The following is a 229,693-nucleotide window of genomic DNA, read 5'->3' as shown; positions in this document are numbered from 1 at the left end:
CATCGAACAGCTGCCCGAGTTCGAGCGGGAGTCGATGGTGAGCACCATGCTGCGCTCCGACCCGCCCGACCACACCCGGCTGCGCCGCCTGGTGTCGAAGGCGTTCACGGCGCGCCGGGTCGCCGGGCTGCGGCCCCGGATCCAGGAGATCACCGACCGGCTCCTCGACGCGGTCGTCCCGACCGGCCGGGCGGAACTCGTGGCGGACTTCGCGCTGCCCCTGCCGGTCACCGTCATCAGCGAACTGCTGGGCGTGCCGGTGGACGACCGGTACGACTTCCAGCGGTGGACCGACGCCATGCTCGTGCGCGGGGAGGAGATGCCCGACCCGGTGGTGATCGACGAGGCGTGGCACCAGATGCGCGCCTACGTGACGAAGCACCTCGAAGCCAAGCGTGCCCGGCCGGGGGACGACCTTCTCAGCGCGCTGATCGACGCCCACGACCACGAGCAGCGGCTGAACCACGACGAGCTGATCGCCATGACGTTCCTGCTGCTGGTGGCGGGCTACATCACCACGGTCAACCTCATCGCCGGCGGCATCGCCGCGCTGCTCACCCACCCCGGCCAGCTCACCCTCCTGCGGGATCGTCCGGAACTGCTGCCCGACGCGATCGAGGAGTTCCTGCGCTACGACGGCCCGGTCAGTCCGGGCATCGCCCGTTTCGCGCGCGAGGACGTCGAGATCGCCGGCGTGACCGTCCCGCGCGGCGCGACCGTGCTCATCGCGTCCGCCATCGCCGACCGTGACCCGGCACGGTTCACGGAACCCGAGCGGCTGGACATCACCCGGCGGGACAACGGCCACCTGGCCTTCGGGCACGGCATCCACTACTGCCTGGGCGCGCCGCTGGCCCGGCTGGAGGGCCAGGTCGCCATCGGAACGGTCCTGCGCCGCCTGCCGGACCTCGCCCTGGCCGTGCCGCCGACGCGGCTCACCTGGCGCCCCGGCGGCCTCCGTGGCCCGGCGCGGCTGCCCGTCACGTTCACCCCCGGCGGCCTGGGCTGAAACACCGCCGGCCGCCCCTCGGCCACCGCGGCGCCCCTGGGGCGGACGGCCCGGCTGGATGGCCCCATCGGCCTCATCCCCCCGGGGCCGCCGCGACCTACGGTGGAGGCGAGATCACCCGAGGCGACGGCAGGAGACCAGGTGGAGATCGTTGCGTACGGCGTCCTCGCGGACGAGGAGCCCCTGCTGCGAGAGGCGTTCGACAAGGCCTTCGCCGACCGTCACGAGCTGCGCTGTCTCGGGCTCTTCCTGGACCGTGACACCGTGCCGACCGCGCTCGGCCACGAGGTGGTGATCAGCGGCGTCAACGACACCCTGGACGCCGAGGTGCTGCGTGCCCTGGCCGACGGCGGCACCCGGATGATCGCCCAGCGGTCCACCGGCTACAACAACATCGACCTCGGTGCCGCCCAGGAACACGGCCTGTCGGTGGCCCGGGTCTCGTCCTACTCGCCGTACTCGGTGGCGGAGTTCGCCTGGACCCTCGCACTCGCCGTCGACCGCCGGATCGTCCGGGCCGTGCAGCGCACCCGGGAGTTCGACTTCCGGCTCGACGGGCTGATGGGCCGGGACCTGCGTGGCCGCACGGCCGGGGTGGTGGGCACCGGCAAGATCGGAGCCGCGTTCGCGAGGATCGCCCACGGCTTCGGCATGCGGCTGCTCGGCTGGGACATCGCCGAGAACCCCGACTGCCTCGCCCTCGGCATGGAGTACGTGTCGCAGAGGCGGCTGTTCGCGGAGGCGGACCTGGTCAGCCTGCACGTGCCGCTGCTGCCCGACACCCACCACCTCGTCGACGCCGAGGCCCTGGCGGTGATGAAGGACGACGCCCTCCTGATCAACTCCAGCCGGGGCGGCCTCGTGGACACCGACGCCCTCCTGCAAGCCCTGCGCGCGGGGCGGCTGCGCGGCGTCGGGCTCGATGTGTACGAGGAGGAGGCCGGCGTGTTCTTCCTCGACAAGTCGCTGGAGGTCATGACCGACGAACGCCTCGCGCGGCTGATGACGTTCGGCAACGTGCTGGTCACCTCGCACCAGGCGTACTTCACCAGGGACGCCGTCGGCCAGATCGCCGAGACCACGGTGACCAACATCGAGGACCACTTCGCCGGCCGTACCAGCGACAACACGCTGGTACGGCCCGTGACGGCGTGACACACGGTCTCGGCCGTGCGCGGATTTGGCCCCCGCTGGTCCGCCGCCCCGGGAGTGGCGGACCAGCGCCTGCGAAGGCGCCGTAGCGGGGTAAACGGAACCTACGCTTCCAGTGGTTCGCGACGGAAGACCTGGGGGTGTGGTCCGCCTCACACCGGTCCAATGGATCTGTCGGCGAGGCGCTGACCTGCCGAAACGTAAGGGATCACGGCAAGTTGGCGCGTGAGGACACCGCTCATCCCCCTATCTGGGCGAGCACTCCGACCACGGATGTGGACAGCGAGAGGACCGCACAGAACACGGCCCCGGCACCGAGCAGCGCGGCGGGGTAGGTGGCACCGTCCAGACGGGCGAGCTTGGCTGCCACGGCGGCGCTCAGCAGCGCGGTGAGCACCAGCAGCGCGGCGGTGACGAGGACGACAGACAGGCGGTCCATGGCGACGAACTCCCTCTCCTTCGGCCGGATGTCGGCGCGAGGAACATCCCGCAGGTGATGTTCGCCGGGGTTCGGCTGAACGAAGATGAACACCGGTGGACACGAGGTGCCTGGGCCGCGCACCCAGGACGGACGGGGGGCCTGTATGCAGGAGCGGGTGGGGAGCCGCGGTCCCGGCACGGACGCACTCGCCGAGCTGCGAGCACGCCTGGTCGACGCCCTGGCGCGGTCGCGGCTGAGCAAGACCCAGCTCGCCGCACGCGCGGGACTGGGCCGTACGACCGTCTGGGCGGCCTTCCGGGACGGCGCGCCCCCGCCCACCCCCCACACCGTCGCGGCGCTCGCCGGAGCACTCCGCCTGCCGCCGGAAGAACTGCACGCACTCCGTCGCCGCGCCCTGGACGAGCACGATCCCGGGGAGGCAGGGGCGGCGACCGCCCCGTCGTCCGGCGACACCGGCGTCGGCCCACGGCCCACGGCCCGGGCCGACGGGGTCGAGGTCCTGGTCGAGCAGGCGGATCCCGTGGGACGTTTCCTGGTCCTTCCGTCGCCCGTTCCGATGAGCGACCCGCCGGTGCGGCCCCCGGGCGGCGCCATCGGCAGTGAGGACGTCCTGGGCTGGGCGAGAGCGCGGGGCGCCGTCGACTTCTCCTCCACGCTGCTCTTCGTGACCATGACCAACCGCTCGGACGCCCACCTCACCCTGCGGAGCGTGCGCGCGCTCGTCCTCGAACGCGGGGAGCCGGTGCGAGGAGCACTCGTCAGCATCCAGCCGGCCGGCAGCCAGGCCGTGCCCGAGCTGGTCTTCGATCTCGACGAGGTCGAGCCGGAGCTGTGGGAGGTCGACGAGTACACCCGCCGGACCGTCGGCAGGCGGCCCTACCTCGATCGCACCCATGTCCGCCTGGCGCCGGACGAGTCCATGAAGCTCATCATCACGGCGCAGGTCCACCGGTCCTGCTGCACCTGGCGGTTACGCCTCGCCTTCCGTCCCGACGGCGGACAGGAGTTCGTCGTGCGGCCGCCCGGCCGGTACCGGACCAGCGGTCTGCCGGTCGAGGGGCTGGCACCCGTCCTCGCCTGGCAGTGGCACGCGAAGCCGCCCGCCTTCGCGCCGACGACCCGGGACCTCGGATGGTGCCGGGTGGGCGAGGGCGCGCCGCAGCCCCCCGGCCCGCTGCCGGAAGGCGGGACGCTGCCGGACTGGGCGGCGCACCCGGATGTCGTCCGGTTCCTGCCGGAGTCGCTCGACTTCCTCACGACCGGTACGGCAGGACCGGAACGGCTCCGCCGGTGTACGGCCGCCCGCTCGGCGGCAGCGGCGGTCGAGACCGCGTCCCGGGCCGTGGCCCAGGCGTTGCGCGACGGAGCGGCAGACGAGGCGCGCCGCGTACAGGACGACCTCAAGGCCGCGTTCGCCCCGCCGCTGCTGGTCCAGGCCGAGGTGGCGATGCTGCTCGGCCACGGCTTGGCCCGTGGACACCTGCCAGCCCCCACGCATGACGTGCTGCGCTCGTACATCGAACGCACACCGGCGGCGGCGGTCCTGCGTCCGGCACTCGCCGCCGTCGAACGCGAAGGGGGAACACCATGAACGCGACGCTCCGCGCCGTGGCTCCACTTGAGGTCCGCGAGGGCCTGGAGACTTGTCCCGGGTATCGGTACCGCGCCGTAGGCGCACGTAGGCTCTGGACGCGCACGGTCGACCACGGCGGCGTCGGGCCGGTGCCCGAGGGGTTGGACGAGGGGAGCGTTCCGCGGTGACGCAGGCTCACGAGGAAGAAGTACTGGCCCGGATCGCCAAGGGGCTGGTCTACACCGAGTCGGAGGCGGCCTTCCAGGCTCCTCGGCGCCGCACCGAGGAGATCTTCGAGTACAACCACACACCACCGGGCCACACGGAGAAGCGCCGTGCGCTGCTCGTCGCGATCTTCGGCTCGGTCGGGGAACGCACGGTGCTGCTGCCGCCGTTCCACGCCGGGTTCGGCAGCAACGTCCACATAGGTGACGACTTCTTCGGGAACGTGAACCTCACGTTCGTGGACGACGTGGACATCCGCATAGGCGACGGTGTCATGATCGCGCCCAGCGTCACCCTGACCACGACGGGACACCCGGTGCACCCTTCGCGACGTGCCGACTTCGGCCGGTTCTCGGAACCGATCGTGATCGAGGACAAGGTCTGGATCGGCAGCAACGCGGTGGTCCTGCCGGGCGTCCGCATCGGGTACGGCTCGGTCATCGGCGCCGGCAGCGTCGTCAGCCGCGACATCCCCCCGATGACCGTCGCGGTGGGAACCCCGTGCCGGGTGCTCCGCCCCATCACGGAGGAGGACCTCACCACACGCACAGCCGGGCATTGAGCCGCAGCGACGTCGTGGCGACCGTCCACCGACGGGGCGAGCGGGGCTTCGTCCTCTCAGCGCCCCGCCAGCGAGGCACGCAACGCCGCCTTGTCCGGCTTGCCGCTCGCGGCCACGGGAACCTCGCTGATGCCGATGACACCGACCGGGACGCCGGCCTCGCCGAGTTCCCGGGCCACCAGCTCGCGCAGCACGTCGGCGTCCGGCACGGCCCCGGGGTGCGGGACGACGAAGGCGTGGATCGCCTCGCCGGTCCGGTCGTCCGGGACACCGACGACATATGCCTGGTCGATGTCGGGATGGGAGGCCAGAACCCGCTCGATGGGGCCCGCGTAGTGGATGACGGCGTTGACGATGACGATGTCGCGCGTGCGCCCGGACAGCCGCAGATACCCCCGCGCGTCGAGCCGGCCGAGATCCCGGGTACGGACCCAGCCGTCCCGCAGGACCTCCGCGGTCTCCCGAGGGTCCTCCCAGTAGCCGTGGAACGCGTCCGCCAGCCGGACCCACACCTCGCCCGTCCGGCCCGTGGGGAGATCCCGTCCGTCGGGATCCCGCACGGTCATCTCCACGGTGTCGAGCGGGCGTCCGACGCTGTCGGCGAGGCCGGGATCGGCCGCCAGCTCCTCCGGTTCGAGGACGGTCAGCATGCCCGTCTCCGTCTGGCCGTAGGCGTGGTGGACCACCGGCCCCAGCAGCCCGGCGGCCTCGGTCAGCCGGTGCGGGGCGAGCGGGGAGCCGGCCACGACGAGGGCGCGCAGGCTGCTCGTGTCCACGGTCCGGTCGCGCACGGCGTCGAGGATGCCGTACAGGCGCGGCACCGTCGTCATGCAGGCGGTGATGCGGTGGTCGGCGAAGACCTCGGGGAACCGCAGGGGCTGGTCCGGGATGACGGCGGTGCCTCCGCCGAGCAGTGACAGGCAGACGTGTTCGAACATGACGGCGCTGCTGAGCGTGCCGAACAGCAGGAAGCGTGCGTACCGCGCCGCGAGGCGCCGGGTGCGATCGGTCCAGCGGGCGGGTTGCAGGGCCCAGTCCTCCGACAGGGCGTCGTAGGTCACCATCGTTCCCTTGGGCCGGCCGGTGCTGCCGCTGGTGAGGTGGATGACGCCGATGCCGTCGCGGTCGCCCCGGGCGGTGAGGTCGTCGGGGCCGGGCGTGCCGGGTGCCGGGGGCCGTGCCACGCCGCCGGTCTCCAGCAGGGGGATGTCGCCCGCTTCGGCGGCCAGTTCCGGCCGGCTCGCGGCGTCGTCCGTCACGACGGCGTCGATGTCGCGGGCGAGGATGTCGCGCAGGTGCTCGCGGGTCAGCCCGGGACGCAGCGCCACCACCTGGCAGCCGACGACATGGGCGGCCACGCGGACGGCGAACGCCTCCGGCGTGACACCGGTGTCGAGGGCCACGCGGGATCCGGCGGTCAGTCCCGCACCGCGCAGTCCTCTGACGAACCCGGCGATCAGGTCGAGCACCTGTCCCCGGGTGACCGCGCGTCCGCCGTACTCGAAAGCGGGCAGACGGGGAGCGTCGCGGAACGCGTCGACGAGCGCTTGCGGAAAGACTTTCCCGGGCTTTTCGTCCACTTCGTCTCCACTCTGGGCCGGAAATCGACGTAAAGGCAGCGTGAATGACTGGAAAACGACCATGCGGGGTGCGTGTGGCGCACTCGGTCCGCCAATCACGCCTTCACGTTAACCGACGGGGGAAATCCACCACCCCCGCAGGTATGTGACCTATATCACGCAGGGCTGGGGTGGCTCCGTTCTTTAACCGTCAAGTACCGTCTTTCCCGCCCCCACGGAAGGCAGGAGAAGGCCATGTCTGATTTAGGGCAGGTTGACTATCTCGTCATCGGCGGCGGCCCTGCGGGCCTCCAGGCCGGGTACTTCCTCCAGAAAAGCGGCAGAGATTACCTCATCGTGGAAGAAGGCGACGCTCCCGGCGCTTTCTTCACCCGTTTCCCCAGACACCGGACCCTTATTTCCTCCAACAAGGTGCACACCGGTTGGAGTGATCCCGAACTGCGTCTGCGCGTCGACTGGAACTCCCTGCTCTCGGACGAGGGCCCACTGTTCACCGCGTACTCCCCGCGGTACTTCCCCCCGGCCGACGACATGGTCCGCTACCTGGCGGACTTCGCGCGGGCGCACGACTTGCGCATCCGCTTCAACACCCGTGTCACGCGGATCTCCCGGCCCGACGGTGACCTTTTCACGGCGACCGACCGGGATGGCAACGTTGTCCGGGCCCGGCGCGTCATCGTCGCCACCGGCGTCTCGCGGCCGTACGTGCCGCCCATCGAGGGCGCCGAGGAGGCCGAGCACTACGACCAGGTGTCCGTCGACCCCGCCGAATTCACCGACAAGCGGGTACTGATCATCGGGCGGGGCAATTCCGCGTTCGAGACCGCGGACAATCTCATCGAGACCGCCGCCGTCATCCACGTCGCCGGACCCGGCTCCCTCAAACTCGCCTGGCGGACCCATTTCGTCGGACATCTCCGGGCCGTCAACAACAACTTCCTGGACACGTATCAGCTCAAGTCCCAGAACGCCGTACTGGACGGCGACATCCTGCGGATAGTCCGGAAGCCCGACGGCACCTATGTGGTGAGCGTGCAATTCTCGCGCGTCGCGGAAGTGGTGAAGGACATCTCGTACGACCGGGTCATCCTCGCCACCGGATTCCGGTTCGACGCTTCGATCTTCGACGACGACTGCCGTCCCGAGCTCGTCGTCAAGGACCGTTTCCCGCGGCTCACCGACGCCTGGGAATCCGTGAACGTGCCCGATCTTTATTTCGCCGGCACCATCACCCAGTCCCTGGACTTCAAGAAGTCGACCAGCGGCTTCATCCACGGTTTCCGGTACGGCGTGAAGGCGCTGCACCGCATCCTCGAACGCCGCCACCACGACCAGGAATGGCCGCACACCACCCTGCCCGCCGCCGCGGGCCCCGTGACCGACGCGGTCATCGAGCGGGTCAACCGCACCTCGGCCCTGTGGCAGATGTTCGGGTTCCTCGGCGACGCGGTGCTGGTCGGCACCGACGGCGAGGTCCGCTACTGCGAGGAGATCCCGGTGGCGCACCTCCACGAGGCCGCCGCCCGGGGCGAGTTCGGGAACGTGGCCTCCTACTTCACCGTCACGCTGGAGTACGGCGCCGACCACGACCAGGTCGACCCCTTCGACATCACCGTCAGCAGGACGCCCCAGCAGGACACCAGCGGCCTCGACGCGCGCTATCTGCACCCGGCGGTACGGCAGTTCCTGCCCGACGGCACCGGCAAGCCGGTCGCCGAGCACCACATCACGGAGAACCTGGAGAACGAGTGGGACAACCCCGACGTCCACGTCGGCCCACTGCGCTCCTTCCTCGCCTCGCGGCTGTCCGCAGGGGACGACCTCCCGGCCGGCGAGGAACTCGCCGCGCCCCGGGCATGACCGGCCCGCACTGCGGCCCGCCGCACGATCCAGCCGAGTCGGCACGCGAGAAACTCAGGCCCGAGCACTACGACTACTTCGCCGGCGGCGCGGGCGAGGAGACGGCGCTCAGGGAGAACGAGGACGCCTTCGGCCGGCTGGCCCTGCTTCCCCGGGTGCTGCGCGGAGGCGCCGACCGCGACACCCGGGTGAGCGTGCTGGGCCGGCAGTGGCCGGCGCCGCTCTTCGTCGCGCCCACCGCCTTCCACCGTCTCGCCCACCCCGACGGCGAACTGGCCACCGCCCGCGCCGCCGCCGCGACCGGCACCCCGCTGGTCACCGGCATGGCCGCCACCACCGCCGTCGCGGACGTCGTCACCGCGGCCCGCGAGACCGACCCGGACGCCGTGGTCTGGTTCCAGCTGTATCTCCAACCGGAGCACGAGGTCACCGCCGAACTGGTGCTCCGGGCCGAACGGGCGGGGTGTTCCGCCCTCGTCGTCACCGTCGACTCACCCGTCTTCGGCAGGCGCACCCGGGACCTGCGCAACGGGTTCCACGACCTGCCGCCCGGTCTCGCGGCCGAGAACATGCGGGACCTGCCCGGTGCGGCACCCGGCGCGACCCGCGACATCGCCATGCGGCCGGCCGGCTGGGACGACCTGGCCGGGCTGCGCGAGCTGACCGGCCTGCCCCTCGTCCTGAAGGGCGTCCTGCACCCCGAGGACGCGCGTGCCGCCGTCGAGCAGGGCGTGGACGCACTGGTCGTGTCCAACCACGGGGGACGGCAACTCGACGCCGCCGCGGCATCGGTCGAGGCACTGCCGGCCGTGGCCGAGGCCGTCGCCGGACGGGTGCCGGTCCTCATGGACGGGGGAGTGCGCCGGGGCACCGACATCGCCCTGGCCCTCGCCCTCGGAGCCCGGGCCGTCGGCGTGGGCCGGCCGGTGCTGTGGGCCCTGGCCACGGGCGGCGAGGCCGGCGTACGGGAGGCGCTGACGGCCCTGCGCGAGGACTTCGACCAGGTGCTCGCCCTCTGCGGCGGGCACCGGCCGCAGGACCTCACGGCCGACCAGGTGGTCCCGCGCGGGCTCCCGTACCGGCCGCGGGGGCTCGCGGCCGACCAGGGGGCCCCTCGCGGCCTTCCGTACCAGCCCCGGAGAGGAGAACGCGCATGGTGAGCAGGAGAACGGCGGCGGCGCTCGCCGCGGGCGGCGCGCTGCTGCTGTCCTCCCCGGCCTGGCTGCCCGGCAAGGTCGTCGCCCTGCGCACGAAGGTCTTCGCCCGCGTCAACGGCGACGAGGGCATGCTCCTCCCCGACGCCACCTTCGGCCCCGACCGCTTCCAGGAGGTCTACGGCCACCCGGCCGCCGGGGGCCGCAGCAAGGGCGCGGCACTGTCCGACCTGTTCTGGTACTGGCTCGCGCCCGGCGCCGACATCCACCAGGAGCACCTGGAGGCCGGACCCCGCTACGACGAGGTCGCCCGCCGGACGCTCGCCATCCTCTCCGGCCCCTCGGCGGAGCTGTACGACGCCGCCGCGCGTCACACCCGGCGGGCCCTGGACGCGGCAGCCACCGACCGCGTGCGCACGGTACGGCTGCGCGACCTGATGATGCCGGTGTGGGCCGAGTTCTTCTACGGCCTGGTCTTCGGGGAACCCTGTCCGGCCGAGGCCCGGCGGCTGATCGTCGCCCACGCCGAGGACGTCGTCAACGCCCTCAAGTGCACCCGTCCGCGCCACATGCGCCGCCGGAACCGGCTCACCCGCTACCTGCTGCGCCGCCTCGCGGCCGGTGACGTACCGCACGCGCTGCCCGCCGGCCTGACCCGCCGTCAGCAGGCGTACTACCTCCAGGGCACCTTCTTCAACACCGCCGTCGTCCAGATGTCCGAGGCGATGGCCCACCTCCTGCTGGTCCTGGCCCAGCACCCGGACGTACAGGAACGAGTGGCGGCCACACCCGACGACGACCGCTACCTGACCCATGTCATGAACGAGACGTTCCGGCTCTACCCGCTGTTCGGGGTGGCCCACCGGATCACCACCGCGGACATCGCCCTCGACGGTCTGCCCACGATCCCGGCGGGCTCCGTCCTGACCTTCAGCTACCCGGACTACCACGCCACCGGCTACGCCGACCCCGAACGCTTCGACCCCGGACGCTGGGCGACGCTCTCCGCGAAGAACGCCCACCACATCCCCTTCGGCGTCGCCGCCAACCGGCCCTGCCCCGCCTGGCGCCTCGCACCCGTCGTCATGCGCGCCGCGACCCGCGAGGTGCTGGCCCGGTACGTGCTCGACTCGCCCGTCAGCCACACCCGCTCCATCCCGCACCGCGCCCCCTGTCTGCTCCTGCCCCGGGACCGGCCGGTCCCGGACCGCCCCCGACGCGTCCTGCGCACGGCACTGACCGTCCGCGACCGCGCCGAGGACGTCGGACGCAGCCTGCTGCAACTGCTCTTCGGCACCTGGATGGTGCTCGACGCCCGCCGCACCAGGCCCGCCGCGACCTACTTCGCCCGGTACGACACCGAGGGCCGCCCGCTGGACGGCGACCACGGCTCGCCCGGCACCGCGGCGGGACCCGGTCAGGCCGCGCCCACCTGCCCCTACACCGGCCGGAGCGCCTGACAGGGGCACCCCCCTACGTCTCCTCACCAAGGAGTCACCGTTGTCGACCACCGAGATGGGCCCGGCGTTCTTCCTCGCCGCGGCCGTCATCCTCGCCGCCTGCCGCCTCGTCAGCCGGCTGCTGCGCCCGCTCGGCCAGCCACCCGTCGTCGGCGAGATGGTCGCCGGCGTGGCCCTCGGCCCCTCCGTACTCGGCCTCCTCTCGCCCGGCCTGGAGGAGGCCGTGTTCCCGGACGAGATCCGTCCCGTGCTGTACGTGGCGGGACAGGTCGGCCTCGTCGTGTTCATGTTCCTGTCCGGATACGAGTTCCGTACCGACCGGCTGCGGTCGGTGGGCCGTACGGCGGTGCCCGTCTCGGCGGCCGGCATCGTCGTGCCGCTCCTGCTGGGCACCGGACTGGCCTGGGCGGCGCACGACGCGGTGGACCTCTACCCGGACGGGATCTCGCCCACGGTGGGCGCGCTGTTCGTCGGCGTCACCGTGGCGATCACCGCCTTCCCGATGATGGCCCGGATCATCACCGAACGCGGCCTGACGAACACCCGCTTCGGATCGGTCTCCCTGGCCGCGGGCGCGCTGGACGACGCCGTGGCGTGGGTCCTGCTGGCCGGGGTGCTCAGCATGGCCGGCAGTGGTGCGGACACCTTCCTGCGCGCGGTGATCGGCACGGCCGGTCTCGCCGTGTTCCTCGGGATCTTCCTGCGTGTCCGGCCCAGGGCCCTCGATCGGGCCCGGCGGCTGACCGAGGACCACATGCTGCTGGTCACCGTCCTCCTGCTGTTCCTGGCCGCGTGGTACACCGACCGCATCGGCCTGTACGCCGTGTTCGGCGCCTTCAGTCTCGGTGTCGCCTTCCCCCGCGACCCGGTGGTGACCCGCGCGGTGGAGGCCGTCGCACCGGTGAGCCGGATCGTGTTCCTGCCCCTGTTCTTCGCCTACTCCGGCCTCAACACGGACTTCACGCTGCTGTCCGACGGCAAGCTGTTGCTGTTCACCGTGGTCTGTGTGGCGGTGGCGATCATCAGCAAGTTCGGTGCCTGCTGGGCCGCGGCGCGGCTGCTGGGCGAGCCGCAGGCCGTCGCCGTCCGCGTCGGCACGCTGATGAACGCGCGCGGTCTGATGCAGCTCATCGCCATCAACGTGGGCTTGTCGGCGGGCATCGCCTCCCCGGCCCTCTTCGGCGTCCTCGTGATCGTCGCCCTGGTCACCACGGTGATGACGGCCCCCCTGCTGGCCCTGCTGGACCGCCGCGACCAGAGCCGGCGGCCGGAGGAGGCTCCCCTGGCGGGGATGACACCGACCGCGAGGGAACCATGACGTCGTCCGAGGGTCCACTCCCGCACGCCGACGTGGGCCCCACGACCGGTACCAGCGGATCGGCGGTCTGCGGTGAGCGCCCGTTCCGGTCGGCGACCCGGGGTCGACCTGCCCGGCGCGTCGAGAACACCGGCTGAGGCCCGTACGCACGGTGAGCCCGCCCGGCCGGGGCGAGCCCACCGCGCGTCACACCCGAAGGCGCTCCCCCGGCGGAGGGGGCCGACGCCGGCGGTCCGCGAGCAGCCGTTCCGCGAACGCTTCCTGCCGCGCGCCACGGACGTGGGCCAGACCCAGGGCCGTGGCGCGCGGCGAATGCGCCGCCGGCCCGCGCCGGCGGGGAACGCCAGGTCGGTTCGGCCGGTCCAGGACATGGCTCACGGACGCCCACGCCTTCCCCTCGGGCAGGCTGCTGCTCGCCGCCCGCCCGCACAGGCCGAGCGGCGACTGCGCGCGCAGCCGGAGGTGGTCGCCTCCACGGGCCGCGAGCCGCGAGCAGGAAGAGCGAACGTTCAGACGAGGGTGCCGAGACGGGCCGGCCTGGACGTGCCATGGACACGCCTCGCGTGGGCGGCGTAGCGGCGGCGCCCGATGACGGGTACGAACAGGCGGACGGGCAGCGGCGCGTGGGCGAGAACCGCCTTGATGACCTCGGGATCGCCTTCGTACATGGCCATGCCGAACGTCAGCGGAAGATCCTTCTTCGCGATGGCGCCCATACCGTGCTCGCCCAGCCCTCTCCATTCCGCGGCGGTGACATGCCGCTCGGCGAGAGGCAGTACGACCTTCTCCTCCGTTGCCATGTGCGCCACAAGCACGGACAGCAGAAGCTCGAAGGCGTCGGCGAGTTCCTCGCCGCCCCGCCCGGTCGAACGCCACTCACGCAGGAGTTCGGACACCTCGAAGAGGGACCGGTCGATGGACCGGTGCTGCGTCTCCATCATGGGCACGCTGGACAAGGCCTCTTCACCGCCCCGGTCCAGGAGCTTCGGCCACAGCAGCGCGTCCTCACCCTCATGATGCGTGTGCAGAACGCGGCACACGAGATCCGCGTGCGCGCCCACGACGGCGGCACGCGTGGCATCGCCCGGGACGACGTCCCGGATCAGCTGCGGCAGCAGCCGGAATTCACGGCGCAATGGAAAGGCTCAGGACCGCCTTTCCCTCTCGGCGCCCCATTCCAGCAGAAATCCCTATGGATCAGTGAGGTCGATCCTCCAGCCCACGTGCACGATACTGTCAACTTCGTGGCGAGTCGCGCCCCGGAGAGGTACCGAACAGTTTCCGGTATTCCCGATTGAACTGCGACGGGCTTTCGCAGCCCACGCGGTGGGCGATATCCGTGACGCTCCCCGAACGCGCCCACAGAAGTGTCCGGGCGGTTTGCAGGCGCAGCGTTTTCTGGAACCGGAGCGGTGTCACGGACGTCGCTGCCCGGAAGTGCCGGTGGAAGGAGAACGTGCTCATGCCGCACATCCGGGCGAGATCGGCGACGCTGAGCCGCTCGTCGTAGTGCTCGCGGATCCAGCCGATGGCCCGGACGACATGTGCGAGCCCGTTGTCGGCCCGGCCGATGCGCCGGGTGAGCGCGCCCTGGTCGCCGGTGAGCAACCGCCACAGGATCTCCCGCTGACAGGACGGGCCGAGGACACGCAGGTCGTCCGGGCAGCGGGCGACCCGTAGCAGTCGCACCACGGGATCGAGCAGCTTCGGTGTCGCGTCGCTGACGAGAAGTCTCCGACGGGCCGGTGCCGTGGCCGTGTCGGTCGTCTCCAGCAGCAGTGAGGCGATGGCCTGCGGGCTGAGGTCCATGATGAAGACAGCGGTTCGAGGATCAGAGTGAGCAGTTCCTGAAGAGGTTCCATTCTGGAGCTCCGCGTGCGGGTGCCGCGAGCGGCACTGTGCCGACGGTGTCAGCCGGGCGGCCTCCTCATGAGGGGGCGTGCGCCGGCGTGCTGTGATCGTCGTCAGGGGCGTCGTCCGTGGCTTCGTCCGGCGTTCCGAGCGTTCCGAGGTGTTGTTCCGCCCACACGGTCTTGCCGTCGACATGGTGGCGGGTCCCCCAGCTCCGGGTGAGCTGGGCGACGATGAGGAGTCCGCGTCCGCTCTCGTCGAAGGTGCGGGCCCACCGCAGATGCGGGGAGGTGCTGCTGTTGTCGGAGACTTCGCAGATCAGCCCTGTGCCCTGGAGGATCAGGCGCAACCGCACGGGAGGACCGGCATAGCGGACGGCGTTGGTGACGAGTTCGCTGACGATGAGTTCCGTGGTGGCGACGGCCTCCTCAAGGCCCCACGCGGCCAGCTTCGCCGCGACGTGCTTGCGGGCCTCGGAGGCGGAGGCGAGGCCGGCCGTGAGCTCCCAGGTGGCGACGTTGCCGCTGCCGAGCCTGCGGGTGCGGGCGGCGAGCACGCCGGCGTGGGCGTGACGCCCACCGGACAGCAGCGTGTCGAGGGCGGCCTGGCAGATGGCGCCGAGGCTGGGCTGGGATCCGAGGTCCGCCACGGACAGCGCGGTCGCGACGGCCTCGTCCACCGGCCCGGATGTCCCGGGGCCGTGTCCGCGCAGCACGAGCACACTGCCTTCGGGGAGACGGACCTCCGTGGCCTCCACGGGCGGCCGTGCGTGTCCGAGCGGCGGGCTGGTCGGCAACTCGACCGTGGTGACGACGCCGTCGGGCCTGATGACGGTCGGCGCCGGACACCCGGCGCCGGCGAGGGCGCAGCAGCCGGAGACGGGGTCGTAGACCGCGTACAGGCACCTCACAGTGACCTCGGACGCGCCCGCGCGGTGCCGGCCCTCGTCGTCGGCGGGACGCAGCCGGGTGAGCACGTGCTCCAGACGGGTGAGGAGTTCCTCCGGTTGCAGGTCGAGGTCGGCCAGCGTGCGTACCGCGGCGCGCAGTTCGGCGGTGATGGCGGGCGTGGCGGCCCCGTCCTCGACGGAGCCGGCGACGAGCGCGACGCGGGCACCCGGCAGCGGAATCGCGTCGAGCCAGTAGGCCTGCGCGCTCGCCGTGCCGTCGGCGGCCGTGCGGCGAGCGGCGAGATCCACCGCCGCGGGCTGCGGCAGGAGGTCCAGCGGCAGATCGGTCACCGAGGGCCCAGGTGTGCCAGGGGGCGCGCTGTCGGCGGACTCCACAGGCCGCTCCGCGGGGGCCGGAGCCGAGCGTCGGGGACGCAGGCGCGCCTGGCAGACGACGAGGCTGAGGACGAGGGACAGCGCAGCGGCGGCGATCACGACCGTTCGGCCGCCTTCCGAGACGCCGTGGATCGCGAAGCCGTAGACAGCCACACTGGCCACCAGCGTCGCCACCCCGATCGTGAGGGTGCCCCGAACCGGAAGCAACGCGGCGGCCACCAGGGGCGCCAGCACCGAGTAGGCGGACCAGCGGACCAGGCCCCCCGTCGACGCGCCCAGTTGGACCGCGCAGGCCGCGCACAGGTAGACGGCGAGCAGCGAGCCCGGCTGCCACAGCAGACGTCGTACGGTGGCCATCCTTGTCACGGTCCCTTCAGGGTCGGCCATGTGCGGGCGGGACATCAGGGGCGGGGGGTCGTCGTCGCCGGTCGTGTCGCTGGTCATGCGGTCGCCTCTGGTGCGGGTCCGGTGAGGGGCGCCGGGACGTGGCAGGAGCGGGCGGGGGAGTGTACGGCCACCATGGCGAGGTCGTCGTCCAGGTGCCGGCCCGCGTAGTTCCTCAGGTCCTTGCTGATGTCCTGAAGGAGGCCGTGCGGACACCGCCACGCCCAGGCGGCGGCGCGTTCGAGGACGGGGTAGAAACTCCCGGTCGCGTCGCGGGCCTCGATGAGCCCGTCGGTGTACAGCAGCAAGGTGTCTCCTGGGGCGAACGCGAAGGTGGCGAGGGGGAATTCCTCCGCCGTGCTTCCGGCCAGGCCGAGCGGCGGAGCGGGTCGGGTCACACACAGGGCGGTCACGGGGCCGCGTCGGTTCACCAGAGGCGGGGGATGTCCGCAACTGACGATCCGGACGGTCTCCTCCCCGTCGGGAAGTTCGACCAGCAGGGCCGTGATGAAGCGCTCGGCGCTGTCGGACGCCGACTCGGCGATCTCGGCCAGGTGCCTGCGGACGCTGCGCTCCAGAGCAGCCGCCAACTCCGGGAGTGTCGCGTGCTGATGGGCCGCCTCGCGGAACGCGCCGAGCAGGGCGGAGGCGTCCTCCAGGGCCGGGAGGCCCTTGCCGCGGACGTCACCGATGAGGATGCGGGTCGCGCGGCCGGTGCGGGCGGCGGCGTACAGGTCACCGCCCACCTGGGCGTGCGCGGTGGCCGCCCGGTACGCCGACGCGACACGCAAAGAGCCCAGTCTGCGGGGGAGGGGCCGCAGCAGAACCCGTTGGGTCGCCTCGGACACGGCCCGCACCTGCGTGAGTTCCCTCAGGTCACGGTCGTGCAGGGCGCGAGCGGCGATCACCGAGGCGGAGACGGCCAGCAGGGCGCCGATGTGTACGGGCAGCAGGGGCGAACGCACCAGCCCGTCGTGCCAGTCGGCGAGGACGACAGCCGCACTGGCGGCCAGCGCCATGACGACCGTGTACCGGGTGCGCGCGACGGCCGCGGTGAAGGTGGGGGCGGCCACGAGGAGTGGTGAGAGGTGAACGGCAAGGGGGGCGAAGGACGCCGCGAGAGTGATCGCCGCGATCAGCAGGAGGGGAAGGGCCACCTGGGCTCGGGCACCGTCGGCAACGGGTCTGCCGGTGCCTGGGGGACCGGGCCGGAACCGATGTTCCCACCGGTGTCGAAGTCTCCGCGACAGACGGCCCCCGTGGCCCTCCGTGGCCGGTGCCGGGACACCGCGGGAAGGAGATTTCATGGGGGGTCCTATGAGGGTTCGAACCTCATGAGCGCCGGGGATTCCCTGGCGATCCTTACCGTATTCATGGCGCCTTCTTGCCATAATGTGAGAAACGGTTTCCGTTATGCGGACTCAAATGTGCGACACCCGAAGGTGTGAGTCAAGCGCGGGGTTCTGGCGGCGGCGTCTCACGTAACGGCGCCGCCGCCGCGCGCGCATAACACCCCGGTCCTCCCAGAACAAGCCTGTACATATTTGTGAATGTTGAAGTAGCTTCGTGCCACTTAAGTCATCTGTCCGTAAAGGTGATGATGTGGAGAGGCGAAGGCAGCAGACCGAAGGCCTGCCGTTCCACGAGTCCGTCCTGGCCGCCGCTCGTGCGGGGGGCCGGGCAGCGTCCCTGCTGTGCGCCCTGCTCGGTGCGGTGGGCCTGTCCGGCTGGATCCTTGGCATCGGTGTGCTGAAGAGCGCCCTGCCCGGCGGTGCCCCGGTCATGAAGCCGAACACTGCCGTGGCTCTCGTCGCGGTGGGTCTTTCGCTGTTCCTGGCGGCCCGCGGGCCCATGACCCGGCGGACGATCGCCGTGGCTCGCGTGGCCGCGGGCCTGGCCGCCCTGATCGGCGGGCTCACCCTGCTGGAGTACCTCACCGGGACCGGCCTCGGCATCGATCAGCTCCTCTTCAGAGACGACAGCGTGCGGCTGATGACCGGGGCACCCGGACGGATGGCACCGAGCGTGGCCGCGGCGCTGACGCTCGCGGGCGCGGCGTCCCTGGGCCTGAGCATGCGCCGACTGCCCGCCTGGGCGAGCCAGGTCTCGGGCCTGTCCGTCCTCGGCCTGGGCCTGCTGCGCCTGTACGGGCTGGCCTACGACGCACCCGAGATGGAACGGTTCGGCGCCTACATGGCCCTGCCCACCGCGCTGGCCCTGGTGCTGGTGGGCATCGCCGCCTTCCTGGCCCGGCCGGACGAAGGTCTCGCCGGGCTGCTGATGAACGCGGGCATCATGAGCCCGCTGGGGCGCCGGCTGATCTCCACCAACCTGATCGTTCCGCTGCTGCTGGGCTGGGCCGTCCTGGCGGGTCAGGACGCCGGGCTGTACGGGGGGCGGCTGGGTACGGCGCTGCTGGTGTGGGGGCACGTGACCGTCTTCACCGCGGTCGTCTTCATCACCCTGCCCGTGGGCCGCCGAGTCGAACTGGCACACGCCCGGGCCGAATGGCAGGTGCGGCAGAACGAGCTGCTACAGGCCTTCATGGACCACACGCCCGCGACGGTGTTCATCACGGACCTGGACGGCCGCTTCCTGGCGGTCAACTCACGATTCGAGGAGAACACCTGCCTGTCGTACGAACAGGTCCTGGGCCGGCGCGCCCAGGACGTCCTGCCGGTCGACCTGGCACGCCATGTGAGCTCCGACGACTTCGGCACGCCGGCACGCACCGCCGTACAGCGACAGGAGCGTCTGCCGCTGCCGATAGGCCCCCGGGACGTCCTCACCACGATGTTCCCGCTCACCGATGCGACCGACAGGCCCTACGCCGTCTGCGGTGTGGTCATCGACGTCACCGAACGCGTCGCGGCCGAGCGCGAGGTCCAGCGGTCCCACCAGCGATTCCGCGCGCTGCTGGAATCCGCACCCGACGCCACCCTGATCACGGACGGGGACGGCACCATCGTCATGGCCAACGCACAGGTGGAACGACTCTTCGGCCACAGGCCGGACGACCTCGTCGGCACCAGGGTCGTCGGCCTGGTGCCCGACGCGCGGCGCCGGCGGCACAGCGCACTGCTGGGCGCCTATCTGCGACGGCGCGATCCGCAGCCGATCGTCCTGGACCGGGACCTGTACGGGTTGCACCGCGACGGAGGGGAGTTCCCCGTCGAGGTCAGCGTCAGCACCCTCCAGGACGAAGAGGAAGCCGTGATGTTCATGGCCGTACGGGACATCACCGAACGCCGGCAGATCGAAGCGGAACGAGCCGGACGCTACGAGCAGCAGCGGCACATCTCCTACACCCTGCAACACAGCCTCATGGGCGAGCCGCCCCGGCTGCCGCACCTGCCCAGCGCCCACCGTTACCTGGCGTCCGTCCAGGACCCCGGGGTGGGCGGCGACTGGTTCGACATCATCCCCCTGGACGCCCACCGCACCGGCGTCATGATCGGAGACGTCATGGGCCGGGGCCTGGAGGCGGCGGCCGTCATGGGCCAGCTGCGCGCCGCCTCCCACGCACTGGCCCGTACGGGCATACCGCCCGGCCGGCTCATGACCGGCCTGGACGCGTTCGTCGGCGACCTGGCGGACCAGCTCGTCACCTGCGTCTACCTGGTGATCGACCAGGAAGCCCACGAAGTCACCCTGTGCTCGGCCGGACACATGCCCGTCATCGCCCGGCCCCCGGACGGGCCCGCCCACCGGCTGCCGGCGCCGGTCGGGGTGCCGCTGGGCGTCAACGAGGTGTCCGGCGCCGCGGTGCCGTTCGAGGAGACGACCCAGCCGCTGCCCCCGGGCAGCACCGTCGCGCTCTACACCGACGGACTGGTCGAGCGGCCCGGCACCGACATCGAGGTGCGGATCGACGTCCTCACCCACGCCCTCGACGGCGTGTCGAGGAACGCTCCCACCGATCCGGACACCCTGGACGCGACCGCGGCCCACCTGGTCGGCAGCCTCATCCCGGACACGGCCGCCCACGACGACGACGTGACGCTGCTCCTGCTCGGCCTGCCCGAGCCGCGGGAGTGACGCCGTTCAGCGGCTCGCCGAGAGGCGCAGTCTGATCGTGCGGGCCTCAGGACGAAGCGCGAACCCAGGCCGCACGTCCGGTCCGCAGGACCGCGAACCGAGTCCGTGCTGCGCCGCGTCGATGATCAGGTGGCTCGTCGTCGACTCGGGGAGCTCGAACGGGTGCCTGGCCCGGGCGGTCTCCTGGGGGGTGTGGCGGCTGAGGGTGAAGCCCGGACGTCGACCGGACCTGTCCGGGACCGCCTCGACGCGCAGCACCTCGGTGCCGCCGCTCAGCAGTGTCAGCCGCCGCAGCCGCGAGCGGTGCCCGGTCTCCTGGGGGCGCGCGTAGCCGGCCGAGAGGTCGTGGACGGCCGCGGTGAAGCGACCCGTGCGCGCCGCGCGCAGACTGTCGGGGTAGGACTCGAAGGGACCGAGACCGAACCAGTCGGCGCCGTCGACCGGAGCCGTGCCGTCGGGGAAGCCGAAACGCATACCGATCCGTGGCCACACCGTCCGCCAGCCCCTCGACGGCTCGATCTCCACGAGCAGTTCCAGCCCGTCCTCGTCGAGGGACCAGACGGACTCCACCGTCACCGACGAGGCGGAGCCCGCCGCGGCGACCTTGTCGATCGTGCGCAGGGACCGCGCGGCCCGCTCCACGCTCACGCGTCGCGTCGTCAGCCGGTCCAGGCCGTCGCGGCGCCACAGATCGGCGTTGGACACTCCGGCGATGGCGGCGTCGCTGTCCTCGACCCGGTCGGACGCGCTCTCGTCGTTGTCGGTCGGTGCCCGGAACAGTTCCAGCCGTGGGCCCGTCACGGCGCGGCCGGCGAGTCGTACGAGGGATCCGTCGACGAACTCGGCGATCCCCAGCGTCAGGGTTCCGTCTCCCGGCCGCCAGTCGGTCCGGGGCCGGGCCGCCGGAACGGTACGGGGTGCCGAGGTGTCCCGTTGGGCCGTCGCGACCACGTGCCCCTCGGGGGCCCAGGCCGTTCCGGCCGCCAGCACCGCGTCGACCGTGAACCATGTCTCGGCGTCCGGCGACACCCGGACCGGTGGCAGCGGCACCCGCTCCGAGCCGCCCGGTGCGACGACGGGTACCTCCAGGTCGCCGCTGTCCACGGGCACCCCGTCGTGCTCGACCCGCCAGCGGAAACGGAGGTCGCGGGTGTCGGCGGAGTGCCGCAGGTTCGTGATCGTGACGCCGTCGTCGCCGAAGTCGAAGCGGATCGGCTGCACGACCGCCTTGAACTCGTGGAGGCCGGGCGTCGGCACGTCGTCGCTCAGCAGCATGCCGTCCATCACGAAGTTGCCGTCGTGCACCACCTCTCCGAAGTCGCCGCCGTAGGCGTAGTACGGTGTCCCGTCCGGGGCGCTGGTCAGGATGCCGTGGTCACGCCACTCCCAGACGAAACCGCCGTGCACGCGCGGGTAGGCGTGCACCAGCGCCTCGTACTCGTCCAGTCCTCCCGGCCCGTTGCCCATCGCGTGCGCGTACTCGCACAGCAGGAACGGCTTGGCGCGCTGGCGGGCACTCTGTGCCGGAGTGCAGTGCGCCAGCGCCGAGCGGGCCCCGTCGGCGCCGATCTGCTCGATCTCCGGCACCGACGCGTACATGCGGGAGTAGACGTCGGTGTACTCGCCGGTGTGGTCGCCTTCGTAGTGCACGGGGCGTTCGGTGTCGCGGGCGTGGACCCACGCCGACATGGCGGCGAGGTTGCTTCCCGTCCCCGCTTCGTTGCCGAGCGACCACATCACGATGCTGGGATGGTTCTTGTCCCGTTCGACGGTGCGTTCGACGCGGTCGAGGAGCGCCTCGCGCCACGCCGGGTCGTCGGAGGGATTGCCGGCCCAGCCGGCGTCCTCGAAGCCGTGCGTCTCCAGATCGCATTCGAGGACGACCCAGAACCCGAGTTCGTCGGCGAGGTCGAGCAGCCGCGGGTGCGGCGGGTAGTGGCTGGTGCGGATGGCGTTCACGTTGAACCGCTTCATGCGGGCCAGGTCCGCCCGCGCGTGCTCCTCGTCGAAGACGCGCCCGCGCTCGGGATGGGCCTCATGGCGGTTCATCCCGTGGAACACGACGCGGCGGCCGTTGACCAGGAACCGGTCGCCCCTGATGTCGACCGTGCGGAACCCCACACGCAGGGCGACGCTCTCGGCGGCCGTCGAGACGGTGGCGTCGTAGAGGCGGGGCTGTTCGGCCGACCAGGGCTCCACGCCGGCGACGCCGAGGGGGGCCACGTCGGCGGGCGTCGCCCAGACCTGCTCGACGCCGAGTTCGGGGATGCGCAGGGTGACCGGGAACGCCGCCGCCTCGGCCGTGACCTCGGGGTCGATGCGTCCGCGTCCGTCGTCGAACCCGGTGCGCAACCAGACGTCCTCGATGCCTCCGGCGGGCCGGGCGATCACGGTGACGTCCCGGAAGATGCCCGGCAGCCACCACTGGTCCTGGTCCTCCAGGTAGCTGGCCGCCGACCACTGGTGCACCCGTACCGCGACGACGTTGTCGCCCGGGCGCACCGCCGAGGTGACGTCGAACTCGTGGGCGAGCCGGCTGCCACTGGCACTGCCGATCTCCACGCCGTTCACCCACACCCTGAAGAGCGACTCGACCCCGTCGAACCGCAGCAGGACGCGCTCGGCGTCCGACCAGTCGGCGGGCAGGTCGAAGTGCCGTCGGTAGTCGCCGGTGGGGTTCTCGTCCGGCACGTGGGGCGGGTCGAGCGGGAAGGGGTACCGGATGTTGGTGTAGTGCGGCCGGCCGTAGGCTCCGTCGCCCTGGAGCACCCAGTGGGAGGGGACCGGGATGCTGTCCCAGCCGCGGTCGTCGAAACCCTCGGCCGCGAAGTCCTCGGCCTCCGACGCCGTGGGCGACAGCCGGAACCGCCAGGGACCGTTCAGTGACCGGGAAGGGGCGTCGGAGTGCAGCCACGACCGCGCGGGACGCAATGCCCCACGGCCGGGTGCGAGGTCCGTGACATGGGAGGGAAGCCTGGGGGACACGAGGTCACCACTCTCTCTCGGGTGCGGGTGTGCGAGGGCGCGAGCGGGCGCGGTCGAGTGACCGGGGCGACCGGTCAGCGCACCCTCAGGGTGCGGATCTCCCACGGGGCGAGGTCGAGGTGGAGCCCGTCCCGCACCGGCGTCCCGGACAGGGGCCTGCCCAGCAGGTCGACCGTGGTGGCTTCCGTGAACGGGCCGGTGACGCGGACGTGCGACCCCGTGTCGCTCATCGACGTCAGCCGGATCTCGGTACCGGCGCCGCGATCGGCGTCGGTGACCCGGCGAACGGCCGAGACGAGGACGTTCGTGCCGTCGACCCGGATGCCGGTCGCGTCCGGGGGCAGGTGACCCCCGGCGGGGGCGGTCCCACGGGTGACGAGTACGTCGTTGCGGAACTCCTCGGCGCGCGCGACCGCCTCCGCACCCTCCCAGCCGTCCGCCGAGGGCAGCACCGCGAACCGGTTCTCGATGCGCATGCCCAGGTCCTGCGCACCCGGTGCGGGGATCTCGCTCGCCGCGGGCTCGTCACGGAGGGGATGGATGTTGACGCTGATCGAGCCGATGGCTCGCAGCAGGGTGAGGGCGAGTTCGGAGCCGCCGTCGACGAGTTCGTACTCACTGGAGTGCGCGAGCAGGACGTGGGCGGCGCCGGCCGACACGAAGGAACTCGCCGGGAAGGTCGGGATCGGGTACTCGCCCCAGCCGCCCTCGGCACTGAGCCCGCGCTCGGTGACGGCGAACTGCCCGGCCGAGGCCGACGTGTCCACGGGTGCGGGCAGCGGCACGTGGAAGCGCAGCCGGTGGTCGGCGGACTGGTTGAGGAACGCGGTGGAGACACGGACGAACGGCTCCCCGGCGCGCACTTCCACCAGCGTCTCGACCGGCGTGGGCACGGTCCGGCCGCTGCGCAGATCGCGGTCGGAGGAGAGCTCCGCGGGCCACTCGTAGACGCGGGTGACGCGCACTCTCGCACGCAGCGGGCCGCTTTCGAGGAGCTCGACACCGATCTCCGTGGGCTCCGACACGAGCACGTCATGGGCCGGAGGAGCGTAGTTGTAGCTGTCGCCGCGGTCACCGCCGTCGACGAGCCGGCCGACCCCGCTCAGCACGGTGCCGTCGGCCCCGGTCACCTTCAAGGTGCCGTCTTCGGCGACTTCGGCCTCGACCAGCCCGTTCGCCAGTGTGCGGCCCGTCGCCGTCGCCGGAGCGGGTGCCATCGCGGGGGCGGCAGGCCGGTCGCTCGGCGCGACCCGGAAGCTCGCCAGCCCGCAGGCGGGGACGCGCACGGGCACCAGCGCGGTGGCGCGGGCCTCCTCCAGTGTCAGCACCCGCCACTCACCCGGATGCGCGGCAGCGGCGGCGGCGACGTCCCGGCGCAGGATGAGCAGGTCGAACGGTCCGCTGGTCGGCACCTCGGCGAGGTGGAAGACGAGTGAGCCCGGGGTGAGTTCGTAGTGGTCGATCAGCCGGCCGAAGAGTTCCCGGCGATGGATCCGGCGCAGCACGCGTTCGAGCTGCGAGGCGTCCACGCGCTCGTCGCTGAGCACGGTCGGGGCCTCGGAGACCAGTTGCACGGGCTGTTCGCGGCCGTCCGCGGTGGTGGCGACCAGTGTGGTCCCCCCGGGCGGGGCCGCGACCTCCACCTCGACCAGCGCCTCGCGGGGGAACGGCAGCGGATTGGCGACCAGATGACCGTCGCTCGGCACCAGGGCGGCGGGCTCGGCGAGCGCCGCGTCCCGGACGGCGCGCGCGATCTGCGCGGCTTCGGCGAGCCGTGCTTCGACCTGGGTACAGGTCTCGTCGGTGCCGGAGCCGACCACCGAGTCGTGGGCCGTCGACTCGATGATCTTGTGCCAGGCGAGCGAGAGGAACGGCGAGTCGTCCCGCCGTGACCACGATGCGTTCACCCGCTCGGCATGGTCGACGATGCGCTCGGCCACCGCCATCCGCTGCTTGAGCCCGAGCCGGACGGACAGCACGCCCGGCAGGATGTTGCCGCGCACATGACTGCGCAGCTCACCGGTGACGACGGTGACCGGCTCGTCGCGCACGTGCCGGCGGACGTACTCGTCGAGTGTCGCGATGGTGATGGCGCGGTCCGGGCCGGCCGCGCGCCGCAACCAGGCCGCGAGCCGCGGGTCGGGCGCGGAGTGATCGGTGCCGGCCATCGCCAGCACCGGGTCGCCGCCCCACCGCCGGGCCGTCATCTCCGCGTACTCGCCGAGCGCGCGGCCGATCCGGTCGGGTACCAGCAGGAGGTCCAGGCCGTTGTCGTAGCCGTCGAAGAGGAACTCCGTGCGCACTTCGGAGCCGTCGGGAGCGCGCCAGCGGAACGCGTGACCCTCGACCGCACCGGGCACACCACGCCACAGGGCCGCGTGCTCGATCCCGGCACGGGCCAGGATCTGCGGCATCTGCGCGATGTGGCCGAACATGTCCGGCAGATAGCCGATGGGCATCGCCCCGCCCAGGCCCTCCGCGACCGCCCACCCGAGCTGGAGGTTGCGGACGATGGTCTCGCCGGAGCAGAGGAACTCGTCGAGCAGGATCAGCCACGGCCCGATGGCGAGCCGGCCCTCGCCGACCAGGGCCGCGAGACGGTCGCGGTTCTCCGGGCGCATCTCCAGGTAGTCCTCGATCGCGGCCATCTGACCGTCGACGGTGAACCGGAAGTCCGGGTCCGCCTCGGCCGTCTCCAGCACGGTGTCGAGGGCGGTGACGAGCCGGTGCCGGAACACCTGGAAGGGCTCGTACCACTCGCGGTCCCAGTGGAAGTGGGGCACGAACACAGCCGCTTTGGACATGGCGACAGACACCTTCTGTGCGGGGGGTGGGGCGGACGTCACTTGAGGGACCCGGCGGCGAGCCCGGTGCGCCAGAACCGCTGGAGGAGTACGAACACGATGATCACGGGCACGATCGACACCAGCGAGCCGGTGATCACGGACTGCTGGAGCAGGGGCGCGCGGGCGGTCTGGCCGTTCCACTCGTACAGGCCGAGCGTGATCGGGAACAGGGACTCCTTCTGGAGCATCACCATCGGCAGGAAGAAGTTGTTCCAGATCGCCACGAACTGGAACAGGAAGATGGTCACCAGGGCCGGCGTCATCAGCCGGAACGCCACCGAGAAGAACGTGCGGAACTCACCCGCGCCGTCCAGCCGCGCCGACTCGATCAGCTCCTGCGGGACGGACGCGTTCGCGAAGACGCGCGCGAGGTAGACGCCGAAGGGGCTGACGATGCTGGGCAGGAAGACCGCGAAGTAGGTGTTGACGAGCCCCGTCGCCGAGAACAGCAGGAACAGCGGCAGGGCGAGCGCGGTGGTGGGTACGAGGACGCCGCCGAGGACGACGGAGAACAGCACCTCCCGGCCGCGGAAGGGGAACTTGGCGAGGGCGTAGCCGCACAGCGCGGAGATCAGGGTGCCCACGGCCGCGCCCAGCACCGCGTAGACGACGGTGTTGAGGGCCCAGCGGCCGAAGACGCCGTCGCTGCGGGTGAACAGGACGCGGAGGTTCTCGAACAGGTTGAAGTGCGAGAACACCAGCCCGTTGGTGGCGGCCAGGTCGCCCTGCGGCTTCGTCGCGGCGACGACGAGGAAGTAGACGGGCAGCAGGAAGTAGACGGCCAGGAGGAGCATCAGGGCCATGACGGCCGTACGGCTGACGCGGCTCTCACGGATCACGGAGGGGTTGCTCACAGTCCGGCCCTCTTCGAGGTCAGTCGCATGAACCCGAAGCTCAACACGAAGGTGATGACCGCGATGACCACGGAAATGGCCGCGGCCTGCTGGTAGTTGTTCCCGGAGGCCACCGTGTACGCGAGCATGTTCGGCGTGAACGTGCTGGAGATGTTCGAGGAGATCTGGCGCAGCACGGCCGGTTCGGCGTACAGCTGGAGCGTGCCGATGATCGAGAACACCGAGGTCAGGACGATCGACGGAGCGATGATCGGGACCTTGACCCGCCACGCGATCGTCCAGTTGCTCGCGCCGTCGATCTTCGCGGCCTCGTAGAGCTCCTGCGGGATCGACTGCAACGCCGAGAACATGATCAGCATGTTGTAGCCGGTCCACAGCCAGGTGGAGACGTTGGCGGTCGACCACAGCACGGCACCCGGGCCGAGGAAGTCCGGCTTGAGGCCGATGCCGTTCAGCAGGTCGACGACAGGGCTGAGTTGGGGCGAGTACAGGTACGACCACATGATCGCGGCGATGACTCCGGGCACGGCGTACGGCATGAACGCGGTGATGCGGAAGAACGCCTTGAGCTTCAGCAGCGGAGTGTCCAGCAGCAGCGCGATGACCAGAGCGACGAACAGCATGACCGGCACCTGCACGACGCCGAACAGCCCGATGCGGCCGATGCTGGACCAGAACTCGGTGTTCCGCAGTACCTGCGCGTACTGCTCGAAACCACCGAAGGCCGTGTACGAGGTCCCGTACTGCCCGCCGGTGCGGCGCACCACCCGCAGGCTCTGCCAGAGCGCGTAGCCGACGGGCACCAGGTAGAACAGCAGGAACGGCAGGAAGAAGGGTGTCAGGAACGCGGCGACGGTGCCCGCCCGGGGTCCGCCGCCGCGGAGGCGGCGGCGGACGCGGGTCGGCGCCACGACGGATGTCGCGCGGGCTGCGGTGTCGGTCATGCCGCGGTCACTTGCCCGCCGTGACCGGGATCGCCTGGTCCTTCATCGATGTCAGCGCGGCGTGCTGGGCGGCCGAGAGCGCGTCGGTGAGCGTGCCGTCGCCGGCCGCCGCCTTGGCCATCGCGTCCTGCAACGCCAGGTTCACCGTCTTCTGCGTGGGGCCCCAGGCGAAGCTGGTGTCGATCTTCTTGGACGAGTCGGCGAAGACGTCGAAGATCTTCTCGTTGCCGTAGTACGCGACGCCCTTCTCCAGCGAGGGGAGTCGGAGACCGGCACTGGCGGCGGGGTACAGGCCGCCCAGCTTGTTCTCCATGGCGAGCGCCTCCGGATCGGTGTTCAGCCAGGTGTTGAACTCCACCGACTCGTACAGGTGCTTGCCGCCCTTCATGAACGCGACGGTCGACCCGCCCCAGTCGCCGGACGCGCCGTCCGTCCCCCAGGTCGGCATCGGGACGACCGACCACTTGCCGGCCTGCTTGGGCAGGTTGTCGCGGAACATGCTGTAGCCCCAGGCGGCACCGACGTAGCTGGCGATCCGGTCCTTCTGGTACGCGGCGTACATCTGCGTCGAACCGTTGGCGAGGTCGGTGCGCACGAGCTTGCCGGAGATCAACTTCTGCCAGTACGCCGCGACCTGCCTGCTCCGTGCCGAGTCGACGGTGACCTGCCACTTGTCGTCGGAGTAGCCGTACATCTTCGCGTCGTTCTGCCAGAGGAGCCCGTTGAACCACTCGGCGTTGTTCGGGTCGAAGAACGTGATGGCGAGGCCGGGATCCGCCTTGTGCAGCTTCTGTGCCGCGGACGCGTACGCGTCCCAGGTCGTGGGGATCGCGACGTGGTACTTCTCGAAGAGGTCGCGGCGCACGAACAGGGCCATCGGGCCGGTGTCCTGCGGCATGGCGAACACACCGGTGCCGCCGAAGCTGGTCTGGGACCAGGTCCAGGGGACGAACTTCGACTTGGCCGCGGTGGCCGTCTTGCAGGCCGAGGCGTCCACGAAGGCGTTCTGGGTGCGCAGGTTGGGCAGTTCGTCGTAGCCGACCTGCGCCAGATCAGGCGCCTTCCCCGCCTTCAGAGCGTTTCCCAGGGTGCCGTACTGGTCGTTGGAGATGTTCTTCGTCTCGACCTGGATGTCCGGATGCCGCTGGTTCCACAGGTCCACCACCTTGTCCATGCCCGGAACGGTGTTCCAGTACTGGAGGGTGACCTTGCCCTTGGCAGGCGTGCAGGACGCCGCCGACGCCTCGCCCGACGGCGCGGGCGAGGAGCATGCGGCGAGTACGGCGACACCGGCTGCCGCGGCGACGGTGGCGAGGCGGGTGCGCATGACTGTGCTGCTCATGTTTTCCGTTCCCGAGAACGACCGGCGACTGGCGCCGGCCGGGTCGACGTTGACTCACTCAGGCGGGATGCCGCGGTGGACATGGACGGCCGCGACGGTGTCGGATTCGGTCCCCGAACACCGTGGCGGGAAGGGGCAAGCTGCTGTAACTTCCGTCCGTGAGCGTTCACGGGAACGTTCACGGGCGCTGTAAAACGTTCGGAAGTTTGCGCTCGGGTGCGGTTGAGTGTCAAGACTCTCGGATCACGATGGGGAGGTGGGTGACAGTGCCGTCCGGGACCGAGTCCCGCAGGGTGACGATCCATGATGTCGCCCGCGCTGCCGGGGTGTCCCGGCAGACCGTGTCACGCGCGCTGAACGACAAGGGGGAGATCGACGACTCCACCAAGCAGCGTGTGCTCGAAGCCGCGAGGACGCTGGGATACCGACCGAGCCGGTTCGCCAGGGGGCTGGTGCGCCAGGACACGATCAGCGTCGGTCTCGTGATCCCCGACCTGCTCAACCCGTTCTTCACCGAGGTCGCCGCGGCGGCGCTGGAAGCCGCTCGTGCCCGCGGATGGCACGTCCTGGTCTACGACACCGCGGACAGCGCACAGGAGGAGCTCGGCACCCTCCAGGTGATCGCCTCCCAAGTGGACGCGGTCGTCGGCTACTTCAGCCGGACCGAGAGCGAGATCGAGCAGTGGACCCGGGGACTGCCGGTCGTACTCATCGACCGGGCCGAGGACGCCGAACGCTTCAGCTCCATCCGCATCGACGGAAGGGACGGGGTCAGGGCGGCCGTCTCACACCTCGTCCAGGCAGGGCACCGGCGCATCGGCATGCTCGACCACGCTGCCCGGGCCGAGCCGAGCGTGCGGCACGCGTGGTTCGCCGACGCGCTGACCGCCTGCGGACTCGATGACGGACCGGTGTGCCGCGCGGAGCAGAGCGTGGAGGGCGGTGAGCGGGCGCTGGAGCACCTGCTCACCCAACACCCCGACGTGACCGCTGTCTTCGCCTTCAACGACGTCATCGCCATCGGCGCGCTCCGTGCCGCGCGCCGGACGGGACGCCTGGTTCCGCGCGACCTGGCCGTGATCGGCTTCGACGGAGTGACGCTCGGCACGCTGGTCGAGCCCCCACTGTCCAGCGTGGCTCTGGACATCCGCCGGCTCGGAGTGCTCGCCGTCGAACAAGCGGCCCGTCTCCTGACCGGCGACAGTCCACTGGCCCCCGACGACCTCGTGGCCCGCGCGGAACTCCGGCTCCGCGCGTCCACGTAGGTCTGCCACTCACACGACGTGGTTCCGTGGTGCTCGATCCGTGCCTCGTCCCGCACATGGCGCCGGCCCACGGAGACACCGACGGAACCGCCGGCCGCCGCGCTCGTTCCCTCAGGCGCGGTCGGAGCGCAGACCGACCGCTCGGCGGAGGGCTTCCCGGCACGCCCGCACGGCAGGGTGCCGGCCGCGGCCACGGCGTACGACAGTGAAGATGCGGCGCGTGCGCTGACCGCGGGGGAGCGGACGCAGCGTGACGGTCGGGGGCTGTCCGGTCCAGACGAGGCCGGGCAGGAGGGCCGCGGCGTGTTGCCGCTCGACCAGGCGGAGGTGGAGCAGCAGGTCGGTGGTCTCGAACCGTACGTCCGGTTCGAAGCCGGCGTTGCGGCACAGGGTCATGGCCCAGTGCCGGGCGGCGGTGCCCTCGGGTTCCATCACCCAGGGGTGGTCGGCGAGGGAACGCAGCGCCGCGGTCGGACCGTCGGCTTCCCTGGTGCCGGCCGGTTTCGGCAGGGCGAGGTGCAGGGGGTCGTCGAGCAGGTCCTCCTGTTCGAGTTCGGCGGGCCGCGGGTTGGGGTTGCCGGGGTATTCCTCGGCGAGCACGAGGTCGAAGTCGCGGGCTTGCAGCGCGGGCAGGGCCCTTTCCGGTTCCATGTGCGTGACGTGGACGCGCAGGCGCGGGTGCTGGTCACGCAGCAGGCCGAGCGCGGTCGGGACGAGGGCCAGGGCGGCTGTCTGGAACGCGGCGACGCGCAGGGTGCCGGTCAGGTCGGACAGCGAGGCGGCGATGTCCGCCTCCGCGCGCTCCAGGCGTTCGAGGATCGCCTCGGTGTGGGCGACGAGGATCTCGGCCTGCTCGGTCAGCCGCACCCGCCGCCCGACCGGTTCCAGCAGCGGGACGCCGACCTCGGTCTCCAACTGGGAGAGCTGCTGGGAGACGGAGGAGGGGGCGTAGGACAGGGCGGCGGCGACGGCCGCCAGGGTGCCGCGGTGCTTGAGTTCCCTGAGCAGGCGCAGCCGGTGCAGATCGAACATGGCACGCTCGCCTTCCTCGCCCGCGCGGACCGACAGCCGATCGGCCGACCGGGTCGATTTGCCGATCTCTGCCAACGCATTCGTTCGTTCGGGTCCGCCGATGAGTATAGGTCGAAAACATTCGCTGGACCGATCGTAGGGGCGCGCCGCACCCTGGTCCTGTGCCTGACAACCCTGTGCCTGACAACACCCCCTCCTCCCGTACGCTGCCGTGGTTCGCGCGCCCCGGTGCCCGTGCCTGGCGGTGTGAACCCGCGCCGTCCGAAGTGCGGGCCTTCCACTTCTCGCTGCCCGACTACGCGCCCACCCCGCTGACCGAACTCCCGTCGCTCGCGGACGCGTGGGGCGTCGGCCGGGTCTTCGTCAAGGACGAGTCGTGCCGTCTGGGGCTGCCCGCCTTCAAGGCCCTGGGTGCGTCCTGGGCGGTCCACCGCGCCCTTGCCGAACGAACGGCGAACGGCGGCGAACAGGCCCCGGTCACCCTCGTGACCGCCACCGACGGCAACCACGGCCGCGCGGTGGCCCGCACGGCTCGCCGCCTCGGTCAGGAGGCCCACGTCTTCGTTCCGCAGGGCGTGCACCCCCAGGCCGTGGCGGCCATCGTCGCCGAACAGGCGAAGGTCACCGAGGTCCCGGGGCCGTACGACGAGGCCGTGCGCCTGGCGGCCGAGGCGGCTGCCGCGCCGGACACGGTCCTGGTCCAGGACACCGCCTGGCCGGGTTACGAGCAGATCCCCCGGTGGATCGTCGAGGGTTACTCCACCCTGTGCGCCGAGATCGACGAGCAGTTGACGGCCGAAGGGGTCGCCGAAGGCCCCGATCTCGTCTCCATACCGGTGGGCGTGGGGTCCTTGGCACAGGCCGTGGTCACCCACTACCGCAGCCGCCCCTGCGGGCACGCCCCGGCGTTGCTGTCGGTGGAGCCGGAGACCGCGCCGTGCGTCCTGGAGAGCCTCACCCTCGGCGCACCCGTCAGCGTCCCCACGGGCAAGACCACCATGGCCGGGCTGAACTGCGGCACCCCGTCCGGCATCGCGTGGCCCCATCTGCGTGACGGGCTGGACGCGGCGGTCGCCGTCGCGGACGCCGACAGCGCCCGCGAGGCCGGTGTTCTGGCCGCCGCCGGTGTCTCCTCGGGCCCCTGCGGGGCCGCGTCGCTCGCCGGTCTGCGCGCGGCGCTCACCGGCGTCGGGGCCGAGGAACGCCGTACGGCGCTGGGGCTGGGGCCGTCCTCGGTCGTCGTGCTGCTGAGCACCGAGGGCACCGCCGCCAACCCGCACTCCAGGAGGGCGGCGGCGTGCTGACCCACTTGATGGTGGCGCTCGGCGTCCTGGGACTGCTGACCCTCGTGCCCGGCCCGGACATGGCGGTGGTGACCCGGCGTGCGCTCGTGGCCGGTCCCGGGGACGGGCTGCGCACCGTGGGCGGGATCGTCACCGGGCTGCTGCTCTGGGGCGCGTTGACCGTGGCAGGGCTCGCGGCCGTGCTCGCCGCCTCGCCCGCGGCCTACCTGACCGTCAGGCTCCTGGGCGCCGGCTACCTGGTGTTCCTGGGCGCGCAGGCGCTGTGGCAGCACCGCCGCCCGGCACCGGCCGGCCGAACGGATGCCGGTCCTGCCGCCGTGGGGAGCGCCTGGCGGACCGGACTGGTCAGCAACGTCCTGAACCCGAAGATCGCCGTCTTCTACACCGGGCTGCTGCCCACGCTGGCCCCTCCTCAGCTCCCCGCTCCGTGGGCCATGGCGCTCCTCGTGCTCCTCCACGGCACACTCACCGTCGCCTGGCTCAGCGGCTACGTGCTCCTGCTGTCCAAGGCGGAACGGGTCCTGCACACGCCACGGATCCGCCGTGCGCTCGGGCTGACCACGGGCGCCGCCCTGATCGGCCTCGGCCTCGCGGTCGCCACCACTTCCGGCTGACCGGCACCCACCGTGTGCGGCCTGCGCAGCGCCGGCTCCGGGCAAGCCGGCGCTGCCCCAGGCACTCGGCGGCCTCCTACGGCCGGACGTAGGGCCGCGTCATGATCTCCATGTTGTGGCCGTCCGGGTCCCCGAAGTAGGCGCCACGGCCTCCGAAAAGACGGTTGATCCGGTGGGGCTCGGTGTGGCCGGGGTCGGCGTAGTAGGTGACACCGACCGTCTCCAGGCGGGCGATCATGGTGCTGAACTGATCGTCGGGCACGAGGAACGCGTAGTGCTGCGACTGGATCGGCTCGTCGCGCTTCTCGTAGTAATCGAGTGTGACGCCGTTGCCCAGGTCGACGGGAAGAAACGGCCCGAAGGGGGCGCCGACCTCCAGACCGAGTATCGCGGCGATGAATGCGGCCGACAGTTGACGATCCGTGGCGTGGACGGCGGTGTGGTTGAGCTCGACGGTGGCCGGCGAGGCGAGTGCGTGCCGACGCTGCTGATCATGTGTCATGTGTGGACGGGTCTCCGGGTCTTGATCCGCTGTGGGCGCCACGTGCGGGCGCTGGAGGGAAGACGCGGAGAAGCGGCGGGGCTCTCGCCCGCCTCGTGCTCACGCCGAGGCCGGGCGCCTCACTCGTGTGTGGCCCATGGCCGACCCGGCAGTCACATGATCGACTCTAATGCCTCACCATCCGTCGCGGCAAAGCGATTCCGTAGCCCGCGGACAGCCCGAGCACCCTCTGGCCGGCCGCGGGCGGGAGCCCCGGGCGACGGTCCGTACCACCGGTCGCCGCCCGGCGGTACGGCCGGCGGGCCGCGGCAGTACCGCGCCGGAACTCCTCCCGCGGCGCGGGCGGGAACGGCCTACGGTATCGCCAGAGCCGTGCGCTCCGCCTTCTCCAGCCAGTCGGTGTACCAGCGGGCGAACCTCACCGGAGTGCCGTCGTCGTGGCGGAGCGGCGCGAGGTCGACGTCGTCCACCCGGCAGTCGGACCAGATCGTGCCGCGGTGGCTGCCGCTGACGACCAGCCACTCTCTTTGGGCGCAGCCGAGGTGGGAGATCACGATCGCCCCGGCGGTGCGCTCCGGGGCGAACATGACGGCCTCCCACCGCTCGTCCCACGCCTCGATGGCGTCGTCGAAGTCCTCGATGTCGTCGAAGTCCTCTTCCTCGGGACGCTGGGCAAGAACGTCGTCGAGCAGTTCCGGGTCCGGACCCTGGTCGGGAAACGGCTCGGCGAGCGTCGACAGGTCGGCAAGGCCCGCGCCGTCGCCCTCCCAGCGCCAACGACCCTGTACCCGACGAACCGGGAACAGGCCGTAGGCGGGGCCGGCGCCGCCCGCGCCGACGTGCAGCAGGAAGGCGCGGTACTCCTCCGGCAGCCGCACACCCACCTGAGCTTCGAGTTCGGCCAACTCGCCCTGGGTGAGCGGGTCCTCCACGACCCACTTGTGCCCCCGTGCCCCGAACACCTCGCTCGCCCCGGGCGCCGCCCCCGCCGCCTCGACCCGCCGTCGTACGTCCACCCACCACTCATCAGTCATACGCGGACCGTACGTGCCGCCACCGACACCCAGGCCGCCGACCTGAGCACACGCCGCTGCTCCAGGGCGCCGCCGCACAGCGATGACGGCCCCTGCGCGGAGGCGGGCGGCCGTGCGGGCCGCCCGCCCTTGACGGGTGTCGGACTACGGGCGGACCAGGCCGTAGAAGACCGAGCCGGACAGCGGGTAGGTCTTGTCGTAGACACCGATCCGGCCGGAGCCGCGGGGGTCGGCGGTGTTGCCGGAGATCACCCGGACGGAGCGGCCACTGACATGGTCGACGACGCCGATGTGGTAGCGGTAACCGGCGTGGCCGAAGATGATCAAGTCACCCGGCCGGGTGGTGGACAGCCGGCTGGTGCCCACCCACTTGCCGTGGGCGACCGCCCAGTCGTAGACGCCGGGCACGGACTTCATGAACGGAACGCGTACCCCGGCTTCGCGCCACTCCCACGTGGCGAAGGCCGCGCACCAGTCGGCGCAGATGCTGTACGGCTTGCCCGGGACGCACTTGCCCCGGCCCTCCGTCACCCCGATCTGGCTCTTCGCGATCCTCACGATCTTGGTGCGCAGCGCGCCCGTGGTGTGGCATCCGGGCACCACACGGGTGATGCCCATGGACTTCATGGTGTCCGGTCCGGCGATGCCGTCGGCGTCGAGGTGGTGGGCACGTTGGTACCGCTTCACCGCGCCGGTGGTGTCGGAGCCGTACGTTCCGTCCGCGGTGACCCTGGCCTTGGCCTGGACTTGCTTGACCACACTCCGCAGGCCGCCGAGGGTCTGCGGGCCGATCGCCCCGTCCACGGTCAGGCAGCGGTCGCTCTGGAAGGACGCGGTGGCCGCCTTGGTCCGGGCGCCGGGGACGCCGTCGACCGTCCCGGCGTCGTAGGCCAGGCCGTTGAGGTCGGTCTGCGTCAGTCTCACCTCGGAGGTGGTGGTCGCCACCGCCGGGCTCGGCGTGCCGACCAGCATGCCGGTCGCCGCGAGCGCGGCGGTCAGGACGCCCAGCGCCGCGGTGCCTTTGCGGTGTCGGGGCCGTACAGCGAATGTCATGGGAAACTCCTCGTCGATGTCGTCACTTCGGTGATGTCTCGTGGGTGTCGTCGTGTCGCCGTGTCGCTGCGACGGCCGTCCGGCCGGCTGTGCTGCTGCGCCGCCGAGGCAGTTCGGGCGGCGGGGTGATGACGCCGCGAAGCGACCCCTTGACCCTGCACGCGGACGCGGTTCGCGTCGTCGCCAGTACGCCGGGAAGACCGCCGCGCGCTGTGCCGTCCGCCCCCCGACCGCGGCGGGTCAGAACCGCGAGGGCACGTACCTGTAGCAGTAGTTGTGGCCGCCGTAGTAGGGGTCGCCGTCGATCAGGAGCCAGCCGCCGGTCTCCTTGCCGACGATGCCGTCCCGGTGCAGGCCGTCGAAGCCCTGGTACCACGTGATCAGCGCTTGGTCTTCGGCTCCCACAGGCCGTCCTCCGTCAGGGGGCGACCGTGCCCGTAGCGCTTGGCGACGTCGTTGAGGAGGTGCTGCACGCACCACACCGCGTGCTTGTTGTTGTGGTGTCCGTCGCCGATGTCGGGCGCGGACCGGGAGGCGGCGGCCTGGCCGATGGTGCCGATCGTCAGGAGCGCGGTCGCGGCGCTGACTGCCGCCGCCTTGCCGATGCGGTACATACGCATGAGATCTGTCTCGTTTCTGATGATTCACCGAGGCGTGGCGGTGCCGGTCAGCTCGTCCGGCGTCGGACGGGGGCGCACGCGGCCGCGAGGATCCCCGCGGCCGCGGCGCCGCCCCACCTCCCGTGTGTTAGCTGGCGTACCACTTGGAACAGGCGCTCTTCGCCACGTACGGAACGCCGTTGGAGTGCATGCGCCAGTAGGCGCCGCAGACCTTCACCCAGCGTCCCCGGACCCAGTTGACCGCCTTGGTGTGCGCCTGGAAGGTGGGACCGTCCTCGTTCGCCCCGCGCGGACACACGCTCGCCGTGGCCACCGCCGACGGAACCCTCCGCCTGTGGACCGTCGCCCGCGCTGCCCATCCCAGGCCGCTCAGTCCGCCCACCGACAGCGCCGGCCTCGTCTCCGCCCTCGCGTTCGGCCCCGATGGACGCACCTTCGCCACCGGCACCACGGACGGCATGATCAGACTGTGGGACGTCACCGATCCGGCGCGTCCCTCCACCACGGGCGACGCGCTCGTGGGCCACACCGGCGCGGTCGACAGGGCCGTACTGGGCCCTGCCGGCCACACGCTGGCGACCTCAGGCGTTGACGGCACCATCAGGCTGTGGGACCTGGACATCGACCGGGTCGTGCACCACATCTGCGACACGACCGGCAACGCCCTCAGCCGCGCGCAGTGGCGACACCGCCTGGGCAGTCTCTCCTACCGGCCGCCCTGTACGTGAACGGTCGCCTGGGTGCCGTCCTCCCACCCGCTGACACGCTTGCGGTAAGTCCTCCCCTATGCGGCCACTCCGGCCTGAGAGGACGTCACCACTCCCGCCTCATCCTTCGAGGCTCATGTACAGACGAGTGCCTCGGGGCCGGTAGCCGACGCGTTCGTACACGCGGCGGGAGCCTTCGCCCGAGTACTCCAGCCAGACCGATCCTGCTCCTTGAGAGAACATGGCCTCGGTCAGCGCGGCCGTGACCGAGGCGGCGACTCCGCGGCCGCGAAGGGCGGGACGGGTCCCCACACCCGACAGCTCCGACGTGCCCACGGCCGGCGCGGAGCAGGAGGCCGCTCCGGCGCATCCGCCGTCGGGGGCCCGGACGAACCGGACGGCACCGCCGTTCTCCTGAGTGCGCCGCAGCCGGGCGGCGCCTTCGGGAGAGGGCGTGAAGTCACCGGCGAACGCCTCGGACAGGGCAGCGTCGATCGCCGCATAGTCCTCATCCGTGCGCGGGATCTCCACGCCGGGTCCGGCGACCGCCCGGTGGCCGTTCGGCCGCGGGGTCAACGTGCCGGGAGTACAGACCATGTATGCGTGCACCGCCTCCGTGGTGAACCCCGCCCGGCGCAGTGCCGGGGCCACGGCGGGCGCGGCCTCGGGGGCGAACTCCAACCGCGGCGTGAGTCCGCGCCCACGGAACGCCTCGATCAGCGCGGCGACGTCCCGGTCGGTTGGACGGATGCCGGGCACGGGGGTCGCGTAGTTGACGTAGGGGCTGGTCGTCGCCGGATCGAATCCCGCGACGAAGCCGCCGATCTCGACCGCTGCGGGGCGGCGGCGCAGGTTGGCGACGGCAAAGCTCTGGACGGTGATGTCCACGGTGATGTCCTCACTGGGGCTACAGGCGGAGCGCGCTGCCGCCGCACCGGCGGAACGGGGACAACGCGCAAACTGGCGTACCGGCCACGGCCGGGGACCACCTCCGAGCAGGGAGGTGGGGCGGTGGTTCGGCCACCGCATCGTTGGGCCGCCGTGAGGAGACGGACGCGGCACCGGTGAACGCCACCCCTGGGGGAGACGGCTCAGTGCCGACGGCGACCGCTGCGGGACGCCGTGATCAATTGGCTTCAGTCCTTCGCCGTGAGTGGGTACATGCCGGAAGCTGGACGGAGGCTCCCACATCGGTGAGGAGCAGAGCAAGCGGGAATGCCTGCCGGCCTGGGCCTGATGCCTTGCTCGACGACCCGGCGCACCCAGCGCCCGGGCCCGGCACCGGCCTCCCGGCTGCCCCTCGCCCTCGCCCTCGCCCGGACTGGCCCCCGCGACCGGTCACCTGCCACAAGGTGTCCGACGCCTGCGCCGACGCCGACGCCGACGCCGACGCCGACGCCGACGCCGACGCAGGCTCCGGCTCGACTGACCCCACGCTGTCTCGCGGTGGGTTACACCGTGGCCGGCCGCCCGGTCTCCTGAACGTGGCCGTTCCCGGGCCGCTCTCCGCCGGCGGTGCGGGGCCGCAGGGCCGCGCCGGCTGGTGGATCTCCCGGTTCCGGCTCCGGGTGACGGGTGCCGGCCCCCGACGCCTCCATGAGCACCTCCCCGGCCGCCGTCCGGACGTACAGCACCGACCGTCCGGCGCGCCGTCGCTCCACCAGACCCGCGTCCAGCAGCACCCGCAGATGCCCGCCCACCGACCCCAGCGCCTGCCCGGTCACGGCGACCAGTTGGGTCGTGCTCATGGGAGTGCCGAGCAGCGTCAGCAATCCGGCCCGCGCGGTCCCGATGAGCGCCCCGAGCCCGGCCGGGACGGGCCGCCGGTCGTGGTCCTCGGCGAGTACGCCGAGACACGCGTAGACGACGGCGTACCGCTCCCGCCCCTCCCACGACACCCACCCGGTCCTCGGCGTCACCGGCATGAACAGCAGCTCCGCCCCGGCGGCCACCTCCCGGGGCGGATACGCGTTCAGGTTGACCTGGAACCGGCTCTCCCCGAGCCACCGCGTCCCCGGCCGCAGCGAGTCCAGCACGGCCGCCCAGCCACCCTGGTTCACCCGCGCCGTCCGCGCGACCATGTCGGCCTCCAGGATGCGCCGCCGACGGTCCCAGTACGGCCGTACGGTCTCCTCCCAGACGGAGGTCAGCAGCGCGGTCGCCCGCTCGGGCAGGTCGTCGCGCTCCAGGGCCGCGGGGAGGGGGCCGCGGAGGGAGACGCGGAGGTTGGCCCGCGCCTGGTCGGCCCCGGCCGCCCGCACCCGGGCCACGGTCCCCTCGAAGCTCTCGCCGACGCATGAGGTGGGGCAGAAGAAGTCGGCGATCCACGAGGTGCCGAGTGCCGCCCGCACGAGGTGCGCGGCCACCGGGTCTGCCGCGAGGCGCGCGCGGTAGCCGGGCAGGTGCGCGCGCAGCCATGCCTCCTCGCCCGGGTGGGAGCCGGTTCCCGCGTGCAACAGCTTCAGGCTCGCGAAGGTCTCGGCGAAGGGGGAGAGCACGAACCGGCTACGAGCGAGGGTGTCGGTGCCGATCCGCCAGAGGCCCATGCGTACGATCTTTCGTCTGTGGCCGAAACATTAAACACGGCCCGAGGACCGCTCCGAGACTGCGACGCATGCGCAGCTACCGAGCCTTGTTCCGCACCCCGGAGTTCACCCCGTTCCTGCTCTCGTTCGCCGCCTTCGCCGCGGCCCAGACGATCGGCGGCCTGGCCCTCGGCACGCTGGTCTTCCGGGCCACCGGCTCCCCGCTCCTGTCGGCGGTGAGCATGTTCGGCCCGCAACTGGCGCAGTTGCTGGGGGCCGCGTTCCTGCTCTCGGGCGCCGACCGTCTGCCCTCGCGTGCGATCCTGTCCGGCCTCGCCCTCGCCTTCGCGGGTGCCACGGTGGTGCTGGCGCTGCCCGGCCTGCCGGTCTGGGCGGTCTTCGCCGTCGTCGTCGCACAGGGGCTGGTCGCCTCGCTGGGCGGGGGAGTGCGCGGGGGACTGCTGAACGAGATCCTGTCCAAGGACGGCTACGTCCTGGGCCGTTCGGTCTTCAACATGCTCTGGGGGCTGACGCAGGTGGCCGGGTTCGCGACGGGCGGCGCACTGCTGGCGCTGCTGTCCCCGCGCACCTGTCTGCTCCTCGCCGCGGCGCTGTACCTGGTGTCGGCCCTCATCACCCGCCTGAGCCTCACGGCCCGCCCGCCGCGCTCCTCCGGCCGCCCGTCCGTCTCCGCGACCTGGCGCACCAACGCCCTCCTGTGGTCCTCGCGCCCCCGCCGCCTGACGTACCTGGGCCTGTGGGTCCCCAACGGCCTGGTGGTCGGGAGCGATTCGCTCTATGTCTCCTACGCCCCCGGAGCCGCCGGCACGCTCTACGCGTTCGGGGCCCTGGGCATGTTCCTGGGCGACATGGCGGTGGGCCGCCTGGTACCGCCCGCGGTGCGCCCCCGTCTCGCGATCCCGCTGCGCCTGCTGCTGGCGGCTCCCTACCTGTTCTTCGTGCTACGGCCGGGAGTGGCGCTGTCGGCCGTGGCCGTCACCGTCGCTTCCGTCGGCTTCGCCGCGAGCCTGGTCCTACAGGAACGCCTGATGTCCCTCACCCCCGACGACCTCGCGGGCCAGGCCCTCGGCCTGCACGCCACCGGAATGGCGGCCTTCCAGGGCGTCGGCGCCGCCCTCGCGGGCACGCTGGCCCAGCTGACCTCCCCGGCCACGGCGATGACGCTGATGGCAGCCGCCTCGGTCACCGTGACCCTGACCCTCGCGGCGCTGGACAGGCACGGGAAGCGGCAGCCGGCCGATTCCGGTACGCGCCCGGGCACCGCGCCGGAACCCGCCCCCACGGACTAGCCGGACATCACCCGTGCCGCCGAGCCGCATCGCTGTGAAACCCGCTCGACCCGGTCACCGCCGTGAGGAGAACCTTGGTCATGGAGTTCCTCTCTTACCACCGCGACCGGCCCGGCTCCCTGCCCCTGCGCGTCGAACTACGGGAAGAGCATTGGTCGTACATGGACCAGTACGCGAAGGAGATGATCGCCCGGGGCCCGACCCTGGCCGCCGACGGCGGCACACCCACCGGCAGCGTGCGCATCGTCGACCTGCCCGATCCCGCCGCTGCCCGCGCGTTCGCCTTCGACGAGCCGAACTACCAGGCCGGCGTCTACCGGGACGTGCTGCTGCGACGGTGGCGCAACACGCTGGGGCGCACCATGTGGGACTTCCCCGGCGGCCGGACCGGCGGCAACCGGTACCTGGTACTCGGACTCGGCACGGGGCAAGCCGCCGACCTCGCGGTTCCCTCCGACCGGGACGGGTTGATCGCCTACGGGCCGCTGCTGTCGGACGACGGCGCCACCTGGCTGGGGACGGCGGCGTTGGTCCGCGCTGCGGACCCGGACACGGCACGCGCCCTCCTGACCCCGGACCGGTACGACGCCATCGAGGTGCACAACTGGCAGTTCGGCGGGCGCCCTTCCTAGCCCGCCGAACCCCTCCGGATCGCCGGCGCTCCCCCCGAGACGCTGTCGGGCCGCTTCCGGGTGCGCGGGGGTGCCCCGGCCATTCGGAGGCGTTGTGGTGGCGCCTGCCGGAGGCGGCCCACACGCTTGGTCTGGATGCGGGTGCGCCGCCGTGCAGGGGTGGCGGCAGGAATCTGGGAGGACCGTATGACCGCTTCGCCGCCGTCCACCGAGACACCTCCGGCCCGGTACGACGACCTGCGGGCCCTGGTGATCAACTGCACCCTCAAGCGCTCGCCGGAGACGAGCAACACCCAGGGTCTGATCGACCGGAGCACCGGCATCCTGGCCGCCCAGGGCGTACGGGTCGATGTCGTCCGGGCGGTGGACCACGACATCGCCACCGGCGTGTGGCCCGACATGAGGGACCACGGCTGGGAGACGGACGCCTGGCCGGACCTGTACCGGCAGGTCATGGCGGCCGACATCCTCGTGCTGGCCGGACCGATCTGGCTCGGCGACAACAGCTCGGTGATGAAGCAGGTGATCGAACGCCTCTACGCCTGCTCCAGTCTGCTGAACGACGCCGGTCAGTACGCGTACTACGGCCGTGTCGGCGGCTGCTTGATCACCGGCAACGAGGACGGCGTCAAACACTGCGCCATGAACGTCCTCTACAGTCTCCAGCACCTGGGGTACACCATCCCTCCCCAGGCCGACGCGGGATGGATCGGTGAGGCAGGGCCCGGACCCTCCTACCTCGACCCCGGCTCGGGCGGACCGCAGAACGACTTCACCAACCGCAACACCACGTTCATGACCTGGAACCTGCTGCACCTGGCGCGGGCGCTGAAGGACCTGGGAGGCATCCCCGCCTACGGCAACCAGCGCACCGCCTGGGACGCCGGCTGCCGCCACGACTACGAGAACCCCGAGCACCGGTAGCCATGACCGCTCGCCGCGCGTTCGGCCGCCCCGCGCGGCGCGTGCCGACCGGCGGATCCATGTCGGCCAGGATGCGGCCTGGACGGGCCCCGTGTCATGTAGCCACCGGCGCGGAGCCGTGTCCGGTGCGGAGCGGGGCGATGTCGTCGGCCCGGTAGGAGGAGGCGCGGGCGTGGTGCGGGAGCCGGCCGGCGAGTTCGTCCAGCGAGGCCGCCCGGTCTTCCGCCGCCGCTGCGATCCCGTACGCGCAAGCGCCGCGCGCCGATCCGGCCGCGGCCGGGTGAGCCGGGGCCGCGACGGCGGCCGTCCCCGGTTCCCACTCCACGGGCTCACCGGTACGGGCGCGGAGCCCGGCCAGAGCGTCACCGAGCCGGCAGGCGATGCCGCGAAGGTGGCGGTGCTGAGCCTTGGACCGTCCCTCGCCGCCCGGTGCGGCCGGCCACGCGATCGCCAACGCTCTCCACCGCGGCGGTCGCGAGCAGGTCCGCACGCTCAGCCGCCCCGCCGGCCGTCAGCCCGTGCACACATCCAGTGTGCGTGGGTCAGAGCGCGGGCGCGTCCCCAGCCGTGGAGCTCCTGCCGGCCCGGCCCGCCCGTCCGGCATTCCTCCGCCCGAAGCACAGCCCCTCCGGCCCGGCCGCCGGTCACTCCGGCGATCCGCTGAGACGTGCCCGCTCTGCGGGCTGTTTGACCTTGACACGGTGACAAGGTCTTCACTGCTCGCCGAGGAGGTGGTCTCGATGACGATCCCGAGACAGGACACGGATGCGGTACGAGTGCTCCAGCGGTTGGAGGACAGCCGGTCCTCCGTGCGGCTGCGGGCTGCCATGACGGCCGGCACGACACCCGACCCGCGCTTCGTCGACAAGCTCGTCGAGCGGTGCGCGATCGAGCCCGAGTTCTTCGTCCGCGACATGCTGACCTGGGCGCTCGCCCGCCATCCGGTGTCCATGACGCTGCCCGGTCTGCTCCGCGAAGTCCGCTCGGAGCGGGCGCAGGCCCGGAGCCAGGCGCTGCACACACTGTCCAAGATCGGGGACCGCCAGGCGTGGCCGGCGATCACACGGACACTCCTGTCCGACGCCGACGACGAGGTGGCGCGAAGCGCCTGGCGCGCCGCCGTCGTGCTCGTGCCGGAGGGCGAGGAATCCGCGTTGGCCACGGTGCTGGCGACGCAGCTCGGGCGCGGTGAGCGGGAGACGCGGCTGAGTCTCAGCCGGGCGCTGGTCACCCTGGGTGAAGTGATCGTGCCGGCTCTCGGTTCTGCGACGATGGCCCCTGACCCGCGCACCCGGGCGCACGCGCTCGCCACACAACGGCTGCTGCGCGACCCGGACACCGGGTTCGACTTCGCGATCGAGGAGGCGAAGCGCGTCGTAGCCCTCGGCGGGCCCGGCCAGGAGGAACGGTAAGGCGTGTTGATCGGTGAGGTGGCACGGCGGTCGGGGGTCAGCGCCCGCATGCTCCGGCATTACGAGTCGCTCGGTCTGGTGCGCCCTTCGGGCCGTACCGGCTCCGGATACCGGGAGTACTGCCGCGAGGACATGCGCAGGATCTTCCACATCGAGAGCCTGCGGTCGCTCGGACTGTCGCTGCGCGAGATCGCACGCGCGCTCGACGATCCCGGCTTCACGCCCTCGGCGCTCGTCGACGACCTCGTCCGTCAGACGCGCGACCGCATCGCGGCCGAGACCGAGTTGCTCACGCGCCTCAGCCGCATCCGTGCCGCGGACCCCGCCGGCTGGGAGGACGTCCTCCAAGTCGTCGCGCTGCTCCAGGCGCTGGGGTCGAAGAGCGCCGACGCCCGCCAGCGCGCGGCCCTCTCCTCGGCCGACGAGGTTCCGGTACCGGTGGAGGCCCTGGTCGAGGCGGCACTCAGCGAGACGGAGCCGAACGTCGCCGGGGCCCTTCGATGGGCGCTGGCGCGATCCGGTGGCGGAGGCGCGGCGCTGCTGGCGGAGGGCCTCGGCTCACCGGTGGCCGCGGTGCGGGAACGTGCCGTCCAGTGCCTCGCCGAGATGCCCGGTGCCGAAGCCTCCGAGCAACTGCGGGACGCTCTCGCGAACCCCGATGTCGTGGTGCGCGGGCATGCGGCTCTGGCACTCGGCACACGCGGTGCGGTGGACGCGGTCCCGACGCTCATCGACATGATCGTGGCGGGAAGGAACGACACCGACGCGGCCGACGCACTGGGCGTGCTGGCCGACGACACCACGACAGCGGATCAGATCGCCACCATGCTCGTCGACCGCCTGGCCCACGACACGACCGAAGCGCCTGCACGCGGGCGGCTGACCCAGGCGCTGGCGGGCATCCCGGGAACGCGGGCGACAACTGCCCTCGTGGCACTGTCACATGACACGGACCGTGCCGTCGCGCTGACCGCGGCATACCTCCTTCAGCTACGTGGGGCGGGTACGGACGGCCCGTAACGTGGCCGCCGGGTCGCCGGGCCGCCGCGCGTACGTGTCCGCCCTCACGCACCGGACCAGGCGCGCGAGGGCGTTGGACTGGCGTGTCCTGGGTGACGGAGCCTGTGCGTATTTCCGCGCGGGGTCGTTGGCCGCTGGTGCGAGGCTCGTGCAGGCGATCGGTGAACTGCCCGACGCCGAGGCGGGACACCCCGACATCGACGTGCGATACGACGGCGTGACCGTGCGACTGATCACGCTCACCGACGACTTCTATGGACTGAGCGAGCGGGATGTCGAACTCGCCCGGAGCACATCGGCCTTGGCGCGCACGCTAGGGATCCCGGCGGACCCGTCCGCCGTTCAGACCGTCCAGGTCACCGTCGACGCGCTCGCGGGGCGGGATGTGGTGCGGTTCTGGCGTGCGCTGCTCGGCTGTGCCGGTCGAGCGAACAGCCCCGAGGACTTGATCGACCCGCACCGCCGCGGGGCGCCCTATGACCAGGCCGAAGCGCGCATAGCGGCGGCCGTTGCCGTCGGCGGCCGGTTGGTGAGCGATGCCCATCCGCCGTCGCACTGGGTGCTGGCCGACCCGGAAGGCAATGAAGCCTGCGTCGGAACCGCCGGCTGGATCGGCCCGGAACCCACGGCGGTGACCGTGTCCACCGGACGGGCAGTCAGCCGGCGGCTACCGGTCGTCCGCCGGAGCGGGCCGGACCGGGACGTCCGTCTCCTGCGTGGCGGCCCAGGAGGCGAGCAGTCGCAGGGCCTCGTGCTCCGGTGTACCGGGGGCGGCGCTGTAGGCGGTGAGGGTCAGGCCGGGCAGCGCCGGTAGTTCCATGGCGTCGAAGTCCAGGGTGAGGGCACCGACGGCCGGGTGCCGGAAGGACTTGCGGCCGGTGTGGTGCAGGCGCACGTTGTGCTTGGCCCAGGCTGTGCGGAATTCCTCGCTGCGGGTGACGAGTTCGCCGATGAGCCCGGTCAGACCGCTGTCGTGCGGGGCGCGTCCGGCCTCGGTGCGCAACAGGGACACGGTGGTGTTCACGGACTCCTCCCAGTCCGGGAAGAAGTCCCGGCCTCGTGGGTGGAGGAACTGGAACCGGGCGATGTTGACCGACCGGGTGGTGCTGTCGGGGAAGAGAGGGGAGTACAGCGCGCGGCCGAGGCGATTGGTGGCCAGGATGTCCAGGCGGCCGTTGCGCAGGAAGGCGGGGGAGTCGGTCATGGACTCCAGGACGCGCAGGACACTGTCCGGCAGCGGGCCACTGCGTTTGGTACGGCGGACGGGGCGTCTGGCGGCGGCGCGGGCCAGGTCGTGCAGGTGGGCGCGTTCGGCCTCGTCGAGCTGGAGGGCGTTCGCGACGGCGCCGAGGACTTCTTCCGAGGCGCCGGCGAGGTGGCCGCGCTCCAGGCGGACGTAGTAGTCGACGCTGACACCGGCGAGCAGGGCGACTTCCTCCCGGCGCAGCCCCGGCACGCGCCGGTTGCCGCCGTACGCAGGCAGGCCCGCCTGCTGCGGGGTGATCCTGGCGCGGCGGGAGGCCAGGAACTCGCGGATATCGCTCTCAGGTCTCACGATGGTCAGGCTATGCCGGATGCCGCACGTGTGGGGGGTCCTGTCAGTACCCGGAACAGCAGGCCCTTCCCCACCCCACCGGCCTGCGGGTTTCCTCGATGAAGGCGGCTGCACCCGAGAAGATCGCCGACGAGCCCGAGGCGTCTCCCCTCCTGATCACCGGTGGAGTACTCCCTCGTCATGAGCGCCGCCTGTTCCATCCCCGAACCCGCACCTCCGAGAGGGACACACCATGGAATTCGTCAGACAGCAGGCCACGGTCAAGGCCCCCGCGCACTGGTTCACCGGCGACGTCTGGTTCGACGTGCTCCACGCGGGCCAGGAGCCCTCCCGGATGCGCGCCAACATGGTCCGCTTCTCCCCGGGCGCCCGTACCCACTGGCACTCCCACGTCCTGGGCCAGACCCTGCACGTCGTCTCCGGCATCGCCCTGATCGGCACCCGCGACGGCACCGTCTTCGAAGCGCACCCCGGCGAGACCGTCACCTGCCCCCCGAACGAGGAACACTGGCACGGCGCCAGCGCCGACCGCTTCATGGAACACATCGCGATGTGGGAGGGCAAGGGCGACGGCAGCGAGGAAACCACCTGGAACGAGCCCGTCACCGACGAGCAGTACAACCGCCCGCACAGCCGCTGACCCGCGCCGAGCCGACAAGGACCTCCGATGACCGACCAGCCCCAGCAGATCGGCGGCGGACGCCGTACCATCGGTGACTTCGCCCCGAAGCTCGCCGAGCTCACCGACGACGTCCTGTTCGAGGACGTGTGGAACCGCCCCGAGCTCGCCGCCCGCGACCGCAGCCTGATCACCGTCGCCGCGCTCGTCGCCGGCGGTGACGCCGATCAGCTCCGCTTCCACCTCGGTCGCGCGAAGGAGAACGGCGTCACCGAGACCGAACTCATCGAGGCGATCACCCACCTCGCCTTCTACGCCGGCTGGCCCAAGGCCATGACGGCGATCACGACCGCGAAGCAGGTCTTCGCAGCCTGAACACCGGGGAGGGGCCGCCGGGCTCCTCCCCTCCCGGCAGCGCATGCGCACCCGGACCCGGCACCCGGGCCGGCCCAGGGGCCGGCCCGGACGGAAGGAGGCATTCCCATGCGAGGAACAGTCCGGCACGATGCCGAAGCGGCCCTCACACTCCCAGCGGTGGCGTCTTCCCGGACATCGCTCGGACGACAGGGGGTGCGACCTTGAGCCGGATCCTGGTGACCGGCTCCACGGACGGCCTGGGACGTGCCGCGGCCGACTCGCTGCTGTCCGCCGGACACGAGGTGGTGGTGCACGCCCGCAGCGAGGGGCGTGCGGCGGTACTCGACCCGCTGGTCGACCGCGGGGCGCGCCTCGTGGTCGGGGACTTCACGGACCGTGACGCCGTACGGCGCGTCGTCACCGAACTGAACGACGCGGAGCCGCTCGACGCCGTCATCCACAACGCCGGCGTCTGGAGCGGGCCGGCCGTCATGCCGGTCAACATCATCGCCCCGTACCTGCTGACGGCCCTGCTCCGCGGCCCGCGGCGCCTGGTGTACCTCAGCAGCGGCTCGCACTTCGACGGGCGGCCCCTGCTCGACGGTATCGACTGGCGGGGACGGAGCGCGGGGTCGTACGCCGACAGCAAGCTGTTCGTCACGACACTCGCGACCGCGGTGGCCCGCCTCCGCCCCGACGTGCTCAGCAACGCCGTGGACCCGGGCTGGGTACCGACGAAGATGGGCGGGCCCAACGCACCGGACGACCTCGAACTCGGCCATCGGACGCAGGAGTGGCTGGCCTCCGGAGACGACCCCGAGGCGCTCACCACCGGCGGGTACTGGTACCACCGGGAGCGGCAGGAGCCGCACCGCGCTGTCCACGACGAGGCGTTCCAGGACCGTCTGCTGCGGGCACTGGCACAGGAGACGGGGACCGCGCTCTGAGCAAGCGGCGAAGCCTCCCCGCGGTCGGCCGGGGAGGCTTCGTGCCGGCGCGGTTCCCGCCGGCTGGGCACGGAGGGCGGCCCGGTCGGCGGACCCGGTCGTCCCGTGAGGCTCCCTCGGACGACGGACGGCGCCCGTCGGGCGACGGCCCGGACGATCGGAGCGACGGTGAGCAGGACGGCGGCGCCGGTCGGTTGAGCGCCTGGTCAGGGCTTCAGCCAGCCGAAGCCGGTGCGTCACTGCTCGCAGCTTCCGAAGGTGACGACGTACGTTCCGGCTCCGCTCGCGCCTGTTCCGGCCGGGTCGGCGGCACCGGCCTGAGCCCAGCGCCCGATCTCACGCAGTCCGGGATCGAGGATGTTCGCCCGGTGGGGCGGTGAGTTCATCCACCAGTTGACGGCGGCGTCCGGCGTCCCCGCGCCGCCCCAACCGTTGTAGGCGATCTCGGCGACCCGCCAGGACACGGGGTTCGGGCAGTAGCCCGCTCCCTGGATACGGCTCTGCGGTGTCGAGCCCGTCTGCGGGTTGGTGTGCGGGTCCTTGCCCGGTCCCCACCACTTCTGCTCCACGGACGCCAAGGCGTGCTCCTGAGCCGCTGTCGTCAGGTTCTCGTTGTAGGTCAGGGCCGGCAAACCCTGTTGCGCCCGCTGGGCGTTGATGAGGCACACCACCGCTTCCCTCACCTGGACGTTGCGGCGGTAGGCAAGGTAGGTATGGCCGGAACTCGGAGTGCGAGCGGAGGCCACGCAGTCCTGGGCCCAGGCCGGTGACGCGGTGAACGGTACGAGTGTCGTCGACAGGGCTCCGGCCACCGCGAGGCCCACTGCGGTTCCGGTAAGCGAGGCCCGGTTTCTCATGGAAGTTCCACCTCCCGCGATCACGAACAGAAATGCCGATCGGCGCGCGGGGCTCCCCGAAACTTGGATCCACCTCTCAGACTGCCATCCGGCCCCCCTGATCGCTATTCGGTGCCGGGCGGACCGGAAGACCCTGCCCTGCCCAGCCCGTTCCGCCTTACGCGACCAGGCCCCGCGCCACCACGCAGGAGCCGTAACTCACCGCGATCGTCCGGGAGATGGGCCGTAGCTCGGATCATTCGTACACCGGACGTGCCACGCCTGCCGGTAGGCGAAGTGGGGATTTTCCAGCGGGGTTTGGAACGTCCGGTAGCGCGGTGCCGTCACAAGTCGCGGGCCGCCAGGGCACTTTCGCATTCGACCACCCATCTCTGCCCGCGGACAGGGAGTACCAGCGGGGCAGGGCGATCCGCGAGACGGAGTCGGGGCCGTCGAAGGGCGTGCGCAGTCGGGCGAGCGAGCGGCTGACGGCCGCCCCCTGCGGAGCCGTGCCGTGGCGCGGGAACCGACGGCGTCGGCGCCCAGGTCCGGCGCTCGGCGCATCCGGGCGGGCGACGGCCCGCGGCGGGGGTCGGCACGGCCCTACCGACCGCTCCTCCTTCCTCACGGTCCGCGTTCGGCCCGCGATTCGCTGGTGTGGGCGAAGCGACCCCCGCTGTTATTCAATGAGGTGTGCGGTCAGGGATCTCGGGGCCCCCGTCGCACGAGTCCGAGTACGGCCCCGGCGCTGCGCCGGGGATTGCTGAGAGAGCTGCATGGACTCCACACCCTCCCCATCGTCCTCTTCGGCGTTCGACCTGGTCAGCAGGGCCTTGGGGCGCTACATCCCGCGAGGCGGAGCGGCACCGGACGCCGGTCCCGCCGACGCGCAGCGCGACCGCACCAGGCGCCGGCGCGGCCCGGAGGACCCGGCGGCCGGGCGTCAGGAGCAGATTCTCGGCGCGGTCAACCTGGACAGGGATCTGATCATCACCCGCTGCAATCTCGACGCCCCGGTGTTCGCGGGTCTCGACGCCGTGGTCGGCAAGCCGTTCGTCGGTCTCCTGCCCCACGGGGACGTACCGACGGTCACCCGGCGGTTGCGTCAGGTCGTGGAGACCGGTGAGGCGCACGTGGCCCGGATCCAGCGCCTGCGGCGCGGCGACGGGTCGGAGCTGGTCGTCTCGATGAGCATCCTGCCCGCCGCGGCACCTGAGGAGGGCCTGACCGTCTCCCTGATCGCGATGGCCAGGAGGCTGCACCTGTACGCCGCCGAGACCGCGATCGGCACCTCGCTGGACATCGGCGAGACCGCGCAGTCACTGGCGGAGTCCCTGTTGGCCTGGGGAGACGTGGCCGCCGTCGACCTCGACTTCGCCGTGTGGACGGGCGAGGGAGTCACCGGCCAGGCGAAGGGACGTATCCGGCTACGGCGGGCGGCCCTGGTGCCGGACCGGGCGTGGCCCGAGGGCTACGTGACTCCGGGCGAGGATCTTCCCGGCGACGCGAGTCGCCTGCTGGCGCAGGCGGTACTGCGGGACGACGTCCCGCAGACCATCGTCATACCCGACCGGGAGGCGGTCGAGCGGGTGCTCGGCAGTCCTCGGGTCGTGCGGGCCCTCGTGCCCGGCGACCGGTCGGCGGGCGTGGCGTGCATCCCGCTCGTCCTGGACGGCGCGCCGCCCGTCGTCCTGGGTGTGGCGGAGGTCTGGCGGCGGGCGGACTCCCCCTTCCGCGACAACGAGCTGCTCGACCTGCAGGAGCTGGTGGCCAGGACCGCCCACCACGTCGACCTGGCTCGTCAGCACCAGCGCGAGCACACGCAGGTGCTGGCCTTGCAGCGCCGGCTCCTGCCCCGGGTCGGCGGCGACACCATCGAGATCGCCAGCGTCTACCAGCCCGCCACGCCCGACAGCGCGGGCGTCGGCGGTGACTGGGTGAACAGCTTCCCGCTGCCGGACGGCCGCACCGCGCTGGTGGTCGGCGACGTCGTCGGACACGGCTTGGGAGCCGCGGCGACCATGGGCCAGCTGAGCATGGAGGCCCGCGCGCTGCTGTCCGCCGGGCTCGCGCCGGACGAGGTGCTGGAGCACCTGGACGAGACCGTCTCGCTGCTGGACGACGCCGACACCGGGCTGACAGCCGGTTACAGCGCCCTCGGCTCGACCTGCTGCATCGCCCTCTACGACCCGGTCAGCCACCGCGTGACGCTGTCCAGCGCCGGTCACCTCCCCCCGGTCCTGGTCTCCCCGGACGGGCGGGCGGGCCCGCTTGAGGTCCGCCCCCATCCCGGCCTCGGCGCCGAGTTCGCGCTCCGGGAACCGTTCGACGTGCACACCTTCGGCGCGCCCCCGGGCTCCCTGCTCGCCCTGTACACCGACGGCCTGGTGGAGGATCCGGCCGTGCCGATCGACGAGGGCATCGGCAGGCTGGCGGACGCCGTGTCCACGGTGCACCCCTGGGACACCCTCCAGCGGGCGGCACGGCACGTCGTCTCCGCGCTGGCACCCGCGCGCCAGCGCGACGACGTGACCCTGCTGCTCGCCCGGATGATCGGCTACCGCAAGGGGGACACCGCGACCTGGCGGCTGCCCGCCCGCGATGACGCCCCCGCCCGTGCCCGCACGCAGGTCTCCGTGCTGCTGCGGCAGTGGCGCACGAAGGACGACACCCGGGACAACGTGGTGCTGCTGGTCAACGAGCTGGTCACGAACGCCGTGCGCTTCGCCACCGGCCCCATCACGGTACGGCTGATCAGGTCCGGCCACGGCCTGCTGTGCGAGGTGGGCGACACCGGCAGCGGCAGCCCACGTCTGAGGCGGGGCGGCCTGCTCGACGACGACGGTCGCGGCCTGCACATCGCGCACAGGCTCACCACCCGCTGGGGGGTCCGGTGGACGGACGCCGGCAAGGTGGTCTGGGCGAGAGTCGCGACGTGACGCGGCTACGCCTGTACGGGTGGCGCGGGCACCTGGTACCGGTACGGCCTGGTACTGGTACGGCCGGCCGTACGGCGCCGTACTACAGCCACTCCCCTTCCAGGGCGGTGGCGGTGAGACCCGGTGCCGCCGCGTAGAGAACGGCGCGACTGCCCGGCTTCTGCCCGGCGTCATGCGCCCGCCGCAGGATGTCGAACACGGCGGCGCCTCCGCGGTTGCCGGTGGTGTAGCTGTCCCGGCTGTAGTCCAGCAGCCCCGACGGCCAGGCGTCGGGCATCGTCTGCTCCATGTACTCCAGCACCCGGGTCCCGCCGGGGTGCGCGAGCAGCACGTCGGGGTGCCAGGCGTCGGGGTGGTCCTGGTAGCGGACGCGCAGCCACTCCCACATCGCGGTGACCGTCTCCTGCACGGCGCGCGGCCCGCGCCGGTCCATCACGAAGTGGGTGCCGTCCGCCCGCGTCTCCAGGCGGTGCAGGTCCTGGGTGCCGGGCAGGGTGTGGTGCCAGGCGGCGTCCAGCCGCAGCACCGATTCGCGCCGGGGGCGGCCCGTGACCACCGCGGCGACCGCGGTGTCCGCGAACAGCAACCGGACGATCAGCGACTCAAGGGTGTCGTCGGCGGGCTGGTAGGTCGTGCTCAGCGCCTCCGAGACGACGACCAGGACCACGCGGTCGGGGTCCGCGGCCACGAGGTCCGCGGCCAGCGCCAGGGAGCGGGTCCCCGCGACGCAGGCCCACTGCGTGGCCGGCAGCAGCATCACGTCGTCGCGGAGCGCAAGCTTGTCGGCCAGGGCTATGTCCAGGCCCGGCAGCGCCGGGGTGGTGGAGTGACTGGTGATCAGGCAGTCGATGTCCGCGGCGTCCAACCCGGCGATCTGGAGGGCCCCGCGCGCCGCGCGCTCACCGTAGGACCGCACGGCCTCCCAGGCCGGTCCGGTGCGCTCCTGGACGGTCTGCGGCGCGGGTATCGCCTCAAGTGCGGCGATCACGCGGTCCACGTCCTGCTGGGTGAACCCGTCGCGCGCCAGTGCGTCTTGGGCCGGCCCGACACCGACAGCCCGCAGGCCGCCGCCGTCGCCGGGCGCGACGGCGGTCTCCAGCGGCAGCATCCACCCGCGGGTCTCGATGCCCGTACTGGCCGCGATGCCGTCGATGCGCGGCGCCCACGTCGCGTGCGGGTGCCGGTCGCGCACCTCCGCCACGATCTGGCTGGTCTGCACGGGGTGCTCGCCGTGTATCACGGCAGGAGGACAGAGGTAAGCGGCCATGGGGCACCTTCCCAGCGGAACAAGAGGAACAGGAGGAACAGGGAGAAGGGTGGGATGTCACCGGTGTTGTGGCATGAGTCACTTCGCGACTTCAGCTCAAGGGGACGCCGATAGGCCCCACTTCGGGAGCCGGCATCCGTTTCGAGCATGGACGCCAAAGGGACATTTCCGCTGTGATGCAGACAACTTAGACGGCGGTTGACGTGCGTGACACGGCACACATCGCCGCAAGGGGCTGTCCGAGGGCAGGTGGAGGTGGCCGGCGGGCACTCAGTCGAACCGAATGTGCCTGATCCCTGTCCAGGCCCGCCGCGCACGTCCTCGCAGCGCTCCGTCCCTGTTCGGCGCGAGCTCCAGGCCGACGGCGGCGGCGATGTGCTCGGCCACCTCGGGCACGGTGAGGTGGTCGGTCCGTACCTGGTCCCCGAACTCCTCCGCGCGCAGGCGCTCCAGGCAGAGGTCGAGCTTGGACACGGCGAAGCTCTCCCGACGCAAGGGGGCGTCCTTGCCCGCGACGAACTGGACAACGTGTCCGAAACCGCGCTCGCGCAGCCGACGCAGCACGGTCTCACGCTCGGCCAGCAGTGCGAAGTGCCGTACATCGTGGCCGCGTTCGCGCAGGCGGCCCACGGTCTCGCGGAAGTACGCCGGCTCCACGATCGTCATGGGCACGATCACCGTCCCCTCGTGCTTGCTCAGGACGTGATCCAGTACTTCGAACACCCCCTGCCGCCAGACAGCGAGGTCCTGGAAGTCTCCGCGCAGGGACGGGGGCATCATCCGGTGCAGACCGAAGCCGACGTGTTCGGGATCGCAGACGACACTGCCGGCAAGCCGACGCCGGAGTTCGTAGGCGGTCTGCGTCTTGCCGCCACCGAAGGGACCGTTGATCCACAGGAGCATGCACCCGACCCTAGGGGGCCGGGGCGGTTGTCAGTGGCGCGCCGGCTCGGACCATGAGGCCCGACCGCGCCGCCGGTGCCGCGGCCGGTTCACCCTGGCCGGCTCGCACCGTCGCGGCGCACTCAGGATCCCCCGGTGCCGTGTCCGGGTAGAGGCGAAACCGCGCCCGGGTCACCGGCCCCGTCGGCGAACCGGCTGGCGCAGGATGGTGCGCAGCCGGGACGGGGGAGCGGTGTGGGACGGCACGAGGTAGATCTCGTGGTGCCTGCCCGCGGGGACGAGCCCCTGTGCGTCGAGATGGCGGTGGAGGGCGCCGACCGTCGCGGGCTCGTTCTCGATCGGGCCCTCGTGCAGCACCTGGACACACAGGCCCTCTCGCAGAGTGCGCGCCCCCAGGGCGGACACCGCGGCGGCGGATTCGGGAGTGGGGCAGTCCCCGGTGAGTTCCGCGCGGGCCGCCGCCAGTGTGGCGGCGTCCACCGCGTGACGCTGTCTGAGCAGGAGAGTCCAGCGCCAGCTCGTGCGGTCGCGCCAGCGGGCCGGGTCGCCGCTGTGCAGGTTCAGGTCCGGATCGGTGCTCCACCACAGACCTTCCAGCGGGCTCGGCCCGTGGTCCGCGTCGCCGGGCCGAGGCCCGCCGGATGCCACCGCCACCGCTGTCGCCGCCGCGTAGAGCGTCTCGATCGCGGCGGCGAACAGCTTGGAGTCCTGGGGATCGCCCTCCCCGTCGACGGCGAGGTACTCCAGGGGAGGCACTTCGAGCAGAGCTGGTACGGATGTTGCTTCGTAGAGTCCGTGATATGGATGGTGCTGCGTGGTGTCGCCCAGGGACATGCGCGCGGTTCCTCGTGTTCGGGCTTGTGCCGGGAGTCATGGGGCCGGCCCCGCGTCTTCGAGGCGCTGCGGAGCCCGCCTCTTGTGAGAACGCGCCAGTGCCACACAGGGCACGGGTGAGCGAATCAGTCATATAGGTCAAGCGGTCGAGTCCGGTACGAGTGTCCTTTGACTCGAACGGTGAACGTCCCGGGCCGACCCTCCCCCTGCCGCCGTCCAGCGATGAGGCTTCTCGTCGTGTCCCGGACGAGCAGAGAGGGGATCTGGATGCACGCCACTGAGGAGCCGTTCCACCCGCCGCGGATGGGGAGCGGGGCATGAGCGGCGGACCGCGGCCCGCGCCGGGCGCCAGGACCCCGGGCCCCGACTGGAACCCGACCCCGGTCATGCCGAGCGGTGCCCCGGACGATGTGCCCGAAGCCTGGTTCAACCTCGTACCCAATCTGCCGGTCCCCCTGCCGCCGGCCAGGGACGGCGACGACGGCCAGCCCTCCCGGCTCGCGCTCCAGCGCCGGATCCGCCTCGCCGCGGTGCAGGAACAGGACGCGTCCACGGAGTCCTTCCTTCCCATCCCGCAGCGGGTCCGCGAGGAACTCGCGGCCATCGGCCGCCCCACCCCGCTGCTGCGGGCACGGGCCCTGGAGGCCCACCTCCAGACGCCTGCCCGGATCTACCTCAAGCGCGAGGACGTGCTGCCCACCGGCAGCTTCAAGCTCAACTCCGCCATCGCACAGGCGTACTTCGCCGCACAGCAGGGCGTACGGACGCTGGTGACCGAGACCGGAGCGGGGCAGTGGGGTCACGCGGTGGCCTGGGCGGCGCGGCTCTTCGGTCTGCACGCGGTGATCTTCTGGGCCGGCGTGTCGGCGCGGCAGAAGCCCGGCAGGCACACGGTGATCAAGCTGCTCGGCGGCGAGGTGTACCCGTCGCCCAGCGAGCGGACGCAGGTCGGCAAGGCGCTGCTGCGCGACGGCCGTCATCTGCTGGGCTCCCTCGGCACGGCCATCGGCGAAGCCATCAGCTATGCGCAGGACCATCCCGAGACCCGGTACATCTCGGGCAGCAACCTGCCCCATGTGCTGGCGCACCAGTCCGTCATCGGACAGGAGGTCAAGGCTCAGCTGGCGGCGCTCGGCGAGACCCCGGACACCCTGATCGCCTGTGTCGGCGGCGGCAGCAACCTGGGTGGCCTGATGGGCCCGTACCTGGCGGACAAGGCCGAGCGCGGCGACGGACTGACGCTGATCGGCGCCGAGTCGGCCAGCGCACCCCGGCTGACGCGCGGCGAGTGGCGCTACGACCACGCCGACCCGGAAGGCATCACGCCGCTGACCAAGTCCTACACCCTCGGCCGTGACTACGAGCTGCCCGAGACCCATGTCGGCGGCCTGCGCCAGCACAGCGGCTCGGCGGTGGTCGGCGTGCTGCGCAGCCAGGGCCTGATCGACGCGGTCGCCTACGAGGAGGCGGAGGCGTTCGAGACCGGCTCGCTCATGCTGCGCCACGAGGGCGTGCTCATCGCCCCCGAGTCCTGCCACGCGGTGCGTGCCGCCGTCGACCGGGCGATCGAAGCCCGTCGTACGGGCCGCGCCGAGACCATCGTCGCCTGCGTGAGCGGCAACGGTGCCCTCGACCTGGAGGGCTACACCGCGCACCTCGGTGACGGTGCCTGAATCCGCCCCCTGCGCGGACCGCAATCGTCCGCCATCCCATGAAGGAGCGAAGTGGCCAGGGGAACCATCATCGAGCTGTCGAGCGGAGTGAGCCCCAGCTGTCCGTACTACCTGGGGGACGGCATCGCCGACCAGCTGCCGGCGTATCTGCACCGGCATGCCTTCGACGAGATCTACCTCGTCACCAGCGACCGGCTGCACGCCCGGTTCGGCAAGGAACTGGCCCGGACGCTGAGTGACGCGAACATCGCCGTCAACGTACTGACCGTGCGCGAGGGGGAGTCCGCCAAGGGCTGGCAGCAGCTCACCGACCTGTGCGAGCGTCTGGTCGCGGCCGGCGTCACCAAGGACTCCCTGGTCATGGCGCTCGGCGGCGGCATGATCAGCAACATCGTCGGCCTCGCCGCGGGACTCACCTACCGGGGCATCAGGTACGTCGAGGTCCCGACGACGATGCTGAACCTCACCGACGGCTCGCTCAGCAACAAGCAGGCCGTCAACGGTTCCCTGGGCAAGAACCAGTTCGGGATGTACCACGCGCCGCTGTTCATCTGGGCGGACGTCGCCTACACCCGCGAGGAGCCGGTCCGCCAGCACCGCAGCGCCATCACCGAGGCGATCAAGAACGGCCTGGTCAACGACGCGGCCTGGTTCGAGCGGCTGGAGGACCTGCTCACGCCGGACCTGGCCGCCGTCCGTGACGACCTGCTGGGCTTCTGCCACGACGTGGTGCGCAGCAAGCTGTCGATCCTCGCCCTCGACCCCGGTGAGCGGCACGCGGGCATCATGCTCGAATACGGCCACACCGTCGGACACGCCGTGGAGTTCCTCGGCAACGGCAAACTGCTGCACGGCGAAGCGGTCGGCATCGGCATGTGCGCCGCGGCCAAGGTGGGCGTACGCCTCGGTCTGTGCGAGCCCGAGGTGCTGCACCGACAGGAACACATCCTCAAGCACCGGCTGGGCAGCGTCGTGGCACTGCCCGAGGAACTGACGGCCGAGCAGATCGTCGAGGTCATCCTCAGCGACAACAAACGCCGCGCCGGAGCCGCGATCCGCTTCGTCCTCGTGCCCCGCGTCGGCACCGTGCGCTGCGTCGACGGCGACTACGAGACGCCCGTCGCCGAACCACTGCTCAAGAGCGTCCTGACCGAGGCCTGATCCACCGACACCACAGGGATGGGCTCATGAACACCACAGTGCACCACACACCCGAGGTGGAGGAGACGATCTACCGTCTCGACGGGCCGCTGCGCTGGGCCCTCGGCGAGGTCCAGGGACTGCTGCGCACGGCACAGGCCGCGCCGGGCCAGCGGGTCCTGGACGTGGGCGCGGGCACCGGGTACGCCACGATTCCCGCGGCCCGCGCGGTCGGCCCCGACGGCAGCGTCCATGGCGTCGACGGCAGCGCCCCGCTCCTGAAGGTGCTCGAACGCCGTGCCGCGAAGGAAGGGCTCACCGCACGCGTGACCACACAGGTCGGCGCCCTCGCCCCCCTGGACGTGCCCACCTCCAGCGTCGACCTGGTGCTGTGCACCTACGTCCTGCACGAACTGGCCGAGGACGCGGCCCTGGCGGTCGCCGAGATGCACCGGGTCCTCAAACCCGGTGGCCGCGTCGCCATCGCGGACTACCGCAAGACCCCGGACACCGCGCGCAACCGGGAGATCGAGTCCTGGTACGCGCGGCAGCCCGACGGCGCGGGACCCGACGAGCGCCATCTGCGCTTCTCCCTCGAAGAGCTGGAGCAGATGCTGCGCGGCGCCGGCTTCCAGCAGATCGAACTGCGCACCTGGCACGACTTCCACACCCACGCCATCGCCGCCCGGTGACGGCCCTACCCTGCGAAGGAGCCCCTGTGCACCGCTTGAGCTACAACGCCAACGGTCTGCGTAACCTCACCGTGGAGCGGGCCGTCGAGGAAGTCGCCGAGGCCGGATACGACGGCATCGAACTCTCCCTGCACCCCGCGCACATCGACCCGTTCTCCTTCTCCGACAACGAGGCGTCGGTCATCCGCAAGGCGCTGGAGCGCACCGGCATCGAGGCCTGCTGCCTGGCCGCGGGCGCCGACAACCTGCTCAGCGAGGAGAGGTTCGAGCCGTCGCTGGTCCACCCCGACGCGGCCGGCCGCGCCCGCCGCGTCGACCTCGTCAAACGGTCCATACGTATCGCCGACATGCTCGGCATCCCGCTGATCAACTTCGCCACCGGCAAGCGCAAGCCCGAGGTGGACCCCGCCGACGCGCGGCGCTGGCTCGTCGAGGGCATCACCGAGATCCTCGACAGCACGGACAGCGACGTCATCCTCGCCATGGAACCCGAACCGGAGTTCTTCCTGGAGACCAACGCCGCGGTCGCCCAGCTCGCCCGGGAACTGGACAGCCCGCGCTTCGCCCTCGCCCAGGACCTCGGGCACTGCCGCGTCGTGGAGGAGGACTACCTCGCCTCCGTCGAACGCCACCTGCCGATCACCCCCGTGTTCCAGGTCGAGGACATCAAGGGCCGCACCCATTACCACGAGATCCCCGGTGACGGGGACATCGACTTCGTGGAGTTCTTCCGCATCCTGCGCCGCGGCGGCTACGAGGGGCACGTCAGCGTGGAGCTGTACAACCACAGCGACGTCTACCGGCACGCCCTGCGCCGCAGCCACGAGGTGCTCACCGCGGCCGCGGCCTCCGCCGAGTCCTCCTCGGAAGACTGACCACCGTGCGGCCGGCCACCGTCGCCGGCCGTGCGACCCCCGCGCCACAGCTCCTGGCGCCCCGGGGCGCGCACGGACCCGGCCTCGTCCCGCTCTTCGACCACCACATCCACAGCGACCTGCGCAACGCCGACGACTACGAACTCATGGCGGTCAGCGGTGTGACGAGTGCGCTCGCCCCCTGCTCCAGCTCGCACGAGCGCCGCTCGTCTGGCGACGCGTTCGCCGCGCGGTTCGAGCGGCTCATCGAGGTCGAGACGGCCCGTGCGGCGGTGTACGGCATCGACCTGTACGTCGGGCTGGCCGTGCACGCCGCCGACATGAGCGATCTGCGCAGCGCTCTGGAGGGCGTCGACGAACTCCACAAGCGGCTCGGCCACCCCCGGGTGAAGGCCCTGGGCGAGGTGTCGCTCCGCCATCGCACCAGCGACGAAGTGACGGTGCTGGAGAGGCAGTTGCTTCTTGCCGCCGACACGGGGACACCGGTGATGGTGGAGACCCCGCCGCCGCTGGAGGCGTTCACGGCGATGCTGCCGCTGCTCGCCGGCGCCATCGAGCGCTCGGGCATCGATCCGGGGCGTGTCGCCGTGATGGACCTCGACGAGCACAAGCTGCGCCTGGTCCACGACCACGGTGGCTTCGACGGGCTCGGCGGCTACGGCCTGCCGGTCTCGCCGCGCACGGACGCGCTGTTCGCCGTGCGCCAGAAGGTCACCCACCGTGAGGTGATGCGCATTCTCGACAGCCGGGGGCCGGAGCGCCTGATGCTCAACACCGGCTTCCACTTCGGCTCCGCCGACCCGCTCGGCCTCGGCAAGACCGTCCATCGCCTCCGCCTCGGAGGCGTTCCGGAACAGACCGTGAGGGCTCTCGTTCATGGAAACGCTGCTGGGTTCTTCGACATCCCGCACCGGATCGGCTGACCGGGCGGCACCCGCCCGGCCCACGGGCCTGCCCGAGCACGGCCGGGACACGGCGGCCGTCCTCGCCGGCCTGGACGCACTGCGCCGCGACGACCACGACTACGCCGACGGCACGGTGTTCAACTCCATCTGCTCCGCGCCGCTCCCGGTGGCCCGGCAGGTCTTCGCCCAGGCACTCGACACCAACATGGGCGACAACCGGATCTTCCCGTCGCTGCGGCGCGCCGAGACGGAGGTGACGGCGCTCCTCGGCGACCTCCTCGGGCTTCCCGAGGCCGGGGGAGTGGCGACCTCCGGCGGGACCGAGGCCAACCTCCTGGCGGTTCTGGCCGCGCTGCGCCGGGACGGGCAGCGGGCCCGCACGGGCCGTCCCGCGCGGATCGTGCTGCCGGAGAGCGCCCACTTCTCCTTCGACAAGATCCTCGCGATGCTGGGCGTGGAGCCCGTGTACGCCCCGCTCACACCCGACCTGCACGTCTGCGTCGAGACGCTGCGGTCCCTCGTCACCGAGGACACCGCGCTCGTCGTCGCGACCGCCGGCACCTCCGAGACCGGGGCCGTCGACGACGTCCCCGCCATCGCGGAGCACACCCGCGCCCTGGGCGTGCCGTTGCACGTCGACGCGGCGACCGGCGGCTTCCTCGTCCCCTTCGCCCGTGACCTCGGCCACCCGCTGCCGCCGGTCGGCCTCGATGTCCCGGGAGTCACCTCCGTCACCCTCGATCCGCACAAGTACGGCGGCGCGCCCATCCCGGCCGGCCAGCTCCTGGTACGCGACGCGGCGGACCTGGACCGGCTGCGCGTCGCCTCCCACTACCGCGGCACCCACGACCACCACGGTCTGCTCGGCACCCGCCCCGGCGCCGCCGTGCTCGCCACCTGGGCCGCGCTGCACACCATGGGCCGCGCCGGCTACCGCACGCTCGTCGCTTCGGTCTTCGAGCGCAGGGAGCTCCTGCTCGGCCTGCTCCGCGGGGCCGGGTTCGCCGTCGCCCCCGCGCCGGACCTCACCGTCGTCACCGTGCGCCACCCGGCGCCCGGACAGCTCGTCGACGCACTGGAACGGCGGGGGTTCATCGCCTCCGTCGCCCGCCGCTACGGACTCCTGCGCCTGGTCGTGCACTGGCACCAGAGCGAGGAGCAACTGCGGGCGCTGGTCGCCGCCCTGACCGACGCCGACCGTGAGATCGGGGGCGGCGCCGGATGAGGGTCATGTTCGTCTCCGTCAACAAGCTCAAGTCCTTCCGTCCGGTGCTGCCCATCGGCATGGTCACCGTGGCGACCCAGGTGCGGGCCGCGGGGCACGACGTACACGTCCTGGACCTGATGTGGGAGGAGGAGGACGAGAAGGCGGTGCGCGAGGCGGTCGCCGCCTTCCGGCCCGACGTCGTGGGGATCTCCATCCGCAACGTCGACTCGCAGAACATGCTGGAGCCGGTCATCTACACACCGCTCGCCAGGGAGGTCGCCGACTGGGCGCGTGCCGAGCGGCCCGGTGTCACCGTCGTCCTCGGCGGCCCCGGCTTCTCCACGGTGCCGGACGACCTGATGGACTTCGTGGGCGCCGAGTACGGCATCACCGGCTTCGCCGAGGAGTCCATGGTGCCCTTCCTCGCCCACCTGCACCGCGGCACCGAACCGGCGGACGTGCCCGGTGTGATCTTCCGCGCGCCGGACGGCTCCTACCAGCGCAGGGACCCGGTCTTCGAGATCGACTACCGCAAGGCCGCCCGTCCCGACCCCGAACTGTACGACCCGCGCTACTTCACCTACTCCTACGAGACCCACGACCGCAGCGAGAAGGTGCCCGCCACCATCCAGACCAAGAAGGGCTGCGTGCTGGAGTGCGTGTTCTGCAGCAACTTCCTGGTCGACGGCACCGGGGTGAAGTTCGACGACGTCAAACGGGTCGCCGATGAGGTGGAGCGGCTGCGGGACGAGGGACTGGAGGTCCTGGAGATCGTCGACGGCGTCTTCAACCTGCCCCTGAACTACGCCGTCGAGGTGCTGCGGGAGTTCGTCCGGCGCGGCATCGAGATGCCCTGGTCCTGCATGATCAACCCGGGGAACGTCACCCCCGAACTCGTCGACCTCATGGTCCGAACGGGCTGCTACTACGTCGAGTTCGGCACCGACTCCTGCAACGACCGGGTGCTGCGCCGGCTGAAGAAGAACTTCCGCCAGCGGCAGATCGTCAGCGCCCACCGGCAGTTCGAGCAGGCCGGGATCCGTGTCGAGCACTGTCTGTTCATCGGCAGTCCGGGAGACGACCGGGACTCGGTGCGGGAGACCTTCGACGTGATGTCCGGCCTGGTGCCGCCCGGCGCTCCCGAGGCCCACGCCTACTGGACCCTCGGCCTGCGCGTCTGCCGCGGGACCGCACTGCACACCACCGCCGTCGAGGAGGGCATGCTCACCGGCGACGAGCGGTTCATCGTGCCCAAGTACTACGTGTCCCGGGACGTCATCGAGGACAGCGCCCTCCTCGACGAGATCCAGGAGCGGGTGCTGGCCAACGACAACTGGTACCTGTGGTGGGGCCTGCGCACCATCGGCCTGCGCGAGCGCATCCGCATGGCGCGCCAGGAGAGCGAGCGGATCGAGGCCGAGCTCCTCGCCCATCTGCCCGAGCGCCGCCCCGCCCCCCTGCCCGCCCCCCTGACCACCCGTGGGGAGGAAGACCGATGAGCCGCGTCCAGGACCTCCTGCTGACCGCACCCGGCGAACTCCACACCGCGCACCGGGTGCCGCCGCTGCCCGCGCTCGGCGCCGACGACGTCCTCGTCGAGGTGGACCGCATCACCCTGTGCGGCAGCGACCACCGCCTCTACGACGGCACCTACGGAGGCCCGCGCGCCTACCCGATCCGCTTCGGCCACGAGTGGTCGGGCCGCGTGGTGGACACCGGCCGCGACGGCGCCGCGCTGCTCGGACAGTGGGTCACCGGCGACTGCTCGCGCTGGTGCGGCGACTGCGCCGGCTGCTCCAGCGACCGGAACCTGTGCCGGCACATCGAGAAGTTCGGGATCACCGTGGACGGATTCTCCAGCCGCCTCAAAGTCGTCGACCGGCGCTACCTCTACCCCGACATCTGCGCGCTCGGCGCCGGGCTGCTCGCCCTCACCGAGTTCTTCGCCGTCGCCGACCACGGCCTGCGCCGCCTCGCCCCCGAGGCCGACGACGACGTCCTCGTCATCGGCGCGGGCGCCCTGGGCCTGGCCTCCTACCTGATCCTGACCGGCCACTACGGGGTCCGCTCCGTGCGGCTGCTGGAAGCGGACCCCGCCAAGGCACAGCGGGTGCGGGAACTCTTCCCCGCCGCCCCGGTCGAGACCCCGCCCCCGCCCGACGACCGGGCCACGGGCTACGCAGGGCTCGCCGAAGGCGCCGACCACCCGGTCGTCGTCGAGTGCTCCGGCAGCCAGGCCGGCCTGAACACCGCGCTGACCCTCGCCCGGCCGGGGGGCCGCGTCCTCTGCTTCGGCCTGCGCCGCAGCACCGAGATACGTACGGACCTGCTCGTGGTCAAGGGGCTGACGCTCATCGGGTCGATCGGGGGCACGGGCAGCTTCCCGGCCGTCCACGCGTTCCTCGACGCCCACCGGGACCAGGCCGCCCGGCTGGTCACCCACCGATTTCCGGCCGACGCCGCCGAGCAGGCCTTCGCCGCCCCCGTGACGGGCGGACGGGCCGCTGCCCGGATCAAGACCCAGATCGTCTTCGGGGAGGAAGACCAGTGACCGAGACCACCGTCCCGCCCCACCTGCGCTACGACGAGATCCGCCGCGCGGCCTGCGCCGACCTGGAAGCGTTCGACAAGCTCACCCCCGACCGGGCGGCCGAGCTCCAGCTCGGCCGGCTGCGGGAGTCGGTGGCGCACGCCCTCACGGCCTCTCCCCACTACCGCCGGAACTGGGCCGCCCACAGCGGCACGCGGTTCGACACCCTCGACGACATCCGGAAGCTGCCGTTCACCACCAAGGGCGACCTGCGCGACGCCTATCCGTTCGGCCTGGTCGCCGCCGACCGGCGGGAGATCATCCGCTACGGCGAGTCGACCGGCACCACCGGCCGCCCCACGTCCGCCGTCATCACCTACGAGGACTGGATACGCGGCAACGTCGCCGTCGAGCGCTCCGTCAGCCATGTCTTCGGCCCCGGCGACCTCGTCTTCATCGCCATCCCCTACGAACTGGCCTTCGCCTCCTACGACCTCGACCGGGCCCTGGAACAGGCGGGCGCCGGCGTGGTCGCGGTCGGCACGCTCAGCCGGGTCTGCCCCTTCGAGCGCATGGTCGAGATGATGTGGACGGTCAAACCGACCGGTCTGGTGTGCACCCCCAGCCGGGCGTTGCGGCTCTACGACCTGCTCAAGGACAGCGGACGCGACCCGCTTGAGGTGGGCCTGCGCACCTTCATGTACGTGGGGGAGACCTGCTCGCCGGCCAAGCTCTCCAAGATCGCGGACCTGTGGGGGGTGCGCCTGTCCAACGCCTACGGCTCGACCGAGACCAACTCGCTCGGGCTCACCTGCGCCGAAGGCAGCCTCCACCTCACCGAGGACCGGCACCTGTTCGAGGTGATCGACCCCGAGACCACCGAGCCCGTCGCCGACGGACACCCGGGCGAACTCGTGCTGACCAGCCTGGTCAGCCGGGCCATGCCGCTGCTGCGGTACCGCACCGGTGACTTCGTCACCGTACGGTCCGCGCCGTGCGCCTGCGGCAGTCCCCGCCGCACCCTCGACCACCACGGGCGGGTCAGCGAGCAACTCGTGGTCGCCGGCAGGCGGATCAACAAGCTGGCGCTGGAGGACATCGTGCTGTCCACCCCCGGTTCCGGCCTGTACTGGGCGGCCGGGGTGACCGGCACCGGCCTGGAGATCCGGGTCGAGGCCGACGGCGGCGACCCCGCGCGGCTGTGCTCCGACGTGGCGGAGCGGGTCGCGGCGGCCATCGGCATCACGCCCGTCGTCGAGCCGATCGACCGCACCCTGGTCCGGCGCGCCATGGACCGGATGCTCAAGCCGGGCAGCCTCACCCTCGAAGACCTCGCGGCGGCGGCCTCATGACGGGCGCGACCGTACTGCGGACCGTCGGCATCGCCGGGACGGGCCGCCTGGGCACGGTGCTCGCCGCCCGTCTGAAGGACCGGTTCGCCGTGCTCCTGTACGACACGGACCGTGACTGTGCCCGGCGCGCCGCCGCGACGACCGCCCTGCCCGTGACGGACGCCGAGACCCTGGTCACCGCCGACGCGGTGCTGCTGTGCGTGCCGCCAGAGAAGACGGACGACGCGCTGCTGGGCCTGGCCCGCCGCGCCGCGCGCGCCGGCCGCCGGCCGCTGTTCGTCAGCCTGGCGACGAGCGTGCCCACCGCGCGCCTGCGCTCCCTCCTGGCGCGGTCCCCGGACCTGCTCGGCATCGACGTCGTCGGTCTCAAACCGGTGTGCCAGTTCGCCGCCCTCGCCCGCGGTGTGCCCACCGTCCTGGTCACGGAGGACACCGGCCGCCTCGACGAACTGCGTCACCTCGCCTCCGGCCTGGGCACCCTCCTGGTCGGCGACGAGAGCGTCGTCGGCCCCGTCAACCGGGCCGCCACCAAAGCCGCGCTGCGTGCCTGCGACGGGCTCGCCGACGAACTCTCGGCCCGGGGCGTGGACCCCCTCCTCGTCCGCGCCGCCGTGCGCAACGTCCTCGCGGGCACGGCCCTCGACCACCCGCCGGCACCCGACAACTCCTACACCCGCTCGGTGCTCGCGGAACTCGCGGCCGAGCAGGCCCACCCGCGGCCCCTGTCGCGGACCGTCCCCGCGACCGCCGCCGAAACGAAGGGAACGCGCGCATGACCGCCCACGCAGTCGGCCGCGAGAGCCCGACCGCCCCCACCCTGAACCGCTTCGGCGGCGCCCACTGCGAGACCGCCGCCCTGCACAAGGTGCTCGCCCACCACGGCACGGAGGTGAGCGAACCGCTGCTGTTCGGCGTGGCGGGCGGCATCAGCTTCATGCACATGCCCAAGGGCCCGGAGGGCCGTGCCTTCGTCGGAGGCCGCAACGGCCCCTTCCCCGACTTCACCCGCCGCATGGCCGACGGCGTCGGCCTGCGCCTGGAGGTGGTGCTCCCCGCCGACCCGGAGACCGCGTGGGAACAGGTACGCGGCCAACTGGACCTCGGCAGCCCGGTGATCGTCTACGGCGATCTGTTCCACCTGCCGTACTACCAGGCCACCCGGCACTTCGGCGCGCACGCCTTCGTCGTCCTGGACCACGACCCCGACGCCGGGACCGTCACCGTCTCCGACCGGTGCGTCGCCCCCCGCACCCTCTCCCTGGACGACCTGGCCGCCGCCCGCGGCTCCGAGCACCCGCCGTTCCCGCCCCGCCACGCCTGGCTGCGCGCCGACTGGCCGGCGGCCCGGGAACCGTCCGCGGACGACATCCGGCACGGGGTGCGGGTGTCCTGCGCCGCCATGCGGAACCCGGTGGTGCCCACCTTCGGACTGCGCGGGCTGGCGGCCTACGGCGCGGGTCTGGACCACCTCGTGCGGCGCAGCCCGGCCGAGGACGTCGTCACCGCCCTCTGCGGCGCCTACGTCGACTTCGAGCTGGCCGGCACCGGCGGCTGCGGCTTCCGGGCGATGTTCGCCGACTTCCTCGCCGAAGCGGCCACCCGCACAGCGGACCAGGCGCTCGAACGGGCGGTGCCGCTCGCGCGTGGTGCCGTGGACGCCTGGCACGACTTCCTCGCCCTGCTCCTGCCGTCCTGGACCCCCGCGTTCACCGAACTGCGCGACACCCTGAACGAGCGCGACCAGCGCCTGCTGCGCGGCAGCACGCAGGACCAGGACGCGGCAGCCGCCCTCGGAGCCCGGCTGCCCGAGCTGCGCACCGCCGCCGCCGAAGGACTCGACCCGCTGCGCGAGCAGCTCTCCGGGCAGCTCCGCTCGGCCGCGCAGCGGGTCGTCAGGACCGAGGAGACCCTGTTCGACGTACTGAAGGAGGTGTGACCGCACGATGGCCACGGCCCCCTCGCTCGCCGTACGCGTCCCCGCGCGCCATCCGCGCTCCAGCGACAAGGAGCGGCAGGACTACGACCGCTACCTGGCCGAACGCGGCCGGTACAAGGGCGAGTTCCTGCGCGAGGTCATGGACGCGGCCGGCGCCGGCCCGGTGCTCGAAGCCGGATCGGGCTACGGCGGGCTCGGTGTGGAACTGCTGCGTCTGGGCCGCACCGAACTGCACGCGGTCTGCGAGTCGGAGCACGCCGCCGCCCTGTACGAGCGCCGCCTCGCCGAGGCCGGCCTGCGGGCCACCGTCCACAGCGTGCCCGGGGGAGTGCCGGACCCCGCCCAACAACCGTGGAACACCCGGCGGTTCGCCGCCGTCTACAGCGCCAATGCCTTCGCCGCCTGGCCGGACCCGACCGCCGTACTGCGCCGTCTGGCCCGACTGCTCCTACCGGGCGGCCAGGTCCTCGTCAGCGATCTGAGGCGCGACCCCGACCCGTTCATCCTCGAATACTCGCTCAGGGAGATGGCCGACGACACCTCGGAGGCGGGCCGCTACCGGCTGCGGACCTTCCTCACCTCGTTGCGCGGCGCATACACCCTCACCGAGGCCAGGGCCCTGCTCACCGCCGCGGGCCTGAACGACTGGCGGGCCGAAGCGGACGGTCCCATGACGTTCGCCATCCGATACGGGAGGAACCCGTGACCGACACCACCATCACCAGGAACTTCCTCGACACACCCAGTTTCTGGCGCGAATACCCGGAACGGGACATCGAGTTCGTGCGCTGGTACCCCTGCGACGTCAGGCCCCTCACCGCCGACGCGATGTACGCGCAGCAGGAGAAGTTCCCCAAGACCACCTCGTTCTACGTGCACATCCCCTTCTGCAACCAGGTGTGCACCTCGTGCCCGTACAACAAGTTCAACACCCGCAACACCCTGGTCAGGCGCTACATCGAGGCGCTGAAGGCCGAGATCGACATGTACTCCCGGCTGCCGTACCTCAAGGACGTGGTCTTCACCTCCGGCTACTTCGGCGGCGGCACCCCCACCACCCTGCGCGCCGAGGAGCTCGACGACCTGCTCGGCTTCATGAAGCAGCGCCTCAACTTCAGCGACGACTGCTCCGTCACCATCGAGTCCACCCCCGTCGACGTGGACCAGCACAAGCTCGACGTCCTGCTCAAGCACGGGGTCAACCGCATGAGCCTGGGCGTGCAGACCTTCCACGACCCGCTGTTGCGCTACCTCGGCCGCGCCCGGGCGCACACCGGCGAGTCCGCCACCAGGACGATCGAGCTGATCGACCGCAGCGGCATGGAGAACCTCTGCATCGACTACATGATCGGCATCCCGGGCCAGACCCACGAGCTGTGGGCACAGGACATCAGGACCCTGATGGACCTGCCCGTGACGTCGTTCTCGGTGTACAACTACGCGGTCCTGCCCGGCTCCGAGGTGTTCTTCGCACTCCAGTCCGGGGCCACCCCGCCCTGCCCCAGCACGCACGAAGCCGACGAGATGTACCAGTACCTGCACACCACGCTGATGGACGCCGGGTACCTGGCCCTGACCTACAACGACTTCATCGAACCCATGAGGCCCGAGTGGGAGGCCAAGGGCGTCAAGACCTACCCGGTGCTCACCGACGGCTCCAAGCCCTACCGGGGCCTGGAGACCGACACCTTCTACCTCACCGACCACCTCTCCCAGGTGTGGGGCCGGTGCGGCGACATGGTGGCCATGGGCTCCGGTGCCTACGGCTACCTCAACAACCGGATGTACCTCACCGAGCCCGACATCAACGCCTACATCGAGACCTGCAACGCGGGCCGGCTGCCCGTCGTGATGGGCGCCTACACCGACGAGCACGAACAGCGCTGCCGCAGCCTCGTCCTCGGGCTCAAGCTGCTGCGCATGAAGCGGTCCGTCTACCGCGAGCGCCACGGGGTCGACCCCTACGAGTACTTCAAGGACAAGTGCGACGACCTGGCCGCCAAGGGCCTGATCGAGATCACCGACGAGGCCATCCAGGTCACGTACCCGAAGGGCTGGTACTACATCGACAACATCTGCAAGACGTTCTACTCCGACGCCAACTACCGCCTGCCGCAGCCCACGTCGGCAAGCACCGAGATCCTCAACTGGCAGATCGACCGTGCCGACGGACGGAAGGGGCTCCCCGTTGTCCAGCTCTGAGACCACTCCCGCGAAGCTGCGGCGCCGGCCGCGTGGCCGCATCTTCGACCTGGCCGAACGGGTCCCGCAGAAGGACACGTTCGACGACGTCGACCAGTGCCGGGCCTACGACCGCAACATCCGCACCTCGATGATCATCCCGATGCAGCACATGATGAAGCTCATCGGTCCTCACTGCGGCGACGGCAAGGAGATCCTCGAAGTCGGCTGCGCCAGCGGCCTGATCTCGCTGCGGCTCGCCGCCCAGCACCCCGGCGCCCTCTTCACCGGCGTCGACAGCAACGACGCCTTCCTCGAAGTGGCCCGCGAGAACACGATCTTCTCGAACCTGGTCGGCTACGGCGGCGACTTCTCCTGCGAATGGGCCCGCCTGACCCGGCTGCCGTACGACGACGACTCCTTCGACGTCGTCTTCAGCTTCTGCGCCGTGGCCCGCTGGGACAAGCCCGACCGGATCGTCAGCGAGTGCGCCCGGGTGTGCCGGCCCGACGGCATCGTGGTCCTCTACGACCTGGCGCGGGACGCCGACGAGGGCATGGTCTCCTTCGTGCTCCAGTACGCGGACGGGGACGCCGAGGCGTTCATGACGTCGCTGCGCGCCTCCTACAGCGAACCCGAGATGCGCGAACTGCTCGACCAGCGGGGCCTGGGCTCGTGGACGGTGGCCAAGGAGAACATCAACCTGATCACCTCCTCGCGACCGCTGCACGTCGGCTACAGCGTCGGCGAACCAGGCATCTACGACGCGGTGTTCACCGGCTGAACCCCTTCGGTCTCCCGCCCCCCGCCACCGGACGTCCGCCACCCAGGAGCGCCTCCCATGACCCTTCGCAGACGGCTGCGCGTCGGCCTCGTCCAGCTGTCCGTGGCCACCAACCGCCGCACCGACAACCTCCGGCGTGCCGAGGCCCTGGTGCACGAGGCCGTGGACGACGGCTGTGAACTGGTCGTCCTGCCGGAGGCGTTCGCCACCGCGCTCAACCTGCCCAAGAGCCACGAGGTGGCCGAGCCCGTACCGGGCCCGGTCACCGAATGGCTCGCCGAACGGGCCAGTCGGCACGGCGTCTGGATCGCCGCGGGACTCCTCGAACGCGACGGCGAGCACGTGCACAGCTCGGCCGTCCTCATCGCCGACGACGGCAGCCTCGTCGACGTCTACCGGCGCACCGTCGTCTACGACCTGGAGGCCCACTTCCTCACCGGGGAGGTGGGCACCCGGGTCGTGGACACACCGCTGGGCCGCATCGGCCTCGTCGTCGGCTACGACATCCAGTTCCCCGAAGTGCTGCGCGGTCTGTTCGCCGACGGCGTCGAGATCGTCGTGTGCCCGTCGATCCTGCTGCGGCCCTTCGCCGAGCCGGTACGGCAGATGCTGCTCGCCCGCGCGGCCGAGAACTGCGCCTACGTCCTGTTCGCCGGGGCCACCGGGGAGAACACCCTGGCCGGCCTCACCTACATGGGCCGCACGGCCGTCATCCGCAGCCCGATGGCGATCGGCGCCTACTCCCGTGACTTCCGCCGTCAGGAACCGGTCCTGGCCGAGGCCGACCGCGAGGAGTGCGTGGTCAGCGCCGACCTGGACCTGCACGAACTGCGCCGTATGCAGGCGGCGGCGCCCTTTCCCGCCGACTTCCGCCGCTCGCCGCTCGGCCAGGCGCTGATCGCCGCCTCCGCGCGGCCCGGCGCCCTACCCCTTGGAGACCCCCGGTGAAACCCACCACGCGGCCCCGCGTCGCCCTCCTCCAGACGCTGTGGGACCTCGACCCCGACGTCAACCTCGACCGGACGATGGCCCTGCTCGACACCGTCGAGGCGGCCGAACTCGTCGTCCTGCCCGAGTTCTTCCTCGGCCCGCCCTTCTACTTCCCGGGCCGCGCCCACCTCAAGGGGGTCATCGACCAGACCGTGCCCGGCCCCGTCTTCGAACGGCTCGCCGCACAGGCCCGCAGGATCGGCGCGTACGTCCTGTGCGGCACCGTGGTCGAACGCGACGGGGACCGCTACTACAACACCGCCGTGCTCCTCGACGACCACGGCGAGATCGTCGTCAAGGCCCGCAAGACCCACCGCTTCGCCGCCGAAATGGTGTCGGTGAGCCCGAGCGACGAGTTCGCCATCGTCGACACCCCGTTCGGGCGGCTCGGCGTCTGCGTCTGCTCCGACTTCTGGATCCCCGAGGTGCCCCGCATGCTCGCGCTGCGCGGCGCCGAGATCATCGCCGTACCGGGGGCCGCGCTGCGCGGCAACATCCAGATCACCCGGCCCTGTCTCCAGGCCAACTCCTCCTTCAACGTCTGCTACACCCTCCTCGCCAGCGCCGTCGGCGGCGTCACGGGCGAACGGGCCGGCCGCCAGGTCTCCATCGAGGTCGCCGGGCACAGCACGGTCGCCGCTCCCGAGGAGCTCCTGGCGAGCCTCGACGAGGAGGAGGCCGTCCTGACCGCCCGGCTCGACCTGGAGTACCTGCGCAGCATGCGCGAGGTCGACCTGTCGTTCAGGCGCAGCCTCTACTTCTGCCTGCACGGCCGCCGCCCCGAACTCTACGGCGGTCTCCAGCAGCCGTACGCCGGGCACGAGGACCTCGAAACCCTGCTCAGCGACTACCTCACCCGGAGGTGAGCCACACCGTGCTGTTTCCTGTCAGCGAGGCCATTCCCACCGGGGCCGACCGGGAGCCGGTCCTGGAGAAGTTCCTGGACTGGGCCGACGGGGCCCACGACACCCCCGTGCCCGAGGTGCTGGGCGCCTTCTTCGGCCAGCCCCTCGACGCGCGGACCCTGCGCATCACCGGGCTGCACCACGTGGCGCTCTACATCGGTGACTACCGCCACGAGGCGGACTTCGAGGACTGGCTGGAAACGGTCCGCGCCTGCCCGCGCGTCGGCCACGTGAGCACCGGCCCCTCCCACATAGCGCCCCGCGCGTACGGCACACCCGGCCACTGGATCAACCTCCGCACCGACCTCGGCAACGAGGTGGAACTGTTCACCTGCCGTCGGCGCGACATATGGGCCGAACGGCCGGCCGAGCAGAAGACCAGCCTGATGTCGCACTTCGGTCTCTGCATCGACGCCCCCGGACATGTGCGGCCCCTGCTCGACTTCCTGGCCAGCTTCGACGGCATCCGCCTCCTCGCCTACGCCCCCGCCGACGAACTCGGCCACACCTACGGGCACCTGGTCCGCGAGGACACCGACCGCGTCCTCGAACTCGTGCACGCCGGCGCGCAGCCGGGAGGACCCGCATGACCGTCCAGGACCCCGCCCGCGTACCGGACAACGCCACCGGCCGGTTCTACGTCAACGTGGAGTGCACCGACTGCGACACCTGCCGCTGCGTCGCTCCCGACTTCTTCGCCCGCAACGACGAGGCCGGCTACTCCTACGTGCTGCGCCAGCCCGAGACCGAGGACGACGAGGACGCCGTGTACGAGGCGATGGACTGCTGCCCCGCCGACGCCATCTGCGAGGACGAATGACCCCCACGGCCCCGGCCTCGGTCCTGGGCATCGGCGGCAGCATGCGCCCCGGATCCACCAGCCAGACGCTGCTGCGCCGCGCGCTGCGCACCCTCGCCGCGGACGGCCACCCGGTACGGCTGCTCGACCTGCGCGAGCTGCAACTCCCCTTCTGCAACGGCGACAAACGCGAACCCTGGCCGCACTTCCCCGACGTGGCCGTCCTACGGGAAGCGGTCCGCGCCGCCGACGGGATCATCCTCAGCGGCGCCGAATACCACGGCGGCGTCAACGCCGCGCTGAAGAACGCCATCGACCTGCTGGACTTCGAACACGCCGAGGGAAAGGTGTTCGGTGCCATCGTGGCCCTCGGCGGACGCAGCAACAGCAACGCCCTGAACGACCTGAGGATCACGGCCCGCTGGCTGCGGGCCTGGATGGTGCCCGGCCAGGTCGCCGTACCCCAGGGGCGCACCGCACTGAACGGCGGTGTTCCCGTGGACCCGGACCTGTACGACCGGATCGACGATCTCGCCCGAAGCGTCGCACGCGCCGCCGGCGCCCTGCGGACCGCCACGGGCGGTATCCCGCTCGCCCGAGGCTGAAGGAACCGCGCATGCATGCCCCGCCCCCCGCCGCCCTGGCCGCCGAACTGCGGGCGCGCCTGGAGGACAACGCCGTCCCCGGCCGGGCGGCGGGAGAGAAGCACTACCTGCGCAGCGACCTGCACCACATCGGCGTACCCCTGCCGGCGATGCGGGGCGTGGTCCGCTCCTTCACCCGGCGGAGCGGGCAGGGGCTCGGGCACGCCGAACTCGTCGACCTGGTCACCGACCTGTGGGCGCAGCCCGTCCACGAGCACCGCTCGACCGCCCTGCTGCTCCTGGACGCCTACGCCCCCCTGCTGCGGCCCGACGACACCGCGCTCCTGGAGGACCTGCTGCGCACCTGCGCCACCTGGGCGCACACCGACCTGCTCGCCCCCTTCGCGGCAGGGCGGCTCCTGCTGCGCCACCCCCGGGAGACCACCCCCGCGGTGCTCCGGTGGACCGCCGACGAAGCACAGTGGGTCCGGCGCGGCGGCATCCTCTGCTTCCTCCCCGCCCTGCGCGGCGAGGACACCTTCACACGCTGGTTCCCCGTCTTCACGACCGCCGTCGATCCCCTCCTCGACGACGACAGGTTCTTCGTCCGCAAGGCGATCGGCTGGACCCTGCGCGAAGGCACCAAACACCATGCCGCGGCGGTCACCGGCTGGCTCACCCCGCGGCTGTCCCGGGCCGCGTCGCTCACGGTGCGCGAGGCCCTCAAGCGGCTGCCCGACGACGCACGCGCCCCCCTGCTCGCCGCGCACGCCGCCGCGCGTCCACGCCGCGGCCGGCGTCACGCGCCCACCCGACGCCCGGAGGCACCCCAGTGACCGACCCCGAAGTGACGACCCTGGTCGAGGACGGCGTCCACCGCACCGTCTGCCGGATGTGCCACGGCGGCTGCGGCGCCCTGGTGGACGTACGGGGCGGACGCCTCACCCGCGTCGAGGGCGACCCGGACAACCCCAACAACCGCGGATTCCTGTGTGCCAAGGGCCGCGCCTCCCTCGACCAGTTGTACGGCACCGACCGGCTGACCCGGCCGCTGCTGCGCACCGGTCCGCGCGGCAGCGGGAGCTTCCGGCCCATCGGCTGGGAGGAGGCCATCGACCGCGTCGCCGACGCACTCGACCGCACCCGGACACGACACGGCCCCGAGTCGCTGGTCGTCGCCCAGGGCACGGACCGCAACTACCAGGAGTGGCTGTTCCGGTTCGCCAACAGCTACGGCACGCCCAACGTCCTCGGACCGGCCCACGTCTGCTTCTACCCACGGGTGATGGCGGGCATCCTCACCATGGGCGCCTTCACCTTCTGCGACTACGAGGGCTCGCCCGACGTCGTCCTGCTGTGGGGGTGCAACAAGTCCATGACCCACGGCGACGGCGTGATCGGCACCCGGCTCCTGGACGCCGTGCGCCGCGGCACCCGCATGATCGTCGTCGACCCCCGGCGCACCGCCCTCGCCAACCGGGCCCAGCACCACCTTCCGGTACGTCCGGGAGGCGACGCCGCGCTCGCCCTCGCCATGATCCACACGGTCATCGAGGCGGACGCCTACGACCACGACTTCGTCCGGGACCACACCGTCGGGTTCGAGGACCTGGCCGACCATGTCGCCGCCTACGCCCCCGAGAAGACCGAGCACCTCACCGGAGTCCGCGCCGCCGATGTGCGCGAGGCCGCCCTCGCCTACGCCTCGGCACCCGCCGCCGCCATCGAACTGGGCACCGGCGCCCAGCAGAACCGCAACTCCTTCCACGTCTGCCGGGCCCTCGCCATCCTCTCCGCGATCTGCGGGAACATCGACCGGCGGGGCGGCGACGTGATCTTCGAGCCCCCCGGCATCATCGGCCGCCGCACCCTGCCCCTCACCGAGGCACTGCCGACGGAGCAGCACCCCAAACGGCTCGGTGCCGACCGCCACCGCATCCTGTCGATGGCCGGCTGGGCACACCCCCGCGCCGTCTGGGACGCGATCCTGGACCACCGCCCCTACCCGGTCACGACCATGCTCGTGCACGGCAGCAACCTGCTGGTCAACTACGCGGACTCCGACCGCGTCCACGCCGCGCTCGACAGCCTCGGCTTCCTCGCCGTGGCCGACCTGTACCTGACCCCCACGGCGGCCATGGCCGACATCGTGCTGCCGGTCGGCGGCTGGCTGGAGAGGGACCAGATCGTCGAACACGCCCACTACGTCGCGGCGCGCCGCAGGTTCGCGCAGGTCGGCGAGTGCCGCTCTGACGAGGAGATCCTGAGCGGGCTCGCGACGCGTCTCGGGCTCGGCGACAACTTCTGGGACACCGCCGCGGACTCCCTCGACGCCCGGCTGGCCCCTATCGGCATGGACTTCAAAGCCCTGACCGACCAGCACTACCGGGCCACACCGCTGACGTACGAGAAGTACCGCACCCAGGGCTTCGCCACCCGCAGTGGCCGCTTCAACATCCGCTGCGACGCGCTCCGCGCCTTCGGCTACGCACCGCTGCCCGTGCACCGCCCCGCCGCCGAACGCCCCGAAGACGGCCCGTACCTGCTCACCTCCGCGCACTCGCCGTTCTTCTTCAACTCCGAGTTCCGCAGCCTCAGGCCGCTGCGCGCCAAGGAACCCGACCCCGTCGTCGAACTCCACCCCGAGGCCGCGGCCCGCGAAGGGGTCCAGGACGGCGCGTGGGTGCTCGTCTCCGCCCGTGGTCGCACGGTCCGGATGCGCGCACGCGTCACCGACACCATCGCCCCCGACGTCGTCGTGGCCGCGGCCACCTGGTGGTACCCCGAGCGCGGCGCGGACGGCGGCTGGCGCGAGAGCAACCTCAACCGGCTCACCGGCGACGACGACGAGAACGAGGAGATGGGCTCGTCCAACTTCCGGGGGATCCGGTGCGCGGTCCGCCCGGAGCCCGACGCCTTAAGGCGACGGAGCGCGCCTGTACCGGCCCACCCTGCGGAGTCTTCCGCTCCACCCGGCGTCCGTGACGATTCGCCATCCCGGTCAACTCCCGGGGGACCCCCGGAGAAGTAAGTGACCTTCGCGGACGCCTTGGCGCCGGGCGTGGGCCGACGCCCCCGGCCGCTGGAAGACTCCGCCGCACGGACGGCCGCGGTGCCGTCACCGTCACGCGGACGAGAGGGGACACGGTGGAGGCAGCCCCGCGCGACAACAACGGTTCGCTGGCGCTCGATCCGGCCTGGGAACACGAGCGCCTGCGTCTGGAGATGCTGGCGGCCATGACCGACCCGGCGACCATCGAGATCCTGGACGCCTGCGCGCCCGACCACCCCCGCGAGATCGTGGAGATCGGAGCCGGCGCGGGCACCGTGGCCCGCCACCTGGCCCGCCGCCACCCCGGCGCCCGGGTCTGGGCGACCGACATCGACCTGCGCCACCTGGACGGCGGCGGTCTGTCCAACCTGGTCCCGCTGCGGCACGACGCGGCCGTCGACCCGGCCCCCGTGCGGGGCGTCGACCTCATCCACTGCCGCTCCGTACTGATCTTCCTCGACGATCCCCAGGAGGTCCTGGGACGCCTCGCGGGCTGGCTGGCGCCCGGCGGCTGCATCGTCGTCGAGGAACTCGCCGGATTCCCCCCGTACGACCCCACCACGGTGGTCGGCGGCGCCCTGGACGCCGTGTCCCAGGTGCTGAGCCGGGATGCCGGCGCGGACCCGCAGTGGGTGCGCGACCTGATGGTCGACCCGCCCCAGCCGCTGGTCCGTCACGGACTGACCGACTGCGGCGCCCAGATGCGGGTCTACCCCTTCCGCCCGGGCAGCGCGGCGTCGGAGTTCTCACGGCTGACACTGGAGCAACTGAGGCCCCGGCTGCTCGGCCGCGGACACCTCACCGCCGCCCAGTTCGAGGCCGCCGTGTCCCGGCTCCGCGACGACGACCTCGCCGAGCCGTCCAGCTCCGTGCTCAGCGTCTGGGGACACCGCCCCCGCTGAGGCCGCCGCCCGGGCGACCGCCCGGCATCCGATCACCGAGGAACGAAGCGAAGGGTGGACGATCATGCCTGCTCACCACCGTGCCCCCGGCCACCAGGACCGGTCCCACGAGCAGAAGATGCTCACCACATACCTTCTCAAGCCCGGACGGCATGAGGCAGCCCTGGGGGTCCTGGCCCGCCACTGGCCGCTCCTGCGCCGCCAGGGCCTCGTCACCGGCGAACCCTCCTGGATCGCCCACGGACAGGGCGGCGACGGCCCCTTCATCGTCGAACTCGTCACCTGGGGCGTGCCGGGCGCCGTCGACCGCGCGTACCTCGACCCGGAGATCAACTCCCTGTGGCAGGAGATGTTCGCCCTCACCGAAGCCCGCGGCGCCCGCCCGCCCGTCGACTGGCCGGCCGTCACCCGGCTCACCGGGGGCGCCGCCCACGACACTCCCGCCGACACACCCCTGCAAACGCTGACGACCTACCAGGTACGAGAAGGCCGCACCGAGCGGCTGGCCGAGCTGCTGCCGAGCTACTGGGACGCCCTTGACCGGGCCGGACTGCTCGCCCCCGGCGCGCCCGCGCTGTACGCCGGCGAGAACCTGCACGGCCCCTTCCTGACCGAACACCTCGCGTGGAGCGACCCGCACGGACCGGCGAAGGCATCCGGCGAACCGGCGGCGGGCGCCCTGTACGCCCGGGTCGCGGAGCTGGCCGAGGAACGGGGGGACCGGCCGGGCATCGAGCGGTGCCCGGTGAAGCCGCTGCACTTCGGCTTCATGACAGAAACAGTGACTGGAGAAGACACGTGACCTCACCATCGGACCCCAGGCCCACGGGTACCAATCCGTGGGCGGCGCTGGGGATGCTCTGCCTCGGCGTCTTCATGACCCTGCTCGACGTCACGATCGTCAGCTCGGCCACGCCCAGTCTCATCGAGACGTTCGACGCCTCGATCGACCAGGCGGTCTGGGTCTTCAGCGCGTACATCATGGCCTTCGCCACCACCCTGATCCTCGCCGGGCGACTCGGCGACCTCCACGGCCCGCGGCGGATGTACCTGATCGGTCTCACCGTCTTCGTCACCGCGTCGGTCCTGTGCGGCGCCGCCCAGGCCCCCTGGCAGCTGATCCCGTTACGGGTGCTCCAGGGCGTCGGCGGAGCGCTCCTCGTCCCCCAGCTCATGCCCATGATCACCACGCTGTTCCCGCCGCAGAAGTGGGGAGCCGCCTTCGGGTTCACCGGCGCACTGTCGGGACTGGCCGTGCTGGCCGGCCCGCTCGTCGGCGGATTCCTGGTCACCGGCGCCTCCTGGCGCTGGATCTTCTACGTCAACCTGCCCATCGGCCTGCTCACCTTCTTCCTGGTGCTGCGCTTCCTGCCCGACCCGAGGCCGGGACTGCGCCAACCGCTGGGCATCGGCTCCGTGCTGCTGCTCCTGTCCGGCGTCGGCGCCGTGGTCTTCGGCCTCGTCGAGGGCGAGCGGCTGCACTGGGCGGCGACGGTCTGGGCGATCATCGTGGCGGGCCTGGCGCTGCTCGCCGCGTTCTTCGCCGACCAGCGCAGGCGGCAGTCCGGTGTTCCGCTGGTGCCGTTCGTCCTGTTCCGTGCCCGCAGCTTCACCCTCATGAACCTGATCGCAGTCACCGTCGGCTTCGGGGTCGTCGGCGCGTTCCTGCCGCTGACGCTGTACTTGCAGAGCGTGCAGGGCCTGTCCGCGGCCAGGGCCGGGCTGGTGATCGCCGTGATGCCGCTGGCGTCGGTCGCCACCGCCGTCATCAGCGGCCGGGTCATCGAGACGGCCGGTCCCAAACGCGTCCTGCTCGGCGGCCTGGTGTGCTTCTCCGCGGGCCTCGGACTCATCGCCTCGCAGGCCACCGCCCACGCCTCGGTCTGGCAGCTGGTGGGGCCGCTGGTGCTCGCCGGCGTCGGCACCGGCTTCACGTTCGCGCCGATGTTCAGCGTCGGCATGCGCGAGGTGCCGCCCCAGCTCAGCGGCGTCGCCTCCGGAACCGTCAACACCGTCCAGGAGCTCGGGGGCCTGCTCGCCAGCGCCGCCATCGGCGTGGTGCTGCAAGTCCGGCTCGGCGAGGGCCAGAACATCGCCACCGGCCGTCCCGTGGAAGCCGCGGGCCGGCCGACACAGGCGGCCCTGGACGCCTTCCACGAGACCCTGGCCGGCGCCATCCGCGTCAGCATGCTCATCCAGATGGCCGTCCTCGCGGCGGGTGCCCTGTGCGCGCTCGCCATCAAACCGGCCCCGCCCGCGGCGGCGCCGGCGGGACAGCCGTCCTCCGGCGAGCCACGGACGGCGGACGTCGACTGACCCGGCGCCGGTCCGCTGCGGCGTCCCCCGCGTCGGCCCCCCGAGGGCCGGCGCAGGGGTACGTTCCGGGCCGCTGCCGGGGGCTGTCCCGGCCCCGTCGCCCGTTCCCGCCCTATCGCGCCTTGACGAACCGGGCCCGTTCGGCCGGCGCCAGCCGCTCCGTCGCATAGCGCACGGTGATGCGCGGCAGCTCGCCGAGGTGCCGGTCGAGGAAGGCCACCATGAGCGGTTCGTCCCGGCGGCCGATCTCCCGCAGCATCCAGCCGAGCGCCTTGTGGATCAGCGGTTCCGGGTCCTCGCGCAACGTCAGCACCAGGTGGAACGTCGGTTCGAAGCGTCCCTCGCGGATCAGCGCCAGCGTGGCCAGCACCGCGATCCGCCGGTCCCACAGCCAGGAGGACGCGGCGAGTTCGTCCAGGACCCGCAGGTCCCCCTCCAGCAGCCACGGCCCGAGCACGACGTGCGCGGAGCCGTCGACCAGGTCCCAGTTGTCCACGCACTCGGTACGCGCCAGATAGAAGTCCACCAGCGCCTTGCGGTCCGCGCCGCGCGCCGTGCGCACCTGCTCGGCCAGGACCAGCAGCCCGGCGAAGCGCTCCTCGTGGACACGGCTGCGCAGCAGTACGTCCACGTCGTCGAGGGACAGGCCGCGGTAGGCACGCGCCAGCTTGCGCAGCACCGGCACGCGCACGCCGAGCAGTTCGTCGTCCTCCGCACGGCTGAGCACCCGCTCCTGCTGTGCCCGCACGGCCGGTTCCGCGAGATCCCGCAACTCGGCCCGTAATTCGTTGAGCGAAACGATCGTCATGACGGCGGACGCTAGCGCAGGACGCCCGCACGTGCCGCCGGGACCCCCGCGAAGGAGCGGTTGGTCAACTTCGCCGCCGTAGGCGCACTCGTAGTTGACCGTCGCGCAGATCCTCGCCGCCCCGGCTTCCGCCCACGCGCCGCACGGCCACATCTTGTGCAAGACCGTACGAACCATTTCGCAGATCGGACCGGCCACGCCGGGAGCCCACGAGCCGAAGGAGAACCCGATGCCGCGGAAGGCGTTCAAGGTACTGGTGATCGGCGCGGGTCTCGCCGGACTGACCCTCGCGCAGGGACTGCGCGGACAGGGCGTCGACGTGGAGGTGTTCGAACGTGATGTCACCCCCGTCGACCGCTCGCAGGGATTCCGCATCCACGTCAACCCGTTCGGGACCCGCGCGCTGCGCGCCTGCCTGAGCGACGAGTTGTTCGAGTTGTTCCTGGAGACGAGCGGCAGCGGCGGCCGGGGCCTGTGCTTCACCGACCACCGCCTGAGCCCCTTGCTCAGCCTGGAGGGGCCCAGCGACCAGGACCCGCTGCGCAACCACCGGTCCGTGTGCCGGGTGACGCTCCGTCACCTCCTGCTGCGCGGCCTGGAGGACGCGGTCAGCTTCGGCCGCCGGTACGAGCGGTACGAGGAGCGCGGCGACGGCCGCGTCATCGCCTGCTTCGCGGACGGGTCCACGGCCGAAGGCGACATCCTGGTCGGCGCCGACGGCTGCCGGTCACGGGTGCGTACCCAGCGGCTGCCCCAGGTGCGCGTGTCGGACACCGGAGCGATGGGCGTGGCCGGGAAGCTGCCCCTCGACGAACGGCTCCGCGGCTGGATCCACCCGCCGCTGCTGGCGTCCGCACACATCGTGATGGGCCCCCACGGCTCCCGGATGTTCGCCGCCACGCACGAGTACCGCACCAGGCCGAGCAAGGCACTCGGCCTGCCCGCCGCCGGCGGCGACCTGCTCTTCGACACCGACACCGACTACCTGATGTGGGCGATCACGGCCACACCCGAGCGCCTGGGCCTGCCGGCGCGGACCTCGCTCGGTCCCGAGCGACTGGCCCCGGCAGTGCGGAGCCTGGTCGACGACTGGCACCCGTTGCTGCGCCGCGTGGTCGCCGACGCCGACCCGGACACCCTCACCGCACTGTCGGTGCGGACCGCCGAGTCCGTGCCCGCCTGGCAGCCGTCCCGGATCACCCTCCTCGGCGACGCCGCGCACTGCGCGACCCCGCTCGGCGGGATGGGCGGCAACATGGCCCTGCGCGACGCCGAACTGCTCACCCGGCACCTGGCCGCCGCCGCCCGCGACGACGAGCGGCTCGAACAGGCCGTGGGCCGGTACGAGTCGGCGATGCGCGCCTACGCCGCGGACGCGGTCCTGAAGTCGAAGAAGAATCTGGAGCGTTCCCTCGCCGAGAACGCCGTCAGCCGGGCGCTGACCCGCGCCACCTTCCGCATGATCGACCGCATGCCCCCCGTGAAGCGCCGTATGGCCGCCGAAGCGGGCGGCTGACCGGGGCGTGCGCCACCCCTCAGGCCCGCGCGGGCGCCGCCTGCGCGGGCCCCAGCGGCAGGCTCACCCACGCCAGCGTCCTGACCTCCGGCCGGCACCACGGAATCCGCTCGTACTCCACCAGATACGGCATCGGCGGCCGGTCCCCGTCGTACAGCCCCAGCATCACCGCGCTGACCGCCAGATGCATGAACGTGTAGGGGATCAGCTGCACGGGACCCGTATGCGTGATCTGCAACCGCCGTTGCGCGGGAACCACCTGGAGCCCGATGCCGTCCGACGGCACGAAGGCCAGCGGCACCACCGTGCCCACGTCGAAGCGGATCGACGCGTCCTGGTAGAGCTCCGGGTCGTCGTGGGTGATCTCCACCGGTTGCTGGGCATCCGGCTCGTAGCCGTGGACCTCCAGCCAGTCCCGCATCTGCCGCCAGCGGCCGGCCAGTGACGCATGACTGCCGAAGTGCCGCAGGAAGGCCACCACGCGACTGCCGCTGTCCACCTCGACCAGGCCGGAGCAGCCCGGCCCGGACGTCGGCCAGGGCGCGCTCGGCTCCCGGCGCCGCAGTTCGGCCGGCGTGCTCCCGAAGGCCTCACGGACCGCCCGCGTGAACGGCGCGTGCGCCGAATAGCCGCACCGGGCGGCCACCTCGTGCACCGGCCAGCTCGTGAACACCAGCCGGTAGGCCGCCAGTTCCAGACGGTACCGGCGCACGTACCGCTGCACCGACTCGCCGGTGGTGTCCCGGAAGATCTTCCGGAAGTAGTGCGGAGCCGTGTGCACCTGTTTCGCGATGACATCAATGTCCACGTTGGACGAGGCGTCGCGCAGCCTGGCGACGATGTGCGGAATGGCGGACAGCACTCTGCTGTCATGAAGCGCCACCGTCGTCACACGCATGCCACCACGACCTGTGCCCACGCCAGGCAGATATTCCGGCACTCGGAGCCCCCGTATCCGGAATGAGCGGCGCCACCCCGAAGAGAGGGCGGCCCGCGCAGTCACTTGAGGGCGGATCCTGCCACATGACGGAATAGCGTCAAAGTCGTTCCAAGGCCAAGTGCGGGAATACAGTCAGGCAGTGCACGGATACCGCTCAGGTATCCCGGACGACCTCGCGAAGGCAGGGGACATGGCCGGAAGACACGTCACCGAGACAGGAGCGACGCCCGCACGCGACACCGTGCTGACGTCCGGACAGCGCATCTTCACGTTTGTCGAGTTCGGCCCGCTGCCGGTCATTTCCCTCCGTCACTCGGGCACCTTCCGTACACTCGCGCGGACTTGGCGCAATCTCATCGACTACACGGACTCCTGCGGCCTGACCCAGGGCGTACAACTCGTCGGAGTCGTCTACGACGATCCCGCGTACGTCCCGGCCGAATCCCTCCGTTACGACGCCTGCGTCGCCGTTCCCGAAGCCGGCCTGCGCCGGCTCCCGCTGCCGGCCGACAGCGAACTTCCCGTCCGGTACGAGACCCTCGGCCCCGTATGGTGCTGGCGCACCACCCACCGCGGTCGCTTCGGCACCCTGTCCGAGACCTATCGGCGTGCCCTGGACACCACCGCCTTCCAGCAGCAGGGCGTCGTCGCCCCCTGCCTGAACCCGCCGTTCTACGAGATCTACCGTTCCGGCCTCGGCGCCGCCCCGGACGACGACGCCCGCATCGACATCCATCTCCCCGTCGCCTGACAGGACCGGCAACCGCCTCACCCGCGGCGGCACCCGCACCCGGCCGTATGAGCAAGCGGGTCAACTCCCGGACACCGTCGCACGGTTCCAGGTGACCCTCACGCAGAACCGGACCGCCGTCCCTGGGCGACCGCCACCACCGCTGGAAAACTCTCGGATCCGTGACGCAGCCCACCAGCGGCCGCACCGATCAGGGGAGAGGAGCCGGCATGGCGACGGCCCCGGCCACCGGCGGCAAGGAACGACAGGCCCCGCCAGGCAGGAAGCTCAGGCCGCCGCTCTTCGGCGGCGCCCACTGCGAAACCTCCGCGTTCCGCAAGGCCCTGCACGCCCACGGCCTCGACATCAGCGAGGAGATGCTGCTCGGCCTCGGCGGCGGCATCGGATTCATGTACGTCCCCAAAGCCCCCGGCATGCCACCGTTCCTCGCCACCCGCAACGACCCCTTCCCGCTCTTCACCCGCCGCATGGCCACCGGCGTCGGCCTGGAACTCGACATCGCCACCACCACCGACCCGCGCGCGGCCAGTGACCAACTCGCGGCGGAACTGGACGCACACGGCATCGCGATCGTCTACGCCGACATGCACTACCTGTCGTACCTCAGCGCCGAACACCATTTCGGCGGCCACTGCCTCGTGGTCCTCGGCGCCGACGAGGAGAGCGGCTGGCTCAGGATCTCCGACCGCCCCGCCCGGCCGTGCACACTCGCCCCGGAGGAACTGGCCGCCGCCCGCGCCTCCCGGCACCAGCCCTTCCCGCCCCGGCACGCCCTGCTGCGCGCCCCGTGGGACCGGGCTGTCCCGCCCGCCGAGGACCGGATCCGCTCCGCCCTGGCCGCCGCCGCCCGCGCCGGCCTGGAGCCGGCCAACGCCGCCCTCGGCGTCCAGGGCCTGCACATGCTCGCCGAACGCCTCGTCGCCACCGTCCGCGACTCGGCCACGCCCGAGGCCGTCACCGACACACTCGTCCAGGCCTTCATCGACCTCCACCTCGCCGGTACCGGAGGCGACGGGTTCCGGAGCATGTTCCACGCGTTCCTCGACGAGGCGGCCACGCTCCTCGACGATCCGCGGCTCACCGACGCGATCCCCCTCGCCGCGGCCGCCGCCGCCGCCTGGCAGCACCTGATCGCGACCCTGCTGCCCGCCGGCACGGCACTCGGCGATCTCGCCGACGCGCACCGCGCACGCGAGGAACACATCCTCTCCGGCACCCCCGAGCGCCACGTGGAGGCGTCAGCCGTCGCCGCGCGCCTGCCCGTCCTGCGCGAGGAGGCCGTCGCCGCCGTCCCGGAGCTGCGCCAGGACCTGGCGACCGCCCTGCACGACGCCGTGCACGACGTCATCGCCCACGAGACACGGCTGCTGCACCTGCTGACACCCGCGGGCGGCGGGCAGTGAACCGCGACGCGCGGACCGCGCACGACGACATCACCGTGAGCAAAGGAGCACACGTGAGTGCGAGTTCCACCACCACGACGACAGACGTCGCACAACAACTCGGCGTCCTCACGGACCTGGTGACGCCCTGGGCCATGCGGGTGGCGGCCACCCTCAGGCTCGCCGACCACATCGGCGACGCCACCGTGCCCGTCGCGGACCTCGCCCGGCACACCGACGCCGCCCCCGACACCGTGGGCCGCCTCCTCGAACACCTCGCGGCCCGCGGCGTGTTCGAACAGGACGGCCCCGGCCGGTACCGCAACACCGAACTCTCCCAACGGCTGCGCCGCGACCACCCCATGACCGTCCACCCCTGGCTCGACATCGAGGGCGGCATGGGCCAGTACGACATCGGTCTCAGTGCGCTCCTGACCGCGGTCCGCACCGGGCAGGACGCCTACACACCCACCTTCGGCCGGTCCTTCTTCGAACACCTCAACAGCGACGCCCGCCGCGGCGCCGCCTACGACGAACTGATGGCGACACTCACCGCCTGGACCCTGCCGGAGATCCTCCAGGCCTACGACTGGACGACGGTCGGCCACGTCGCCGACATCGCCGGCGGCAGCGGCGCGCTCCTGACCGGCCTCCTGCAAGCGCACCCGCGCCTGCGGGGAACCCTCGTCGACGACGCCCGCGCCGTGAGCACGGCCACCGAGCGGTTCGCCAAGGCGGGCGTCGCCGACCGGGCCACGGCCGTCGCCGGATCCATGTTCGAACCGCTGCCGCGCGGTGCCGACCTCTACCTCGTCAAGTCGACCGTGATGGGCTGGGGAGACGAAGGTGCCGCCGACATCCTGCGCCGCTGCGCCGACGCCGCCCGCCCGGCCGGCCGCGTCGTCGTCGCCGAATTCCTGCGCGGAGCCCCGCGACTGGTGCCTTCCCTCGACCTGTACATGGCCCTGCTGGGCGGGAAGGAGCGCACGGAGGACGAATTCCGCACGCTGGGCCGCACGGCCGGGCTCACCCTGCGGACCGTCCACCCCACGCCGTCCGGATACTGCCTGCTGGAGTTCACAGCCGACGCATAGGGTCGTGCCCACAACTGCCGGCAGCGACACCGACGGGACCTCCAGTGCAGAACGCGACACTCCTTCGTTCCCCCGACCGGCCCATGGAGCCGGGCGCCTCCAACGTCCCTCACTGGACGGTGGTACGCGCCCAGCCCCTGCTCGTTCTCAGCCTCAGGAACCCGGGGGGAGCGGACACGTGGAGGGACACGTGGCGCCGGCTGACCGCTCTGGTCTTCTCCTGCGGCCTCGCGACCAGGGAGACCAAAGCGATCGAAGTCCACTACGACGCGGGCACGTCGCGCCGCTTCGACGCCTGCCTGTCCATCCCGTCCTCCAGGCTCGCGGCGGAGGTGACCGCCGACGACCTCGCGCAGGTGCCCGGGGCCAGGATGGAAAGCGTCATGGGCCACGGACCGTTCCTCCACCACAGGCCCACCGCCGGGCAGGACGGGCGGCCCGCACCGGCCGCACCCCTGCCCCCGGCCGCCGGCCCGCACCCCACCTCGCTCGTCCCCGCCTGGCCCCGCTACCACGTCTACGCGTGCAGCCCGGCCCTGGCCGGGGAAACACCCGTGATCACCGACACCTACATCACCCTGACCGCGTCCGCACCCGCCCGGCCCTGACGCGCACGGTTCCGGGTGCGGTGGGACGGGGCCGACGAACTGTTCCCGTACCCGACCCCGGACGGAGCGCCACCATGACGACGCCCACCACCGCGCTCGACTGGAACCGCAGTTACCGCAATGGCGACCACCACACCTACTGGGAACTCAGCCACCCCTCCGCCGAACTCGTCGGATTCCTGGCAGCCCGCGGGCCGGGCGCCGGACGCACCGCCCTCGACATCGGCTGCGGCACCGGCTGGGACGCCATCGCCCTGGCCGGCGCCGGATACCGGGTCACCGGCATCGACCTCAGCGAGGAGGCCCTCACCCTGGCCAGGGCCCGCGCCGCGGAGGAAGCCCCCGAGGGCACCGCACCCGCCTTCCGGCAGGCCGACGTGCGCGACCTGCCGTTCCCCGACGGGACCTTCGACGTCGTCGTGGACCGCGGCTGCTTCCACCACCTCGGCGGGGAGGACCGGGCGATGTACGCCGGCGAGACCGCCCGTGTCCTGCGTCCGGGCGGCTGCCTCTACCTCAGGGGCAGCCGCGTGGACAGCTTCCCGTTCAAGCCACTCACCGCGCGGGGCCTGGCCGACGAGTTCGCCCGCTTCGGGTTCACGGTCGGCCCCCTGCTGCCGTTCCACCTCCAGACGGACGCGATGAGCCTGCCCGCGTACGCCTGCGTACTGACCCGGACCACCACCAGCGACGGAGCGAACGCATGAGCACGACGACCTCGGCGCGCACGACGCGGACACCGGTTCCTTCCGCCACCCCGGGCGACCCCGCGGTGGCACGCCTCGCGGCACTCACCGACCTGGTCACGCCGTACGCCATCCGCGCCGCGGCCACCCTCGGGGTGGCCGACCTCATCGCGGAGGGCGTCACCACGGCCGACGCCCTGGCCGAACGCACCCGGAGCGACGCCGACGCCCTGCGCAGGCTCCTGGACCACCTGGCGGCCAGCGGTCTCCTCGAAGAGCCGGAGCCGGGCCGCTACGCCCTCACCGACCTCGGGTCCGTCCTGAGGGACGACCATCCCGCGCGCACCCGTGCATGGCTGGACCTCGACGGCGGCATGGGCCGCTCCGACCTGGCGCTCAGCGGCCTGCTCACGACGGTCCGCACCGGCGAACCGGCCTACCCGGAGCGGTTCGGCGCGTCCTTCTGGGAAGACCTCGCCGCCGATCCCGCACGAGCCGCGTCCTTCGACGCCCTCATGGAGACGCACCTGGCGAACGTGGAGGCGGCAGCGGACGCGTACGACTGGAGCGGCGTCGGCCATGTGGTCGACGTGGGCGGGGGAACGGGGAAGCTGCTCACCCGCATCCTCGACGCGCACCGCGATCTGCGCGGCACCCTGGTCGAACTCCCCGGCACCGCCGAGAACGCCCGCCGCCGGCTGGCCGACGCCGGCCTCACCGACCGCTGCGCGGTGGTCCCCGGCACGTTCTTCGACCCCCTGCCCTCCGGCGCCGACGCCTACGTCCTCTCCTTCGTCCTGCACGACTGGAACGACCGCCGGGCCGCGCAGATCCTCGACCGCTGTGCCACGGCCGCCGCGCCGCACGGCCATGTCGTGGTGATCGAACGGCTGAAGGAGGACGGCGTGAAGCTGCCGTGGGCGACCGCGATGGATCTGCGGATGCTGCTGACCGCGGGCGGCCGGGAACGCACCCTCGACGATTTCCGCGCCCTCGCGACCGCCGCGGACATCACCCTGCGCACCGCCGTACAGACCCCCACGGGCGCCTCGGTGCTGACGTTCACGACGGATCAGCGAGGGGGCTGACGGCGGTGCGTGCCGAAGGCCGATGTGGTCGGTGGGGCACGAGCACCAGGATCCGGGGCTGGGCCGGCCTGGTGATGCGCGGCCTCGCCGCCACAGGATCCATCTGGGTGTCCGTGCCTGTGGGCACGGCGGACGAAGGGCCGGTCCCGGGCCACCCCGAACGGCTCGGCGCCGGCACGCCGTTGACCGCTGCCGAACGGACACTGCGACGGCAACTCAAGGGCGTGGGGCGCGCGGTCTGGTGGCTGCACTGGGGACCCGTGGCAGACGTCCGCCGACGGGAGTCGAGCACAGCCGGGGCGCCCAGGCGGTGACGTGCCCGACGAAGCCGGCCCGGTCGGTGCGGCACGTCGGTGCGGGGGGCGACGAGGCGGGGCGGAGCGGGGTCGCTCTCCGCCGGGCGGTGACGGCACCGCGCCGGCGCCCGGCACCGGGGGTCCTGTGAGCGCGCGTCGCGCCGGTGGCGGCGTTCAGCCGGGGAGGCGTCCCGCGGAGCGGAGCCGCCAGCGTCGTTCGGCGTAGGCGAGGTCGTCGCGCCACAGGCGCCCCGAGGCCGTGCGCACAAGCGGTCGCAGCAGTGGCGCCGCACGGCGGACGACGGCGAAGCCCAGCCGGTCGGAGGTGGCCACCACCGCCTCGGTCACCACGGTCCGCGGCCGGCCCCGCTGGTCGGGACCGAGCGGCGTGGCGTGGGTCTCGACGACGGAACCCGCGCCCTCACCCTCGGTGATGCGCATGACGACCGTGCGCGGTCCGGGGGCGGTGAACACAGCACGGACGGGTACGACCAGGCGCCCCGCCACCTTGAAGGAGACGTCGACGGTGAAGGCGTCCTCGGTGCCGCTCCCGGAGCCGTCGGGTGATCCGACCACCGCGAGGTCGACGAACGAGTACGGGTGCAACCACGCGCCGTGCCACGGGTCCAGGCGGTTGGCCACGACGTCCTCGGCCTCGCAGACCCCCGTGCCGGTGTAGACGGCTGTCAGCGCGCGGGCCCGCTCGGGCCGCCGCACGACGACCGGTGCGTCCGACGGGGCCTCACCGCCGACCTCGTCCAGCCGGACCCACACCAGCAGGCCGTCGTCGTGCACCGGCAGCGGAGCCCAGCCCGCGTACGGGCTGCCGTCGAGGGCCAGCCCGTGCCAGTGGCACCTCAGGGTGCCGCAGCGTACGGGACTGTCCCGCAACGGCGCCCCGAGATGCGGGCAGGCACCGGGGCCGCCCACCGGACGGCCGTCGGGACCGCGCCACACGACCACCTCCCGGCCCGCCACGGTCCCCGCGAGCGGACGGTCGCCGCGGAGACCGGCCGACGCACCGACGACGTACCAGTTGCCGGACGGCCGGGCCCGTGCCCGTTCCAACGCCCCCGCGATCACCCCTGGCCTGGCATCGCGCCAGGTCGGCCGCTGACGCTCCCACGGCACCGGCCGCCGGCGCAGCGACAGCGGAAGACGACCGCGGCGGCCGGGCGGGACGGGGTTCACACGACCTCCGCCGCGGCCGGAGGGCATGATCCGCCGAGCGCCGGGGCGGGCATCGGGCGCGGTGCCGGGGGTCGCCGGAACGGACGCCCGGCACGCAGCCGCGCGCCGACCGCCCGCACGAGGCCGTCGGCTGCGACCGCCGCGCGCCGCCGGTGCGGGACCACCACGCGGCGGTGCAGCACCGGGTAACCGTCCCCGGCGACCGCGTCCAGGATGCCGCCGTACAGGACGAACGCGGTGCGGATACAGGGACGGGAGACCGGGTCCAGCATGCCGAGGCCGGGGAGCGCCTCCCGGTAGACACCGCGCGTCAGCGCCTCGAACTCGCGCAGCGCGGCCGTGATGCGAGGCTCGGGCCGGCCGGTGTCCCGGCTCCACCGCAGCAGTTCCCGGTCCACTCCGTGGCCCGCGAGCAGATCGGCGGGCAGATAGACACGGCCGCGGTCCAGATCCTCGCCCACGTCCCGGAGGAAGTTGCTGAGCTGGAAGGCGACGCCCAGCGCCGCCGCGTACGGCGCGGCCTCCTCGCGCGGCACCACGGTGCCCAGCACCGGCAGCATCTGCAGCCCGATCACCGCGGCCGAGCCGTGCGTGTAGCCCCGCAGGTCGGCATAGGTGGCGTAGTCGGTCACCGTGAGGTCGGCGCTCATCGCGGACATGAAGTCATGGAACAACGCGTGCTCGATGCCGTACCGGTGCGCGGTGTCGGCGAGCGCCAGGACCACCGGCTCGTCGCTGTGCCCGTGGCGCAGTCCGTGCCCCAGGCTCCGCCGCAGTTCCGTCAGGGCCGCCGCGCGCCGCCCGGTGTCCGCGCCGGTGCCGAGGGAGTCGACGATGTCGTCGGCCCAGCGGGCGAAGCCGTACAGAGCGTGCACGGCCGGCCTGCGTTCGACGGGCAGCAGCCGGGTGGCGAGGAAGTACGTCCTGCCGTGCCGCGCGTTCAGGGCGCGGCAGTGCCGGTACGCCGCACGCAGCGCCGGATCGCCGATCCCCGCCGCGGACAGTTCGCGGTCCGTCATGTGGTGGTCTCCTTCACGCGCGGGGGAGGGGCTGAGGCCCGGGACAGTGCGGGACGCGGCAGACCGGTGATCCGCGCGGCGGCGAGTTTCCCGGACAGCAGCACGGTCGGCACGCCGACGCCCGGCGTGGTGCCGCAGCCGGCGAGGACGGCGTTCTCGGTGCCCCGCACCAGGTTCCGTGGCCGGAACGGCCCCGTCTGGGCGAAGGTGTGGGCGGCCGAGAAGGGCGTCCCCGCGGCGTGGCCCGCGGCCCGCCAGTCGGCCGGGGTGACGAGGCACTCCTCCTCGACGCCGGCCTCGATGCCGTCCAGACCACGCCGCTCCAGCTCCCGCAGCAGCGTCTGCCGGTAGCGGGGGCCGAGTTCGCGCCACGCGGCGGCATCCGGACCGATGTCGGTGTTGGGGCAGGGCGCGAGGATGTAGTGCAGATGGCGGCCCGGCGGTGCGAGCCGCGGATCGGTGGCGGTGGGCCGGGTGACGAGCAGGGAAGGGTCGCTCATCAGCCGGCCGGTGCGCGTGAGCTCGGTGAACGTGGTGTGCCAGGCCGCGCCGAAGAACAGCGTGTGGTGCGCGAGCTGCGGCCAGGTACGGTCCGTTCCGGCGTGCAGCACCACGGCGGACGGTGAGTGCCGCAGGCGCAGCGGACGCCGGGGGGAACGGCCGAGGAGCCGGTAGGCGACCGGGAGGTCCGGGGTGAGCACGACGGCGTCGCAGGGGATGCGGTCCTGGCCCGTGACGACGGCGGTGACGCGCTCGCCCGAGCGTTCCAGACGGGTCACCTCCTGCCCGTACCGCAGGTCGGCGCCGGCCTCGGCGGCGGCCTCCGCCATGGCCCGCGGCAGGGCGTGCATGCCGCCCCGGGGGAAGTACACGCCCGCGACGGTGTCCATGTAGGCGATGACCGCGTAGGCGGCCAGCGCGCGGGCCGGCGGCACACCCGCGTACAGCGCCTGGAAGGAGAAGACCCGGCGCAGCCGTTCGTCCGTGAGGAAACGCCCGATCCGGGCGTCCAGCCGGCCGAAACCGCCGAGCGCGGCCAGCCGGGCCAGGTCGGCGTTCAGCAGGTTCCACGGGGAGTCGAAGTTGACGTCGATGAAACGACGCATCTGCACCCGGTGCAGCTCGCCCAGCCAGTCGCGCAGCCGCCGGTACCCCGCCGCCTCACCGGGACCGGCGAAGCGCTCCACCTCCGCCGCCATCGCGTCGGCGTCGGTGTGCACGTCGAGCGTGCTGCCGTCCGCGAAGCGGGCCCGGTAGGCCGGGTGCAGGGGAATCAGTTCCACCCTGCGGTGCAGGCTGTCGCCGACGGCCGCGAAGGCTTCGTCGGCGAGTTCGGGCATGGTCAGCACGGTGGGACCGGTGTCGACCTGGTAGCCCCCGAGACCGAGGCGCCCGGCCCGGCCGCCGGGCAGGGCGTCCCGCTCGACGACGGTGACGCGTCGACCGGCGCCCAGCAGGTGCAGCGCGGCCGACAGCCCGGCGAGGCCGGCCCCCACGACGACGACGTGGTCAGTGCGTCCGGGCAGCGTGCGCGTCACCGGCCGGTCTCCTGAGCGCGGGAGGGTGCCGGGGACAGGGGCCCTGGAGATGCCGGGTCCTGTCCTCGGCCCCGGTCCGGCCCGGGGCGAGGGTGCCTGCCGTCACCGGCCGCCGCCGCACCGGCCGCGCGAGCGGGCGGCCGGCGCCGCCGTCCTCCCGCGCCGGTTCCGCCGTCCCGGCGCACCCGGACGGGGGATCCCGGCGGGAACGCCGGGCGCGGGGCGGGCGGCGGCGCGACCGCATGGTGTTCCTTCGCCTGTGTGGGGCGCATCCTGTTCCTCTCGTCGTGGTCACAAGCGGCTCCGTCACCACGTCTTCGCCGCGTGCGCCGGGCGGGCCCGCGGCACCGGCCGCAGCGCGGCCGGCCGCTGCGGCGATGCCTTCCACATCGCCCGCCCGCCGTGACCCCGCGTGCCGCATCCGGGTGACCCGCGTCCGCTCGGGCACGTCGGCGGGAAGAGTCGCAGGGCACGTGCACGCACAGCACGGAAGGAGCCGTCGTGTTCGAGGCGGAGGTGGCCGTTCTGGGCGGCGGAGCCGCCGGCCTGTCCCTGGCCCACCGTCTGGCCGGGCACGCGCGGGGGCTGCGGACGCCGACCGTCGTCCTGGTCGACGCGCCGCCGGGCCCCCTGCGCGCACCGCGCCGCACCTGGTGCTTCTGGGAGCCGGGCCACGGGCGTTTCGACGCCGCGCTGACGGCCTCCTGGGAGCACCTGCGCGTACGGCCCCCCACGGGCGACCCGATCGAAGGGGACCTCGCGCCGCTGCGGTACAAGATGATCCGGTCCGACGACTTCGAGGGCCTGGTCGGGCGGGACCTGGCGCGCAGCCCGAACGTGCGGCGGCTGGAGGCGGCGGTCGAGACGGTGGAGGACGTCGAGGGCGGAGCCCGCGTCCGGGTGCGGAGCGCCGACGGCGCGACCCGTGTGCTCACCGCCCGCTGGGTGTTCGACTCCCGGCCGCCCGGCAGCCTGCCCGCCGCCCGCACCACACTGCTCCAGCACTTCCACGGCTGGTTCGTCCGCACCGCACGACCGGTCTTCGCCCCCGGCACCATCGACCTCATGGACTTCCGCACCCCACAGCCCGCCGACGGCCTCTCCTTCGGCTACGTCCTGCCCGTCGGACCGCACGAAGCCCTCGTCGAGTACACGGAGTTCTCACCCCGGACCCTCACCGCCGGCGGTTACGAGGCGGCGGTGCGGCACTACGCCGACGACGTGCTGCGCCTCGGTGACACACAGGTCCTCTCCACCGAGACAGGCGTCATCCCGATGACGGACGCGCCGATGCCCCGGCAGGTCGGAGCCTCCGTCTTCCGCATCGGTGCCGCCGGCGGCGCCACCCGCCCGTCCACCGGCTACACCTTCGCCGGTCTGCAACGCCAGACGCGGTCCGTCGCCGCCGCCCTGCGCCGGGGACACCGGCCGGTGCCGCCTCCCGCCCACCCCGCCCGGTCCCGCGCCATGGACGCCGTACTCCTGCGCGCCCTGGCCACCGGCCGGGTCGACGGTCCCGCCCTGTTCTGCCGCCTGTTCGCCCAGGTGCCCGCCCCCCGGCTGCTGCGCTTCCTCGACGGACGCACCCGCCTGCGCGAGGACCTCGCCATCGGCCTGCGCACCCCGATCGGCCCGATGCTCCGCTCGGCGCTCGAACTGCCGCTCCTGCCCCGCCGCCCCTTCGACTGACGCACCCGTCCCACTTCGCCGCCCCTTCGACCGATCACCCCGATCACCCCGATCACACCGACCTGGAGACCGCATGACGCTGCTGCGCGACGAGGACCTCACCGCCGCGTTCGACCACGCCGCCCGCGGCTACGACGCGCTGGTGGCAGCCAACCCCGGTTACCACGCCCACCTCCGCCGCTCGGTACGCCGTCTCGGCCTGCCCGGGTCCGGAGCGGGCCTGCGCCTGCTGGACCTCGGCTGCGGCACAGGCGCCTCGACGGCCGCGCTCCGCGCCGTCCTGCCGGCCGCGCGCATCACCGCCGTCGACGCCTCCGCCGGCATGCTGCGGCGGGCCGCCACCAAGTCCTGGGCGGGGGAGGTGACCTTCGTTCGGGCACCGGCGGAACGCCTGGCCGAGGCGGGCGTGACCGGACCGTTCGACGCCGTCTTCGCCGCCTACCTGCTGCGCAACGTGTCCGATCCCGACGCCGTCCTCACCGCCGTACGGGACCTGCTCGTGCCCGGCGGCCGGCTCGGCGTGCACGAGTACACCCTGAGCGGGCGGCGCGTCGACCGGGCGGTGTGGAGCGTGGTGTGCCGCGGCCTCGTACAGCCCGCGGCGTCCGCCCTCGGGGACGGCGGGCTGTACCGCCATCTGTGGCGCAGCGTCGTCGAGTTCGACACCGTCGACCGCTTCGCCGCCCGCGTCCGCGCGGCCGGCTTCGAACGCGTCCGGGCCCTGCCCCTGCCGGGCTGGCAGACCGGCATCACCCACACCTTCGTCGCACGGCGCGCGGAGAGCGGCCGATGACCGCGGCCGAGCCGCCGGACGGCACCCGGCGGGGCCGGGACCGGCGGGCCCGGATGCTGCCGGCGCCCCCCGGCGGGCGGCGCGTCGACGGGGCCCGCTGCACCGCCGCCGTCGTCGGCGGCGGCATCGCCGGCCTCGCCGCCGCCACGGCACTCGCCGAACGCGGGGTGGCCGTGACGGTGTACGAGCGGCAGGCGTACCTCGGCGGGCGCGCCGGGGGCTGGCCGACCACCCTGCGGGACGGCACCCCGGTGACCATGAGCCGAGGCTTCCACGCCTTCTTCCGCCAGTACTACAACCTGCGCGGGCTGCTCCGCCGTACCGACCCCGGCCTGCGGCGACTGACCGGTCTGCCCGACTACCCGCTGCTGCACGCCGGCGGAATCCGCGACAGCTTCCGCCACGTCCCGCGCACGCCGCCGTGGAGCGCGCTCGGCTTCGCCGCGCTCAGCCCCGCCTTCACCGTGCGGGACCTGTGCCGCATGGACCCGGTCGCGGCCCTGCCGTTGCTCGACGTCCGGGTCCCCGGCGTCTACGACCGGCTCGACCACGTCAGCGCCCACGCGTTCCTCGACGCCGTCCGCTTCCCCGAGAAGGCCCGGCACCTGGCCTTCGAGGTGTTCTCGCGCAGCTTCTTCGCCGATCCCCGGCAGCTCTCGGCGGCCGAGATGGCGCTCATGTTCCACATCTACTTCCTCGGCTCGGCGGAGGGCCTGCTGTTCGACGTGCCCCGCGCGCCCTTCCCGGCCGCCCTGTGGGAGCCCCTGGCCGGCTACCTGCGGCGGCACGGCGCCGAGATGCGCACCGCCACGGCCGTCGAACACATCACGCCGGGGCGCACCGGCGGTTACCAGGTCGCCGCGGACCGGGACGAGCGGCACCACGACAGCGTGGTCCTCGCCCTGGACACCGCGGGCCTGCGCCGCCTCGTCGCCCGCTCGGACCTGCTGGGCGACGCCCCGTGGCGCGAGCGGATCGCACGGTTGCGCAACGCCCCGCCGTTCCTGGTGACCAGGCTGTGGCTGGACCGCCCCGTGGCCCCCGAACGACCGGGATTCCTGGGCACCGCCGGATTCGGGACCCTCGACAACGTCAGTGTCCTGGACCGCTGGGAGGACGAGGCCGCCCACTGGGCCGCACGCTCCGGGGGGTCCGTGGTGGAACTGCACGCCTACGCGGTACCGGCCGACGCCGCCCGGGACGTCGAGGAGAAGCGCCTGATCGAACAGATGCACCGCGTGTACCCCGAGACGCGCGACGCCACGATCGTCGACGCCCGCCACGAATGGCGCGACGACTGCCCCCTGTTCCCGGTGGGCGGCTACGGCGACCGGCCCACCGTCCGCACCCCGGACCCCCATCTCGTGGTGGCCGGTGACCTGGTCCGCACCGGCCTGCCCGTGGCCCTGATGGAACGGGCCGCGACGGCCGGCTTCCTCGCGGCCAACGCCCTGCTGGAGCGGTGGGGCGTGCGGGGAGTGACCCTGTGGACGGTCCCGAGGCACGGCCGGAACGCCGTACTGCGGCGCCTGGCCGGCGCCGCCCGGGGCCCCGGCACTCGGTGAACGCCCGCCCGGGGGAGCGCACGGCCACCCTCCACGCGACGCCCCGTCACACGTTGGGCCCACGCCGGACACGGTCACCCGGCGCGACGGGAAGGGATGCGGGGACCGAAGGCCCCACAGCACCCAGGGAGTGCCATGAACGAGTACCAGGGCGGGCCCGACCACCGGTACCGCCGCCCGGAAGGTGTCGACGACCTGACCGTCGAAGCCCTCGGATCGCTGTCGAAGGCACTGGAGACCACCGAGCGCGCCCGCGGCCATCTGTACAGCTTCCACCAGCTGACCGGCGGGGCCGACCGCGAACTGGAACGGGCGGTACGGCTGCTGCGCGCGGCCGGGCACGCCGAGTGGGCGGCGAAGGCGGAGGCCGAGATCCTGGGCCGCGACGTCATCCCCGGTCATTGGACGTTCCAGATCATCGAGGCCTACAACGACACCTACTACCGGCCGTTCCAGGAACTGGAACGCAGCGTGGTGAAGGCACTCGCGCAGGGCCGGGACCACCTGTACGAGGCGGAGATGAGGGAGGGCCGTCGCACCCTCGGGCGCCCCGGCCGCACGGCGGGTCCCCCGGCCGCGGACGACTGACCGCCCCGGGCGGGGCGGCGCGACCCGCCGAGCGCCCCCGCACCATCCGAACCCTCCGCACCCGCTCCAGGACGGCGACCATGCAGACGTTCCTGCCCGATGCCGACTTCCGGCGCTCCGCCCTGATCCTGGACCGTCGCCGCCTGGGCAAGCAGCGGGTCGAGGCACTCCAGGTGCTGCGCGGCCTGACCGTTCCCGGGTACGGCTGGCGCAGGCACCCGGCCGTACGCATGTGGGGCGGCTACGAGGAGGCCCTCGTCCGCTACGGGCTCGAAGTGTGCCGGGTCTGGCGCGAGCAGGGGCACCAGGACAGCTGTGCCGCGTCACTGGTCGCCGGATACGCCGCGTGCCGTCCGGGCGCACACGTGCGCGATCAGCCCGCTCTCGCCGCCGCGGGCGAACTCCCGCCGTGGCTTGGTGACGAGGCATTCCACCGCAGCCACCAGTCCGCGCTCGTCCGCAAGGACCGGGAGACGTACGCACCCGTGTTCCCCGGCGTCCCGGACGACCTGCCCTATGTGTGGCCGTCCTCCGACCGGGAGGGGACGACCGCCTGACCGGGGCGTCGCAGGACGCACACCCGGTGCGCCTGCCAGGTCGGTGGACCGGGTCGTCCGTGCGCCGGGCCACGCTCGGTACGCTTCTGGCATGTCATCGCCAACACCGCCCGCATACAGCGCCCCCTCCGGCACCCCCGCCCCGGCCCGCCGGTCGCACCGCTCCTTGGCCGCCACCCTGGTCGCGGGGCTCGTGCTGGGCGCGGGCGGGGTCGGCACCGCCTGGGCGCTCAGCGGCGGGGACGGCTCCGCCGACAGCGGCGCGGGCGGTGACGCCCGCCGATCGTGCGAGGCTCTACAGGGCTTTCACGAGTCGGACCTCTGGGCCGACGGGGCCAAGAGGGACATCGCCTTCAACCGCCTCGGCGCCGCCGCCGTGCTGTCCACCGCGGCGGCGGCCGGTGACCGCGAGTTCAAGCCGTTGGCCGAGGCCATGCGGCGGGTGCAGAACCGGCTGGTCCGCTACGTCGACTTCTCCGGGCCCGAGGCGCAGAAGGAACTGAAGACCGCCCGGTCCGTGTGCGCCGGTCTCTGACCGACGGCCGGGCCGCCGTCCTGCCGGCCGTGACGGACCCGGGCTGCGACTCGCTCGTGGCGGGCACCGGCGCCGAACCGGCCTGCCGCTCATCGGCGTTGGGTCACATCCCCGGCCCCGACCGGCGGGCGCGCAGCTTGCCGAAGAGCCGCTGGGCCTGGGCCCGACGACGCGGATCGGCCGCGGTACGGCGTACTTGTTCGATCGTGCGCCGACCCTGCGGACTGTTCGCGAACTGCTTGAGTCGTTGCAGAACTCCGGACATGACACTCCTTTCGCCAGGGGTGCCCTGCTCTCGTTGGGGCCCCACGAGGTTCGGCTACCCGGAAACCGATGGTCCAGCCGCTGCCGGGCCGAGGCGAAGCGGCGGCGCACCACGCCGATGCCGACGTGGCCGCTATCGCGTCGAGTGGGCGCTGCCGGTGCGGACATCGCCTCCCCGTGCCCTGAGGGGCGCGCCGGCTTCGGTGAGCACGCGATGCACGAAGCCGTACGACCGGCCATGAGCCTCGGCTATGGCGCGGATCGACCGCCCCTCCCGGTACTCCTGGGTGAAGGCTTCCGCCAACTCCTTGCGCGCGCTGCCCGTTATCCACTTGCCCTTGTCCACGGAGAATCCCCTCCAGCGTCACCGAAACTTGATCACCGGCTTCCCGCGTCGACGCGACTCATGCGGGGCGAGTTCGAGATCAGCTCACCGAGCTCTCCTGCCCCGGTGAAGAACGGGAAGGGCCGCCGGAGTCCCGGTTCGCCGGCCGCCGCATCCAGGAGCGCGAGGACTGGGGGAGTAGCCCGTTGCTCAGTCCGTCGGCCGCGCCACTGCCCGCCAACGTGGGGCCCGGTCGTCAGGGACGTTCGGGGAGGGGAAGTGAAAGGGTACGCCGAGGTGGTCGGCCAGCGCCCGGCCGGCCTCGGCGGCGGCGGTTCGCGGAGGGGAGGCGTCACGACGGTGGTAGACGGTCGCCAAGTGGCCTTCCCCGTCCGGATCCTCCAGGACCGCGAGCAGCAGCACGAACCAGTCGTGCACCGTGTCGCCGTCCCACAGAGCCTCGATCGCGGCCACACGGCCCGGGAGAGCCGCGGCACGGGCGGCGAGCGAGGGGACGTCGAGCGGATCGGGCGGTGTGCGCCGCACCTGGTCGGCGAGAGCCTCGTAGCGCGCCTGGACCACCCGCTCCGCCTCGGCCAAGCCCAACCCCAACGGGCGCAGGGCGTTCCATACGGACCTGATCGCCGGCACGCGGCGGTCCCGCAGCACGTCGGCGTCGACCTCCCGGCGAGTCCGCTCCTCCAGACAGGCCCACCAGCCGCTCACCGGCTCACCGGCCGGAATCCCCGGGTGCGTGTCATGGCCTGGAACGTACGCCAGGCCGCCGTGCGGCGCAGCCGGGTTCCGTGAAGAGTGACACCGGGTTGTCCCGAACTCGGCTGCCCGGACGGTGCGAAGGCAACCGACGCTCTGCCGCCGCTTCGCACGACCCGGTGTCTCGTCCCGGACTTCGGCGAGTTCGGACGTCTCGGCGACGACTCGGTCGAGTGCCTGGGCGGCGAGCGGCCGAAGGCCGGCCTCCCACTGACAGTGGTCGGCACGGGAAACCAGCGAGCCCCCTTGGCCGGCCCGGAGCTACGGCGACGTGGTCCAACGGGGTGCCGTCCGGGCCCAGGCGGTGTCCCACGCGGCGAGGTTGCGGCGCTGGATGACGCGGCGGGCGGCGCCGTAGGCGGCGGCTGCGGTGACGTGGACGCCGAGGGTGGCGATGATGGCCGATCCCATGGCGCGGCTGCGGATCTCGCTGGGGCTCAGCGGTGGGTCCGTGATCGTTCCGTCGGTGCCGACCCAGACGCGGACGGCGCTGCCCTTGGTCAGCGCGGGCTGGACATCGGCGGTGGCGGTGCGGGTGTGCCCGTGGGCGTCGGTGAAGCGGACCTCGGCCGGGTAGCGGGTCTTCCTGGCTTCGGCGGAGCCGGGTTCGGGGTGGCGCCGGGCGTCCTGGAGGAGGACGGCGGTGGTGTGGTGGCGGGTGGCGGCCTGGTGCCGGGCGGTGCGGGCGTAGTGGCGGTGGGCGGCGTCGCCGACGAGGACCATGGCGGCAGGGGTGGCTGCCAGCGCGGCCAGCAGCAGGCCGAGACCGATCCATGCCTGGACCAGGTCGGTGCGGCGGCACAAGGGATTGCGTCTCAGGCGCCGGGGCATGACCACGGACAACTCCTCGTGAGGTGGCGGTATGCGGCCGGGCACGTGTCCTCCTCCCGGCGGTGGACGCGGCGGATGCGGAGCCGGGGACCCCGGGGGTGCGGGCGCGGCCCGAGGCTGTGCCTCGCGGATCATCCAGGGGCCTGGTGGGGGCGGGCAGCCGACGGGAGCGGGCCGGAGGCGGAGGGGTGGGTGTGGGCGGCTTGCAGGAGCCTGGCCGCGCCGCGGACCGATGCGGTGTGCGGGGCCGGGACCACGCGCATCGGCAGGTGCGGCTGCTCGGTGAGGTGGCGGGTGATCTCGGGACGCAGGGCACCCCCACCGGCCAGCAGGATGCCGCGGCGCACCGCGTCGGCGGTGAGCGAGGTGCGGTCCTGCCGCAGCATCGCGCTCAGCATCGAGGCCACCGCTCCGGCGATCTCCTCGGGTGTGGTCGTGTCGTCCAGATCACTGGTGCCCAGGGCGGTGCGGCGCGCGTCGGTGATGTCTCCGTCGCCCAGCAGCACCACCTCGGTGAGGTGGGCGCCGATGTCCACCACCATCAGCGGACGGGACATGTCCGCGCCGGCCGCGACGGCGATGGCCCGGGCGCTGGGCACGGTCAGCACGCCGCGCGGCCGGAGCACGTCGACCGCGGTGCGGGCCTGGGTGCGGTAGGCGACGCCGTCCAGGACGGGAGCGGTGACGATGACCAGGGGACGGACGAAGCGCGGCAGGCGGTGGGCGAGCAGGCGTCGCAGCATGCGGGCGCACCCCGGGGTGTCGACGATGGCGCCGCGCTGGACGGGGTGGACCGCGCCGGGGCCCGGGAAGGTCACGGTGGGTACGTCGACGACCACGCCCTTTCCGGCGATCCAGGCCCGGGTGCGGGCGCTCCCCATGTCCAGGGCGATGCCGCAGCAGCGCCGGCACAGCGGCCACGGCCGGTGCCCGGCAGCGGTGCCGCGGGGATGGTCGACGCCGGTCATGGGATGACCTCCCTGACCTGCTGGCAGCGGGCGCAGTAGCGGCACTGCGGCACGATCATCAGCCGTTCCCGGTCGATGGGGCGCCGGCACAGGTGGCAGGTGCCGTACGAGCCGTCGTCCAGGCGTTCCAGGGCTGCCTCGACGTCGGCGAGGACCATGCGGGCGGACGCGGAGAGCTTGACGCGGACCTCCGTCTGCGCGGCGGCCTGCCGTTGCAGCCGGTCCTCGGCGCGTGAGGTGACCGGTCCGGCGAGTTGCAGCAGTTGCTCCTGGCGGAACAGGCGCTGCTCATGGAGGTGCCGGCGCAGTGCGGCGAGGTCCTCGGCCGACAGGTGGGTCGTGCTCTGGCCGATGGTCTGGTGGTTCACCACTTCACCCCTTCGGGGGCAGGGGGGCTGGGGGTCGGCGCGGGCGGTGGTCAGGCGGCGCGGCGCCGGCAGGCGACGCAGCAGCGGGTGTAGGGGAGGATCTCCAGCCGTTCCGCGGGGATGGGCTTGGCGCAGTCCTGGCAGGTGCCGTAGGTGCCGTTGTCGATGCGGGCGAAGGCTTCCTCGATCTCCTTCAGGACCCGCTTCATGGCGTTCTTCTGCTCGGACAGCAGGTACGCGTCCGTGGTCTGCCCGGTCTCGTCGAGGGCTTGCAACTGGGCCAGCCGGGAGGCGCGGGCGTGTTCCAGGTGCCGTCGGGCCTCGTCCGGATGGGGTTCGGCCCGGGTGACGTCGAGTGACATGGTCGGTCCCTTTCGCGGCGGCGCACGGCGCGGCGGCGTTGCCGAGCCGGCGCTTCTCGTGGGCGGTGATCGTGTGCCTCCCACCCTGGCCGGGCCGGCGGCGGACACCTATCGGGCGCGGGCCCCATCTACGCCGGGGCACGCGACCCATACGGACGGGCCATGGGTGGTGCGCGCCCCGGGAAATGGGGTCCAGGCCCCATCGACGCGGCACGCGCGACGGGGGACGCTGGCCGCAGGCGCACCCGAGCGCCCCGGTACCGTGGACGCGGTGGGGCTGCGCGATGGCGACAGTGGAGGTGGAGCGAGCTTGTAGAAGGGGAGGCGTCGGGCCGGTGTCCTTGTTCTGGCGGATCTTCGCCCTGAACGCCGTCGTGCTGGGCACGGCGACCGCGCTGCTCCTGTGGGCCCCGGTGACCGTCTCCGTGCCGGTCCTGCTCACCGAGGCCGTCATCCTGGTCGGCGGCCTGGTCGTGATGCTGGTCGCCAACGCCGCGCTGCTGCGGCTCGGCCTGGCCCCGCTCGATCGGCTCACGAAGCTGATGACCACAGTGGACCTGCTGCGCCCCGGTCAGCGTCTGCCCGCTTCCGGAGGCGGCGAGGTCGCCGAGGTGATCCGCACGTTCAACGCCATGCTGGAGCGGCTGGAGCACGAACGGGCCACCAGCAGTGCCCGCGCCCTGCTCGCCCAGGAGGCCGAACGCCGCCGCATCGCCCAGGAGTTGCACGACGAGGTCGGCCAGAGCATGACCGCGATCCTGCTGGGGCTCAAGCGGGCCGCGGACGACGCACCGGCGGCACTGCGGGAAGAGCTGCACGAGGCGCAGGAGATCACCCGGGAGAGCCTCGACGAGGTCCGTCGCCTGGTACGCCGGCTGCGGCCCGGCGTGCTGGACGACCTGGGTCTGGTCAGCGCGCTGACCTCGCTCACCGAGGACTTCGCCACGCACACCGGGCTGCGCGTCAGCCGTCGCTTCGACGCCGACCTGCCCGCCCTCGCGCCGGAGACCGAACTCGTCCTCTACCGCGTCGCCCAGGAGTCGCTGACCAACGTCGCCCGGCACGCGGACGCCCAGCGGGTCACGGTCGCCCTGCGTCACGCCGACGACAGCGTGGTGCTGACGGTCACCGACGACGGCTCCGGCATCAAGGCCCCCCGCGAAGGCGCCGGCATCCGCGGCATGCGCGAGCGGGCCCTGCTCATCGGGGGCAGCCTTGAGATCACCCCGGCAGCCGGTACCGGCACCCGCGTCCAGCTGACCGCGTCCGTTCCCAGGAAGCAGCCCTGACCATGCCCGACGCCACGACCTCCCCGACCGGGACACCGCCCTGGAGGGCGTCCCGGAGCACGATCCGCATCCTGCTCGCCGACGACCACGCGCTGGTCCGCCGGGGTGTGCGGCTCATCCTCGACCAGGAACCGGACCTGGAGGTGGTCGCCGAGGCCGGTGACGGCGCCGAGGCCGTCGAACTGGCCCGCACCCGTGACGTCGACCTGGCCGTCCTGGACATCGCCATGCCGCGCATGACCGGCTTGCAGGCCGCCCGGGAACTGGCCGTCCTCAAGCCGGGTCTGCGGATCCTGATGCTCACCATGCACGACAACGAGCAGTACTTCTTCCAGGCTCTGAAGGCCGGTGCGAGCGGGTACGTGCTGAAGTCGGTCGCCGACCGGGACCTGGTCGCCGCGTGCCGGGCCGCGATGCGGGACGAACCGTTCCTGTATCCCGGCGCGGTCACCGCCCTGATCCGCAACTACCTGGACCGGGGCCGACGCGGCGAGGAAGCCCCCGATCAGGTCCTCACCCCCCGCGAGGAGGAGGTCCTGAAGCTGGTGGCCGAGGGGCACTCGTCGAAGGAGATCGCGGAGTTGCTGTTCATCAGCGTCAAGACGGTCCAGCGGCACCGCGCCAATCTGCTCCAGAAGCTCGGTCTGCGCGACCGCCTGGAACTCACCCGTTACGCCATCCGCGTCGGCCTGATCGAACCCTGATCCCCCGTCCGGTCCCCGCCGGCAGTCGCCCGCTCCCGGACCCGACACGTGCGCCCGGCCGGCACCCGCACACCACGACGAGAGGGGGAGGGGCATGCACCATCCCGCGCGCACCGCCCCCTGCCGAGGAAGTGCCCGGCTGTCCCTCGTCGCGGTACTGGCGGCCGTCGTCGTGACGTTGCTGACCGCGGTCGGCCTCACCGGCCCTGTGGCTGTGAGCGGTCCTGTGGCTGTAGGTGGTCCTATGGCCGTGAGGGGCCCTGCGGTCACGAGCGGCCTCGCGGGCATGAGTGGTCCTGTGGCCGTGAGCGGCCCTGCGGGCATGAGCGGCCTCGCGGTCACGAGTGGTCCTGCGGATATGAGCGGCCCTGCGGTCACGAGCGGCCCCGCCGTCACAAGTGGTCCTGCGCTCATGAGCGGCCCCGCGACCCCGAGCGGCCCCGCGACCCCGAGCGCCCCCGCGGCCGTAGCGGCGGCAGCAGCGGGCCATCACGGGGACGCCGCGCCGCGCGCCGACGACGGGTGCGACACCGTCTGCACCGTCCGGGCGGCACCGCGCCACGAGCAGCACCGCGAGCATCCGGCTCCGCGCAGCCACCTCGGCGCCTGTCCCCAGGGCACGGCCGTCACCCCGCCGCGCCCGGCACGGCTCACGGAATCGACCGGGCACATCCCCTCTTCGGACCCTCACGCACCCCGTGACCGTGGACGGGCACCGCCCCAGGCATCCGGCACCTGACCCTTCCCCTCTTTCGTTCACCGCGCACCTCGCCCCCGGGCCGCGGCCTGTCTCCGGCCGCCGCCGTGGCCGTGGTGTGCCCGCCGGAGGCCCCCGTTGACCCGTTCCCCCCGGGTGAGAGCGTCGCTCGCCCTCGCCGTGATCGCCGTATCGCTGTACATCGCCGTCACCGTGCCGGTCCGCCTCGGACTCGACCTGCGCGGCGGCACCCAGATCGTGCTTCAGACCCGGTCCACCGCCACCACCGACGCCGACCGCGCGGTCACCGACCGCACCCTGGAGGTGCTGCGCGGTCGCATCGACGCGCTGGGCGTCGCCGAACCCACCCTCGTCCGTTCCGGCGACGACCGCATCCTCGTCGAACTGCCCGGCGTGCAGGACCCGAAGAAGGCCGCCGACGTCCTGGGCCGCACCGCGCAGCTCACCTTCCACCCGGTGCTCGGCAGCGCCGACGGCGCGGACGACGGCTCCCGGCCCCTGCCCGAGCGCCCCCGGGAATCCGTCCTGCCCGATGAGTCCGGCACGCCGCTGCGCCTCGGTGCCGCGGCCCTGACCGGCGCGCACGTCAAGGAAGCCGCCGCCCGCTTCGACCAGCAGGGCGGCGCCGGATGGCACGTCACCGTCGGCTTCGCGGGCGCCGGCCGTGACGGCTGGGCGCGGCTGACCGGCGAGGCCGCCTGCCACCCGCCGGGTGCCCCGGAACGGCGGGTGGCCATCGTCCTCGACGGCAAGGTCATCTCCTCACCGCAGGTCGACCCGTCCGTGGCGTGCGGGACCGGCATCCGCGACGGCGCCACACAGATCACGGGCTCCTTCGGCGCCGAGGAAGCCCGCGAGCTGTCCCTCCTCATCAACGGCGGAGCTCTGCCCGTGCCGGTCGAGACCGTCGAACAGCGCACCGTCGGCCCGACCCTGGGCGCGCGGGCCATCACGGCAAGTGCCTGGGCGGCGGCCATCGGTACGGCGCTGACCTCGCTGTTCATCATCGTCGTCTACCGGCTGATGGGGGCGCTGGCCGCCGTCGCCCTGGTCTGCTACGGCCTGGTCTCCTACGCCGCTCTGGCCGTGCTCGGCGCCACCTTGACCCTGCCGGGCCTGGCCGGCTTCGTCCTGGCGATCGGCATGGCCGTGGACGCCAATGTGCTGGTCTTCGAACGGGCCCGCGAGGAGTACGCGGTCCGCCGCCCCAGTGCCCGCTCGGCGCTGGCGGCCGGGTTCCGCAACGCCCTCAGCGCGATCGCCGACTCCAACATCACCACCCTGATCGCCGCAGCTCTGCTGTTCTTCCTCGCGTCCGGGCCCGTGCGGGGCTTCGGTGTCACCCTCGGCATCGGCGTGCTCGCCTCCATGTTCAGCGCCCTGGTGATCACCCGGGTGCTCGCCGAGTACGCCGCCGGCCGTCCCGGCCTGCGCCGCCGACCCCACCTCACCGGCATCGCGACCACGGGCGCCGTCCGCGACCGGCTCACCCGACGCGCCCCCCACCTCATGCGCCAGCCACGCCGCTGGCTGGCCGTGTCCGCCGCCGTGCTCGTCCTGGCCGCGTCGGGCATCGCGGTGCGGGGCCTCGACCTCGGAGTGGAGTTCACCGGTGGCCGCCTCATCGAGTACGCCACCGGCGCCCCCGTCGATGCCGACCGGGCCCGCACCGCGCTCGCGGAGGCCGGATTCCCCCGGGCCGTCGTGCAGTCCTCCGGCGACAGCGGCCTCACCGTGCGCACCGACCCGCTGACCAACGCCGAGGAGGCCGAGGTGACCGGCACCGTACGCGACCTCGCCGGCGGGGCGGACAAGGTCCGCGACGAACTGATCGGCCCCAGCCTCGGGGAGGAACTGCGCCGTGGTGCCCTGGTCGCGCTCGCCGTCGCCCTCGGCGCACAGCTCGTCTACCTGACGGCGCGCTTCCGCCTGCTCTTCGGCACCGCCGCGGTCGCGGCCCTCGCCCACGACGTGGTGATCCTCGTCGGTGTCTTCGCCTGGCTCGGCAAGCCTGTCGACGGGGTGTTCCTTGCGGCCCTGCTCACCGTCATCGGCTACTCGGTGAACGACTCCGTGGTCCTCTTCGACCGCGTCAGGGAACTCGCCCGCGAAGCCACCGGAAGACCGCTGCCCGGCATCGCGAACCAGGCGATCCTCCAGACCCTGCCCCGCACCGTGAACACCGGCATGGGCGCCGCCTTCATCCTCACCGCTCTCGCCGTGTTCGGCGGGTCGTCGCTCACCGACTTCGCCCTGGCCCTGCTCATCGGCCTCGCGGTCGGTACGTACTCCTCCGTCTTCACCGCCGCTCCCGTGGCCGTGGAGCTCCACCGGCGCGGCGACCGGCCCCGCCCACCCCGTCGCCCCTGATGCCGACCAGCCGATCGCGCCCTTCGCACGGTGGTGGCGACCCTGGGCGCCATCGCCTGAAGCCCGGCGGACCATCCTCGGCGCGTGCACGCGTCCCTGCTCATCACCGCGGCGAACGGCGACCGGTACCTCGCGACCGCCTGGTTCATCGGGCCGCACACACTCCCGACCGCCGGCCACATGATGTTCAACTTCCGCTCGGTGCGGGGATGGACCGGGTCGGGCGACGAGAACTACGACTACGGCGCGGTCCTCATTCCCACCGAACTGGGCTCCGCCACCACTTGGTTCGGGTTCGGGGCGTGGCCGGACGCCGATCTGCTGAAGACCCCCGGCAACACCTCCGGCTACCCGGGCGACAAGCCCCCAGGCACCCAGTGGTACGACGCGCGAGGCATCAGTTCGGTGAACCCGTTGAAGGTGTACTACGACATCGACACCGCCGGCGGGCGCCATCGCCGAGGTTGCGAGGCATTCGGGCCGGAGTAGCCTGGAGTTGATCGACGCCACCCGGTCCTGGAGGTAGGCGATGTTGATCCGATTCCTGCGGCGCCGTATGCCGCGTGGCCTTGTCCTTCTCGGCGGCGGCCGTCTGATCCGGGGTTTCAGCGGCGGCGACTACGACGGTCACGGATATCAGTCCTGACACCCGTGCACCGGGGCGAGGGAGGTCGTGCGGTGACACAGGACCCTGACGCCCTGGTGGCCATGACACGGATCCTGTCACCGCACTGCCGCGTCACCAGGCTGCCCTCAGGGGCGCTCATCGCCGACTGGAAGCGCACGCGGTTTCTCGGAATGACGGCGGCGGACGTCGAGAAGTTCGCCGCCGAAAGCCCCGAGGAGCGCGCGGAACTCGTCACCGGTCTCGTCCGGGCCGGATGCGCGAGGGCCCGTCGGCAGGCGGATACGGACGCCGAGGTGGGGCTCTGGCTGCGCGGCGGGCACCTGCTGATCCGGACGCTCGGCTTCGGGCGCGTCCTCCGGTTCCTGCCCTTGGTCGCCCCTCAGTACGCCCGCACGGACACCCCGTCCACGGCGGACGTCGCGCGCTTGAAACGAGCGGTCCGAACAGCCGGCCGGAGAAGCTGGTTGGTCAACGGCGACTGCAAGACCGAGGCCGTCACGGCCTTCGTCCTGTTGCGGCGGCGCGGCTTCCACGCCGTACTGCACGTGGGTGTGCGCGAGCACCCGTTCGCCCTGCACGCCTGGACGTCCGCGGCCGGCCTGAGCATCCCGGACGCCGATCCGCGAGGGCACGCCTTCACACCGGTCCTCTCGGTCGGCTGCTGAGGGCGTCGGCGTGGAAGCCCTCCGAGTCGAGTTCACCGGGGACGCACCCCGGCTCCGGACGGACCAGGCCATGGTCCGGCGGGGACTGGTGACGACGGTGTCCTCACCGGCCGGCACCGCGGCGGTCGTCGGCTGGGTCGGCTCGGTCCACGACCGCCTGGCGGGCGCCCGCGCCCTCCTCGGCGCCTTCGCCCGGCCGGGGCCCGAACCGGCGCTGCCCATCGGCGACTTCGCGGCAGTCCTGGTGTACCGGGACCGCGTCCTGCTGATGCGGGACGAGCAGGCGCGCATCCCCTTGTTCGCCAGGCAGTCCGGTGGCCGGGTGAGCGCGGTGAGCACCTCGGCGCGCGGCCTGGGCAGCCCAGCGGAGCTGGAACGCCGCTACTTCTGCCGGTACCTGACCGGGAACATGGCGCAACCGCACACGGAGCTGAGCCCGTTCACCGGGGTGCGCCGGATCCTCGGCGGCGAGGTGGTGGAGCTCTCCGTCACCGGGCGGATGCGCGGCCGGCGGCTGAGCCGCACCGCCGGGAGCACCGTCGACCCGCCGGTGGCGGTGACGGACGGATGCACTCCCGGGCAGCAGCTGCGCCGCGCGCTGGAGCGCGCTGTCGGGCGCCGCCTCGGCCGGACGGTCGCCTGCCATGTCTCCGGCGGCACCGACTCCACCAGCGTCGCGTTGCTCACGGCCCGTCTGCTCGCCGCGGGACAGGAGGGCGGTACCGGGGACCTGGTCCTGCTCGCCGGGCGTTTCGGCGGGGGAGAGCTGGCCGGGGAGCGGCCGTACCTGGACGAGGCGGTGGAGGCGGTCCGCGCACTGGCACCCGGCGCACGCCCGTTGATCGTCGACGCCGACGACGTGGCCGACTTCGACGACTTCCGGCACCATGCCGGGGACGCCGACGAGCCGCATGCCCACGCCTTCCGCGCCCCCTTCTGGAGCAGGCTGCACGCCGCCGCGGCCGAGTTGGGCTGTGACACCCTCCTGACCGGATGCGGAGCCGATCCGATCGTGGACGCCAACCCGTTCCAACTGCACCGGCTGGCCCGCTCCGGACGGCTCCGGGAGATGACGAGTCGGGCGCGGGCCCGGGCCGCGGCGAGCGAACAGGGAGTGCGCGACATCGTCCGCGCCCACGTCGTACAGCCGGCGCTTCCGCTGACCGCCGAACGGATCAACAGGCTGGTCCACCGCGGCACGGTCCTCGGGGGCCTCGGCCACTTCACCCGCCCGCCGTGGCTGCGACGCGGATTCGCGCGGGCGCACGGCTACCGCGCGGCCGGCGCCGCGGAGAGCCGGTTCGTGTTCGGGCGCGAGCCGGAGCAGTCGCTCTACGAGGCGGCCAACTACCTCGCCGCGCCGGACCCGCTGTCCTGGCGCTGCGCCCCGCGGAACGGCTTCTTCCTCTCCCACCCCTTCCTCGACCCGGAGGTCGTCGCCACGATGCGCCGCCTGCCCCCTGAAGCCACGTTCCGCCCCGGCTGTCCGAAGGCGGTTCTGCGCGAGGCCATGGCGGACATGCTCCCGCCCCGGATACGCGACCGAGCGGACAAGATCCCCTTCAACGAGCCGTACGTCCATGGTCTGCGGGCACACGGCGACGACCTCGTCGACCTCTGCCGCTCCGCACGGCATCCGCTCATCGCGGAGATGTTCGACATCGACACACTCTGCCAGGCGGTGCGGGAGGCTCAGCTCGGCATGGGCGACGCCGCCTCCTGGGACCGGATGAACGGCTCGCTCGCTCTGGTGGTGTGGCTTGAGGGACTGCTGGACGAGCGTGCTGCGGCACCCGGCGCGACCGAGCCGGTCATCGTGGGTTCTTGATGTCCGCCAGGGGCCGTTCGACCGGGCCCGTTTCGACCTGACGGACGCCGTACCGGCCTTCCACCGCTTCCTGGGACTCGTCCTTGCCGTCCGCCGTGCTGATGGTTTCGAGCAAGTTGACGCCATGGGTGCCGAAGCGCCAGTACACGGTCATGTACCGAGGCTTTCTCGTCTTGTCGTCGATCGCGTTGTTCTCGTGAACACGGCTTCCGTAGACGATGGAGTCGAAATCCTTGCGCGCCTTGAGCCACTGGGGGATCTGGGCACCACGCCAGCTGTACCCGATGAACCTGAGGTTCTCCAGGCGGGCTCGGTCCTTGCGTGTCAGGTGCGCGCTGGCATAGAACGCCAGCTGATCGTACGGGGTGTTCATGGGAAGTTCCACGACCACTCGGGAGGAGAACGTGTCGCTGGCGTAGATCCAACCTCCGTACGGCATCCATGGCTGCGCTGACACCAACTCGCCGGGCTGGTGCATCTCCCTGCGGGAGACCGGATTGACCTCCTCGAACTTCGCCCACTGCTCGGAGTCGGTTCGCCACTGCTGACGGAGCCGGTCCTGCGAGCTCAGTGGCACCCGCTCCGCCATGGCGTGGAATTCGGTGCCCAGGACGTAGAAGGCGGCATCGCTGCGGTTCTCGATCGTGATGTCCACCGGCACGGAGAACGCCTTGCGATCCGGATTCGTGATCGGCTTTCCCACGGACAACCTGAGGACAGGACGTACTTCGCGCTGGGACGGCAGGTAGAGGTTCTGGTAGCCGAAGTTCGCCACCGCGATGACCGTGGTGACGATCAGTGTCGCGGCCACCCGCTTAGGAGCGGGGATGTCGACCGATGTACGGCACACCGCGCAGACAGCGTATGCCGAGCCCGCCGTGAGCGCGCCGAACAGCGCCTTGAAGAACGCGGAATCGCCATCCTTGAGAATTTCCGCCAGCACGAGGAAGTTGGTCAGCAAGGCCGCGAACGAGCCGATCAGCGTCACCAGCCCGGAGTAGCGAAAGCTCTTCCACAGCCAGTGGTCAGCGGCTGCGACGGTGCCCAGCAGCGTGGTGAACGCCACGGCGATGAGTACGGCACCGGTGATGCGCCCGGCGAAGGTCAGCGCCCCGACGAAGTCGTCGATACCGAACCAGCCCAACAGCCCGGTCGTCGCGAGGAGAACAGACACGATCAACGCCAAGGAGACCCGCGACGGTCTGCCCTTTGCCTGCGCCAGCGTCCGTTGCGCCCGCTGGCGCGAGCTGGCGGCTGAGTTGCCGTAGATCTTCACCAGACCACCGCCGGTAAGAGTCCCACGGCTCCGAACCGGCCCGTGTCCACGCTTTCCACGGTGTGCCTCCTTCACAGACCCGCAGCGGACCAGGAGATCTGCCACCAGCGACGCGTACTCATCCTCCGTGGTGATCGACCCGCTCGCCATCCGCGCGCCTCCGGACGGGGAGCCGCGACCAGCCGGCCCTGGGAGTTCCTCGGCCCGTGTGGCCGTGGCGACGGCGAGCGCCAGGTCCTCGTCGCCGGGCGTCCACCGACAGGGGCCGGCGGGCAGGCTGGTCGCTGGTCAGAGCCGGGCGACGACCAGCGCGATGTCGTCGCGACCGCCGCTTGAGACGCCGAGGCGCGCCAGAACGGTGTCGGCGAGCTGTTCGGTGCCGAGCCGGCCGCATTCACTGAGCGCGTCGGTCAGGCGTCCCAGGCCGGCGTCGATGTCCTCGCCGCGGCGCTCGATCAGCCCGTCGGTGTACAGCACGAGGGTGTCGCCGGGGCTGTAGGGCAGGCTCGCCTGCGGGCGGGGGACGTGCTGGGGGCGGGCGCCGAGCGGCGGGTCGGTGGCCTGGTCGAGCAGCTCCCGGTCGCCGTCGGGGTGGAGGAGTATCGGCGGCGGGTGGCCGGCGTTGCTGTAGGTGATCAGGCGGCTTCGGGTGTCGGCGAGCAGCTGGACGGCGGTGGTGCCCAGAGCGTCCTCGATGGACCGGGCGTACAGGCCGAGGACTTCCAGCGCCTGGGCGGGGCGTTCCAGGGCGCGGGTGGCGGCGGACAGGGCGCTGCGGAGCATGCCCATGACGGCCGCGGCCTGAAGGCCGTGGCCGATGACGTCGCCGACGGCGAGGGCGAGCCGGTCGGGCGGGATGTCGACGACGTCGTACCAGTCACCGCACACGTTGAGGGAGCCGGTGGCGGGCAGGTAGCGCACGGTCACATCGTGGGGGTGCTGGGCCAGGTCAGGGGCATGGAGCATGGCTTCCTGCAAGGCGAGGGCGACCTCGCGTTCCCGCGTGTGGGCCTGGCGCAGTTCCTCGTTCAGCCGTTGCAGCTCCCGCGCCCGTGCGTACAGCTCGGCCTCCAGCGCGTGGGTGTCGTCCAAGTACTGGCCCACCCGGACGGCGGCGGGCTGCGCGGCCTGGTGGGCCTTGACGAAGGCGGTGACGTCCTCGACCCGGTGGATGATGTAGGCGACCTGCCCGTCCGGGCCCAGGACGGGAGTGTTCACCGGGGACCACCACCGTTCCTCGAAGACGCCGGGCCGGTCCATGACGGGGATGTCGTACTTCTGCAAGCCCATCGTGTCGGGCCGGCTGGTGGCCAGGACCCGGTGCAGGGAAGCGTCGAGGTTGCGGACCCCGTCCGCCTCCGGGTCGGCGGGGTTGTCGGGGAACGCGGCGAAGACGTGCAGGCCGAGCAGGTCCTCGCGGGTGCGCTCGGTGGCCTCCAGATAGGCCTGGTTCACATCGACGATGATCAGGTCCGGGCCGAGTACCAGGTACGGGCTCGGTGTGGCGGCGAACAGGGCCGCGTGATCAACCCGCGATGCCACCGGCGGCACTCCCTTCCGGCCCCAACAGCCCTCACCCTCAACTTACGGTCCGTCCTCCGTCCGCGCCCGCCGTCTCCTCCCCCTCACCCTCGCCCCTCACCCGGCCACACACCAGGGAGAACCGCAGGGCGGCTCCCCTCGTTCGGCCGACAGCACCGGCAGCGCCTCGCCCGACGTACGGGCGCGGCGGATGACAGGACCGCTCTGAGCCGTGACGGCCGGTAGGCGCTTCCGGCGCGGGCGGCGGGCCGGCCGTACGGGACCGGGCGGCAGCGCCGCACGCCGAGGTTCCGCAGCGGGGCGGCCGTCCCGGGCCGGCGCCCGGGAATGACGCCCGAGCCGTGAGCATCACCCGACCCGGCGATGACCGAGGGGGCCAGGCGGTGCGACGACCGGGGCCGGGTTCTAAGCTGCGGTCATGACCGAGATCCAGACCCCGACGCCCCGCGACGCCTTCGAGCTGCTGCTGAGCGGCAACGAGCGCTTCGTCGCCGGCACCCCCGAGCACCCGAACCAGGACGCCACCCGCCGCGCCGAGATCGCACCGTCCCAGCAGCCCTTCGCCGTGCTGTTCGGATGCTCGGACTCCCGGCTGGCCGCCGAGATCATCTTCGACCGCGGCCTGGGCGACCTGTTCGTGGTGCGCACCGCGGGCCACGTGGTGGGCCCGGAGGTGCTGGGCAGCATCGAGTACGGCGTGGACGTGCTGGGCTGCCCGCTGGTCGTGGTCCTCGGGCACGACTCGTGCGGCGCGGTCGGCGCGGCGTGCGCCGCACTGGAGGACGGCATGACACCGGCCGGGTACGTCCGGGACGTCGTCGAACGGGTGACCCCCAGCGTGCTGGCGGCGCGGGCCGCCGGGCGGGTCGAGCCGGACCAGATTCTCGCCGAGCACATAAGGCACACCGTCGACCTGCTGCTGGACCGTTCCCGGGTGCTCGCCGACAAGGTCGCCGCCGGCCAGGCCGCCGTGGTGGGCCTGTGCTACCGCCTGGCCGACGGCAGTGCGCAGCTCGTCGCCTCGCACGGCCTCGACGCGGTGGTCCCCGCCGCGTCCTGACCACCCGGCCCCGGCTGCTCGCGGTGATGCGCCGTGGCCGGAGGAAACCGGAGGGCCACCGCCCGATGGCTCACCGCCCCGGCCCCGAGCCGCCCCGGCCCCGAGCCGCCCCGGCCCCGAGCCGCCCCGGCCCCGAGCCGCCCCGGCCCCGCGCCGACCTGGCGCGGGCCGTGGGCAGCGAGGTGGGCCGGGGGACGGGTAAGCCGGTCGTCCCCGACGACTGACGTAGCCGTCGAGGCTCCTGTCGGCACGCACGACCAGCGGTGCCGGGCCGATTTCCGAGACCTGTCACCGAGCGACGGGCCACCTGGGAGCACGTCGGCCCCATGGGGCTGACACCCTCGACCCGGTTGCGCAGCTCGCTGAAGCGCGGGGTGCCCACACCCAGGGCCTCGACGATCAAGACCGCCCACTTGCCGGCGACGGCGACGGCGTCGACTGGACTGCCGATACGATGCCCCGGCTCCTCGCTGACCGAACCGGCTCCCCCAGATCGCACTGGCGCTGCGCACCGGGGCGGCAAGCCCCCCCGTGCGCCGGCCCCGGAACACACGCGCGTTTCGTGCAGCGCGGCGCGCGCATCGTGCAGGACGACGTGCCGCCCTCCTCCGCACACTCGGTGATCCAAGCCATCGACGCACACCGGATGACAGGCGGAGGCAGAACTCAATGCGGACGTTCGTCCACACATCCCGTCCCTCGCGGGTCGTCTTCGGATCCGGCACGGTGGGCCGGCTCCGGGAGGAGGTCGAGCGGCTCGGCCGCTCCCGTGTCCTGTTGCTGTGCGGCCGGCCCCTGGCCCGGACCGCCACCCGGGTCCGCGAGGCGCTCGGAGACCTCGTCGTGGCGGAGTTCGACGGCGCCGCCATGCACACCCCGGTCGAGGTGACCGAGCAGGCGCTCGACGTGCTCACCCACGCTTCGGCCGACGTGATCGTGGCCGTCGGCGGCGGCTCGACGACCGGCCTGTCCAAGGCGCTGGCCCTGCGCACGGACCTCCCGCAGGTGATCCTGCCGACCACCTACGCCGGTTCCGAGGTGACCCCGGTGCTCGGCGAGACCCAGGACGGGCGCAAGGTCACCCAGTCCTCCCCGGCGATCCTGCCCGAGACCGTCGTCTACGACGTCGACCTCACCCTCACGCTGCCGCTGCCCATGACGGTGACCAGCGGCGTCAACGCCCTCGCGCACGCCGTCGAGGCCCTCTACTCGGCCGACGCCAATCCGGTGACGGACCGGCAGGCCCTCGACGCCATCTCGGGCATCGCGAGGGCGCTGCCCCGGCTGGCCGCCGACCCGGCCGACCCGGAGGCCCGGGCCGACCTGCTGCACGCCGCCTGGCTCGCCGGGACCTGCCTCGCCACGGTCGGCATGGGCCTGCACCACAAGCTGTGCCACACCCTCGGCGGCAGCTTCGGCCTGCCGCACGCCGAGACCCACACCGTCGTGCTGGCGCACGCCATGGCCTACAACGCACCCGCCGTCCCCGAGGTCATGCGCCGCATCGCCGACGCCCTGGGCGTACCCGACGCACCGAGCGGCGTGTACGACCTGATCGTCTCCCTGGGCGGCCCCACCTCGCTGCGCGAGCTCGGCATGGCGGAGTCCGACCTGGCACGCGCGGCCGAGCTGGCCACCTCGACGCCGTACCCCAACCCGCGTGAGCTGACCGCCGAGGGTATCGGCGAGCTGCTGGCCGGCGCCTGGCGGGGACGCCGCCCGCAGGGCCCGCCCTCGACGGAGGCGAAGCTGGCCCGGCTCACCGAGGAGGTGGTCGCCAGCTTCGCGCACGCCGCCGACCCCCGGGTCCGTACGCTGATGAGCGACCTCGTCCGGCACCTGCACGCCTTCGTAGCGGCCAACGACGTCACCGACGCCGAATGGCAGTACGCCATCGACTTCCTCACCCGCACCGGACAGCTCTGCGGCCCGACCCGCCAGGAGTTCGTGCTGCTGTCCGACACGCTCGGCGTCTCCAGCGCCGTGGACCTGCTCACCAACTCCCGCACGCCCGACACCACCCCGTCCGCGGTGCTCGGCCCCTTCTACGTGGAGGGCCCGCCCGAGACCGCGCTCGGCAGCGACATCTCCGGCGGCCTGCACGGCACCCCGCTGTGGGTGGACGTACATGTCACGGACAGCGAGGGCCGGCCGGTCAAGGACGCGGTGGTGGACGTGTGGCAGTCCAACGAGGACGGCTTCTACGACGTACAACTCCCCGATCTGGACGGACCGGTGCTGCGGGCCCGGCTGCGCAGCGACAGCGAGGGGCGGGTCACGTTCTGGTCCATCCTGCCCGCGCACTACCCGATTCCCGCCGACGGACCGGTCGGGCAGATGCTCGACGCGGTCGGCCGCCACCCCTACCGGGCGCCCCACCTCCACTTCATGTTCGACGCGCCCGGCCACCGCCGGCTCGTCACGCAGCTGTTCGTGGCCGGCGGAGCGTACCTGGACAGCGACACCGTCTTCGGAGTCAAGGACGAACTCGTCGTCGACTTCACACCGCGGTCCGGCCCCACCCCCGACGGCCGTCCGGTCGACGGCCAGTGGTGCCGGCTCGACTACACCTTCCGTCTCGCCCCCCAGGCCGGATGACCGAGGAGCGCACACACACATGACGACCACCGACCCGCTCGACGCCTACGACACCGACGTCCTCGTCGTCGGCAGCGGCCCGGCAGGAGGCTCGGCCGCCCTGCTGCTGGCCACCTACGGCGTCCGCACCCTGCTGGTGACGAAGTACGGGTGGCTCGCCAACACCCCGCGGGCGCACATCACCAACCAGCGCACCATGGAGGTCCTGCGCGACCTCGGCGTCGAGTCGGAGGCGCTGGCCCTCGGCAGCCCCTCCCACCTGATGGGGGACACGGTGCTGTGCACGGCCCTGACGGGCGACGAGATCGGCCGCATCCGCAGCTGGGGCACCGGCCCCGCGACGGCCACCGAGTACTCCGCCAAGAGCCCCTGCGAGATGATCGACCTGCCGCAGACCTATCTGGAGCCGATCCTCGTCGACAACGCGGCGGCCCGCGGCGCAAAGGTCCGCTTCGACACCGAGTTCGTCAGCTTCGAACAGGACGAGGACGGCGTCACCGCCCTGCTGCGCGACCGGGTCCGAGGCGACGAGTTCACGGTCCGCGCCCGCTACCTGATCGGCGCCGACGGCGGGCGCAGCGCGGTCGCCGAGCAACTCGGCCTGCCCTTCGCCGGTCGCATGGCCAAGGCCGGCAGCATGAACATCGTCTTCAAGGCCGACCTCGCCCGGTACTGCGCCCACCGTCCGAGCGTCCTGTACTGGGTGCTCCAGCCCGGCGCGGACACGGGAGGCATCGGCATGGGCCTGGTCCGGATGGTCCGCCCGTGGAACGAGTGGCTGCTGGTGTGGGGTTACGACATAGAGCAGCCGCCGCCGCGGGTCGACGAGGAGGCCGCGCGCACGATCGTCCGCGACCTCGTCGGCGATCCCGACCTGCCGGTGGAGATCACGTCGACCTCGCTGTGGACCGTCAACCACGCCTACGCCGAGGAGTACGCGAGCGGCAGGGTCTTCTGCGCCGGAGACGCCGTGCACCGCCATCCGCCGTCCAACGGACTGGGCTCCAACACCTCCGTCCAGGACGCGTACAACCTCGCGTGGAAGCTCGCGATGGTGATCCGCGGCGAGGCGGGACCCGCGCTGCTCGACAGCTACACGGCCGAACGCGCCCCCGTGGGGCGGCAGATCGTCGAGCGGGCCAACCTCAGCCGCGACCAGTTCGGGCCGATCTTCGACGTACTCGGCGTCGGCGGCGGCAGCGACGCGGAGGGCATCGCCGAAGGGATCGCGGCGATGCGGGAGCGCACACCCGAGGGCGCCAAGAAGAGGCGGCAGCTCGAAGAGGCGATCCAGCTGAAGAACTACGAGTTCAACGCGCACGGCGTGGAGATGAACCAGCGGTACGTCTCCACCGCGGTGCTCCCCGACGACAGCCCGGACGAAGTGTGGTCGGGCGACCGCGAGTTGGTGCACCAGCCGACGACCCGGCCCGGCGCCAAACTGCCCCACGCCTGGCTGGTCGACGCCCAGGGCGAGCGCGTCTCCACGCTGGACGTCGTCGGCCGCGGTGTCTTCACCGTGCTGACCGGCCTGTCCGGCGGTGTCTGGGAGACCGCCGCGCACGCCTGCGGCGACGCCCTCGGCGTACCGCTGCGCGTGGTCCGCGTCGGTGACGACAACTACCGTGACGCCTACGGCGAATGGAGCCGCGTCAGCGAGATCGCCGAGGACGGCGTACTGCTGGTACGCCCGGACGGACACGTCGCCTGGCGCCGGACCACCGTCACCGGGACCACCGAGGCGGCGGAGGAAGACCTCCTCGGCGCGCTCCGCCATGTCCTGGCGCGTTAGGGGAGGTCGCGAGGGGAGACCCTCGGCGATGCCCTGAACGCGACAGGGGTGATGCGCCTCGCGGTCGTGTCGCACGACCGCGGGGCCGTCGGGCGGGACCTCGGCGTCCTGCCGGCGGCGGACCACATCGGCCGGGTCACGGGCTCGTCCGTCAACCGATGTTCCGTGCGGACGGCACCCACCACCGCCGGCAACGTCTCGCCGCTCAACGACGGGGTCGCGCGCTGCTGCTCGTCGACGAGGAAGGGATCACGATGATCGGACGTGAGCCGCCGGCGCGGGTGCGGGCGGCGGCGGTGACGGCATCGAGCCGCGGCACTTCGGGCTCGGGCCGGTCGACGCGATCCGCAAGGTGCTCGCCAGGGCGGACCTCGCCCCGTCGACCTGCACCCCGTCGAGCTCAACGAGGCCCACGTACCCGAGGCACTGGTGCTGGAGCGCTGAGAGCCTCGGCGCCCCGGTCAGCCGGAGCGGCGCAGCGCGGCGGGGGTGGTGCCGAGCCGGGCGCGCATCACCCGGGTGAGGTGCTCCTGGTGGGAGAACCCGCAGGCGACGGCCACCTCGGCGATCGGGTCGGTACCGGTGCGCAGCAGCCGGCAGGCCCGCTCCAGACGCAGCGCGAGCAGGAACTGGTGCGGTGACTGTCCCGTGCTCTTCCGGAACTGCCGGGTGAACTGGCTGGGGCTCAGCGAGGCCGCCTCGGCGAGGTCGGCGATCGGCAGCGGTTCGGCCAGCCGCTCCTCCATGAGCGCGCGGACGGCGGCGAGTCGGCGCGCGGACAGCCCGGACCGGCTCTCCGCCGGCGCCGCCTCCCGGACGCCGTGCCGGCGGGCGAGCTGTGCGGCGAGCATCCCGGTCAGGTGGTCGGTGTAGGTACGGGCCGACGGCTCCCACGAGCGCACCGCGCCGGCCAGCGCGAGCACAAGCTGCTCGGCCAGGGGATCGGTGGTGCCGAGTTCCTCGGACAGTTCCACGGGCCGTCCGTCGTTCGCCTCGCAGAGCGCGTCGTCGGTGAGGTAGGCGTGGACCGTGTCGAGCGTGCCGCCGAGTTCGACGGCGAGAGTACGGCCGGCCGGTTGCAGGAAGAGCCCACCGGCCGGGATCGTCCGCGACCGGGTGCCCGCCCCGCGCCCCCGCCGCACGGTGACGGGGCCGCTCAGGTGCAGGATCAGCAGATGCGTGGGCGCCGGGTCGAAGGCGGCACGATAGGGCTGCTCCTCCTGGGTGGAGAGGAACAGCCGCTCCCACCCGAGCCCGGCGCTGCTGTGCCGTGTCCGCACACCGGGTTGCCGCAGGATGCCGACCGTGTCGGCCAGACCGAGCTCCGCCATGGTGCGACCTCCTCGTGGCACCGAATGTAGTTGAACTATAAACGCGGTAGCGGGAGTGGAAGACGGCGCACCCTGATTCCCCGGTCGCGTGCCGCCATGAGAAGCCGCGTGACACGGCGGTCGCCGTGGGTGCCGACGCGCGGGGCCGGTGAGACGTCCGAGGGGGCGGCGAGCGGCTGCCGGGCAGCGACGGCAACCGGGGCGACGACAGGCGGCCGACTCCGACGCGGCCGACTGCCCGGCCACCCGGACGCCGACTCCTCGGCGGTTCCGGAAGACGCTCGCCGCCACGCCCTCGACGCGGCTGCTGCCACACGTCGGACGCCCCACCCCGAGGCGGCCGCACGTGCGGCGGGGCAGGTGACCGGGCGGCCACCGCCGTCCGACTCCGCGGTCAGGCGACTGACGCCCCGCCCCCACGTCCTCGGCGCCCTGGCATCGACGGCTCGGACCGCCGGTTCGACGACCCCCCAGCCCGAGCCGCTTCACCCGGCGGCCAGTGGCTGCCGTCCCACGGAGTGGCTGCCGTCCCACGGCCGACGCCCGGAGGTGACCGTGCTACGGGTTGGGCGGGGTGGTCCCCAGGACCCCGCCCCCACGGAACGGCCCGGCGGGCACGTAGGACGGTCACGGCGTACGACCGCCACGACCAGGGGCACTACGGTCGCCTGGCTGGCCAACTCCGGGAAACGCTGAACCGTGTTGCGCGGGGAGGTCGGCAGGCCGGCCGTCCCGGCGAGGCCCCGCAGTTCGGTGAAGGCGATCGGCATCATGAACAGGGCCGGCGCGGAGGACCCTGTCACCGCCACACGCGCAGCACCAGTCGCGGAAGGTGCCTGACCAGCCAGGCGCTGACGAGCCCGATGGCGGCACCGGCGGCGACGTCACTGGGGTAGTGGGCACCTGACTGCACCCGTTCCACGGCCACCAGCGCGGCCGGCACCGCGCATACCGCCCCGGCCGACGGCCACGAGGGGGCGACCGCAGCGGTGAAAGCCAGCGCGGCCGCGGTGTGTCCGGAGGCGAACGACGAGGAATCAGGCCGGTCCTCCACCTCATCGTGAGGGATCCACTCCTCGGGTGGGCGCGGACGGTCGATCACCTGCTTGCACACACCGTTGCACACCAACTGCGCCACGGTGAGAGCCGTCAGACCCGCCACCGCCGCCTTACGGCCCTTCCACCCGCCGGCCCAGACCATCACCGCGGCGGCACCGCACCACAACTTGGTGGCTTCCGCCGTTTCCTCCACCACCGACAGCGTGCGGTGGAGCCCGGGTTCCCGCCAGGAAGCCATCCGCTTGGTCAGACGACGGTCCATTTCGCGCACTGTGGCAAGCAACCTCATGACCTGCTGGTATCCCGCGCTCACCGGATCACGCGCGTCCGGATTCGACCACCGGCAGGAAGTGCGACGGCCAGCCGATCGCCGGAACAGATCGTAGACCCGGCCTCATGGCCCGTACTCGACGGGTACGTCCCGCCACGGAACCCCGTCCGAACCCGAACCGTATGCCATCGATCAGCTGCCGCCTCGGCCAGACGGGCGGCCGGCCCGCCTGCATTCCCTTCGGTAACAACCGGCCCTTGACGGCTCAAGTGAGCCCGCTCCTGGCCGCAGTGGGTCGAGGAGCTGTGCCGGCCGCCGGTTGAGCGCGGACGTCAGCTGGAGGAACCATCGGCGGACGGGGCGGCCTCGGCCGCGCGGCAGGCCGCACACACGACCTGCGCGGTGGGCCCGTAGCGGCGCGTCAGCCCCTGGCAGCGCGCGCAGTAGCCGACCTGGTTCGGAGTGCATCCGAGCAGCACGGCGGCTGCGGCCCGGTCCGTCGAAGGGTCGATGCGCCGAGGCATCTCCTCCACGTATCCGAATGTACGACCGTCCGCCGGTCGGGGCAGCTCGTAGGGGACTGGGCGCTCAGGCCAGGCCCGCGCCCGGTCCGGCGTGAGCGCGCCCCGTACCTCGTCTCCCTGGCAGTGACCTGATCCTCATCGTTCGCGCCGAACCTACGATGTCGCCATGACGATCTCCGGGCAGCAGCCGCTGATACGCGTTCTGTACGACGAGTCCCGCAGTGACCTGCGGGATCCGGCTCGTCCGCGACCTGTCCGTATCTACCTGTGGGAGCCGAATCATCCGCTGGCCCCCCTCGCCCCACTGGTCGTCGTCTCGCACGGCACCGGAGGTTCCGGCAGCAGTATGGAGTGGCTGGTAGGACCGCTGCACGAGGCGGGTTTCCGCGTCGTGGCTCTGGACCACCACGGCAACGACTTCATCGACGGCTACGAGCCGGAAGGCTTTCTGTATGTGTGGGAACGGCCTCGCGACGTCTCCTTCGTCCTCGACGTACTCGCTCGCGAGCAGCCCCTCGGGCCGGTTGGTGTGGCGGGTTTCTCCCTGGGCGGCTATACGGCGGTGGCACTCGCCGGTGTTCGTGTCGATCCGCGGATTCTGTGGGCGGTGATGACGGGGGCGGTTCCCCTGCCGGAGATTCCCGAGTTCCCCGGCGCACTGGAGGCGCTGCGGAGGAAGTACCCGCTGGACGAGTCGTTGCGGCACGCGCTCAACAGCGCCGGGGCCGACTTCTCGGATCCCCGAGTCCGGGCGGTCTTCCAAGTGGCTCCCGGAGTCGGCGGTCTCGTGACCCGAGAGAGCCTGGCGACGGTGCAGGTGCCGGTGGGCATTCGCTGGGGTGGAGCGGACACGGTCAACCCCTACGAGGTCGACACCCGGCCGTACCTGGACCACATCCCCACGGCAAGGGGCTGCTCAGCCGGCCCCGACGTTCGCCACGAAGACTTCTTCCTGCCGGAACCTGCCGACCCCGCCGTGCGTGTACGGGTGGGCGGGGAGGCTGCCTCCTTCTTCGAGCAGCACCTTGCCTGAACGTCGTCCCGTCCGGGGATGGCGTTTCGCCTCGGCGAGTTGGGGCTCCTCAAGCTCAAGCCCCTACAGGGCAGGCGATGTGCCGAACGTGGCCGGCGGCACGGTACCTCCAGACGGCGAGGAGTCCCCAGCCGATGTCCCGCCCCGCCCCACCGCGCTGCGCGGAGAGACACGCTGGAGACGGTGTGCTGGATCCCCGGGAGCGCGGTCGGTGTCGATTCCACATCAGCAGACCGGCTCGGCACCGATCGGATGAGGCTCCGGGCCGGTCACGGGGTGGGCTCGCCTGCAAGGTCCGCCGCGCTGTGAGGGCGGGCGTCTCCCACTCGCCTTCGCTTTCGAGCCGTGGCAACCCGCTGCGACAAGAGGGCCTCTCCGGCCTGCTGTCGGGCTCTACGGAGTCTCTGCGCGAGTGAACCCGTGGCTCCGCTCCACTTTCGCCACGTGCAGGGTGTAGCTCTGGTACCACTCGGCTCGCCCGCGCTGTTGCGCCGCGCGGTGTTCGACGTTGGTCCGCCACCGGGTGAGGGCGTCGGCGTCGCGGAAGTACCCGACAGTGATGCCCAGCCCCCCGGGAGTCTGCGCGTGGTCCATCCCCAGGTACCCGGGGACGTCCTTCACCAGGTCTTCCATGCGTGCGTTGGTCTCGCTGTAGCCGCTCTGGTCCGGGGTCCGCACCGTAGTGAAGACAGCCACGTGGTAAGGGGGTTCGTATGCCCCGACGGGCGCGACAGGCGCTACCGAGTGATCGCTCACGGCACCACCGTGAGGCGGGACGCGCCGCCGCGCGTACACCTCTATCTCGATCTTCATCCGCGGGTCGGCGAGACCGCACACGAGCATCGTGGCGGCCGGCTGAACGTCGCCGAAGCAGCGGCGCAGGACCGGCCAGCAGGGCTCGAAGTCTTCGCGGTCGGGCAGCAAGTAGCGCACCCGCACCACGTCGGCGAAGGTGCACTTCGCCTCGGCCAGCGCGGCCTCGATGTTGCGCAGACACTGCTCGGCCTGCACCACCACGTCGTCGGAGATCGTCATGGTGGTGTAGTCGAAGCCGGTCGTCCCGGACACATGCACCCAGTCCCCGTCGACCACGGCACGGGCATAGCCGATCTGCTCCTCAAAGGCCGAGCCGCTGAGGATCGCGTGTCGCTCTGTCATGCGCCGAACGCTAAGTGGCCGGCACAGATACGTCCAATACAGCTGAAGGCATGGCCTGATACCTCTAGGCGTATGGAGCGCCCCGAACTTCCCCTCCCGCAGCTGCACGCCTTCGTCGTGCTCGCCGAGGAACTCCACTTCGGCCACGCGGCCGCCCGCCTGGGCATCGCCCAGCCGCCGCTGAGCCAGCAGATCCGCCGCCTGGAGGACAAGGTCGGTCACGCGCTGTTCACCCGCGAACCGGGACGTGTCACGCTCACCCCGGCCGGCCGCGAACTGCTGCCCGCCGCCCGGCGGGCACTCACCGACCTCGCGCACGGCCTGGCCACGGCCAGGGCCGTCGGCAGCGGCCGGGCCGGTCGCCTTCGGATCGGCTTCGCCGCCTCCCTGGCCCTGACCGTCCTGCCCGGCCTGCTGCGCACCTTCCGGCAGCGGTTCCCCGCCGTGCACCTGGACATCCACGAGATGACCACCGCTCCGCAGATCGCCGCCCTGCACGACAAGACCATCGACATCGGTCTACTGCGCGAACCCCCCACCGACGAGACAGGGCTCGGCTTCAGTACCGTACTCAGCGAGCCCTTCGTGGCCGTGCTGCCGTCCACCCATCCTCTGGCCACCCACCGGACCGTACAGCTCGCACAACTGGCGGACTCGCCCTTCGTGCTGCTGCCCCGCGCGGTCGGCCCGACACTGCACGACCAGATCATCGGCCTGTGCACCGCGGCAGGCTTCACACCGCGGATCGCCCAGCACGCGGTGGAGTGGCAGACCGTGTGCGCCCTCGTGGAAACCGGCCTGGGCGTCTCCCTGGCCCCGGCGAGCATCCGACGCATCCGCCTCGAAGGCGTCGCCTTCCGCAGGATCGAACCCAACACCGCTCGTACACGAGTGGCCGTCGCCTGGCGTGAGAACGACCACAACCCCCTGGTCACACACCTACTGGCGACCGTCAGCCACGATCCGCCGTACAGCACACCTAGCGCTTGCGGGCCGTCGTGAGATTCATCGAACGGAAGCCATTGCCTTGGTCGTCCACCCGGGTTGTGCCTTTGCGGCCTCGGTAGACCCACTCCAGGACGACGGTGAACCGGCAGTCGTCGCGGCACGGTTCGGCCTGGTCGGCCCGGTACTGGGCGGCGGTTCCCGCGACGACGGTCGGATCGCAGAGTCCGGTGGAATGGTGGACTGGACGAACAACGGGGAAGCGCCTTGGGCCGCGGCCCGGTGCTGCGCGTCGCTCGCGGTTCCCGTCGGCTGTCGCAGGCCCTACCGACCAGCCGGACAGAGGTCCGCGCGTGCGGCGGCAAAGTCCCGGACGTCCCGGAAGCCCCGGTGAACCTCCGCACACCGGCGCCGACCGGTGAACCGTTGGTCCGGTCGTCGCTGACGGTGGTGCGCGGTGGTGGGCAGTGACGTTGGCTGACGTGTCCCGTCCGCGCCCCCCCGCGACGTCCGGCGGCCTTGTGCGGGGCGCGCCGCCCGTAGGGCTGTGCCACCTTGGCTCGGAGACGGGTGACACGCGAGCCGCGACCACGGGAGGCGTCATGGAGATGGGTCCTGCCACGCAAGGGGGTCCGGACCACGGGGCAGCACACGCGGGGCAGCCCGGACGCAGGCGCTTTCTCGGAGCCTGCACCGGCCTCGGGCTCGCCTCGGTGACGGCCGCGGCCTGCGACGCGTCCACTCCCACACACGAACACTCCCCGGCGGCGTCCTCCCACCGGCCCGAAGCGGAACGGGACCGGTCCGGGACACCCGACTGGCGTATCACGTCCCGGGGCCCTGCCCCGGCCGTCGCCGGCTACGCCGACCGGGTGAGCGTGACACCGGGCGAGGAGTGCGGCCTGTACGTCTCGACGACCGCGTCGTCCTTCCGGGTCTCGGCCTTCCGTGTCGGCTGGTACGGCGGCACCCAGGCCCGGCTCGTGTGGTCGTCCAAGCCCGTACGTGGCCGCGCCCAGCCGGAACCCCGCTTCCTGCCGGACACCCGCACCGTGCGCGCGGACTGGCCGCGCACGCTCACCTTCGGCACGGCCGGCTGGCCGGAGGGCGCGTATCTGCTGCGGCTGGAGGCGGACAGCGGCCACCAGCGCTACATCCCGCTCATCGTGCGCTCCGCGCAGGGCACGGGCCGAACGGTCCTGATCCACGCCCCGGCCACCTGGCAGGCCTACAACCGGTGGGGCGGCTACAGCCTCTACGCCGGTGCCTCCGGTGCGTACGCCACCCGTTCCCTGGCCGTCAGCTTCGACCGTCCCTACGACGCCGACGGTGCGGAGAAGTTCATGGTGTACGAACGGGCGGCGGTGGTGCTGGCGGAACGGCTCGGCATACCCCTCGCCTACACCACCGGCATGGACATGCACCGCGACCCGGAGGTCCTGCGCGGCGCGACCGCGGTGGTCTGTCTGGGGCACGACGAGTACTGGACCCCGGAGCAGCGCCGGCATGTCACCCAGGCCCGCGACGCCGGCACCAACGTGGTCTTCCTCGGCGCCAACACCTGCTTCCGCCGGGTCCGCATCGAGCAGGGGCGGACACAGCCGGACCGTACGGTGGTCTGCTACAAGTCCTCCGTCGGGGCCGACCCCTTCTACACCACCAAGCCCGCCCTGGTGACCACCGACTTCCGCCAGGCCCCGGCGCCGGACCCCGAGTCCTCGCTCACAGGAGTGCTCTACGAGGGCTACCCGACGGACGCGCCGTACGTCGTCCACGCGGCGGACCACTGGCTGTACGAAGGAACGGGCGTACGGCCCGGCGACGGCTTCGCCCACCTGGTCGGCGTCGAATACGACCGGGTCACACCCGCGGCCCCCGTCCCCGAGCCGCTGGAGATCACGGCGCACTCTCCGCTGGTGTGCGGTGGCCGCCGCAGCCACAGCGACTCGGCCTACTACACGGCTGCCGGCGGCGCGGGCGTGTTCGCCACCGGCACCATGCGCTGGGTGGAGGCCCTCATGGCCGGCACCCCCGACGGCGGGCGCGACCACGGGATGGACGCCCGGACCCGCGCCTTCGTGACCCGCACCACGGAGAACGCCCTGCGAGCCTTCGCACAGGGCCCCGCCGCCCACCACCGCCCGGCAGCCCGCCCGAACACCAGCGAGCTGTACAAGACCAGGACATAAGACGGCATCCATGGAGCCCGGCCCCGGTGACTGCGACCCCAGGCACGCAACGGTCGACATCACGGCGGCCGAGTACCGTCAGTACGACGGAGGGCCTCACGATGCCGGACTGGGCGCACCTGGGAACGCGGTGGCGCGATGAGCACCCGGCGGAACCCACAGCACTCAGCGTTGACGTCCCCAGGGCGTCTCCCACCGCTGACCCGACGACCACGTCCGGCAACTGCGCGCTTTCGGCCCGCACTTCCGGGAACACCGGCAGGAGGCCGGTGTCCGTCCAGACCGTGACGTGTCTCCGAGTAGGTTTGCACCATGTTCGAAGGAATGCTGGTAAGACTGCGCGCGCTGCGCTCCGAAGACGCCGAGCACCATGTGCGGTGGCGCAACGACCCAGAGGTGGTGCGCTGGGCCGCGGGCGGTGACCCGTTGTTCGGCCCGGTCACGGCGGAGGCGATCCGGCTCGGCTTCGACACCATGCTGCGACTGAACCCCAGGGAGTCGGCCGTGTTCACGGTCGAGGACCTGGCAGACGGCAAGGTGATAGGCATGGCCGACTACCGGGACCTGGACCCCTACGCCGGAGTGGCCACGCTCGGAGTCACCATCGGTGAGCGGGAGTTCTGGGGTCGCGGCCACGGCAGGGACGCTTTGCGGCTGCTCGTGGACCACCTGTTCGGTGCGTACCGTCTGAGCCGGCTGGAGCTGGACACCTGGAGCGGCAACGAGCGTGCCGTGCGCGCCTTCACCAAGCTGGGCTTCCGCGAGGAAGGCCGCCGCCGGTCGGCTGTCCTGGTGGAGGGGGAGCGCTACGACCGCGTGCTCTTCGGAATGCTCCGCGAGGAGTGGGCGAACCCCGCGTGACGCCGTACACGCCCTTCCAGGGTCTTCATGCCCGTTCGGCTGACCGGGGGAACCTCACCGTTCGCGGGCAGCGACTCCCGCCTCCTGCCCACGTGTCACATCGTCCTCCGACCGCCGCGCGGGGGGCCGGAAAGCCAGGGTGATCAGTGCCACGGCCGCAGCCACGAGGAAACCGGCTCGCAGGCTGTAGTGGTCCGCCACCTCTCCGAGCGTGGCGGGCCCCGTCAGTGTCCCCAGCCCGCGCCGGCACGGTGGCGCTGAACCCGGTCGACGGCTGCTCGGGAAAGACGCGGTAGCTCCACAGCGCGAGCGGCGACGATGTGACCATCAACGCCGGCCCGTACAGAACGGCCGACGCGATCACCGGGCCCAGGGCGTCAGGGGCCAGTCCGAGGAGGGTGATCGCGGCGGACAGCGCCAGGAACAGCGCCGCCTGCCCGAGCCGCAGGCCCAACCGCAGGAAGAAGGCACCGGCGAAGACACCGCTGAGCCCGGCCAGCCCCATGAGCGTCCAGAAGAGCGGCGCCACCGGGGAGTCCTCTCCCGCCGCGTCCGAGACGGCCTCCAGTGCGAAAGCCCAGTAGAAGGCCCCGATGACGCCGTACACGAACGCGGTGACGTACAGCGGTACGGCTGCCGGGCCCAGGAACCAGCGTGCCGTGACGGCATGTCCGCCACCGGTCCCGCCGGCGTCACCCCGGTGGCGTCCGGCGGGCAGGATCCGCGCCGCGTACCGGGCCATCGCGAAGGCGACGAGCGCGAAGCCGATCCAGGCGTACCGCCAGTTCGCTCCCCGGGCGACCAGAGCGAGCGGCCCGGCCACGGTGACACCGAAATTGGTGCCGCTGGGAACCAGGGCCATGACCCGCTCGCGCGTACGGTCCGGCAGCAGGCGGTCGGCGGTGTCGGAGAAGGGCGCCCAGGAGAAACCCGAAGCCATCCCCGCCACCACGAGCCCCACGACGAGGACCCGGGTGCTCTGGGCCGCCACCCCCACACCACCGACCTGCCAAGCCTCGTCCTGGCTGTGGCCGGCTGCCAGGTCGCGGCGGCCGTCCTGGGCGCGCTCTTGCTGAAGGAACGCCGGACCAAGGTGGACCGCCCGCTCCCGGAGACGAGCACGGGACACTGAACCCCCTCCCTTCCGGTTGACGACAGTCGCGTCGAAGTCCCCCGAACAGGAGACGCCACGGGACCGCATCCCGGTCGCGTCCGGCAGATGTACGACCCCGACCACGCTCCTTCGGAACCGACGTCGCCGGCCCGGGGCCGCGCCCGGAGCGCAGAGTCACCCGCCCCGCCCCGACTCCACGGAGACGAGCTCTCGGCCCCTTCGACACGGGCGGGTTGCAGGTAGCCCCCGTGTGCGTCAACCGGCCTGCCGGATGGAGGTGACCGAGTCGATCCGCGAAGTTGGAAGGGCTGTGAACACGTACAGATGAGGGGGCCTGCCATGCAGACTCGCCGCGCCGCCATGCTGTCGGCCGTTGCCGCCGTCACCCTGTCCGCCATCTCCGCACGAACCGCTTCCGCCGCGCCGCGCGAGGCCGGGCGTGTACGGCTGAGGTTGCCCGCACCCAGTGGGCCGTACCCCGTGGGGACGATCTCCCTGCGCCTCGTCGATGCCTCACGTCCCGATCCTTGGATGACGTCGCAGCCGTACCGGGAGCTCATGATCGGCATCCGCTATCCGGCCCGCGCCGCCGGCGCGTACCCGACCGCACCGCAGATGCTCCCCGGGGAGGCCGCCGGATTCGCCGCTTTGAACAACTTCTCCGATGTGCCCAGTGATGAGGTCGACTGGTCGGCCACTCGCACCCACGCTCATGAAGGTGCCCCAGTCGACCGGAACGCAGGGCCGTACCCGGTCGTCTGCTACTCACCCGGTGCTGGGGACCCGCGTTCTCTGGGCACCACGCTCTGCGACGACCTTGCCTCCCGGGGCTACGTCGTGCTGACACTCGATCACACGTATGACGCCACGGCTGTTCAGTTTTTCGGCGGTCGCGTCGAAAGCACGGTACTTCCCGCGGAGTTCGCCAAGGCGTACCCGGACCTGGACCGCATCACCGCGCTCTTGCGAAAGGCGCTGGCCGTACGGGTGGCCGACACCCGCTTCGTCCTCGACGAACTGCCCGGTGCGCTGCCCCGGGAGCTGCGCGGCACGCTGGACCTGGACCGCGTCGGCATGTTCGGCCAGTCGGCAGGAGGTTTCACCGCTTTGCAGGCGATGTACGACGACCCACGCATCGCAGCAGCAGCCGACTTCGACGGCGTTCTCGCATATGTCCAGGAGGACAGCACCCCCGGCAACCTTTCCACCGTCGCGGCCAACGGCCTCGACCGCCCCTTCCTGCTGATCGGCAAGGAGGGCAACGACCTCGGCACCGTGCCGTCCTGGGACTCCCTGTGGCGGCACAGTCACGGCTGGCACCGGGGTCTGACCCTGCATGGCGCGGAGCACGCGACCTACACCGACGCGGAGGCGGTCATCCCGCGAATCGCCCATCGGCTTGGCCTTCCCCGAAAGACTGTCGTCGAGAACATCGGCACCATCGCACCGAGGCGCGCGATCAGCGCCCAACGGGCCTACCTCGCCGCCTTCTTCGACCGCTGGCTGCGCGGCCGGGACGACCAAGGTCTGCTCGACGGACTGTCGGACCGCTACCCGGAGGCGCGCTTCTTCTCCTGATGTGCCATCAGGTCGGCGCTGACGGTCGGCAATTCAGTGCATGCCGGAATCGGCCGGTCCCGCCGACCAACGGCGTATCAGTGGGACAACCAGACCGCGGCGCCCAGCATGACGAGCACGGAGGCGCCACAGAATGCGAGGTGTGAGCGCGGATAGTCGTACCGCTCGCGCGTCACTCCCTTGTTGATCTCGTGTGCCCACACCGTGAACAGGTCGCGGGTCGGATACATGCCGATCGTCAGCCCGATGAGCGCGAACGAGCACAGGACGAGCATGTCTGCCAGAGCGAAGCCGCGCCATGATCCGAGGGCCACCGCTCCAGTGCCGCACACCACCCAGATGAAGGGATAAACCGTCCAGAATCTCTGGATGGGTATCCATTTCGCCATCGCGGAGCAGTGGATCACCAGTGCGGTGACAGCCAACAGCCACGGCCGATCCGTGGTGACCGACGTGAACACGGACTTCCCCCTGGGTCATGTCGAACCCGCAAAGGGTAGCTGCGAGGCGAGAGGAGGCTTGTTGGCCGGCGTCGGCGGTGCCGGGGTGCGGCAGCAGGAGGTCGAGGGTCTCTTGGAGATGCTTCGACCGACATCGGTCGGGTAGCGTGCGGACCATGTCGAGTCCTGAGTCAGACAAGGTGGGGGCTTTCGGTCACGCCGTCAGCCCCTGAACCACTGAGCTCGTAGCCCTGTCGTCGCGCCGCATTGGCGGTGGGACGAGTGTGTGCTTGGGGCTGGCCGCGGTGACGAGATGACCTTCTCGCGCCTCTCTCACCTCGGAGTCACTCGATGCCTCTGCCGCTGTATCTGCTTGCCATGGCGGTCTTCGCCATGGGGACCTCGGAGTTCATGCTCGCCGGCCTCTTGCCGGAGATCGCCTCAGATCTCGACGTCACCGTCGGGACAGCAGGCGCCCTCACCTCGGCCTTCGCGATCGGCATGATCGCCGGTGCCCCTCTCGTGGCCGCGCTTGCCCGTAACTGGCCCAGGCGCGCCGGCCTTGTCGGGTTCGTACTCGTCTTCGCGGCAGCTCACGCCGTGGGCGCCCTCACCACGAGCTTCCCCATCCTGTTCGCTACCCGAGTAGTCGCCGCGCTCGCGAACGCGGGGTTCCTTGCCGTCGCTCTGACAGCTGCCGCCACGCTGGTCCCGCCCCACAGGAAGGGACGCGCGCTGGCCGTGCTGCTGTCGGGCACGACAGTGGCCACAATCGCCGGTGTCCCTGGTGGGTCGGTGCTCGGCACATTGCTCGGCTGGCGAGCCGCATTCTGGGCTGTCGCCGCTCTCTGTCTGCCTGCGACTCTCGGCATCCTGAAGGGAATCCCGGCAGGACGTGAAGAGGACGAGGCGACTGGCATGCCAGCCTTGCGAGCGGAACTCGCCCAGCTCACCAGGCCACGGTTGATCCTGGTGATGCTGCTCGGTGCGCTCGTGAACGCGGCAACGTTCGGAAGCCTCACCTTCCTCGCCCCCGTGGTGACCGACAGCGCCGGGCTGGGCCAGTTGTGGATCTCTGTCGCGCTGGTGCTCTTCGGCGCCGGTTCCTTCGTAGGCGTCACCGTCGCCGGCCGACTGTCCGACCGGCGTCCCGATCTGGTCATCGCACTCGGCGGTCCGTTGCTGCTCATCGGCTGGCCGGCCCTCGCGGTGCTGGCCAACGAGCCGGCCGCCCTGTTCGTCCTCGTGTTCGTGCAGGGCGCACTGTCGTTCGCGCTGGGCAGCACGCTGATCACACGGGTCCTCTACGAGGCCGCGGGAGCCCCCACCATGGCCGGCTCGTATGCGACCGCGGCGCTCAATGTGGGCGCCGCAGTCGGCCCCGTCATCGCTGCGACCGCCCTCACCACCGAAGCCGGGACCCTCGGGCCGCTCTGGACGAGCGGACTCCTCGTCGCGGTGGCGTTGCTCATCGCGTTCCCCCTCCTCACCGCCATCACGGCCGGCCGGAGCACCGAGGTGCCCCGGTGACACATGCGAACGCCCCCTTGGACGTCGAGGGATGCCGAAGGCTCCTGGACTCTCCCGCGCCTGCCTGCCCAAGTGGAAGAACCGCCGCCCGTCGGATCACCCCCGAACTCACTCCCGTCCCACGCCTCCACCCGAGCGTCACCAACGTCGTGGCCGGCAACGACTCGTGTATTGATCACGAGCGTTGTTGACACGCGTGGGTGCTTGATCATGGCGAAGACCTCCGGTGTGGTGGAGCTGTCTAGGACTGCACCGCACGGAGGTCTTCGTGTCCCACCGTAATGCCCGGCTGACCGTTCACGGCAGGAGGCTGCTCGTCGAGCGTGTCCGCTGCGGCCGTCCCGCCTCCCAGCCGCTTACGAGCCCAACGTCGAGAAGGCCGTGGCTGTGCTCGAGAGGATGGGATTCCGCGTGCGTCGGGCTCCACTACTCGAAGTTGGACGCCGCCACTGGTGGAGCGCGGCCACGCCGGCGGAGATCGCCAGGGAGCTCAATGGTCTTCTGCGTGATCCTGAGGTGCGTGCGATCGTCGCGAGTGACGGCGGCCAGACGGCTCTCGGCTACCTTGACCTGATCGACGTCGAGGCGATCAGGGCCGACCCCAAGCCGATCCTCGGCTACAGCGGCATCTCGCTGCTGCATCTGGTGCTCTACGCGCACACGGGTCTGGTCGGCTTCCATGCCGACATGGCCGTCCATGGCTTCGGCGGACACTGGCAGTCTGCGCCCGTGGCGCGCCAGGCGGAACTCGAGAAGCTCTACTCCAGGTTGCTGACCGGTACCGAGGCGATCGGTGCGCTGCCTGCGAGCCCGTCGTGGGAGTGCTGGCGTCCTGGTCGTGTCGAAGGTCGGCTGATCGGCGGGGTGATCAATCGCATCGTGCTCGCGCAGGCGACGCCTTACGCGCTGCCGCTCGAATGGTTCGACGGTGCGGTGCTGTTCTGGGAGGAGATGGGCGGCCTGGCATGGCACGTGTGGAGCTATCTGCAGGTGATGCGACACTGCGGCATTCTCGATCGGATATCCGGCATGGTCGTGGGCGTTCCGCGCGAGATCAGTGGACTCGAGCCCGGCGCGTCCCCTACCCTGCGCGAGATCGTCCTCGACGTCCTCGGCGACCGTGACATCCCGGTCCTGGGCAACGTCGAGTTCGGGCATGCCGGCCCGAACCTGCCGATGCCGGTCGGCGTCCGAATCGGCCTCGATGCGCAGCAGCGAACGTTGTCGCTGCTCGAACCAGCGGTGGCGCCGCACGCGATGACGGGAGCGATCGGTTGAGCACCAGGGATCAGTGAGCCGACGGCCCCCGGCAGCACCTCCTGGGGCCAACTCACGCTTGGTGACTAGCCTCGTCAACCATGAAGCAGCGACGGCAAAAGAAACTCTCCCGCGATCTCTTGGAGGCAACTCTGGCAGCTGACGCTGTACGCGTGAGGGCGCTTCTGAAGGCTGGAGCGCACCCAGAGCGACGGGACAATGACGGCACCACCCCTCTCTATGTGGCGTCGGTGCGGGGAGCAGCCGAGGTCGCACGCATGCTCATGGAGGCGGGTGCCTTGCCTGACACTGAGAGCAGGGGAGCCGGCTCGGAGGGCACACCGTTGTGCGCAGCCGCATGCTGGGGACACACCGGGACAGTGCGTGAACTGTTGACTCACGGCGCCGACCCGAACCTACGTGAAGACTACGGAACGGGTTGTTCGCCCCTGGACTGGGCGAACAACGGTCCTCACCCTGAGAGCGCCGAACTCCTCATCGCAGCCGGAGCAAACCCCACAAACGAACCATCCAACGGTTCATAGCTCACTCAGCTGCCGCACCGACTTCAACCGCCTCTCTCCCGGCTCCTTACGGCAGATCAGGGCGGCCCAGCCACTTCGGCCGCACTGGCACGCCGTCCGGGTATCGCTCATCGGACGGCGAGGCGGGCGGCATGGTGTCCACGGGTTCAGGATCAGGTTTGGTGGCCTCGGCCTCGCGTGTATCCGTCGACTCCAACGTGGCCTCGCGTGCATTCGTTGGCTTCGCCGGTGCGGCGGTGTCCTCCAGCAACTCCGCGACCGTGTACCGGATGCCCGAGGACCGCCAGGCAGCGTCATCGACGACCATCAGGAAGTCGTCGCCGTTACGGAAGAGCCGACGGCGCTTTCGTTTCTTGGGGTGATGAGCCATTGCGTGCCGAGCATGCCGTTCCAACTCCGCCAGAGCTTCTTCGTACGTACCTTCCACATATGCGAACACATGTGTCTCCGTGATGTAGCTGTCCCAGTGCTTGACGCTTGCCTCGCGGATCAGCCCCCAGGTCGCCATCGGCACCTCTTTCCATCGGGATCGATACGAAGTGTGGCGCGTACGTCGCCGTGGGCTGCCGACATCGCCAAGCCTGTGATGCCCAGGCACGCGGCAGTGAGAACCAGGGTGGCCCGATCACCGGCCGCGCTGGAACCGATGGCGTGCACGGGGGTGGCCCGCATCGTGGGGTCGGCGAGCGCGCGGCGGGCCCGTTCGCTGACGACCTCGGCCGACCCGAGCGCCTGGACGTGCTCGCGCCAACAGGCAAACCGATGCGCACGCACTCGGTGGTCTTGCTGGGCCGGTGGAAGGCCGAGCCCTCCAGGGCCTTCTCGGCACGGGCGTCGGCGGCCTCGGTGTGGCCGGCTGTTGGTTGCGACCCGTAGGAAGGACACCGTGTCCGAGATCTCTTGCAGCGCCTGGCGCCCGTCGCCGACCACGTCGTGTCCGTCCAGGTCGTACGGCGGGCTCAGGCGAGGGGGCGCGCATCCTCGCCCCGCATCGGCTCACACCGCCGACGAACGTGAAGCCGGACACCTCGCGATCAGGCCATGCCTTTGGCCCTGCTGAGGTGAGCCTTCACATCCCGCTCCGCGTGCCCGGCAGGCACTTCATCCCCGGCCTTGTTGTGGCGTTCAGCTGCCTCCGCTGAGTCCTTCGCCGAGTCCAACTCTCGCTTGATCTCCCGGCGGTGGCTCGTTCCACGACAGTCCGTTTGCGCCGAACTGATTTCGACCTGCGTCCTTCGGTTGTACCTTGCGGCTGCGTCCGTGTCAGGCCGATGACCGTCGGCTGCCAGGGCCTTCTCATTGAGAGCGATGGCGGTTCGGATCCTGGAACGGCAGACAGCGTCGGCAGGGAGGGACTGTCGGGCCGCGTCCTGTGGTGCCACCACCGGCATGTGGCCCTCGTCCAGTGGTGCCGCTACAGGCATGGCTTCGTCCAGTGGTGCCGCGAGGGGAGCGTGACCTTCAGCTGCCGCAGATTGTGCGATACCGCTACCGGCGATGGCGATGGCGATACCGATGGAGTAAAAGAGCTGCTTCGCGCGTGTCATGGTCACCCTTTCTGCCGAAAGTCTCGTGAGTGCTCTCAACAATCCGTGTCGAAGTCACCTACAGACTGCCCGACGAATCGCGGGGGTGTCGTTAGCGCTGAGTCTTCGGTTGGCTTGGAGATGCGTCTACTCGTGTCGAAGAGTCAGCGCTGGTTGCGGGTGGCCGCCCGGATCCACGGCGGAGGAGCGCAGCCGCTGGTCGATGGCGGACGCCCTCTTCAGTCGCCGGCAGCCGGCCGTCGGGTGTCGGCCGCCCCACGGCCGGCCGTATTCAACGCCGGCGGGCCCGCGGCCGTTGACACGGTTGTTTGGGTGAATTTAGCCTCCACCCCAGGGCTTGACCTGTGACTATTGCCAGAAATTCAGTGACGTGGAACGTCTGACCAGCGCCCCTCGTCCCTGCTCGGCCACATCCAAACGGGGTTCTTGATGATCGAGAAGACATTCCGGAGCCACGACGTTCCCTCGACCGATCGCTTCGATGCCTGGCGGAAACGGCTGGGCAGGGACGTCTCGCCTCTCGACTCCGGCAGTGACGAGGGGGACGGTTTCCGGGCGGAGACACGTCTGCTCAGGCTCGGTGGTTCACGCGTGTGGTCCACAGTCGTGGACCCCGCGACCATCCGGCGTACACCGGAACTCGTTCGGCGGTCCGATCCCGGGGTCTACACGTTGATCCTGCCGCTCAGAGGCGAAAGCGAAGTGGCGCAGGGTGACCGGGAAGCCGTCCACGGCCCCTTCGACATGCACGTGCTGGACTCGTCCCAGCCCGTTCACCTTCGTCTCCGCGGCGGCCCATCGGTGTACCTGATCGGCGCCGACGTGCCCAAGGCCGGATTCCCGCTGCCCCCTCCATGGATGGACCAGCTCCTCACCCGACGATTACCAGGCCGGGAAGGCGTCGGGGCCTTGCTGTCGGGATTCCTCATGCAACTGACCGACGACACCCACTCCTACCGCTCGTCAGACGGTCCGCGACTGGAGGCGGCCCTCCTCGAACTGCTGACCGCGCTGTTCGCGCACCACCTCGACGCGGACGACAGCAGCGCGCCCGACAGCGCCCGGCGCGCTCTGGTCCTACGCATCCAGGCGTTCATCCGCCAGCATTTGCGAGACCCTCAACTGACCCCGCCGGCCGTCGCCGCCGCGCACCACATATCCGTCAGCTATCTGCACCGTATCTTCCAGGGAGAGGGCACCACCGTCTCGTCCTGGATCCGTGAGCAACGTCTGGCGAACGCCCGCCGGGATTTGGCCGACCCCACATTGCGCGACACACCCATCCACGTGATCGCCTCTCGCTGGGGTTTCCCCCGAGCCGCCGATTTCAGCCGTGTGTTCCGCAACGCCTACGGCATACCGCCGAGGGACTACCGGGACCACGCCTCGACCCAGCTCTCCCTGCCTCCCACTCCGTGACACCAGCCAGGAGCCCGGGGCGTGTCCCTGCCTCTCCGTTCAGCCCGGCCAGTCTTCCGGGCGAAGGCAGCCTCTTGGGGCTGCCGACGGGTGTTGAGGTGTGGTGCCGGACGTGAGCGCCTGTGCGCCCCGCCTGCACTCTGCCCGAATCCCGCTGGCACGGCGCACGGTCGACCCCATGGGGGATACCAGGGAGCTGGAGTGTGTGGGGCGGGGTGATGGCAGTGGCTGCCCGCACGGGGCCGTACTGACGATCGATGCGGGGGTCCTGGTGTACCGGTGCGATGACTGCCGCTACTACTGGGAACTGGATGAGACGGAGCCGGGGCGCCGGGCGAGTGCGGATGATGCGCTGACCCGGCCGCTGGGGGATCCGGGGGAGGCCGGCCAGGACGCCGGACCCGTTGCCGGACGGCCCCCAGGGTCGTTCAGGGCCTGCGGCCGTGGAAGGTGCGGCGCAGGTCGTTCACCCAAGCGTCGGGGTTCTCCCAGGGGATGAAGTGGCCGCCGTGGTCGTGGGCGTTGACGTTGACGTGGTGGAACCAGTCGGCCTGCGGGCCGGTCTTGAACGCCCGGACGCGCTCGTCGGCGGTGTGGACGCCGGGCGGGTTCTCGTACGTGACGAAGGTGAGGCCGACCGGGGCCTGCACGACCGGGGTGCGGTCGTGGGCGGGGGACCAGGGATAGCGGTTGGCGTTGGCGTAGTAACGCATCGACGTGGCGATGGAGTTGTTCACCCAGTAGATCGTGGCGTGGGTGAGCAGGTCGTCCTTGGTGAAGACGGATTCGAGGTCGCCGCCGTTGTCGCTCCAGGCGTTCCAGCGCTCCAGCAGCCAGGCGAGCAGTCCGGCGGGTGAGTCGCTCAACCCGTGGGCCAGGGTGGCGCCGTCGAGCATGTGCACGGTGAGGTGGGACGCGAAGCGGCGGTCCAGCTCGATGATGCGGGCGCGGACGTCGGCGGGCTGGTCGTCGGTGAGGGGACGGTTCCGGGCGAAGTCCCAGGCGCGGGGGCCGGTGAAGAAGTCGAGCGGCAGCCCGGAGCCGATGTGGATGCCGTAGAGCTCGTCGGCGTACTTGTGGCCGAGCTGACTGGTGACGATCCCGCCGATGTCGCAGCCCCCGGCGGCGTACTTCTCGTGACCCAGGGTCTCGGTCATCAGGGTGTGCCAGAGGTCGGAGACCTTCCAGAAGTTGACGTCCGGAAAGCCGGTGAGCGGGCCGGGGAAACCGAAGCCGGGCAGGGACGGCACGATGACGTCGAACGCGTCGGCGGGATCAGCGCCGAACGCGGCCGGGTCGGCGAGCGGGTCGATCACCTTCGACCAGTGCCAGAACGTCCACGGCCAGCCGTGGGTGAGGATCAAGGGGATGGGGCGGGGGCCGCGGCCGGGCTTGCGCATGAAGTGCACCGGGACACCGGCGACGCACACCTCGTAGTGCTCGTAGACGTTGATGGCGGCCTCCGCCTTGCGCCAGTCGTAGCCGTCGCGCCAGTAGGCCACCAGCTTACGGAGGTAGCTGTCCGGGACGCCGTAGGACCAGTCCTCATTCCCCTCGTCCAGCGGCGCACGGGTCAGCGTGAGACGGGCGCGCAGGTCATCGAGGGCCTCGTCGGACACACGGATCGAGGTGGGCTCCAGGGGGAAGGCGCGCGGGATGGTCATGCCGTGATTCCTTACTGGACAACTGGATAAGGGGAAGCGGTGCTGTCGGCCGGTTGGGTGGGCAGCGAGCCGGGCCGTTTCACGGTGCGCGGGCAGCGAGACGGGGCGTGCCTGCCGGCGGTGCGGGTCGAGCTGTCCGGCCAGACCACCGATGCACCCCTTCCGCCGCGACAGGACCATCTTGGCACCGGCGGGCGTGACTTGCGCCGACACCGCCCGGCTGTCGGAGACGCCCGGCGATTGTTGATACAGCGCTGAACGGTCAACGCCGAACCCCCTCCACACACTCGCCACCCACCAGACGGCCCGGCCTGACCGGCCCGTAACCCCGGCCACCGCAGAGGCATGCGCCGCCGCGCTGCGCCAGACCTCTGCGGTATCAGGCGTGGACCACTTCGAGTATGCAGACCGTCGCCGGCAGGGAGTCAGACCGGGTCCGGCAGGTCCATGAGCGCGAGTTCGGCCGGGTCGACCACGGCGGTGATCTCGGTGATGAGGCCTTCGGTGACGGTGAAGGCAAGGAGGGAGCGCGGGGTGCCGTCCTCGTTCCAGGAGATGACGCCGGGGTGGCCGTCGACGGTTGCCGCACGTCCTCGTGCCGCACTGCCGGCCACTCGCGCGCGGGTGGCGACTTCGGTGGCCCCGAGCGGCCAGATCAACGGCTGCTCGGCGTGCGTCTACGCCAGTGTCGTCGGCGGGAAGAGGGCCGGTGACACCGGTGAGCGGCTGCACAACGTAGCGGCGTGGCGCGAGGCGCCGTTCTACACCGATGCGGAACGCCCATTTCACCGAGGAACAGATCGGCGCGATCAACCTGGAGATCGCCCTGACGAACTTCTTCAACGCCGCGGTGGAGCGCACGGCAACCGGCTTGTGCAACCCCCGCTTGCAGTAGCGCGAGCAAATCCGCACCGGCTCCGACCTGGTCGACGGCACTCACCGGATCCGGGGCCGTTGAATGCAGCGTCCCGGTGGTACGGGGGAGACCACTGGGACGGCAGGACCAGCCTACTCAGCACTGTTCGCCCGCGCGTGGAGATGGCGGGACGTGTCCGGAAGCGGTCGTCCGGGTCGGCCGCTGCGCGGGCCGACGTCGGCTGCCGGACGACACCGCATCCGACTCATGGACGAATGATCGAATGACAGAGCCCTGGTCGGGGTAGAACGGACGATGGCGTCTTCCCGCAGGGGGAGATGCCGCTACTCACCCCGGCCGGCACCCCCGGCAAGATCGAAGGACGCAGTATGGCCAGCGGCACCGTGAAGTGGTTCAACTCTGAGAAGGGCTTCGGTTTCATCGCCCAGGACGGCGGCGGACCGGACGTCTTCGCCCACTACTCCAACATCTCCGGCAACGGCTACCGCGAGCTGGTCGAGGGCGAGACGGTCACGTTCGACGTCACCCAGGGCCAGAAGGGGCCCCAGGCCGAGAACATCGTCCGCGGCTGACATCCCCCGCTGGCCTGCGGAGCATGTGCGGAGCGGCACCACCGACGAGGCGTGGAGCAGCTCGGTAGCTCGCTGGGCTCATGACCCAGAGGTTGCAGGTTCACATCCTGTACCCGCTACGAGAGACAGGAGGCCCGGCATCAGCCGGGCCTCCTGACGCGTTCCTCCGACCACAGCTTGAACACCGCACGACGCTGCTCGGCCGCGGCAGACGGCCCGCCCGTCGGAGGGCGGACGCGTCCTCTTGTACTCGAATGGGGCGGAGCCGTCGAGCCGGGCCGACCCGGGCGGCGGACCGCCGGTGTCGGACAGCCGCAGCCACAGCGCCTACGAGGCAGGCCCAGTCCCTCGAAGGGACCAAGCCGAACTGCCCGATCGCCCGCTGACGGGTGGCTGGATCGGGCCGCCACGGCTGGGCCGGCCGGGTGAAGGAGTTCAGCCGGGCCGTCGTTGGCACGAGCAGACAGTCGGCCCTTGACTGCCGACGAGGTGCGGGCACTCCTCCAGCACCCCGTGAGACATGGCCTCCGGCGGGGTAGCCGCTGCTGTGATCGACGCAAGGCGCTGACGGCGTCCGCTTCATGGGAAGGAGAGAGAGCGCATGGCTACCGGCGCGGACTCGGCGAGGATCACCGCGAAGGTCCACGGCAGGGACATCACCTTGGACGGCCGCCTGACGAAGGACGAGATCCGGAACAGGATCTGGTGGTGGCAGAGCGCCGACCCCCGGACTTCCAAGGAACAGGAAGACGGTCAGCACGAGCACGACGACTCCCACAAGGATGTGATCACGACCCTGGGCGGCTACTACGAGGTCTCCGCCGACCCTCGTACGCCCGAGGCCGAGAGACTGGTGGAGATGGTGTACGACGAGCTCAACCCGGACGAGTGACAGCGCGGCACGGACAGAGCCGGGACCCACGTCTGGGCCGTGCCGGGATGTCCTCAGCGGAGTGCGGCAGCAAAGTGCATACGGTGATCAGGTCGGGGCAGACGACTCCCTGAGCACGCGTCCACCGTTCCCAGCCGTGCAGCCACCCGGCGGGTGCGCGCTCACCGACGTCGCGGGCCCCGTGGAACGGCCCGCCTTTCGAGAAGGTTGTCGCTGTGTTGCTGCCTGCGGAGAAGGAACTACGCGGGGTACTGGCCCGCTTCGCCGACGCCCGCTTTCGCCATGACCTGCACCCCACCGGCCACTCCAGCCGAGAGTTGGAGGACGCCTCCCGCACGCTGTGCGTCATGACCGGCACCCAGTCGGTGGACCAAGCCCTCATCGCCGCTGACGCCCTCCTGGAACGGCTGCGAGCGGAACGCTCCGCAGCGACCAAGGTGCCGCAGAGTCTGGCCGCCTGACACCAAGCCTCCGCGCAGCCTCGGCGCCCCGCCGGTACGCCGCTGGGCTGAGGCGCCCGGGGGAGCGGCCTGTTCCTGGACGCCCTGCGCCAGGGGGTGACGCCGTCGGCCTGCGGGTTTGCTCGCTCGCCGCCGTGTCCGTGGTCGGGGGACAGTAGCGGCTGGGGGCGTAGCTGGCCAGAGCCGTCAATCGGAACCCTTGCACAGGGTGAGCAGTCTGTACCGCCGGTGAGGGGATACGAAATAACTTCGATGCCTGAAATATCCCTGTGTGTGTGCGAGGCATCAGGAACGGGTATGCGCGCTGTCTGGCCGCGACCGCACCACTGCCGGAACACGCGTCACGCGTTGTCCCGCCGAGATGGACAGTGCGACACGGCCCGGCAAGAAGGAGAAGATCATGCAGATGACTCGACGGATCGCGATCGTCGGCGCTTCCACGGTGCTCGCCGCGGGCGTCATGGCGATCGGCAGCGGTGCCGCGACGGCGGCCACGACCCAGGCGCCCGAACACCATCCGGCCGTCGGCGTACCGGGTGGCACTGAGCGCTCCACCGACCGCCCCCATGCCGCCCGGCAGCCCACGGACCGGTGGATCGAGGACCAGCTGGCGACCTTCTTCCCGTCGTCCAAGCATCGGCTCGCGGTGTTCGACCCCTGGGTCAAGGACCAGCTCGCGCTGTTCCAGAAGACCGGCCGGTGAGTGGGGCGACGGCGACTAACCAAGCCCGGGGGCCACAGCTGCCGGTCCGGCACAGTCGGTCCGGTCCCTCGGCGCCGTGGGCGTTCCTCCAGGCCGGCGAGCTGTGCCGCGCTGATCAACCGGGTGGCGCACGAGCGCGTCCGGTCCGTCAGCGGCGGACAGGTCGGCGCGCTTGCCTCGACGAGCGGCACACGCGTCTGCTGGATCGCCCGTGCCCGTGGTGGCGCACCATGCCCACGGCCCGGCCCCCGATGCCGCACCGCTACCGTGTCACGACGATCATCACGACGCGGTTGCCGAAGCGGTGGTCGAAGCAGGCTCGTGGGTGGTTGAAGCAGAAACCACGATGGTCGAAGCGGAACCCGCCGTGGTCGAAGCGGAACCCGCCGTGGTCGAAACAGCGCCAGTCGTCGTGGTCGAAGCAACGGTTGGTGTTCACATGGGCGGGCACGGCAGCGACTGCTGCTGCGGCCGTGCCTGCTGTGCCGATAGCGGCGCCGCCTGCCATCAGAATGCCGGCGGCGGACGCCGCGGCGAGACGCTTCACGCATGGTGCACGCATGATGGATACGTCCTTTCCTTCCTCGCCTCGTGCTCCTTCCAGTGGCACGAGATGGATGGCTACCGCCTCGGGGGGCGGAGGCGCGTCGTAGGCGTCGCCCGCGCATGCACGTCTCGCATCCGAGATTCAGTGGCACCGGAACCAGCCGGCCACGAGAGCACCCCGGGCTGCGGTCCTACTCCTCATACGTCGGTGGCACCCTTTTGGATTGGCCGGCCAGACCTGGTCAGCTCACAGCCAGGCAACGAGCCGCCGCTCGGGTTCGGAACCCGGGTGGCGCGCAGGTTGACCCAGGGCGTGACGGCGCGGACCCGCGGTCGCATCCGCCGTGCTCGGCTGCGGGCCGCCGCGACAAGCGCAACGGAGGAACTTGGTTCCCCGCGGGGCGGGCCGCTGCCGTGGACGCCGCTTACGCTGGGAGGACGGGCCGCTCACGGCAGCCTGGGAGGTGTGCCCGTGTCCCGCTGTCACCGCTTCCATCTCGACGTGGCAGGCCACTCCGTCACGGTGCAGACACGCATGGCCGCGCATGAGACCGAGTTGCTGGTGGACGGCAAGGTGGTCGGCTACCAGTGCACGCAGGCGGGACACCGCAGGCCCATCGCGCTCGCTGCCGAACTTCCCGGTGACCCGCCCCAGCCCTTCGGCGTCACTCTTCATGCCGACGATGCCACCGGGCATACCGCCGTCTGCGTGCTGGAGATCGCCGGGTGCAGACAGCCGATGCCCGAGGTGCCCCTGGGCCGAGCGGGTACCACGCGGCCCGGTGGGGACCGGCCCGCACTGCGCCGCATTCGCAGACTTCTGCGCCACACTCTCCCGCGACGCGCCCGCCGCCGCTGAAAACTATGCGGCGGTACGCGTGCCTGAGCCGGCGAGAGGAGTCGCCGCGGTCGCGAGCGGCGCAGGCGTGCTCTCCTCACTGTTTGTGTGTCGTAGCTGCTGGGTGGTGTGCAGCGCGGCGTGAAGCAGGAGACGTGCGGGCAGTCCCAGGCCGCTGGCGTCGATGACCATGCCAAGGAGAGGCGCGGCAAGGGGGGTGAGGGTGCGGACGAGCGACTGCACCGGGGGAACGAGTGAGGTGCGGGGGAGCGTGATGACGAGCGTGAGGGGCACTGCGGTGTCCTTGAGCCGATCAAGCCACATCGAAGGCGGCTGGTTTTGCCGGTTTTCCTCAGGAAAATCCGCTTACCGGGCGCGCAAATGGCTTCAATCCCTCAACTGTGCCAACAAAGGGTGAACGGGAGAGGTGAGCTGCTCGGGCGCTGATCGCTGATTCCTGCGCGGTCGGCCGGCGATCCGTAAACGGACAGGCCCTGAAACATGCATGTGTCGGACATAATGTAGAAGGGTCGGTAAGAGTGATGGGGTGATCACATGACCCAGACGACAGCTCAGCCCCCCGCAGCGGTCCCCACGGACACGACCGTCGATCACACGCGGCACGACCACGACCGGCATACGATCACCATCCCGCTCGACAGCGTCGCCCACGCCGCGCAAAAGGCGGTCACCCTTCCCGTTACCGCCGCCCAGCGCATCCTGCCGGCCAAGGGAGGACTTCCCCTCTACGCCGGGCTCGGCGCCCTCGCGCTGGCAGGCGCCCTTGAGTGGCCCGTCGCCGCCGGAATCGGCATCGGCTACGCCGTTCTACGCCGCGGAGGGGCGTTCCCACCCCCACCACCGGCGCCCCAGACGCCCGCAGAGGCGATCGACAAGCCCACGACCTCAGCCCCCGGAGCCGACTGAGAAGGATCTCGCGGTCGAGGTTGGCGAGGCCGGCGCGTACGGCCTCGCCAACCTCGACCGCGTTCTTCGCCCTCTCCACCGCAAGCGGCAGCGCTGGTCCAGTAGGTCGGGCGCGCATGGGTGACGGCCATGCGCCGGTCCCTGGCGGTTGGTTCACCCTGATCGCGGTGAGGTGATCAACGGCGGATGGCAGCGGGGGAGTGGGAGGGCCCATCGGCAGCGGACCCGGTGGAGTGGGCGCGGCCCGCCGGGCGCGCGATGGACGAGACCGGTGACATTGCCGGTCCCCTCATGCCCGTCCGGCGTCGACAGTGGCACCGCCAGCCCAATGGCGGTGCCCTTCGGCCGTCGGACGCATGCGCGCGCCGTCGATGCCGAACGGGCAGCTCGCCGCGACAGAGAGGACGACTCGTCGTGCAGCACCCGCACACCGGCACCACGTCACCGGCCCACCGTCCGCACCCGGCCCTCCCCGACCCGCGTACCAGCCGTCGCGGCCGTCGTACCGGACGGCTCGCGGCCCTCGCCGCCGCCGTCAGCGCCGTCCTCGGCCTGACCGCACTCGGCGGGCCGGCGGCCCACGGCGCGGACAACCCCTTCGAGCGTGGTCCCGCGCCGACCGAATCGAGCATCGAGGCGCTCCGCGGGCCGTACGCGGTGTCGGAGACGACCGTCTCCCGGCTCGCAGTCAGCGGCTTCGGCGGGGGCACCATCTACTACCCGACCAGCACCGCCGACGGCACCTTCGGGGCCGTGGCCGTCTCGCCCGGCTACACCGGCACCCAGTCCTCCATCTCCTGGCTGGGCCCGCGCCTGGCGTCACAGGGGTTCGTGGTCTTCACCATCGACACGCTCACCACGCTGGACCAACCGGACTCCCGGGGGAACCAACTGCTCGCCGCGCTCGACTATCTGACCGGGAGCAGTTCGGTCCGCGGTCGTATCGACTCCACCCGTCTCGGCGTGATGGGCCACTCGATGGGCGGCGGTGGCAGTCTGGAGGCCGCGAAGTCTCGTCCCTCGTTGCAGGCGGCGATCCCGCTGACCCCGTGGAACCTCGACAAGACCTGGCCCGAGATCAAGACACCCACTCTGATCTTCGGTGCCGACGGTGACACGATCGCTCCCGTCGCGACCCACGCCGAACCCTTCTACAGCACTCTCCCCAGCTCCCTCGACCGCGCGTACCTGGAGCTGAACGGCGCCACCCACTTCACGCCCAACACCTCGAACACCACGATCGCGAAGTACAGCGTGTCGTGGCTGAAGCGGTTCATCGACAACGACACCCGCTACGAGCAGTTCCTGTGCCCGCTGCCGAAGCCGAGCCTGACCATCGAGGAGTACCGGGGCAACTGCCCGCACACCGGCTGAACGCGGGCGCGTACCCGTGGATTGATCGTCTGTCCGTGACCCGGCGGCGGTCGCCCGTGACGGCGACCGCCGCCGGCGGCGTGCCGGAGCACCGCTCGAAGCCCCCGCGCGGTGTGCCGGAGCACCGTCCGGAGCCGCGCGCGGTGTGCCGCGGCACAGACCGCTCCCCGCCAACTCGCCCGGAACGCGCAGGTGATGCCCCTGAGACTTTGTGCGGGCGGCCCGGACGCCGGGCTTCCGCGCTTACTTACGCGTCAGTAAGGTCGTGGGAATGACCGGACAGACGCCCATGGGACTCGCCTCACCGCGGTACCGGCCGGGTCCCCAACGGCACGTGGTGGCAGCGTTGTCGGACCGGCTGCGTGGCGGCGGTGCCTGTGCCGTGACCGGCGAGCCGGGAGGAGGTCGCTCGGCTCTCCTCGCCCACGTCGCCCGCGCCTTCACCGCCGGGCCCGTCGTGACCGTGCGCGCTCGCGCCGGGGAGTGCCGGGAGCCGCTGACCGGGTTCCGCTCGTTGTGCCACGCGGCGGGGACAACCGCCGTCGGCGCCGCCGACCCGGTGCGGGAACTCGTCGGTGCCCTGCGGTCCACGGCCGCGCACCGGACCGTTCTCCTGTGCGTCGACGACGCCCACCTGTGGGACGCCGCCTCCCGGTCCGCACTCGGCCGACTCGCCGCTCACCTGTCCGACGGGGGCCGTGTCGCCCTCCTGCTCACCGTTCCCGGACACCGTCCCGTGGACCCGGAGTTCGCCGGCCTGCCGCTGCTGCGCCTGGCTCCCCTGTCCACGCCGGACGCCGCCGCCCTGCTGGACGACATCGCACAGGACGGGCTCGACCCTGGGGTGCGCGACGAGATCACAGCCGCGGCGGAGGGCAATCCGGCCCTCCTGCTGCGAGTGTTCCACCGCCTGACCCCGGCCCAGCTGCGCGGGCTCGCGCCCCTGCCGCGGCCCGTGATCGATGCCGAGATGCTGACGGCGCTGGTCGGCGGCCACCTGACCGGGGCGCTCCCCGGACAACGCGACCTTCTGCTCGTGACCGCCGCTGCCGCACAGGTGACGGAAGAGGCCACCGTCGACGCCGACCTCGCGCGGCGCGCGACCGCGTGGATTTCCGCGGGCGTCTCCCGCCTCGGGCCACCACCGCGGCCACTCGCCGACAAGAACCGTTCCGCGCCGAGCTCCGGCCCGCCGTCCCGGCGGTTCGACGCCTCCGAGGGACGGTGCGGTCCGCGGCACGTCCCGCTGTGCGGGCCGCGTGCCGCCGACAGCGGCCGACCGGAGTCGTACCACGACCCCGCTCCGTACGACAGTGGTGACCGCCGTGACGGCCGGCTCTCACCGTACGTCCCCCCGCTGCCCGAGTTGCTCCGTGCTCGCGACGGCCGGATCGGTTTCCGCAGCCCGTTGCTGTGCCGCACCGTGTACGCCGATGCGTCGGCCGAGCGGCGCCGTGCCGCCCACGACGCGCTGGCCCGTGCGCTGCCCGACGGGCACGGCCTCACGGCGCTGCTGCACCGCTCGTGGGCCGTCGCGGGTCCGGCTCCGTCGCTGGCGTCCGACCTCGCCGCCGCCACGGCCCAGGCGGATCCGGCGGTGTCGCCCGCACTGCGCTGCACGGCCCTCACCCGCGCCGCCGACCTCACCGCGGACGGCGCCCGGCAGGTCCGCTGGTACACGGCCGCCGCCGAACAGGCGCTGCTGGCCGGGCAGTCCGACCGGGCCCTGCGGCTGCTCGACACGGCCCGCGATCGCTCGGCGCCGTCGACGGTACGCGCGCGTGCCGAGCTGCTGCGCGGAACGGTGCTGCGGTGGGACGGCCCCGTCGACGACGCCCGCGAGACCTTGCTGCTCGCCGCGGAGTTGTTCGCTCCGTATGACCCTGAGCGGTCCGTCGAGGCCGCCTTGGCCGCCGCGGACGCCGCCTGGTCGGCGGGCGACCTGGCGGCGTGCCTGAGCGCGCTGGCGGCGGAGGGCACGGTCCGGGACCGCTCGTGGTCCGGTACGCACGGCGCGGGAGAGGCGAGCGGCCCGGATGGCGGGGCGCAGTCGCCCGGGGACCGGGACCCTCGCCCGTTCGCCGGTCCCCGCTTCGCGGGCGAGCCGGCCGGCACCGCCGTACCGTCCCTGGCCCTGCGCGACCACCGGGCGGGCATGCGGGCCGTCCTGCAAGGCCGCTTCGACCTGGCCGCCGCGCCCTTGCGGCGGGTGGTGGACCGTGCGTGGACGACGACCGGACGCGAACGGCTCGCGCACACAGCCGACGGTCACCGCGACCGGTTCGCGCACACTGTCGACGACCACCGCGAAGAGCCGCACACGGCCGACGACGGCCCAGCGCAGGCGCCTACCGGAGCCGGAGCCGGAGCCGGAGCCGAACAGCTTCCGCCCTCGACGGCCGGCCACCCTCGCCAAGCGCACACCACACGCGCTCCCGATCAGTTCCCCCACACAACAGGCACCCTTCGACAGCAGCCCCCACCCCCACCGAACGCCCCCGACACGTTCCTGCGAGCGGCCTCCGCGGCCCTGTTGCTCGGTGACACCACCGCCGCCCGGCGGGCCGGTGCGCGGGCGCTCGCGGTGGCCCGCGCGGACGGGTCCGCCGTGCACGAGGCACGGGCTCTGGAGTTCCTGGCCTACGGCGAACTCCGGGCGGGACGGCATGCGTCGGCCCGGGCCCATGCCGAGGAGGGCCTGCGCAGCGCGTACCGCACCGGGCAGCGCAACACGGCCGCCCATCACCACGCCGTGCTGGCCCTGGCGGCGTCGATCGAGGGCGAGGCGCACACCGTCGCCGAGCATGTGACCGCCGCGCTGGCCACCGCCCGACGCCACGGACTGGCGCAGGCCGCCGCGCTGGCCCAGTGGGCCGCCGCCCGCGCCGATCTGGGCCACGGCCGGCCACGTGAGGCCGCCGAGCGGCTCGGCCCGCTGGTGCGGCCCGGCACGGGGCGCGGGCACTTCGCCGTCTGGATGCTCGCCGTGCCGTGTTACGTCGAGGCGTGCGCGCTGGCCGGGCAGCCGGACGAGGCCCGGGAGGCGGTCGAGGACTTCGCGCGCTGGGCGGCGTGTGACGCCGACCGCCAGGCCCCGGCCCAGCTGCTGCGCTGTCGCGCTCTGCTGGCTCCGCCCGAGCCGGCCGACGCGCTGTACCGGGAGGCCCTGCGGCGGCACGGGGAGGCCGCCGGTGACTTCGAGCGTGCCCGCACCGAGCTGCTGTACGGCAAGTGGCTGCGCAGACGCCGTCGGCTGCGCGAGGCACGCGGCCATCTGCGGGCCGCCCTGCTCGGCTTCGAACGCTGCGGCGCTCGCCCGTGGGCGCAGCAGGCGGCGGCCGAACTGCGGGCGAACGGAGTGGCCGGGACGGCGAGGACGGCCGGGGCGGCGGCGATGGCCGGAGCGGACGCGGCGGTGCGAGGGGGCTGCGCCTCGGCCTCGGGCGAGACCTTGCCGGACGGGCTGGACCGGCTCACCCCGCAGCAGTTGCGCATCGCCCGCCGCGTCGCCCAGGGCCTCACCAACCGGGAGGTGGCCCTGAGCCTGTCGGTGAGCACCCGCACCGTCGACTACCACCTGCGCAATGTCTTCGCCGCCCTCGGCGTCCGCTCCCGGGTGGAGCTGGCGCGCCTGGTGGAGCAGGCGGAAAAGACCGGTGCACACCTCTAGGGACCGACCGGACGGTATGTCATTCTTCGAGCACGACGCGTCAGCCGACCCTGGGGGAGACTTCCATGCGCCCTGCCGTACGGCCACGACCCGCCTTCCGCCCGGGACCCCAGCCCGCACCCCGGCCGCGCGCACCACAGCCCCGGTCGCTGATCGACGCCGAGGCCCTGCGGGTGCTGCACCGCGCCGCCCGGGCGCTGCTGGACGACCTGCCCGCTCTCACCGACCGGCTGGTCTCCGCCCTGCGGGAACGGGAACCGGCCTACCGGACCGCGCTGGACGACGACCACCCGGGCGTCTGGCAGGAGGTGCACCGCTCATTGCGGCACAGCGTCTCCTCGCTGCTCGACCCGCGCGGCACCCGCGACTCCGCACACCACTGCTCCTGGCGCATCGGGGTCGGCCGTGCCGAACAAGGGCTGCCCCTGGACGCCCTGTTGCACGCCTTCCGGCTGGGCGGCTCGCTGGTGTGGCAGGAACTCGTCGACGTCACCTCCCGCAGCACTCCGGAGGACGTACGGCTGCTGGTGCACGTGGCCGGGGACGTCTGGGACTTCGTCGACGAACACTGCACGCTCGTCGCGGACGCCTACCGGCAGACCGAACGACGCCTCGCCTGGCGGCGCGAGAACCGGGTGCGGCTGCTGGCCGCCGCGCTGCTGGACGGTACCGGCCGCATCGCCGACCTGCCGGAGACCGCGCAGGCCCTCGGTCTGCCCGAGCAGGGGCGGTACGTCGTCGTCGCGGTCGCGGGCGAGCGGTCCGCCGAAGCCGTACGGGCCCTGCTGCCCCCGAGGGCGCGGGCCCACTGGCACACCGGTCCGGAGGCGGACCATGGCATCGTCCTGGTCGAGGACGGCGTCGTGCCGGCGCCGGACCAGCCGCCGCCCGGGCTGCGCGTCGGGATCGGGCTCCCCTTCGACGGACTGGCCGGCGTCGGCGAGGCGCGCCGGCTGGCGGACACCGCCCTGCGGCTGTGCGGCGACGCGGGCGGCGCGGTACGGCTCGACGACCACCTTCCCGAGGCACTCGTCGTGTCCTGCCCGGAACTCGCCGGCCTGCTCGTCGAGCGCGCGTTCGGCCCGCTCGCACGGCTGGAACCGGCCGACGCGGACGTGCTGCTCGACACGCTCGCCGCCTGGCTGGCCTGCGACGGCTCCGCCCAGCGGGCGAGCAGAGGGCTGTACTGCCACCGCAACACGGTTCTGAACCGCCTGCGCCGCTACGAGCAACTGACCGGCCGTTCCCTGTCCCGCCCCGCCGACCTGGTCGAGATCGCCCTGGCCTTGACCGCCCGCCGACTTGGCTCTCAGCGGTCAGTGTCCTGACCGCCCGCCGACTCACCCCTCAACGGCCACCCTCCTGACCGCCCAGCGACTCCGCCGTCAGCAGCCGACCCACGGCTCATGTGAAGCTCTGCCCGGAGGGGCCGCCCCCCGGCCCCGTGTACTCCGCTCGGACCAGTCGCCCCCCGGCCGCCGGCCGGGCCCTGCCGGCCCCGGTGCAGCCGTGGCTCGGTCCACCGCCCCCGCACGCGACTGGCACGCCCCCACCACCGACCCCGCGCCCGACGCCCTGCCCGGCGAGCCCCCCTGCCCCGCCGCCCGCCGAGTCCGCCCGGACCGGCTCCCAGCCACCGCCGGCTCAGCCCGCACCGACTCGCCGCCGCCCCGACCGCTGGGCACCCGCACAGCCCCCCGAGGTGCTCGTTGGGCCGCCGCACCGACCGTGCCCGTGTGCCTGTCCCCGCTTCGGCCACCCGTGGTCTCGTGAGCTTCCTCCCCAGCCCCGAGCACCAAGGACCAGGACCGGGCCGTGCGCCGGTCCGGCCCCAAGGAGCCGCGATGCCCGAAGCACCACCGGACGACCTGCCCGCCCTGCGCGTCGAGCACGTGGACGTGACGTACGGCCGTGCCGTCTCCGCTCTGCGCGACGTTTCCCTGACCGTGCCGCACGACAGTGTGGTCGCGTTGCTCGGCGCCAACGGCGCCGGGAAGACCACGCTGCTGCGCGCCCTGTCGGGCACGCTCCGCCTGTACCGGGGCGCGATCAGCGCCGGCCGTGTCCGCTACGGCGGCACCGTCCTCGACGGCCGTGACCCCGTAGCCGCCGTACAGGCCGGGGTGGTGCAGGTGCCTGAGGGGCGGCGGGTCTTCACCGGCCTTACCGTCGACGAGAACCTGCGCAGCGGCGGCCTCGGTCTCAGCCGCCGCGGCTCCGCGCAGGTCGCCGAGGCCCGCGACCGCGTCTTCACGCTGTTCCCGCGGCTGGCCGAACGCCGCCGGCAGGCCGCTGGGCTGCTGTCCGGCGGTGAACAGCAGATGCTGGCCATCGGCCGCGCCCTCATGGCCGCCCCGCGTCTGCTGCTGCTGGACGAGCCGTCGCTCGGCCTCGCCCCGCTCATGGTGGACCGGATCGCCGAGGTGGTCCGTGAGATCCACGCCCAGGGCACCGCCGTGCTGCTGGTGGAGCAGAACGCCGGGATGGCCCTGTCCCTCGCCGACCACGCCCATGTCCTGGAGACCGGGGAGGTGCGGCTGTCCGGCCCCGCCGCCGCTCTCGCCGGCACGGACGCGGTGCGCCGTCTCTACCTGGGCGAGGAGGGGGCCGCATGACCGTTCCCGTTCTGAGCGTGCGGGACGTCACCGTCCGGTACGCCGGTCTCACCGCCCTGGACGACGTCTCCTTCACCGTCGCGCCCCACACGGTGCACGCCCTCATCGGGCCCAACGGCGCCGGCAAGTCCACCTGCTTCAACGTGCTGTCCGGCCTCGCCCGCCCAGCGAGCGGCATGGTCCGGCTCGGCGGCACGGACCTGACCCGGCTCGCCCCGCACCGCATCGCCGCGCTCGGCGTGGCCCGCACGTTCCAGAACATCGTCACCACTGCGGGCACGGTCGCCGACAACCTGATGCTCGGCCGGCACCTCCACGCGCGCGCCGGTTTCCTCGCGAGCGCCCTGAGTCTGCCGCGGGCGGTGCGCGAGGAGCGCGAACACCTCTCCCATGCCCGGCGGATCGCCGAACTGACCGACCTGGAAGCGTACTTCGACAGCCCGGTGGGCCTGCTGTCGTACGGCGACCGCAAGCGCGTGGAGCTGGCCCGCGCCCTGTGCCTGGAGCCGCGCGTGCTGCTCCTGGACGAGCCGGTGGCCGGCATGAACGCCGCCGAACGCGCCCGCACCGCCGAGGTGATCGGGCGGATCCGCGCCGAACTCGACGTCTCCGTCCTGCTGGTGGAGCACGACATGGGCCTGGTGATGCGCCTCGCCGACGAGGTGACGGTCCTCGACTTCGGCCGTCGTATCGCCCACGGCACACCGGACGAGGTCCGCCGCGATCCCGAGGTGCTGCGCGCCTACCTCGGCACGCCACAGGAGGGAGCCGCGTGACCGGTCTTCTCGACGACCTGCTGGGCGGCCTCGCCCTCGGCGCGGTCTACGCCCTGGTCGCACTCGGCTTCGTCGTCATCTTCAAGGCGTCGGGCGTCCTGAACTTCGCTCACGGTTCCCTGCTGCTGCTCGGCGGCTACCTCACCGCCGTCCTGCACGACGACATCGGCTTCGCCGGGGCCCTCGCGGTGGGTGTCCTCGCCACCGCTCTCCTCGCCGGCGTCATCGACCGGCTGCTGCTGCGACGCGGAGACCCGGACCCGCACACCGCGCACGTCCAGACCATCGTCACGATCGGTGTCGACATCGTGCTGCTCACCGACCTGTCCCGGCGCATCGGGGGCGACCTGCTGGTGCTGGGCGATCCCTGGGGCGACGCGGTGACCCGGGTCGGGCCGGTGACGGTCGCCGACAGCCGGCTCGCCGCGATCGCGGTGTCCGCGGGGGCCATCGCCGTCGTCTTCGGCCTGTTCCGGTACACCCGCTGGGGGTTGTCCCTGCGGGCCGCCGGGGAGGACCTGGAGGCAGCCGCGCTCATGGGCGTACGCCTGTCCCGGGTGCGCACGCTCGCCTGGTGCCTGGCGGGCGCGCTGGCCGCGCTTGCGGCGGTGTTCCTCGCCGCGTTCCCCGCCCCGGGCCTGGAGCGGACCACCGGTCAGATCGCGCTGAAGGCGTTCCCGGCCGCCATCCTCGGCGGCATGGCCTCGCCGGCCGGCGCGCTCGCCGGCAGCCTGCTGATCGGGCTGACGGAGGCGCTGGTCGCCGGTCACCAGTCGGAGCTGCGCCTGCTGGGCGAGGGATTCGGCGATGTCGTCCCCTACGCCGTGATGGTCCTGGTCCTGCTGGTCCGGCCCACCGGACTGTTCGGCACGAAGGGAGCGGCCCGTGTCTGACCGCCGTCTGCCGAAGCCGGCCCGGACGCTCCTGGTCGCCCTCGTCCTGTGCGTTCCTCCGTTCTACCTGGACGCCTTCTGGCTGCGCATCGGCCTGTTCTCGGTGGCCGCCGCCATCGGCGCCGTCGGGCTGTCACTGCTCAGCGGCACGGCCGGCCAGCTCTCCCTCGGCCACGCCTTCTTCCTCGCGGTCGGCGCCTACAGCTACACCTGGCTGGCCGGCGAGCCGGGGCCGGGGCTGCCGACGGCCGTCGCCGCCGTCCTCGCGGTGCTGCTGGCCGGGGCCGCGGGCGGTCTGTTCAGCCCCGTCGCCGGCCGGGTGCGCGGCATCTATCTGGGCGTGGCCACGCTCGCCCTGGTCTTCCTCGGTCACCATCTGCTGCTCACCGCGGACTCCGTCACCGGCGGCTTCAACGGCCGCTCCGTTCCGCCGCTCCGTCTCGGCGGTTTCGGCTTCACGGCGGGCGAGCCCGAACTGACGGTGCTGGGAGTGCCGTTCGGTGCCGAGGAACGCCTGTGGTTCCTGGCCGTGGCCCTGCTGGGGCTGACCTGGTTCACCGGCCGGGGCCTGGTGCGCTCCCGCCCCGGCCGGGCCCTCGCGGCGCTGCGGGACAGCGAGATCGCGGCCTCCGTGATGGGCGTGGACGTGGCCCGCCACCGTGCGGCTGCCTTCGTCGTGTCGTCGATGTACGCGGGGACGGCCGGCGTCCTGCTGGCCCTGGCCTTCCGGCGCGTCGTCCCCGACTACTTCTCCCTCGCCCTCTCGGTCGACTACCTCGCCATGATCGTGCTCGGCGGCCTCGGTTCGGTCGCCGGGGCCACGGCGGGCGCGGTCTTCGTCACCGCGCTGCCCCTGCTGCTGACCCGGTACGCCGACCACTTGCCCCTGGTGGCCGCCCCCGGCTCCGCCGACGGCGCGGTCGGCCCGACGGAAGCGGCCCGTTACCTCTACGGGGCCGCCATCGTCGTCGTCCTGCTCCACGCCCCCGACGGCCTGCACGGCCTCACCCGCCGCCTGCGCGCCCGCGTCCGGCCGGGCCGGCGTACCGGCCCGCGCACCCGCCCGTCCCCGCATCCGTCCACGCGCCCGTCCGGGCATCCGCCCGCCCACCCGTCCGCGCACCCCATCGCACCTGTACGACCCGAGGAGCAGACCCCGTGAACACCCCGCACCCCGCACACCGTGTCACCACGGCCGTCCTCGCCGGAGCCCTGGCCCTGCTGGTCGCCGCCACCGGATGCAGCGCCAAGGCGGGCGGCAAGAGCGGCACCGAAGGCGCCGACGGCGTCCGCACCGGCCCCGGAGTCTCCGCCGGAACCATCCGGCTGGGCGCCCTCACCGACCTGACCGGCCCCTACGCCACCCTCGGCAAGAGCATCGTCCAGGCCCAGCAGATGTGGGCCGACGAGACCAACGTGGCCGGCGGCATCTGCGGCCGCAAGGTCGAGATCATCGTCAAGGACCACGGTTACGACGTCCAGAAGGCCGTCACCGCCTACGTCGACATCTCTCCCGACGTCGTCGCCCTGCCGCAGGTCATCGGCTCACCCGTGGTCGCCGCCCTGCTCGACGACGTCCAGCGCGACCACCTGCTCACCTTTCCGCAGGCATGGGCCGCCTCCCTGCTCGGAAAGGACTCGGTCCAGGTCCTGGGCACCACCTATGACCTCGACATGATCGCCGCCGTCGACTTCCTCACCCGCACGAAGAAGCTGCGGAAGGGCGACACCATCGGCCACGTCTACTTCGAGGGCGACTACGGCGCCAACGCCCTGGAGGGATCCACCTGGGCGGCGAGGAAGGCGGGCGTGCAGATCGTCGGGCAGAAGATCAAGGCGACCGATACCGATCTGTCCGCGCAGGTCTCGGCACTGCGCAAGGAGGGGGTGAAGGCGATCCTGATCAGCGCCGGGCCCGGGCAGACCGCGTCCCTCGTCGGTGTCGCCGCCTCCCGTGGCCTGCGCGTCCCCGTCGTCAGCAGCGCGCCGGGCTTCGCCCCGCAACTGATGAAGACCCCGGTCGCGCCGGCCCTGACCGCGCTGCTCCACGTGGTCGGCTCCGCCCCCGCGGTCAGCTCCGACCTCCCCGGCGTACGACGGATGGTGACGGCCTATCAGGACAAGTATCCCGGCTCCTCCGTCGACTCGGGTGTGCTGTCCGGCTACAACGCCGCCAAGCTGCTCGGCGCCGACCTGAAGAAGGCCTGTGCCGCGGGGAGTCTCGCCCGTGAGGACGTCGTGAAGGCACACCGCTCGCAGCATGACGCGGACACCGGTCTCGGCGTCCCGCAGGACTTCTCCGACGTGCACCGTCCCGCGAGCGTCGCCGCGTACACGCTCAAGCCGGACGCGAACGCGCCGGGCGGCCTGGTGGGCGCGGAGGACGCGCATCGGATACCGGGCGCGGAGGAGTACCTGACCGAGCACGGCGTCGGCGGCGGGGCCGGCGCCCGGTGAGCCGTGGCGCGGGACGCATCAGCTTGCCCCCCGGAGAGCGTCCAGGCGTACCGGCGCGTCCGTTCGGGCCGTGACGTCCTCCACGGTGATGCCGGGGGCGGTCTCCACGAGGGTGAGGCCGTCGTCGGTGACGTCGAGGACGCCGAGGTCGGTGACGACGCGGTGGACGCACCGCTCGCCGGTGAGTGGCAGGGTGCACTCCTTGAGGATCTTCGGGGAGCCGTCCTTGGCGGTGTGTTCCATGAGGCCGATGACGCGGCGGGCTCCGTGGACCAGGCCCATGGCGCGACCCATGCCCTTGACCATCTTGCCGGGAATCATCCAGTTGGCCAGATCGCCGGACGCTGAGACCTGCATGGCCCCGAGCACCGCGGTGTCGATGTGACCGCCGCGGATCATGCCGAAGGAGAGGGCCGAGCCGAAGAAGCTGGCGCCGGGCAGGTGGACGCAGTCGGGGGCGAGTTCCCCCGGCTCGACCAGGTCCTCGACCTCGGCGACGGTCACCTTCCCGGCCATGGCGGCCAGGGGGTTGAAGTTGGCGGCGGACTTGCGGAAGACCAGGTTGCCGAGCCGGTCGCCGCGCCAGGCACGTACGAGGGCGAAGTCGGTGGTGCTGCCGTGTACGACGCCTCGTCCGAGGCGAGGAGGACGGCCGCGTCGACCACGTCGTCGGAGGTGAGGGGGTGGGCGATGCCGTGCGTCGGGTGGTCGTCCGCGAGGAGGTTGGCGCGGGAGCCGTCCGGGTCGATCATTCCGGGGCTGACGCAGTTGGCGCGGATGCGAACGGCGCGCCTTCGGCGGCCAGTTGCCGGGTCAGCGCGAGCAGGCCGCCCGGACGGTCAGCCGCACCGAGTCCAGCTCGGCGCGCACGGTGAAGGCGCAGTCCTCGTACGGCCGGCTGTCGATGCCTCCGAAGCGGACCGCGCCGGCGTTGACGCAGACGACGTCGATGCCGCCGAAGGCGTCGACGGCCTCCGCCACCCAGGAGCGCACCGACGCCTCGTCGGTGACGTCCAGTGGGCCGGGGGTGAGAGCCGTGCCGCCCTCGCGGGCGATCAGCCGCTGGGTGCCGACGGCCTCCTCGTGCAGCAGGTCGCCGCCGACCACGAGCGCGCCCTCGGCGGCGAACCGCAGCGCGGCGGCGCGACCCCGGCCGCGGGCCGTGCCGGAGATCAGCGCGACCTTGCCCTCCAGCCGCTTCACGAGGACTCCTCGCGCAGCGCGTCGGAGACCGACTTGACCCCGCCGTGCGCGGTCAGCCCGCCGTCCACGGGGATCTCCGCGCCGGTGATGAACGACGCCTCCTCCGACAGCAGGAACACGACCAGCCCGGCGACCTCGTCGACGGTTCCGGTGCGGCCGAGCGGTGTCTCGTGGACGTTGGCCTCGCGGAAGGCGGGAGCGGCGGAGGCGGTCATCTCGGTCTCGATGTAGCCGGGGTGGATCGTGTTGACGCGGATGCCGCGCGGGCCGAGTTCCAGCGCCGCCGTCTTCGACAAGCCGCGCAGCGCCCATTTGCTGGCGGTGTAGGCGACCGGGTAGTGGGCGGTGAGGGCGGCCGAGGAGCCGATGTTGACGATCGAGGAGCCGGGCGGCATCAGCGGGGCGAGGTGCTGGATGCCGAGCAGCGGGCCGGTGACGTTGACCGCGTGCACACGGTCGAAGTCCTCGGCCCGTACGTCGCCGAGGCGGGCGCGCCAGGTGATGCCCGCGTTGTTGACCAGGCCGTGCACCTGCCCGTACGACTCCTTCAGCTCGGTGGCGAGGTCGGCCCAGTCCTGTTCGCCGGCCACGTCGAGGCGGCGGCAGTCACCTTCCGGACGTACGTCCGTGGCGATCACCCGCGCGCCCTCCCGTGTCAGCGCCGCCGCCTCGGCGGCGCCCTGGCCACGGGCCGCGCCGGTGACCACGACCACCTTGCCCAGCAGCCTCTGGGAGTGCGGGGCGCTCACGGCCGCTCCCGGGACCGGCGCCGGCCGGCGGGCAGCGGAACCGGTTCCGCGCCGGGCACGACGGTGTTGGACACGCTGCCGATCCCCTCCACGGTGAGGGTGACGGTGTCACCGGGTTTCAACGGCGGCGGGGTCCGCTCGCCGCGCAGCCCCCACAGTTCGGCGAGGCAGCCGCCGTTGCCGCAGGTGCCGGAACCGAGCACGTCACCCGGCACGACCCGGGTACCGCGCGAGGCGTGGGCGACCATCTCCTCGAAGGTCCAGCTCATGTTGGACAGCAGATCCGTGCCGACCGTCTCGCCGTTGACCTCGGCGGTCAGGGCGAGGCGCAGGAAGCCGTCGGTGTCCCGGTGAGGCTCCAGCTCGTCGGCGGTGACCAGGACCGGGCCGAGCGTGGTCGCGGTGTCCTTCCCCTTGCAGGGGCCGAGGCCCACCTTCATCTCCGCGGACTGGAGGTCGCGGGCCGACCAGTCGTTGAAGACCGTGTAGCCGACGATGTGATCACGGGCCTGCTCGGGCGTGAGGTCGCGGCCCTCGCGCCCGACGACGGCGGCGACCTCGAGTTCGAAGTCCAGCACACTCGACCCGGGCGGGACGGGGATGTCGTCGTGCGGGCCGTAGATCGCGTGCGGGTTGGTGAAGTAGAAGGTCGGCGCGGCGTACCACTGCTCGGGCACGCCGACCGCGCCGCTCACCGAGCGCCGTACGCCCTCGACGTGCTCCTCGAAGGTGACGAAGTCCCGGACGGAGGCGGGCTGGAGCGGCGGCAGCAGCCGGACCTCGGACATGTGCGGACCCGGCGGTACGTCGAGCGCCGCCGCGCCCGCGGCGAGCAGGCCGGGCAGCCCGCCGGACTCCCGCAGCAGGCCGGTGAGCGAAGCGATGCCGGGCAGCGGCAGCAGGGTGCCGTCGTCCTCCACGACGGCCACGCGGCGGCGGTGATGGTGTTCGTAGGCGGCGAAACGCATGGTGCGGCTCCGGGGAGGCTGGTCCCGAGGGCGCGGCGGGACTGAGCCAGGGCAGGTGACAGGGCCGGCCGCGCCCCCGGGAGCGAGGGGGATCAGACCGGCGGGGCGACGAAGACGCCCCGGTCGGGGTCGTTGAAGGACTCCTTCGCGACCAGCTCGTTCATCGGGTTCGCGGTGCCCCACTGGTCGGTGACCTCGGGCTGGGAGAAGTCGTACACGTGGGGGTGCCAGGTGTCCTCGTCCAGACACTCCAGCTCGGTGGTGTACTCGACGGTGTTGCCGTGCGGGTCGAGGAAGTAGGTGAAGGTGTTGTCGCCCGCCATGTGCCGGCCGGGCCCCCAGATCTTCCTGACTCCGGCGCGGATCACGCGGCCGGAGCCGCGCATGTACTCGTCGATGCCGCGCATCTCGAAGGAGATGTGGTGCAGGGAGGTGTGCGGGCCCTTGGCCAGCGCCATCGAGTGGTGCTGGTCGGAGATCCGCATGAAGTGCATGACCTCGCCCATGTGCGGCGAGCTGAGGGTGTCGGAGAGGCGGAAGCCGAGGTGGCGCTCGTACCACTCCCGGGTGCGATTCAGGTCCGCGGAGTTGAGGACGACGTGGGAGAGCTTGACCGGGATCGACTCCTTCTCCTCGATCCTGCGGTGCTGCCGGACCTCGACGTCGGCGGAGACCTCGATGGTGCGGCCGTCGATGTCGAAGAAACGGAAGCCGTAGCCGCCGCCGGGAGTGTCCACCTCGCCCGGCTGGGAGATCAACCGCACGCCCCCGGCGCCGAGTCGCTCGGCGAGCGTGTCCACGTCGGCGGCGGAGGCGGCGCCGTAGGAGACCAGGTCGAGGCGCTTCTCCTCGGCCTTGCGCAGCCGCACCACGTACTGCTCCGGGGAGCCCTCGGCAGCGAGGAAGGAGATCCCGGAGTCCTCGGCGACCTTCGTCAGGCCCCAGACGCCCGCGTAGAAGTCGAGCTGCTTGTCGTAGTCGGGCACCGCGAGGTCGACGTGCCGCAGATGGGTGAGAAGACGCATGGTGTCAGTCCTTCCGGAGGAGTGCGGCGGCGTTGCCTCCGCGTACGGCGTGGAAGTCGGCGTCGGTCAGACCGGACGCGCGCAGCGCGCCGACGGGGTCCTCGGTGCCCATGTCGAACGGGAAGTCGGAGCCGAGCAGCACCCGGTCCGCGCCCGCGGTCCGGACCAGCTCCCGCAGCACCTGCGGATCGTGGACGAGGGAGTCGAAGTACAGGCGCTTGAGGTAGCTGCTGGGCAGGTGCGCGCAGCCCGCGCCCGCGTCGGAGCGGGTCGACCAGGCGTGGTCGGAGCGGCCGATGTGGGTGGGCAGGTAGCCACCGCCGTGCGCGGCGATCAGCCTCAGGCCCGGGTGCCGGTCCAGGACACCGGAGAAGATCAGGTGGGAGAGCGCGACGGCGTTCTCCACCGGCTGGCCCACGGTGTTGGACAGGTACCACTGGTCGAGCCGCTCGCCAAGCGTGCAGCCGAAGGGGTGCAGGAAGACGAGCGCCCCCGTCTCCTCGGCCCGGGTCCACAAGGGCGCGTACGCCGGGTCGGAGAGTTCCCGCCCCGGTGCGTGGCTGGAGATCTCGACGCCCAGCAGACCCTGGTCCAGTGCGTGATCGAGGGCGCGTACCGTGTGACCAGGATGCTGGAGCGGCACGAGGCCGAGCCCGCGCAACCGGTCGGGCGCGGCGGAACAGTGGGCCGCCGTCGCCTCGTTGGCCAGCCGGTACACCTTCGCGGCCGTCTCCTCGTCCGCCCAGTAGTGGTAGTGCGAGGGGGAGGGGCTGACCAACTGGACGTCCACGCCCTGGGTGTTCATCGCGGCCAGCCGCACGGCGGGGTCGGTCAGTTCCGGGACGCGCTCGCGCACCATGGGGCCGCTCACGGCGAGTGCCGCCGGACCGTTGCGCCGGGCGTCCAGCGCCTTCGCTTCCGCCAGCCCCGGCAGGCCGGCCACCAGGGCCTCCACCTCGGGGAGCAGCACATGCGCGTGGACGTCCACGGTGGGGGCCGTGCTCACGGCAGCTCCCGCAGCATCGTCATCGTGCGTCCCATCAGGCCGGGGACGTCCGCGTCACGGACGCCGTCGAGCTGCCACTGCCCGATCCGCACGGACGCCTCCACCACCGGGCGGACACGGGCCACGCGCCGCTCGTAGTACGCCTGGAAGAGCGAGTCGTCCCAGGTGTCCGAGGCGGTCAGCAACTGGGTAAGCACAAGGGCGTCCTCCAGGGAGAGTGCCGCGCCCTGCGCGAGGGTGGGCGGGCAGCAGTGCGCGGCGTCGCCGACGAGGACGACCCGGCCGCGGTGCCAGGAGCCCTCCACCAGCAGCCGGTCGAACCAGGTGTAGTTGACCTTCGCCGGGTCGGTGATGTGTTCGGTGATCTCCGGCCAGTGGCCCCCGTAGGCGGAGGCGAGGCGGCGCATCTCGTCGGCGTAGGTCTCCGGCGGGATGGAGGCGCGGTCGCGGTTGGCCTCGACGACGTACGCGTAGAGGGTGGTGTCGCTGGTGGGGCAGTACCCGGCGATGTAGGCCGGGCCGCCGTAGGCGAGGTCGGTGCGGACCACCCCGGCCGGGCGCGGGGCGGCGACCCGCCAGATGGCCATGCCGGTCGGCTCCGGCTTGTCGGTGATGCCGATCGCCGCGCGGGTCGAGGAACCGAGGCCGTCGGCGGCGATGACGAGGTCGTACCGCCCCTCGCTGCCGTCGGAGAACCGTATCGAGACCCCGTCCGCGTCCTGGCCGAGGATCTCGGCGGTCGTGCCGAGCCGCACGGTGGCGCCGCCGGCTCGTACGGCGTCGATCAGGATCCGCTGGAGCCGCGGGCGCTGCATGCCGACGGTGGCGGGCAGGTCGTCGCCGCCGGTGCGCAGGTCCCGGGCGACGTGCAGGACCGTGCCGTCGGGGGCGGTGATGCCGACGGAGCCGAACCCGAAGCCGGACGCCTTCACCCGTTCCCATACGCCGAGTTCACGCAGGACACGCAGGGCGTTGCCCTGGAGGGTGATGCCGGAGCCGGCGGTGGCGTTCCAGTCGTTCTTCGCCTCGATCAGGTCCACCGTGAGGCCGGCGCGGCGTAGCAGGACCGTCGTGGCGTTGCCTGCGGCGCCACCACCGATCACCAGGACCGTGCGGGCTGTGCTCATGAGGGAACTCCCTTGTTCCGTTCGTTACTTCACGGCGATCGGGTTGACGGGGGAGCCGACCGCGCCGGTGACGGGGAGGGGCGCGGCGGTCAGCCAGAACTCGTACGTGCCGTCGCGGACACAGTCCTCGGCGAGCGCCTCCGGGTCCCACATCTCGCCGATCAGCAGCCCGATGTTCGGGATGGCGACCTGGTGCAGGGGCTGGAAGGCGTGCTCGAACTCGTTCGGGCGGACCTCGAAGCCCCAGGTGTCGGTGGCGATCGCGGCGATCTCGGTCGAGTGCAGCCAGCCGGCCGCGGTGAACGACAGCCCGGGGGCGGGCCCGCCGGCGTAGTCGCCCCAGCCGTCGCGGCGGGCCCGGGCCAGCTGCCCGGTGCGCACCAGCACGATGTCCCCGCGGCCGACGGCCACCCCGTGCGCCTCGGCCGTCGCCGTCAGGTGCTCCTCGGTGATCGCGAAACCGTCCGGCAGTTCCCCGTCGGTGCCGGCCACCCGGCCGACGTCCAGCAGCACGCCCCGGCCCGCGACGTACGGCGCCATGTGCTCGATGCCGGTGACGAGGTCGCCGTCGGAGGTGACGACCTTCTCGGCGTCCCGCCCGTTCCACGCCTTGCCGTGGTCGAAGATGTGGCCGAGCCCGTCCCACTGGGTCGAACACTGGAGCGGCATCGCGATCACGTCGTCCGCGCCGCCGATCCCGTGCGGGAAGCCCTGGGTGCCGAGGGCGGCGTCGGTCCCGGTGTCCAGCATGGTGTGCACCGGGTTGGTGCGCCGCCGCCAGCCCTTCTGCGGGCCGTTCATGTCGAAGGACTGGGCGAGCGAGAAGCTGACGCCCCGCCGCACCAGGGCCGCGCCCTCACGGCGCTTGCCCTCGTCCAGGAAGTTGAGGGTCCCGAGCCGGTCGTCCTCGCCCCAACGACCCCAGTTGGAGTACGCCTTGGCGGCCTCGGCGATCGCTCCCTCGGGGTCGTGGCGGTTCACGCGGCGCCCTCCGCGACACAACGGGTGCGCTGGACCCCGAGACCGGTGACCGTGCCCTCCATGACATCGCCGTCGCGCAGCAGCCGGCCCCAGTGCATGCCGTTGCCGGCCGGGCTGCCGGTGAGCACCAGATCGCCGGGGAGCAGACGGGCGGTCCGCGAGGCGTACGACACCATCCGCGCGACCTTGAAGATCATGTCCTCGGTCGACTCGTCCTGCATGGTCTCGCCGTTGAGCTTGAGCCGGACGCGGAGGTCGTCGGGGTCCGCGACGGACTCGGACGGGACGATCCAGGGGCCGAGCGGTGTGAACCCGGGCGCGTTCTTGCTGCGCAGCCAGTCGGTGCCGATCTGCGGCATGTCCCGGCGGAAGACGGTGGCCCGGTCGGTCAGGTCGTTGGCGATGGTGTAGCCGGCGATGTGCTCCGGCGCGTCCTCCGCCGACACCCGGTAGGCCGGCTTGCCGATCACGACCGCCAGTTCCAGTTCCCAGTCAGGCTGCTCCGCCCAAGCCGGCAGCACGACATCGTCGTACGGGCCGGTGATCGAGGTGGGCAGGCCGATGAAGACGTACGGCAGGTCCTCGGCGGCCCGCCGGTCCATGAGCTCGGCGGCCTCCGCGCGCCGCTCGCTCTCCGGCCGTTCGTCACCGGGGGCGCGGTGGGCGACGTGCAGGTCGATGACGTGTTGCCGGTAGTTCGCGCCCGACTGGAACACCTGACGCGGGGCCACCGGCGCGTGCACGCGCAGGTCCGCGACGGCCGTGCGGGCCGGGCCGGTGTCGGCCGCGAGCGCGCGCAGCCGCGGCAGGGCCGTCTCCCAGCGGTCCAGCACGTCCAGGGTGGTCAGCCGATCGTCGCCGAAGACGTCCCGCAGGTCGAGGGCCTGGCCGTCGGGGGTGACGAGGGCGGGGAACTCCGGCCCGTCCGGGGCCGAGAGGGTGGCGAGGGCGAACGGTCCCGCGAAGAGCGCGGACGAGGGTTCGGGTTTCACGGACGTGTCCTCCTGATTGCGGTGGGACTAATCTGGACCCGCTGCCCGTGATCAGGGAAATCGATTCTGTGGATGGCGAGCATCCATGGTGTTTATCCCCCCCCGCTCATCGCCCTACCGCAAGGGACCGATCCGTGAACCTGGCCCGTCTTGATCTCAACCTCGTCGTCGCCCTGCGCGCCCTGCTGGAGGAGCGGAACGTCACCCGGGCCGGGCAGCGGGTCGGTCTGAGCCAGCCCGCGATGAGCGCGGCCCTGGCCCGCCTGCGTCGGCACTTCGATGACGACCTGCTCGCCCGCGTCGGCGGCCACTACGAGCTGACCGCGCTCGGCCAGGTGCTCCTGGACCGCACCTCCACCGCCTACGACGTGCTGGAACGTCTCTTCTCCAGCCAGGCCGACTTCGATCCGGCCAGTGAGAACCGCGAGTTCAGGCTGCTGGCGTCCGACTACGCCGTCGCCGTCTTCGGCACCGAACTCGCCCGCGTGGTGCACGCGGAGGCCCCCGGCATCCGGCTCCGCTTCACCCAGACCCCGCCGACCGCCGTCGACGACACCGCGACCCTGCTGAGCGCCACCGACGGCCTGCTCATGCCGCACGGCGTGATCAGCGACTTCCCCGCCACCGACCTCTACGACGACCGCTGGGTGTTCGTGGTGGCGCGGGACCATCCAGGCGTCGAGGGCGGGCTCACCCGGCGTGACCTGGCCCGGCTGCCGTGGGTGACGTACCAGCGCACCTACGACGCGCCCGCCGTACGGCAGTTGGGCATGCTCGGCATCGAACCGCGCGTCGAAATCTCCGTCGACAACTTCCAGCTCCTGCCCCTGATGGTCGCCGGTACCCGGCGCATCGCCCTGATCCAGGCGCGTCTGGCGCGGATGCTCGCCCCGATCGCCGCCGTGCGGGTGGTGGAGCCGCCCTACGAGGCGGTGCCCCTGCGGGAAGCGCTGTGGTGGCACCCGGTCCACACCCATGACGCGGCCCACATCTGGCTGCGCGAGACGGCCGCGCGGGTCGGGGCTCGACTGCCCCGCACGGACGAGGAGTGACACGATGAGACACAGGCCATAGTGCGTTCGATGGTCCAGCGGTGCCGGCCCAGCCGCCGGCCCGAGTCTCTGCCCTTACGTGCGATCCCGGACGTGATCCCGGGGCTGCGTAACCATCGTCGCAAGTGGTTGTAGTCGGTTCAGACCTAGTTCGTCGCGGCCGTCACCCGCCGGATCTCCGCCCTCCAGAGCCAGCGCACCGCCGTGTGCCATCGGGTCGAAGCCGCTCGCGCCGCCATGACAGTCCGGCTGGTCCCGAGCCTGCGCTAGCGGCTCTCGGCCCCAGCCCCCTCTCGGATGAGGCGCGCACCGGCCGGGCCGAGGTGAACGAAGCCTGCCCAGGCCCATGGATTGACCGGGTTGTCACAGTCCGTGTCTGTCCTGGTCGTGAGTTGTTCCCGCATGTCCCGCAAGGTTTCGTGCAGTGCGATGCCCGGATCGGGAGTGTGGGCCAGGTGCCGGTGGAAGGCGGCTGCCGTGTCCGCCGCCACGCGGTCGTCGATCTCCTGTCGGGCTGCGATCACGTGCCGGAACCCGACCACGTGGACCGCCGCGGCAAGATGCAGGCTCTCGTCCGGGTGGGTGGCACTGCCGGTGACTCCGTGGCACGTTGACAGGTAAGCCAGTTCAGCTCCGTCCAGGGGCAGCCCCACCAGGTCCGTCATGCGCAAGGGTGCGTCGAAGGCGATCAGCGCCGCGTCCGTCGGGTCCGTGACACCGCCGGCGCCGTGCCCCGCGAAGTGGAAGCGCGAGTGGGCGGGGAGTTCTCGCAGCAACGTCTCTCGTGTCGCAGCGGGACCGTACAGGTCGGTGACCTCGATGGACGTGGAGGCCAGCACCGCCGCACGCTCCTCCTGAGCACCATGCAGGACGTCGCCGCGGTGGTACGGGGTCGGCACCGCGACGGCCAGGAGCCGAGGTGTGTTCCGGGCTGTTCCCCGCTCCTGGGCCTCTGCGAGACTGCGAAGGGTCGGGGCCTCCGAGGAGACGACCCGGTCGATGACAGCCCGACCGGAGCCGTCGTGGTGTCCAGTAGCGGCGAGCGGGAAGGCAGTGAGCGGGCCTGTGGGGCACCACCACACACGCGGCCATTCGGCATTCCCTGAGAAGCGGTCCTTGTGGCCCAGGCCATGGAGTACTGGTCCTGTCAGGGTGTCCCAGCCCCATGCGAGGAGTTCGCCCAGCTCATCGATTGCCGTGCGATACGTGACGACTGCCCGCCGGGGCGCCTGACGGCCTTTGAGGGCTGCGTGGTTCAGCTCACGGCGGGCTTCCTGAGCAGTCCTCAACACGGTGGTCCAGCGTCGCACCTGCTCAGCGACTTCCACCCCTGGGACTGCGAGGGACACCGCCCGAATCTCGGGGCCGCGGAGAACGATGGCATCGCAGTTCGCTCTGCTCACGTTGAGGATGACGACAGCGCCCTCTCCCACGGCCGCGGCGAGCCGGCCAGGAGACGGAGGGCCCAGGAAGGCGTCGAAACCATCCAGGGCGCGGATCCGCGAGACGATCCGCCGATGCTCCGCGTTGACGTCCGCGAGCCGCTCCCCCCTCGCTGTGTCGGGAACAGCGCTGTCGGTCAGTTCCCGCGCCTCGTCCCGGATCGCGAGGAATTCCTCGGCAAGCCTCGTATCCACGGCTCTCAGCCGTTCGAGATCGCCGACGTGGCCGGTGAGTTGCCCCCACAGCAGTCCGCGCCCCCGCTCCAGGAACTCCACTGCGCGAGCGGGATCGTCCGACCGCAGGGCCCACACTGCGACTTCGCGGGCGAATCCGTCCCACTCACGTATCACGTCCAACCGGTCGGCCAGGGTCATGCCGTGCCAGTCGATCTGTTGCAGCAGGTCGAAGGCGAACTCGGCGCCGTCGATCGCAGCGTGTGCATCGCCTGCCGCCGCACGGACCGCAGCCCATTTCCGGGCGGCGTCACCCCGGAGATGGACCAGCGACGGTTGGTGGCGTCGTGCCTCATCGAATACGGCGAGCACCTCGGCGACGGAGACCTCGCTCGACCGCCGCGCGCCCGCCGTCAACAGCACACTGCCGAGGTTGTTGAGGTACTCGGCCCGATGGGCCTGATCCGCCGCGGGGGTGCGGACGGCGGCTCTGGCCTGGGTGACGGCACGGCTGAGGTCCGCGGGATCACCGGCAACGTGGTAGCGCGCGACCAGCACATTGCTGAGGGTCGTCAGTCGGCGGCCCCGCTCGATGTGGTGCAGAGGGGTCGCCGCGACAGCCTTGTCCGCGTACGCCAACGCCTCCGTCACATGAGCGGGCTCGCGGTCGAGTCCGTACATGTGGTGCAGAGCCCTCGCGAAGTTGTCCCAACGCGTCGCCGCGTTCGCGTGTTCCGGATGAGTCAACCGGGCACACTCGCGCCAGCATTGGACGGCCTGTTCCAGGTCGGCACGGATCTGATGACGCCGGAACCGATGTGAGTAGGCACCTCCCAGATTGTTGAGCACAGAGGCACGTAGCTGGGGGTTGTCTACGGACAGGTCCACAGCTTCGAGATATGCGTCGATGCACTCCCGCATGTCCGCCAGGTCCCGGTTGTGTTCATACCGGCGGCCAAGTGACAGCCCCAGCCTGTTGAGCGCGATAGCTCGCTCACGGCTGTCCCGGGCATCCCGCACGGCGGCGTTGCCCCGTCGGACGGCTTCCTGGAGGTCAGCCAAGTCACCGCGCTGTTCGAAACGCAGCCGGAGCAGTTGCGCGAGGCGTGAATCAAGCTCCGCACCCCCGGGCGTGCCGGCTTGGGACTCCGCGGCGCCGGTTCCGGCGTAGGCGATGGCACGATCCAGATCCGCGGCCACCCCCGATCGCTGGGCCTCGTGCTCCCACAGCTGAGCGAGTATCCGGTTGAGTTCGCGGTACAGGCTGTGCTCCGGCCCGATCGCCTTCACCGCGGCCTCCGCCAGGCGGATGGCCTCGGACAAGAACATCGGGTTGCTGAACAAGACGTACGCGTCCCCCAGACCGACAGCGGCCTTCGCGGCCATGTCGATCTGGTCGAGGGACTGTGCCTGCGCGGGGGATTCGGCCCGGCGGACGACAGCCGACTCGAGTTTCTGGAGATTGTCCTGAGCGGCTGGTTCATCGGGCAGATCTGTTGCGGCGGCGCGCAGCAGTTCGAGGGCTTCTGCCCGGTCTTCCGGATCTCCGCGGTGCTCGAACCGGGTGGCGAGGGCGACGCCCAGATCGGCGCGCATGCGCGCGCGAACAGGGTCTCCCATGGGGAACGCCTCCACGGCGCGACGGGCGATCCTCACATACTGGTCAAGTAGTTCGGGGACGGCCTTGAGTGTGACACGGGCGTGCAACAGCGCGGACTGGATGGACAGGTGGTGCCCGTGTTCGGGATCGCGGTCGCCGTGCTGTTCGAGCAGGGCGTTCCCCTTGTCGATGGCCGTCTCAAGATCAGCGGGGGTGCGGCAGACGCGGCATGTGATCTCCAGGGTCCGCCACACTTTGTCGACGGCCTGCCACCGATCGGAGTCCGTGCTGTGCAGCCCGGCCACCTCCATGAAGCAGTCGACGGCCTGCCAGAGCAACGCCGGGTCGCGGCGAACCAGCGCCAGGGCATGCAGGGAGGCGCCCAGATTGTCCATGAAGCCCAGACGCCGGGGTCCGTTCCCGGGCCCGGCGGTAAGAGCGCGTGCATGGCTGTTCACCGACTCCACCAGCAGGTCCACGTCGTCCGTGGCCTGGTACAGGAAGTAAGTCGTGGTGCCGAGACCATCGATGACGGTCGGATCCGGGCCGGGGTCCGCATCGTCCTCGACGACGGGATCGGCCGCATCCCGAAGACACTCCACGGCGTTCGCCAGATGGCTGACGTCATCACTGAACTTGTACCGGTCGAAGAGCAAGTGCCCAGCCGTTGCCTGCACATGGCGTCGCAGCGCACGATCGCCGGTGCTCCTGCCGATCAACATCAGCACTTCGTGGACGACCGCTGAGAACGTCGGATCCTGGGCCAGGTGGTGCGCGTTGACCGAGACAAGCGCGCACCAGCCTTCCGTCGTAATCTGCCCCGCGCCCACTGGGGGAAGGTCTGCGGCATGGCCTGGCCAGTGCTCGTCCAGGAAGATGGACAAAAGGCCGGCGACGGGTAGGTCGCTACTTGAGAAATCGATGTGGCGGCCGGCCGTGCCGCGATAGTAGTGGAGCCAGCAGACGTTCAGCAGCGCACCGACATCGAACGATCCTTGCCCGAGGTGGGCGGCCACCGTGCGCATCACGCCCAAAGACTCGACGAGCGCTTCGGGGGTGTCGATCAGCGTACGGTCCTGGCTCTGCTCGTACACCTCCAACCGGTCCGAAAGCGCGGCTACCATCACGTCCGACATCGATCCGTTCCTCCCCGGGTTGGAGCAAGCGTGCCGGACGTGAGCAGGATTCAGCGGACTTACCGCCATCTCGTCAGCACCATGGATTCTCAGCCTCACGGTGCTCCCGTAGCGACCCTCAGCGAGGATCCCAGCTTGCGCACGGCAACTGAGCGCGTCCAGCATGCCGCAGGGCAACTTCAGGCCATCTTTGACGCCTTCCCCACGCTCACTTCGCTCACTGTGTATGTGGGCGACTCCCGGATCGGTGTGGCCACGCATACGGACTATCCGCCCGAGGAAGTCCAGGAAACCGACCAGGGAAGTGACGATTCCTGGTCCCGCGGCGACGGCGACCGGTCGCTCTTGCCAGGAGCCTCACGGCACTACAAAGCCTTCCGTTACTCCTGTGCCCAGTGCCTCCACACGGTCTACAGCCCCGCTCCCACTCCACCCGCCTGCCCCACCTGCGGCAACCCCACAAGTGAGGACTCATGAAGCTCTCGGCCCTGGTGGGCGCCGCCGGCGGTGTGCTCGGAAAACGATTCCTGCTCGTCTCGTACCTGCCGACGATCGGATGCGCCCTGTTCCTCCTGGTACTCCTCTGGGCCGGCGCACCGGGAACGGCACCGGACTTCGACCGGGCCTGGGAGGCGGCCGCGAAGCTCGGTGTCGGTGAGATCCTGGGCCTCTGGCTGGTAGTCACTTTGGTCGCTGTCGTCAGCCACCCGTTGCAACTGCGCTTGGTCCGCCTCCTGGAAGGCGAGTGGCCAACGCTGCTCAGTCCGCTGCGCCGACTCGCGGTCCACCGCCAGGAATCCCTGCGTCGACGGCTCGGGAGCCGTATGGTCGCGGTCGGTGATCCGCCGTTGCCGGCAGAGGTGAACCGCGCGGGCGCCGTGTACGCCCGGTGGAGCACGGTGTATCCGCCGGCCGAACTCACACCCGCCCCCACCTCCCTTGGCAATACCCTCGCCGCCATGGAGCATTACGCCGGGTTCAGTCACGGGCTGGACGTGGTGGTCACCTGGCCGCGGCTCTACCCGCTCATCGAGGGGATGCACAAGGAGGCCGTGGACACCCATCGCGACGCCATGGACGCCGCGTGCCGCTTCTCCGTCATGGCCGCCGTCACCGCGGTGACCGCTGCCGGCCTGCTGTGGCAATCAGGATGGTGGCTCCTGCTCGCCCTGGTGCCGGCCGTTCTGTCCCGGCTGTCGTACCGTGGCGCCGTTCAGGCTGCCATGGCTTACGGTGCCTCGATCGACGCTGCCATCGACACTCACCGTTTCACCCTGTACGACAAGCTCTGCCTGCCTCGCCCGAAGACCCCGCACGAGGAACGAGCCCTCAACGACACCCTGTGCTCACACTGGCGCCAGCGGGTCCCGTTGCCCGATGCCCTCGTGTACTCCCATCCACAGTCGGAGGCAACGCCCGACACGGCGACGGGCGCCGTATGAGGCCCTCCCGTCCACCGACGGGCCGACCGGCGGTCCGAGACGGACGATCGAGGACGAGGACGAGGACGAGGACGAACGCATCGTCGCCGTGAGTGAGGCGTCCCACGAGCAACCACCACCTCATCGGTTTGCTCATGGTGCCCATGCCGCTGGTGCGAGAGGCGTGGTGCGCGTGGTGCCGTGCGGACACTCAAAATGCGTTCAGGTGTCCGGTGGCACGGTCGTTGGCCATGACCTATGAAACGTCCGAGACATCCGCGGTCCCCGAGGCCGGTGGGCCTGTCGCTCCGGCCCGGCACCGGTTTCGCTGGAACAAGGTGCCCGAGCTCACCGTCTACTTCTGGATCATCAAGGTGCTGTGCACGACGGTCGGGGAGACCGCGGCCGACCTGCTGAACGAGAAGGCCGGCCTGGGTTTGACCGGTGTGTCGGTGCTGATGAGCGCACTGCTCGCCGTGGTGTTGGTCGTGCAGTTCCGTACGACGGCGTACCGGGCCGGGGTGTACTGGCCGGCCGTGGCTCTGATCAGCGTCGTCGGCACCCTGATCAGTGACAACCTGACCGACAACATGGGCGTGCCGCTGGAAACGAGTACGGCGGTGTTCGCGGTCCTGCTCGCGATCGTGTTCGTCGTCTGGTACCGGCGTGAGCGGACGCTGTCCATCCACAGCATCGACACCACCAGCCGTGAGTCCTTCTACTGGCTCGCGGTGCTGTTCACCTTCGCCCTGGGCACCGCGGCCGGCGATCTGGTCTCCGAGCGCATGGACCTCGGGTACTGGCTGTCCGCCGTCCTGTTCGCCGTGGCCATCGCCGCGGTGGCCATCGCGCACTTCGCGCTGGGGCTGGACGCGGTGTGGAGCTTCTGGATCGCCTACATCCTCACCCGTCCCCTCGGTGCCTCGATCGGCGACTACCTCTCCCAGCCGACCGGCGACGGTGGCCTGGGCCTGGGCCTGGGCACCGTGATCACCAGCGCGCTGTTCCTGGCGGTCATCCTCGGCTTGGTCGTCTACCTGAGCGTGACGCGCAAGGACGTCACCGAGGTGGAGCCTGCCGCTCGACACGCGGCCTGACCTGCCACACGGCAGGCGTTCAGGACGCGTTCAGGTTCTCTGTGCCACGGTCGGAGATCACGACCGCTCGGCGGCCGGCTCATCTCACAGGGCGCTCGTCCCGCTTCCCGGGGGCGAGCGCCCTGTCGTTCGACCAGACAGGAGAGTTGAATTGGAGAAACCGGAGGTCCTCACCGACCTCGACGTGGCGAGCACGTCGGGCAAGACCAAGTCGGTGATGAAGAAGCTGCCCGAGGTCACGCTGGCGTTCTGGATCATGAAGATCGCCGCGACGACCCTGGGCGAGACGGCGGGCGACCTCTTCGCGCAGACCCTGAAGCTGGGCTACTTCCTGACCACGGTCGTGCTGTTCCTGGTCTTCGTGGTGACGCTGGTGGTCCAGCTCCGCTCCAGCCACTACAACCCGTTCTTCTACTGGACCGTGATCCTGTCGACCTCCATGGCAGGCACGACCATGTCCGACTTCATGAACCGGGACGCCAGTGCCAAGTACCTCTCCAACGGCGCGACGAAGCTGGGCTGGGGGCCGCAGGGCCTGGGCCTCGGCTACCCCGCCGGGGCGGCGATCCTGATCTCGATCCTCCTGGCGATCTTCCTCGCCTGGAAGCTGAGCGGGATGACGTTCCAGATCCGCGACATCGTCACCTTCAGGGGCGAGGCCTTGTTCTGGGCGGCGATTCTCGTCTCGAACACCCTCGGCACATCGATGGGCGACTTCCTCTCCGACAGCTCCGGCCTCGGCTACCTGGGCGGCGCGTTGCTGGTGACCGGAGTGCTGGCCGTGCTCGCGGCGCTGATGAAGGTGCCCGTGGTGCCGAACGTGCTGCTGTTCTGGATCGCCTTCGTCCTCACCCGCCCGCTGGGCGCCACCGCGGGCGACTTCCTCACCAAGCCGGTCGCCAAGGGAGGCCTGGATCTGGGTACCGCCGGCTCGTCCGCCGTGCTCCTCGCCGTCCTGTTCGGGCTGATGGCGTACGCCCAGGTGCGGGAACGCCGGACGGTGAAGAAGGGGCAGGCACCGGTCACCCGGCGGGCAGACTGACCGTGAACCTGGCCCCCGGCGTGTGCCGGGGGTCGTGAGTCACATCACCGCCGGCGGCGCGGGCCAGGCGTCGCGCGAGCGGCAGCCCCAGGCCCGCGCCGTCGTGCCCGTCGCCGGGATCGGCGCGCCGGCCGGGCTGGAACAGCTCGTCCCTGAAGGTCTCCGGCACACCGGGGCCGTCGTCGACGACGTCGATCCGCACGGCGCCGGGGACGCGCCGCGCGGACACGGTCACGCGTGAGTGGGCGTAGCGGACGGCGTTCGTCAGCAGGGGGCTGAGGATGCGCTCGACGAGAGCGGGGGCTGTCCCCGCCCGAAGCACCGGCGTCTCCGTCTCCACCACGGTCTTCACCTGGTCCGGGGTGTCGAGGTGCTGGAGCAGCCGGTCCAGGACGGGCGCGACATCAGTCGTGCCGGGGGCGGTCCCCGGCTTCGGCGCGTTCTCGCGGGCCTCGTTCAGCAGCGTGTCGCAGATGGTGCGCAGGGACTGGGCGGCCTCGGCGATCACCTCGTGGCTGGCACGGGTCTCGGCGTCCGTGCGGGGGCGGGCCCGCCACCAGTCCAGCTCCATGATGATCCGGGTGAGCGGGGTGCGCAGTTCGTGGGACAGCTCTCCCGTCAGCTGCTGTTCATGGCGCAGCGAGGTGCGTATGCGGTCCAGGAGGGCGTCCAGCGAGATACCCAGACGGGCGAGTTCGGCCGGGTGATCCTCGGTGCCGAAGCGCTCGTCGGATCCTACGGCGCTCCACTGGGTTGCCTGGTCGGTCATGGTCCGCACCGGGCGCAGCGCCCGGCCGACGGACAGCCGGGTGAGCGCATACGTGCAGCCGAGCATCACGGCGTCGAGGAACAGCGACCCCAGCAGCAGGGTGTCGGCCGAACTGCGGTACGGCGCCAGGTCCAGCGCGGTGACGACGACGGCGCCGGCGTGGCGGCCGGACACGGGGAGGGAGCACAGCCGGACCCGCTGGTGACCATGAGCCTGTGCGGTCACACAGGCATGCTCGTGTTGCCGGGCCAGCCGGCCGGCGGTCTGGACCACGGGGCTGTCGCCCGAAGTGGACGGCGGCCTCTCCAACAGGCGGTTTCCGGCGTAGATCCACACGTTGGCGTCGAGCAGACCGTCGTTGACGGTTTCCAGGACGCGCACCCGGGGACCGCTGGTATCGACGGTCATGGCCACCGCCGCCGCCCGGTCGCGCAGTTCGTCGTCCGCCTGGTGCTCCAGATGCCGGTCCATGACGGCGTTGAACACCACGGTCAGCATCGTCATCAGCAGGGCGGCCGTGGTGAGCGCCACCAGGGAGAGCCGACCGCGCAGAGTGCGTGGGACGACGCGGCGGAGGACACGGGGGGCGCGGATCATGACAGGCGGTGTCCGACGCCCCGCGCCGTACTGATCGTGAGGCTGCTGCCCGCCTCGCGCAGCTTGCGGCGCAGCCGGCTCAGGTACTGGTCCACCGTGTTGTCACTGACCTGCGCGCCGTCGGGCCAGCCCGCCCGCACCAGGTCCCGGCGGCGCACCAGGGTGCCGTCCGCGGCGACCAGCGTGGCCAGCAGCCGGAACTCGGTGGGGGACAGGGTGCTGCGGACGCCGTGCACGGTCACGCTGTGGTCCACCGCGTCCAGGACCAGACCCCCGGCCGGCACCGCCGGCGTGGCGACCGCCCGTTTGAGTACGGCTCTCAGCACAGCGGCGAGCTCGACGAGGTGGAACGGCTTGGGCAGGTACACGTCACCGCCCGCGGCGAAGCCGGACAGACGGTCGGTGAGCTGGTGCCGGGCGGTCAGGAAGATCACGGGGGCGGCGAAACCGTTGGCACGCATCGCCTGGCACACGTCCCGCCCGTCGGCGTCGGGCAGGCCGATGTCCAGCACGGCCGCCGCGATTCCGCCGGTCGCCAGCCGCAGAGCGGTGGCACCGTCCGCGGCGAGGACGGGCTCGAAGTCCTCGTCGGACAGGCCACGGCGCAGCACGTCACGCAGGGCGTGATCGTCCTCGACAACCAGGATCCTCGGACGCATGGTCCTCCGTCGGAGCGTGAGCGGGGTCGGTCAGTTCGGTGGTGAGGAAGGGGGCGGGGAGAAGGTGTGCGGCGACGCACAGGCATGTCCCCAGCCAGCCGGCGGCGAACAGCCAGCCGCCCATGACGTCCGTGAACCAGTGCACGCCGAGGTAGACGCGGGTCAGCCCGATCGCCAGGCCCCAGCCACACACCGCGATCCGCAGAGCCGTGCCACCGTGCGGCGCGCGCAGGGTGAGTGCGACGGCCAGCAGGCCCGCGGCCAAGGCGGCCGTGGTGGTGTGACCGGAGGGGAACGCCCAGCCGCTCGCGTGTGCCTGCCAGTCGGCATGCGCAGGGCGCGGTCGGTGGACCAGTTCCATCGCGCCGTAGCGCAGCAGCTGTCCCAGGCCGAGGCAGGCGAGGCAGGCGGCGGTGGCCAGCAGCCGGGACCGCGTCGTGCGGCCCGCGAGGGCGCCGGCCAGCGCGGCGAGGACGTAGGGGACGAGCCGGTGCCCGTGGCGGTCACCGCGCGGGCCAGTGCCACGACCGCCTCCGGGCGGTGGCCGACGGACCATGTGAGGAAGCTGTCGTCCAGCCACAGCGGTGCGCCGGTCCGGCCGATGACGACCAGCGTCAGGACGCTGAACCCCGCCCACGCGCCCACGCCGACGCTGCCCGCCAGGTCGGCGATGCTTTTGCGGTTCATGAGCCGGACAGCAGCAGTCGCAGGGGTCCGGCCGCCGTCAGCCGCCGGGCCAGCGCTGTCGACCGGCGTTTGAGCACCAGGAGCGACGCCAGTGCGACAAGCCCGCCCAGGACCAGCCCGACCAGCACGTCGTGCGGATAGTGCACGCCGACCCAGACCCGGGACGCCGCCATGGCGATCGCCGCCACACAGGCGACCGCGCCCAGCCGCCGCGACACGAACAGCAGCGCCACCGCCGCGGCGGCGGCGATCGCCGCGTGGTTGCTGGGGAACGACCAGTCGCCCTGCGCCGGACACGCCTCCAGCGTCCGCACCGGCAGGCCGCGGCACGGCCGGTCCTCTCGGACCAGCAGCTTCAGGACGGCATCCACCCCGTACGCCAGTAGCACGACCACCGGAACCGCCAGAGCCGTCATCGCCGCCGCCGCACCCGCGCGCCGCGCCCGCCACCAGCCCAGAGCCATGAGCAGGGCGAACACCGCCAGGCCGTACGTCGACCACACCTTGATCGTGGTGTCCAGCCAGCCCGGCGAGTGCCGGGCGAGGTCCACCACCTCCCGGTAGACGGAGCCGTCGATCGACGCGCCGCCGAACGCGAGCATCATCCGCGGACCTCCTCGGCCCGCGCGCGCCTGCCGCCGCGGTACAGCTCCGCGGCGAGCGGGACCAGCGACACCGCCACGATCAGTCCGACCAGAGGCAGCAGCCGGCGGTCCACGTCGGGAATCGAGGGGCCCAGCGCGTACCCCGTCAGGGTCAGACCGACGCTCCACACCAGGCCGCCGACCACGAGCCACGCGGTGACCACCCGGGCGGGCACCGCCGCGAGCGGGAGAGCACGGTACGAACCACCGGCACGCATCCCGCCGGCACGATCGCCTTCGCGTGGCCGCAGAACACGAGCGGTTCCTTCGCTCTCCGCGCTCCTTCCCGCGGGAGGGCCGAGTGGCTGCGGGCCGGCAGGAACCCGCCCGCCCGGCGCCCGACCAGACAGCCACAATGGGCACCGACCGCCGTGGCGGTCGGTCGTGGCCCGAGCGACAGCCTCACTCCGTGCTGCTTGGTGCCGGTGCGCGGAAGGCCCGCCGTGAGCAGAAGGGAGTCGTCCGGCAGGAAGAAGCCGTCCAGCAGCCCTGTCCCGGCGAACATCACCGCGCCGAGGCCAAGGACGCCGAAGGCGGCCAGCAGCGGCTGCGTGCTGAGCTGGTTCACCGCGAGCTGCGACGGGTGTGGTCATCGGCAGGAGTCCCTTTCTGCGCGGGCGACCGGACGCACGACGCCCCGACCGTCTGCGGTCGAGCAGACGGTCTACAGAACTGTAGACGACTGCGGAGCGAGGACCGTTCCCCTGCGGGCGGAACCCGACGAACTCCTGGGCGCGATGAAGGGCGAACGCCGGCCGGCGGGCGCATGGGGGGCCGTGGTGAGGGCCGCGCTCTTCTTGTACGAGCGGGTCGTGATCGTCACCGCGGTGGTCCCGGCCCGGCCTTGGGCGGGTTCCGCCTGCACCCGGGCGGCTCAGGATCCGTCCGCGGACCGGCTCCGGCCCCCCAGTCCAGCTCCAGTGCGCCCCAAGCCGGCTCCCGATCCGTGACCTCGGCCACGCGCTCGACAGCGCGTGGCCTTCAACACAATTTGCCCATTTTGGAGAGAGGTATGCCTATAAGTGATGTCATGGCTGGTTGCACTCCTTCGGCGATCAGCGCAGGGATGCAAAGACCAGTGACATGGAGAAACGCTTGATCACGCTGTTCACACGTCGCACCGGGCTGGTGGCCACGACCGGCGTACTCGGCGGCGTACTCGCCATCACGGCCCTCGGCGGTACGAGCAATGCCGCCACCGGCGGCAACGATGCCGGGAACCCCCCGACACCGCAGGTGCGGGTAAGCCAGCCAGGCACCCAGGAAGCGTCCGACGCCCGAATAGAGATCTCACCCGGGCAAGGCGCCTACAACGTCGGGATCAACGACCCGGTCGGTGTGACCGTCAGCAAGGGCAAGCTCACCAAGGTGACCATGACCGCCGTCGCGACCGGAGCCGAGACCCCGGGCACCCTGTCCGCGGACGGCACGTCCTGGAAGCCGAACGGCCGGCTGGAGCGTGCCACCAAGTACCAGATCACCGCAGAGGCCGACGACGCCAAGGGTCGCTCCGTCACCGGCAACGCCACGATCACCACGGTGTCCCCGGCCAACGACTTCATCGGGCACGTCTCCCCCCAGGACGGCTCGACCGTCGGCGTGGGCATGCCGGTGACGGTCACGTTCGACAAGGCGGTCGGCGACAAGGCCGCCGTGGAGTCGGAGATCCAGGTCAGCTCCAGCAGCGGCCAGCAGGTCGTCGGCCACTGGCTGAACGACCACCGCCTGGACTTCCGCCCCGAGAAGTACTGGACGTCCGGCTCCACCGTCACCGTCACGCTCAGCCGCGACGGCATCCAGAAGACGGTCACGTTCAAGATCGGCCGGAGCCAGATCAGCACCGTCGACGCCAAGACCAAGCAGATGACCGTCGTACGGGACGGCAAGACGATCAAGACCATCCCGATCTCGTCCGGCAGCCCCGAGCACTCGACGTACAACGGTCAGATGGTGATCTCCGAGAAGTTCGGGCACGTCCACATGAACGGTGCGAGCGTCGGCCTCACCGAGAAGGACGGCAAGCCCTCGTACGACATCAAGGCCGTTCCGCACGCCATGCGCCTGACCGACTCGGGCACGTTCATCCACGGCAACTACTGGGCTGCCGACTCGATCTTCGGCAAGGTGAACACCAGCCACGGTTGCGTGGGCCTGAAGGACGTCCGGGGTGGCGGCGACGGCAAGCAGCCCGCCGCGTGGTTCTTCGACCAGTCGATGATCGGCGACGTCGTGGTCGTCAAGAACTCCGAGGACAGGACCACGTTGGCGCCGGACAACGGCCTCAGCGACTGGAACATGCCGTGGCAGCAGTGGGTCGCGGGCGGCCCGACCACCTGACACCACGCCACTCTCCGGTCAGCCGAACCGGCATCCCATCCGCCAGGCGGCGGCCGACACCAGATCGGCCACCGCCTGCGGCATCAGGACCCACTACGGCTCGCCCACCCAGCCCGGCCGAGTCGACGTCCTGCGGACACGCTGGTCGCCCCGCCGCCACGGTCGTGCACTGCGTCGGCCGAGTCCTGGCCGACGCACCGAAGGACGTCATCCGGTTCCGCGGACGTCGCACGACGAGCACGCGGGGCGGGCCCCCAGGGGGAGGGGCCAGGCGTCCCGTGGGGCTCTCCCCCTTTACGATGCCCAGATCGCGGCGCACGCAGGGATGCGTCGAATTGGGGAGGGGATCCAGTCCATGGCGAACGGACGTACTCGGCACGGTGGTTGGAGATCGGGGGCGCTCCTGGTCGCCGCCGTCGTAGGCGCTCCGTTGCTGTCGGCGACACCCGCCGTGGCCGTGCACGGCGCGGTGCCCGGCGATTTCAATGGCGACGGTTACCGTGACGCCGTGCTGCCCGCGCCGGGGGCGAACGTCGCCGGCAAGACGGGAGCCGGTGCCGTGGTCGTGCTCTACGGATCGGCGTCGGGGCTGTCCACGTCCCGGCGAGTGACCATCACCCAGAACAGCGCGGGCGTGCCGGGCGCTGCCGAGGCGGACGACGGCTTCGGTTCCGCCACCGCCACGGCCGACTTGAACGGGGACGGCTTCGCGGACCTGGTGGTCTCCGCCCCGTACGAGGACACCGGGCGGGGCAAGGACGCCGGCTCGGTGACGGTGCTGTGGGGCAGCAAGAAGGGTCTGACATCCGGCACCGACTTGCCGGCGACCACTGCGGGCGCGTACTACGGCCTGGACGTGGCAGCACTGAGCACCGGCCCCGGTAGGAAGACCGAGGTGCTCGTCGCCGGGTACGAGGGCGCGATGCGCTTCACCGGGCCGTTCAGCCGCAGTGGCACGTACGGCGATGCCGTGGAGAACCAGGCCACCGCTTCCGCCGGCAGCGTGGCTCTGGGCGACTTCAACCACCGCGGCTTCCCGGAAGACGTCGTCGTCACCGTCCGGCTGGCCGACCTGAGCGGCGGCGCGGTGTACGTCGACCCGGTTCTGGGGGGTTGGCAGCAGAAGGGCAACGGCCTGATCGCGGCCACCGGGGACGTCAACGGCGACGGATACGCCGATCTCGTCGTCGGAGACCCGGACGAGCCGGACAAGGCCGGTGTCGACGGCGCGCTCGGCGGGCGGGTACTCGTGTGGTACGGGTCGGCGCAGGGCATCGCGTGGGAGGCGCAACCGGTACAGCTCACCCAGAACACCGCCGGTGTTCCTGGTACGAGCGAGAAGGGCGACCACTTCGGCGGTGCCCTCACGGTGGCCGACCTGAACCACGACGGGCTCGCGGACATCGTGATCGGCTCGCCGCTGGAGGACACGGGCAAGCGGAACGCCGGGCAGGTCACGGTCATCCCCGGCCGCCGCACCGGCGCGCTGGGCGGCGGCGCCTACGCCTTCACCCAGGACACCGCCGGCATCCCCGGGGGCGACGAGGTCGACGACGCGTTCGGCACCACCGTGTCCGTCGGCGACATCAACAAGGACGGCAAGGCGGAACTGTTCATCGGAGCCGGGCAGGAGAACAACTGGACCGGCGCGGTCTGGGTCCTCCCGGGCGGCACCGGCGGCCCCACCGCCAAGGGCAGCCGCGTGATCACCGCCGCGTCCGTCGGCTTCCCGCAGAAGTACGACACCCGCCTCGGCGGCTACGGGCTCCTCGGAGTCATCTGAGCGCAACCTGCACTGCGCCGGCCTTCTCCAGGGCCCTCGGTCTCGCTGGAGAAGACCCGCAGCCGGATGGCAGACAGCTCCCGGCCCACGACCATGCCGGCCGGCGTGTCTGCTCGCTGACCGGGGCGGAGGACTGGTTACTCACTTTCAGGTGAACGCTTCTGCGGAGCCGGGGCGAGGTGGGCGACGCCCGGCGGCTCGCTGGTGGACGGGGAAAACCACGCCACGGCGACGCTCCGCGAGCTGAGCGAAGAACTCGGTATCGACGAGGAGGCGGTCGAACTGGGAGCGCAGCTCGCGGAGCGCGACAAGGACCACCTCGTCGGCGGCCGTCACGTCCGCCAGGTCGAGAAGTACGTCCTCACCCGCGTCTCCGCGACCAATGTCGACCCGGACCGGGCATTCGCGGCCCGACAACATCCGCGAACACCGCTGGTGGACCCTCGCCGAACTGCGCACCACGGCCGAGACGGTCTACCCGCTCGGTCTTGCCGACCTGCTCACCGGCGTTCTCGCGCACGGTGCCCCCCTGCACCCCGTCGTCCTGGCCGGGGTAGAGCGGACTCAGCTCCTGGCGCGCGGGCCCGGACGAAGCTCAGACGTGGTCACCCCGTCCTCACCTCCCAGATCGCCAAACGTTCGAACCTGGCGGCGCCGGACGGCGCTGCTCACAGAGTCTTACCGGTGATCTCACTGATTCACGCGATGCCACGACCCCGTTCGCGCTGGCACCATGTGTGCCGCGAAAGCATGGTGAAAGACGGGGGTTTCCATGTCGCCGGACCCATCAACCACTCTCCACACCACGGACTCGGTGCCGGCCCACCGCCGACGGCTGTACTGGCGAGAGGCGCTGTCCCAGACCTTCGGAGCGGTTGACATCAGCGTTCCTGAAGAGGTGTATTCCGGCACGGTCCGTACGTCACCGCTGGGCCGCATCCGGGGTGTCACTGTGGAGGGCGACCCTATGCAGACCCTCCGCACCCGACGCCTCATCGCTGGGAGCACCAACGACAACCACGTCGTCGTGATGCTGCTCAGCAGGGGGAACGCCCGGGTCGAGCAGGACGAGCGCGACGTGCACGTGCGGTCAGGGGCTCTCTTCGTTTATGACAGGGCGCGCCCCCTACGACTGACCTTCCCCGAACCGTTCCAGACGAAGTCCCTCGTCCTGCCACGGCACGTCCTGGATCTGGGGGAGTCCGACCTGCACCAGATCACGGCCGCGCCGCTCGGTCGCGAGTCGGCACTCGGCACGTTGCTGACGCCGTTGCTGTCCCGGCTCGTGGAGACCGCCGCGACGTACCCGCAGCGGACGGGCGAGTCGATCGCCCGCAACGTCGTGGACATGGTGCAGACCCTGGCCGAGGAGCGACTCGGCAGACCCCCCACGGACACCCCAACCGCCGCTCGGATGTTGCTGCTGCGCATCCGGGCGTACATCGACCAGCACCTGTCGGACCGGGACCTGACACCGGACACCATCGCCCGCGCCCACCACATCTCCGTCCGCTATCTGCACAAACTGTTCGAGCTGGAAGACATCACCGTCAGCCGGTGGATACAGAAGCGCAGACTGGAACACTGCCGACGCGACCTGGCCCGCCGGTCAGCGGAGCTCACGATCGGCGCAGTGGCCCACCGCTGGGGGTTCACGAGCGCCTCGCACTTCAGCCGGGTGTTCCGCGCCGCCTACGGCGTCTCCCCTGCCGATTGGCGGAACTCCATCGTGCTCGGAGCCACCGCTTCCACGATGCCTTGGTAGTGCTTCGTCACGTCCCGATGGTGACCGGTGCCGCCTGCTGGAGACGGGGACCGCGGACGAGACGCACCAGGATCACCGACAGCACCGCGGTCAGGAGGGGCGGGAGCAGGGCATGGCGGACCTGAGGACGGGCCACGGAATCACCGAGCGGAATGCGCCCCAGCCACAGAATTCACCCTCCCGCAGACGGCCACTGTCGCGCGCTGCCCTACGTCATCACGCCCGGGCCAGGCCGATGACGCAAGAGATGCGGATTCCGGTCATCGCCACCTCCACCCTCAACCGGGCCGCAGACCAGCGCGCCGCGCGCCGATACAAGACCCATGCTCAACGACCTACGAGACTCCGGCGTGCTCGTCGAGGACAACGCGGACGTCGTCATCCCCATCCACCGTGACGACGTCCACGAGAAAGACCTCCCCCTCGCCAGCGAAGCCGACCTGATCGTGGCGAGGCACCGCGATGGCCCCACCGCCACCATCGCCGTCGCCGCCCAGGGCCACTACTCCCAATTCGCCGACAGGACGCAGACGTGACGCCGCCTTCGTAGGGTCTCAAATTCGGCGCGGGAATATCACGGCTGGTGCCGGATGGATGTCGGATCCGTAGTGGCGCTGAGACCTGCGGGTCGTGCCTGTACGTTGTTCGCGTTGAACGCCGACGTCTGGAAGGCTGAGCGGCCGAGTCGGGAACAGCCGGTCCGGCCGGCACGGTTGCATCGATCGAGGAACCGGCGCCGCACCGGCGGGGAACACGGAGACCACATGGCCGTCCACCCCACCGGGATGCGGGCGCCGCGATCGTGGTACGCCGACCGCACACTCAGACCAAGACGTATTTCTCCAGGAGGATCGCTACATGACTGACCGGCCCTTGACGCTCATGGCAGTGCACGCCCACCCCGACGACGAGGCGACCGGAACCGGAGGGATCCTCGCGCGGTACGCGGCGGAAGGCATCCGCACGGTTCTCGTCACGTGTACCGACGGCCGTTGCGGTGACGGACCCGGAGGTGTCAAGCCGGGCGATCCCGGGCACGATCCGGCGGCGGTCGCCTTGATGCGCCGTCAGGAACTCGCAGCGAGCTGTGCCGTCTTGAAGGTCAGCGATCTGGAGACGTTGGATTATGCCGACTCCGGGATGATGGGCTGGCCGAGCAACGACGCCCCCGGATCCTTCTGGCAGACCCCCGTGCAGGAAGGCGCGGCCCGGCTCGCGGAACTCATGCGGCACTATCGACCTGATGTGGTCGTCACCTACGACGAGAACGGCTTCTACGGCCACCCCGACCACATCCAGGCTCATCGCATCACGATGGCGGCGCTGGAGATGACCACGCTGGCACCGAAGGTGTACTGGACCACGATGCCTCGTTCGATGATGCAGCGGTTCGGTGAGGTCATGCGCGAGTTTCATCCGGACATGCCGGAGCCGGATCCTGCCGAGGCCGCCGCGATGGCCCAGATCGGCCTCCCCGACGATGAGATCACCACGTGGGTGGACACGACCGGGTTCAGCGGTCAGAAGTTTGACGCGTTGGCCGCGCACGCCAGTCAGGGCGACAACATCTTCTTCCTCAAGATGGGAAAGGAGAGGTTCGGCGAATTGATGGGCATGGAGACCTTCGTACGTGTCCAGGACACCACCGGCGCGGCCATACCCGAGAACGACCTCTTCGCCGGACTGCGCTGATCCGCGCCCGTCCGACCGGACGGGAACGGGCATCGACCGCACGGTGCGCATCCGGCGTGCCCGGCGGGCGAAGACCGCTGCGGAGGTCGACCGGGAGCAGGCCCGCCGCGATGCGGCAGGTGCGGTCAGATGGTCGACGATGGCCGCGCAGGTCGGTGAAGGCGGCCGGCGGCCAGAGGCCGGCCGCTTCGTCGGTCAGCAGCAGGCATGAATGACTCGATGGCCCGCCCCGCACACTGCTATGGGCCTCGTTTCGGCAGGACATCAACCACCAGGGGGAAAGCGCAGATGGACATGGGTTCGGTGCTCGGTGGCATAGGCCGGGTGGCGGTTGGGGTGGGCCGGTTGTTGTGGGAGGTGGTGACCGCGCCGACGACGGGCACAGAGGATGACGCCCGGTACGAGATCGGCAGGCTCGCCGACAAGATCGAAGACGAGGTACCGGAGGAACTGCGGGACCGGGCATGGGGTCTGGTCCTCAAGGCGCTGTACGAGGTCCCCCGCGAGATAGAGGAGTTGGTGGAGGAACACCGGGGCTTCGACGGCGAGGAGGCTGAGGAGCCGCCGGCCAAGCAGTGATGCCGGACTCCGAAGGCGCCTGTCATCTCCGCAAGGAGCGGCAGGTCCTTCGGGTATACCGGGGAACGGCACCCCAGCCCGTCTCACACCGCGAGGAACTCAATCGACGACCGAGGTAGCTGAGCTGGAGTTCCGCCCCGCCCTGGCCCGTACTTCCTACGGATTCCTCAAGAATCCCTCGCAGTCGAAGAACCGTTCCCCGGGACGCCGGTGGATGCCTTCTGTGTCGTAGAACCGGTCGCCGGGGCGACAGAGGTTGCCGTCATGGTCGTAGAAGCGCTCGGTAGTCCACTACACGCAACCGCCTTTGGCTCGGCGCGGCATCCCGCCCCACTGTAGATACGGTCCAACGGCCAGGGGAGGGGTAATCGGTCGTCTTCGCCTCCAGTGGCCGAGCCCTCAGGGTCTTCGCGTGGCTCGTCCACGGTGCTTCGGGATCGCCAGGCGCTCACCGCCTCTCCCAGCCGGTTCTGTCAAACGGTCAGGGAGCGGGGGTGACGGTGACCAGTGCGTTGGGGCAATCGGCGGCGATGGAGCGCATGGCAGCCTCCTCATGCCGGGTCCACGCTCATTGAAACTTCCCAGGAGCGGTGTCCCTGGGGGAGTGCAAGGCGCAAGACCCACGCCATGCGCTCCTGGCGACGGCCGCGGCGCCGCCGAAGTCATCCTCTGCCAAGCCGAACTGCTCCACCCCGCCGTCCTCGCGATCCCGGTGCGACAGCCAGGGCATCCGCGGGGCAAGGCGCCGTGTAGCGATCTGATATGGGTTGCGCCGGACTTTCGGGGCACCAGTGGTGGGTGACTGGTTGCGCTTCGAAAGTGAGGCGATCTGTGCCCCGTACTGCCCGAAACCAGGGCCAGGGCCCGCCTGCCGATCATCAAATGGCAGTCTCCGTCGCGTTCGAGGGCAGCGTCGGGATCGCCGAAGCTCGCAGTGTGGCTCGCGACTTCCTCACCTCGTTGCAGGCGGTACATGGTCTACCGGTGTCCGATCGTGCGATGGGGACGGTCCAGCTTGTGGTGAGCGAGCTGGTGACCAACGCCCGCAAATACGCCCCCGGCCCCTGTCTGCTGGACCTGGAGGTCAGTGAGGGTGCCGTCCAGGTGAGCGTGTGGGACAGCAGTACGACGCTGCCGTCGGTGAGCCCAGCCGACCCGGACCGGATCGGTCAGCACGGCCTTGAAATCGTGATGGCGGCCTCCCAGACCTTCTGTGTTCACCGGGAGCCCATGGGCAAGCGCATCACCGCGACCGTCCAACTCGCCGACGAGCCGGGCGGTGACGTCACCGGCCGCCGGCTCATGTGACGTCAAGCCCTGTGCCGGGCCTTCCTGGTCAGGGGTCCCGTGCGCGCGGTCGCCAAGGCGGTGTGCGCCGCCGGGAGCGGATACCCCAGCCGCGCGGCGACGTTCTGAGCGCTCCCGGTCGGCGGGATCGAGGCGGCCACCGTCGTCCTACAGAGCCTGTCCATCATCGCCCGGCCCCTGTGGCGTCGCGCCCAGGCCGCCGCCGAAAGCGGCCCCGCCGCCACCTTCAGCTGACCTGTCCGCCCGGCGCTGGGGAAGGGCCATGAAGCCCACACCGCCCGGCAGGCCCACCACGCCTACACCGCTGCACGCCTCCCACAAGAGGAAGCCCAGCTCAGCGTCACCCAACTCTTCAATCTCATCGCCACCAACTGGACCTGGATCACGACCAGCAGTGCCCCACCGCGTGGGCCTGGGAGTAGCACACCCGGCCCGTCGCACATCGTGCCGGCCGCACCCCTACCCCTGCTGTGAACACCGTGTTCCTCCACGACGACCTCCACCGCATCGCCACCATCAGAGGCACCGACCTCACACTGGTCTTCACACTCCTGCCCACCGCCCGCCGTCCGCAGCATCCGACAACCGGTCGACCGCAGAACCGCACTCCGTACCCACAAGCCCCCGCGCTGCCTGCCGTCACGCATGACGACACTCCACAGGGTGCGTGTGATCGTGCTGGGTCGTGTCTGACAAATGATCACGATGGGGTTGACCACGTCGTCTGAAGAAAGAATGCCATTCGTCCAGGCCAACGATCTACGCTGGCTCGATGGGGAACGATCGACGTGTCCGCCACCTCGTGGTCGGCGAGGCTGTCTGGTGTTGGACTGTCCGGCAGCGAGTGAAACCGGACTACGCTGACTGCCGGCTGACGCTTTCACTCTTCCCAGAGGTCATGGCGCAGGGCGTTCGACGTCGATTGACCTTGGTCTTTGCCCCGGGCCCGGACAGAATCGTTTCGAACTCGCACTTCGAGGCGGGCACGGTCGTGCGCCTCCCGGACCGCGCCTGGCTCAACCTCTACGAGCCCCGAACGGTTCGGCGCCTGCTCGACGCCGCGGCGCCTGCTCTGGACACCCGGCCATCGGTGCAGAACCTCCAAGTGAACGGCTGGCCCTACTTCGCTGAAGTCGTGGACTGCCTCAATGCAGCGAAGTCTCATACTTGATCTTGTGGCTGGTCGTGGTGAGTTGACGGATGCGGCGTGGGAGCGGATAGCTCCGCTCTTGCCGGCGCTGGATGGTCGAGGGCGGCCGTGGCGGGACCATCGGCAGGTGATCGACGGGGTGCTGTGGCGCTTGCGGACCGGAGCTCCGTGGCGGGACCTGCCGACGCGCTATGGGCCGTGGCAGACGGTCTACGAGCGGTTCGCCCGGTGGGAAGCCGACGGCACGTGGGCCCGGTTGCTGGAGCACGTTCAGGTCCGTGACGATGCGGTCGGCCGCCTGGAGTGGACAGTCTCGGTGGACTCCACCATCAACCGGGTTCACCAGCACGCCGCTGGAGCCGGGCAAAGGGGACTCGGACGGGGACAATCTGGAAGATCCGCAACGCTCGGCGGCGCGGCAGGCCCTCGGCCGGTCCGGCGGCGGACTGACCACAAAGATCCACTCGGCAGCGGACGGCCGTGGCCTGCCCCTGTCGTTCGTCGTGACCGCCGGGAACGTGAACGACTCCCAGATCCTCGCAGTTGGTCTGGGGCCGCCGCGAGAGCCCCTGGACCAGCGGGGCTGGTGCCCGGTTCTTGGCAGGTCTGGCGCTAGGTGTTGGCGTAGGCCCAGGCGTTGTCGGTCAGGACGCGTCCGATGGTGATTCCCCGGGCGGCGAACCAGGCGGCCAGACAGGTCGCCGACGGCTCCAGACCCGCCCGCAACCAAGGGCGTCGGCGTGGCCACGGACGCCGAATACGCCTGCATGACCCTGCGCGGCGTGCAGGCTACGACCCCCAGCACCCTGACCCCGACCCTGCTCGGCGTGCTGTGCTCCGACGCTCGCTCCCGCAATGAGTTCTTCCTCCTGACCGGAGCCACCGCGTGACCCGGTGTTGTCGGCCGTCGGGTTTCGGGGCGGGGCCGGCCCGGTGGAAGGCCAGGTCATGTGGCTGGTGTGACGGGGTGGCCGCTGTGGCCAGTGCGGCTCGGAGTGGCGAGGGTGGCGTCCGGGCGCCGGCCTGGGAGGGTCCGTTGAGCGACAGGACGGGAGACAGACATGACCTCCGTACTGCGTCACCACTGCAGGTCGGTTCCCCGCTTCGTGCTCCAACACGAGAAGTCCGGCAAGTGGATCCCGCTCAGGGCGACGGCCAAGGTCAAGAAGGGCAGCTCGTACGCCTTGATCGCCAAGCTCAACACCAAGGGTGCCGAGCATCTGCGGATCGTGGGCGTGAGCGGGTCCGAGAAGGTCTACTCGCCCACCGTGGCGGCCAAGGTGAAGTGAGTCCCCACACCGGCAGACACTCGACCGCCTCGCATCCCAGGTGGATGCGAGGCTCTCTTCAAGTCATTCTGATAGCCCTTGTAAGCCGACGATGCCGGGAGCGGTGTCGGGGCGGCAGTGGCTGCGCGCACTGGTGCCGTCGGTCAGCAGCCGGCGGGCCTCTTCCGGGCTGACGGGCCGGTGTCGTTTGCCCGCCATGTAGCAGATGCCCGGGTGGGCCCGCACGGGCGGCCGGTCGGTCCCGACACCGAGTTCGACGATCCAGTCCGGCGGTGCCGGCCTCGCGCGTCGGCCGTGCTCCGGCTCGGCCTGCAGCGGCACCAGCGGCACCAGCGGCACCAACTGCGCGATCTTGCGGTCGATGCGCGCAGGCCGCATCGCATGCCACACCCGCAGAGTGAGCAGCCGGCTCCAGGTCCGGCTGCGCGCCGTCGAACAACACTCTTCGGTTTCACCTCCATGATCGTCTCCGTTGCAGTCGCGTGTTCGATTTTTTGTTCGATAACGTGAGGGGTGGGAGGTGAGCACCGTGAACGACGCCGAGAAGCCGGTTGCGACTGTGCGGGCGACGGTGATGCATGTGCGCTGTCCGGACCGGCTGCCGGAGGAGGTCTACCGGCGGGTGCTGGAGCTGCTGGCCGGCCTGTCCCCGGTGGTGCAGGCGCTGCCGCCGTCCGCGGCCCTGGTCGAGGTGAAAGGTGCCCTGCGCTACCACGGGACCGACGTGGTTCATCTGGGCGAGATCCTGCGTGTGCGGACCATCTCGCACCTCGGGGTCGACGTCCGGGTCGGCATAGGACCCACGATCACTGTCGCGGCCACCGCCTCCGCCCAGGTCACCGGTCCCGGCGGTGTCCTCGCCATCGCCCCGGACCAGGTCACCGACTGGCTCGCCCCGCTGCCCGTAGGCGATCTGCACGGGATCGGCCCGCGCCAGGCCGCCGTGCTCCGTGACTACGGCATCCACACGGTCGGACTGCTCGCCGCCGTTTCCCCGGCCACCGTGCAGCGTCTGCTGGGCAAGAAGGCCGGCCGGCTCGCCGCCGACCGCGCCCGCGGCATCGACCCCCGCCCCGTCGTGTCCCGGAACCTGCCGGCCTCCGTCGCCGTACGCCACCGCTTCACGAGCCACACCCTGGACGGCGCCGTCGTCCGGGCCGCCCTGCTCGATCTCGTCGTCCAGCTCGGCCTCCAGCTCCGCCGCCGCGGCCAGGCCGCCCGCGCGATCACCCTGACCCTGCGCTTCGCGGGCGGGACGGCCGTGGAGAAGACCCGCCGCCTGTCCGAGCCCTCCGCCCACGAGGACGACCTGCGCACACTCGCCTACCAGCTGATGGACGCCGCCGGCCTGCAACGCGCCCGCCTGACCGGGATCGGTTTGAGGGCCGAGGGCCTCATCGACGCCGATCAGGTCGCCGAGCAGATCAGCCTCGACGGCGCCCGGGAGTCCCGGCTCGTCGCCGAGCAGGCCATGGACCGGATCCGGAAGAAGTTCGGGCCCGGATCCATCGGGCCGGCCACCGTCGTGCCCCTGCGCCGAGCCTCATGACAGCACTCCCGGTGAGCGGGACGCGAGGGCGCGAGCGCCTGAGGTGTCGCACCGAACGTGTCGTCTGTTGAACGCCCGATTGTGACTGAGCGCGGTACCTGGCCCGGATGGACAACTCCGATGCCCAGAATCGGCCCGACTGCGACTGCGACTGCGACTGCGACTGCAAGCAGGCCCGCCCTCTCGTGTCGAGCAGTGCAACCCGTGCCTCGACCGTGGGTCCACTCCGGTGTGAAGGGATCAGCACAGAGCGCCGGCCAGCCGAAGACCGGCGGTCCCTCGCCGGCACCCGCCGCGGCATGAACGGCGCCTTCCACCTCGACTCCGCCTGGCACCACGGCTGGGAAGCGGTCGCGTCTCTGGTCGCCACCACCAAGGCGACCATCCGGTGACCGGCCGCACCCGTACCCGCCTGTGGACCGGGTGCGGGTCTCGCGCGGCATTGCCCAGCCCGCCCTCCAGCAGGTTCAGGGCGACCTGAATGCCGATGACGTTGACGCCCGCGAGTTTGCCGCGATCCTGCGCGCGCTCCAGGAGGGCATCGACGTTCCCGGTGGCCTTTCCTGATGCTCGCGCAGGTGGTCGGCGTCGCGGCGGGTCGGGCGGAGCGGATCGAGCCGGACCGCGACGGCGACGCCTCCTGCTACCTGCACGAGGCCGCCGCCCTGATCACCGGCAACGCCGGGCAGCGCCTGAACTGGTCCGCTCGATCCCTCGATCCGCCGGCGACCGGGTTGCAGCGTTCGACGGAATCCGGTCCCGCGCCGAACGAGTCGGCCTGGAATTGCGTCCACCGGAGACGTTGCCGTTCCGCTACTCGGTGATACCGTATAGCAGTACTCGGTGCCACGTAGTACCGAACAGGGCTGAGGAGCACCCGCGATGGACGACCTGACGGAGATGTTGAAGGGCACGCTCGAAGGGTGCGTGCTCCAAATCATCGGCAACGAGGAAACCTACGGGTACGCCATCACCCGCCGGCTGAACGAGCTCGGCTTCGCCGACGTCATCGAGGGGACGGTGTACACCATCTTGCTGCGGCTGGAGAGGAATGGGCTCGTCCAAGTGACGAAACGGCCATCCGGGGTCGGTCCGCCGCGCAAGTTCTACGCGCTCAACGACGCCGGACGCGAGGAACTCGCGAAGTTCTGGGCGAAGTGGCAGTACCTCTCATCGCGCATCAACAGGCTCAAGGAAGGCGGGAGATGAACTTCTGGGAGAAGGTCACAGGCAGCGATCTCACCAGGGAATGGAAGGCGTTCGAAGCCCGGGTCGAGACCCTGCCCGACGACTACCGGGCGGCGTGGGAACAGATCGTCGCCCACCTCTTCCCCTATGGGGACTTCACCGGCCGCAACTTGATGCCGATCCTCGACTCCGCCCTGGGACTGCTCGAAGTGTCGGCAGCGGACGGGCAGAGCATCCGCGAGGTGCTCGGCGACGACATCCAAGGATTCTGCAGGGCGCTGGCCGGCGGAGCAGAGGCCCGGACTTATCGGGACCGGTGGCGCGAGCAGTTGAACAGGAACGTCACGAGAAAATTGAGCCGGCTGGGAGGCTGACGTGAGCATCCAAGACATCATCGAAGGCAAGAAACAGTGGCGGGCGCACCTGGCCCGGGTCAAGGCACTCCCGCCGGACTACCAGATCGTCTACAAGGAGATGCAGAAGTACCTGTTCAAGGTCGGACCGGTCAGCCTGTCCGACGGACCCCTCCTCCCTGGAATCGTCGACTTCTTCGAGGAGGGCGCCGCCGAGGGCAAGGGAGTTCTGGCACTCATCGGTACCGACGTCGCCGCGTTCTGCGACGACCTGATCAAGGACTCAACCACCTACGCGGATGCCTACCAGGATTCCATCAGCGGGAAATCCGACGCGGCCAGGAAGTGACAGCCGCCCGACCGGTTCGCGACGCTGCCGGTGCGGGTGGCTGCTCGCCACCGTGGCCTGGTGCAGCGCACCCACCAGTGCCTCGACATCAGCTTTGAGCTGGGCGATCTCCTGGGCGTCTGCCTTGAGCTCCTTGAGCCGCCGGACCTGATGGCGCAGACTCCGCTCGCTGTCCGGCGTCCCTCCCCGGGCCCGGATCTGCTCGCAGAACTGCGCCTTCAGGTCGGTGCCGTACTTGATCGCTGAGGCCAGAGCTCAAAATCCGAGCAGATCTCTCAAGGTTTGGGTGGGACCTGCGGTGCATCGGGCACATTTGCCGCCAGATCGGTAGCCTGTGTGCCATCTTGCGCTGAGCCCGTTCGCCAAGGAGACGGACGTAAACGGATAGTGGCTACCGCAGCAGCCTGGCCAACTCGTCGGCCCCGTCCATGAGCACGCCGAACGCACTCAACCATTGACGACGATCGTGGATGAGCCGGTGCTCCCGCTCATAGCCGCCGTAGAGGGCGGCGATCCGGTGCGCCGTCTCGTCCGTGGTAGCCGGTTCGATCGAACTGGAGCGGGCAGTCCATCTCGTCACATCCGTCTCAATACGGCGCACGATGTTCGCCGATCGCAGTTCCACCCACACTTTCCGCAGTTCGGCTGCGCGAACAGGCGTGAGCCATGCTTGGTCGGCCTCGGACATCTGGAAGCGCAGCCCCTGGTCGAGTTGCTCCCAGTGAGCCTGGAGATCCTCGATCCAGGGAGACGCGTGCAGGCCAACGGCTTGGGACGTCATGCTGGCAAGCGCCTGCTGGTAGTTCGCTTCGAGGGGCCGGACCTGATCGACCCATGCCGTGATCGCTTCCCGGACCTCCTCCAACGGACGTCTGTGAGCCCCCTCGATGCGCGGAACCGCCCGCAGCGCTGTGACGGCATGGTCCAAGTCGGTCTTCTGGGTGCGTAGGGACGCCAGGTCGCTCGCGGAGAACGGCCGGAGAAGGACCTGCTGGAAGGCATCGATATCGCGTCGAGCGCGGCGGCGGACCTGCTGTTTCTGCAACGCCTCCGCCTGCGCGTTGCTCAAGTATCCGAGGAGTAACAGGGCGGTCGGGATACCGAACATCACGCTCGTCAAGCTGGAGATCAAGTTGGTGAGGAAGCTCTGGTGCTCCCACCACCGGTGATGGTCTCCGTATATGCCAACGGCTATGCCGGACAAGCCCAGTGGTACGCAGATGTAGACGACGACACGGATCACCTTCGGCCTGGAGGCCCACCCACGTCGCGCTTGTACCAACCATTCGCTTGCCAACGCCCCACCCCCATGTCCCCTCGATGGGCAGACAGTAGCGGTATGTGCTGGGGCCTGCGGGCACAACCCATACGAACCCTGCGAGCCTGGTCGACTCCGACATCGAGGATTGCTCGCATGTCACGCCGGACGTCGCACCCCACCCGTTCGATCGGCTCCCCGATATGGCCGTGGTGGTGACGGCCGGTGCCGGGTGTACCGAGGCGTGGCATGTGGGGCAGGACGCCTACGACCAGCTGCGCGGCCTGCTCGACCCGGCGTACATCGGTACGGAGCGGGTGCCTCGGGAGTGGGCCGAGGGCTGCTATCCGCCCCGGACCGGGGTTGGGGGCTGGCCGCAGACCCGGCGGGCGCCCGGCGGGGACGCGGCGATGCTGCGCCAGGACCAGCGGTTCGTCGCCGAGGACGGCACCCCGGTACGCACCGATCCGGCGCCGGACGTGGCGCACGACGACATACGCCGGCACCGCGCGCCGCGGCGGGAGGACGACCGGCTGGCGGCCGGTGGTTTCCTGGGGCTCGGCGGAGCGCCGGGCGCCGCGCGCGAGGGCGGTGCGGTCGAGGGCATGTGGTGGGCGGCCGGCGGGCTCGCCGTCGGAGTCCTCGGGACGCTGCTGATCCGCAACGCGGCGGCCAGGCGTGGTGCCGGGCCGCCGCGGGACGAGCCCCGTCAGGAGCTGATCGATCTCTGAGGGGATCCGGGGGCGGCACCTGTGGCACCCACAGATGCCTGGCCTGCTGCTCGATGCTCTGGCGTGGGCCGCATCCCGGTTCGCCCACTTCGGCAACCGTTCGAGACCGTCAGGAGTGCGATGGCCAGCAGCCCCGGCTGCACCGATCAGCCCGGGTCCGCAACGCCCGGCACGCCCGGCACGGCACCTCGGTCGCTGCTGGCCACCGCCCAGCACTCACCCGCACCGCGTCGGGGTCCGCACCTGGTGTGCCGCGCCCCGGCCAGTCAGCCGGCCGCCGCCGCGCTCAACTCGCGCCAGTTCATGCGCATGACGGCCGGCTGGTGGTGTTCCACGGTGCCTACTGCTGCGAGTGGCTACTGCGTTTGGCTGGTCATGCCGGAGTGACCGGTCATGTGGCAGGTGCCGCCGCTGACCATGTCCAGGTGCATCGCCACGACCGGACGGGCGTTGCGTGCGGCGGCCACGACCTGGCTGTTCTTCCCGGCCTTGATCTCCTGGTCGATCAAAGCGAGCGCCTGGCGGTGTCCGGCATCCTGAGCTTTGAGCCATGCCGTGTCGTAAGCCGACGTTCCGGCTTTCGCCTGCACGGCGGCCAGTTGCTTCTTCTGCTCCGCGGACGGGGAGCCAGGCAGCCGCACCTTCAGCTTGTCGGCCAGCGTCTTCACATCCGCGTCCAGCTTGGTGTGGTCGCGTACCAGTACGGCACCGACCTGCTTCACGCACGTGCTGCCGGCGTGCCGCCCGGCGTCCTGACCCGCCGCGATCTCGGCGAGGTTGCCCTGGTGCACCTGTATGAGGAACGTTTCGTCCTGGCCAGCGGGCCGTTGGGCGAATGCCTGGGGTGCGGCCGTACCGCACAGCGCTACCGCCGCCACCGCGGCGGCCACCGGTCGTTTGCGCATGGGTCTCGCTCCCTTCGCGCCGGCTCGGCACATGTGCGCCGCACCGGCGATCGGAACGGGGCGCGCGATGGAGCGCCCCCATGAATCTGTACCGGGGTGCCACCCGCCCGTACCAGGATGAGCCCGCGATTCACCCGAGTGGCCCATGCGGACAGCCCCGGGGTGTGCACACGCGTAGGCTGGATGGACCGGTTGGGCCGAGGAGCCACACACCGCCGGTGCCGCGGCCGGGCATGGTGATCGACTGGCACGTCGAGTGCTGACGGCGGCCGTCCTGGACTTCGCCCGGACCGTCCTGCGGTCGAACTGGCCGGCGTGTCTACCGGGAAGCGGGGTTGCCAGTGGTGCCCGACGGCACGAGCCGGTATAGGCGAGTGGACGCGGTGATCCGCACACCGCTGCCGGACCACCTCGTCGAGCTCCACTCCCGCCCCAACCGACGCCCGGGCCGTCACTCTTGACCGGGCCGATTCCGGCGCTCCGGGTGCTGAACCGAGTGACCGGAGCCTCGCGCAGGGCGACCGGGAACGCCGGCAGGTCGCCAAACCGGGCCAGAGCCGCATCCGCCCCGGCACCCGCCCGCCCGTCCATCTCCGGAGCTGTCTCTGCCCCACGGAAGGTCGATGGGGGTGCCGGACCTTGTGACGCGCCGGGCAACAGGGCTGCGGGCCCCGGCATCCGCGAGACGTCCGCGTTGAAGGGGAGGCGCTGGTATCGCCGCGCCGCTGGATAGGGTCGGCATGTGGACGCCAGCACACGTCAGCAGAACGACGCGTTCGCCGGGGAGACACGGGGTGAGCTGTCGCCCCGGACGGCCCGGGCGCTGTGGTGCGGGTCGGCAGGCCTGGTGATCGCGGCCCTGGGAATCCCGGCGGCCGTCGCCGGTGCGGAGGACGGCCGCCGACTGATCGTGGCCACGGCCCTGGTTCTCGTACAGACCGGTGCCCTGAGGTGGCAGACACGCGCCCCGGTCCCCGTACTGGTCGCGAACACGGCGACGGGGATCGCGGTGTGGGCGCTGCTGCCAGCGGTGACCTTGACGGGGGCGCTGCTCGCGGCGCAGGTCACGTTGTGCGTGCTGTCGGCCACCAGACCACGGCGGGTGTCGTTGTGGGCGCTCGCGGCGATGTGTCTGCCGGTCCCGTTGGCGTTCCGGGCGGGCGGCAGTGCGGGCCCGGCGGTCTATGTGCTGGCGGTGGTCCTGGCGTGGACCCTGGGGCAGTGGCGCAGGACGCAGCAGGAGCGGATGGGGGCGGAGATGCGCCGGGCCGTGGTGGAGGAGCGTGCGCGGATCGCGCGCGACGTGCACGACGTGGTGGCGCACACCTTGTCGGTGATGGTCATTCAGGCGGGTGCCGCGGACGATGTGTTCACCGAGCGGCCGGACCAGGCCCGTCAGGCGCTGCGGGACATCGAGGTGGCCGCCCGCTCCGCGCTGGGCGAACTGCGCCTGACACTGCGCGCGTTCGGGCCCGAGGCGGGCGGGGACGCGACGGGGGAGCCGCGGACGCCGGGGCCCTCACTGACGCGTCTGGACGAGCTCGCCGACACGGTGCGCGCGACGGGGATGACCGTACACGTGCACCACGAGGGGGCCGCTGACGGCCTGCCCGCCGCGGTGGACCTGACGGCGTACCGGATCATCCAGGAGGCCCTGACCAACACGCTGCGCCACGCGGTCGGTGCCGATGAGGTCAGCGTGCGCGTGCTGGACGAAGGACCCTGCTTGGAGATCACGGTGGTCGACAACGGGCGTACGGCGCAGGGACTTTCGGCGGGGACCGGAGCGGGACGCGGACTGGTGGGGATGAAGGAACGCGCACGGCTCGTGGGAGGTAGCCTGCGCGCCGGCCCACGGCCCGCAGGCGGGTTCGAAGTGGCGGTGCGGCTGCCGGTGGAGCGCGCCTCATGACACTGCGGGTGGTGGTGGCCGACGACCAGGCCCTGGTCCGTACCGGATTCCGCATGATCATCGACGCCCGTGAGGACCTGGAGGTGGTCGGTGAGGCGTCGGACGGCCGGGAGGCGGTGCGGCTGACGCGCGAACTGGCGCCCGACGTGGTGCTGATGGACGTACGCATGCCCGTCCTGGACGGCATCCAGGCGACCCGGCGGATCGCGGCGAGCGGAAGCCGGGCCCGGGTCCTCGTGCTGACCACCTGGGATGTGGACGCGCACGTGGTTGCCGCTCTGCGGGCAGGAGCGAGCGGCTTCCTGCTGAAGGACATCCGTCCGGGCGAACTCGTCGACGCCATCCGCGTCACAGCGCGGGGCGACGCGCTGCTGGCACCGAGCGTCCTCAGCCGTGTCCTCGACCGGTTCCTGCGCACGACCCCCGACCCGGCGCCGCCGCCGTCCCTGAAGGACCTCTCCGCCCGCGAACGGGAGGTGCTCACCCTGATCGGGCAGGCGCTGTCGAACGCGGAGATCGCCGAGCGGCTGCGCCTGTCGGAGGCCACCGTCAAGAACCACGTCACCGCGGTGCTGCGCAAGCTGAACCTGCGCGATCGCGTCCAGGCCGTCGTCGCCGCCTACGACCACGGCCTCGTACGGCCGCGACACCCCTGACAGCCGCCTCCTCCCCAGGGAGGAGACCCGGGCCGCGCTCCTCCCGCTTTCCCAGTGCCGGCCCCCTCCCGCGGCCGATGTGCGGCCGGAGGTGCCGGACCTAGCGTCGAGGTGTGATCGACGACCTGCCCTGCACCCTGTATCCGCCGGCCCACGACGAGGCAGCCGAAGCTCCCTACGACCGTTCCCGCGCGGCTCTGCTGGTCCGTGCCGCAGCCCTGCTCGACCTCGCGATGCGCGGCCGGCTGGAGGAGCATGGCGGCACGGTCACCGTCTCCGGTGCGGGACCGGCCGGCAACCCCGTCCTGGACCGCGTTCTGCGCGACGCGGCCGACGGCCACAGCTGGAAGCACCTCGTGCGCCGCCACCGCACACACACCCTGACGGACGCGGAGGACCGGCCCATCGCGGCGGGACTCCTCACCGCGAAGGCGCCCCGTACCCGCTTCGGCACACGTCGGCCGAGCGTGACGGACCGCGCCGTGCCGGCCGCGCTCCGCGCCCGCCTGTCCGCGGTCCGGCACGGGGACGTGCGGTGCGGGACGTCCCCGCCGCGGACGCCGCGCTGCCGGCGCCGGCAGCGGCGGGTGGGGTCCGTTCCGTGGTGTCCCGGCGGGACCAGAAGACCTTCCGGGCCCGCATCGACACCTGCACCGGGTCTCTCGCCACCCTCGCGCCGGGCCTGGAGAAGGCGGTACGCGCCTTTCCGACGACCATCATCGCCGCGCAGGGCGGCATGGGCGGCAGCTGACCGAACGGGGAGACGATGACCACGCACCGCGTCCTGACCACTCTGGGCTGCGCCCTGACCGCCGTCCTCACGACGGCCTGGTCGGCTGCGCCACCGGCGCGGCCCGCCCCGCCCGCCGCCACGGTGGTCCGCACCCACCACGGCCTGGTGCGGGGTGTCCACCGCGACGGCTACCGCACCTTCGCGGGCATCCCCTACGCGGCGCCGCCGGTCGGCAGCCTGCGCTGGGCGCCGCCTTCCCCCGCGGCCACCTGGTCCGGGACACGGGACGCGACCCGCCCCGCGAGCGCCTGCCCGCAACCGGCCGGCGAGGTGCCCACCGGCAGCACCGACGAGGACTGTCTCCACCTGAACGTCACGACGCCCGACGGCGCCGGAACGGCACACCCCCGGCCGGTCATCGTGTGGCTGCACGGCGGCGGGTTCACCACCGGAGCGGGCAGCTCGTACGACGCCCATCGCATGGCCGTCCGCGGTGACGTGGTGATCGTCACCGTCAACTACCGCCTCGGCGCCCTCGGTTTCCTCGCGCACAGCGGGCTGCCCGGCTCCGGCACGTTCGGCCTGGCCGACCAGCAGGCCGCGCTGCGCTGGGTGCGCGCCGAGATCGGCGCCTTCGGCGGCGACGCGCACAACGTGACCCTGGCCGGCGAGTCGGCGGGCGGCTACAGCGTCTGCGCCCAGCTGACCTCACCCGCCGCGGCCGGGCTGTTCGACCGGGCGATCATCGAGAGCGGCCCCTGCACAGGGAGTCCCGAGCGACCGTTCGCCCCGTCGTCCGTCCCCTTGCCCGCGGCGCGCGCAGCGGGCGCGGACTTCGCGGCGAGAGTCGGCTGCGGTTCCGCAGGCGACGTCCTGACCTGCCTGAGGCACGTGGCGGTCTCCCGTCTGCTCGCCGCCCAGAGCGTGGACCAACAGCCCGCGAACGGAACGCCGTTGCTGCCCGACGACTCCGCGGCGGCGATCACCGACGGCCACTTCCACCACGTTCCCGTACTGATCGGCCACACCCATGACGAGGGCAACGGGTGGGCCGCCGGGATCATCCAGGCCGGTTATCCCGTCACCCCGGAGACCTGGCCCGACGTCGTGGCCTCCTTCTTCCCCGCACCGGGACAGGCGAGGGCGATCGTCCGCGCGTACCCGGTGCACCGCAGCGACGGCGGCCCGGTGTTCGGCGCGGTCATCGGCGACGCCGACTTCGCCTGCCCGACGGCGCGCACCGGCGACCTGCTCGCCGCCCAGGTTCCCGTGTGGCGCTACGAGTTCGCCGACGAACACGCCCCGCCGCTCACCCCGGGCACGCCGCCCTTCCCGCTCGGCGCACCGCACGCGAGCGAACTGCCGTACCTCTTCGATCTGGGCGGCCGTCCCCGCGGCCTGACCGCGGCGCAGCACCGGCTGGCCGACACCATGATCGACTACTGGACACGCTTCGCCCGCGGCGCCGACCCGAACGGCCCGTCATCACCGCACTGGCCCCGGCGGACGGTGCTCTCCTTGGCGCCGGACCACGTCGTCGCCACCCGCACGACGCGGTCCCGCCACCACTGCGGGTTCTGGAACGGCCTCGGGTGATCCCGGGAACGACCGTCGCAAGAGCCCGTCGAACCGCACGCCGTGGACGAACCGACGAGGAACCCACCACACGAACTCCAGGGGGACAGCCATGAACGAAACCGTCGCCAGGCGGCTGACAGGGCTGGCCGGCATCGCCGGCGCAGCCGCCTTCATCGTCGAAGTACCCCTGTACTTCCTCTACTCCGGCCCGCCACCGGACTCCAACGTCCTGGCCAGGCTCCTCGTCGGAATCCTCGCGCTGGCACTCCTGGTCGTGTTCGTCACGGCCTTCCGTGAGCTGGTCAAGAGGACGGATCCCGCGAGCGAGTGGATCGGCACCCTGGCCTTTGCCGCCGGACTGGTCTACGCGACGGTCACCCTGGTCTCCAGCGGACTGGAAGGCGGAGCGGTCATCGCCGCCGACCACCCGATCGACCCCACCATCACGGTCCACGCCACCTACCTCCTCTACGGGTCGATCGGCCGCCTCATGCTCGCGTTCTTCCTGACCGCCGTGGGATGCGCGGTCTCGCGTACGAAGGTGCTGCCGCGCTGGACCGGCCGCTCCGCCTTTGTGCTGGCGGGGATCAACCTGGCCTTCGTGCCGTCCGTGTTCTTCGGCCACACCCCCGCGCACTTCTACGCGGCGAACGGCTGGGGTACGACCGCCCTGATGGGCGCGCTGTTCAGCTACTGGCTGCTCGCCCTGGGTATCTCCGCCTACCGCAGCGCGGCAGGACGCACGCCCGCCGGCTCACCGGCTCCCCGGCGCTGAGCCCGCCGGCGCGGCGGAAGCCGGGGGAGCCGAGCGGGTTGGGCCGTGTGCACGTATGCGATGAGGGCGCTGCTGCTTCCTGAGCGGCTCAGCCTGGGCACCCCGCCCGGCAGTGGCGGGTCAGCCGGACGTCGTGGCCAGCGCTTCCTCGGCCTGGCGCAGACGCCACTCCTCGATGGTCTCCTGCTGCCGCCGGGCACGCTGGAGCAGCACCTCGATGCGTGCACGGTCCAGGCGCTCGTCGGTCGCGCTGAGCCGGCGCAGGGTCTGCCAGACGGCCGCCTTGCCCTCGACCGCCAGCCGCAGCGCTTCCAGATCCAGCACGGTGCCCAGTGGAGAGGGTCGTACCAGCCGGCCGTTGGGTTTCAGCCGTCCCATCTTCTCGCCGGCCCAGCCGGCACACACCTTGTAGTGGCGAACGGGAACACCGAGATCCCGCATGACGGCCAGCAGCGCTGTCCGGTCCTGGGCGATCTCTGCCGCGACGGGCCCGAGCGCGCGGCCGAGTGCGGAACCCCGGGAGGCGCGCGCCAGACGGGCGGCGCGTTCGGCGCCGAGGGTGTCGACGGCAAGGTGGTCATTGAGATAGATGCCGAGCAACTTCACGTCGGGGCCGTGTCCGGCGGGGTGGTGCCGGAGCGCACCGGAACGGGGAGGGGTGTTCATCTGCACACTCCTTCGGTCGCTGTGGATTCCCTGGTGCGGGCGGCGGATCGCCGCGAAGCCGGGCGTGCGCGTCGCCGGCCGTCGCCGGCTCACCGCACCCGCACAGGGACGCCCGCACCCGCACAGGGACGCCGCCGACGCTCCGGACGGGTGACGGACAACTCCGGGCGGTGCGGCACGCGATGCCGTACCCGGCGCTACGCCATCGTGAGTCGCCGCTTCCGGTCGGGCGCCTCCGTGTACGACCAGCGCTGACCAGCGCTCCCCCCACCTCGTCCTCGCGGTTCCTGCCGCCTCGCGTTTCCTCGGCACCGGTGCCGAGGGATCTGTTCCCGCTCTTCCAGCGTGGGGGTTTCCGGCCGATTCCGCGACGGGAACCCACGTCGCCCAGTGCGTTCCGCCCGGTGCGGTGCCGCCGCGCTGCGACAGAACGCTTCCGGTCCCGCTCGGTGCTGTGGGCAGGGATCAGCCCCGTCGGTCGCCGTCCGGTGTGGCCGCGGCGCGGTCGGCCCGTCCACCGGTGCCCAGCCTGTCCGTGGCACGCAGCGGCCGTCCGGCGTCCCAGCGGGGCAGATGGTGCCGGGCCAGCCGTAGTACCAGGGGCGGCAGGGCCCAGCGCAGGGGCTGGACGAGACGCAGCCACGCCGGGATGTAGACGGCGGTGCTGCGGCGCTCGACGGCGCGCGCCAGTCGGGCGGCGACCGCCTCTGCCGGACGGATGTCCCGGACGCCGGGCGGCATGTGCACGCGCAGTTCGCGCAGGGCGGCGAAGTCCTCGGCTTCGCGGATCATGTCGGTGTCCGCCCAGGCGGGATAGGCGACGCCCACCGCGATCCCCTCGTGCGCCACCTCGGCCCGGAGGGCGTGGGCGAAGGCTTCCACCCCCGCTTTGGAGGCACAGTAGGCACTCATCATCGGGGTGGCTCCGAGTGACGCGAGCGACGCGATCTGGAGGAAGTAGCCCGCTGTCGCCCTCAGATCGGGCAGGAACACCCGCGCCGTGTGGGCACTGCCTGTCACGTTCACGTCGATGACACGGCGCCATGAGGCGGGGTCCGACGTCGCGAAAGGGCCTCCCTCGGCGATTCCCGCGTTCGCCACGACCGCCGACGGCCGGCCGAGGTGTTCGCGGACCTCGCCCGCCGCATCGTCCAGGGCGGAGTTGTCGGTGACGTCCACTTCGACCGCCAGCGCCGGTGTGGGCAGGGTGGCCGCCAAGGCATCCAGCTCGGACCCCTCATGGCCGAGAAGTGCCAGGCGCGCCCCGCGCCGGGCCAGTTCGTGCGCCAGTGCCGCTCCCAGTCCGCGCGCGGCCCCGGTGATCACGACGGTCCGGTCCTGGAGCGGGCCGGCCATCACGTGCCGTCCCTGCGTCGGCGGTCCCGGCTCGCGCCCGGCTGACCGAACCGGTCCGCCGACGATGCCCCCTGAGTCGGCGCGCCGCCCGGAGAGTTCTTCCCGGCCGGGGAGAGCGGGCGCACGGGGATCCTGTCCGGCGATTCGAGCCGGCGGGTGGAGATGTGCACACCGTCGGCCGGTCGGCCCCCCGACATCGCGGCGGCGGCCAGGCAGAAGCGGACCCACATGTTGAGCTGGATCTCCTTCGCCAGGCGCAGGTGCGAGTACAGAAGGTGCACCAGGCGGCTGCCGGGGCACGCCCAGAGCTCGATCTCGAAGACCAGCAGGCCGTCCTCCTCTCGTGCGCGGAACTGCACCTGACCGGCCTCCATGTGACCGCGCAGGGTCACCAGGTGCAGACGGTCGACGTCACGATGGACGACCTTGACGGGTCCGTTCCAGGGTCCTGGCATCTCCACCAGCAGCTCGTCCCCGACGTCCAGGCCGTGGTCACGGAGCTCACCGGTGTGGATGTCGACCACCTCGGAGGGAACGAAGCGCTTGAAATCGCGGCAGACCCGTTCGATGAGCCGGTCCGGACCGACGTCGGCATCGGCGATGCGCACGCGGAAGAGGCGGTGGAAGAGGGGGCCGTAGCCGTCCTGCGCCCGTTGCACCCGGCTGTCGGCCGCTGCGGGCGGCAGCCGCGGTGGGAGGTCCGTCTCGTCACCGCGGCACTCGCCGCCTCGGTGCAAAGGCGTCGTCTCCCACAGATAGCGCCACGAGACCAGCCCTGTGCCCAGAAGCCACCGCGCGAGCACGGCCAGCGTTCGAGGACAGCGTGGAGGCATCATCTCCGCCCCTTAGACTCCGTATGAAACATCATCAACAGGTGTATACCCTGACAAAAGGTGCACTCTTCCGAAAAGATAGTGACACAAGCAAGCGACCCCGGAGGTTCCCATGGTGGTCCGGCTCCTGCACCGCGCAGGTGTGCGGAGTACTCATCTGCACCTGGTCTCGCTCGCCTCCGTCGGCCTGTGCGTGACGTTGTGGGTGCGCGCGAAGACCGTCGACCAGGAGCAACGGGGGAACGCCGAGCGGCGCGCGCTCTTCGTGGGTCTGTGGCCGCCGACCCTGTGGCTGATCGGCGACTCGCTCGAAGGTTCCCAGTGAGTTCCCTGGGCAAGTGGGCCTTCGGACGCCTCGACGCCGTACAGGCGTGGCGGGACCTCGCGGACGCGCGCGTCAACTACTCGGTCGACGAGGTACGCCGGCCGTCCTGGAACATCGACGTTCACCGCACCGCGCTGCCGGCGGAGCGACCGGGCCCGCCGGAGCCGGCAGGCCCATGGGAACGGGCCTGCCGCCTGGTCCGCGACTACGAGTTCTCGCCGCCGGAGATCGTGCGCGCGCTCTACGACCCCGCCGCACCCTTGCTCGGCCGCGACATGCTGCTGGAGGCTCGGTTCCACGGCATGCACTTCTACTGCGGTGTGCGCGTCACCAGCGTGGTGGACGAGGTGCGCGACGGGACGGACCGCGTCTGGGGATGGGCCTACGAGACCCTGGAGGGTCACCTGGAACGCGGCCGGGCCACCTACGAGGTGGTGAAGCGGCAGGACACCGGCGAGGTGCTGTTCGTCGTCTCCTGCCATTCGCAGGGTGCCCCCACCCTGGACCGGATCACCTTCCTCGGGTGGCGCCTGTTCGGCCGCCGCACCCAGCTGCGGTTCTATCGCAGGTGTGCCGAACGGCTGCGCCTGTTCGTCGAGGCCGAGCTACGCGGCCAGGAGCCGCTGCCCGGCCGTACCCCGGCGGTCGGGCGTCTGGTGTGCGCGCCCTCCGACACGAGGATGCACCGCGTGGACGCGCTGGCGATCCACCGGGTCGCCCCCGCCTGAGGCGCGCGGGCGCGTCCGCGCGGGCGATGGTGTCCCCGCGGGCACTGGAGGAGCCGCCGGGGACGACGTCGCCCCCACGATCAGCCAAGGTTCACCATGGCGACCCGGCGAGTATGCGGGGGCGGCAGGAGGTCTGTCTCACGACGGCGACGCCCACAGCTGACCAGCAGCCTTCGTCCGTGTCCGCTCCAGGCACGCTTCCCTGACCTGGCTCGGGTTACTCCTTCCTACGCGACCGCCGGCACGATCCAGGCGCCCGTACCGGCATGCCCGATCGCCAGGAACGCCACCCACTCCCTCACGCACCAACCGCGCGAGCCCGCCAGTGCCCTGCGTCGGTTTCCAGGGCCACTTCGGCTCTCCTCCACCAACCCCGGCATCAGCGATGAGAACGGCTGGAGCGCGCCACGCAACTTCTACGCGTCCATGCCGCTTCTACGCCCTGGTCGAGGCGAGCAACGTCTGCAAGGTGCAGTGCAGCGACCAGTACCTGCTGCTCGTGGAGGCCATCGGCTCCGACGGGCGGCGTTGTTCCCGGTCCTGGACGTCCGGCAGCCTGGCCGGCACCTGGAGCCTGCCGACCGCGTCCGAGAGCAACCCACCCGAACGCGAGCGGTGACCACAACAGTCCGCCGTGGCGGCTCGGCCTGCTCACCCGGACCAACTCACTCGCTGACGGACGGGACCCCGGCTCCGACCGGAGCCCCGCCACAGCCGTCAGGCACTGGAGCGGACGACCAGGCGGGTCGGCAGGATCAGCGCAGTGGGGTCCTGTCCGTTGACGAGCGCGACCAGCATGCGCGCCATCTCCCGGCCCAGAGCCTCTATGGGCTGATGGACGGTGGTGAGCGGCGGATCGGCGATCCGGGCGACGGTCAGGTCGTCGAATCCGACCACGGCGACGTCGGCGGGGACCTGTCGGCCGGCCTTCCGCAGCGTGCGCAGTGCTCCCACCGCCATGTTGTCGCCGGCGGCGAACACCCCCTCCACATCAGGGTGGTTCACCAGCAGTGCGGCCATGGCGGCGGCTCCGCTGGGCTCGGTGAAGTCCCCCTCCTGCGGCGGGAACGGATCGAGGCCGGCGGCGAGCATGGCGTCCCGGTAGCCGCGGTACCGAGCGCGCCCGGCCTCGGTGTCCAGCCGCCCACAGATCGCGGCCACACGAGTCAGGCCGCGTGAGAGCAGGTGCTCGGTCGCCTTGCGCGCCCCGCCGACGTTGTCGACATCGACGTACCACCGGGGAGTCGTACCGACCGGACGTCCGCCGAACACGACGGGCATCTGCGCCTCCTCGGTCACCCGGGTCAGCGGATCGTCCTCGCGCAGCGCCATCAGCATGGCGCCGTCGGCGCCCCTGGAGCGAAGGAGTTCCGCAACCCGTTTGCGGCCGCGGTCGGAAGCGGCCAGACACAGCATCAGATGCAGGTCGGCCTCCTCAAGAGCGGCCGACGCCCCCACGATGACCTGGGCGAAGAAGGGATCGGCGAAGATCGACGGATCTTCTCCCGAGACGACCAGGGCGGCCGCCCCCGTCTGCCGGGTGGCCAGGGCGCGGGCGGTCGGGTTGGGGACGTAGCCGAGTTGCCGGACGGCCCGTTCGACGGCTTCGCGTTTGGCGCGGCTGACGTGCGGAGCGTTGTTGAGGGCTCGGGAGGCCACGGAGCGGGAGACACCGGCGCGTTCGGCCACCTCGTCGAGCGTCGGCTGCCGACGCGGCGCATCTTCTGCCATGAGCCGGGAGTCTGTCACAGGCAGGCGCGCTCGGGGACGGCCGGACTGGGAGCGCTTCCAGACAATCAATCATCGTGGACCTCACATTCTGGTGAAGGTCGAGTCCTGCGCGGACCATTGACAGCTCATCCGGCCCACTCCACGATTGGGACCGCTTCCAGTGGGAGCGCTCCCAGTGCACTCGGACCCCGCTCAGGAAATCGAGGTACAGCCATGCGCCGCAGACTCCGGATACTGGTGGCAGCCCTCTTCGCCCTGCCGTCCGCGCTCGCCCTCGCACCGTCCGCCCACGCGGCCGACCCGACCACCATGACCAGCGGGTTCTATGTGGACCCCGACTCCAGCGCCAAGAGGTGGGTGGCCGCCAATCCCGGCGACGGCCGGGCGTCCGCGATCAACGCCTCCATCGCCAACACCCCGATGGCCCGCTGGTTCGGCTCCTGGAGCGGCACCATCGGCACGGCCACGGGGGCGTACGCCGGAGCGGCGGACAACTCCGACAAACTGCCCGTCCTCGTCGCCTACAACATCTACAACCGTGACTACTGCGGCGGGCACTCCGCGGGCGGAGCCGCCTCGCCGTCCGCCTACGCGAACTGGATCGCCCAGTTCGCCGGCGGGATCGCGGGCCGCCCGGCGGTCGTCATCCTCGAACCCGACTCCCTCGGGGACTACGGCTGCATGACCCAGGCTCAGATCGACGAACGCGAGGCCATGCTCACCAACGCCCTCGCCCAGTTCAGCCGCCAGGCCCCCAACACCTGGGTCTACATGGACGCCGGCAACCCCGGTTGGGTCGGTCCGGCGACCATGGCCCAGCGCCTCCACGAAGCCGGCCTCCGTCAGGCCCACGGCTTCTCGCTCAACGTCTCCAACTACTTCACGACCGCCGAGAACACCGCCTTCGGCAACGCCGTCAACAGTGAGCTCAGTGCCCGCTACGGCTACACCAAGCCGTTCGTCGTGGACACCAGCCGCAACGGCAACGGCTCCAACGGCCAGTGGTGCAACCCCGCGGGCCGCCGCATCGGCACCCCCACCCGGACGGGCGGAGGCGCCGAGATGCTGTTGTGGATCAAGACCCCGGGCGAGTCCGACGGCAACTGCGGCGTCGGAGCCGGCTCCACGGCCGGACAGTTCCTCCCCGAGGTCGCCTACAAGATGATCTACGGCTACTGATCCGGGACTCCCGCCGCCCGCCCCGGCGAACCGGCGGTCCGCCGGGGCGGCGGGCATCTGCCTCCACCACCTCATCGACCAGGAAGCAACCATGAATCCACGCAGCCTTCGGCGCCGCGCGGCCGTCGTCGTCGCGGCCCTCACCGCGGGCGCCGCTCTCACCGCGACGCAGGCGCAGGCCACACCCACGCGGGACGTGCTCACCCCGGCCACGAAGCTCTATGTGGACCCGCACAGCAAGGCCGCCAAGCAGGCCCTCGTGGACTTCGGGAACGGCGACATCGAGAACGCCGTGAACATGGCCAAGCTCGCCGACTGGCCGCAGGCCGCGTGGTTCACCGAGGGCACGCCCGACGAGGTGCGCGGCAAGGTCGGCGAGCTCGTCCACCGGGCCCGGGCCGTGGGCCGGACCCCGGTCCTGGTCGCCTACAACGTCCCGGGCCGGGACTGCACGCAGTACTCCAGCGGCGGAGCCGCATCCTCCGCCGCCTACCGGCAGTGGATCGACGCCTTCGCCGCCGGCATCGGCACCAGCAAGGCGGTGGTCGTCGTCGAACCCGACGGCACGGCCCTCCTCCCCAAGGACTGCGGACCCACCACCGACCCGACAGGCGAACTCACCGCCGCCCGCATCGCCGACCTGGCCTACGCCGTGAAGACCCTGAAGGCCAAGCCGCGCACCGTGGTCTACCTGGACGCGGGGAACGTCCAATGGCGGCCCGTCGGTGAGATGGCCCAGCGGCTGCTGGACGCCGGGGTCCGCCACAGTGACGGCTTCGCCCTGAACGTGTCCAACACCCACCCCACCGACCACAACGCCAGATACGGCACCTGGATCGCCAAGTGCATGTGGTACGCCACCGAGGGGCCCGAGGAGGCGCGTGGCCACGCCGAGCGGTGCGCCGGCCAGTACTACTCGGCGGCTGCCCCCAACGACGGCACCCCCGGCAACGTGGTCTCCTCCACCGACCCCACCACCTGGCGGTGGACCGACGCCTGGTACGACCAGAACGTGGGCACCCCGCCGGCCGACGGGCTGCGTCACTTCGTGATCGACACCAGCCGCAACGGCCTGGGCGCCTGGACCCCGGAGCCGGGCAAGTACACCGGGGATCCGGAGGCCTGGTGCAACGCACCCGGCCGCGGTCTCGGCCCGCGTCCCACCGCCGACACCGGCGTACCTCTCGTCGACGCCTATCTGTGGATCAAGATCCCCGGCGAGTCCGACGGTAGCTGCACGCGCAACACCGGCGGCACCATCGACCCCGAGTACGGCGTCGTCGACCCGCCCGCCGGCACCTGGTGGCCCGACCAGGCCCACGCCCTGGCCCGCAACGCGGCACCGCGCCTGGCCTTCGACCGCTGAGCGAATCGAGGCCGTGAGCCGTCCTCCGGCTTCTCGGAGGGGAACTCGTGCTTGAGGAAGGAGACGTCGCCGGCCCCGAGCGTCTGCTCGGGGCCGGCCCGCCCACGTGACGTCAGCTTGCGGCGGGGACGGGGTCGCGGGTGGGCGCGGGCGTCTCCTTCGGACCGGACTCTGCCGGCACCGCGGGAGGAGCGGGGGCAGGGGCGTAGGGAATCTCGCCGCGCAGGACGGCCTTGGCACGGTCCTCGTCGAGCTCGCCCTCCCAGCGGGCGACGGCCAGGGTGGCGACGCCGTTGCCGACCAGGCTGGTCAGGGCGCGGGCTTCGGACATGAACCGGTCGATGCCGAAGATCAGCGCGAGGGCGGCGACCGGGACGTGCGGCACGGCGCTGAGGGTGGCGGCCAGGGCGATGAAGCCGGAGCCGGTGACACCCGCGGCGCCCTTGGAGGTGAGCAGCATGACGGCGAGCATGGTCACCTGCTGGGTGAGGCTGAGGTCGATGCCGAGGGCCTGGGCGAGGAAGACCGAGCCCATGGTCAGGTAGATGGCGGTGCCGTCGAGGTTGAAGGAGTACCCGGCGGGCAGCGTGATGCCTACGACGGGTTTCGAGGCGCCCGCGTGCTGGAGCTTGGCCATCATGCGCGGCAGTACGGGCTCGGTGGATGAGGTGCCCAGGACGATCAGCAGTTCTTCCTTGATGTAGCGCAGGAAGGGCAACAGCCGCAGTCCGTTCAGGCGCATCACGGTCCCGAGGACGACCAGGACGAAGAAGAGGGCGGTCAGCCAGAAGGAGCCGACCAGCAGGCCCAGGTGGCGCAGGGTGCCCAGGCCGTAGTTGCCGATGGTGAAGGCCATGGAGCCGAACGCGCCGACGGGGGCCAGCCGCATGATCCACCGGATGAGCGTGAACAGGACCGTGGAGACCTTCTCGATGCCCCGGGCGATGCCCAGGCCGGCCTCTCCGACGGCGTGCAGGCCGAAGCCGAACAGTACCGACACCAGCAGCACCGGCAGGATCTCGTTGCCGGTCAGGGCGCTGACCAGGGTGGCCGGGATGATGGCGAGGAGGAACTCGGCGAAACCTTCGTGGGCCGTGGTCGCTTCCGGCGGCAGGCCCTTGGCGGACAGGGTCGAGAGGTCGATGTGCAGACCGCTGCCGGGCTTGACGACGTTGACGACGACCAGGCCGATCACCATGGCCACGGTGGTCAGCACCTCGAAGTAGACCAGAGCCTTCAGACTGACACGGCCGACCGCGCGGGCGTTGCCCATGGAGGCGATGCCGTGGACGACCGTGCAGAAGATGATCGGCGCGATGAACATCTTCACCAGCGCGATGAAGCCGTCGCCGAGCGGCTTGAGGTCGGCGCCGGCGGACGGCCACAGCCCGCCCACAGCGGCGCCGAGGAGGACGGCGATCAGGCACTGGACGTAGAGGTGGGACAGCATCCGGCGGATGCGGCCCGGTGGTGCGGTGACGGAACCCGGGGCGGCGTCGTTGCGGCTCATGCGGGGCGTCCTTCCGGGACGGGAACGAGGAGTTCGGCTCGGGCGATACGCCGGGCGGCGCGGTGCAGCAGCACCGTGGGGGACGCGCTGTCCGGTACGGGGACGGCTTGGGTGGTGACCACGCCGGCGGGGGTGCCCAGGCGCAGCGTGCCGTCGGTGGTCTGCCGGGCGACGCGGTGGGCGAGGGTGCCGGGGGTGGCGGCGGCCGTGGCCAGGGCCACGGCGGAGGTCAGGCCGATCGCCGGGTGCGGGGCGTGCATGGAGACCATGCGCACGGCCAGGTCGTACTCGTCCTGGTCGACGAGGATGCCCTGTGTGGTGCGATAGGGGGCGGGGCGGGCGACGATGCCGGCTTTCGGCACCGCGTGGCTGACCGGATCGCCCTCGCGGGCCAGGCCCATGGCCAGTGCTGCCTGGCGGCGCAGCAGGGTCAGCGCGGGCACGGCGGCGGCGAACGCGGTGGGGGATTCCGTGCCGTCGAGTCCGAACGCCTTGGCCTCGAACAGCGCGGCCGGTGCGCCGGCGTCCACCAGGGATGCCTCGACGGGACCGTCCGGACCGGTCAGCTCGTCCAGGGCCCGGCCGGTCGGCAGAGCGCGGCCGGTCGTCGAGCCCGCCGGGTCCTGGAACCCGAGCAGGACCGGTACGCCCGGTGCCGAGGTTCCCGGCACCATGGCCGTGCCCTCCTCGGGGGCTGCGCCCGCGGGGGTGGGGATGGTGCCGGTCAGGCGGGCTCCGGTGTTGACGTTGAGCATGCGGACGGTGGTGGTGTCCGACGTGATCGGCACGAGGTCGTGGTGGACGGCGTACAGGGCGACGGCGGTGGCGCAGTTGCCGCAGTTGCTGGCCCACTCCACGCGCTCGTCCCCGATCCCCACCTGAGCGAAGGCGTACTCGACGTCCACACCGGCCTGGGCCGACGCCTGTACGACGGCGGCCTTGGAGGTGGTGGAGGAGGCGCCGCCCACGCCGTCGATCTGGCGGGGGTCGGCGGCGTTGAAGGCGGCGAGCAGCAGGGCGTCGACGTCCACGCCCGTGGCGGCCACGTCGCGGTGGTCGAAGATCCAGCACTTGCTGGTTCCTCCGCGGATCATCTCGCCGTGCAGACGCAGCACAACCGACTCCTCACAGCCATGGAAGGGGATGTCCACCGACGGTCTCGCCGTGCGTGGTGTCCTCCACGGTGGGTTACGGCAGCGTGAAGTACAATCTCGGAAATCTGCATGGCTATTAAGCTGAAGTGAACGCTGGAGGTAAGGGCATGCTCGACGTCCGGCGCATCCTGCTGTTCACGGAGGTCGCCCGGCGCGGCTCGGTGACCGCGACAGCCCGCGCCCTCAACTACACACCGTCAGCGGTGTCGCAGCAGATCAACCGCCTGGAAGCGGAGGCGGGCCAGCCCCTGCTGGAACGCCACGCCCGGGGCGTCACCCTCACCGACGCCGGCCGGGCGCTGGCCGAACGAGGGCAACGGATCGAACGCGAACTGCGGGCCGCGGAGAACGAACTCGCCGACTTCGCCGGCCTGCGCGCGGGCACACTCCGCATCGGCACCTTCCCCACCGTCGGCGCCTCGCTCCTCCCGCAGGCCGTGATCGCCTTCCGGGACGCCCACCCCGACGTACGCCTGACCGTCCGCAGCGCCCGCATCGCCGGACTCTGGACCATGCTGGAGAACCGGGAGATCGAGATGTCGCTGATGTGGGACTACGACTGGAGCCGGATCGACCGGGAGGACATCGTCGTCTCCCCGCTCCTCGACGACCCGCCGGCCCTTCTCGTCAGCGACCGCCATCCACGCGCCGGCCGCGACGCCGCCTCACTCGCCGACTTCGCACACGATCCCTGGATCACCCGCGCCGACCGTCACCCGGTGGCCGAAGCCCTCGTCCGCGGCTGCCGTGCCGCCGGCTTCGAGCCCCACATCGCCTACGAGGCCCACGACTACCAGGAAGCCCAGGCCATGGTCGCCGCCGGCATCGGCGTCGCCCTCGCCCCCACCCTGGCCCTGGAGGGCATCCGCCCCGGCGTCAGCGTCCTGCCCCTCCAGCCGCCGGCCCCCGTCCGCCGCATCCTCCTGGTGCGCATGGCCGACCACTCGCTCACCCCCGCCGCCCTGACCTTCGCCGGCCTCCTCCGCGACACCGCCGCGGCCCGAACACCTTGAACACCTTGACGCCGACACCGAACCACCCCCACCGGCCGCCGTGCCCCGGTGGGACGCGCCGGTGAACACGGAGTCGAGCGCAGGGCGCCGATCGCGGCGGCACGCGGAAGCCGCCGGATGCCGGCTCCGTGGAGTCCGGGATGAGCGAGCCGGTGGGGCGGAAGGCGCTCCGCCCCACCCCACCGGCCACTCGGGAGCCACCGCCCCCGGGGAATTACCGCGTCACTCCCAGGAGTACTGGTTCGTGGACACCAACTGACCTGGAATCACCTGCCCGTTGGTGCGGAGCTCGGTGTACGCCCAGTACTCGACGTCAGGCTTCAGCGGAGCGCCCGGCCGCAGCTTGAACCGCGGTGTCGTGCCGCGCTCCACCGCGGCCGGCAGTTCCAGCGTCGCCGGCTCGTAGTGGCCGTCACGGCCGAGGACGACGTGGCCGAGCCGGTAGTCGACGACCGGGCTACCGGAGTCCTGTGCGAAGACATACGCCGTGTAGGTGCCCGCTTCCGGCATGAAGACCCAGGCCCGCTCGGAGCTGCTCCAGCCGGCGGCGCTCCGGTAGACCAGCTTGTCGCCCTTGTACAGCCAGAGGTCGAGGTTGGTGTCCGGGTCGTCGGTCGCGATATCCACGACGATTCCGGCGCTGCCCGTCGGCACCTTGAAGGTGTGCGCCTGCACTCCGAGGGCCTTCCGGTCGAAGACCCCGCCGCTGACCCCGGTCCGCATCGAGTACGACTCCCGCCGCATGGGGGCGTAGCCGGTCGACCGGCCGGAGACCGGACCGGTGAAGCCCGGCTCGAACACGCCGTAGGTGCCGTCGGCGAGGCGGCCGAACTCTTCCAGGGTGTCGTCGTACGACCGGGGCGAGATGCCCCACGGGCGCGCGGCGACCGGAATCCGTACCTGGTGGTGGGTGCCGCGCCAGGTGATCGCGCCGGTGACGTAGCGGTCCCACGGTGCGCTGCCTCGCCGCAGGGTGATGGTGACCGAGGCGGTCTCGCCCGGTGCCACCGTCACCGTTGCCGGGGTGACGCTCACCCGCATGCCCTCCAGCCCGCTCGTCGAGGCACGGTACGTCTCCCGCTTGCTGCCGACGTTGGTCAGCTTGCGGGTCAACACCACCGGCTTGGTGCCGTCGTACTCGCGCAGCCCGATCGACGGCAGGTTCAGCTCGCGGCCGTCGGGCTGAGCCGCTTCACTGAAGGCGGTCAGGCTCTTGGCGTCCGGCTCGATGACCAGCCCCGGATCGGCGGCCCGCGTCAGCGACGGCAGCCCGCTGCCCTGGGCCAGCGGGCTGGTGTCGCCCACGGTGTCGGCTGTGGTGTGCAACGCCGAGGCGACCGCGCCGGGCGACCAGTCGGGATGTTCGGCCCGCAGGACCGCGGCCTCGCCGGCCACGTGCGGGGCCGCCATCGAGGTCCCCGAGTACGCGTCGTACTGCCGGCCGAAGTTCCCCGGCGGGGAGACGGCCGCGATGATGTCGCTGCCGGGGGCGACCAGGTCGGGCTTCATGAGCCCGGGATGCGTCTTGTCCGGCCCTGTCGCAGAGTAGTCCGCGATGGTCGGCACACCTGGGGCGCCGGAGCCGTGGTTGCTTGAGGTGAGCCGCGCGGTGCCGTCGGCCGGGTGCCTCATCAGGTAGTTGAAGATCTTACCGGCCTGGTCCCTGGTGTTCAGATAGAGCACCGGGAAGTCGTAGATGCTGTTGACCCGGAAGTTGCCGTTGGGATCGAAGAGGACCATGGCCGCCGCGCGCTTGGCCTTGAGCTCCTCCACCGCGCCGTAGGGGCTGTCCAGGGCGCAGGCGACCACCTTGCCCTCCACCTTCGCCGGGTCCAGACTGCCGGGCTCGCAGTACGCCGAGCCCTCCTCCAATGTGCCGGCCTGCTCGCCGAAGACCAGCGGCAGGGATCGGCCACCGGGGAGCACGTCCAGCGAGGCGCCGGTGATCGAGGTGCCGTCGCCGAGCCGGACGGTTCCCTCGTTCACGTGGGTCACCGCCGCGCCGACCGTGGTGACCCACGGCTGGGTGTTGCTGACCGCGCTGCTGAAGCCGCTGTTGCCGGCCGCGGCCGTGACGAAGACTCCGGCCAGCGTGGCGTTGAGGAACGCTTTGCCGATCGGGGTGTTGGGCTCGCTGTCCCCGAACTGCGTTCCGATCGAGTAGTTGAGCACCTGTACGCCGTCGGAGACCGCCGCGTCGATGCCCGCGATGATGTCGGCGTCGTATCCCGAGCCGCCCCACAGGACCTTGTAGACGGCGATCCGCGCATCCGGCGCCACGCCGGAGACCGAACCGAAGTTCCGCCCCGAGATGGTGACGTTGTCGACGGGCAGGCCGGCCGCGGTGGACGCCGTGTGCGTACCGTGCCCGGCCATGTCCCGGGGGGAGAGCACCTCACCCTCGGGCAGCGTGCCGCCCGACGCCGCGAGGAAGGTGTCGGCGAAGTACCGGGCGCCGACGATCTTGCCGTTGCAGTGCTGGGCAGCGAATGTGTAGCCGGTCTGGCAGGTGCCGTGCCAGCCCGCCGGGGCCGCCGGTATCCGCTTGGCGAACGACGGGCTCTCCGGCCAGATCCCGGTGTCCAGGACGCCGATCACGACCCCGGCGCCGGTGCTTCCGCCCGGCTTCCGCGCGGCGGACTTGTGCGCGCTGGTCGCCGGCGAGCCGGTTGCCAGGGCGCCGCTGGCCGATGCCCCGGTCTTGGCTGTTCCGGCTGTGCCCGTTGCCGTGCCAGTCGTCGGCTGCGGTGTGGTGTCACCAAGGGACGCCTGGTTCGTACCGACCACCTGGGACTTGGTGACCGAACGGACCCGCTTGTCCGCCTTCAGTTCCTCGACCTGAGCGGTGGTCAGCGTGGCGGAGAATCCGTTGAAGGCCGTGGTGTAGACCTCGTTGACCGTGACGCCGGCTGCTTCGGCCACGGCCGTCCGCTGGGTACCCAGGTGCTTCCGGTACGCCTTCGCCGCCCCCGACTGCGGTTCCAGCTGCTCGCCCGGTGCAGGGCGGGTCCGGGACAGCCCCGAGAGCCGACCCGCGTAGGTCGCCACCGGTTCCTCGGAGAGTTCCACGATGTACGGAGCGCGGCCGGAGGGCGTTTGCTTGTGCTGTGTATCGGACTCACCGGTCTGGCGCGGTCTGAACCGGCCGGCGCCCCCGGTCAGGTCGATCCGATCTCCTTCGGGTCGCAATCCAGAGCTGACACCGCTGCCCACCGGGGTGTCCGGCTCGGCGGGCACCGCCGTCGCCGTACCCCCGGTGGCGACCGTGCCGCCGCCGGCCAGGACGAAGGCCAGCAGGGGTATGGCCAGCCTCCGTCGCTGGGTCCGTGTGCTCGTAGCCACGAAACTCCTTCCGGTAGCTCCCTGATGGGAGCGATCCCATGAACGTCGCGCGACCTACCTAACTTGACGTCAGTTAACGAGGTGTTACACGTTGTTTCAGATGCTCGCGTGGTCACAGTGGTTGTACTTCCGCGGGAAGCAGGGAGACCGCGAGCGGGATCGAGACCTGGTGCCGGAGCGGGACGCCGCCGTCGACCGGCGTGGACCGATTCGTCTGATCGCTCCCCGGTGGTGCTCCGCCTCAATGCCGGTCACAACCCCGGTTGCTGCCCCGAAGCCTGAACGGTGCGAACCTCGGCTCAGCGTGCCGCCGGCTGCCACCCCAGCGCCCGTGATATCCCCCGCGCCGCGAGCCGTACCGCCGGGACCAGCACGGCTGCCTGGGCCGTCGCGTGGGGGACCACGATCGACACCGCCGCCATCACCCCGCCGTCGCGGCCGTGTACCGGGGCCGCCACCGACAGGGCGTCTTCGGTGATCTGACGACTGCTCACGGCCACGCCCGACCGCCGTACTTCCGCCAGTTCGCGGCGCAGTCGCGCGGGATCCGCGATGGTGTACGGGGTGAACGCGGTCAACGGCCCCTCGCAGTACGCCTCCTGGAACGGCTGCCCGCTGTGGGCCAGCAGGGCGAGCCCGACCCCGGTGGCGTGCAGCGGCCAGCGGGCGCCGACCCGGATGTGGACGCCGACCGCCGAGCGCCCGGAGAGCCACTCGACGTACACGACCTCCCCGCCGTCGCGCACCGCCAGCTGCACGTTCTCGTGCGTCGCCTCGTACAGGTCCTCCAGGTGCGGCAGCGCCACCTGCCGCAGCGCGAGTCCGCGCGGAGCGAGCGCCGCGATCTCCCACAGCCTCAGCCCCACGTGGTAGAGACCCTCCGCGTCCCGCTCCAGGGCGCCCCACTCGGTCAGTGCCCCCACCAGCCGGTGCGTGGTGGTGAGGGTGAGCCCGGCCCGGCGGCTGATGTCGGTCAGGCAGAGCGCCGGATGCGCGTGGTCGAAGGCCGCGAGCACGGCGAGCAGCCGGTCCGGTGCGGAACGCACCGTCTGCGGGGGCAGCGCGTCGGCGGTCATGGGGACGGCGTCACCCGAGCCCGTTCTCGGCGACCCTCAGCAGCAGCGTGTGCAGGACGTCCCGCTCCTCGGCGTCGAGCGGCCGGAGCAGTTCGCCCGTGACCCGCGAACCCGCCTCGTCGGTGTCGCGCAGGAAGACCCGGCCGGCCTCGGTCAGCACGACGATACGGCTGCGCCGGTCGTCCGGGGAGGGACGGCGCTCGGCGAACCCCAGCCTCTCCAGGTCGTCGACCAGGCCGACGATCGCGCTCGGGTCGTAGCCGAGGGAGGTGCTCAACTCCCGTTGCAGGGCGCCCTCGGAGGTGGCGAGGAAGCGCAGCAGCGCGTAGTGGCGCAGCCGCAGGCCGGACTCCTGGAGGAAGGCGTTGAACAGCTGGCCGGAGCGCAGCCCGAGCCGGTACAGCAGATAGCCGGTGTCCGCGTGCAGCCCGCGCATCCACGGCTCCCGGGCGTCGATCGGGGCGGAGCCCACGGCGTGTTCTGGGGCGTGCTGCTGGCCGGCGATGGCTGGCTCCCTGGGCCGGGCCTCCGTCCGGAGGCGGGACGTACGTACGTGCTGCCCCACAGCATGCCGCACGGACCGGTCGGCAACAACTATTGACGACAACAATGATTGTCCTTAGCTTCGATTCCGGACCGCACGCCGCCCGAGCCACAGGCGCACCCGCCCCGGCGCGCCCGGCGGCCGACCCCTCTGGAAGGGACCCGCTCGTGCCCAGCATCGATCTCACCGGCAAGGTGGCCGTCGTCACCGGAAGCGGCCGTGGCCTCGGCCTGGCCTACGCCCATGCCCTCGCCGCCCACGGCGCCGCCGTGGTCGTGAACGACGTCGACGAGGCCGTCGCCGAGCAAGCCGCGAAGTCCGTCACCGAGGCGGGCGGCAAGGCCGTGGCCGAGGCCGTCGCGGTCGGTACCGGCGAGGCCGCCGACCGGCTGGTGGCCCGCGCCGTGGAGGAGTTCGGCCGCCTGGACGTCCTGGTCACCAACGCCGGCATCCTGCGCGACAAGGTGCTGTGGAAGATGACCGACGACGACTTCGACGCGGTGATCACCACCCATCTGCGCGGTACCTTCACCTGCGCCCGAGCCGCCGCCGTCCGGATGCGTGAGCAGGGCGAGGGCGGCACGATGATCCTGGTCGGCTCCCCGGCCGGACAGCGCGGCAACTTCGGACAGACGAACTACGCCGCCGCCAAGGCCGGCATCGCCGCCATGGCCCGCACCTGGTCGATGGAACTGGCCCGCGCGCACATCACCGTCAACGCGATCGTTCCGGTCGCCGCCACCGCCATGACGGAGACCATCCCGGCCTTCGCCCCCTACGTCGAGGCCATGAAGAACGGCGAGCCGCTGCCCGACTTCCTCCGCAAGGGCGAGGGTTTCGGCACCCCCGAGGACTGCGCCGCTCTCGTACCCTTCCTCGCCTCCGAGGCGGCGCGCGGCGTGACCGGCCAGGCCATCGGCATCGGCGGTGACAAGGTGGCACTCTGGTCGCACCCGCAGGAGACCACGGCGGCGTACGCGGACGGCGGCTGGTCCCCGGACACCCTCGCCGACGTGTGGGCCACGTCGGTCGGCGCCGAACCGCAGACCGTCGGCATCCCCGCGCCGAAGTTCCCGGAGGCGTGATGGGCCTGGACGAACTCGTCGCGATCGACGTCCACACCCACGCCGAGGTCTCCTCCAAGGGACACTCCTCGCTGGACGACGACCTGCACGACGCCTCCTCCGCCTACTTCAAGGTGGAGGGCGCCCGGAAGCCGACCCTGGAGGAGACGGCCGCGTACTACCGCGAGCGGAAGATGGCCGCCGTGATCTTCACGGTCGACGCCGAGTCCGCCACCGGCACCGAACCGGTCCCCAACGAGGAGGTCGCCGAGGCCGCCGCCGCGAACCCGGACGTGCTGATCCCGTTCGCCTCCATCGATCCCTTCCGTGGCAAGGCCGGCGTGAAGCAGGCCCGGCGCCTGGTCGAGGAGTACGGGGTGAAAGGCTTCAAGTTCCACCCCAGCATCCAGGGTTTCTTCCCCGACGACCGCTCGGTGGCCTACGGCCTGTACGAGGTCATCGAGGAGACCGGGACCATCGCCCTGTTCCACACGGGCCAGACCGGCATCGGAGCCGGCGTTCCCGGCGGGGGCGGCATCCGGCTGAAGTACTCCAACCCGCTGCACGTGGACGACGTCGCCGCCGACTTCCCCCACCTGAAGATCATCCTGGCGCACCCGTCGTTCCCCTGGCAGGACGAGGCCCTGGCGGTCGCCACGCACAAACCCGGCGTGCACATCGACCTGTCCGGGTGGTCGCCGAAGTACTTCCCGCCACAGCTCGTGCACTATGCCAACACCTTGCTCAAGGACAAGGTGCTCTTCGGCTCGGACTTCCCCGTCCTCACCCCCGACCGCTGGCTCGCCGACTTCGCGAAGCTGTCGATCAAGGACGAAGTGCGCCCGAAGATCCTCAAGGAGAACGCCGCCCGGCTGCTCGGACTGACGACAGCCTGAAGGGGCCGTGAGATGCGCAACGAGGGACTGGGGTCGTGGCCCGCACGCCGGGCCCGCAAGACCCCGCACCGCACCGCCCTGATCCACCGCGACCGCAGCGTCACCTACGCCGGGCTGTACGAACGCACCACCCGCCTCGCGCACGCCCTGCGCGCCCGGGGAGTCCGCCCCGGCGACCGGATCGCCTACCTCGGCCCCAACCACCCCGCCTTCCTGGAGACGCTGTTCGCCGCGGGCACCCTCGGCGGGGTCTTCGTCCCGCTCAACATCCGCCTCGCCGAACCCGAGATCGCCTACCAGCTCGCCGACTCGGGCGCCAAGGCCCTCGTCCACGGGCCCTCGCAGGCCCCGCCGGCGGCCCGACTGCCCGGTAGCACCGATGTACGGACGTACGTCGAAGTGGGCGCCGCATACGAGGAGTTGCTGGCCGCCGCGAGCGACGAGCCGATCGACCAGCCCGTTCGCCTCGACGACACCTGCATCATCATGTACACCTCGGGGACCACGGGCCGGCCCAAGGGCGCCATGCTCACGCACGGCAACCTGGTCTGGAACGCGTTCAACGTCCTTGTCGACCACGACCTGACCGCCGACGAACGCGCCCTGGTCTCCGCCCCGTTGTTCCACACGGCCGGGCTGAACATGCTCACCCTGCCCGTCCTGCTCAAGGGGGGCACCTGCGTCCTGGTCGAGTCCTTCGACCCGGACGCCACCTTCGACCTGATCGAACGCCACCGGATCACCTTCATGTTCGGGGTGCCGACCATGTTCGACCAGGTGGCCCGGCATCCACGCTGGGACGGGGCCGACCTGTCCAGCCTCCGCATCCTCACCTGCGGCGGCTCACCGGTCCCGACCCCGCTGATCGCCACGTATCAGGAGCGCGGGCTCACCTTCCTCCAGGGCTACGGCATGACGGAGGCCGCGCCCGGCACCCTCTTCCTGGACGCCGAGCACGCGGTCGGCAAGGCGGGCTCGGCCGGTGTGCCGCACTTCTTCAGCGACGTACGGGTGGTGCGGCCCGACCTCGCACCGGTCGACGTCGGCGAGACGGGCGAGGTCGTGGTGCGCGGCCCGCACGTCATGTCCGGCTACTGGGGACTGCCGGAGGAGACCGAGGCCGTCTTCGCCGACGGCTGGTTCCGCAGCGGGGACGCGGCCCGCGTCGACGACGACGGGTACGTCTACATCGTCGACCGCATCAAGGACGTGATCATCTCAGGCGGCGAGAACATCTACCCCGCCGAGATCGAGGACCAGCTCCTCGCACACCCCGACATCGTCGAGTGCGCCGTCATCGGCGTGCCCGACGACAGGTGGGGCGAGGTGCCGCGCGCGGTCGTCGTCCCCCGCGAGGGCTCCACGCTCGACCCGGACGAGGTGATCGCCGCACTCTCCGGTCGGCTGGCCAAGTACAAGATCCCCAAATCGGTGGTGATCGCGGACGCCCTCCCGCGCACCGCTTCCGGAAAGCTCCTGAAATCCCGTGTCCGCTCCCGGTACGGCACCACCTCCTAGACAAGGACCACAGATGAGCATCACCGTCAACGGCCTCGACGAACTCAAGAAGCTCGCCGGCAGCGACCTCGGCACCAGCGCGTGGATCGAGGTCACCCAGGAGCGGATCGACACCTTCGCCGACGCCACGGGCGACCACCAGTGGATCCACGTCGACCCGGAAAAGGCGAAGGACGGCCCGTTCGGCGCGCCCATCGCCCACGGCTACCTCACCCTCTCCCTCTTCATCCCGCTCTTCACCGAGCTGCTGGAGGTCGAGGGAGTGTCGACGAAGGTCAACTACGGTCTGGACAAGGTGCGTTTCCCGGCCCCGGTGAAGGTCGGCTCCCGTATCCGGCTGGTCGCGAAGCTCGCCTCGGTGGAGGACGTGCCGGGCGGGGTGCAGATCGCCGTGGACGGCACGATGGAGATCGACGGCGGCGGCAAGCCCGCGGCCGTCCTGCGGAGCCTGTCGCGGTTCTACGTCTGAGGGGGAGGGGTACCTCTCGTGACCTGACGGATCTGTCACAGATCGAGCACCAACCGCCCGCCCCGGCACCGGGACACGCAGATCATCATGGTCTCGCCGGACTCCCGCTCCTCGTCCGTCAGGACCGAGTCCCGGTGCTCCGGTGTGCCCTCCAGGACGTCGGTCTCGCAGGTGCCGCAGGTGCCCTCGGTGCAGGAGTAGAGCACCTCGACGCCTGCGGCACGCACGCTGTCGAGGATCGACACCCGCGGCGGGACGGTGAGCGTACGGCCGCTCCGCTCCAGGACGACCTCGAACGCGCCGTCGTCCCCGGCGGGTTGCTCCTTGGGCCGGAACCGCTCGACGCGCAGTGCCCCGGCCGGGCAGCGCTCCTCCACCGCGTCCAGCAGCGGGTCCGGGCCACAGCAGTAGACGAGCGTGCCGTCGGGCAGGCCGTCCAGTACCGGGGCCAGGTCCAGCAGCCCGGTCTCGTCCTGCGGGGCGACCGTGACCCGGTCCCCGTACCGCTCCAGCTCCGCGGTGAACGCCATGGAGCGGCGGGTGCGACCGCCGTACAGCAGGGTCCACTCGGCGCCCGCCGCCTCGGCCGCGGCGAGCATCGGCAGGACGGGCGTGATGCCGATGCCGCCCGCGATGAACCGGTAACGCGGGGAGGGGTGCAGGGGGAAGTGGTTGCGCGGCCCCCGCACCCGTACCCTGTCGCCCTCGCGCAGCCGCTCGTGGACGTACGCCGAGCCTCCCCGCCCGTCGGCCTCGCGGAGTACGGCGATCCGCCACCGGTGCCGGTCCGCGGGATCGCCGCACAGTGAGTACTGCCGCTCAAGGCCCGGGCCGAGCAGGACGTCGACATGGGCGCCCGGCTCCCAGGCCGGCAGCTCCTCGCCCAGCGGATGGCGCAGGGTGAGGGTGAGCACGCCCTCGGCCGCCGGCTCGTGGCGGTCGACGACGAGTTCGGCTTCGTACACGGTCATGAGGTGGTTCCTCCGGGCTGGTGTCCTTCGGGGTGCGCGAGCATCCACTCCCACATCCGCACCGGGTCCTCGGCGGTGTTCTCGGCACCGCAGTGGCAGGTGCCGTGCAGGACGTCGGTGCCCGGGAGCCAGTCGATGCGGTAGACCTCGCGGCTCACAGCGGCGGACGGCGTGCTCACCGGACCTGCTCCACCGGCTTGTCGCCCTCCTCGACCAGACGGGCGAGGATACGGCGGGCGGCGAGACCGCCGGTGTCGATGTTGATGCTCAGCTCCTGGTAGCCGGCCCGCTCGGTGCCGAGCGTCCTCTGCAACAGGTTGAGCGCGTCGACGTCCTGCATGACGACCGTGTGGTTGAAGTCGTGCAGGAACGTGGTGACTTCCTCGTCGTCCTTCGCGAAGTCCCGGGAGACGGCCCAGAAGTCGAACACCTTGCCGCCGGTGGACGGGGTGATCGCATAGGTGATCTCGGTGTGGAAGCCGTTCGGGTCGCTGCCGTCCGGCTCGGGCAGCACGCCGACCGGCGCGATCCGGCTGTGCAGCAGGTAGAGGCAGGGCGCGTGGTACTCGATGTCCTGCCAGCGGGTGATACGGCCCTCGATACCGGTGGAGCGGGCGTAGAACGGCGGGCACTCGGCGTCGTCCATGTGCCGGCTGACCCGCACGATGCCGGCGCCCTCGTCGACCTCGGTGGTGATCGGCGTCTCGGCGACCTCCGGGGTGCCGATGTAGCCGCCGTGCAGATACGTCTCGTGGGAGAGGTCGAGGAGGTTGTCCACCAGCAGGCCGTAGTCGGCGTCGATCGGCTCCATGCCGCGCACCGTGACCCAGTCCGGGGAGTCCAGGTGCGCGGCCCGCGGAATGGTCCCCGCGTCGGCGAGCGCCGGGTCGCCGATCCACACCCACACCAGCGAGTCCCGCTCGACGACCGGGTAGGAGGCGACCCTGGCCGTGCGCGGGACGCGCTTCTGCCCCGGCACGTACACGCAGGCGCCCGTCGTGTCGTAGGTGAAGCCGTGGTACCCGCACACGATGCGGCCCCCGTCGAGCCGGCTCTCCGAGAGGGGGAAGCGGCGGTGGACACAGCGGTCGGCCAGCGCGACCGCGGTGCCGTCGTCCTCGGCGCGGTAGAAGACGAGCGGCTCACCGAGGATCGTACGGCCGAGCAACTCGCGCCCGACCTCGTGGCTGTAGGCGGCGACGTACCACTGGTTCCTTGCGAAGGCGGTCGTGTGAGGCATGGGGGTCGGCTCCCGTCTCTCGTGGTGGCGCCATCGTCGGGAGAGCCTCCGCAGAGGCGCAATACGGCTTCCGCCCCACGGAAGAGGCGATCCGCGAGGCCGCCCGACGCCTTGCTTCCCGGCCGGCGATCCTGCCCATTCCGTATGTCTCCAGCGGCTGCTGATGTAGCGTCAGCGCGCATGAACAGAATCATGTGCGGGACGAACCGCCGGTGGATCGGGGCGGTCGGCGCGTTCCTGGCCCTGCTGCTCTCGGCGGTCACCCTGTCCGTGGCTCATCCGGCGGCGGCCGCCTCCGTCCTGGCCCCGATCGACCCCAGCGGCTTCACGATGCGGGCGGGGGACTTCACGAACCGGGGCGCCGCGATCCAGCAGATCGAGGCGTCGGGAAGCGTCTCCGTGCGCACCTCGCCCGACCAGGTGCTCGCCGACGGCGGTCACGCCGGGCGGGCGGCACTGTGCCACAACACCAACCTCGACGGCTCACTGAAGTACGACGGCTTCTGCTGGGACCAGGCCGATGACACCTCCGCCGTCTGGACGCCCCAGGGACTGACCGGTTCGCACGACGCCCAGCCGAGCGGCACCTGGAACGGCCACTACCTCTACATCGCCTCCTGGCACTACACCGACAACGACTACGCGCGGATCACCATCGCGGAGTCGACCGGCACCTCGGTCACCTACCAGCACGTGCTGCTGGTCGACCCGTACTCCACCGGCAGCGGCTCCACCTTCCGCCCGGTGGGCGGGGCCGGTGACCGGTCCGGGACGGACGTGCTGAGCGGCCATGCGGACGGTGTCACCTGGTACGGCAACAAGCTCTTCGTCGCCACCGGGCACCAGATGCAGGTCTACGACCTGCGGCACCTGTGGAAGATGAGTGACACCTCCACCGACCAGGTCGGCATCCTGGACAACGGCAAGTCCTCGGCCCGCTACCACAACTGGGCGCTGCCCATGGTCGGCATCTACTTCACCGGCGACACGGGTGACCCCTGCGACGCCACGCGGCCGTGCCTGACCTCGCTCAGCCTGGACCGGACGTCCTCACCGGACGCCCTGGTCACCTCGCAGATCGCCACCAAGGGCGGTGGGCCGCTGATCCGCTGGCCGCTGAACGCGAGCACGGCGCTCCCGGACACCGACACCGCGAACGACTACACCGGCACGGTCACCGCGACCGGTGCCTACACCGTGCCGATCTGGAAGGTGCAGGGAGCCGCCACGGACGGCACCTCCTACTACTTCAGCGGCGAGTGCCCCGAGACGGCGGGCACCACCGACTCCGACGTGCCGTACTGCATCCACCGGGCGCTGCCGGGCGCCGCGCCGCACGTCCTCACCCATGCCCCGCCGCTGACCCAGAACCTCTCCTACGCCCCGTCGTCCGGGCGCCTGTGGGGGCTCAACGAGCGGGAGAACACCACCACCGGTAAGCGGGTGGTCTTCTCCCTGGTGCCGTCCGCCTGAGGACCCCCGGATCACCGCGTCCGGGACGGCCAGTTCCGGACGCGGTCCTCACTTCCGGCAGCCGAGGAGGGTGATGGTGCCGGACTCGGGGCGGTGTTGGTCGTGCCAGTGGAGCATCGGCTGACGGACCCGCACCCATCGCCCTCGCCGGCACGGCCCTGCCGAACGACGCTCCAGTGGCACCGCACCCCGCGAGTCCGGACTCGCCGAGACCGGACGTGCCCGGGGAGTCCGCTGCCGGCACGGTCCGCCGGCACCACACGGACCGGCGACCGCACCGAGTCGGGGCACGCCGATGTCCAGTCGCCCGCTCCGGCGCCCACCCCCGTCCCCAGTGACCTCACCAGCGCGGGGCGGTGGCTGTCGGCGGATTCGGCGGCCGTGGCATCGGCCGGGCAGATGCCCGGAGCGACCGCCCGGTCGCCTCACAGCTCCTTGGCCGGCCAGTCCAGGAGCCGGGTCCCGATGGTCGCGGTCTGGAGCATGGAGCGGTGGGCCGGGTCCGCGGGGTCGGCGCCGGTGAGCTGATGGATGCGTTCCCGGCGGTAGGTCATGGCCCGCACGCTCAGGGACAGGCGGCGGGCCGCCTCGGCGGCGACGCAGCCGGAGTCGAAGCGGACGGTGAGGGTGTCGAGGACGGGCTGGGCGCCGCCGCGGTCGGTCGTCAGCGGACCGAGGGTGCCGAGGACGAGGCCGGCCATGGCCTGGCGGTCACGGGTGAGGACCGGGTAGACGAACAGGTCGGCGGCGTGCGGGACAGGGTCGTCCAGGCCGAGACGCTCGGCCATGTCGAGCGCGTGCAGTGCCTCTTCGTAGGACTGGACCACTCCGCCGGGGCCGGGCTGGGGGCGTCCGATGGCGACTCGGCGGACACCGACACCCCGCTGGAGACGCTGCGCGCGGGCCGCCTGAGCGGTCGGGGCCGTTGGACCCCATCCGACGGCCGACCGAGGGCTGTTCGGCCCTATCCCGCCGGGGTGCCCCTCCGACGATCATGAGGCGGCGGCCGGGAAGAGGCCAGGTCCATACCCGCACCACGGCACTTCCCGGCTCGTCGTCGACAAGGCAGAAGGGGAGGACACCGACCGGTGGACCAGGCACAGACACACAAGGCGGGGACCGCGCGGCCGAGTGCCGGGGTCACCAGGGCCGCGGAGACGACCGGACGGGCGGCACGGCCGACGTGGACGGAGTGGCTGACGACCACCGACCACAAGAAGATCGGGACGATGTACCTGGTCACCGCGTTCGTCTTCTTCATCGTCGGCGGTGTGATGGCGCTGCTGATGCGCGCGGAACTGGCCCGGCCCGGCCTGCAGCTCATGTCGCAGGAGCAGTTCAACCAGGCGTTCACCATGCACGGCTCGATCATGCTGCTGATGTTCGCGATGCCGCTGTTCACCGGGTTCGCCAACTGGATCATGCCGTTGCAGATCGGCGCGCCCGACGTCGCGTTCCCCCGCCTGAACATGCTCGCCTACTGGCTCTTCCTGTTCGGTTCGGCGATCGCGGCCCTGGGCTTCCTCACCCCGGGCGGCGCCGCCGACTTCGGCTGGTTCCTGTACGCCCCGCTGTCGGACGCCGTCCACTCGCCCGGGCTCGGCGCCGACCTGTGGATCATGGGGGTGGCACTGTCCGGCTTCGGCTCGATCCTGGGCGCGGTCAACTTCATCACCACGATCGTCTGCATGCGGGCGCCGGGCATGACGATGTTCCGGATGCCGATCTTCACCTGGAACGTACTGCTGACCGCCCTGCTGGTCCTGATCGTCTTCCCGGTGCTGGCGGCGGCGCTGTTCGCGCTGGAGACGGACCGCAAGTTCGGCGCGCACGTCTTCGACGCGGCCAACGGCGGAGCCCTGCTGTGGCAGCACCTGTTCTGGTTCTTCGGGCATCCGGAGGTCTACATCCTGGCGTTGCCGTTCTTCGGCATAGTCTCCGAGGTCATCCCGGTCTTCGCCCGCAAGCCGATGTTCGGCTACATGGGTCTGATCGCCGCGACCATCGCCATCGCCGGTCTCTCCGTGACCGTGTGGGCGCACCACATGTACGTCACCGGCGGCGTCCTGCTGCCGTTCTTCTCCTTCATGACGTTCCTCATCGCGGTGCCGACGGGCGTGAAGTTCTTCAACTGGATCGGCACGATGTGGAAGGGCTCGCTGTCCTTCGAGACGCCCATGCTGTGGACCGTCGGCTTCCTGATCACGTTCCTTTTCGGCGGCCTGACCGGTGTGATACTGGCGTCCCCGCCGATGGACTTCCACCTCTCGGACTCGTACTTCGTCGTCGCGCACTTCCACTACACGGTCTTCGGTACGGTCGTGTACGCGATGTTCGCCGGATTCCACTTCTGGTGGCCCAAGTTCACCGGCAAGATGCTCGACGAACGCCTCGGGAAGATCACCTTCTGGACGCTCACGGCCGGATTCCACACCACGTTCCTGGTCCAGCACTGGCTGGGTGCCGAGGGCATGCCCCGCCGCTACGCCGACTACCTGGCAGCCGACGGCTTCACCGCCCTCAACACCGTCTCCTCGATCGGTTCGTTCCTGCTCGGTCTGTCGATCCTCCCGTTCTTCTACAACGTCTGGAAGACCGCGAGATACGGCAAGCCCGTCCGGGCCGACGACCCATGGGGCTACGGCCGTTCGCTGGAGTGGGCGACCTCGTGCCCGCCGCCCCGCCACAACTTCTCCTCGCTGCCCCGCATCCGCAGCGAGTCCCCGGCCTTCGACCTGCACCACCCGGAGATCGCCGGACTCGAAGAGGCGGCGAGGTAGGCCATGCCCCACGCCGTCCTCGCCCTCGGAGCCGCCACGGTCACCGCGGCGGGCTGTGTCTGGTACCTGCCGGCCCTCGCCGACCTGCGTGCGGGAGCCGACCGGCCGCCGGCCCACCGCAAGGCCGCGGAGGCATGCCTCAGTGGCTGGGCCACGACCGGGATCCTCGCGATGCTGCTGCTCGTCTGTGAAGAGTGGTGGGCACCGTCCGGCGCGGCGCTGGCCGGTGCCGCCGTCACGGCGGGCCTGAGGGCACGCGCGGCAGTACAGCGCCGCCGTGACCTGCGCGAGGCCGCACACGAATGGGGGGAACTCGGCCGCGACAGGAAGCCGATCGACACCGGAGGTGCCCGGAACGTCGTCGCCTTGCTCCTCGGTACCGGGCTGGCTGCCGCCGTGGGCGCGGCGGCCCTCGGGACGGTCGCGGAGCGCGACGGCGGCGTGGACCGGTGGACGGTTGCGGCCGTGCCCACCGCGGTGGTCGTGCTGTTTCTCACCCTCGCGGTCGTTCACGGGCGGGTGGTCCGGCACCGACGCGCCGACCCAAGTGGCCGCCGTCCGTGACGACGCGCAGGCAGAGATCGCGAGAGGGGCCGTCTCGGCCGAGGGAACACCATCCACGACGCCGCCGGTCGGCGTATGGGCGGCACATCGGCCCCTGCCGAGCGTACGCCGGGCACGGCGGCCCGGGCCGACGGTCCCTGTCCACAGGGAGATTCGGCCCTGTTGCAGGCGACGGCCCCACCGCGATCATCGGTGTGCCGGTCGCACCGGCACGACATAACCCGGCTGTGACGGTGAACGCCGTCCCTCTCCACGCGTACATTCCCGAGGAGTCCCATGCTTTCGCCCGAGTCGGCCGCTGTCGTCCGTGCCACCCTGCCCGCCGTCGGCGGCGCCCTGGACGAGATCACCACACGCTTCTACGGCACCATGCTCGCCGACCGGCCCGAACTGCTGGACGGTCTGTTCAACCGCGGCAACCAGGCCAGTGGCGAGCAGCGCCAGGCCCTGGCCGGATCCATCGCGAGCTTCGCCCAGGCCCTGCTGGCCGACCCCGACGCCCGCCCCGACGCCCTCCTCGCCCGGATCGCCCACAAGCACGCCGTGCTCGGCGTCACCGAGGACCAGTACACGGTCGTCCACAAGTACCTCTTCCGCGCCATCGGTGGAGCCTGACCCCGGATCTTGGACATCAGAGACACTTGGATCTTGAGGATCTGAGGAC

General features: G+C 71.5%; 210 protein-coding genes, 1 tRNA gene and 12 pseudogenes (1 of these 223 cut by a window edge). 139 read left to right on the top strand and 84 right to left on the bottom strand.

The window, feature by feature from the left end; genetic code table 11:
* Both IE273_RS23605 and IE273_RS23600 read left to right on the top strand, forming a co-directional pair.
* Positions 1-1,009 carry the 3' portion of a cytochrome P450 family protein gene (locus IE273_RS23605; RefSeq protein ID WP_189817141.1) on the top strand. Its footprint begins 218 nt before the window's first position, so only the last 1,009 of its 1,227 coding nucleotides appear in the window; the start codon falls outside the window, past its left edge; its stop codon occupies positions 1,007-1,009.
* Between the two features lie 141 nt (positions 1,010-1,150).
* Positions 1,151-2,164 (top strand): 2-hydroxyacid dehydrogenase, encoded by a 1,014-nt coding sequence (locus IE273_RS23600; protein ID WP_189817140.1) that lies wholly within the window; start codon positions 1,151-1,153, stop codon positions 2,162-2,164.
* Positions 2,165-2,399: 235 nt separating this feature from the next.
* Here IE273_RS23600 and IE273_RS23595 read toward each other — a convergent pair whose 3' ends face one another.
* Positions 2,400-2,600 carry a hypothetical protein gene (locus IE273_RS23595; protein WP_189817139.1) on the bottom strand — a complete coding sequence of 67 codons (201 nt, stop codon included), beginning with the start codon at positions 2,598-2,600 and terminating at the stop codon, positions 2,400-2,402.
* A 157-nt stretch (positions 2,601-2,757) separates the two neighbouring features.
* Here IE273_RS23595 and IE273_RS43695 point away from each other — a divergent pair, with 157 nt between their 5' ends.
* Positions 2,758-4,194, top strand: coding sequence for a helix-turn-helix domain-containing protein (locus tag IE273_RS43695; RefSeq protein WP_229887415.1), 1,437 nt, complete (start codon positions 2,758-2,760; stop codon positions 4,192-4,194).
* A gap of 166 nt (positions 4,195-4,360) precedes the next feature.
* The gene (locus IE273_RS23580; RefSeq protein WP_189817138.1) at positions 4,361-4,963 is read left to right on the top strand and encodes a sugar O-acetyltransferase; all 603 of its coding nucleotides are present in this window, start codon (positions 4,361-4,363) and stop codon (positions 4,961-4,963) included.
* Between the two features lie 56 nt (positions 4,964-5,019).
* On the opposite strand, the gene IE273_RS23575 is transcribed toward IE273_RS23580, so the two are convergent.
* The gene (locus tag IE273_RS23575) at positions 5,020-6,543 is read right to left on the bottom strand and encodes a class I adenylate-forming enzyme family protein (protein ID WP_373309387.1); all 1,524 of its coding nucleotides are present in this window, start codon (positions 6,541-6,543) and stop codon (positions 5,020-5,022) included.
* A gap of 234 nt (positions 6,544-6,777) precedes the next feature.
* On the opposite strand from IE273_RS23575, the gene IE273_RS23570 reads away from it, so the two are divergent.
* The 4 genes from IE273_RS23570 to IE273_RS23555 are packed head-to-tail and all read left to right on the top strand — an operon-like array spanning position 6,778 to position 12,335.
* Entirely contained in the window at positions 6,778-8,403 is a 1,626-nt protein-coding gene (locus IE273_RS23570; RefSeq protein ID WP_189817137.1) for an NAD(P)-binding domain-containing protein, read from the top strand.
* Complete coding sequence (locus IE273_RS23565; RefSeq protein ID WP_189817136.1) at positions 8,400-9,563, top strand: alpha-hydroxy acid oxidase; 1,164 nt, start codon at positions 8,400-8,402, stop codon at positions 9,561-9,563. Before IE273_RS23570 ends, IE273_RS23565 begins: the two co-directional genes overlap by 4 nt.
* Complete coding sequence (locus IE273_RS23560; RefSeq protein ID WP_189817135.1) at positions 9,557-11,017, top strand: cytochrome P450; 1,461 nt, start codon at positions 9,557-9,559, stop codon at positions 11,015-11,017. Before IE273_RS23565 ends, IE273_RS23560 begins: the two co-directional genes overlap by 7 nt.
* A 40-nt stretch (positions 11,018-11,057) precedes the next feature.
* Positions 11,058-12,335, top strand: coding sequence for a cation:proton antiporter (locus IE273_RS23555; RefSeq protein WP_189817134.1), 1,278 nt, complete (start codon positions 11,058-11,060; stop codon positions 12,333-12,335).
* A gap of 509 nt (positions 12,336-12,844) precedes the next feature.
* Here the strand turns inward: IE273_RS23555 and IE273_RS23550 are convergent.
* From IE273_RS23550 to IE273_RS23535, 4 genes are all read right to left on the bottom strand, one after another.
* Positions 12,845-13,471 carry a hemerythrin domain-containing protein gene (locus IE273_RS23550; protein WP_189817133.1) on the bottom strand — a complete coding sequence of 209 codons (627 nt, stop codon included), beginning with the start codon at positions 13,469-13,471 and terminating at the stop codon, positions 12,845-12,847.
* 100 nt (positions 13,472-13,571) lie between these two features.
* Positions 13,572-14,144, bottom strand: coding sequence for an AraC family transcriptional regulator (locus IE273_RS23545; protein ID WP_229887413.1), 573 nt, complete (start codon positions 14,142-14,144; stop codon positions 13,572-13,574).
* A 118-nt stretch (positions 14,145-14,262) separates the two neighbouring features.
* Complete coding sequence (locus tag IE273_RS23540) at positions 14,263-15,915, bottom strand: ATP-binding SpoIIE family protein phosphatase (RefSeq protein WP_189817131.1); 1,653 nt, start codon at positions 15,913-15,915, stop codon at positions 14,263-14,265.
* Complete coding sequence (locus tag IE273_RS23535) at positions 15,912-16,928, bottom strand: PP2C family protein-serine/threonine phosphatase (RefSeq protein ID WP_189817195.1); 1,017 nt, start codon at positions 16,926-16,928, stop codon at positions 15,912-15,914. Before IE273_RS23535 ends, IE273_RS23540 begins: the two co-directional genes overlap by 4 nt.
* Positions 16,929-17,457: 529 nt before the next feature.
* Here IE273_RS23535 and IE273_RS23530 point away from each other — a divergent pair.
* Positions 17,458-19,893 (top strand): SpoIIE family protein phosphatase, encoded by a 2,436-nt coding sequence (locus tag IE273_RS23530; RefSeq protein ID WP_189817130.1) that lies wholly within the window; start codon positions 17,458-17,460, stop codon positions 19,891-19,893.
* A 6-nt stretch (positions 19,894-19,899) separates the two neighbouring features.
* Here IE273_RS23530 and IE273_RS23525 read toward each other — a convergent pair whose 3' ends face one another.
* From IE273_RS23525 to IE273_RS23505, 5 genes are all read right to left on the bottom strand, one after another.
* On the bottom strand, positions 19,900-22,878 hold the full coding sequence (locus IE273_RS23525) for a glycoside hydrolase family 2 TIM barrel-domain containing protein (RefSeq protein WP_189817129.1): 2,979 nt from the start codon (positions 22,876-22,878) through the stop codon (positions 19,900-19,902).
* Between the two features lie 74 nt (positions 22,879-22,952).
* Entirely contained in the window at positions 22,953-25,682 is a 2,730-nt protein-coding gene (locus IE273_RS23520; RefSeq protein WP_189817128.1) for a glycoside hydrolase family 38 N-terminal domain-containing protein, read from the bottom strand.
* A 38-nt stretch (positions 25,683-25,720) separates the two neighbouring features.
* Entirely contained in the window at positions 25,721-26,527 is an 807-nt protein-coding gene (locus IE273_RS23515) for a carbohydrate ABC transporter permease (RefSeq protein WP_229887440.1), read from the bottom strand.
* 47 nt (positions 26,528-26,574) lie between these two features.
* Positions 26,575-27,522 (bottom strand): carbohydrate ABC transporter permease, encoded by a 948-nt coding sequence (locus IE273_RS23510; protein ID WP_189817126.1) that lies wholly within the window; start codon positions 27,520-27,522, stop codon positions 26,575-26,577.
* A gap of 7 nt (positions 27,523-27,529) precedes the next feature.
* Positions 27,530-28,864, bottom strand: coding sequence for an ABC transporter substrate-binding protein (locus IE273_RS23505; protein ID WP_229887411.1), 1,335 nt, complete (start codon positions 28,862-28,864; stop codon positions 27,530-27,532).
* 266 nt (positions 28,865-29,130) lie between these two features.
* Between IE273_RS23505 and IE273_RS23500 the strand changes: the two genes are divergently transcribed.
* Positions 29,131-30,129, top strand: a complete 999-nt coding sequence (locus IE273_RS23500) for a LacI family DNA-binding transcriptional regulator (RefSeq protein WP_229887438.1) — start codon at positions 29,131-29,133, stop codon at positions 30,127-30,129.
* A gap of 111 nt (positions 30,130-30,240) precedes the next feature.
* Here the strand turns inward: IE273_RS23500 and IE273_RS23495 are convergent, their stop codons facing one another.
* Complete coding sequence (locus IE273_RS23495; protein ID WP_189817124.1) at positions 30,241-31,161, bottom strand: LysR family transcriptional regulator; 921 nt, start codon at positions 31,159-31,161, stop codon at positions 30,241-30,243.
* 161 nt (positions 31,162-31,322) lie between these two features.
* Here IE273_RS23495 and IE273_RS23490 point away from each other — a divergent pair, with 161 nt between their 5' ends.
* Positions 31,323-32,465 carry a diaminopropionate ammonia-lyase gene (locus IE273_RS23490; RefSeq protein ID WP_229887410.1) on the top strand — a complete coding sequence of 381 codons (1,143 nt, stop codon included), beginning with the start codon at positions 31,323-31,325 and terminating at the stop codon, positions 32,463-32,465.
* A complete protein-coding gene (locus tag IE273_RS23485) occupies positions 32,459-33,079 on the top strand; it encodes a LysE family translocator (RefSeq protein WP_189817123.1) in 621 nt (206 codons plus the stop codon). The genes IE273_RS23490 and IE273_RS23485 overlap by 7 nt, the downstream gene beginning before the upstream one ends.
* A 76-nt stretch (positions 33,080-33,155) precedes the next feature.
* Here the strand turns inward: IE273_RS23485 and IE273_RS23480 are convergent, their stop codons facing one another.
* The 6 genes from IE273_RS23480 to IE273_RS23460 form a co-directional block, all read right to left on the bottom strand.
* Positions 33,156-33,581 carry a VOC family protein gene (locus IE273_RS23480; RefSeq protein WP_189817122.1) on the bottom strand — a complete coding sequence of 142 codons (426 nt, stop codon included), beginning with the start codon at positions 33,579-33,581 and terminating at the stop codon, positions 33,156-33,158.
* 353 nt (positions 33,582-33,934) lie between these two features.
* A complete protein-coding gene (locus IE273_RS23475; protein ID WP_189817121.1) occupies positions 33,935-34,615 on the bottom strand; it encodes an SMI1/KNR4 family protein in 681 nt (226 codons plus the stop codon).
* 144 nt (positions 34,616-34,759) lie between these two features.
* A complete protein-coding gene (locus IE273_RS23470; RefSeq protein ID WP_189817120.1) occupies positions 34,760-35,668 on the bottom strand; it encodes a peptidoglycan-binding protein in 909 nt (302 codons plus the stop codon).
* 240 nt (positions 35,669-35,908) lie between these two features.
* A complete protein-coding gene (locus tag IE273_RS43690; RefSeq protein ID WP_229887408.1) occupies positions 35,909-36,073 on the bottom strand; it encodes a hypothetical protein in 165 nt (54 codons plus the stop codon).
* Positions 36,049-36,288, bottom strand: a complete 240-nt coding sequence (locus tag IE273_RS43685) for a hypothetical protein (RefSeq protein WP_229887406.1) — start codon at positions 36,286-36,288, stop codon at positions 36,049-36,051. The genes IE273_RS43690 and IE273_RS43685 overlap by 25 nt, the downstream gene beginning before the upstream one ends.
* A gap of 127 nt (positions 36,289-36,415) precedes the next feature.
* Positions 36,416-36,601, bottom strand: a complete 186-nt coding sequence (locus IE273_RS23460) for a hypothetical protein (protein WP_189817201.1) — start codon at positions 36,599-36,601, stop codon at positions 36,416-36,418.
* Between IE273_RS23460 and IE273_RS23455 the strand changes: the two genes are divergently transcribed.
* Positions 36,594-37,016 carry a WD40 repeat domain-containing protein gene (locus IE273_RS23455; protein ID WP_189817119.1) on the top strand — a complete coding sequence of 141 codons (423 nt, stop codon included), beginning with the start codon at positions 36,594-36,596 and terminating at the stop codon, positions 37,014-37,016. The two genes, IE273_RS23460 and IE273_RS23455, sit on opposite strands and share 8 nt — an antisense overlap.
* Before the next feature lie 99 nt (positions 37,017-37,115).
* Here IE273_RS23455 and IE273_RS23450 read toward each other — a convergent pair whose 3' ends face one another.
* On the bottom strand, positions 37,116-37,883 hold the full coding sequence (locus IE273_RS23450; protein WP_189817118.1) for a GNAT family N-acetyltransferase: 768 nt from the start codon (positions 37,881-37,883) through the stop codon (positions 37,116-37,118).
* Positions 37,884-38,446: 563 nt separating this feature from the next.
* A complete protein-coding gene (locus IE273_RS23445; protein WP_229887404.1) occupies positions 38,447-39,541 on the bottom strand; it encodes an ArsR/SmtB family transcription factor in 1,095 nt (364 codons plus the stop codon).
* A 68-nt stretch (positions 39,542-39,609) separates the two neighbouring features.
* Between IE273_RS23445 and IE273_RS23440 the strand changes: the two genes are divergently transcribed.
* The 3 genes from IE273_RS23440 (at position 39,610) to IE273_RS23430 (ending at position 42,386) form a co-directional block, all read left to right on the top strand.
* Positions 39,610-40,830, top strand: coding sequence for an MFS transporter (locus IE273_RS23440; RefSeq protein ID WP_189817117.1), 1,221 nt, complete (start codon positions 39,610-39,612; stop codon positions 40,828-40,830).
* 80 nt (positions 40,831-40,910) lie between these two features.
* Complete coding sequence (locus IE273_RS23435; protein ID WP_189817116.1) at positions 40,911-41,462, top strand: YciI family protein; 552 nt, start codon at positions 40,911-40,913, stop codon at positions 41,460-41,462.
* A gap of 186 nt (positions 41,463-41,648) precedes the next feature.
* Positions 41,649-42,386 carry a flavodoxin family protein gene (locus tag IE273_RS23430; RefSeq protein ID WP_014677015.1) on the top strand — a complete coding sequence of 246 codons (738 nt, stop codon included), beginning with the start codon at positions 41,649-41,651 and terminating at the stop codon, positions 42,384-42,386.
* A 94-nt stretch (positions 42,387-42,480) separates the two neighbouring features.
* Here IE273_RS23430 and IE273_RS23425 read toward each other — a convergent pair whose 3' ends face one another.
* Positions 42,481-42,840 carry a hypothetical protein gene (locus IE273_RS23425; protein ID WP_189817115.1) on the bottom strand — a complete coding sequence of 120 codons (360 nt, stop codon included), beginning with the start codon at positions 42,838-42,840 and terminating at the stop codon, positions 42,481-42,483.
* A gap of 286 nt (positions 42,841-43,126) precedes the next feature.
* Between IE273_RS23425 and IE273_RS23420 the strand changes: the two genes are divergently transcribed.
* From IE273_RS23420 to IE273_RS23410, 3 genes and pseudogenes are all read left to right on the top strand, one after another.
* The gene (locus IE273_RS23420; RefSeq protein ID WP_189817192.1) at positions 43,127-43,798 is read left to right on the top strand and encodes a HEAT repeat domain-containing protein; all 672 of its coding nucleotides are present in this window, start codon (positions 43,127-43,129) and stop codon (positions 43,796-43,798) included.
* Positions 43,799-43,801: 3 nt separating this feature from the next.
* Positions 43,802-44,818, top strand: coding sequence for a MerR family transcriptional regulator (locus tag IE273_RS23415; RefSeq protein WP_189817114.1), 1,017 nt, complete (start codon positions 43,802-43,804; stop codon positions 44,816-44,818).
* A pseudogene (locus tag IE273_RS23410) lies at positions 44,793-45,353 on the top strand (4a-hydroxytetrahydrobiopterin dehydratase); the annotation flags it as partial. The gene IE273_RS23415 and the pseudogene IE273_RS23410, both read left to right, overlap by 26 nt.
* A gap of 132 nt (positions 45,354-45,485) precedes the next feature.
* On the opposite strand, the gene IE273_RS23405 reads toward IE273_RS23410, so the two are convergent.
* Positions 45,486-46,373: a helix-turn-helix domain-containing protein gene (locus IE273_RS23405; RefSeq protein WP_189817113.1), complete on the bottom strand. Its 888-nt coding sequence runs from the start codon at positions 46,371-46,373 to the stop codon at positions 45,486-45,488.
* A gap of 232 nt (positions 46,374-46,605) precedes the next feature.
* Between IE273_RS23405 and IE273_RS23400 the strand changes: the two genes are divergently transcribed.
* From IE273_RS23400 to IE273_RS23390, 3 genes are all read left to right on the top strand, one after another.
* On the top strand, positions 46,606-47,013 hold the full coding sequence (locus tag IE273_RS23400; protein WP_189817112.1) for a (R)-mandelonitrile lyase: 408 nt from the start codon (positions 46,606-46,608) through the stop codon (positions 47,011-47,013).
* Positions 47,014-47,040: 27 nt separating this feature from the next.
* The gene (locus IE273_RS23395) at positions 47,041-47,367 is read left to right on the top strand and encodes a carboxymuconolactone decarboxylase family protein (RefSeq protein WP_189817111.1); all 327 of its coding nucleotides are present in this window, start codon (positions 47,041-47,043) and stop codon (positions 47,365-47,367) included.
* A 203-nt stretch (positions 47,368-47,570) separates the two neighbouring features.
* A complete protein-coding gene (locus IE273_RS23390) occupies positions 47,571-48,296 on the top strand; it encodes an SDR family NAD(P)-dependent oxidoreductase (protein ID WP_189817110.1) in 726 nt (241 codons plus the stop codon).
* 236 nt (positions 48,297-48,532) lie between these two features.
* Here the strand turns inward: IE273_RS23390 and IE273_RS23385 are convergent, their stop codons facing one another.
* Positions 48,533-49,153: a CAP domain-containing protein gene (locus IE273_RS23385; RefSeq protein WP_229887403.1), complete on the bottom strand. Its 621-nt coding sequence runs from the start codon at positions 49,151-49,153 to the stop codon at positions 48,533-48,535.
* Positions 49,154-49,908: 755 nt separating this feature from the next.
* Here IE273_RS23385 and IE273_RS23380 point away from each other — a divergent pair.
* Positions 49,909-52,071 carry an ATP-binding SpoIIE family protein phosphatase gene (locus IE273_RS23380; RefSeq protein ID WP_189817109.1) on the top strand — a complete coding sequence of 721 codons (2,163 nt, stop codon included), beginning with the start codon at positions 49,909-49,911 and terminating at the stop codon, positions 52,069-52,071.
* A gap of 82 nt (positions 52,072-52,153) precedes the next feature.
* On the opposite strand, the gene IE273_RS23375 is transcribed toward IE273_RS23380, so the two are convergent.
* The 3 genes from IE273_RS23375 to IE273_RS23365 form a co-directional block, all read right to left on the bottom strand.
* Positions 52,154-53,338 carry a beta-ketoacyl-[acyl-carrier-protein] synthase family protein gene (locus tag IE273_RS23375; protein WP_189817108.1) on the bottom strand — a complete coding sequence of 395 codons (1,185 nt, stop codon included), beginning with the start codon at positions 53,336-53,338 and terminating at the stop codon, positions 52,154-52,156.
* A gap of 270 nt (positions 53,339-53,608) precedes the next feature.
* Positions 53,609-54,241: an AAA family ATPase gene (locus IE273_RS23370; RefSeq protein WP_189817107.1), complete on the bottom strand. Its 633-nt coding sequence runs from the start codon at positions 54,239-54,241 to the stop codon at positions 53,609-53,611.
* A gap of 171 nt (positions 54,242-54,412) precedes the next feature.
* Positions 54,413-55,075, bottom strand: coding sequence for a GyrI-like domain-containing protein (locus IE273_RS23365; RefSeq protein ID WP_189817106.1), 663 nt, complete (start codon positions 55,073-55,075; stop codon positions 54,413-54,415).
* 317 nt (positions 55,076-55,392) lie between these two features.
* Here IE273_RS23365 and IE273_RS23360 point away from each other — a divergent pair, with 317 nt between their 5' ends.
* The 24 genes from IE273_RS23360 to IE273_RS23245 all read left to right on the top strand — a co-directional run bounded on the left by IE273_RS23360 (position 55,393) and on the right by IE273_RS23245 (position 79,898).
* A complete protein-coding gene (locus IE273_RS23360; RefSeq protein ID WP_189817105.1) occupies positions 55,393-56,748 on the top strand; it encodes a TrpB-like pyridoxal phosphate-dependent enzyme in 1,356 nt (451 codons plus the stop codon).
* Between the two features lie 51 nt (positions 56,749-56,799).
* Entirely contained in the window at positions 56,800-57,909 is a 1,110-nt protein-coding gene (locus IE273_RS23355) for a 2-deoxy-scyllo-inosose synthase (RefSeq protein WP_189817104.1), read from the top strand.
* Positions 57,910-57,935: 26 nt separating this feature from the next.
* Entirely contained in the window at positions 57,936-58,580 is a 645-nt protein-coding gene (locus tag IE273_RS23350) for a class I SAM-dependent methyltransferase (protein WP_229887400.1), read from the top strand.
* A 26-nt stretch (positions 58,581-58,606) separates the two neighbouring features.
* Positions 58,607-59,455 carry a sugar phosphate isomerase/epimerase family protein gene (locus IE273_RS23345; protein ID WP_189817103.1) on the top strand — a complete coding sequence of 283 codons (849 nt, stop codon included), beginning with the start codon at positions 58,607-58,609 and terminating at the stop codon, positions 59,453-59,455.
* Positions 59,456-59,460: 5 nt separating this feature from the next.
* On the top strand, positions 59,461-60,378 hold the full coding sequence (locus IE273_RS23340; protein ID WP_189817102.1) for a TatD family hydrolase: 918 nt from the start codon (positions 59,461-59,463) through the stop codon (positions 60,376-60,378).
* On the top strand, positions 60,332-61,585 hold the full coding sequence (gene mfnA / locus IE273_RS23335; protein WP_189817101.1) for a tyrosine decarboxylase MfnA: 1,254 nt from the start codon (positions 60,332-60,334) through the stop codon (positions 61,583-61,585). Before IE273_RS23340 ends, mfnA begins: the two co-directional genes overlap by 47 nt.
* A gap of 5 nt (positions 61,586-61,590) precedes the next feature.
* The gene (locus IE273_RS23330; RefSeq protein WP_189817100.1) at positions 61,591-63,066 is read left to right on the top strand and encodes a B12-binding domain-containing radical SAM protein; all 1,476 of its coding nucleotides are present in this window, start codon (positions 61,591-61,593) and stop codon (positions 63,064-63,066) included.
* On the top strand, positions 63,063-64,118 hold the full coding sequence (locus IE273_RS23325; protein ID WP_189817099.1) for a zinc-dependent alcohol dehydrogenase: 1,056 nt from the start codon (positions 63,063-63,065) through the stop codon (positions 64,116-64,118). The genes IE273_RS23330 and IE273_RS23325 overlap by 4 nt, the downstream gene beginning before the upstream one ends.
* Positions 64,115-65,449: a phenylacetate--CoA ligase family protein gene (locus IE273_RS23320; RefSeq protein ID WP_189817098.1), complete on the top strand. Its 1,335-nt coding sequence runs from the start codon at positions 64,115-64,117 to the stop codon at positions 65,447-65,449. Before IE273_RS23325 ends, IE273_RS23320 begins: the two co-directional genes overlap by 4 nt.
* Positions 65,446-66,225: an NAD(P)-binding domain-containing protein gene (locus IE273_RS23315; RefSeq protein ID WP_189817097.1), complete on the top strand. Its 780-nt coding sequence runs from the start codon at positions 65,446-65,448 to the stop codon at positions 66,223-66,225. Before IE273_RS23320 ends, IE273_RS23315 begins: the two co-directional genes overlap by 4 nt.
* Complete coding sequence (locus tag IE273_RS23310) at positions 66,222-67,385, top strand: BtrH N-terminal domain-containing protein (RefSeq protein WP_189817096.1); 1,164 nt, start codon at positions 66,222-66,224, stop codon at positions 67,383-67,385. Before IE273_RS23315 ends, IE273_RS23310 begins: the two co-directional genes overlap by 4 nt.
* A 7-nt stretch (positions 67,386-67,392) precedes the next feature.
* Positions 67,393-68,091: a class I SAM-dependent methyltransferase gene (locus IE273_RS23305; RefSeq protein ID WP_189817095.1), complete on the top strand. Its 699-nt coding sequence runs from the start codon at positions 67,393-67,395 to the stop codon at positions 68,089-68,091.
* Positions 68,088-69,587: a coproporphyrinogen-III oxidase family protein gene (locus tag IE273_RS23300; protein WP_189817094.1), complete on the top strand. Its 1,500-nt coding sequence runs from the start codon at positions 68,088-68,090 to the stop codon at positions 69,585-69,587. The genes IE273_RS23305 and IE273_RS23300 overlap by 4 nt, the downstream gene beginning before the upstream one ends.
* Positions 69,574-70,350, top strand: a complete 777-nt coding sequence (locus tag IE273_RS23295) for a class I SAM-dependent methyltransferase (RefSeq protein WP_189817093.1) — start codon at positions 69,574-69,576, stop codon at positions 70,348-70,350. Before IE273_RS23300 ends, IE273_RS23295 begins: the two co-directional genes overlap by 14 nt.
* Positions 70,351-70,407: 57 nt before the next feature.
* On the top strand, positions 70,408-71,298 hold the full coding sequence (locus IE273_RS23290; protein WP_189817092.1) for a carbon-nitrogen hydrolase family protein: 891 nt from the start codon (positions 70,408-70,410) through the stop codon (positions 71,296-71,298).
* A complete protein-coding gene (locus tag IE273_RS23285) occupies positions 71,295-72,206 on the top strand; it encodes a carbon-nitrogen hydrolase family protein (protein ID WP_189817091.1) in 912 nt (303 codons plus the stop codon). Before IE273_RS23290 ends, IE273_RS23285 begins: the two co-directional genes overlap by 4 nt.
* Before the next feature lie 8 nt (positions 72,207-72,214).
* Positions 72,215-72,835, top strand: coding sequence for a hypothetical protein (locus tag IE273_RS23280; RefSeq protein WP_189817090.1), 621 nt, complete (start codon positions 72,215-72,217; stop codon positions 72,833-72,835).
* Positions 72,832-73,065 (top strand): ferredoxin, encoded by a 234-nt coding sequence (locus IE273_RS23275; protein ID WP_014677046.1) that lies wholly within the window; start codon positions 72,832-72,834, stop codon positions 73,063-73,065. The genes IE273_RS23280 and IE273_RS23275 overlap by 4 nt, the downstream gene beginning before the upstream one ends.
* A complete protein-coding gene (locus IE273_RS23270; RefSeq protein WP_189817089.1) occupies positions 73,062-73,649 on the top strand; it encodes an NADPH-dependent FMN reductase in 588 nt (195 codons plus the stop codon). The genes IE273_RS23275 and IE273_RS23270 overlap by 4 nt, the downstream gene beginning before the upstream one ends.
* Positions 73,650-73,660: 11 nt before the next feature.
* Entirely contained in the window at positions 73,661-74,464 is an 804-nt protein-coding gene (locus tag IE273_RS23265; protein ID WP_189817088.1) for a DNA alkylation repair protein, read from the top strand.
* Positions 74,461-76,659, top strand: a complete 2,199-nt coding sequence (locus IE273_RS23260; RefSeq protein WP_229887399.1) for a molybdopterin-containing oxidoreductase family protein — start codon at positions 74,461-74,463, stop codon at positions 76,657-76,659. Before IE273_RS23265 ends, IE273_RS23260 begins: the two co-directional genes overlap by 4 nt.
* A gap of 116 nt (positions 76,660-76,775) precedes the next feature.
* Positions 76,776-77,582 (top strand): class I SAM-dependent methyltransferase, encoded by an 807-nt coding sequence (locus IE273_RS23255; RefSeq protein WP_189817087.1) that lies wholly within the window; start codon positions 76,776-76,778, stop codon positions 77,580-77,582.
* A 64-nt stretch (positions 77,583-77,646) separates the two neighbouring features.
* Positions 77,647-78,384: a hypothetical protein gene (locus IE273_RS23250; RefSeq protein WP_189817086.1), complete on the top strand. Its 738-nt coding sequence runs from the start codon at positions 77,647-77,649 to the stop codon at positions 78,382-78,384.
* Positions 78,381-79,898, top strand: coding sequence for an MFS transporter (locus IE273_RS23245; protein WP_229887398.1), 1,518 nt, complete (start codon positions 78,381-78,383; stop codon positions 79,896-79,898). The genes IE273_RS23250 and IE273_RS23245 overlap by 4 nt, the downstream gene beginning before the upstream one ends.
* A gap of 112 nt (positions 79,899-80,010) precedes the next feature.
* Here IE273_RS23245 and IE273_RS23240 read toward each other — a convergent pair whose 3' ends face one another.
* Entirely contained in the window at positions 80,011-80,706 is a 696-nt protein-coding gene (locus IE273_RS23240; protein WP_189817085.1) for a DNA alkylation repair protein, read from the bottom strand.
* A 229-nt stretch (positions 80,707-80,935) separates the two neighbouring features.
* Here IE273_RS23240 and IE273_RS23235 point away from each other — a divergent pair, with 229 nt between their 5' ends.
* Positions 80,936-82,222, top strand: coding sequence for an FAD-dependent oxidoreductase (locus IE273_RS23235; RefSeq protein ID WP_229887397.1), 1,287 nt, complete (start codon positions 80,936-80,938; stop codon positions 82,220-82,222).
* Between the two features lie 19 nt (positions 82,223-82,241).
* Here IE273_RS23235 and IE273_RS23230 read toward each other — a convergent pair whose 3' ends face one another.
* Positions 82,242-83,120: an AraC family transcriptional regulator gene (locus tag IE273_RS23230; protein WP_229887396.1), complete on the bottom strand. Its 879-nt coding sequence runs from the start codon at positions 83,118-83,120 to the stop codon at positions 82,242-82,244.
* Between the two features lie 232 nt (positions 83,121-83,352).
* Here IE273_RS23230 and IE273_RS23225 point away from each other — a divergent pair, with 232 nt between their 5' ends.
* From IE273_RS23225 to IE273_RS45205, 7 genes are all read left to right on the top strand, one after another.
* Positions 83,353-83,913: an AraC family transcriptional regulator gene (locus IE273_RS23225; protein WP_229887395.1), complete on the top strand. Its 561-nt coding sequence runs from the start codon at positions 83,353-83,355 to the stop codon at positions 83,911-83,913.
* Between the two features lie 209 nt (positions 83,914-84,122).
* Positions 84,123-85,316 carry a BtrH N-terminal domain-containing protein gene (locus IE273_RS23220; protein WP_189817082.1) on the top strand — a complete coding sequence of 398 codons (1,194 nt, stop codon included), beginning with the start codon at positions 84,123-84,125 and terminating at the stop codon, positions 85,314-85,316.
* A 53-nt stretch (positions 85,317-85,369) separates the two neighbouring features.
* Positions 85,370-86,389 carry a methyltransferase gene (locus tag IE273_RS23215; RefSeq protein WP_229887394.1) on the top strand — a complete coding sequence of 340 codons (1,020 nt, stop codon included), beginning with the start codon at positions 85,370-85,372 and terminating at the stop codon, positions 86,387-86,389.
* Between the two features lie 44 nt (positions 86,390-86,433).
* On the top strand, positions 86,434-86,997 hold the full coding sequence (locus tag IE273_RS23210; RefSeq protein ID WP_229887393.1) for a hypothetical protein: 564 nt from the start codon (positions 86,434-86,436) through the stop codon (positions 86,995-86,997).
* Between the two features lie 74 nt (positions 86,998-87,071).
* Positions 87,072-87,704: a class I SAM-dependent methyltransferase gene (locus IE273_RS23205; RefSeq protein WP_189817080.1), complete on the top strand. Its 633-nt coding sequence runs from the start codon at positions 87,072-87,074 to the stop codon at positions 87,702-87,704.
* Positions 87,701-88,771, top strand: a complete 1,071-nt coding sequence (locus IE273_RS23200) for a methyltransferase (RefSeq protein ID WP_229887392.1) — start codon at positions 87,701-87,703, stop codon at positions 88,769-88,771. Before IE273_RS23205 ends, IE273_RS23200 begins: the two co-directional genes overlap by 4 nt.
* Positions 88,772-88,845: 74 nt before the next feature.
* Positions 88,846-89,085 (top strand): DUF6059 family protein, encoded by a 240-nt coding sequence (locus tag IE273_RS45205; RefSeq protein WP_373309388.1) that lies wholly within the window; start codon positions 88,846-88,848, stop codon positions 89,083-89,085.
* Positions 89,086-89,241: 156 nt separating this feature from the next.
* On the opposite strand, the gene IE273_RS23195 is transcribed toward IE273_RS45205, so the two are convergent.
* From IE273_RS23195 to crtI, 3 genes are read right to left on the bottom strand one after another with little or no spacing between them, the layout of a single operon-like run.
* A complete protein-coding gene (locus IE273_RS23195) occupies positions 89,242-90,285 on the bottom strand; it encodes a DUF5914 domain-containing protein (protein WP_189817079.1) in 1,044 nt (347 codons plus the stop codon).
* Positions 90,255-91,277 carry a phytoene/squalene synthase family protein gene (locus IE273_RS23190; RefSeq protein ID WP_189817078.1) on the bottom strand — a complete coding sequence of 341 codons (1,023 nt, stop codon included), beginning with the start codon at positions 91,275-91,277 and terminating at the stop codon, positions 90,255-90,257. The genes IE273_RS23195 and IE273_RS23190 overlap by 31 nt, the downstream gene beginning before the upstream one ends.
* On the bottom strand, positions 91,274-92,815 hold the full coding sequence (crtI, locus tag IE273_RS23185) for a phytoene desaturase family protein (protein WP_189817077.1): 1,542 nt from the start codon (positions 92,813-92,815) through the stop codon (positions 91,274-91,276). The genes IE273_RS23190 and crtI overlap by 4 nt, the downstream gene beginning before the upstream one ends.
* Before the next feature lie 501 nt (positions 92,816-93,316).
* Between crtI and IE273_RS23180 the strand changes: the two genes are divergently transcribed.
* From IE273_RS23180 to IE273_RS23155, 6 genes are all read left to right on the top strand, one after another.
* Entirely contained in the window at positions 93,317-94,504 is a 1,188-nt protein-coding gene (locus IE273_RS23180; protein ID WP_189817076.1) for a lycopene cyclase family protein, read from the top strand.
* Positions 94,505-94,577: 73 nt separating this feature from the next.
* Positions 94,578-95,297 carry a class I SAM-dependent methyltransferase gene (locus IE273_RS23175; protein WP_189817075.1) on the top strand — a complete coding sequence of 240 codons (720 nt, stop codon included), beginning with the start codon at positions 94,578-94,580 and terminating at the stop codon, positions 95,295-95,297.
* Positions 95,294-96,862 (top strand): FAD-dependent oxidoreductase, encoded by a 1,569-nt coding sequence (locus IE273_RS23170; protein WP_189817074.1) that lies wholly within the window; start codon positions 95,294-95,296, stop codon positions 96,860-96,862. Before IE273_RS23175 ends, IE273_RS23170 begins: the two co-directional genes overlap by 4 nt.
* A gap of 135 nt (positions 96,863-96,997) precedes the next feature.
* Positions 96,998-97,450: a hypothetical protein gene (locus IE273_RS23165; protein WP_189817073.1), complete on the top strand. Its 453-nt coding sequence runs from the start codon at positions 96,998-97,000 to the stop codon at positions 97,448-97,450.
* An 80-nt stretch (positions 97,451-97,530) separates the two neighbouring features.
* Positions 97,531-98,007: an MSMEG_6728 family protein gene (locus tag IE273_RS23160; RefSeq protein WP_189817072.1), complete on the top strand. Its 477-nt coding sequence runs from the start codon at positions 97,531-97,533 to the stop codon at positions 98,005-98,007.
* Between the two features lie 91 nt (positions 98,008-98,098).
* Positions 98,099-98,542 carry a hypothetical protein gene (locus IE273_RS23155; RefSeq protein WP_229887391.1) on the top strand — a complete coding sequence of 148 codons (444 nt, stop codon included), beginning with the start codon at positions 98,099-98,101 and terminating at the stop codon, positions 98,540-98,542.
* A gap of 103 nt (positions 98,543-98,645) precedes the next feature.
* Here the strand turns inward: IE273_RS23155 and IE273_RS23150 are convergent, their stop codons facing one another.
* The 7 genes from IE273_RS23150 to IE273_RS23120 all read right to left on the bottom strand — a co-directional run bounded on the left by IE273_RS23150 (position 98,646) and on the right by IE273_RS23120 (position 102,434).
* The gene (locus IE273_RS23150) at positions 98,646-98,807 is read right to left on the bottom strand and encodes a hypothetical protein (protein WP_189817071.1); all 162 of its coding nucleotides are present in this window, start codon (positions 98,805-98,807) and stop codon (positions 98,646-98,648) included.
* 132 nt (positions 98,808-98,939) lie between these two features.
* Positions 98,940-99,152, bottom strand: a complete 213-nt coding sequence (locus IE273_RS23145) for a helix-turn-helix domain-containing protein (RefSeq protein WP_189817070.1) — start codon at positions 99,150-99,152, stop codon at positions 98,940-98,942.
* A gap of 189 nt (positions 99,153-99,341) precedes the next feature.
* Positions 99,342-99,857 carry a hypothetical protein gene (locus IE273_RS23140; RefSeq protein WP_189817069.1) on the bottom strand — a complete coding sequence of 172 codons (516 nt, stop codon included), beginning with the start codon at positions 99,855-99,857 and terminating at the stop codon, positions 99,342-99,344.
* A 309-nt stretch (positions 99,858-100,166) separates the two neighbouring features.
* On the bottom strand, positions 100,167-100,742 hold the full coding sequence (locus IE273_RS23135) for an Rv1733c family protein (RefSeq protein ID WP_189817184.1): 576 nt from the start codon (positions 100,740-100,742) through the stop codon (positions 100,167-100,169).
* A gap of 125 nt (positions 100,743-100,867) precedes the next feature.
* The gene (locus tag IE273_RS23130) at positions 100,868-101,704 is read right to left on the bottom strand and encodes a rod shape-determining protein (protein ID WP_189817068.1); all 837 of its coding nucleotides are present in this window, start codon (positions 101,702-101,704) and stop codon (positions 100,868-100,870) included.
* Positions 101,701-102,075, bottom strand: a complete 375-nt coding sequence (locus tag IE273_RS23125; protein WP_189817067.1) for a TraR/DksA family transcriptional regulator — start codon at positions 102,073-102,075, stop codon at positions 101,701-101,703. The genes IE273_RS23130 and IE273_RS23125 overlap by 4 nt, the downstream gene beginning before the upstream one ends.
* A gap of 47 nt (positions 102,076-102,122) precedes the next feature.
* Positions 102,123-102,434 (bottom strand): TraR/DksA C4-type zinc finger protein, encoded by a 312-nt coding sequence (locus IE273_RS23120; protein ID WP_189817066.1) that lies wholly within the window; start codon positions 102,432-102,434, stop codon positions 102,123-102,125.
* A gap of 335 nt (positions 102,435-102,769) precedes the next feature.
* On the opposite strand from IE273_RS23120, the gene IE273_RS23115 reads away from it, so the two are divergent.
* The 6 genes from IE273_RS23115 (at position 102,770) to IE273_RS23090 (ending at position 110,636) form a co-directional block, all read left to right on the top strand.
* Positions 102,770-103,723, top strand: a complete 954-nt coding sequence (locus IE273_RS23115; protein WP_189817183.1) for a sensor histidine kinase — start codon at positions 102,770-102,772, stop codon at positions 103,721-103,723.
* Between the two features lie 2 nt (positions 103,724-103,725).
* On the top strand, positions 103,726-104,427 hold the full coding sequence (locus IE273_RS23110) for a response regulator (protein WP_189817065.1): 702 nt from the start codon (positions 103,726-103,728) through the stop codon (positions 104,425-104,427).
* A gap of 835 nt (positions 104,428-105,262) precedes the next feature.
* The gene (secD, locus tag IE273_RS23105; RefSeq protein ID WP_189817064.1) at positions 105,263-107,515 is read left to right on the top strand and encodes a protein translocase subunit SecD; all 2,253 of its coding nucleotides are present in this window, start codon (positions 105,263-105,265) and stop codon (positions 107,513-107,515) included.
* 84 nt (positions 107,516-107,599) lie between these two features.
* A complete protein-coding gene (locus tag IE273_RS23100; protein WP_189817063.1) occupies positions 107,600-108,004 on the top strand; it encodes a trypsin-like serine peptidase in 405 nt (134 codons plus the stop codon).
* A 189-nt stretch (positions 108,005-108,193) separates the two neighbouring features.
* Positions 108,194-108,808 (top strand): lasso peptide biosynthesis B2 protein, encoded by a 615-nt coding sequence (locus IE273_RS23095; RefSeq protein WP_229887387.1) that lies wholly within the window; start codon positions 108,194-108,196, stop codon positions 108,806-108,808.
* A gap of 10 nt (positions 108,809-108,818) precedes the next feature.
* A complete protein-coding gene (locus IE273_RS23090; protein WP_229887384.1) occupies positions 108,819-110,636 on the top strand; it encodes an asparagine synthase-related protein in 1,818 nt (605 codons plus the stop codon).
* Here IE273_RS23090 and IE273_RS23085 read toward each other — a convergent pair.
* A complete protein-coding gene (locus IE273_RS23085) occupies positions 110,620-111,912 on the bottom strand; it encodes a hypothetical protein (protein ID WP_229887383.1) in 1,293 nt (430 codons plus the stop codon). The two genes, IE273_RS23090 and IE273_RS23085, sit on opposite strands and share 17 nt — an antisense overlap.
* 288 nt (positions 111,913-112,200) lie before the next feature.
* Positions 112,201-113,454, bottom strand: a complete 1,254-nt coding sequence (locus IE273_RS23080; RefSeq protein WP_189817062.1) for a PP2C family protein-serine/threonine phosphatase — start codon at positions 113,452-113,454, stop codon at positions 112,201-112,203.
* A gap of 418 nt (positions 113,455-113,872) precedes the next feature.
* Between IE273_RS23080 and IE273_RS23075 the strand changes: the two genes are divergently transcribed.
* Entirely contained in the window at positions 113,873-114,514 is a 642-nt protein-coding gene (locus IE273_RS23075) for a carbonic anhydrase (protein ID WP_189817061.1), read from the top strand.
* 331 nt (positions 114,515-114,845) lie between these two features.
* Here IE273_RS23075 and IE273_RS43680 read toward each other — a convergent pair.
* Positions 114,846-114,938, bottom strand: a pseudogene (locus IE273_RS43680) (winged helix-turn-helix transcriptional regulator); the annotation flags it as partial.
* A gap of 245 nt (positions 114,939-115,183) precedes the next feature.
* Between IE273_RS43680 and IE273_RS23070 the strand changes: the two are divergent.
* Both IE273_RS23070 and IE273_RS23065 read left to right on the top strand, forming a co-directional pair.
* Positions 115,184-117,112 carry a maleylacetate reductase and hydroxyquinol 1,2-dioxygenase domain-containing protein gene (locus tag IE273_RS23070; RefSeq protein ID WP_189817060.1) on the top strand — a complete coding sequence of 643 codons (1,929 nt, stop codon included), beginning with the start codon at positions 115,184-115,186 and terminating at the stop codon, positions 117,110-117,112.
* Between the two features lie 19 nt (positions 117,113-117,131).
* A complete protein-coding gene (locus tag IE273_RS23065) occupies positions 117,132-118,904 on the top strand; it encodes an FAD-dependent oxidoreductase (RefSeq protein WP_189817059.1) in 1,773 nt (590 codons plus the stop codon).
* A gap of 461 nt (positions 118,905-119,365) precedes the next feature.
* On the opposite strand, the gene IE273_RS23060 is transcribed toward IE273_RS23065, so the two are convergent.
* The 3 genes from IE273_RS23060 to IE273_RS23050 form a co-directional block, all read right to left on the bottom strand.
* The gene (locus IE273_RS23060; RefSeq protein WP_189817058.1) at positions 119,366-120,235 is read right to left on the bottom strand and encodes a helix-turn-helix domain-containing protein; all 870 of its coding nucleotides are present in this window, start codon (positions 120,233-120,235) and stop codon (positions 119,366-119,368) included.
* A 799-nt stretch (positions 120,236-121,034) separates the two neighbouring features.
* A complete protein-coding gene (locus tag IE273_RS23055; protein WP_229887381.1) occupies positions 121,035-121,556 on the bottom strand; it encodes a phosphatase PAP2 family protein in 522 nt (173 codons plus the stop codon).
* Positions 121,557-121,897: 341 nt separating this feature from the next.
* Positions 121,898-122,089, bottom strand: coding sequence for a hypothetical protein (locus IE273_RS23050; protein ID WP_229887436.1), 192 nt, complete (start codon positions 122,087-122,089; stop codon positions 121,898-121,900).
* Positions 122,090-122,255: 166 nt separating this feature from the next.
* Between IE273_RS23050 and IE273_RS23045 the strand changes: the two genes are divergently transcribed.
* Complete coding sequence (locus IE273_RS23045) at positions 122,256-123,122, top strand: alpha/beta hydrolase family protein (protein ID WP_189817055.1); 867 nt, start codon at positions 122,256-122,258, stop codon at positions 123,120-123,122.
* Positions 123,123-123,515: 393 nt separating this feature from the next.
* Here IE273_RS23045 and IE273_RS44970 read toward each other — a convergent pair whose 3' ends face one another.
* Positions 123,516-124,280, bottom strand: a complete 765-nt coding sequence (locus tag IE273_RS44970) for a Rid family hydrolase (protein WP_189817054.1) — start codon at positions 124,278-124,280, stop codon at positions 123,516-123,518.
* A 72-nt stretch (positions 124,281-124,352) separates the two neighbouring features.
* Between IE273_RS44970 and IE273_RS23035 the strand changes: the two genes are divergently transcribed.
* From IE273_RS23035 to IE273_RS23025, 3 genes are all read left to right on the top strand, one after another.
* A complete protein-coding gene (locus tag IE273_RS23035; protein ID WP_189817053.1) occupies positions 124,353-125,282 on the top strand; it encodes a LysR family transcriptional regulator in 930 nt (309 codons plus the stop codon).
* An 815-nt stretch (positions 125,283-126,097) separates the two neighbouring features.
* Positions 126,098-127,414, top strand: a complete 1,317-nt coding sequence (locus IE273_RS23030) for a N,N-dimethylformamidase beta subunit family domain-containing protein (RefSeq protein WP_308437057.1) — start codon at positions 126,098-126,100, stop codon at positions 127,412-127,414.
* A gap of 312 nt (positions 127,415-127,726) precedes the next feature.
* A complete protein-coding gene (locus tag IE273_RS23025; RefSeq protein WP_189817052.1) occupies positions 127,727-128,275 on the top strand; it encodes a GNAT family N-acetyltransferase in 549 nt (182 codons plus the stop codon).
* 25 nt (positions 128,276-128,300) lie between these two features.
* Here IE273_RS23025 and IE273_RS23020 read toward each other — a convergent pair whose 3' ends face one another.
* Entirely contained in the window at positions 128,301-129,404 is a 1,104-nt protein-coding gene (locus IE273_RS23020) for a YbfB/YjiJ family MFS transporter (RefSeq protein WP_229887379.1), read from the bottom strand.
* A gap of 309 nt (positions 129,405-129,713) precedes the next feature.
* Between IE273_RS23020 and IE273_RS23015 the strand changes: the two genes are divergently transcribed.
* Positions 129,714-130,967, top strand: coding sequence for an alpha/beta hydrolase family protein (locus IE273_RS23015; protein ID WP_308437056.1), 1,254 nt, complete (start codon positions 129,714-129,716; stop codon positions 130,965-130,967).
* Positions 130,968-131,044: 77 nt separating this feature from the next.
* On the opposite strand, the gene IE273_RS43665 is transcribed toward IE273_RS23015, so the two are convergent.
* Entirely contained in the window at positions 131,045-131,428 is a 384-nt protein-coding gene (locus IE273_RS43665; RefSeq protein WP_229887377.1) for a hypothetical protein, read from the bottom strand.
* A 330-nt stretch (positions 131,429-131,758) separates the two neighbouring features.
* Here IE273_RS43665 and IE273_RS23005 point away from each other — a divergent pair, with 330 nt between their 5' ends.
* From IE273_RS23005 to IE273_RS22995, 4 genes and pseudogenes are all read left to right on the top strand, one after another.
* On the top strand, positions 131,759-132,937 hold the full coding sequence (locus IE273_RS23005; protein ID WP_189817050.1) for a Cmx/CmrA family chloramphenicol efflux MFS transporter: 1,179 nt from the start codon (positions 131,759-131,761) through the stop codon (positions 132,935-132,937).
* 268 nt (positions 132,938-133,205) lie between these two features.
* Positions 133,206-133,340 (top strand): annotated as a pseudogene (locus IE273_RS45200) (IS481 family transposase); the annotation flags it as partial.
* Positions 133,319-134,215: a S66 peptidase family protein gene (locus tag IE273_RS23000; protein WP_229887375.1), complete on the top strand. Its 897-nt coding sequence runs from the start codon at positions 133,319-133,321 to the stop codon at positions 134,213-134,215. The pseudogene IE273_RS45200 and the gene IE273_RS23000, both read left to right, overlap by 22 nt.
* 80 nt (positions 134,216-134,295) lie before the next feature.
* Positions 134,296-134,739 carry an ankyrin repeat domain-containing protein gene (locus IE273_RS22995; RefSeq protein WP_189817049.1) on the top strand — a complete coding sequence of 148 codons (444 nt, stop codon included), beginning with the start codon at positions 134,296-134,298 and terminating at the stop codon, positions 134,737-134,739.
* A gap of 46 nt (positions 134,740-134,785) precedes the next feature.
* Here the strand turns inward: IE273_RS22995 and IE273_RS22990 are convergent, their stop codons facing one another.
* Together IE273_RS22990 and IE273_RS22985 are read right to left on the bottom strand one after the other, a co-directional pair.
* Positions 134,786-135,247 (bottom strand): hypothetical protein, encoded by a 462-nt coding sequence (locus tag IE273_RS22990; protein WP_189817048.1) that lies wholly within the window; start codon positions 135,245-135,247, stop codon positions 134,786-134,788.
* Between the two features lie 526 nt (positions 135,248-135,773).
* Positions 135,774-136,286 carry a hypothetical protein gene (locus IE273_RS22985; RefSeq protein ID WP_189817047.1) on the bottom strand — a complete coding sequence of 171 codons (513 nt, stop codon included), beginning with the start codon at positions 136,284-136,286 and terminating at the stop codon, positions 135,774-135,776.
* A 426-nt stretch (positions 136,287-136,712) separates the two neighbouring features.
* Between IE273_RS22985 and IE273_RS22980 the strand changes: the two genes are divergently transcribed.
* Positions 136,713-137,705: a helix-turn-helix domain-containing protein gene (locus IE273_RS22980; RefSeq protein WP_189817046.1), complete on the top strand. Its 993-nt coding sequence runs from the start codon at positions 136,713-136,715 to the stop codon at positions 137,703-137,705.
* Between the two features lie 428 nt (positions 137,706-138,133).
* Here IE273_RS22980 and IE273_RS22975 read toward each other — a convergent pair whose 3' ends face one another.
* Positions 138,134-139,369 carry an epoxide hydrolase family protein gene (locus IE273_RS22975; protein WP_189817045.1) on the bottom strand — a complete coding sequence of 412 codons (1,236 nt, stop codon included), beginning with the start codon at positions 139,367-139,369 and terminating at the stop codon, positions 138,134-138,136.
* A gap of 425 nt (positions 139,370-139,794) precedes the next feature.
* Positions 139,795-139,983, bottom strand: coding sequence for a hypothetical protein (locus tag IE273_RS22970; RefSeq protein ID WP_229887373.1), 189 nt, complete (start codon positions 139,981-139,983; stop codon positions 139,795-139,797).
* A gap of 31 nt (positions 139,984-140,014) precedes the next feature.
* On the opposite strand from IE273_RS22970, the pseudogene IE273_RS22965 reads away from it, so the two are divergent.
* The 6 genes and pseudogenes from IE273_RS22965 to IE273_RS22940 all read left to right on the top strand — a co-directional run.
* Positions 140,015-140,264, top strand: a pseudogene (locus IE273_RS22965) (carboxymuconolactone decarboxylase family protein); the annotation flags it as partial.
* A gap of 350 nt (positions 140,265-140,614) precedes the next feature.
* Positions 140,615-140,818 (top strand): cold-shock protein, encoded by a 204-nt coding sequence (locus IE273_RS22960; protein ID WP_014677112.1) that lies wholly within the window; start codon positions 140,615-140,617, stop codon positions 140,816-140,818.
* A 48-nt stretch (positions 140,819-140,866) separates the two neighbouring features.
* Positions 140,867-140,937 (top strand) — tRNA-Met (locus tag IE273_RS22955).
* 482 nt (positions 140,938-141,419) lie between these two features.
* Positions 141,420-141,710, top strand: coding sequence for a hypothetical protein (locus IE273_RS22950; RefSeq protein ID WP_189817044.1), 291 nt, complete (start codon positions 141,420-141,422; stop codon positions 141,708-141,710).
* A gap of 215 nt (positions 141,711-141,925) precedes the next feature.
* On the top strand, positions 141,926-142,171 hold the full coding sequence (locus IE273_RS22945) for a DUF5133 domain-containing protein (RefSeq protein WP_189817043.1): 246 nt from the start codon (positions 141,926-141,928) through the stop codon (positions 142,169-142,171).
* Between the two features lie 400 nt (positions 142,172-142,571).
* Positions 142,572-142,874 carry a hypothetical protein gene (locus IE273_RS22940; protein ID WP_229887371.1) on the top strand — a complete coding sequence of 101 codons (303 nt, stop codon included), beginning with the start codon at positions 142,572-142,574 and terminating at the stop codon, positions 142,872-142,874.
* 262 nt (positions 142,875-143,136) lie between these two features.
* Here IE273_RS22940 and IE273_RS22935 read toward each other — a convergent pair whose 3' ends face one another.
* Entirely contained in the window at positions 143,137-143,421 is a 285-nt protein-coding gene (locus IE273_RS22935) for a hypothetical protein (protein WP_189817041.1), read from the bottom strand.
* Positions 143,422-143,955: 534 nt separating this feature from the next.
* Here IE273_RS22935 and IE273_RS22930 point away from each other — a divergent pair.
* From IE273_RS22930 to IE273_RS22885, 10 genes are all read left to right on the top strand, one after another.
* A complete protein-coding gene (locus IE273_RS22930; protein WP_189817040.1) occupies positions 143,956-144,279 on the top strand; it encodes a hypothetical protein in 324 nt (107 codons plus the stop codon).
* 534 nt (positions 144,280-144,813) lie between these two features.
* Entirely contained in the window at positions 144,814-145,185 is a 372-nt protein-coding gene (locus IE273_RS22925; protein ID WP_189817200.1) for a hypothetical protein, read from the top strand.
* 414 nt (positions 145,186-145,599) lie between these two features.
* A complete protein-coding gene (gene bdeA, locus IE273_RS22920) occupies positions 145,600-146,559 on the top strand; it encodes a bis(hydroxyethyl) terephthalate hydrolase (protein ID WP_189817039.1) in 960 nt (319 codons plus the stop codon).
* 334 nt (positions 146,560-146,893) lie between these two features.
* Positions 146,894-150,229 (top strand): LuxR C-terminal-related transcriptional regulator, encoded by a 3,336-nt coding sequence (locus tag IE273_RS22915; RefSeq protein WP_189817177.1) that lies wholly within the window; start codon positions 146,894-146,896, stop codon positions 150,227-150,229.
* A 65-nt stretch (positions 150,230-150,294) separates the two neighbouring features.
* Entirely contained in the window at positions 150,295-151,557 is a 1,263-nt protein-coding gene (locus IE273_RS22910; protein WP_189817038.1) for a PucR family transcriptional regulator, read from the top strand.
* Positions 151,558-152,073: 516 nt separating this feature from the next.
* Positions 152,074-152,844 (top strand): ABC transporter ATP-binding protein, encoded by a 771-nt coding sequence (locus tag IE273_RS22905; RefSeq protein ID WP_189817037.1) that lies wholly within the window; start codon positions 152,074-152,076, stop codon positions 152,842-152,844.
* Complete coding sequence (locus IE273_RS22900) at positions 152,841-153,620, top strand: ABC transporter ATP-binding protein (protein ID WP_189817036.1); 780 nt, start codon at positions 152,841-152,843, stop codon at positions 153,618-153,620. The genes IE273_RS22905 and IE273_RS22900 overlap by 4 nt, the downstream gene beginning before the upstream one ends.
* Entirely contained in the window at positions 153,617-154,513 is an 897-nt protein-coding gene (locus tag IE273_RS22895; RefSeq protein ID WP_189817035.1) for a branched-chain amino acid ABC transporter permease, read from the top strand. Before IE273_RS22900 ends, IE273_RS22895 begins: the two co-directional genes overlap by 4 nt.
* Positions 154,506-155,675, top strand: a complete 1,170-nt coding sequence (locus IE273_RS22890) for a branched-chain amino acid ABC transporter permease (protein ID WP_189817034.1) — start codon at positions 154,506-154,508, stop codon at positions 155,673-155,675. The genes IE273_RS22895 and IE273_RS22890 overlap by 8 nt, the downstream gene beginning before the upstream one ends.
* Positions 155,672-156,970, top strand: coding sequence for an ABC transporter substrate-binding protein (locus IE273_RS22885; RefSeq protein ID WP_189817033.1), 1,299 nt, complete (start codon positions 155,672-155,674; stop codon positions 156,968-156,970). Before IE273_RS22890 ends, IE273_RS22885 begins: the two co-directional genes overlap by 4 nt.
* Positions 156,971-156,988: 18 nt before the next feature.
* On the opposite strand, the gene IE273_RS22880 is transcribed toward IE273_RS22885, so the two are convergent.
* The 9 genes from IE273_RS22880 to IE273_RS22840 form a co-directional block, all read right to left on the bottom strand.
* The gene (locus IE273_RS22880) at positions 156,989-157,738 is read right to left on the bottom strand and encodes a CoA-transferase (RefSeq protein WP_229887428.1); all 750 of its coding nucleotides are present in this window, start codon (positions 157,736-157,738) and stop codon (positions 156,989-156,991) included.
* Positions 157,739-157,783: 45 nt separating this feature from the next.
* On the bottom strand, positions 157,784-158,173 hold the full coding sequence (locus IE273_RS22875; protein WP_268257514.1) for an SDR family NAD(P)-dependent oxidoreductase: 390 nt from the start codon (positions 158,171-158,173) through the stop codon (positions 157,784-157,786).
* The gene (locus IE273_RS22870; protein ID WP_189817031.1) at positions 158,170-158,922 is read right to left on the bottom strand and encodes an SDR family NAD(P)-dependent oxidoreductase; all 753 of its coding nucleotides are present in this window, start codon (positions 158,920-158,922) and stop codon (positions 158,170-158,172) included. Before IE273_RS22870 ends, IE273_RS22875 begins: the two co-directional genes overlap by 4 nt.
* Positions 158,919-159,890 (bottom strand): fumarylacetoacetate hydrolase family protein, encoded by a 972-nt coding sequence (locus IE273_RS22865; RefSeq protein WP_189817030.1) that lies wholly within the window; start codon positions 159,888-159,890, stop codon positions 158,919-158,921. The genes IE273_RS22870 and IE273_RS22865 overlap by 4 nt, the downstream gene beginning before the upstream one ends.
* A 92-nt stretch (positions 159,891-159,982) precedes the next feature.
* Entirely contained in the window at positions 159,983-160,915 is a 933-nt protein-coding gene (locus tag IE273_RS22860; RefSeq protein ID WP_189817029.1) for a VOC family protein, read from the bottom strand.
* Between the two features lie 4 nt (positions 160,916-160,919).
* On the bottom strand, positions 160,920-161,921 hold the full coding sequence (locus tag IE273_RS22855) for an amidohydrolase family protein (protein WP_189817028.1): 1,002 nt from the start codon (positions 161,919-161,921) through the stop codon (positions 160,920-160,922).
* Positions 161,918-163,048 carry an FAD-dependent oxidoreductase gene (locus IE273_RS22850; RefSeq protein WP_189817027.1) on the bottom strand — a complete coding sequence of 377 codons (1,131 nt, stop codon included), beginning with the start codon at positions 163,046-163,048 and terminating at the stop codon, positions 161,918-161,920. The genes IE273_RS22855 and IE273_RS22850 overlap by 4 nt, the downstream gene beginning before the upstream one ends.
* Positions 163,049-163,072: 24 nt before the next feature.
* Positions 163,073-164,029: a cyclase family protein gene (locus IE273_RS22845; RefSeq protein ID WP_189817026.1), complete on the bottom strand. Its 957-nt coding sequence runs from the start codon at positions 164,027-164,029 to the stop codon at positions 163,073-163,075.
* Positions 164,026-165,021 (bottom strand): fumarylacetoacetate hydrolase family protein, encoded by a 996-nt coding sequence (locus IE273_RS22840; RefSeq protein ID WP_189817025.1) that lies wholly within the window; start codon positions 165,019-165,021, stop codon positions 164,026-164,028. Before IE273_RS22840 ends, IE273_RS22845 begins: the two co-directional genes overlap by 4 nt.
* A 134-nt stretch (positions 165,022-165,155) precedes the next feature.
* Between IE273_RS22840 and IE273_RS22835 the strand changes: the two genes are divergently transcribed.
* Entirely contained in the window at positions 165,156-166,073 is a 918-nt protein-coding gene (locus IE273_RS22835) for a LysR family transcriptional regulator (RefSeq protein WP_189817024.1), read from the top strand.
* 266 nt (positions 166,074-166,339) lie between these two features.
* Here the strand turns inward: IE273_RS22835 and IE273_RS22830 are convergent, their stop codons facing one another.
* Positions 166,340-170,425: a CHAT domain-containing protein gene (locus IE273_RS22830; protein ID WP_189817023.1), complete on the bottom strand. Its 4,086-nt coding sequence runs from the start codon at positions 170,423-170,425 to the stop codon at positions 166,340-166,342.
* Positions 170,426-170,898: 473 nt separating this feature from the next.
* Here IE273_RS22830 and IE273_RS22825 point away from each other — a divergent pair, with 473 nt between their 5' ends.
* The 3 genes from IE273_RS22825 (at position 170,899) to IE273_RS22815 (ending at position 173,985) form a co-directional block, all read left to right on the top strand.
* Complete coding sequence (locus IE273_RS22825; protein WP_189817022.1) at positions 170,899-171,867, top strand: hypothetical protein; 969 nt, start codon at positions 170,899-170,901, stop codon at positions 171,865-171,867.
* Positions 171,868-172,097: 230 nt separating this feature from the next.
* Positions 172,098-172,943, top strand: a complete 846-nt coding sequence (locus IE273_RS22820) for a COG4705 family protein (RefSeq protein WP_189817021.1) — start codon at positions 172,098-172,100, stop codon at positions 172,941-172,943.
* A 151-nt stretch (positions 172,944-173,094) separates the two neighbouring features.
* Positions 173,095-173,985: a COG4705 family protein gene (locus IE273_RS22815; RefSeq protein ID WP_189817020.1), complete on the top strand. Its 891-nt coding sequence runs from the start codon at positions 173,095-173,097 to the stop codon at positions 173,983-173,985.
* Here IE273_RS22815 and IE273_RS22810 read toward each other — a convergent pair.
* From IE273_RS22810 to IE273_RS43655, 5 genes and pseudogenes are all read right to left on the bottom strand, one after another.
* The gene (locus IE273_RS22810) at positions 173,966-175,351 is read right to left on the bottom strand and encodes a sensor histidine kinase (RefSeq protein ID WP_189817019.1); all 1,386 of its coding nucleotides are present in this window, start codon (positions 175,349-175,351) and stop codon (positions 173,966-173,968) included. The genes IE273_RS22815 and IE273_RS22810 overlap by 20 nt on opposite strands.
* Positions 175,348-176,010, bottom strand: a complete 663-nt coding sequence (locus IE273_RS22805) for a response regulator transcription factor (protein ID WP_189817018.1) — start codon at positions 176,008-176,010, stop codon at positions 175,348-175,350. The genes IE273_RS22810 and IE273_RS22805 overlap by 4 nt, the downstream gene beginning before the upstream one ends.
* Positions 175,964-176,697, bottom strand: a pseudogene (locus IE273_RS22800) (phosphatase PAP2 family protein). The gene IE273_RS22805 and the pseudogene IE273_RS22800 overlap by 47 nt, the downstream one beginning before the upstream one ends.
* Complete coding sequence (locus IE273_RS22795; RefSeq protein WP_189817017.1) at positions 176,694-177,302, bottom strand: phosphatase PAP2 family protein; 609 nt, start codon at positions 177,300-177,302, stop codon at positions 176,694-176,696. Before IE273_RS22795 ends, IE273_RS22800 begins: the two are co-directional and overlap by 4 nt.
* A pseudogene (locus tag IE273_RS43655) lies at positions 177,299-177,849 on the bottom strand (DedA family protein). Before IE273_RS43655 ends, IE273_RS22795 begins: the two are co-directional and overlap by 4 nt.
* Positions 177,850-178,424: 575 nt before the next feature.
* Between IE273_RS43655 and IE273_RS22785 the strand changes: the two are divergent.
* The 4 genes from IE273_RS22785 (at position 178,425) to IE273_RS22770 (ending at position 183,226) form a co-directional block, all read left to right on the top strand.
* Positions 178,425-179,678 carry a L,D-transpeptidase gene (locus tag IE273_RS22785; RefSeq protein WP_189817016.1) on the top strand — a complete coding sequence of 418 codons (1,254 nt, stop codon included), beginning with the start codon at positions 178,425-178,427 and terminating at the stop codon, positions 179,676-179,678.
* Between the two features lie 355 nt (positions 179,679-180,033).
* Positions 180,034-181,461 (top strand): FG-GAP-like repeat-containing protein, encoded by a 1,428-nt coding sequence (locus IE273_RS22780; protein WP_189817015.1) that lies wholly within the window; start codon positions 180,034-180,036, stop codon positions 181,459-181,461.
* Between the two features lie 204 nt (positions 181,462-181,665).
* Positions 181,666-182,340: an NUDIX hydrolase gene (locus IE273_RS22775; RefSeq protein WP_229887369.1), complete on the top strand. Its 675-nt coding sequence runs from the start codon at positions 181,666-181,668 to the stop codon at positions 182,338-182,340.
* On the top strand, positions 182,234-183,226 hold the full coding sequence (locus tag IE273_RS22770; protein WP_189817014.1) for a helix-turn-helix domain-containing protein: 993 nt from the start codon (positions 182,234-182,236) through the stop codon (positions 183,224-183,226). The genes IE273_RS22775 and IE273_RS22770 overlap by 107 nt, the downstream gene beginning before the upstream one ends.
* 7 nt (positions 183,227-183,233) lie before the next feature.
* Here the strand turns inward: IE273_RS22770 and IE273_RS44720 are convergent, their stop codons facing one another.
* Positions 183,234-183,362, bottom strand: coding sequence for a hypothetical protein (locus IE273_RS44720; protein ID WP_268257513.1), 129 nt, complete (start codon positions 183,360-183,362; stop codon positions 183,234-183,236).
* Between the two features lie 108 nt (positions 183,363-183,470).
* Between IE273_RS44720 and IE273_RS22765 the strand changes: the two are divergent.
* The 8 genes and pseudogenes from IE273_RS22765 to IE273_RS22730 all read left to right on the top strand — a co-directional run.
* Positions 183,471-183,762: pseudogene (locus tag IE273_RS22765) on the top strand (DnaB-like helicase C-terminal domain-containing protein); the annotation flags it as partial.
* Between the two features lie 322 nt (positions 183,763-184,084).
* Positions 184,085-184,918 carry a PIG-L family deacetylase gene (locus IE273_RS22760; protein WP_189817012.1) on the top strand — a complete coding sequence of 278 codons (834 nt, stop codon included), beginning with the start codon at positions 184,085-184,087 and terminating at the stop codon, positions 184,916-184,918.
* A gap of 288 nt (positions 184,919-185,206) precedes the next feature.
* Positions 185,207-185,497 carry a hypothetical protein gene (locus tag IE273_RS22755; protein WP_229887366.1) on the top strand — a complete coding sequence of 97 codons (291 nt, stop codon included), beginning with the start codon at positions 185,207-185,209 and terminating at the stop codon, positions 185,495-185,497.
* 882 nt (positions 185,498-186,379) lie between these two features.
* Positions 186,380-186,805: an ATP-binding protein gene (locus IE273_RS22750; RefSeq protein WP_189817011.1), complete on the top strand. Its 426-nt coding sequence runs from the start codon at positions 186,380-186,382 to the stop codon at positions 186,803-186,805.
* Between the two features lie 772 nt (positions 186,806-187,577).
* On the top strand, positions 187,578-187,976 hold the full coding sequence (locus IE273_RS22745; RefSeq protein WP_189817010.1) for a hypothetical protein: 399 nt from the start codon (positions 187,578-187,580) through the stop codon (positions 187,974-187,976).
* 4 nt (positions 187,977-187,980) lie between these two features.
* Positions 187,981-188,524, top strand: a pseudogene (locus IE273_RS22740) (IS5 family transposase); the annotation flags it as partial.
* A gap of 168 nt (positions 188,525-188,692) precedes the next feature.
* A pseudogene (locus tag IE273_RS22735) lies at positions 188,693-188,845 on the top strand (GTP cyclohydrolase I); the annotation flags it as partial.
* 171 nt (positions 188,846-189,016) lie between these two features.
* A complete protein-coding gene (locus tag IE273_RS22730; RefSeq protein ID WP_229887364.1) occupies positions 189,017-189,244 on the top strand; it encodes a hypothetical protein in 228 nt (75 codons plus the stop codon).
* A 63-nt stretch (positions 189,245-189,307) separates the two neighbouring features.
* Here IE273_RS22730 and IE273_RS22725 read toward each other — a convergent pair whose 3' ends face one another.
* A complete protein-coding gene (locus IE273_RS22725) occupies positions 189,308-189,622 on the bottom strand; it encodes a DUF6233 domain-containing protein (RefSeq protein WP_229887362.1) in 315 nt (104 codons plus the stop codon).
* A 151-nt stretch (positions 189,623-189,773) separates the two neighbouring features.
* Between IE273_RS22725 and IE273_RS22720 the strand changes: the two genes are divergently transcribed.
* The 7 genes from IE273_RS22720 to IE273_RS22695 all read left to right on the top strand — a co-directional run bounded on the left by IE273_RS22720 (position 189,774) and on the right by IE273_RS22695 (position 192,929).
* Positions 189,774-190,793, top strand: a complete 1,020-nt coding sequence (locus IE273_RS22720) for a DNA polymerase Y family protein (protein WP_229887425.1) — start codon at positions 189,774-189,776, stop codon at positions 190,791-190,793.
* A gap of 414 nt (positions 190,794-191,207) precedes the next feature.
* Complete coding sequence (locus IE273_RS43650; RefSeq protein ID WP_229887360.1) at positions 191,208-191,360, top strand: hypothetical protein; 153 nt, start codon at positions 191,208-191,210, stop codon at positions 191,358-191,360.
* A complete protein-coding gene (locus IE273_RS43645; protein WP_229887358.1) occupies positions 191,360-191,617 on the top strand; it encodes a hypothetical protein in 258 nt (85 codons plus the stop codon). The genes IE273_RS43650 and IE273_RS43645 overlap by 1 nt, the downstream gene beginning before the upstream one ends.
* 58 nt (positions 191,618-191,675) lie before the next feature.
* Positions 191,676-192,002 (top strand): PadR family transcriptional regulator, encoded by a 327-nt coding sequence (locus IE273_RS22710; protein WP_189817009.1) that lies wholly within the window; start codon positions 191,676-191,678, stop codon positions 192,000-192,002.
* Positions 191,999-192,355: a DUF1048 domain-containing protein gene (locus IE273_RS22705; protein ID WP_189817008.1), complete on the top strand. Its 357-nt coding sequence runs from the start codon at positions 191,999-192,001 to the stop codon at positions 192,353-192,355. The genes IE273_RS22710 and IE273_RS22705 overlap by 4 nt, the downstream gene beginning before the upstream one ends.
* Position 192,356: 1 nt before the next feature.
* Positions 192,357-192,683: a DUF1048 domain-containing protein gene (locus tag IE273_RS22700; protein WP_189817007.1), complete on the top strand. Its 327-nt coding sequence runs from the start codon at positions 192,357-192,359 to the stop codon at positions 192,681-192,683.
* Positions 192,684-192,743: 60 nt separating this feature from the next.
* Complete coding sequence (locus tag IE273_RS22695; protein WP_189817006.1) at positions 192,744-192,929, top strand: hypothetical protein; 186 nt, start codon at positions 192,744-192,746, stop codon at positions 192,927-192,929.
* A 145-nt stretch (positions 192,930-193,074) separates the two neighbouring features.
* Here IE273_RS22695 and IE273_RS22690 read toward each other — a convergent pair whose 3' ends face one another.
* On the bottom strand, positions 193,075-193,926 hold the full coding sequence (locus tag IE273_RS22690; protein WP_189817005.1) for a hypothetical protein: 852 nt from the start codon (positions 193,924-193,926) through the stop codon (positions 193,075-193,077).
* Between the two features lie 218 nt (positions 193,927-194,144).
* Between IE273_RS22690 and IE273_RS22685 the strand changes: the two genes are divergently transcribed.
* Positions 194,145-194,672, top strand: coding sequence for a hypothetical protein (locus IE273_RS22685; RefSeq protein WP_229887356.1), 528 nt, complete (start codon positions 194,145-194,147; stop codon positions 194,670-194,672).
* Positions 194,673-195,028: 356 nt separating this feature from the next.
* On the opposite strand, the gene IE273_RS22680 is transcribed toward IE273_RS22685, so the two are convergent.
* On the bottom strand, positions 195,029-195,577 hold the full coding sequence (locus IE273_RS22680; RefSeq protein WP_229887354.1) for a DUF4142 domain-containing protein: 549 nt from the start codon (positions 195,575-195,577) through the stop codon (positions 195,029-195,031).
* Positions 195,578-196,319: 742 nt separating this feature from the next.
* Here IE273_RS22680 and IE273_RS22675 point away from each other — a divergent pair.
* The 5 genes and pseudogenes from IE273_RS22675 (at position 196,320) to IE273_RS22655 (ending at position 201,231) form a co-directional block, all read left to right on the top strand.
* Positions 196,320-197,489, top strand: a complete 1,170-nt coding sequence (locus IE273_RS22675; RefSeq protein WP_189817004.1) for a sensor histidine kinase — start codon at positions 196,320-196,322, stop codon at positions 197,487-197,489.
* The gene (locus IE273_RS22670) at positions 197,486-198,145 is read left to right on the top strand and encodes a response regulator (RefSeq protein WP_189817003.1); all 660 of its coding nucleotides are present in this window, start codon (positions 197,486-197,488) and stop codon (positions 198,143-198,145) included. The genes IE273_RS22675 and IE273_RS22670 overlap by 4 nt, the downstream gene beginning before the upstream one ends.
* A 113-nt stretch (positions 198,146-198,258) precedes the next feature.
* Positions 198,259-198,896: pseudogene (locus IE273_RS22665) on the top strand (GPP34 family phosphoprotein).
* 15 nt (positions 198,897-198,911) lie between these two features.
* Positions 198,912-200,474: a carboxylesterase/lipase family protein gene (locus IE273_RS22660; RefSeq protein ID WP_189817002.1), complete on the top strand. Its 1,563-nt coding sequence runs from the start codon at positions 198,912-198,914 to the stop codon at positions 200,472-200,474.
* Between the two features lie 91 nt (positions 200,475-200,565).
* Positions 200,566-201,231, top strand: a complete 666-nt coding sequence (locus tag IE273_RS22655; RefSeq protein WP_189817001.1) for a hypothetical protein — start codon at positions 200,566-200,568, stop codon at positions 201,229-201,231.
* Between the two features lie 120 nt (positions 201,232-201,351).
* Here the strand turns inward: IE273_RS22655 and IE273_RS22650 are convergent, their stop codons facing one another.
* The 3 genes from IE273_RS22650 to IE273_RS22640 all read right to left on the bottom strand — a co-directional run bounded on the left by IE273_RS22650 (position 201,352) and on the right by IE273_RS22640 (position 204,089).
* On the bottom strand, positions 201,352-201,897 hold the full coding sequence (locus tag IE273_RS22650; RefSeq protein ID WP_189817000.1) for a hypothetical protein: 546 nt from the start codon (positions 201,895-201,897) through the stop codon (positions 201,352-201,354).
* A 465-nt stretch (positions 201,898-202,362) separates the two neighbouring features.
* Entirely contained in the window at positions 202,363-203,253 is an 891-nt protein-coding gene (locus IE273_RS22645; protein WP_373309385.1) for an SDR family oxidoreductase, read from the bottom strand.
* The gene (locus IE273_RS22640) at positions 203,253-204,089 is read right to left on the bottom strand and encodes a DUF1990 domain-containing protein (RefSeq protein ID WP_229887352.1); all 837 of its coding nucleotides are present in this window, start codon (positions 204,087-204,089) and stop codon (positions 203,253-203,255) included. The genes IE273_RS22645 and IE273_RS22640 overlap by 1 nt, the downstream gene beginning before the upstream one ends.
* Positions 204,090-204,228: 139 nt before the next feature.
* On the opposite strand from IE273_RS22640, the gene IE273_RS22635 reads away from it, so the two are divergent.
* The 3 genes and pseudogenes from IE273_RS22635 to IE273_RS22625 form a co-directional block, all read left to right on the top strand.
* Positions 204,229-204,411 (top strand): hypothetical protein, encoded by a 183-nt coding sequence (locus IE273_RS22635; protein WP_229887351.1) that lies wholly within the window; start codon positions 204,229-204,231, stop codon positions 204,409-204,411.
* Complete coding sequence (locus tag IE273_RS22630; RefSeq protein ID WP_189816998.1) at positions 204,408-205,139, top strand: DUF1990 family protein; 732 nt, start codon at positions 204,408-204,410, stop codon at positions 205,137-205,139. The genes IE273_RS22635 and IE273_RS22630 overlap by 4 nt, the downstream gene beginning before the upstream one ends.
* Positions 205,140-205,502: 363 nt before the next feature.
* A pseudogene (locus tag IE273_RS22625) lies at positions 205,503-205,807 on the top strand (non-reducing end alpha-L-arabinofuranosidase family hydrolase); the annotation flags it as partial.
* Between the two features lie 49 nt (positions 205,808-205,856).
* Here IE273_RS22625 and IE273_RS22620 read toward each other — a convergent pair.
* Complete coding sequence (locus IE273_RS22620; RefSeq protein WP_189816997.1) at positions 205,857-206,870, bottom strand: LacI family DNA-binding transcriptional regulator; 1,014 nt, start codon at positions 206,868-206,870, stop codon at positions 205,857-205,859.
* Positions 206,871-207,083: 213 nt separating this feature from the next.
* Here IE273_RS22620 and IE273_RS22615 point away from each other — a divergent pair, with 213 nt between their 5' ends.
* Positions 207,084-208,049, top strand: coding sequence for a glycoside hydrolase family 6 protein (locus IE273_RS22615; protein WP_189816996.1), 966 nt, complete (start codon positions 207,084-207,086; stop codon positions 208,047-208,049).
* Positions 208,050-208,140: 91 nt separating this feature from the next.
* On the top strand, positions 208,141-209,415 hold the full coding sequence (locus tag IE273_RS22610) for a glycoside hydrolase family 6 protein (RefSeq protein ID WP_189816995.1): 1,275 nt from the start codon (positions 208,141-208,143) through the stop codon (positions 209,413-209,415).
* Positions 209,416-209,527: 112 nt separating this feature from the next.
* Here IE273_RS22610 and dctA read toward each other — a convergent pair whose 3' ends face one another.
* Together dctA and IE273_RS22600 are read right to left on the bottom strand one after the other, a co-directional pair.
* Positions 209,528-210,925 (bottom strand): C4-dicarboxylate transporter DctA, encoded by a 1,398-nt coding sequence (dctA, locus tag IE273_RS22605; protein WP_189816994.1) that lies wholly within the window; start codon positions 210,923-210,925, stop codon positions 209,528-209,530.
* Positions 210,922-212,040: a PrpF domain-containing protein gene (locus IE273_RS22600; RefSeq protein ID WP_189816993.1), complete on the bottom strand. Its 1,119-nt coding sequence runs from the start codon at positions 212,038-212,040 to the stop codon at positions 210,922-210,924. Before IE273_RS22600 ends, dctA begins: the two co-directional genes overlap by 4 nt.
* A gap of 146 nt (positions 212,041-212,186) precedes the next feature.
* On the opposite strand from IE273_RS22600, the gene IE273_RS22595 reads away from it, so the two are divergent.
* On the top strand, positions 212,187-213,092 hold the full coding sequence (locus IE273_RS22595; protein WP_189817170.1) for a LysR family transcriptional regulator: 906 nt from the start codon (positions 212,187-212,189) through the stop codon (positions 213,090-213,092).
* Between the two features lie 222 nt (positions 213,093-213,314).
* Here IE273_RS22595 and IE273_RS22590 read toward each other — a convergent pair whose 3' ends face one another.
* The 3 genes from IE273_RS22590 to IE273_RS22580 all read right to left on the bottom strand — a co-directional run bounded on the left by IE273_RS22590 (position 213,315) and on the right by IE273_RS22580 (position 217,982).
* Complete coding sequence (locus IE273_RS22590; RefSeq protein ID WP_189816992.1) at positions 213,315-216,434, bottom strand: S8 family serine peptidase; 3,120 nt, start codon at positions 216,432-216,434, stop codon at positions 213,315-213,317.
* A 299-nt stretch (positions 216,435-216,733) separates the two neighbouring features.
* The gene (locus IE273_RS22585; RefSeq protein ID WP_189816991.1) at positions 216,734-217,510 is read right to left on the bottom strand and encodes an IclR family transcriptional regulator; all 777 of its coding nucleotides are present in this window, start codon (positions 217,508-217,510) and stop codon (positions 216,734-216,736) included.
* A 10-nt stretch (positions 217,511-217,520) separates the two neighbouring features.
* Positions 217,521-217,982 (bottom strand): MarR family winged helix-turn-helix transcriptional regulator, encoded by a 462-nt coding sequence (locus IE273_RS22580; RefSeq protein ID WP_229887349.1) that lies wholly within the window; start codon positions 217,980-217,982, stop codon positions 217,521-217,523.
* A 239-nt stretch (positions 217,983-218,221) separates the two neighbouring features.
* On the opposite strand from IE273_RS22580, the gene IE273_RS22575 reads away from it, so the two are divergent.
* The 4 genes from IE273_RS22575 to IE273_RS22560 are packed head-to-tail and all read left to right on the top strand — an operon-like array spanning position 218,222 to position 222,001.
* Positions 218,222-219,139 carry an SDR family NAD(P)-dependent oxidoreductase gene (locus IE273_RS22575; RefSeq protein WP_308437055.1) on the top strand — a complete coding sequence of 306 codons (918 nt, stop codon included), beginning with the start codon at positions 218,222-218,224 and terminating at the stop codon, positions 219,137-219,139.
* The gene (locus tag IE273_RS22570; RefSeq protein ID WP_189816990.1) at positions 219,139-220,014 is read left to right on the top strand and encodes an amidohydrolase family protein; all 876 of its coding nucleotides are present in this window, start codon (positions 219,139-219,141) and stop codon (positions 220,012-220,014) included. Before IE273_RS22575 ends, IE273_RS22570 begins: the two co-directional genes overlap by 1 nt.
* 12 nt (positions 220,015-220,026) lie before the next feature.
* Positions 220,027-221,532: an acyl-CoA synthetase gene (locus IE273_RS22565; RefSeq protein WP_189816989.1), complete on the top strand. Its 1,506-nt coding sequence runs from the start codon at positions 220,027-220,029 to the stop codon at positions 221,530-221,532.
* A 13-nt stretch (positions 221,533-221,545) separates the two neighbouring features.
* Positions 221,546-222,001: a MaoC family dehydratase gene (locus IE273_RS22560; RefSeq protein WP_189816988.1), complete on the top strand. Its 456-nt coding sequence runs from the start codon at positions 221,546-221,548 to the stop codon at positions 221,999-222,001.
* Between the two features lie 35 nt (positions 222,002-222,036).
* Here the strand turns inward: IE273_RS22560 and IE273_RS22555 are convergent, their stop codons facing one another.
* The 3 genes from IE273_RS22555 to IE273_RS22545 are packed head-to-tail and all read right to left on the bottom strand — an operon-like array spanning position 222,037 to position 224,212.
* Positions 222,037-222,972 (bottom strand): PDR/VanB family oxidoreductase, encoded by a 936-nt coding sequence (locus tag IE273_RS22555; protein ID WP_189816987.1) that lies wholly within the window; start codon positions 222,970-222,972, stop codon positions 222,037-222,039.
* Positions 222,969-223,151, bottom strand: a complete 183-nt coding sequence (locus tag IE273_RS22550; protein ID WP_189816986.1) for a hypothetical protein — start codon at positions 223,149-223,151, stop codon at positions 222,969-222,971. The genes IE273_RS22555 and IE273_RS22550 overlap by 4 nt, the downstream gene beginning before the upstream one ends.
* Positions 223,148-224,212, bottom strand: a complete 1,065-nt coding sequence (locus tag IE273_RS22545; protein ID WP_189816985.1) for an aromatic ring-hydroxylating dioxygenase subunit alpha — start codon at positions 224,210-224,212, stop codon at positions 223,148-223,150. Before IE273_RS22545 ends, IE273_RS22550 begins: the two co-directional genes overlap by 4 nt.
* 180 nt (positions 224,213-224,392) lie before the next feature.
* On the opposite strand from IE273_RS22545, the gene IE273_RS22540 reads away from it, so the two are divergent.
* Complete coding sequence (locus IE273_RS22540; protein WP_229887347.1) at positions 224,393-225,685, top strand: hypothetical protein; 1,293 nt, start codon at positions 224,393-224,395, stop codon at positions 225,683-225,685.
* Positions 225,686-226,110: 425 nt separating this feature from the next.
* On the opposite strand, the gene IE273_RS22535 is transcribed toward IE273_RS22540, so the two are convergent.
* Positions 226,111-226,653, bottom strand: a complete 543-nt coding sequence (locus IE273_RS22535; RefSeq protein ID WP_268257516.1) for a PucR family transcriptional regulator — start codon at positions 226,651-226,653, stop codon at positions 226,111-226,113.
* A 120-nt stretch (positions 226,654-226,773) separates the two neighbouring features.
* Here IE273_RS22535 and ctaD point away from each other — a divergent pair, with 120 nt between their 5' ends.
* The 3 genes and pseudogenes from ctaD to IE273_RS22520 all read left to right on the top strand — a co-directional run.
* On the top strand, positions 226,774-228,465 hold the full coding sequence (gene ctaD / locus IE273_RS22530; RefSeq protein WP_189816984.1) for an aa3-type cytochrome oxidase subunit I: 1,692 nt from the start codon (positions 226,774-226,776) through the stop codon (positions 228,463-228,465).
* Positions 228,466-228,468: 3 nt separating this feature from the next.
* Positions 228,469-229,029, top strand: coding sequence for a hypothetical protein (locus IE273_RS22525; RefSeq protein ID WP_189816983.1), 561 nt, complete (start codon positions 228,469-228,471; stop codon positions 229,027-229,029).
* A 276-nt stretch (positions 229,030-229,305) separates the two neighbouring features.
* Positions 229,306-229,632: pseudogene (locus IE273_RS22520) on the top strand (globin family protein); the annotation flags it as partial.
* Between the last annotated feature and the right edge of the window lie 61 nt (positions 229,633-229,693).

It is taken from the genome of Streptomyces olivaceoviridis, from assembly GCF_014650115.1.
GTDB lineage: Bacteria > Actinomycetota > Actinomycetes > Streptomycetales > Streptomycetaceae > Streptomyces > Streptomyces olivaceoviridis.
This window is presented reverse-complemented; position numbering and strand designations above follow the sequence as displayed.

What these genes read in the sequence shown, in the direction of transcription:
- IE273_RS23270 (WP_189817089.1), top strand. Translation starts at nt 73,062, where the DNA reads ATGACCCCCACGGCCCCGGCCTCGGTCCTGGGCATCGGCGGCAGCATG.
- IE273_RS22900 (WP_189817036.1), top strand. Translation starts at nt 152,841, where the DNA reads ATGACCGTTCCCGTTCTGAGCGTGCGGGACGTCACCGTCCGGTACGCC.
- IE273_RS23385 (WP_229887403.1), bottom strand. Translation starts at nt 49,153, where the DNA reads ATGAGAAACCGGGCCTCGCTTACCGGAACCGCAGTGGGCCTCGCGGTG.
- IE273_RS22705 (WP_189817008.1), top strand. Translation starts at nt 191,999, where the DNA reads ATGAACTTCTGGGAGAAGGTCACAGGCAGCGATCTCACCAGGGAATGG.
- IE273_RS23120 (WP_189817066.1), bottom strand. Translation starts at nt 102,434, where the DNA reads ATGTCACTCGACGTCACCCGGGCCGAACCCCATCCGGACGAGGCCCGA.
- IE273_RS23310 (WP_189817096.1), top strand. Translation starts at nt 66,222, where the DNA reads ATGACCGCCCACGCAGTCGGCCGCGAGAGCCCGACCGCCCCCACCCTG.
- IE273_RS23025 (WP_189817052.1), top strand. Translation starts at nt 127,727, where the DNA reads ATGTTCGAAGGAATGCTGGTAAGACTGCGCGCGCTGCGCTCCGAAGAC.
- IE273_RS22780 (WP_189817015.1), top strand. Translation starts at nt 180,034, where the DNA reads ATGGCGAACGGACGTACTCGGCACGGTGGTTGGAGATCGGGGGCGCTC.
- IE273_RS22860 (WP_189817029.1), bottom strand. Translation starts at nt 160,915, where the DNA reads ATGCGTCTTCTCACCCATCTGCGGCACGTCGACCTCGCGGTGCCCGAC.
- IE273_RS23015 (WP_308437056.1), top strand. Translation starts at nt 129,714, where the DNA reads ATGAGGGGGCCTGCCATGCAGACTCGCCGCGCCGCCATGCTGTCGGCC.
- IE273_RS23440 (WP_189817117.1), top strand. Translation starts at nt 39,610, where the DNA reads ATGCGCAGCTACCGAGCCTTGTTCCGCACCCCGGAGTTCACCCCGTTC.
- IE273_RS22595 (WP_189817170.1), top strand. Translation starts at nt 212,187, where the DNA reads ATGCTCGACGTCCGGCGCATCCTGCTGTTCACGGAGGTCGCCCGGCGC.
- IE273_RS22525 (WP_189816983.1), top strand. Translation starts at nt 228,469, where the DNA reads ATGCCCCACGCCGTCCTCGCCCTCGGAGCCGCCACGGTCACCGCGGCG.
- IE273_RS22990 (WP_189817048.1), bottom strand. Translation starts at nt 135,247, where the DNA reads ATGGCGACCTGGGGGCTGATCCGCGAGGCAAGCGTCAAGCACTGGGAC.
- IE273_RS22825 (WP_189817022.1), top strand. Translation starts at nt 170,899, where the DNA reads ATGAAGCTCTCGGCCCTGGTGGGCGCCGCCGGCGGTGTGCTCGGAAAA.
- IE273_RS23545 (WP_229887413.1), bottom strand. Translation starts at nt 14,144, where the DNA reads ATGGACCTCAGCCCGCAGGCCATCGCCTCACTGCTGCTGGAGACGACC.
- IE273_RS23170 (WP_189817074.1), top strand. Translation starts at nt 95,294, where the DNA reads ATGACCGCGGCCGAGCCGCCGGACGGCACCCGGCGGGGCCGGGACCGG.
- IE273_RS23205 (WP_189817080.1), top strand. Translation starts at nt 87,072, where the DNA reads ATGACGACGCCCACCACCGCGCTCGACTGGAACCGCAGTTACCGCAAT.
- IE273_RS23595 (WP_189817139.1), bottom strand. Translation starts at nt 2,600, where the DNA reads ATGGACCGCCTGTCTGTCGTCCTCGTCACCGCCGCGCTGCTGGTGCTC.
- IE273_RS22620 (WP_189816997.1), bottom strand. Translation starts at nt 206,870, where the DNA reads ATGGCAGAAGATGCGCCGCGTCGGCAGCCGACGCTCGACGAGGTGGCC.
- dctA (WP_189816994.1), bottom strand. Translation starts at nt 210,925, where the DNA reads ATGAGCCGCAACGACGCCGCCCCGGGTTCCGTCACCGCACCACCGGGC.
- IE273_RS22680 (WP_229887354.1), bottom strand. Translation starts at nt 195,577, where the DNA reads ATGCGCAAACGACCGGTGGCCGCCGCGGTGGCGGCGGTAGCGCTGTGC.
- IE273_RS22725 (WP_229887362.1), bottom strand. Translation starts at nt 189,622, where the DNA reads ATGCGGCCTGCGCGCATCGACCGCAAGATCGCGCAGTTGGTGCCGCTG.
- IE273_RS22645 (WP_373309385.1), bottom strand. Translation starts at nt 203,253, where the DNA reads ATGGCCGGCCCGCTCCAGGACCGGACCGTCGTGATCACCGGGGCCGCG.
- IE273_RS23230 (WP_229887396.1), bottom strand. Translation starts at nt 83,120, where the DNA reads ATGCGTGTGACGACGGTGGCGCTTCATGACAGCAGAGTGCTGTCCGCC.
- IE273_RS23315 (WP_189817097.1), top strand. Translation starts at nt 65,446, where the DNA reads ATGACGGGCGCGACCGTACTGCGGACCGTCGGCATCGCCGGGACGGGC.
- IE273_RS23420 (WP_189817192.1), top strand. Translation starts at nt 43,127, where the DNA reads ATGACGATCCCGAGACAGGACACGGATGCGGTACGAGTGCTCCAGCGG.
- IE273_RS23055 (WP_229887381.1), bottom strand. Translation starts at nt 121,556, where the DNA reads ATGGACCGTCGTCTGACCAAGCGGATGGCTTCCTGGCGGGAACCCGGG.
- IE273_RS23075 (WP_189817061.1), top strand. Translation starts at nt 113,873, where the DNA reads ATGACCGAGATCCAGACCCCGACGCCCCGCGACGCCTTCGAGCTGCTG.
- IE273_RS45205 (WP_373309388.1), top strand. Translation starts at nt 88,846, where the DNA reads ATGCGCGGCCTCGCCGCCACAGGATCCATCTGGGTGTCCGTGCCTGTG.
- IE273_RS23060 (WP_189817058.1), bottom strand. Translation starts at nt 120,235, where the DNA reads ATGGCGGAGCTCGGTCTGGCCGACACGGTCGGCATCCTGCGGCAACCC.
- IE273_RS22985 (WP_189817047.1), bottom strand. Translation starts at nt 136,286, where the DNA reads ATGACACGCGCGAAGCAGCTCTTTTACTCCATCGGTATCGCCATCGCC.
- IE273_RS23065 (WP_189817059.1), top strand. Translation starts at nt 117,132, where the DNA reads ATGACGACCACCGACCCGCTCGACGCCTACGACACCGACGTCCTCGTC.
- IE273_RS23520 (WP_189817128.1), bottom strand. Translation starts at nt 25,682, where the DNA reads ATGTCCAAAGCGGCTGTGTTCGTGCCCCACTTCCACTGGGACCGCGAG.
- IE273_RS23475 (WP_189817121.1), bottom strand. Translation starts at nt 34,615, where the DNA reads ATGACTGATGAGTGGTGGGTGGACGTACGACGGCGGGTCGAGGCGGCG.
- IE273_RS22960 (WP_014677112.1), top strand. Translation starts at nt 140,615, where the DNA reads ATGGCCAGCGGCACCGTGAAGTGGTTCAACTCTGAGAAGGGCTTCGGT.
- IE273_RS23565 (WP_189817136.1), top strand. Translation starts at nt 8,400, where the DNA reads ATGACCGGCCCGCACTGCGGCCCGCCGCACGATCCAGCCGAGTCGGCA.
- IE273_RS22655 (WP_189817001.1), top strand. Translation starts at nt 200,566, where the DNA reads ATGAACGAAACCGTCGCCAGGCGGCTGACAGGGCTGGCCGGCATCGCC.
- IE273_RS23240 (WP_189817085.1), bottom strand. Translation starts at nt 80,706, where the DNA reads ATGACGATCGTTTCGCTCAACGAATTACGGGCCGAGTTGCGGGATCTC.
- IE273_RS22950 (WP_189817044.1), top strand. Translation starts at nt 141,420, where the DNA reads ATGGCTACCGGCGCGGACTCGGCGAGGATCACCGCGAAGGTCCACGGC.
- IE273_RS22820 (WP_189817021.1), top strand. Translation starts at nt 172,098, where the DNA reads ATGACCTATGAAACGTCCGAGACATCCGCGGTCCCCGAGGCCGGTGGG.
- IE273_RS23400 (WP_189817112.1), top strand. Translation starts at nt 46,606, where the DNA reads ATGGAATTCGTCAGACAGCAGGCCACGGTCAAGGCCCCCGCGCACTGG.
- IE273_RS23220 (WP_189817082.1), top strand. Translation starts at nt 84,123, where the DNA reads ATGGCGACGGCCCCGGCCACCGGCGGCAAGGAACGACAGGCCCCGCCA.
- IE273_RS23070 (WP_189817060.1), top strand. Translation starts at nt 115,184, where the DNA reads ATGCGGACGTTCGTCCACACATCCCGTCCCTCGCGGGTCGTCTTCGGA.
- IE273_RS23365 (WP_189817106.1), bottom strand. Translation starts at nt 55,075, where the DNA reads ATGTCCCTGGGCGACACCACGCAGCACCATCCATATCACGGACTCTAC.
- IE273_RS23360 (WP_189817105.1), top strand. Translation starts at nt 55,393, where the DNA reads ATGAGCGGCGGACCGCGGCCCGCGCCGGGCGCCAGGACCCCGGGCCCC.
- IE273_RS44970 (WP_189817054.1), bottom strand. Translation starts at nt 124,280, where the DNA reads ATGACAGAGCGACACGCGATCCTCAGCGGCTCGGCCTTTGAGGAGCAG.
- IE273_RS23375 (WP_189817108.1), bottom strand. Translation starts at nt 53,338, where the DNA reads ATGGCCGCTTACCTCTGTCCTCCTGCCGTGATACACGGCGAGCACCCC.
- IE273_RS22610 (WP_189816995.1), top strand. Translation starts at nt 208,141, where the DNA reads ATGAATCCACGCAGCCTTCGGCGCCGCGCGGCCGTCGTCGTCGCGGCC.
- IE273_RS23305 (WP_189817095.1), top strand. Translation starts at nt 67,393, where the DNA reads ATGGCCACGGCCCCCTCGCTCGCCGTACGCGTCCCCGCGCGCCATCCG.
- IE273_RS22905 (WP_189817037.1), top strand. Translation starts at nt 152,074, where the DNA reads ATGCCCGAAGCACCACCGGACGACCTGCCCGCCCTGCGCGTCGAGCAC.
- IE273_RS23200 (WP_229887392.1), top strand. Translation starts at nt 87,701, where the DNA reads ATGAGCACGACGACCTCGGCGCGCACGACGCGGACACCGGTTCCTTCC.
- IE273_RS23435 (WP_189817116.1), top strand. Translation starts at nt 40,911, where the DNA reads ATGGAGTTCCTCTCTTACCACCGCGACCGGCCCGGCTCCCTGCCCCTG.
- IE273_RS22660 (WP_189817002.1), top strand. Translation starts at nt 198,912, where the DNA reads ATGACCACGCACCGCGTCCTGACCACTCTGGGCTGCGCCCTGACCGCC.
- IE273_RS23250 (WP_189817086.1), top strand. Translation starts at nt 77,647, where the DNA reads ATGCCTGCTCACCACCGTGCCCCCGGCCACCAGGACCGGTCCCACGAG.
- IE273_RS23540 (WP_189817131.1), bottom strand. Translation starts at nt 15,915, where the DNA reads ATGACCAGCGACACGACCGGCGACGACGACCCCCCGCCCCTGATGTCC.
- IE273_RS23275 (WP_014677046.1), top strand. Translation starts at nt 72,832, where the DNA reads ATGACCGTCCAGGACCCCGCCCGCGTACCGGACAACGCCACCGGCCGG.
- IE273_RS22785 (WP_189817016.1), top strand. Translation starts at nt 178,425, where the DNA reads ATGGAGAAACGCTTGATCACGCTGTTCACACGTCGCACCGGGCTGGTG.
- IE273_RS23505 (WP_229887411.1), bottom strand. Translation starts at nt 28,864, where the DNA reads ATGAGCAGCACAGTCATGCGCACCCGCCTCGCCACCGTCGCCGCGGCA.
- IE273_RS23050 (WP_229887436.1), bottom strand. Translation starts at nt 122,089, where the DNA reads ATGCCTCGGCGCATCGACCCTTCGACGGACCGGGCCGCAGCCGCCGTG.
- IE273_RS22810 (WP_189817019.1), bottom strand. Translation starts at nt 175,351, where the DNA reads ATGATCCGCGCCCCCCGTGTCCTCCGCCGCGTCGTCCCACGCACTCTG.
- IE273_RS22745 (WP_189817010.1), top strand. Translation starts at nt 187,578, where the DNA reads ATGGGGAACGATCGACGTGTCCGCCACCTCGTGGTCGGCGAGGCTGTC.
- IE273_RS23005 (WP_189817050.1), top strand. Translation starts at nt 131,759, where the DNA reads ATGCCTCTGCCGCTGTATCTGCTTGCCATGGCGGTCTTCGCCATGGGG.
- IE273_RS22710 (WP_189817009.1), top strand. Translation starts at nt 191,676, where the DNA reads ATGGACGACCTGACGGAGATGTTGAAGGGCACGCTCGAAGGGTGCGTG.
- IE273_RS22930 (WP_189817040.1), top strand. Translation starts at nt 143,956, where the DNA reads ATGGCCGCGCATGAGACCGAGTTGCTGGTGGACGGCAAGGTGGTCGGC.
- IE273_RS23045 (WP_189817055.1), top strand. Translation starts at nt 122,256, where the DNA reads ATGACGATCTCCGGGCAGCAGCCGCTGATACGCGTTCTGTACGACGAG.
- IE273_RS23160 (WP_189817072.1), top strand. Translation starts at nt 97,531, where the DNA reads ATGCAGACGTTCCTGCCCGATGCCGACTTCCGGCGCTCCGCCCTGATC.
- IE273_RS23445 (WP_229887404.1), bottom strand. Translation starts at nt 39,541, where the DNA reads ATGGGCCTCTGGCGGATCGGCACCGACACCCTCGCTCGTAGCCGGTTC.
- IE273_RS23430 (WP_014677015.1), top strand. Translation starts at nt 41,649, where the DNA reads ATGACCGCTTCGCCGCCGTCCACCGAGACACCTCCGGCCCGGTACGAC.
- IE273_RS23330 (WP_189817100.1), top strand. Translation starts at nt 61,591, where the DNA reads ATGTTCGTCTCCGTCAACAAGCTCAAGTCCTTCCGTCCGGTGCTGCCC.
- IE273_RS22975 (WP_189817045.1), bottom strand. Translation starts at nt 139,369, where the DNA reads ATGACCATCCCGCGCGCCTTCCCCCTGGAGCCCACCTCGATCCGTGTG.
- IE273_RS23130 (WP_189817068.1), bottom strand. Translation starts at nt 101,704, where the DNA reads ATGACCGGCGTCGACCATCCCCGCGGCACCGCTGCCGGGCACCGGCCG.
- IE273_RS22995 (WP_189817049.1), top strand. Translation starts at nt 134,296, where the DNA reads ATGAAGCAGCGACGGCAAAAGAAACTCTCCCGCGATCTCTTGGAGGCA.
- IE273_RS23570 (WP_189817137.1), top strand. Translation starts at nt 6,778, where the DNA reads ATGTCTGATTTAGGGCAGGTTGACTATCTCGTCATCGGCGGCGGCCCT.
- IE273_RS43685 (WP_229887406.1), bottom strand. Translation starts at nt 36,288, where the DNA reads ATGCGTATGTACCGCATCGGCAAGGCGGCGGCAGTCAGCGCCGCGACC.
- IE273_RS23350 (WP_229887400.1), top strand. Translation starts at nt 57,936, where the DNA reads ATGAACACCACAGTGCACCACACACCCGAGGTGGAGGAGACGATCTAC.
- IE273_RS22730 (WP_229887364.1), top strand. Translation starts at nt 189,017, where the DNA reads ATGACCTCCGTACTGCGTCACCACTGCAGGTCGGTTCCCCGCTTCGTG.
- IE273_RS23370 (WP_189817107.1), bottom strand. Translation starts at nt 54,241, where the DNA reads ATGCTCCTGTGGATCAACGGTCCCTTCGGTGGCGGCAAGACGCAGACC.
- IE273_RS23515 (WP_229887440.1), bottom strand. Translation starts at nt 26,527, where the DNA reads ATGGCCCTGATGCTCCTCCTGGCCGTCTACTTCCTGCTGCCCGTCTAC.
- IE273_RS23225 (WP_229887395.1), top strand. Translation starts at nt 83,353, where the DNA reads ATGGCCGGAAGACACGTCACCGAGACAGGAGCGACGCCCGCACGCGAC.
- IE273_RS23510 (WP_189817126.1), bottom strand. Translation starts at nt 27,522, where the DNA reads ATGACCGACACCGCAGCCCGCGCGACATCCGTCGTGGCGCCGACCCGC.
- IE273_RS22560 (WP_189816988.1), top strand. Translation starts at nt 221,546, where the DNA reads ATGAGCATCACCGTCAACGGCCTCGACGAACTCAAGAAGCTCGCCGGC.
- IE273_RS22540 (WP_229887347.1), top strand. Translation starts at nt 224,393, where the DNA reads ATGAACAGAATCATGTGCGGGACGAACCGCCGGTGGATCGGGGCGGTC.
- IE273_RS22685 (WP_229887356.1), top strand. Translation starts at nt 194,145, where the DNA reads ATGGCCGTGGTGGTGACGGCCGGTGCCGGGTGTACCGAGGCGTGGCAT.
- IE273_RS22760 (WP_189817012.1), top strand. Translation starts at nt 184,085, where the DNA reads ATGACTGACCGGCCCTTGACGCTCATGGCAGTGCACGCCCACCCCGAC.
- IE273_RS23560 (WP_189817135.1), top strand. Translation starts at nt 9,557, where the DNA reads ATGGTGAGCAGGAGAACGGCGGCGGCGCTCGCCGCGGGCGGCGCGCTG.
- IE273_RS22925 (WP_189817200.1), top strand. Translation starts at nt 144,814, where the DNA reads ATGACCCAGACGACAGCTCAGCCCCCCGCAGCGGTCCCCACGGACACG.
- IE273_RS23235 (WP_229887397.1), top strand. Translation starts at nt 80,936, where the DNA reads ATGCCGCGGAAGGCGTTCAAGGTACTGGTGATCGGCGCGGGTCTCGCC.
- IE273_RS23395 (WP_189817111.1), top strand. Translation starts at nt 47,041, where the DNA reads ATGACCGACCAGCCCCAGCAGATCGGCGGCGGACGCCGTACCATCGGT.
- IE273_RS22910 (WP_189817038.1), top strand. Translation starts at nt 150,295, where the DNA reads ATGCGCCCTGCCGTACGGCCACGACCCGCCTTCCGCCCGGGACCCCAG.
- IE273_RS23265 (WP_189817088.1), top strand. Translation starts at nt 73,661, where the DNA reads ATGCATGCCCCGCCCCCCGCCGCCCTGGCCGCCGAACTGCGGGCGCGC.
- IE273_RS23470 (WP_189817120.1), bottom strand. Translation starts at nt 35,668, where the DNA reads ATGACATTCGCTGTACGGCCCCGACACCGCAAAGGCACCGCGGCGCTG.
- IE273_RS23290 (WP_189817092.1), top strand. Translation starts at nt 70,408, where the DNA reads ATGACCCTTCGCAGACGGCTGCGCGTCGGCCTCGTCCAGCTGTCCGTG.
- IE273_RS22555 (WP_189816987.1), bottom strand. Translation starts at nt 222,972, where the DNA reads ATGACCGTGTACGAAGCCGAACTCGTCGTCGACCGCCACGAGCCGGCG.
- IE273_RS22865 (WP_189817030.1), bottom strand. Translation starts at nt 159,890, where the DNA reads ATGCGTTTCGCCGCCTACGAACACCATCACCGCCGCCGCGTGGCCGTC.
- IE273_RS23195 (WP_189817079.1), bottom strand. Translation starts at nt 90,285, where the DNA reads ATGCCCTCCGGCCGCGGCGGAGGTCGTGTGAACCCCGTCCCGCCCGGC.
- IE273_RS22585 (WP_189816991.1), bottom strand. Translation starts at nt 217,510, where the DNA reads ATGACCGCCGACGCGCTGCCCCCGCAGACGGTGCGTTCCGCACCGGAC.
- IE273_RS43645 (WP_229887358.1), top strand. Translation starts at nt 191,360, where the DNA reads ATGCTCGCGCAGGTGGTCGGCGTCGCGGCGGGTCGGGCGGAGCGGATC.
- IE273_RS22850 (WP_189817027.1), bottom strand. Translation starts at nt 163,048, where the DNA reads ATGAGCACAGCCCGCACGGTCCTGGTGATCGGTGGTGGCGCCGCAGGC.
- IE273_RS22545 (WP_189816985.1), bottom strand. Translation starts at nt 224,212, where the DNA reads ATGCCTCACACGACCGCCTTCGCAAGGAACCAGTGGTACGTCGCCGCC.
- IE273_RS23035 (WP_189817053.1), top strand. Translation starts at nt 124,353, where the DNA reads ATGGAGCGCCCCGAACTTCCCCTCCCGCAGCTGCACGCCTTCGTCGTG.
- IE273_RS22750 (WP_189817011.1), top strand. Translation starts at nt 186,380, where the DNA reads ATGGCAGTCTCCGTCGCGTTCGAGGGCAGCGTCGGGATCGCCGAAGCT.
- IE273_RS23110 (WP_189817065.1), top strand. Translation starts at nt 103,726, where the DNA reads ATGCCCGACGCCACGACCTCCCCGACCGGGACACCGCCCTGGAGGGCG.
- IE273_RS23325 (WP_189817099.1), top strand. Translation starts at nt 63,063, where the DNA reads ATGAGCCGCGTCCAGGACCTCCTGCTGACCGCACCCGGCGAACTCCAC.
- IE273_RS23190 (WP_189817078.1), bottom strand. Translation starts at nt 91,277, where the DNA reads ATGACGGACCGCGAACTGTCCGCGGCGGGGATCGGCGATCCGGCGCTG.
- IE273_RS23150 (WP_189817071.1), bottom strand. Translation starts at nt 98,807, where the DNA reads ATGTCCGGAGTTCTGCAACGACTCAAGCAGTTCGCGAACAGTCCGCAG.
- IE273_RS22565 (WP_189816989.1), top strand. Translation starts at nt 220,027, where the DNA reads ATGCGCAACGAGGGACTGGGGTCGTGGCCCGCACGCCGGGCCCGCAAG.
- IE273_RS22755 (WP_229887366.1), top strand. Translation starts at nt 185,207, where the DNA reads ATGGACATGGGTTCGGTGCTCGGTGGCATAGGCCGGGTGGCGGTTGGG.
- IE273_RS22770 (WP_189817014.1), top strand. Translation starts at nt 182,234, where the DNA reads ATGTCGCCGGACCCATCAACCACTCTCCACACCACGGACTCGGTGCCG.
- IE273_RS22570 (WP_189816990.1), top strand. Translation starts at nt 219,139, where the DNA reads ATGGGCCTGGACGAACTCGTCGCGATCGACGTCCACACCCACGCCGAG.
- IE273_RS22640 (WP_229887352.1), bottom strand. Translation starts at nt 204,089, where the DNA reads ATGATGCCTCCACGCTGTCCTCGAACGCTGGCCGTGCTCGCGCGGTGG.
- IE273_RS23495 (WP_189817124.1), bottom strand. Translation starts at nt 31,161, where the DNA reads ATGTTCGATCTGCACCGGCTGCGCCTGCTCAGGGAACTCAAGCACCGC.
- IE273_RS23165 (WP_189817073.1), top strand. Translation starts at nt 96,998, where the DNA reads ATGAACGAGTACCAGGGCGGGCCCGACCACCGGTACCGCCGCCCGGAA.
- mfnA (WP_189817101.1), top strand. Translation starts at nt 60,332, where the DNA reads ATGGAAACGCTGCTGGGTTCTTCGACATCCCGCACCGGATCGGCTGAC.
- IE273_RS22615 (WP_189816996.1), top strand. Translation starts at nt 207,084, where the DNA reads ATGCGCCGCAGACTCCGGATACTGGTGGCAGCCCTCTTCGCCCTGCCG.
- IE273_RS23175 (WP_189817075.1), top strand. Translation starts at nt 94,578, where the DNA reads ATGACGCTGCTGCGCGACGAGGACCTCACCGCCGCGTTCGACCACGCC.
- IE273_RS22940 (WP_229887371.1), top strand. Translation starts at nt 142,572, where the DNA reads ATGCAGATGACTCGACGGATCGCGATCGTCGGCGCTTCCACGGTGCTC.
- IE273_RS23380 (WP_189817109.1), top strand. Translation starts at nt 49,909, where the DNA reads ATGGACTCCACACCCTCCCCATCGTCCTCTTCGGCGTTCGACCTGGTC.
- IE273_RS22670 (WP_189817003.1), top strand. Translation starts at nt 197,486, where the DNA reads ATGACACTGCGGGTGGTGGTGGCCGACGACCAGGCCCTGGTCCGTACC.
- IE273_RS23155 (WP_229887391.1), top strand. Translation starts at nt 98,099, where the DNA reads ATGTCATCGCCAACACCGCCCGCATACAGCGCCCCCTCCGGCACCCCC.
- IE273_RS22805 (WP_189817018.1), bottom strand. Translation starts at nt 176,010, where the DNA reads ATGCGTCCGAGGATCCTGGTTGTCGAGGACGATCACGCCCTGCGTGAC.
- IE273_RS22795 (WP_189817017.1), bottom strand. Translation starts at nt 177,302, where the DNA reads ATGATGCTCGCGTTCGGCGGCGCGTCGATCGACGGCTCCGTCTACCGG.
- IE273_RS22650 (WP_189817000.1), bottom strand. Translation starts at nt 201,897, where the DNA reads ATGAACACCCCTCCCCGTTCCGGTGCGCTCCGGCACCACCCCGCCGGA.
- IE273_RS22830 (WP_189817023.1), bottom strand. Translation starts at nt 170,425, where the DNA reads ATGTCGGACGTGATGGTAGCCGCGCTTTCGGACCGGTTGGAGGTGTAC.
- IE273_RS23480 (WP_189817122.1), bottom strand. Translation starts at nt 33,581, where the DNA reads ATGACACATGATCAGCAGCGTCGGCACGCACTCGCCTCGCCGGCCACC.